This is a genomic window from Brevibacterium sp. LE-L, from assembly GCF_050214925.1.
Lineage (GTDB): Bacteria > Actinomycetota > Actinomycetes > Actinomycetales > Brevibacteriaceae > Brevibacterium.
Genome location: NZ_CP189759.1, coordinates 287,546 through 516,569, shown reverse-complemented (window position 1 = coordinate 516,569; position 229,024 = coordinate 287,546). Strand labels below are relative to the sequence as shown.

Annotated in this window: 206 protein-coding genes, 2 pseudogenes and 1 other annotated feature (2 of these 209 cut by a window edge); of the genes and pseudogenes, 94 read left to right on the top strand and 114 right to left on the bottom strand. The window is 66.1% G+C overall.

Annotated features, from left to right (window positions below; all coding sequences use genetic code 11):
* Both fbaA and ACQE2J_RS02285 read right to left on the bottom strand, forming a co-directional pair.
* A protein-coding gene (fbaA, locus tag ACQE2J_RS02290; protein WP_426936977.1) for a class II fructose-bisphosphate aldolase crosses the window boundary here: on the bottom strand, positions 1-842 show its 5' portion. It extends 184 nt beyond the left edge of the window; only the first 842 of its 1,026 coding nucleotides appear in the window; its start codon is at positions 840-842; its stop codon lies off the left edge, out of view.
* A gap of 240 nt (positions 843-1,082) precedes the next feature.
* On the bottom strand, positions 1,083-2,963 hold the full coding sequence (locus ACQE2J_RS02285) for a BCCT family transporter (protein WP_413463554.1): 1,881 nt from the start codon (positions 2,961-2,963) through the stop codon (positions 1,083-1,085).
* 234 nt (positions 2,964-3,197) lie between these two features.
* Here ACQE2J_RS02285 and ACQE2J_RS02280 point away from each other — a divergent pair, with 234 nt between their 5' ends.
* The 3 genes from ACQE2J_RS02280 to ACQE2J_RS02270 all read left to right on the top strand — a co-directional run bounded on the left by ACQE2J_RS02280 (position 3,198) and on the right by ACQE2J_RS02270 (position 7,408).
* Positions 3,198-4,517, top strand: a complete 1,320-nt coding sequence (locus ACQE2J_RS02280) for an MFS transporter (protein ID WP_135541821.1) — start codon at positions 3,198-3,200, stop codon at positions 4,515-4,517.
* A 513-nt stretch (positions 4,518-5,030) separates the two neighbouring features.
* Positions 5,031-6,224, top strand: a complete 1,194-nt coding sequence (locus ACQE2J_RS02275) for an acyl-CoA dehydrogenase family protein (RefSeq protein ID WP_135541819.1) — start codon at positions 5,031-5,033, stop codon at positions 6,222-6,224.
* A gap of 38 nt (positions 6,225-6,262) precedes the next feature.
* Entirely contained in the window at positions 6,263-7,408 is a 1,146-nt protein-coding gene (locus ACQE2J_RS02270) for an acyl-CoA dehydrogenase family protein (protein WP_135541817.1), read from the top strand.
* A 135-nt stretch (positions 7,409-7,543) separates the two neighbouring features.
* Here ACQE2J_RS02270 and ACQE2J_RS02265 read toward each other — a convergent pair whose 3' ends face one another.
* From ACQE2J_RS02265 to pyrE, 4 genes are all read right to left on the bottom strand, one after another.
* The gene (locus ACQE2J_RS02265; RefSeq protein WP_135541816.1) at positions 7,544-8,173 is read right to left on the bottom strand and encodes a TrmH family RNA methyltransferase; all 630 of its coding nucleotides are present in this window, start codon (positions 8,171-8,173) and stop codon (positions 7,544-7,546) included.
* Positions 8,170-9,735, bottom strand: a complete 1,566-nt coding sequence (locus ACQE2J_RS02260; protein ID WP_426936976.1) for an ABC transporter permease — start codon at positions 9,733-9,735, stop codon at positions 8,170-8,172. The genes ACQE2J_RS02265 and ACQE2J_RS02260 overlap by 4 nt, the downstream gene beginning before the upstream one ends.
* Positions 9,735-10,616: an ABC transporter ATP-binding protein gene (locus ACQE2J_RS02255; RefSeq protein WP_426936975.1), complete on the bottom strand. Its 882-nt coding sequence runs from the start codon at positions 10,614-10,616 to the stop codon at positions 9,735-9,737. The genes ACQE2J_RS02260 and ACQE2J_RS02255 overlap by 1 nt, the downstream gene beginning before the upstream one ends.
* A 185-nt stretch (positions 10,617-10,801) precedes the next feature.
* Positions 10,802-11,368 (bottom strand): orotate phosphoribosyltransferase, encoded by a 567-nt coding sequence (gene pyrE, locus ACQE2J_RS02250; protein WP_426936974.1) that lies wholly within the window; start codon positions 11,366-11,368, stop codon positions 10,802-10,804.
* A 247-nt stretch (positions 11,369-11,615) separates the two neighbouring features.
* On the opposite strand from pyrE, the pseudogene ACQE2J_RS02245 reads away from it, so the two are divergent.
* Positions 11,616-11,807 (top strand): annotated as a pseudogene (locus tag ACQE2J_RS02245) (GlsB/YeaQ/YmgE family stress response membrane protein); the annotation flags it as partial.
* Between the two features lie 189 nt (positions 11,808-11,996).
* On the opposite strand, the gene ACQE2J_RS02240 reads toward ACQE2J_RS02245, so the two are convergent.
* From ACQE2J_RS02240 to ACQE2J_RS02230, 3 genes are read right to left on the bottom strand one after another with little or no spacing between them, the layout of a single operon-like run.
* Complete coding sequence (locus ACQE2J_RS02240; RefSeq protein WP_425118991.1) at positions 11,997-12,410, bottom strand: hypothetical protein; 414 nt, start codon at positions 12,408-12,410, stop codon at positions 11,997-11,999.
* The gene (locus ACQE2J_RS02235) at positions 12,403-12,933 is read right to left on the bottom strand and encodes a hypothetical protein (protein ID WP_426936973.1); all 531 of its coding nucleotides are present in this window, start codon (positions 12,931-12,933) and stop codon (positions 12,403-12,405) included. The genes ACQE2J_RS02240 and ACQE2J_RS02235 overlap by 8 nt, the downstream gene beginning before the upstream one ends.
* On the bottom strand, positions 12,930-13,493 hold the full coding sequence (locus ACQE2J_RS02230) for an RNA polymerase sigma factor (RefSeq protein ID WP_426936972.1): 564 nt from the start codon (positions 13,491-13,493) through the stop codon (positions 12,930-12,932). The genes ACQE2J_RS02235 and ACQE2J_RS02230 overlap by 4 nt, the downstream gene beginning before the upstream one ends.
* 250 nt (positions 13,494-13,743) lie before the next feature.
* Here ACQE2J_RS02230 and ACQE2J_RS02225 point away from each other — a divergent pair, with 250 nt between their 5' ends.
* The 5 genes from ACQE2J_RS02225 to amaP are packed head-to-tail and all read left to right on the top strand — an operon-like array spanning position 13,744 to position 16,019.
* Positions 13,744-14,208: an Asp23/Gls24 family envelope stress response protein gene (locus ACQE2J_RS02225; RefSeq protein ID WP_425118992.1), complete on the top strand. Its 465-nt coding sequence runs from the start codon at positions 13,744-13,746 to the stop codon at positions 14,206-14,208.
* A gap of 36 nt (positions 14,209-14,244) precedes the next feature.
* Complete coding sequence (locus ACQE2J_RS02220; RefSeq protein WP_135541803.1) at positions 14,245-14,427, top strand: DUF2273 domain-containing protein; 183 nt, start codon at positions 14,245-14,247, stop codon at positions 14,425-14,427.
* Positions 14,428-14,431: 4 nt separating this feature from the next.
* Positions 14,432-14,830 carry an Asp23/Gls24 family envelope stress response protein gene (locus tag ACQE2J_RS02215; protein ID WP_135541802.1) on the top strand — a complete coding sequence of 133 codons (399 nt, stop codon included), beginning with the start codon at positions 14,432-14,434 and terminating at the stop codon, positions 14,828-14,830.
* Entirely contained in the window at positions 14,827-15,429 is a 603-nt protein-coding gene (locus ACQE2J_RS02210; protein ID WP_135541800.1) for a DUF6286 domain-containing protein, read from the top strand. The genes ACQE2J_RS02215 and ACQE2J_RS02210 overlap by 4 nt, the downstream gene beginning before the upstream one ends.
* The gene (gene amaP, locus ACQE2J_RS02205) at positions 15,426-16,019 is read left to right on the top strand and encodes an alkaline shock response membrane anchor protein AmaP (RefSeq protein ID WP_135541798.1); all 594 of its coding nucleotides are present in this window, start codon (positions 15,426-15,428) and stop codon (positions 16,017-16,019) included. Before ACQE2J_RS02210 ends, amaP begins: the two co-directional genes overlap by 4 nt.
* Before the next feature lie 545 nt (positions 16,020-16,564).
* Here amaP and ACQE2J_RS02200 read toward each other — a convergent pair.
* Positions 16,565-17,416, bottom strand: coding sequence for an SDR family NAD(P)-dependent oxidoreductase (locus ACQE2J_RS02200; protein ID WP_240690033.1), 852 nt, complete (start codon positions 17,414-17,416; stop codon positions 16,565-16,567).
* Positions 17,413-18,237 carry a thioesterase family protein gene (locus tag ACQE2J_RS02195; protein WP_135541796.1) on the bottom strand — a complete coding sequence of 275 codons (825 nt, stop codon included), beginning with the start codon at positions 18,235-18,237 and terminating at the stop codon, positions 17,413-17,415. The genes ACQE2J_RS02200 and ACQE2J_RS02195 overlap by 4 nt, the downstream gene beginning before the upstream one ends.
* A 141-nt stretch (positions 18,238-18,378) precedes the next feature.
* On the opposite strand from ACQE2J_RS02195, the gene ACQE2J_RS02190 reads away from it, so the two are divergent.
* From ACQE2J_RS02190 to ACQE2J_RS02160, 7 genes are all read left to right on the top strand, one after another.
* Complete coding sequence (locus ACQE2J_RS02190; protein ID WP_135541794.1) at positions 18,379-19,173, top strand: exodeoxyribonuclease III; 795 nt, start codon at positions 18,379-18,381, stop codon at positions 19,171-19,173.
* 117 nt (positions 19,174-19,290) lie between these two features.
* Positions 19,291-20,208, top strand: a complete 918-nt coding sequence (locus tag ACQE2J_RS02185) for a GTP pyrophosphokinase (protein WP_240690031.1) — start codon at positions 19,291-19,293, stop codon at positions 20,206-20,208.
* 64 nt (positions 20,209-20,272) lie between these two features.
* Positions 20,273-21,151: a DUF5926 family protein gene (locus ACQE2J_RS02180; protein ID WP_135541792.1), complete on the top strand. Its 879-nt coding sequence runs from the start codon at positions 20,273-20,275 to the stop codon at positions 21,149-21,151.
* Positions 21,152-21,237: 86 nt separating this feature from the next.
* Positions 21,238-22,011 carry a glycosyltransferase family 2 protein gene (locus ACQE2J_RS02175; RefSeq protein ID WP_426936971.1) on the top strand — a complete coding sequence of 258 codons (774 nt, stop codon included), beginning with the start codon at positions 21,238-21,240 and terminating at the stop codon, positions 22,009-22,011.
* On the top strand, positions 22,008-22,946 hold the full coding sequence (gene pheA, locus ACQE2J_RS02170) for a prephenate dehydratase (protein WP_135541788.1): 939 nt from the start codon (positions 22,008-22,010) through the stop codon (positions 22,944-22,946). Before ACQE2J_RS02175 ends, pheA begins: the two co-directional genes overlap by 4 nt.
* Before the next feature lie 123 nt (positions 22,947-23,069).
* Entirely contained in the window at positions 23,070-24,842 is a 1,773-nt protein-coding gene (locus ACQE2J_RS02165) for an FAD-binding dehydrogenase (protein WP_426936970.1), read from the top strand.
* Entirely contained in the window at positions 24,839-25,678 is an 840-nt protein-coding gene (locus ACQE2J_RS02160; RefSeq protein WP_135541785.1) for an SDR family oxidoreductase, read from the top strand. Before ACQE2J_RS02165 ends, ACQE2J_RS02160 begins: the two co-directional genes overlap by 4 nt.
* Positions 25,679-25,685: 7 nt before the next feature.
* On the opposite strand, the gene ACQE2J_RS02155 is transcribed toward ACQE2J_RS02160, so the two are convergent.
* Complete coding sequence (locus tag ACQE2J_RS02155) at positions 25,686-26,618, bottom strand: NAD-dependent epimerase/dehydratase family protein (protein ID WP_135541783.1); 933 nt, start codon at positions 26,616-26,618, stop codon at positions 25,686-25,688.
* Positions 26,619-26,693: 75 nt separating this feature from the next.
* Positions 26,694-27,473 carry an enoyl-CoA hydratase gene (locus tag ACQE2J_RS02150; RefSeq protein ID WP_135541781.1) on the bottom strand — a complete coding sequence of 260 codons (780 nt, stop codon included), beginning with the start codon at positions 27,471-27,473 and terminating at the stop codon, positions 26,694-26,696.
* A 115-nt stretch (positions 27,474-27,588) separates the two neighbouring features.
* Between ACQE2J_RS02150 and ACQE2J_RS02145 the strand changes: the two genes are divergently transcribed.
* Positions 27,589-29,166 (top strand): Na+/H+ antiporter, encoded by a 1,578-nt coding sequence (locus ACQE2J_RS02145; protein ID WP_425119004.1) that lies wholly within the window; start codon positions 27,589-27,591, stop codon positions 29,164-29,166.
* Between the two features lie 153 nt (positions 29,167-29,319).
* The gene (gene clpB / locus ACQE2J_RS02140) at positions 29,320-31,926 is read left to right on the top strand and encodes an ATP-dependent chaperone ClpB (protein WP_425119005.1); all 2,607 of its coding nucleotides are present in this window, start codon (positions 29,320-29,322) and stop codon (positions 31,924-31,926) included.
* Positions 31,927-32,312: 386 nt separating this feature from the next.
* Here clpB and ACQE2J_RS02135 read toward each other — a convergent pair whose 3' ends face one another.
* The 3 genes from ACQE2J_RS02135 to ACQE2J_RS02125 form a co-directional block, all read right to left on the bottom strand.
* Positions 32,313-33,608 (bottom strand): HTTM domain-containing protein, encoded by a 1,296-nt coding sequence (locus tag ACQE2J_RS02135; RefSeq protein WP_425119006.1) that lies wholly within the window; start codon positions 33,606-33,608, stop codon positions 32,313-32,315.
* Positions 33,598-34,386, bottom strand: a complete 789-nt coding sequence (locus ACQE2J_RS02130) for a DUF5819 family protein (RefSeq protein WP_425119007.1) — start codon at positions 34,384-34,386, stop codon at positions 33,598-33,600. The genes ACQE2J_RS02135 and ACQE2J_RS02130 overlap by 11 nt, the downstream gene beginning before the upstream one ends.
* Before the next feature lie 156 nt (positions 34,387-34,542).
* Positions 34,543-35,718, bottom strand: coding sequence for a CaiB/BaiF CoA transferase family protein (locus ACQE2J_RS02125; protein WP_426936969.1), 1,176 nt, complete (start codon positions 35,716-35,718; stop codon positions 34,543-34,545).
* 340 nt (positions 35,719-36,058) lie between these two features.
* On the opposite strand from ACQE2J_RS02125, the gene ACQE2J_RS02120 reads away from it, so the two are divergent.
* Positions 36,059-37,093 (top strand): agmatine deiminase family protein, encoded by a 1,035-nt coding sequence (locus ACQE2J_RS02120; RefSeq protein WP_135541772.1) that lies wholly within the window; start codon positions 36,059-36,061, stop codon positions 37,091-37,093.
* 171 nt (positions 37,094-37,264) lie between these two features.
* Complete coding sequence (locus ACQE2J_RS02115) at positions 37,265-37,675, top strand: hypothetical protein (RefSeq protein ID WP_135541770.1); 411 nt, start codon at positions 37,265-37,267, stop codon at positions 37,673-37,675.
* 25 nt (positions 37,676-37,700) lie between these two features.
* Here ACQE2J_RS02115 and cls read toward each other — a convergent pair whose 3' ends face one another.
* The gene (gene cls / locus ACQE2J_RS02110) at positions 37,701-39,197 is read right to left on the bottom strand and encodes a cardiolipin synthase (RefSeq protein ID WP_135541768.1); all 1,497 of its coding nucleotides are present in this window, start codon (positions 39,195-39,197) and stop codon (positions 37,701-37,703) included.
* Between the two features lie 286 nt (positions 39,198-39,483).
* Between cls and ACQE2J_RS02105 the strand changes: the two genes are divergently transcribed.
* Entirely contained in the window at positions 39,484-40,185 is a 702-nt protein-coding gene (locus ACQE2J_RS02105; protein ID WP_135541766.1) for an NUDIX hydrolase, read from the top strand.
* A 2-nt stretch (positions 40,186-40,187) separates the two neighbouring features.
* Here the strand turns inward: ACQE2J_RS02105 and ACQE2J_RS02100 are convergent, their stop codons facing one another.
* Positions 40,188-41,057 carry an enoyl-CoA hydratase-related protein gene (locus ACQE2J_RS02100; RefSeq protein ID WP_135541764.1) on the bottom strand — a complete coding sequence of 290 codons (870 nt, stop codon included), beginning with the start codon at positions 41,055-41,057 and terminating at the stop codon, positions 40,188-40,190.
* A 107-nt stretch (positions 41,058-41,164) separates the two neighbouring features.
* Entirely contained in the window at positions 41,165-42,448 is a 1,284-nt protein-coding gene (locus tag ACQE2J_RS02095) for an MFS transporter (RefSeq protein ID WP_135541762.1), read from the bottom strand.
* A 197-nt stretch (positions 42,449-42,645) separates the two neighbouring features.
* Here ACQE2J_RS02095 and ACQE2J_RS02090 point away from each other — a divergent pair, with 197 nt between their 5' ends.
* The 3 genes from ACQE2J_RS02090 (at position 42,646) to ACQE2J_RS02080 (ending at position 45,298) form a co-directional block, all read left to right on the top strand.
* Positions 42,646-43,047, top strand: a complete 402-nt coding sequence (locus tag ACQE2J_RS02090) for a TM2 domain-containing protein (protein ID WP_135541760.1) — start codon at positions 42,646-42,648, stop codon at positions 43,045-43,047.
* Between the two features lie 78 nt (positions 43,048-43,125).
* A complete protein-coding gene (locus ACQE2J_RS02085) occupies positions 43,126-44,709 on the top strand; it encodes an FMN-binding glutamate synthase family protein (protein ID WP_135541758.1) in 1,584 nt (527 codons plus the stop codon).
* A gap of 19 nt (positions 44,710-44,728) precedes the next feature.
* The gene (locus ACQE2J_RS02080; protein WP_135541756.1) at positions 44,729-45,298 is read left to right on the top strand and encodes a dienelactone hydrolase family protein; all 570 of its coding nucleotides are present in this window, start codon (positions 44,729-44,731) and stop codon (positions 45,296-45,298) included.
* A 100-nt stretch (positions 45,299-45,398) separates the two neighbouring features.
* On the opposite strand, the gene ACQE2J_RS02075 is transcribed toward ACQE2J_RS02080, so the two are convergent.
* The gene (locus ACQE2J_RS02075) at positions 45,399-46,202 is read right to left on the bottom strand and encodes a 3-oxoacyl-ACP reductase (RefSeq protein ID WP_205683382.1); all 804 of its coding nucleotides are present in this window, start codon (positions 46,200-46,202) and stop codon (positions 45,399-45,401) included.
* A gap of 214 nt (positions 46,203-46,416) precedes the next feature.
* Here ACQE2J_RS02075 and ACQE2J_RS02070 point away from each other — a divergent pair, with 214 nt between their 5' ends.
* The 4 genes from ACQE2J_RS02070 to ACQE2J_RS02055 all read left to right on the top strand — a co-directional run bounded on the left by ACQE2J_RS02070 (position 46,417) and on the right by ACQE2J_RS02055 (position 52,389).
* A complete protein-coding gene (locus ACQE2J_RS02070; protein ID WP_135541754.1) occupies positions 46,417-47,427 on the top strand; it encodes a hypothetical protein in 1,011 nt (336 codons plus the stop codon).
* 125 nt (positions 47,428-47,552) lie between these two features.
* On the top strand, positions 47,553-48,581 hold the full coding sequence (locus ACQE2J_RS02065; protein WP_135541752.1) for a 3-oxoacyl-ACP synthase III: 1,029 nt from the start codon (positions 47,553-47,555) through the stop codon (positions 48,579-48,581).
* 8 nt (positions 48,582-48,589) lie between these two features.
* Complete coding sequence (locus ACQE2J_RS02060; RefSeq protein WP_135541750.1) at positions 48,590-51,343, top strand: alpha/beta fold hydrolase; 2,754 nt, start codon at positions 48,590-48,592, stop codon at positions 51,341-51,343.
* 77 nt (positions 51,344-51,420) lie between these two features.
* Positions 51,421-52,389: an NAD-dependent epimerase/dehydratase family protein gene (locus ACQE2J_RS02055; protein ID WP_135541749.1), complete on the top strand. Its 969-nt coding sequence runs from the start codon at positions 51,421-51,423 to the stop codon at positions 52,387-52,389.
* Here the strand turns inward: ACQE2J_RS02055 and ACQE2J_RS02050 are convergent, their stop codons facing one another.
* The 3 genes from ACQE2J_RS02050 to ACQE2J_RS02040 form a co-directional block, all read right to left on the bottom strand.
* The gene (locus tag ACQE2J_RS02050; RefSeq protein ID WP_167854476.1) at positions 52,390-52,605 is read right to left on the bottom strand and encodes a ferredoxin; all 216 of its coding nucleotides are present in this window, start codon (positions 52,603-52,605) and stop codon (positions 52,390-52,392) included. It abuts the gene before it with no gap.
* Between the two features lie 56 nt (positions 52,606-52,661).
* Positions 52,662-53,705, bottom strand: coding sequence for a fatty acid desaturase family protein (locus ACQE2J_RS02045; RefSeq protein WP_135541746.1), 1,044 nt, complete (start codon positions 53,703-53,705; stop codon positions 52,662-52,664).
* A 159-nt stretch (positions 53,706-53,864) separates the two neighbouring features.
* Entirely contained in the window at positions 53,865-54,989 is a 1,125-nt protein-coding gene (locus ACQE2J_RS02040; RefSeq protein ID WP_135541744.1) for a hypothetical protein, read from the bottom strand.
* Between the two features lie 158 nt (positions 54,990-55,147).
* On the opposite strand from ACQE2J_RS02040, the gene ACQE2J_RS02035 reads away from it, so the two are divergent.
* The gene (locus tag ACQE2J_RS02035; RefSeq protein ID WP_135541742.1) at positions 55,148-57,079 is read left to right on the top strand and encodes an acetate--CoA ligase; all 1,932 of its coding nucleotides are present in this window, start codon (positions 55,148-55,150) and stop codon (positions 57,077-57,079) included.
* Positions 57,080-57,123: 44 nt separating this feature from the next.
* Here ACQE2J_RS02035 and ACQE2J_RS02030 read toward each other — a convergent pair whose 3' ends face one another.
* From ACQE2J_RS02030 to fepB, 5 genes are read right to left on the bottom strand one after another with little or no spacing between them, the layout of a single operon-like run.
* The gene (locus ACQE2J_RS02030) at positions 57,124-58,005 is read right to left on the bottom strand and encodes a siderophore-interacting protein (RefSeq protein WP_426936968.1); all 882 of its coding nucleotides are present in this window, start codon (positions 58,003-58,005) and stop codon (positions 57,124-57,126) included.
* 1 nt (position 58,006) lies between these two features.
* The gene (locus ACQE2J_RS02025) at positions 58,007-58,921 is read right to left on the bottom strand and encodes an ABC transporter ATP-binding protein (RefSeq protein WP_226823893.1); all 915 of its coding nucleotides are present in this window, start codon (positions 58,919-58,921) and stop codon (positions 58,007-58,009) included.
* 23 nt (positions 58,922-58,944) lie between these two features.
* Positions 58,945-60,078, bottom strand: a complete 1,134-nt coding sequence (locus ACQE2J_RS02020) for a FecCD family ABC transporter permease (protein ID WP_127365055.1) — start codon at positions 60,076-60,078, stop codon at positions 58,945-58,947.
* Positions 60,075-61,145: a FecCD family ABC transporter permease gene (locus ACQE2J_RS02015; RefSeq protein WP_426936967.1), complete on the bottom strand. Its 1,071-nt coding sequence runs from the start codon at positions 61,143-61,145 to the stop codon at positions 60,075-60,077. The genes ACQE2J_RS02020 and ACQE2J_RS02015 overlap by 4 nt, the downstream gene beginning before the upstream one ends.
* On the bottom strand, positions 61,142-62,140 hold the full coding sequence (fepB, locus tag ACQE2J_RS02010) for a Fe2+-enterobactin ABC transporter substrate-binding protein (RefSeq protein ID WP_425119022.1): 999 nt from the start codon (positions 62,138-62,140) through the stop codon (positions 61,142-61,144). Before fepB ends, ACQE2J_RS02015 begins: the two co-directional genes overlap by 4 nt.
* On the opposite strand from fepB, the gene ACQE2J_RS02005 reads away from it, so the two are divergent.
* On the top strand, positions 62,139-63,917 hold the full coding sequence (locus tag ACQE2J_RS02005; protein WP_426936966.1) for a helix-turn-helix domain-containing protein: 1,779 nt from the start codon (positions 62,139-62,141) through the stop codon (positions 63,915-63,917). The two genes, fepB and ACQE2J_RS02005, sit on opposite strands and share 2 nt — an antisense overlap.
* A gap of 60 nt (positions 63,918-63,977) precedes the next feature.
* Here the strand turns inward: ACQE2J_RS02005 and ACQE2J_RS02000 are convergent, their stop codons facing one another.
* Positions 63,978-64,919 carry a hypothetical protein gene (locus ACQE2J_RS02000; protein ID WP_426936965.1) on the bottom strand — a complete coding sequence of 314 codons (942 nt, stop codon included), beginning with the start codon at positions 64,917-64,919 and terminating at the stop codon, positions 63,978-63,980.
* A gap of 86 nt (positions 64,920-65,005) precedes the next feature.
* On the opposite strand from ACQE2J_RS02000, the gene ACQE2J_RS01995 reads away from it, so the two are divergent.
* Positions 65,006-65,566 carry a MarR family winged helix-turn-helix transcriptional regulator gene (locus ACQE2J_RS01995; protein WP_226823892.1) on the top strand — a complete coding sequence of 187 codons (561 nt, stop codon included), beginning with the start codon at positions 65,006-65,008 and terminating at the stop codon, positions 65,564-65,566.
* Positions 65,567-65,608: 42 nt separating this feature from the next.
* On the opposite strand, the gene ACQE2J_RS01990 is transcribed toward ACQE2J_RS01995, so the two are convergent.
* The 4 genes from ACQE2J_RS01990 to ACQE2J_RS01975 form a co-directional block, all read right to left on the bottom strand.
* Positions 65,609-66,094, bottom strand: coding sequence for an SRPBCC family protein (locus tag ACQE2J_RS01990; RefSeq protein ID WP_425119025.1), 486 nt, complete (start codon positions 66,092-66,094; stop codon positions 65,609-65,611).
* A 90-nt stretch (positions 66,095-66,184) separates the two neighbouring features.
* Entirely contained in the window at positions 66,185-67,654 is a 1,470-nt protein-coding gene (locus ACQE2J_RS01985; protein WP_425119026.1) for an LssY C-terminal domain-containing protein, read from the bottom strand.
* Positions 67,655-67,678: 24 nt separating this feature from the next.
* Positions 67,679-68,806 (bottom strand): MerR family transcriptional regulator, encoded by a 1,128-nt coding sequence (locus ACQE2J_RS01980; protein ID WP_096161857.1) that lies wholly within the window; start codon positions 68,804-68,806, stop codon positions 67,679-67,681.
* Between the two features lie 185 nt (positions 68,807-68,991).
* A complete protein-coding gene (locus tag ACQE2J_RS01975) occupies positions 68,992-69,684 on the bottom strand; it encodes a HEAT repeat domain-containing protein (protein WP_096161858.1) in 693 nt (230 codons plus the stop codon).
* A 259-nt stretch (positions 69,685-69,943) separates the two neighbouring features.
* Here ACQE2J_RS01975 and ACQE2J_RS01970 point away from each other — a divergent pair, with 259 nt between their 5' ends.
* Together ACQE2J_RS01970 and ACQE2J_RS01965 are read left to right on the top strand one after the other, a co-directional pair.
* Complete coding sequence (locus ACQE2J_RS01970; protein ID WP_240520268.1) at positions 69,944-70,531, top strand: peptidoglycan-binding protein; 588 nt, start codon at positions 69,944-69,946, stop codon at positions 70,529-70,531.
* 89 nt (positions 70,532-70,620) lie between these two features.
* Complete coding sequence (locus tag ACQE2J_RS01965) at positions 70,621-70,980, top strand: ArsR/SmtB family transcription factor (protein ID WP_096161860.1); 360 nt, start codon at positions 70,621-70,623, stop codon at positions 70,978-70,980.
* A 7-nt stretch (positions 70,981-70,987) separates the two neighbouring features.
* On the opposite strand, the gene ACQE2J_RS01960 is transcribed toward ACQE2J_RS01965, so the two are convergent.
* Positions 70,988-71,923 (bottom strand): DMT family transporter, encoded by a 936-nt coding sequence (locus tag ACQE2J_RS01960; RefSeq protein WP_096161861.1) that lies wholly within the window; start codon positions 71,921-71,923, stop codon positions 70,988-70,990.
* Complete coding sequence (locus ACQE2J_RS01955; protein ID WP_096161896.1) at positions 71,920-73,158, bottom strand: pyridoxal phosphate-dependent aminotransferase; 1,239 nt, start codon at positions 73,156-73,158, stop codon at positions 71,920-71,922. The genes ACQE2J_RS01960 and ACQE2J_RS01955 overlap by 4 nt, the downstream gene beginning before the upstream one ends.
* A gap of 153 nt (positions 73,159-73,311) precedes the next feature.
* Here ACQE2J_RS01955 and ACQE2J_RS01950 point away from each other — a divergent pair, with 153 nt between their 5' ends.
* A complete protein-coding gene (locus tag ACQE2J_RS01950) occupies positions 73,312-73,620 on the top strand; it encodes a cupin (RefSeq protein ID WP_096161862.1) in 309 nt (102 codons plus the stop codon).
* Positions 73,621-73,759: 139 nt separating this feature from the next.
* Here the strand turns inward: ACQE2J_RS01950 and ACQE2J_RS01945 are convergent, their stop codons facing one another.
* A complete protein-coding gene (locus tag ACQE2J_RS01945) occupies positions 73,760-75,238 on the bottom strand; it encodes a glutamate--cysteine ligase (RefSeq protein ID WP_135541565.1) in 1,479 nt (492 codons plus the stop codon).
* Positions 75,239-75,395: 157 nt separating this feature from the next.
* On the opposite strand from ACQE2J_RS01945, the gene ACQE2J_RS01940 reads away from it, so the two are divergent.
* The gene (locus ACQE2J_RS01940) at positions 75,396-76,568 is read left to right on the top strand and encodes a M20 family metallopeptidase (protein ID WP_135541567.1); all 1,173 of its coding nucleotides are present in this window, start codon (positions 75,396-75,398) and stop codon (positions 76,566-76,568) included.
* A gap of 135 nt (positions 76,569-76,703) precedes the next feature.
* Here the strand turns inward: ACQE2J_RS01940 and ACQE2J_RS01935 are convergent, their stop codons facing one another.
* Positions 76,704-77,672 (bottom strand): FkbM family methyltransferase, encoded by a 969-nt coding sequence (locus ACQE2J_RS01935; protein WP_135541569.1) that lies wholly within the window; start codon positions 77,670-77,672, stop codon positions 76,704-76,706.
* A gap of 128 nt (positions 77,673-77,800) precedes the next feature.
* Between ACQE2J_RS01935 and menC the strand changes: the two genes are divergently transcribed.
* Positions 77,801-78,925, top strand: a complete 1,125-nt coding sequence (gene menC / locus ACQE2J_RS01930) for an o-succinylbenzoate synthase (RefSeq protein ID WP_426936964.1) — start codon at positions 77,801-77,803, stop codon at positions 78,923-78,925.
* A gap of 17 nt (positions 78,926-78,942) precedes the next feature.
* Here the strand turns inward: menC and ACQE2J_RS01925 are convergent, their stop codons facing one another.
* The 4 genes from ACQE2J_RS01925 to ACQE2J_RS01910 all read right to left on the bottom strand — a co-directional run bounded on the left by ACQE2J_RS01925 (position 78,943) and on the right by ACQE2J_RS01910 (position 84,542).
* A complete protein-coding gene (locus tag ACQE2J_RS01925; protein ID WP_426936963.1) occupies positions 78,943-79,851 on the bottom strand; it encodes a cation diffusion facilitator family transporter in 909 nt (302 codons plus the stop codon).
* 184 nt (positions 79,852-80,035) lie between these two features.
* On the bottom strand, positions 80,036-81,772 hold the full coding sequence (locus ACQE2J_RS01920) for a flotillin family protein (RefSeq protein ID WP_135541583.1): 1,737 nt from the start codon (positions 81,770-81,772) through the stop codon (positions 80,036-80,038).
* Between the two features lie 103 nt (positions 81,773-81,875).
* Positions 81,876-82,337 carry a DUF3817 domain-containing protein gene (locus ACQE2J_RS01915; RefSeq protein WP_135541585.1) on the bottom strand — a complete coding sequence of 154 codons (462 nt, stop codon included), beginning with the start codon at positions 82,335-82,337 and terminating at the stop codon, positions 81,876-81,878.
* Between the two features lie 213 nt (positions 82,338-82,550).
* Positions 82,551-84,542 carry a M28 family peptidase gene (locus ACQE2J_RS01910; RefSeq protein ID WP_135541587.1) on the bottom strand — a complete coding sequence of 664 codons (1,992 nt, stop codon included), beginning with the start codon at positions 84,540-84,542 and terminating at the stop codon, positions 82,551-82,553.
* A 355-nt stretch (positions 84,543-84,897) separates the two neighbouring features.
* On the opposite strand from ACQE2J_RS01910, the gene ACQE2J_RS01905 reads away from it, so the two are divergent.
* Together ACQE2J_RS01905 and ACQE2J_RS01900 are read left to right on the top strand one after the other, a co-directional pair.
* Positions 84,898-86,004 carry a VIT1/CCC1 transporter family protein gene (locus tag ACQE2J_RS01905; RefSeq protein ID WP_135541589.1) on the top strand — a complete coding sequence of 369 codons (1,107 nt, stop codon included), beginning with the start codon at positions 84,898-84,900 and terminating at the stop codon, positions 86,002-86,004.
* Positions 86,001-86,888 carry an aminotransferase class IV gene (locus ACQE2J_RS01900; protein WP_135541591.1) on the top strand — a complete coding sequence of 296 codons (888 nt, stop codon included), beginning with the start codon at positions 86,001-86,003 and terminating at the stop codon, positions 86,886-86,888. The genes ACQE2J_RS01905 and ACQE2J_RS01900 overlap by 4 nt, the downstream gene beginning before the upstream one ends.
* Before the next feature lie 120 nt (positions 86,889-87,008).
* Here the strand turns inward: ACQE2J_RS01900 and ACQE2J_RS01895 are convergent, their stop codons facing one another.
* Positions 87,009-87,212, bottom strand: coding sequence for a hypothetical protein (locus ACQE2J_RS01895; protein WP_135541593.1), 204 nt, complete (start codon positions 87,210-87,212; stop codon positions 87,009-87,011).
* 350 nt (positions 87,213-87,562) lie between these two features.
* On the opposite strand from ACQE2J_RS01895, the gene ACQE2J_RS01890 reads away from it, so the two are divergent.
* Complete coding sequence (locus tag ACQE2J_RS01890; protein WP_135541595.1) at positions 87,563-87,862, top strand: DUF4235 domain-containing protein; 300 nt, start codon at positions 87,563-87,565, stop codon at positions 87,860-87,862.
* Between the two features lie 4 nt (positions 87,863-87,866).
* Here the strand turns inward: ACQE2J_RS01890 and ACQE2J_RS01885 are convergent, their stop codons facing one another.
* Positions 87,867-88,754: a type I 3-dehydroquinate dehydratase gene (locus ACQE2J_RS01885; RefSeq protein WP_135541597.1), complete on the bottom strand. Its 888-nt coding sequence runs from the start codon at positions 88,752-88,754 to the stop codon at positions 87,867-87,869.
* 57 nt (positions 88,755-88,811) lie between these two features.
* Here ACQE2J_RS01885 and ACQE2J_RS01880 point away from each other — a divergent pair, with 57 nt between their 5' ends.
* The 5 genes from ACQE2J_RS01880 (at position 88,812) to ACQE2J_RS01860 (ending at position 93,879) form a co-directional block, all read left to right on the top strand.
* Positions 88,812-89,612: an alpha/beta fold hydrolase gene (locus ACQE2J_RS01880; RefSeq protein ID WP_167854472.1), complete on the top strand. Its 801-nt coding sequence runs from the start codon at positions 88,812-88,814 to the stop codon at positions 89,610-89,612.
* A gap of 353 nt (positions 89,613-89,965) precedes the next feature.
* The gene (locus tag ACQE2J_RS01875; protein WP_135541601.1) at positions 89,966-91,375 is read left to right on the top strand and encodes a quaternary amine ABC transporter ATP-binding protein; all 1,410 of its coding nucleotides are present in this window, start codon (positions 89,966-89,968) and stop codon (positions 91,373-91,375) included.
* A gap of 8 nt (positions 91,376-91,383) precedes the next feature.
* On the top strand, positions 91,384-92,241 hold the full coding sequence (locus ACQE2J_RS01870; RefSeq protein WP_205683379.1) for an ABC transporter permease: 858 nt from the start codon (positions 91,384-91,386) through the stop codon (positions 92,239-92,241).
* A gap of 38 nt (positions 92,242-92,279) precedes the next feature.
* A complete protein-coding gene (locus tag ACQE2J_RS01865) occupies positions 92,280-93,281 on the top strand; it encodes a glycine betaine ABC transporter substrate-binding protein (RefSeq protein WP_135541605.1) in 1,002 nt (333 codons plus the stop codon).
* Between the two features lie 94 nt (positions 93,282-93,375).
* On the top strand, positions 93,376-93,879 hold the full coding sequence (locus ACQE2J_RS01860; RefSeq protein ID WP_135541607.1) for a methylated-DNA--[protein]-cysteine S-methyltransferase: 504 nt from the start codon (positions 93,376-93,378) through the stop codon (positions 93,877-93,879).
* A gap of 26 nt (positions 93,880-93,905) precedes the next feature.
* Here the strand turns inward: ACQE2J_RS01860 and ACQE2J_RS01855 are convergent, their stop codons facing one another.
* From ACQE2J_RS01855 to ACQE2J_RS01840, 4 genes are all read right to left on the bottom strand, one after another.
* The gene (locus ACQE2J_RS01855) at positions 93,906-95,228 is read right to left on the bottom strand and encodes a Dyp-type peroxidase (RefSeq protein ID WP_135541719.1); all 1,323 of its coding nucleotides are present in this window, start codon (positions 95,226-95,228) and stop codon (positions 93,906-93,908) included.
* Positions 95,206-95,883 carry a copper chaperone PCu(A)C gene (locus tag ACQE2J_RS01850; RefSeq protein ID WP_135541609.1) on the bottom strand — a complete coding sequence of 226 codons (678 nt, stop codon included), beginning with the start codon at positions 95,881-95,883 and terminating at the stop codon, positions 95,206-95,208. The genes ACQE2J_RS01855 and ACQE2J_RS01850 overlap by 23 nt, the downstream gene beginning before the upstream one ends.
* A 307-nt stretch (positions 95,884-96,190) precedes the next feature.
* Positions 96,191-96,853, bottom strand: a complete 663-nt coding sequence (locus tag ACQE2J_RS01845) for a hypothetical protein (protein ID WP_135541611.1) — start codon at positions 96,851-96,853, stop codon at positions 96,191-96,193.
* Positions 96,854-97,074: 221 nt separating this feature from the next.
* The gene (locus tag ACQE2J_RS01840) at positions 97,075-97,671 is read right to left on the bottom strand and encodes a hypothetical protein (protein WP_426936962.1); all 597 of its coding nucleotides are present in this window, start codon (positions 97,669-97,671) and stop codon (positions 97,075-97,077) included.
* Between the two features lie 314 nt (positions 97,672-97,985).
* Between ACQE2J_RS01840 and ACQE2J_RS01835 the strand changes: the two genes are divergently transcribed.
* Positions 97,986-99,692 carry a DUF222 domain-containing protein gene (locus ACQE2J_RS01835; protein ID WP_426936961.1) on the top strand — a complete coding sequence of 569 codons (1,707 nt, stop codon included), beginning with the start codon at positions 97,986-97,988 and terminating at the stop codon, positions 99,690-99,692.
* A gap of 160 nt (positions 99,693-99,852) precedes the next feature.
* Here ACQE2J_RS01835 and ACQE2J_RS01830 read toward each other — a convergent pair whose 3' ends face one another.
* The 14 genes from ACQE2J_RS01830 to dcd form a co-directional block, all read right to left on the bottom strand.
* Complete coding sequence (locus ACQE2J_RS01830) at positions 99,853-101,061, bottom strand: N-acetylglucosamine-6-phosphate deacetylase (RefSeq protein ID WP_426936960.1); 1,209 nt, start codon at positions 101,059-101,061, stop codon at positions 99,853-99,855.
* Between the two features lie 28 nt (positions 101,062-101,089).
* Complete coding sequence (locus tag ACQE2J_RS01825) at positions 101,090-103,105, bottom strand: S9 family peptidase (protein WP_426936959.1); 2,016 nt, start codon at positions 103,103-103,105, stop codon at positions 101,090-101,092.
* A gap of 68 nt (positions 103,106-103,173) precedes the next feature.
* Complete coding sequence (locus tag ACQE2J_RS01820) at positions 103,174-103,869, bottom strand: hypothetical protein (protein WP_425119044.1); 696 nt, start codon at positions 103,867-103,869, stop codon at positions 103,174-103,176.
* Positions 103,866-105,377 carry an ATP-binding protein gene (locus ACQE2J_RS01815; RefSeq protein WP_426936958.1) on the bottom strand — a complete coding sequence of 504 codons (1,512 nt, stop codon included), beginning with the start codon at positions 105,375-105,377 and terminating at the stop codon, positions 103,866-103,868. Before ACQE2J_RS01815 ends, ACQE2J_RS01820 begins: the two co-directional genes overlap by 4 nt.
* Positions 105,374-106,126 carry a response regulator transcription factor gene (locus ACQE2J_RS01810; RefSeq protein WP_135541623.1) on the bottom strand — a complete coding sequence of 251 codons (753 nt, stop codon included), beginning with the start codon at positions 106,124-106,126 and terminating at the stop codon, positions 105,374-105,376. The genes ACQE2J_RS01815 and ACQE2J_RS01810 overlap by 4 nt, the downstream gene beginning before the upstream one ends.
* Positions 106,116-106,511, bottom strand: coding sequence for a monovalent cation/H(+) antiporter subunit G (gene mnhG, locus ACQE2J_RS01805; RefSeq protein ID WP_135541625.1), 396 nt, complete (start codon positions 106,509-106,511; stop codon positions 106,116-106,118). Before mnhG ends, ACQE2J_RS01810 begins: the two co-directional genes overlap by 11 nt.
* Positions 106,501-107,124, bottom strand: a complete 624-nt coding sequence (locus ACQE2J_RS01800; RefSeq protein ID WP_135541627.1) for a monovalent cation/H+ antiporter complex subunit F — start codon at positions 107,122-107,124, stop codon at positions 106,501-106,503. Before ACQE2J_RS01800 ends, mnhG begins: the two co-directional genes overlap by 11 nt.
* A complete protein-coding gene (locus ACQE2J_RS01795; protein ID WP_135541629.1) occupies positions 107,121-107,711 on the bottom strand; it encodes a Na+/H+ antiporter subunit E in 591 nt (196 codons plus the stop codon). The genes ACQE2J_RS01800 and ACQE2J_RS01795 overlap by 4 nt, the downstream gene beginning before the upstream one ends.
* Positions 107,711-109,291, bottom strand: a complete 1,581-nt coding sequence (locus tag ACQE2J_RS01790; protein ID WP_426936957.1) for a Na+/H+ antiporter subunit D — start codon at positions 109,289-109,291, stop codon at positions 107,711-107,713. Before ACQE2J_RS01790 ends, ACQE2J_RS01795 begins: the two co-directional genes overlap by 1 nt.
* Positions 109,288-109,968, bottom strand: coding sequence for a Na(+)/H(+) antiporter subunit C (locus tag ACQE2J_RS01785; protein ID WP_240690013.1), 681 nt, complete (start codon positions 109,966-109,968; stop codon positions 109,288-109,290). Before ACQE2J_RS01785 ends, ACQE2J_RS01790 begins: the two co-directional genes overlap by 4 nt.
* A complete protein-coding gene (locus tag ACQE2J_RS01780; RefSeq protein ID WP_426936956.1) occupies positions 109,965-113,009 on the bottom strand; it encodes a Na+/H+ antiporter subunit A in 3,045 nt (1,014 codons plus the stop codon). The genes ACQE2J_RS01785 and ACQE2J_RS01780 overlap by 4 nt, the downstream gene beginning before the upstream one ends.
* Positions 113,010-113,066: 57 nt before the next feature.
* On the bottom strand, positions 113,067-113,303 hold the full coding sequence (locus ACQE2J_RS01775; protein WP_426936955.1) for a hypothetical protein: 237 nt from the start codon (positions 113,301-113,303) through the stop codon (positions 113,067-113,069).
* The gene (locus ACQE2J_RS01770) at positions 113,300-114,517 is read right to left on the bottom strand and encodes a hypothetical protein (RefSeq protein ID WP_426936954.1); all 1,218 of its coding nucleotides are present in this window, start codon (positions 114,515-114,517) and stop codon (positions 113,300-113,302) included. The genes ACQE2J_RS01775 and ACQE2J_RS01770 overlap by 4 nt, the downstream gene beginning before the upstream one ends.
* Positions 114,514-115,092, bottom strand: a complete 579-nt coding sequence (gene dcd, locus ACQE2J_RS01765; protein ID WP_135541635.1) for a dCTP deaminase — start codon at positions 115,090-115,092, stop codon at positions 114,514-114,516. The genes ACQE2J_RS01770 and dcd overlap by 4 nt, the downstream gene beginning before the upstream one ends.
* A gap of 335 nt (positions 115,093-115,427) precedes the next feature.
* On the opposite strand from dcd, the gene ACQE2J_RS01760 reads away from it, so the two are divergent.
* The 3 genes from ACQE2J_RS01760 to ACQE2J_RS01750 all read left to right on the top strand — a co-directional run bounded on the left by ACQE2J_RS01760 (position 115,428) and on the right by ACQE2J_RS01750 (position 119,035).
* On the top strand, positions 115,428-116,849 hold the full coding sequence (locus ACQE2J_RS01760; protein WP_425119052.1) for an LPXTG cell wall anchor domain-containing protein: 1,422 nt from the start codon (positions 115,428-115,430) through the stop codon (positions 116,847-116,849).
* A 6-nt stretch (positions 116,850-116,855) separates the two neighbouring features.
* On the top strand, positions 116,856-118,010 hold the full coding sequence (locus ACQE2J_RS01755; RefSeq protein ID WP_426936953.1) for an ABC transporter: 1,155 nt from the start codon (positions 116,856-116,858) through the stop codon (positions 118,008-118,010).
* Between the two features lie 65 nt (positions 118,011-118,075).
* Positions 118,076-119,035 carry a hypothetical protein gene (locus tag ACQE2J_RS01750; RefSeq protein WP_135541641.1) on the top strand — a complete coding sequence of 320 codons (960 nt, stop codon included), beginning with the start codon at positions 118,076-118,078 and terminating at the stop codon, positions 119,033-119,035.
* Positions 119,036-119,178: 143 nt separating this feature from the next.
* Here the strand turns inward: ACQE2J_RS01750 and ACQE2J_RS01745 are convergent, their stop codons facing one another.
* The 4 genes from ACQE2J_RS01745 to ACQE2J_RS01730 form a co-directional block, all read right to left on the bottom strand.
* On the bottom strand, positions 119,179-121,149 hold the full coding sequence (locus tag ACQE2J_RS01745) for an NHL domain-containing thioredoxin family protein (RefSeq protein WP_425119054.1): 1,971 nt from the start codon (positions 121,147-121,149) through the stop codon (positions 119,179-119,181).
* 129 nt (positions 121,150-121,278) lie between these two features.
* Positions 121,279-122,112, bottom strand: coding sequence for a heme ABC transporter ATP-binding protein (locus tag ACQE2J_RS01740; protein ID WP_425119055.1), 834 nt, complete (start codon positions 122,110-122,112; stop codon positions 121,279-121,281).
* Positions 122,106-123,320, bottom strand: a complete 1,215-nt coding sequence (locus ACQE2J_RS01735; RefSeq protein ID WP_426936952.1) for a FecCD family ABC transporter permease — start codon at positions 123,318-123,320, stop codon at positions 122,106-122,108. The genes ACQE2J_RS01740 and ACQE2J_RS01735 overlap by 7 nt, the downstream gene beginning before the upstream one ends.
* Positions 123,317-124,345: a heme/hemin ABC transporter substrate-binding protein gene (locus ACQE2J_RS01730; RefSeq protein WP_426936951.1), complete on the bottom strand. Its 1,029-nt coding sequence runs from the start codon at positions 124,343-124,345 to the stop codon at positions 123,317-123,319. Before ACQE2J_RS01730 ends, ACQE2J_RS01735 begins: the two co-directional genes overlap by 4 nt.
* Positions 124,346-124,653: 308 nt before the next feature.
* On the opposite strand from ACQE2J_RS01730, the gene ACQE2J_RS01725 reads away from it, so the two are divergent.
* Positions 124,654-126,114 carry an alpha/beta hydrolase-fold protein gene (locus ACQE2J_RS01725; protein ID WP_426936950.1) on the top strand — a complete coding sequence of 487 codons (1,461 nt, stop codon included), beginning with the start codon at positions 124,654-124,656 and terminating at the stop codon, positions 126,112-126,114.
* On the opposite strand, the gene ACQE2J_RS01720 is transcribed toward ACQE2J_RS01725, so the two are convergent.
* Together ACQE2J_RS01720 and mmsB are read right to left on the bottom strand one after the other, a co-directional pair.
* The gene (locus ACQE2J_RS01720) at positions 126,105-126,845 is read right to left on the bottom strand and encodes a YggS family pyridoxal phosphate-dependent enzyme (RefSeq protein WP_426936949.1); all 741 of its coding nucleotides are present in this window, start codon (positions 126,843-126,845) and stop codon (positions 126,105-126,107) included. The genes ACQE2J_RS01725 and ACQE2J_RS01720 overlap by 10 nt on opposite strands.
* Before the next feature lie 121 nt (positions 126,846-126,966).
* On the bottom strand, positions 126,967-127,875 hold the full coding sequence (mmsB, locus tag ACQE2J_RS01715; RefSeq protein WP_426937537.1) for a 3-hydroxyisobutyrate dehydrogenase: 909 nt from the start codon (positions 127,873-127,875) through the stop codon (positions 126,967-126,969).
* A gap of 137 nt (positions 127,876-128,012) precedes the next feature.
* Here mmsB and ACQE2J_RS01710 point away from each other — a divergent pair, with 137 nt between their 5' ends.
* The gene (locus tag ACQE2J_RS01710) at positions 128,013-128,888 is read left to right on the top strand and encodes a LysR family transcriptional regulator (protein WP_135541654.1); all 876 of its coding nucleotides are present in this window, start codon (positions 128,013-128,015) and stop codon (positions 128,886-128,888) included.
* Between the two features lie 79 nt (positions 128,889-128,967).
* On the opposite strand, the gene ACQE2J_RS01705 is transcribed toward ACQE2J_RS01710, so the two are convergent.
* The 8 genes from ACQE2J_RS01705 to rpmB form a co-directional block, all read right to left on the bottom strand.
* Positions 128,968-129,714 (bottom strand): 3-hydroxybutyrate dehydrogenase, encoded by a 747-nt coding sequence (locus ACQE2J_RS01705; RefSeq protein WP_135541656.1) that lies wholly within the window; start codon positions 129,712-129,714, stop codon positions 128,968-128,970.
* 61 nt (positions 129,715-129,775) lie between these two features.
* Positions 129,776-131,122 (bottom strand): MFS transporter, encoded by a 1,347-nt coding sequence (locus tag ACQE2J_RS01700; protein ID WP_135541658.1) that lies wholly within the window; start codon positions 131,120-131,122, stop codon positions 129,776-129,778.
* Positions 131,123-131,492: 370 nt separating this feature from the next.
* Positions 131,493-133,547 carry a cytochrome c oxidase assembly protein gene (locus tag ACQE2J_RS01695; RefSeq protein WP_135541660.1) on the bottom strand — a complete coding sequence of 685 codons (2,055 nt, stop codon included), beginning with the start codon at positions 133,545-133,547 and terminating at the stop codon, positions 131,493-131,495.
* Between the two features lie 117 nt (positions 133,548-133,664).
* Positions 133,665-134,887, bottom strand: a protein-coding gene (locus ACQE2J_RS01690) for an IS3 family transposase (protein WP_135542814.1) whose coding sequence is annotated in 2 segments (ribosomal slippage) — positions 133,665-134,608 and positions 134,608-134,887 — 1,224 coding nt in all. Because the reading frame shifts where the segments join, the coding sequence is not laid out codon by codon here.
* Positions 134,486-134,618 (bottom strand) — a sequence feature (AL1L pseudoknot). (Overlaps the previous gene by 133 nt.)
* Positions 134,888-135,111: 224 nt before the next feature.
* Entirely contained in the window at positions 135,112-135,399 is a 288-nt protein-coding gene (locus tag ACQE2J_RS01685; RefSeq protein WP_135541662.1) for an HU family DNA-binding protein, read from the bottom strand.
* Between the two features lie 69 nt (positions 135,400-135,468).
* Complete coding sequence (rpsN, locus tag ACQE2J_RS01680) at positions 135,469-135,774, bottom strand: 30S ribosomal protein S14 (RefSeq protein ID WP_135541664.1); 306 nt, start codon at positions 135,772-135,774, stop codon at positions 135,469-135,471.
* A gap of 6 nt (positions 135,775-135,780) precedes the next feature.
* Positions 135,781-135,948: a 50S ribosomal protein L33 gene (rpmG, locus tag ACQE2J_RS01675; protein ID WP_135541666.1), complete on the bottom strand. Its 168-nt coding sequence runs from the start codon at positions 135,946-135,948 to the stop codon at positions 135,781-135,783.
* A complete protein-coding gene (rpmB, locus tag ACQE2J_RS01670) occupies positions 135,948-136,184 on the bottom strand; it encodes a 50S ribosomal protein L28 (protein WP_135541668.1) in 237 nt (78 codons plus the stop codon). Before rpmB ends, rpmG begins: the two co-directional genes overlap by 1 nt.
* Before the next feature lie 684 nt (positions 136,185-136,868).
* Between rpmB and ACQE2J_RS01665 the strand changes: the two genes are divergently transcribed.
* On the top strand, positions 136,869-137,828 hold the full coding sequence (locus tag ACQE2J_RS01665) for a protein kinase (protein ID WP_135541670.1): 960 nt from the start codon (positions 136,869-136,871) through the stop codon (positions 137,826-137,828).
* Between the two features lie 172 nt (positions 137,829-138,000).
* Here ACQE2J_RS01665 and ACQE2J_RS01660 read toward each other — a convergent pair whose 3' ends face one another.
* The 6 genes from ACQE2J_RS01660 to ACQE2J_RS01635 form a co-directional block, all read right to left on the bottom strand.
* Positions 138,001-139,422, bottom strand: a complete 1,422-nt coding sequence (locus tag ACQE2J_RS01660; RefSeq protein ID WP_426936948.1) for a dihydrolipoamide acetyltransferase family protein — start codon at positions 139,420-139,422, stop codon at positions 138,001-138,003.
* 18 nt (positions 139,423-139,440) lie between these two features.
* Positions 139,441-140,418 carry an alpha-ketoacid dehydrogenase subunit beta gene (locus tag ACQE2J_RS01655; RefSeq protein ID WP_426936947.1) on the bottom strand — a complete coding sequence of 326 codons (978 nt, stop codon included), beginning with the start codon at positions 140,416-140,418 and terminating at the stop codon, positions 139,441-139,443.
* A complete protein-coding gene (gene pdhA, locus ACQE2J_RS01650) occupies positions 140,418-141,512 on the bottom strand; it encodes a pyruvate dehydrogenase (acetyl-transferring) E1 component subunit alpha (protein WP_346763093.1) in 1,095 nt (364 codons plus the stop codon). Before pdhA ends, ACQE2J_RS01655 begins: the two co-directional genes overlap by 1 nt.
* Positions 141,513-142,028: 516 nt before the next feature.
* Positions 142,029-143,546, bottom strand: a complete 1,518-nt coding sequence (locus ACQE2J_RS01645; protein ID WP_426936946.1) for a hypothetical protein — start codon at positions 143,544-143,546, stop codon at positions 142,029-142,031.
* Positions 143,546-144,313 (bottom strand): hypothetical protein, encoded by a 768-nt coding sequence (locus ACQE2J_RS01640; RefSeq protein ID WP_135541679.1) that lies wholly within the window; start codon positions 144,311-144,313, stop codon positions 143,546-143,548. The genes ACQE2J_RS01645 and ACQE2J_RS01640 overlap by 1 nt, the downstream gene beginning before the upstream one ends.
* Positions 144,310-144,555: a hypothetical protein gene (locus ACQE2J_RS01635; RefSeq protein WP_135541681.1), complete on the bottom strand. Its 246-nt coding sequence runs from the start codon at positions 144,553-144,555 to the stop codon at positions 144,310-144,312. Before ACQE2J_RS01635 ends, ACQE2J_RS01640 begins: the two co-directional genes overlap by 4 nt.
* 272 nt (positions 144,556-144,827) lie before the next feature.
* On the opposite strand from ACQE2J_RS01635, the gene purB reads away from it, so the two are divergent.
* On the top strand, positions 144,828-146,261 hold the full coding sequence (purB, locus tag ACQE2J_RS01630; protein WP_425119064.1) for an adenylosuccinate lyase: 1,434 nt from the start codon (positions 144,828-144,830) through the stop codon (positions 146,259-146,261).
* Positions 146,262-146,330: 69 nt separating this feature from the next.
* Here the strand turns inward: purB and ACQE2J_RS01625 are convergent, their stop codons facing one another.
* Entirely contained in the window at positions 146,331-147,146 is an 816-nt protein-coding gene (locus tag ACQE2J_RS01625) for a transcriptional regulator (RefSeq protein ID WP_426936945.1), read from the bottom strand.
* 324 nt (positions 147,147-147,470) lie between these two features.
* Positions 147,471-148,841, bottom strand: a complete 1,371-nt coding sequence (locus ACQE2J_RS01620) for an MFS transporter (protein WP_426936944.1) — start codon at positions 148,839-148,841, stop codon at positions 147,471-147,473.
* Positions 148,842-148,962: 121 nt separating this feature from the next.
* Here ACQE2J_RS01620 and ACQE2J_RS01615 point away from each other — a divergent pair, with 121 nt between their 5' ends.
* A complete protein-coding gene (locus tag ACQE2J_RS01615; protein WP_426936943.1) occupies positions 148,963-149,850 on the top strand; it encodes an alpha/beta hydrolase family protein in 888 nt (295 codons plus the stop codon).
* 108 nt (positions 149,851-149,958) lie between these two features.
* Here ACQE2J_RS01615 and ACQE2J_RS01610 read toward each other — a convergent pair whose 3' ends face one another.
* Both ACQE2J_RS01610 and ACQE2J_RS01605 read right to left on the bottom strand, forming a co-directional pair.
* Positions 149,959-151,359, bottom strand: coding sequence for a D-arabinono-1,4-lactone oxidase (locus ACQE2J_RS01610; RefSeq protein WP_426936942.1), 1,401 nt, complete (start codon positions 151,357-151,359; stop codon positions 149,959-149,961).
* Entirely contained in the window at positions 151,356-152,555 is a 1,200-nt protein-coding gene (locus ACQE2J_RS01605) for an amino acid deaminase/aldolase (RefSeq protein ID WP_426936941.1), read from the bottom strand. The genes ACQE2J_RS01610 and ACQE2J_RS01605 overlap by 4 nt, the downstream gene beginning before the upstream one ends.
* Before the next feature lie 50 nt (positions 152,556-152,605).
* On the opposite strand from ACQE2J_RS01605, the gene ACQE2J_RS01600 reads away from it, so the two are divergent.
* Positions 152,606-154,195, top strand: coding sequence for a succinic semialdehyde dehydrogenase (locus ACQE2J_RS01600; protein WP_426936940.1), 1,590 nt, complete (start codon positions 152,606-152,608; stop codon positions 154,193-154,195).
* 249 nt (positions 154,196-154,444) lie between these two features.
* Here ACQE2J_RS01600 and ACQE2J_RS01595 read toward each other — a convergent pair whose 3' ends face one another.
* The 4 genes from ACQE2J_RS01595 to ACQE2J_RS01580 form a co-directional block, all read right to left on the bottom strand.
* A complete protein-coding gene (locus ACQE2J_RS01595) occupies positions 154,445-156,454 on the bottom strand; it encodes a penicillin-binding transpeptidase domain-containing protein (protein WP_426936939.1) in 2,010 nt (669 codons plus the stop codon).
* A 93-nt stretch (positions 156,455-156,547) separates the two neighbouring features.
* The gene (locus tag ACQE2J_RS01590; protein WP_426936938.1) at positions 156,548-157,282 is read right to left on the bottom strand and encodes a response regulator; all 735 of its coding nucleotides are present in this window, start codon (positions 157,280-157,282) and stop codon (positions 156,548-156,550) included.
* A gap of 91 nt (positions 157,283-157,373) precedes the next feature.
* Positions 157,374-159,278, bottom strand: coding sequence for a sensor histidine kinase (locus ACQE2J_RS01585; protein ID WP_135541700.1), 1,905 nt, complete (start codon positions 159,276-159,278; stop codon positions 157,374-157,376).
* 88 nt (positions 159,279-159,366) lie between these two features.
* Positions 159,367-161,181: an MOSC domain-containing protein gene (locus ACQE2J_RS01580; RefSeq protein ID WP_426936937.1), complete on the bottom strand. Its 1,815-nt coding sequence runs from the start codon at positions 161,179-161,181 to the stop codon at positions 159,367-159,369.
* Positions 161,182-161,296: 115 nt separating this feature from the next.
* On the opposite strand from ACQE2J_RS01580, the gene ACQE2J_RS01575 reads away from it, so the two are divergent.
* From ACQE2J_RS01575 to ACQE2J_RS01565, 3 genes are all read left to right on the top strand, one after another.
* On the top strand, positions 161,297-161,590 hold the full coding sequence (locus ACQE2J_RS01575) for a metal-sensitive transcriptional regulator (RefSeq protein ID WP_135541704.1): 294 nt from the start codon (positions 161,297-161,299) through the stop codon (positions 161,588-161,590).
* Positions 161,591-161,677: 87 nt separating this feature from the next.
* Positions 161,678-161,890, top strand: a complete 213-nt coding sequence (locus ACQE2J_RS01570; RefSeq protein WP_135541705.1) for a heavy-metal-associated domain-containing protein — start codon at positions 161,678-161,680, stop codon at positions 161,888-161,890.
* The gene (locus ACQE2J_RS01565; protein WP_426936936.1) at positions 161,890-164,283 is read left to right on the top strand and encodes a heavy metal translocating P-type ATPase; all 2,394 of its coding nucleotides are present in this window, start codon (positions 161,890-161,892) and stop codon (positions 164,281-164,283) included. Before ACQE2J_RS01570 ends, ACQE2J_RS01565 begins: the two co-directional genes overlap by 1 nt.
* A gap of 395 nt (positions 164,284-164,678) precedes the next feature.
* Here the strand turns inward: ACQE2J_RS01565 and ACQE2J_RS01560 are convergent, their stop codons facing one another.
* Positions 164,679-164,960, bottom strand: a complete 282-nt coding sequence (locus ACQE2J_RS01560) for a hypothetical protein (protein ID WP_135541709.1) — start codon at positions 164,958-164,960, stop codon at positions 164,679-164,681.
* Positions 164,961-165,255: 295 nt separating this feature from the next.
* Here ACQE2J_RS01560 and ACQE2J_RS01555 point away from each other — a divergent pair, with 295 nt between their 5' ends.
* The 4 genes from ACQE2J_RS01555 (at position 165,256) to ACQE2J_RS01540 (ending at position 169,625) form a co-directional block, all read left to right on the top strand.
* Entirely contained in the window at positions 165,256-166,041 is a 786-nt protein-coding gene (locus ACQE2J_RS01555) for a hypothetical protein (RefSeq protein WP_240690019.1), read from the top strand.
* Entirely contained in the window at positions 166,041-167,006 is a 966-nt protein-coding gene (locus tag ACQE2J_RS01550; RefSeq protein ID WP_135541711.1) for a response regulator transcription factor, read from the top strand. Before ACQE2J_RS01555 ends, ACQE2J_RS01550 begins: the two co-directional genes overlap by 1 nt.
* Before the next feature lie 4 nt (positions 167,007-167,010).
* Positions 167,011-168,297: a sensor histidine kinase gene (locus ACQE2J_RS01545; RefSeq protein ID WP_135541713.1), complete on the top strand. Its 1,287-nt coding sequence runs from the start codon at positions 167,011-167,013 to the stop codon at positions 168,295-168,297.
* Between the two features lie 218 nt (positions 168,298-168,515).
* A complete protein-coding gene (locus ACQE2J_RS01540; protein WP_135541715.1) occupies positions 168,516-169,625 on the top strand; it encodes a M15 family metallopeptidase in 1,110 nt (369 codons plus the stop codon).
* A gap of 90 nt (positions 169,626-169,715) precedes the next feature.
* On the opposite strand, the gene ACQE2J_RS01535 is transcribed toward ACQE2J_RS01540, so the two are convergent.
* On the bottom strand, positions 169,716-170,327 hold the full coding sequence (locus tag ACQE2J_RS01535) for a DUF1990 family protein (RefSeq protein WP_135541717.1): 612 nt from the start codon (positions 170,325-170,327) through the stop codon (positions 169,716-169,718).
* 436 nt (positions 170,328-170,763) lie between these two features.
* Here ACQE2J_RS01535 and ACQE2J_RS01530 point away from each other — a divergent pair, with 436 nt between their 5' ends.
* Positions 170,764-171,216: a MaoC family dehydratase gene (locus ACQE2J_RS01530; RefSeq protein ID WP_135537836.1), complete on the top strand. Its 453-nt coding sequence runs from the start codon at positions 170,764-170,766 to the stop codon at positions 171,214-171,216.
* 152 nt (positions 171,217-171,368) lie between these two features.
* Here ACQE2J_RS01530 and ACQE2J_RS01525 read toward each other — a convergent pair whose 3' ends face one another.
* From ACQE2J_RS01525 to ACQE2J_RS01515, 3 genes are all read right to left on the bottom strand, one after another.
* Entirely contained in the window at positions 171,369-172,427 is a 1,059-nt protein-coding gene (locus ACQE2J_RS01525; protein ID WP_426936935.1) for an endonuclease domain-containing protein, read from the bottom strand.
* A 379-nt stretch (positions 172,428-172,806) separates the two neighbouring features.
* Positions 172,807-175,452 carry a trehalose-phosphatase gene (otsB, locus tag ACQE2J_RS01520; protein WP_426936934.1) on the bottom strand — a complete coding sequence of 882 codons (2,646 nt, stop codon included), beginning with the start codon at positions 175,450-175,452 and terminating at the stop codon, positions 172,807-172,809.
* Positions 175,453-175,479: 27 nt separating this feature from the next.
* Entirely contained in the window at positions 175,480-176,199 is a 720-nt protein-coding gene (locus tag ACQE2J_RS01515; protein ID WP_135537831.1) for a hypothetical protein, read from the bottom strand.
* Between the two features lie 114 nt (positions 176,200-176,313).
* Here ACQE2J_RS01515 and ACQE2J_RS01510 point away from each other — a divergent pair, with 114 nt between their 5' ends.
* From ACQE2J_RS01510 to ACQE2J_RS01500, 3 genes are all read left to right on the top strand, one after another.
* Positions 176,314-176,922 carry an ArsR/SmtB family transcription factor gene (locus ACQE2J_RS01510; protein ID WP_135537829.1) on the top strand — a complete coding sequence of 203 codons (609 nt, stop codon included), beginning with the start codon at positions 176,314-176,316 and terminating at the stop codon, positions 176,920-176,922.
* A gap of 68 nt (positions 176,923-176,990) precedes the next feature.
* Complete coding sequence (locus ACQE2J_RS01505) at positions 176,991-178,151, top strand: serine hydrolase domain-containing protein (RefSeq protein WP_425120076.1); 1,161 nt, start codon at positions 176,991-176,993, stop codon at positions 178,149-178,151.
* Complete coding sequence (locus tag ACQE2J_RS01500) at positions 178,148-178,522, top strand: hypothetical protein (RefSeq protein ID WP_425120077.1); 375 nt, start codon at positions 178,148-178,150, stop codon at positions 178,520-178,522. The genes ACQE2J_RS01505 and ACQE2J_RS01500 overlap by 4 nt, the downstream gene beginning before the upstream one ends.
* A gap of 82 nt (positions 178,523-178,604) precedes the next feature.
* Here the strand turns inward: ACQE2J_RS01500 and ACQE2J_RS01495 are convergent, their stop codons facing one another.
* Positions 178,605-179,066, bottom strand: coding sequence for a Rieske 2Fe-2S domain-containing protein (locus ACQE2J_RS01495; protein WP_425120078.1), 462 nt, complete (start codon positions 179,064-179,066; stop codon positions 178,605-178,607).
* A gap of 138 nt (positions 179,067-179,204) precedes the next feature.
* On the opposite strand from ACQE2J_RS01495, the gene ACQE2J_RS01490 reads away from it, so the two are divergent.
* Entirely contained in the window at positions 179,205-180,428 is a 1,224-nt protein-coding gene (locus ACQE2J_RS01490) for an MFS transporter (protein ID WP_135537822.1), read from the top strand.
* 225 nt (positions 180,429-180,653) lie between these two features.
* Positions 180,654-182,489, top strand: coding sequence for a DNA helicase RecQ (gene recQ / locus ACQE2J_RS01485; RefSeq protein WP_135537820.1), 1,836 nt, complete (start codon positions 180,654-180,656; stop codon positions 182,487-182,489).
* A gap of 88 nt (positions 182,490-182,577) precedes the next feature.
* Here recQ and ACQE2J_RS01480 read toward each other — a convergent pair whose 3' ends face one another.
* Both ACQE2J_RS01480 and ACQE2J_RS01475 read right to left on the bottom strand, forming a co-directional pair.
* Positions 182,578-183,138 (bottom strand): OsmC family protein, encoded by a 561-nt coding sequence (locus ACQE2J_RS01480; protein ID WP_135537818.1) that lies wholly within the window; start codon positions 183,136-183,138, stop codon positions 182,578-182,580.
* Positions 183,139-183,319: 181 nt separating this feature from the next.
* Positions 183,320-183,805 carry an Lrp/AsnC family transcriptional regulator gene (locus ACQE2J_RS01475; RefSeq protein ID WP_240689587.1) on the bottom strand — a complete coding sequence of 162 codons (486 nt, stop codon included), beginning with the start codon at positions 183,803-183,805 and terminating at the stop codon, positions 183,320-183,322.
* A 150-nt stretch (positions 183,806-183,955) separates the two neighbouring features.
* Here ACQE2J_RS01475 and ACQE2J_RS01470 point away from each other — a divergent pair, with 150 nt between their 5' ends.
* Both ACQE2J_RS01470 and kynU read left to right on the top strand, forming a co-directional pair.
* On the top strand, positions 183,956-185,350 hold the full coding sequence (locus ACQE2J_RS01470) for an APC family permease (protein WP_167854345.1): 1,395 nt from the start codon (positions 183,956-183,958) through the stop codon (positions 185,348-185,350).
* Positions 185,347-186,699, top strand: coding sequence for a kynureninase (gene kynU, locus ACQE2J_RS01465; RefSeq protein WP_135537813.1), 1,353 nt, complete (start codon positions 185,347-185,349; stop codon positions 186,697-186,699). Before ACQE2J_RS01470 ends, kynU begins: the two co-directional genes overlap by 4 nt.
* Here kynU and ACQE2J_RS01460 read toward each other — a convergent pair.
* Both ACQE2J_RS01460 and ACQE2J_RS01455 read right to left on the bottom strand, forming a co-directional pair.
* A complete protein-coding gene (locus tag ACQE2J_RS01460) occupies positions 186,692-187,468 on the bottom strand; it encodes an MOSC domain-containing protein (RefSeq protein ID WP_135537812.1) in 777 nt (258 codons plus the stop codon). The two genes, kynU and ACQE2J_RS01460, sit on opposite strands and share 8 nt — an antisense overlap.
* Positions 187,465-188,733 carry an MFS transporter gene (locus ACQE2J_RS01455; RefSeq protein WP_135537811.1) on the bottom strand — a complete coding sequence of 423 codons (1,269 nt, stop codon included), beginning with the start codon at positions 188,731-188,733 and terminating at the stop codon, positions 187,465-187,467. Before ACQE2J_RS01455 ends, ACQE2J_RS01460 begins: the two co-directional genes overlap by 4 nt.
* Positions 188,734-188,828: 95 nt before the next feature.
* Between ACQE2J_RS01455 and ACQE2J_RS01450 the strand changes: the two genes are divergently transcribed.
* Complete coding sequence (locus ACQE2J_RS01450) at positions 188,829-189,404, top strand: isochorismatase family protein (RefSeq protein ID WP_425120079.1); 576 nt, start codon at positions 188,829-188,831, stop codon at positions 189,402-189,404.
* Between the two features lie 26 nt (positions 189,405-189,430).
* Complete coding sequence (locus tag ACQE2J_RS01445; RefSeq protein ID WP_135537809.1) at positions 189,431-189,853, top strand: OsmC family protein; 423 nt, start codon at positions 189,431-189,433, stop codon at positions 189,851-189,853.
* A gap of 64 nt (positions 189,854-189,917) precedes the next feature.
* On the opposite strand, the pseudogene ACQE2J_RS01440 reads toward ACQE2J_RS01445, so the two are convergent.
* From ACQE2J_RS01440 to ACQE2J_RS01430, 3 genes and pseudogenes are all read right to left on the bottom strand, one after another.
* Positions 189,918-190,777, bottom strand: a pseudogene (locus ACQE2J_RS01440) (PPK2 family polyphosphate kinase).
* 31 nt (positions 190,778-190,808) lie between these two features.
* Positions 190,809-191,501, bottom strand: coding sequence for a trimeric intracellular cation channel family protein (locus ACQE2J_RS01435; protein WP_240689586.1), 693 nt, complete (start codon positions 191,499-191,501; stop codon positions 190,809-190,811).
* A gap of 21 nt (positions 191,502-191,522) precedes the next feature.
* The gene (locus ACQE2J_RS01430; RefSeq protein ID WP_135537808.1) at positions 191,523-192,026 is read right to left on the bottom strand and encodes an OsmC family protein; all 504 of its coding nucleotides are present in this window, start codon (positions 192,024-192,026) and stop codon (positions 191,523-191,525) included.
* 109 nt (positions 192,027-192,135) lie between these two features.
* Here ACQE2J_RS01430 and ACQE2J_RS01425 point away from each other — a divergent pair, with 109 nt between their 5' ends.
* The 6 genes from ACQE2J_RS01425 to ACQE2J_RS01400 all read left to right on the top strand — a co-directional run bounded on the left by ACQE2J_RS01425 (position 192,136) and on the right by ACQE2J_RS01400 (position 198,254).
* Positions 192,136-193,707, top strand: coding sequence for a molybdopterin-dependent oxidoreductase (locus ACQE2J_RS01425; RefSeq protein ID WP_426936933.1), 1,572 nt, complete (start codon positions 192,136-192,138; stop codon positions 193,705-193,707).
* A gap of 188 nt (positions 193,708-193,895) precedes the next feature.
* Positions 193,896-194,591, top strand: coding sequence for a fasciclin domain-containing protein (locus ACQE2J_RS01420; RefSeq protein WP_425120081.1), 696 nt, complete (start codon positions 193,896-193,898; stop codon positions 194,589-194,591).
* Positions 194,592-194,817: 226 nt separating this feature from the next.
* Positions 194,818-195,393, top strand: coding sequence for a sigma-70 family RNA polymerase sigma factor (locus ACQE2J_RS01415; protein WP_135537806.1), 576 nt, complete (start codon positions 194,818-194,820; stop codon positions 195,391-195,393).
* Positions 195,390-196,331, top strand: a complete 942-nt coding sequence (locus ACQE2J_RS01410) for an anti-sigma factor (RefSeq protein ID WP_135537805.1) — start codon at positions 195,390-195,392, stop codon at positions 196,329-196,331. Before ACQE2J_RS01415 ends, ACQE2J_RS01410 begins: the two co-directional genes overlap by 4 nt.
* A gap of 76 nt (positions 196,332-196,407) precedes the next feature.
* Positions 196,408-197,661 carry an alpha/beta hydrolase gene (locus ACQE2J_RS01405; protein WP_135537804.1) on the top strand — a complete coding sequence of 418 codons (1,254 nt, stop codon included), beginning with the start codon at positions 196,408-196,410 and terminating at the stop codon, positions 197,659-197,661.
* Positions 197,658-198,254, top strand: coding sequence for a class I SAM-dependent methyltransferase (locus tag ACQE2J_RS01400; protein ID WP_135537803.1), 597 nt, complete (start codon positions 197,658-197,660; stop codon positions 198,252-198,254). Before ACQE2J_RS01405 ends, ACQE2J_RS01400 begins: the two co-directional genes overlap by 4 nt.
* A 71-nt stretch (positions 198,255-198,325) precedes the next feature.
* On the opposite strand, the gene ACQE2J_RS01395 is transcribed toward ACQE2J_RS01400, so the two are convergent.
* Both ACQE2J_RS01395 and ACQE2J_RS01390 read right to left on the bottom strand, forming a co-directional pair.
* Positions 198,326-198,895 (bottom strand): TetR/AcrR family transcriptional regulator, encoded by a 570-nt coding sequence (locus tag ACQE2J_RS01395; protein ID WP_135537802.1) that lies wholly within the window; start codon positions 198,893-198,895, stop codon positions 198,326-198,328.
* An 87-nt stretch (positions 198,896-198,982) separates the two neighbouring features.
* Positions 198,983-199,654 (bottom strand): TetR/AcrR family transcriptional regulator C-terminal domain-containing protein, encoded by a 672-nt coding sequence (locus tag ACQE2J_RS01390; protein ID WP_167854343.1) that lies wholly within the window; start codon positions 199,652-199,654, stop codon positions 198,983-198,985.
* A 466-nt stretch (positions 199,655-200,120) separates the two neighbouring features.
* On the opposite strand from ACQE2J_RS01390, the gene ACQE2J_RS01385 reads away from it, so the two are divergent.
* From ACQE2J_RS01385 to ACQE2J_RS01365, 5 genes are all read left to right on the top strand, one after another.
* Positions 200,121-201,251, top strand: coding sequence for a serine hydrolase domain-containing protein (locus ACQE2J_RS01385; RefSeq protein WP_135537800.1), 1,131 nt, complete (start codon positions 200,121-200,123; stop codon positions 201,249-201,251).
* Between the two features lie 96 nt (positions 201,252-201,347).
* Complete coding sequence (locus tag ACQE2J_RS01380; protein ID WP_135537799.1) at positions 201,348-202,712, top strand: sensor histidine kinase; 1,365 nt, start codon at positions 201,348-201,350, stop codon at positions 202,710-202,712.
* On the top strand, positions 202,709-203,377 hold the full coding sequence (locus ACQE2J_RS01375; RefSeq protein WP_135537798.1) for a response regulator: 669 nt from the start codon (positions 202,709-202,711) through the stop codon (positions 203,375-203,377). Before ACQE2J_RS01380 ends, ACQE2J_RS01375 begins: the two co-directional genes overlap by 4 nt.
* A gap of 143 nt (positions 203,378-203,520) precedes the next feature.
* A complete protein-coding gene (locus ACQE2J_RS01370) occupies positions 203,521-204,408 on the top strand; it encodes an ABC transporter ATP-binding protein (RefSeq protein WP_426936932.1) in 888 nt (295 codons plus the stop codon).
* Positions 204,405-205,538 carry an ABC transporter permease gene (locus tag ACQE2J_RS01365; RefSeq protein ID WP_426936931.1) on the top strand — a complete coding sequence of 378 codons (1,134 nt, stop codon included), beginning with the start codon at positions 204,405-204,407 and terminating at the stop codon, positions 205,536-205,538. The genes ACQE2J_RS01370 and ACQE2J_RS01365 overlap by 4 nt, the downstream gene beginning before the upstream one ends.
* 3 nt (positions 205,539-205,541) lie before the next feature.
* Here the strand turns inward: ACQE2J_RS01365 and ACQE2J_RS01360 are convergent, their stop codons facing one another.
* The 4 genes from ACQE2J_RS01360 to ACQE2J_RS01345 all read right to left on the bottom strand — a co-directional run bounded on the left by ACQE2J_RS01360 (position 205,542) and on the right by ACQE2J_RS01345 (position 209,240).
* A complete protein-coding gene (locus tag ACQE2J_RS01360) occupies positions 205,542-206,147 on the bottom strand; it encodes a response regulator transcription factor (protein ID WP_426936930.1) in 606 nt (201 codons plus the stop codon).
* Positions 206,125-207,351 (bottom strand): sensor histidine kinase, encoded by a 1,227-nt coding sequence (locus ACQE2J_RS01355; RefSeq protein WP_426936929.1) that lies wholly within the window; start codon positions 207,349-207,351, stop codon positions 206,125-206,127. The genes ACQE2J_RS01360 and ACQE2J_RS01355 overlap by 23 nt, the downstream gene beginning before the upstream one ends.
* A gap of 61 nt (positions 207,352-207,412) precedes the next feature.
* Positions 207,413-208,258, bottom strand: a complete 846-nt coding sequence (locus tag ACQE2J_RS01350) for an ABC transporter permease (protein WP_425120093.1) — start codon at positions 208,256-208,258, stop codon at positions 207,413-207,415.
* 1 nt (position 208,259) lies between these two features.
* Positions 208,260-209,240, bottom strand: coding sequence for an ABC transporter ATP-binding protein (locus ACQE2J_RS01345; RefSeq protein ID WP_425120094.1), 981 nt, complete (start codon positions 209,238-209,240; stop codon positions 208,260-208,262).
* Positions 209,241-209,562: 322 nt separating this feature from the next.
* Here ACQE2J_RS01345 and phoA point away from each other — a divergent pair, with 322 nt between their 5' ends.
* The 3 genes from phoA (at position 209,563) to ACQE2J_RS01330 (ending at position 213,705) form a co-directional block, all read left to right on the top strand.
* Positions 209,563-211,362, top strand: coding sequence for an alkaline phosphatase (gene phoA / locus ACQE2J_RS01340; protein WP_135537787.1), 1,800 nt, complete (start codon positions 209,563-209,565; stop codon positions 211,360-211,362).
* A gap of 82 nt (positions 211,363-211,444) precedes the next feature.
* Entirely contained in the window at positions 211,445-212,020 is a 576-nt protein-coding gene (locus ACQE2J_RS01335; RefSeq protein WP_135537786.1) for a GNAT family N-acetyltransferase, read from the top strand.
* Positions 212,021-212,226: 206 nt separating this feature from the next.
* Complete coding sequence (locus tag ACQE2J_RS01330; protein ID WP_135537785.1) at positions 212,227-213,705, top strand: amino acid permease; 1,479 nt, start codon at positions 212,227-212,229, stop codon at positions 213,703-213,705.
* Here ACQE2J_RS01330 and ACQE2J_RS01325 read toward each other — a convergent pair.
* Complete coding sequence (locus ACQE2J_RS01325; RefSeq protein WP_135537784.1) at positions 213,680-214,414, bottom strand: ABC transporter permease; 735 nt, start codon at positions 214,412-214,414, stop codon at positions 213,680-213,682. The two genes, ACQE2J_RS01330 and ACQE2J_RS01325, sit on opposite strands and share 26 nt — an antisense overlap.
* On the bottom strand, positions 214,411-215,235 hold the full coding sequence (locus tag ACQE2J_RS01320) for an ABC transporter ATP-binding protein (protein WP_426936928.1): 825 nt from the start codon (positions 215,233-215,235) through the stop codon (positions 214,411-214,413). Before ACQE2J_RS01320 ends, ACQE2J_RS01325 begins: the two co-directional genes overlap by 4 nt.
* 269 nt (positions 215,236-215,504) lie before the next feature.
* On the opposite strand from ACQE2J_RS01320, the gene ACQE2J_RS01315 reads away from it, so the two are divergent.
* The 6 genes from ACQE2J_RS01315 to ACQE2J_RS01290 all read left to right on the top strand — a co-directional run bounded on the left by ACQE2J_RS01315 (position 215,505) and on the right by ACQE2J_RS01290 (position 223,092).
* Entirely contained in the window at positions 215,505-216,803 is a 1,299-nt protein-coding gene (locus ACQE2J_RS01315) for a pyridoxal phosphate-dependent aminotransferase (RefSeq protein WP_425120099.1), read from the top strand.
* A 93-nt stretch (positions 216,804-216,896) separates the two neighbouring features.
* Positions 216,897-218,816, top strand: coding sequence for a helix-turn-helix domain-containing protein (locus ACQE2J_RS01310; RefSeq protein WP_426936927.1), 1,920 nt, complete (start codon positions 216,897-216,899; stop codon positions 218,814-218,816).
* A 216-nt stretch (positions 218,817-219,032) separates the two neighbouring features.
* Entirely contained in the window at positions 219,033-220,307 is a 1,275-nt protein-coding gene (locus tag ACQE2J_RS01305; protein ID WP_135537781.1) for a hydroxymethylglutaryl-CoA reductase, degradative, read from the top strand.
* 2 nt (positions 220,308-220,309) lie between these two features.
* Positions 220,310-221,239 carry a hydroxymethylglutaryl-CoA lyase gene (locus tag ACQE2J_RS01300; protein ID WP_425120102.1) on the top strand — a complete coding sequence of 310 codons (930 nt, stop codon included), beginning with the start codon at positions 220,310-220,312 and terminating at the stop codon, positions 221,237-221,239.
* A gap of 48 nt (positions 221,240-221,287) precedes the next feature.
* Positions 221,288-221,710 carry a hypothetical protein gene (locus ACQE2J_RS01295; RefSeq protein ID WP_135537779.1) on the top strand — a complete coding sequence of 141 codons (423 nt, stop codon included), beginning with the start codon at positions 221,288-221,290 and terminating at the stop codon, positions 221,708-221,710.
* The gene (locus ACQE2J_RS01290; protein ID WP_135537778.1) at positions 221,707-223,092 is read left to right on the top strand and encodes a tripartite tricarboxylate transporter permease; all 1,386 of its coding nucleotides are present in this window, start codon (positions 221,707-221,709) and stop codon (positions 223,090-223,092) included. The genes ACQE2J_RS01295 and ACQE2J_RS01290 overlap by 4 nt, the downstream gene beginning before the upstream one ends.
* A gap of 45 nt (positions 223,093-223,137) precedes the next feature.
* Here the strand turns inward: ACQE2J_RS01290 and ACQE2J_RS01285 are convergent, their stop codons facing one another.
* A complete protein-coding gene (locus ACQE2J_RS01285) occupies positions 223,138-224,136 on the bottom strand; it encodes a LysR family transcriptional regulator (RefSeq protein ID WP_425120103.1) in 999 nt (332 codons plus the stop codon).
* Positions 224,137-224,278: 142 nt separating this feature from the next.
* On the opposite strand from ACQE2J_RS01285, the gene ACQE2J_RS01280 reads away from it, so the two are divergent.
* Both ACQE2J_RS01280 and ACQE2J_RS01275 read left to right on the top strand, forming a co-directional pair.
* Positions 224,279-225,814: an aminotransferase class I/II-fold pyridoxal phosphate-dependent enzyme gene (locus tag ACQE2J_RS01280; protein WP_425120104.1), complete on the top strand. Its 1,536-nt coding sequence runs from the start codon at positions 224,279-224,281 to the stop codon at positions 225,812-225,814.
* 312 nt (positions 225,815-226,126) lie between these two features.
* Positions 226,127-226,402 carry a hypothetical protein gene (locus ACQE2J_RS01275; RefSeq protein WP_135537776.1) on the top strand — a complete coding sequence of 92 codons (276 nt, stop codon included), beginning with the start codon at positions 226,127-226,129 and terminating at the stop codon, positions 226,400-226,402.
* Here the strand turns inward: ACQE2J_RS01275 and ACQE2J_RS01270 are convergent.
* The 3 genes from ACQE2J_RS01270 to ACQE2J_RS01260 all read right to left on the bottom strand — a co-directional run bounded on the left by ACQE2J_RS01270 (position 226,336) and on the right by ACQE2J_RS01260 (position 228,731).
* Positions 226,336-227,667 (bottom strand): ISL3 family transposase, encoded by a 1,332-nt coding sequence (locus tag ACQE2J_RS01270; RefSeq protein WP_135537775.1) that lies wholly within the window; start codon positions 227,665-227,667, stop codon positions 226,336-226,338. The two genes, ACQE2J_RS01275 and ACQE2J_RS01270, sit on opposite strands and share 67 nt — an antisense overlap.
* Before the next feature lie 210 nt (positions 227,668-227,877).
* Positions 227,878-228,288, bottom strand: a complete 411-nt coding sequence (locus ACQE2J_RS01265) for a GlcG/HbpS family heme-binding protein (protein WP_135537774.1) — start codon at positions 228,286-228,288, stop codon at positions 227,878-227,880.
* Positions 228,289-228,419: 131 nt separating this feature from the next.
* Positions 228,420-228,731: a putative quinol monooxygenase gene (locus ACQE2J_RS01260; protein WP_135537773.1), complete on the bottom strand. Its 312-nt coding sequence runs from the start codon at positions 228,729-228,731 to the stop codon at positions 228,420-228,422.
* Between the two features lie 107 nt (positions 228,732-228,838).
* On the opposite strand from ACQE2J_RS01260, the gene ACQE2J_RS01255 reads away from it, so the two are divergent.
* A protein-coding gene (locus tag ACQE2J_RS01255) for a GlxA family transcriptional regulator (RefSeq protein WP_135537772.1) crosses the window boundary here: on the top strand, positions 228,839-229,024 show its 5' portion. The gene runs 756 nt beyond the window's last position; the window shows 186 of its 942 coding nt (coding positions 1-186); its start codon is at positions 228,839-228,841; the stop codon falls past the right edge of the window.

The following is a 229,024-nucleotide window of genomic DNA, read 5'->3' as shown; positions in this document are numbered from 1 at the left end:
GTGAAGGCGTACTGGGTGTCGGTGTCGATGTTCATCTTCACGACTCCGTGGCGGACCGCCTCGGCGATCTCCTCTTCACTCGATCCCGAGCCGCCGTGGAAGACGAGGTCGAACGGGGACTTCTTGCCGACTTCTGCCCCAACCTTCTCCTGGATCTCACCGAGCAGCTCGGGACGCAGCTTCACATTGCCCGGCTTGTAGACGCCGTGGACGTTTCCGAAGGTCAGAGCCGTGAGGTAGCGGCCCTTCTCGCCGGAGCCCAGAGCCTTGACGGTGGCCAGGCCGTCGGCAACCGTGGTGTAGAGCTTGTCGTTGATCTCGTTCTCAACGCCATCCTCTTCGCCGCCGACGACGCCGACCTCGATCTCGAGGATCGAGTGGGCGGCCGCCGAGAGCTCGAGCAGCTCCTCGGCGAGGACGAGGTTCTCAGCGAGGGGAACAGCCGAACCGTCCCACATGTGCGACTGGAAGTAGGGTTCGCCGCCGTTCTTCACACGTTCGGTCGACAGAGCCAGCAGCGGCTTGACCCACTCTTCGACCTCCTTCTTCGGGGCATGGTCGGTGTGCAGGGCGATGTTGACGTCGTAGCTCTTGGCCACCTCGGCGGCGAAGACGGAGAACGCGATGGCTCCGCGCACTCGGTCCTTGATCGTCGGGCCGGAGATGTACTCGGCGCCACCGGTCGAGATCTGGACGATGCCGTCGGATCCGGCCTCTGCGAAGCCGCGGATGGCGGCGTTGATCGTCTGCGAAGAGGTGCAGTTGATCGCGGGGTAGGCGAAGCCCTCAGACTTCGCCCGGTTGATCATCTCGGAATACACTTCGGGGCTTGCAATGGGCATATGGGCTCCTTGGTCGGTGGATTCGGTGCGCTTTCGGTTGCTCCCAGACTACTCGGTCTCCGGCAGGCGACAGAAGCGGTCCCCGCCGTGTACAGGGAATTCTCGCTTCTCCGCGAACATGCGGCCTGCACGAGCACAGACAGCAGAGGCGACCAGGATCAATCACCTGGTCGCCTCTGCTGCTTCGACGGGTCCTTCCGCAGACAGATGCCTACGGAAGGCTGGCTCCTACCGCGAGCCCTATCGGGAGCCCTTGGGCTTCCTCTCCTCCTTGGGTGCCCTATTCAGCACACCCTTGGTCCGTGACAGCCGATAGTCGATGCGTGCATCGACCTTGTCGCCGAGGTATTCGTCGAAGTCATCGGCAATGTGTTCACCGACCTCGTGGAAACGCTGACCGGTCTCGATCTCCCGAGCCCTGGTTGCCTCGATCTGGAACGCTCGCACCATCGAGATCGCTATGAAAATCAGGATGATGCTGAACGGCAGCGCCGTCGCCAGAGAGGCGGCCTGCAGAGCACCGAGACCGCCTGCCAGGAGCAGTCCGATCGCCAGAGCTCCCTCGAGCGCCGCCCACAGAACACGCGACCACACCGGAGGATTCGGATGTCCGCCCGACGCCAGCATGTCGACGACCAGCGAGCCGGAGTCCGAGGAGGTGATGAAGAAGATCGCCACGAGGATGATGGCAATCACAGAGAGAATGCTGCCCATCGGCAGGGAGCCGAGCACGTCGAAGAGCACCTTCTCCGCCACGACTCCGTCTTCCGGATCAACCAGTCCGCCCTCACCGAAGAGCTGTCGGTAGATTCCCGTGCCGCCGAGTGCGGCGAACCAGATGAATCCGACCACTGTCGGCACCAAGAGGACGCCGGCGATGAACTCCCGGACCGTGCGACCCCGCGAGATGCGGGCGATGAACACTCCGACGAACGGGGCCCAGGAGATCCACCAGCCCCAGTAGAAGATTGTCCAGCTTGATGCCCATGTTGCGCCCTCTTCGCCGGTGTAGGCACCAACGTCGAAGGTCATGTTGAAGAAGTTCGCGAGGTAGACGCCAAGTGACTCGACGAGGTTCTGGAACAGGAACAGGGTGGGGCCGAGCAGCAGCACGGCGATGAGCAGAAGGCCCGCCATCGACAGGTTGATGTTCGACAGCCATTTGATTCCTGCACCCACGCCCGAGATCACGGACAGGGTGGCCAGGAATGTGATGACGACGATGAGGATGACGAGGAACATATTGTCGACCTTGTCGACCAGCCCGATCGCTTGGAGCCCGGACGAGATCTGCTGCACGCCGAGCCCCAGGGAGGTTGCAATGCCGAAGACAGTGCCGAAGATGGCGAGGATGTCGACGACATCGCCCATCCATCCCTTGACGCGGTGACCGAGCAGCGGTTCCAGCGCCCAGCGGATCGAAACAGGACGTCCACGGCGGTGGATCGCGTAGGCCAGCGCCAAGCCGATCACGGCGTAGATTGCCCAGGGATGCAGTCCCCAGTGCATGAAGGTCTGCGCCATACCCAGTTTGGAGATGTCTGCTTCGCTGCCGTCCCAGCCAGGCTTGGGGCCGGAGGTGGCATAAGTCAGTGGTTCACCCACACCGTAGAAGACCAGGCCGATGCCCATACCAGCGGCGAAGAGCATGGCGAACCAGGAGAAGACTCCGAATTCGGGCTTCTCCCCGTCACGGCCGAGCGTGATCTTCCCGAACTTCGAGAATCCGATCACGATGGAGAAGATGACGAATCCACCGACGACGAGCATGTAGTACCAACCGAGGTCGGCCACGATCCAATCGTTGATGCCTGTCAGGACCTTGCTGGTGCCATCGGGCAGAAAGATCGCGAGCAGCGCCACACCCAGAATGGCGATCAGGGAAGGCCAGAAGACGGCCGGAGCCACCATCCCTTTGCCGATGCGCACACCTTGAGCACGCAGTTTGGCGGTGATCTCTGCGTCGCTGTCGTCATCGGTGATTGAAACATCGCGCGGCAGATGCAGCCTGATCGGTTCGGGGTCTTCGATGAGCATATGTGGGCGGCGGGCATCATCTACCGGCGCCGAGGCGGTCGTTTCCTCCGCCCTGCCGTTCCCGTTCTCGTCGGAGGTAGTCATAGGGCCTTTCGATTCAAGTGGACGTACAAGTGGACATAATCGTCTACCCACTCTGCCGCACCACATCGGCACTATCAAGTAATTCGCTGAGAACTTATCGGAGAACTCACTGCATAGGCAATCGAGGAGCCCACGTAGTCGTGCGCGGCTGACCCGTTCAGCGTCGGCTGGCGCGGCTGGCGCAGGCGAAGTCAGCTGCGGGGGGCACCGACGATAATTCAGTACAGTGGCGTCATGGAGACGAATCCGAGGCCGGCTGCTGGGTCACGTTCGAAAATACTCGGCTGGGCCCTCTGGGATTGGGGCTCGGCGTCCTTCAATGCCGTCATCATCACCTTCGTCTTCGCCCCCTATCTGACGAAGAGCGTGGCGGCCACCGAGGAGGCGGGCTCGTCGGCACTCGGCTGGTCGACAGCCGCAGCCGGGCTCATCATCGCTCTCGTGGCACCGGCCGTGGGCACCAGGGCCGACGCCGGGGGACGGCACAAGCTATGGCTGGGCGTCCACACCGGGATCGTCATCCTCACGATGTTCGGCCTCTTCTTCGTCCGCGACTCCCCCGAGTATCTGTGGCTGGGTCTGCTCCTCATCGCCATGGGCAGTGTGTTCTTCGAGTTCGCCGAGGTGTCCTACAACGGCATCATGGTCCGCATCACCCAACCTGACAACGTCGGGAAGGTCTCCGGTTTCGGCTGGGGCATGGGCTACGCCGGCGGCCTCGTCCTCCTCGTCATCCTCCTCGTACTCGTCATCCAGCCCGAGGTCGGGCTCTTCGGTGCTGGTGATGAGGGCGGAATGAGATTCCGCGTCGTCGCCGCCCTCTCCGCGGTCTGGTTCGCGATCTTCGCTCTGCCGGTGCTGCTCACCGCGCCGAGTGCCAAGGCCTCCAGCCCCGCACAGGGGCATCCGGTCAAGGCGTTCATCGCCGACTATGCCGCGCTCGTCCGCCGCCTCGTGCGGATGTGGAAGGAGGAGCACCAGACGCTGCGCTTCTTCATCGCCTCGGCAGTGTTCCGTGATGGTCTGGCCGCGATCTTCGCCTTCGCAGGAGTCCTCGCGGCAGGCAGCTACGGCTTCTCCGCCTCGGAGATCATCATCTTGGGTGTAGCCGCCAATGTCGCCGCCGGCGCAGGAGCGATGATCGCCGGAGTCTTCGATGACAAGCTCGGACCCAAGCCCGTCATCATCGCCGGGCTCATCATCATCCTCATCGGCGGACTGCCGATCCTCTTCAGCGATACCGCAGCCGTGTTCTGGGTCTGTGCTCTCGTGCTCAGCTTCTGCGTCGGCCCGGTGCAAGCCTCGAGCCGATCATTCCTGGCCAGGATCACTCCGCCCGAACGAGCCGGAGAGAACTTCGGCCTCTACGCCACGACTGGTCGGGCCGTGAGCTTCCTGGGCCCGGCCATGTTCGCGGTCTCGATCTCGATCTTCGGCTTCCAGCGGGCCGGAACCCTGGGCATTCTCATCGTGCTGTTCATCGGCCTGCTCCTCATCATCCCAGTAAGGCCCGATGCCCCACGGAAGGCGATGCAAGCGCAGGCCGAGAGCTGAGGCGACGAGGAGCTGAGGTACGGGACTCCCCCTCCCAAAAGGGGCCAACGGTTGGTAAGTTCTCCTCGATCCAAGAACGAACTTCGATGAGAACTTACCAACCGTTGACGCATCGAGTGCGGTGCCAGCCGCGGCCAATGGGTTTGGCGTCAGGCGCGGGCCAGCAGCTCGTCGATCTGGTTGATCGCGCCGGTCCTTCCGATACTAGAACTGCTTCATTACTGGTCCTAGATCCAGCACATTACTGTTAAGAAAACGTAACATTCGCAGTGACCGAATATCACGAAATGGTAATACTTCAGACATATTGCGCCTTAACAGTGCAGATACCAGGCAAAACGCACCACCGGGAGGGCCTTTGTCAGGCTGCCGAGCGCCTTCTGGTCAGCATCGCGGCATCGCAGGCTCCGATTCCGCAGATCCTCGGCGACTGGAGCCTTCACCCACTTGTGAGCCTGAACACCGAAACGTACTATTGGGATTAAGTTACCGAACGATCAATCAGGAGTTTTCATGGACACCTTGCTGAATGCAGAGGAGCGCGAGTTCGCGCAGAAGATGCGTCAGTTCTATCGCACGGAGATTCCCGAGGAGCTGCGCTTCAAGGTCGCCACCGGCCAGGAGCTGACCAAGGACGACATGGTCACCTCGCAGCAGATCCTGAACAAGCACGGCTACGCGGTGCCGAACTGGCCCGTCGAATGGGGCGGTCAGGACTGGACTCCGGTGCAGCGCCACATCTGGCTCGAAGAGATGCAGCTGGCCTGCGTTCCGCAGCCGCTGCCGTTCAACGTCTCCATGGTCGGTCCCGTCATCGCGACCTTCGGCAGCCAAGAGCTCAAGGAGCGCTTCCTTCCCGCCACCGCGAACATCGACATCTGGTGGTCGCAGGGATTCTCCGAGCCCAACGCCGGTTCCGATCTCGCTTCGCTCAAGACCTCGGCCGTGCGCGACGGCGACAAGTACATCGTCAACGGCCAGAAGACCTGGACGACTCTGGGCCAGTACGGCGACTGGATGTTCAACCTCGTCCGCACCGACCCGGATGTCAAGAAGCAGGCCGGCATCTCCTTCCTGCTCATCGATATGAAGACCCCCGGAGTCACGGTCCGTCCGATCCAGCTCATCGACGGCGGTCACGAGGTCAACGAGGTCTTCTTCGACAATGTCGAGGTCCCGGTCGAGAACCTCGTCGGCGAAGAGAACAAGGGCTGGACCTACGCGAAGTTCCTGCTCGGCAACGAGCGCACCGGGATCGCCCGCATCGGCGCCTCCAAGGTCAACCTCGCACGCGCCAAGGCCTATGCCGCGGTGACGAAGACCGCTCGGGGCACTCTGCTCGAGGATCCCCTGTTCTCCGCCCGCCTGACGAAGATCGAAACCGAACTCACCGCGCTCGAGATGACCCAGCTGCGGATCCTCTCCACTCAGGCCGCCGGTTCCGATAAGCCGGACCCGCGTTCGTCTGTCCTCAAGCTCAAGGGCTCGCAGCTGCAGGAGGACATCTCCGAACTCCTCGTCGATGTGCTCGGCCCGCAGGGTCTCGACTTCGTCTCCGACCGTGTGCAGGGACAGGGCCTGTCCGATCTGCCCAGCGCAGCGGTCGACGCCCTGCCCACCTACTTCAACACCCGCAAGGTCACCATCTACGGCGGTTCGTCCGAGGTGCAGCGCGGAATCATCTCGAAGGCACTGCTCGGTCTCTGAGGTACCGACGCTCATACGATTTCTCAAAGAGGACAACAATGGATCTTGAACTCAACGACATTCAGCAAGAACTCGCCAGCACTCTGCACAAGTACCTGCGCAGCGAGTACGACACCGCCACGCGCGAAGAGATCCTTCGCAGCGAAGAGGGCATCTCCCGCGAGAAGTGGCAGGCTTTCGCCGAGATGGGTCTGCTCGGACTCGCCATCCCGGAGTCCTACGGCGGCGCGGACATGACCTTCAACGAGGTGGCCGTGGTCGCCGAGGCGTTCGGTCGCTCTCTCGTGCTCGAACCGTACCTGGCCACCGCGGTCCTCGGCGCGAACGCGGTCCTCCTCGGAGGCAGCGAAGACCAGAAGCAGGCAATCCTGCCCGGCGTGGCCGAAGGCCAGACCTTCCTCGCTCTCGCCGCCCTCGAACCGGGACAGCGCTACGCCGTCGACACCCCGCAGACTCAGGTCTCCGGAGCCGACGGCAGCGTCACCCTCACCGGTGAGAAGATCAGCGTCCTCGGTGGAGACGTCGCCGATCACTTCATCGTCACCGCCACGCAGAACGGTGAACTCGGCCTCTACCTCGTCGCCGCCGACGCCGAGGGTCTCAGCCGGGTCGCCCACCGCCAGGCCGATGGACTCGGAACCGCGAACCTCAAGCTCGACAACGTCGCGGCACAGCGTCTCGACGCTGCCGACGCCAACGCGGTCCTGTCCGAGGTCATCGACCTGGGCAATGCCGCGATCATGGCCGAAGCCGTCGGTGCGCTCGAGGCCTCCATGACGATGACCGCCGAGTACCTGAAGACCCGTGAGCAGTTCGGCGCGCCCATCGGTGCGAACCAGGCGCTGCAGCACCGGGCTGCGGACCTCTACGCCGAGCTCGAGTACGCACGCAGTATGGCTCTGTATTCGCGCCTGGCCGTGACCTCCGAAGTTCCCGGTGCCGAGAAGGACCGCCACCGCGATGTCATCGCCGCGAAGATCGTCGTCGACCAGGCTGCGCGCAACATCAGCCAGGAGTCGATCCAGATGCACGGCGGCATCGGCATGACCATGGAATACCCCATCGGTCACTACGCCAAGCGCCTGACGGTCATGACCCGCACCTTCGACGATGCGGACTCGCTGACGGCTGAACTCGCCGAACTCGGCGGGCTGATCGAACCCCACGCCGCCGACCTCCGCTGATCCGCACCGCGGCGAAGTCCGACGCGGTCGGAACAGTGAAGCGCCGAGGTGACACGGAATCTTCCGTGTCACCTCGGCGCTTCTGCATTCTCCCCCGAAGCCCCCGGCGATTCGTCGGCCAGGAGGCTCGTCGGATCAGCCCACGGGCTGGTCGAAGACGTGGCGGCGCACCCACGAGTGCATGGTGATCGCGGCGGCGGCCGCGGCATTCATCGACCTCGTCGACCCGTATTGGGCGATGGAGAGCACGTCTCGGCTCGCCTGGTGCGCTTCCTCGCTCAGCCCCGGTCCTTCCTGACCGAACAGGAGCAGGCACCGTCGGGGCAGGTCGTAGGTCTCGAGCGGAACAGAATCCGGGAAGTTGTCGATGCCCAGCAGGGGCACGTCGTTCTCGGCGCACCAGCTCAGCAGGTCGTCGACGCTCGGATGGTGGATGACGTGTTGGTACTTGTCGGTGACCATCGCGCCCCGCCGGTTCCACCGGCGTCTGCCGACGATGTGCACCGCTGCGGCGTTGAAGGCGTTCGCGGTGCGCACCACCGAACCGATGTTGAGGTCGTGCTGCCAGTTCTCGACTCCGACATGGAAGTCGTGCCGAGCGGCGTCGAGGTCGGCCACGATCGCATCGTGCTTCCAGTACCGGTATTTGTCGACGACATTGCGCCGGTCGCCTTCGCGCAGAAGCTCGGGGTCGAAGCGCTCTTCCACAGGCCAGGGGCCGGTCCAAGGACCGACCCCCACCTGCGGTTCAGCGTTCTCGGTCACTTCTCGTCGCGGGGCTCATCCGCCGACTTCGCGTCCTCGCCTGCGGCTGATCCGCTCTCAGCGGATTCCTTCGCCGAGGCGGCTGCGGGCTGCGCGTCGTCCGCATCGTCCGACTTGGCATCGTCCGACGCCTCCGCGTCGTCCTTCTTCGCGGACACCGATCCGGCGCCGACCTTCTGCGCGCGCTTGCTCATCTTCACGGTCCGGCCTCCGCGTCCGCCTCCGCTGAGGACCGAACGCACATAGGCACCCGAGGCCAGCGCGTGGACGATGACCGCGAGCAGCAGGGCGATGCCGGCGGCGATGAGGCCCTCCCACCACTCAGCCTGGCCGGCGAAGAAACGACCGGCGATGCCCAGCGGCGAGGTGAAGGGAGTCCAGGACAGGACCTTCGCGGTCATGCCCGCCGGACCGAGGATGACCGGAGCGAAGAACCCGGCGACGGTGATGACGCCGACGATCGAGACGAAGGTCGTGCGCGCCTTCGATCCGACGACGGTCGAGGCCCAGACCAGGAGGGCGAAGACCGACCACGCGGTGAGCAGCAGGGTGAGTGCGAACCAGCCCAGACCCGGCAGCATGGCGAAGGCCAGCGAGGTCTTGCCCGACAGCGAGAGGCCGAGTTCGACGATGACCGCTGCCACAACGATGTGGACGATGACCAGGGACAGCATGCCCGTGATCCGTCCGGAAGCGGAGGCGCGCGGCGGAACCGTGGCCGCGATGATCTCCGTGATCCGATTGCGCTTCTCCAGCCGCAGGTTCTGATACAGCGAGGTGCCCAACGTCGCGATGACGAGGAGCGCGAACGCAACCATGCCCCACAGCAGTGGTGTGGCCACCGTGCCCTCGACCGCCGGGGTCTTCAGCAGAGTCGCCTCGGTCTTCGGTGCGAGCTTCTCCAGCAGCGCTTCGGGCTGCTCGTCAAGAGCGATGATCGTCGGCTGGGCCTGACCGGTGGGGTCCTGGATGAACGCCGCATCGACCTTGCCTTCGCGCACGAGCTTCTCCGCCGCGGACGCATCCTTGGCGTCGGTGATCTTCACCCCCAGCTGCTGTTCGTACATCTGGGCCTGTTCGCCCACCCCGACCATCGCCATGGTCGGCGTGCCCGAATCCTTCTGCGCGTCAGCGACGATGCCGGTGATGATCGCGGCGAGAACGCCGAGGATGATCACGCCCGCCGTGACGAGGAAGTAGGGGCTGCGCATCGCCGTGGTCGACTCCCGGTTCGACACGAGCCATGCGGCTTGACGGTTGCCGACATCGACGAATTCGGAGACGAGTCCGGTCTCCGGCAGTTCGTCGGGGTCGGGGCCGTCCTCGACGAGTTCGACGGGAACGTCGTCGGGTTCGGCGGGGCCGTTCGCGACAGTGTCGTCGTCGGGCTCAGCGGGAACCTCATCGGGCTCGGCGGAGCCGTTCTCGACGGTGTCGTCCTCGGTCACTTCGATGTTGTCATCGAGGGAGACACCGAGGTCGTCGATGCCATCGCCGGCTGTGCCCTTCGACACGAGCGGTTCCGGGGACTCGTCGTTCGCACCTTTGTCCTTGCGCACCATTACAGAGCCTCCTTGTACTGCTCGGCCAGTGTCGGGCGGACACTTTCGAAGTTCTTCACACTCTTGAGCTCTGCCACTGCCGCGGCGGCGGTCTTCGCGTCATCTGCGCGGAAGCTCACGACCGAGCCCTCACCACGGGAGACGCTGACATCGCTGATTCCGGTCCGGGACTTCAAAGCGGACTCGGCCGCCTCGGTGTCGGTGGTCTCGACGCGGTAGCGCGGATCGCCGAGCAGCTTCTCCACGCTGCCGGACGCGGTGACCTTGCCCTGGCCGAGGACGATGACGTCATCGGCGAAGGTCTGTGCGGCCTCCCAATCGTCGGTGGCGAGGATGACGGGCACGCCCGAGGACGCGTGTGCCCGCAGCAGCGACATGACCAGGCGCAGCGAGGCCGCATCGAGGCCGGCGAAGGCATCGTCGAGCACGACGACGTCCGGGTCGGCCGCGAAAGTGGCGGCGATGTCAACGCGGGCGATCTCGGCGCCGGAGAGATTCTTCAGCGGAGCGTAGCCGCGGTCGGCGAGGTCGAGATGCGACAGCAGAGTCAGCGCATTGCGTTCGGCCGCGCCCAGAGTGATTCCGTGCAGGCGGGCGAGGTAGACGATCTGATCGATGACGCGCATGTTCGGGTAGCCGCCGCGCTCCGCGGGCAGGTAGCCGAAGTTCTGGCGGTCACCGAAGTCGAGTTCGAAGTCCTCCAGTTCGACGGTGCCCTCGTCGGCGGCGATGAGACCCATGATGACGCGCACCAACTCGGTCCGGCCAGCCGACCGGGTTCCCACGATCGCGGTGATCCGGCCCGCCTCGGCGGTCAAACTCACCTCGTCCAGATATGTCCGCTTTCCCTTGCGCAGGGAAACCTCTTTCAGTGTGAGCACGCGTCATCCTTACTGTTACATCAGGCGATACTAAGGGAGTGTCTCATCTATCGTGTTGAAAGGAGAGACATGTTTCAAACCACGTCCTCGATTTCGACCGAATTGCCAGTCGAGTCCCAGGTCGTGATCGGTGAGCCGAAACTGCGCCGAGGAGGAGTGCGAACCCCACCTCGCCGAGGCGGCCCTCAGTCGAGTCCGAGATCCGCGGTCGTCAGCGCGGTGAGGTACGGGATGCCGGTGGCTTCGACCCGCTCCTTGGCGCCGGTGTCACGGTCCATGACCACGGCCACGGCGACCACCTCGGCGCCGGCTTCCCGGAGCGCCTCGACCGCGGTGAGCACGGATCCACCCGTCGTCGAGGTGTCCTCGACGGCGATGACGCGCTTGCCCTTGACGTCGGGGCCTTCGACCCGGCGGGACATGCCGTGTTTCTTCGCCTCCTTGCGGACGACGAAGGAATCGACCGGGGTGCCGCGGACCACGGAGCGGTGCATGACCGCGGTGCCGACGGGGTCGGCGCCCATGGTCAGTCCGCCGACGGCGTCGATCTTCTCGAGCAGTCCTGCGGATTCGAGCAGATCGAGGACGACATCTCCGATGAGCGGGGCAGAGCGGTGGTCGAGCGTGACCCTCCGCAGATCGAGGTAGTAGTCGGCCTCTCTGCCGGAGGAGAGAGTCACTCTGCCGCGGACCACGGCAAGTTCGTCGATGAGGTCGAGCAGTTGTCGGCGAGTGTCAGCGCTGTCGGTCATGGTGTCCAGTCTAATGTGCAGGCCATCGGCGACCATTCAGCGCCGTCCCAGCGACCACGGTCCGGCGGCCGGGCTGCCGAAAGATCGCTGCCCGGTTCTGCGTGAGGATTCGGCCCAGGCTGCGTCTGTACCGATGTCATAAAGAATCAACGCAGGTTGGCACTCTTGACGGGCCCCGGTTGTACAGTTGAGACTCAACCGTGCAACCCAGCCGGTCAAGTGCCTCAGAAGGGACGTGAGCAACATGGGTTTCATTGCATATCTCATCCTCGGCGTCATCGGCGCCATGCTCGGCGGTTGGCTCGGCGGCGCGATCTTCGGCGCGGAGATGGACAAGTTCTTCTCGCTTTCGACTTGGCTGTGTGCGATCGGTGGTTCGCTGATCGTGCTCATCGTCTGGGGACTCATCACCGGACGGTCGAAGGCCAAGTCCGCCTGAGTCCGCTCCGGACAGCCGCAGCGCCGGCTCCCGGACATCCGCAGCCACGGTGCCTGGGAGCCCGGCGTACGCGGAAACGGCCCAGAAGAAGTTGAGCAGTCCAGTGTCGAGCTGGGCTGCTCAACTTCTTCTGGGCCGTGATGCTGTCTGCGCTGTCTGCCGTCCAGCCGGCGGGCGGGCTGGCGGGGCTCAGCGACCGCGGCTGACGACGCGAACGTCGATGTCGATGTCCCCGACGGGTCCGTCGATGAGGGCCCGGAGGTCGACTGCGATGACGGCGAAGAGTTCGTCGACGATCTCGGACACGGACCGACTGTCGTCGAGGTGAGCGTCGACGCGGACACTCCAACCGTCGTCCGAGCGGGCGACATCGACGCGAGGCGGCCCTCCTGCGGGTCTGCGCATCACGCGTGCGGCAGCGGTGGCGACCATGTCGCGCAGTCCGGGCGCCAGACCGGTGACTCCGCCGATTCCCGTGACCGACTCGGTCAGCTGTGTCGAGATCACGCGCTCTCCGTTCTCCTGTGCGCCCGCACCGGTCGACGGGCCCGCACTCGCCTGCGCCTCGGCCGTCTTGCCTGCGCTCGTCCTCGGCTCAGTCATCTGCGGCCTCCTCGCTGCCGGCAGCGCGGCTGCCAGCTGCATCTGTGTCGGCATCTTCGCTGACGAAGACGTCTTCGGCGGTGATGTCGATCCGGTTCGCCGGGATCCCCAGCTCCGTGTCGAGATCACGGGCGATGGCGCGCCGGACCTCCTCCGCGGCGGGGACGAATTCGACCCCGGCCCGCATGGCCACGGTCAGGCCCACATCGGCCGTGCTTCCCTCCGGTTCGCCGCTCGGAGTCACGGTGACACTGCGGGCGCGGATGCCGTCCACGGCGTCGACGGCCGCGCGGACGATCTCGCGGACCGTGGCCGTCGTGATCCGGAAGGGGTTGCCGCGTTCGCTCAGCAGCCTCGTCGAGGGTGCGAGCACCGCATCGTCGCGGACGAGTCGGAGGATCCGCTCGCGCAGCCCTGCCGAGTCCTCGGGGTCGGGCTCGAAGGCTCCCATATATTCGTCGATGACGGCGCGCAGGCGGGCATCGGTGTCTCCCGTTGCCGCATCGGCGGTCTCGTCGCTCATACCCAACCTTCCATCCCCTCGGCGATGGCGACTCGGGCGCGGTGGATGCGACCGCGTACGCTGCCTTCGCTGATTCCCAGGGTCGCAGCGACCTCGGAATAGCTTAGACCCTCCATCTGATGGAGCACCCACGTTACACGCTGTTCCGAGGACAGCGTCTGGAGGATTTCGGTGAAATGCTCGAGTGCGGTGCGTGCTTCGACTGATCTCTCGACCGAGGCCGCACCGTCCGAATGGTGCCCCAAGTCCTCGGGGTCCGAAGCGTCGGCGGGCCGGGCCGAACGGCGTCGCAGCACATCGGTGCAGCGGTTCGACGCCATCCGGTAGATCCATGTGCCGAAGGCCGCGGGCTCGGCGAGGGCATCGAGGGACTTCCACGCCTGCACGAGCGTGTCCTGAACGACGTCCTCGGCATCCTGCCGGTCACCGAGCGTGCGCAGGGCGAAACGCAGCAGCTTCCGCTCGAATTCGTCGACGAGCGCTTCGAAGGAGGCGATGTCGCCTTCTCGGGCACGCACCACCAAGGTGACGATGTCGAAGCGACTGTCTCCCCTGGTCATACCCTCATCGTAAGGCACTCGCGGTGAGATGCCGATCGGTCGGCGAGCGAGGAACCCGCCGGGCCGGAACAGGGCGAAACAACCGGACTCGGCGAGCGCCATCAGCCGGATTCGCCGCGCGTCTCACCGTGCCGCTCGCCGGGCCTCTGAGAATTCTTTGCGAAATCTGCGTGAGGATCTCCCACCACCTGCGTCTGTACCTATGTCAGCACCTCTCGAAGACACCACCCGACCGAAGGGACCCGAAGAAATGTCAGAGAACAAGCAGAACGCCTCGACCAGCCAGATCCCGGCCGAGGATTCCGTGCGCAGCCCTCTCGTGACCGACATGGGCACGACCTCCATAGCCGAGAACGTCGTCGCCAAACTCACCGGCATCGCCGCACGTGAGGTTCCCGGCGTCCACGGCATGGGCACCGCCGCACGCCGCGCCTTCGACACCCTCACCGACCGCATCCCCGGCTCGCAGACGAACGTCTCCGGCGGCGTGTCCGTGGAGAAGGGTGAGAAGCAGACCGCCATCGACCTCACCATCGTCGTCGAGTACGGCACCTCCATCGTCGAGGTCGCCGAGGCGATCCGCCGCAACGTCATCCGCGCCGTCGAGACCGGCACCGGACTCCAGGTCGTCGAGGTCAACATCGACGTCGCCGACGTCCACCTGCCGGAGGACGACGAGGAGCCGCCGGCCAAGGACTCTCCCGAACTCAGCTGACCCCATCCGCAGCACCACCTTCGCAGAAGGAACGCCATGTCGAAAACACTCATCGGACTCCTCGTCGGACTGACCTTGGGAATCGTCGCCTACTTCGGCGGTTTCCTCGCCTTCCTCGTCGTCGCGATCTGCGGCGGTCTCGGCCTCGCCGTCGGCCTCGTCCTCGACGGACGCCTCGACCTGTCCGCGCTGAGTTCGCGTTCGACCACCCGGAGGTAGGGCCGTGTCGTCGACTCCTGACACGACCACGGCTCCGGCCCCTCGCCGAGGCGGTCTGACGATCGCGGACAAGGTCGTCGAGCGCACCGCCGGGCAGATCCTCAAAGACCTGCCCGGCGTCGGCGGCACGAGCGCGGGCCTCTTCGGCATCGGCGCGAACTCGAGCCTGGAGACCCGCCCTGCCGTGGACGTCACCCTGTCCGGACGCAGCTGCACTCTCGCCGTCGACGTGGGGCTGAGCTATCCCACCCCCATCGCCGAGGCGACTGAGCGGGTGCGCACCACGCTGAGCACCGAAGTCGAACGTCTCACCGGCGTCACCGTCCGCCAGGTCGACATCGCCGTGCGGTGGCTGCGACCGGCCGCTGTCGGCACGGATCGAGGAAAGAGGACCCTGCAATGAGCTCTCGTCTCCTGCGCAAGCGGCCATCACGCATCGGCCCCGCCGTGGTCGTCGCGCTGCTGGTGCTGCTCGTGGCCGTGGGGCTCGGCTGGTTCGCGGTCGCCGCCATCGTGACCTCCGGCACCGTGGATGCGCCGCTGTTCGGGACGGCAGCCGGGTACGGAGCAACCTCCGCGGATCCGTCTTCTGGTCTCGGCGGGCTCTCCGCATTGCACTGGAGCTCGGGAGTCGTCATCGGCACCGGCCTCATCGTTGCGCTGCTCGGGCTCATCGCACTCCTCCTCGGTGTCTCGCCGGGGGCGCGTCGGATCACCGGGGTGAAGGCAAACACGCCCGACCACATCGGTGATCTCGAGGTCGCCGTGCCCACCTCGTCGCTGTCGCAGATCGCGGCCGCCGCTGCCGACGAGGTCGACGGCGTCAGCGGAGTCAAGGCCTCCTCGAACGCCACCTCGACGATCGTCACGTTCTCCACCCCGATCCGCGATCACGAACCGATCCGCGCCGAGGTCGAGGCCGCCGTGCGGCAGCGCTTCGATGCGATCTCGTTCGACCGCGCACCCACAGTGAAGGTCCAGGCACGAAGGAGTCAGTCATGAGACGCACGGCCGCCGCCGCGAACCGCACGGGGCTCATCATCGTCGGCCTCATCGCCCTGCTCCTCGGACTGGCCGTGCTCGCCATCGGATTCGGTTTCGCCGCCGCTTTCCTGCCTTCGCTGCAGGCTGACGCGAGTCTCGACCCGGCGACAGCAGTGCTCGCCCTGCCGTATTCGGCGGTGATTGCCCTCGTCGTCGCGGTCGTCCTCGCCGTCATCGCCTTGCGTTGGCTGGCCGTGCAGGTTCCCAGGAAGGACTTCGCGAAGCCCTTCCGGATGCAGGCCGACGCCCGGACGGGACTGACGACGATGAACGCGGAGGTCATCGCCGAGGCGGTCGCTGACGATCTCGAGTCCACCGACGGGGTCGTCGACGCACAGGTGATCCTGCGCGGGACCGCCCGCAGTCCGGAGCTGCTCGTCCACATCGACGCCGATGAACGCGCGGACATCGATGCGCTCATCGCCGAGGTGGCCGACCGTGTCGCGGGCAATGCCTCCCTGGCACTGGGCGCCCCGCTGCGGGCCGTGGCGGTCGAAGTCGGCATCGCCCGCACGCGTTCCCGCCGCCAACGCACCGTCAGTGTGTAGCCGCTGCCCCGAAATGCAGGTCGCAATCGGATACTTTCCGGGCTCAGAAATGTCCGTTTGCGACCTACATTTCGGTGAAAAATCCGATAGTGACCGCAAGTTCGGCGGTCGGCAGCATGAACTCCGCGAAGCGTTGTGGACGACAAAGACCCTCTGCGAGGAGTTGTGAGTGGCAAAGCCCCTCCGCGAAGCGTGATGAATGACAAAGACCCCGGGGCGCTCAATCGCGACATCCCGGGGTCCTCGCAGCACTCCCCTCGAGTACCCGGACGCATCCCCATACGTCCGTTATGTTCACCCGATCCCCACCGGGCGAACACCATAATTTGACCACACTTTCGCACCGCTTGTAAAGAATCTCACCACTTGTCTCATCTCGCCCGCGAATCTATAGCACAGAAGATGGCAGAATAGAACCCCTGGTCACAGGCTCAGTTCGAGGTAGTTCACTTTTCAACCGCACTTCGCTGGGCGGACGAAAATTGCTGATGGGCCACACCTCGAGACGGCTCTCCCGCGAAGCAGGACGTGGCGTCGTCGATCGTTCAGCGACCGTCACGACGGGCGAAGGCGAAACCGTTCGATCCCCACCTCATGAGCGGACGCGGCACCAGCGGAGCAACGAGACCGGCCAGCCGATAACCGCGCCCGGGGACCGAGACGACCTTGCCCGCACGAGCATCACGCAGCGACTCCCGCACGACCTGGTCGACGCTCAGCCAGAGCAGACCGGGACCGGGACGGGCGACACCGAGGCGTTCGTGGAATTCTGTCCGGATGAACCCGGGCAGAACGGCGGTGACCGTCACCGGACTGTTCCGCAGCTCCCCAGCGAGCGCCTCGGTGAACACGAGCGTTGAGGCTTTCGACGCGGCGTACTGGCCCATCGTCGTCACCGCCGCCAGGGAGGAGACGGTGACGATGCCGCCGCGGCCGCGGGCCCGCATCCTCCGTGCCGCGAGCAGCGACAGTTCTCTCACGGCACCGGTGAGCACCTGATCCTGATCATTGAGTGCGGCGATGTCGGACTCCAACAGCGATCCGCGCAGTCCGTAGCCGGCGTTGTTGATGAGGACATCGATCTGCTGCGTGTCGATGACCTCGGCGACTGCGTCGATTCCGTCCCTCCTCGCCAGGTCGGCGGCGACCACCTCGGCGTTGATCGCGTGAGCGGCACCCAGCTGATCGGACAGTTCCCGCAGTCGCCGTTCGTCACGGGCGACGAGCACGAGATCATAGCCATCGCCGGCCAGGGCCCGCGCATAGCCGCGCCCCAGACCGGAACTCGCCCCGGTGATGAGAGCACGCGGTCGAGGCATCCGGCCCCGCCGCGAAGCGGCATCGTCACCGGCTTGCGACGATGCGGTTCGCGGTGCCTGCGGGGCCCTGTCGGTCATACCGCTCCGCGGCCTCTGCGCACTGTCAGGGACTGCACGGCGGTGCCGATGGGGCCGTCGGTGTCGCTGAGCACGCTCGTGGTCTGGCCGAGTCCGGTCGGGCCGAACGTCACCTGCGTATCGAAGCCGACCCACCCGGCTTCGGGCTCCCGGGTGAGGTGGATGGAGAGGTCGACATTGGGGAAGAAGGTCGTCTTCGGGTCCTCACGCACGGCCAGGCCGTTGGCGGTGTCGACGTACTTGACGAAGGCCGCGGTCGGAGGGTCGGTCTCGCCGTCGACGAGCGGGTAGGGGCTGCGCACCCACGACTGGGCATAGCCGGGGTGGGCGTCGGCTCCCTGTCTGCCTTCGAGGGACGCGATGTAGCCGCCGCCCCAGCGGTTGGTGAACGGGGCCTGGGGCATCTCGGACACGGCGGGCAGCGGCTGCCATTCGTCACCGGCGACCGCCTCGGTGTCGGAAGCCAGCAGTCGCCAGGCGCGAGCGATGATGCTCGTGCGCTCACCATGGCGCATCCGGGCTTCGACGAGTTCGATGGTCCGGCCGGGGCGGATGACCTCGACGTCGATGGTGAACTCACCAGAGTGGATGACGCCGAGGACGTCGAAGGTCACCCGCGAGACCATCTTGTCGCTGGGCAGGCGGCGTTCGATCTCGGCGAGGACGATCCCCGAGGCGGGCGCGAGGTGCTGCTCGCCGGGCTGCCATGCGCCCTGACTGTGCAGGGTCGAGACGAAGCGGTCCTCGGACAGACGCACATAGTAGGAGTCGGGGTACGCGGCGCCGTCGTGGCCGAGATGATCGTTGGGAGCGTCAGGCATGGCACCAGCTTATCGACTCGCGGCCGTGCGGTCGGCGCAGGGGCCCGGCAATCGCCGCCCCCTCCGGCGGGCGACCTGCGATCACGTTGCCGGGGGCCGGGTGCGCTTTCTCCTCCGGGGCCGACCGCTTAGGGTGGGAGGGTGAGAATCGCTACGTGGAATGTGAACTCGATCCGCGCCCGCCACGATCGCATCGGGGCCTGGCTGGATCGTTCGGATGTCGATGTCCTGGCCATCCAGGAGCTCAAGTGCAAGGATGCCCAGTTCCCCGAGGAACTGTTCACCGAGCGCGGCTATGAAGTGAGCTTCCATGGCCTCAACCAGTGGAACGGCGTGGCCATCGCCTCCCGCGTCGGACTCACCGACACGGAGATCGGCTTTGCGGACATTCCGGCCTTCGGTGCGGACGAACCCGTCGTCGAGGCTCGCGCCCTGGCCGCCACCTGCAACGGGGTGCGCGTCTACTCCCTCTATGTGCCCAACGGCCGCGAACTCGATCACCCGCACTACGACTACAAACTCGAGTGGTACCGGGCGCTGACGAGCGACATCGCCGCCCAGCTGGCAGACGAACCGGAGAAGAGACTCGTCCTCTGCGGTGACTTCAACGTCGCCCCGCTCGACGAGGACGTGTGGGACATGGCCGAATTCGACGGCGCCACGCACGTGTCGGATGCCGAGCGCAGAGCCTTCGACGACCTCCTCGGAGCCGGCCTGAGCGAGGTCACCCGCCAGTTCACTCCCGGACCCGGCGTCTACACGTTCTGGGATTACCAGAAGCTGCGTTTCCCGAAGAAGCAGGGCATGCGCATCGACTTCCAGCTCGCCTCACAGTCGCTGGCCGCGACCGCCTCAGCCGGCGAGATCGACCGCGAAGAGCGCAAGGGCAAGGGCGCGTCCGACCACGCACCGGTCATCGTCGACTACGACCTCTGAACCGCCTCCCGGTCGTCCGTCTCACCCCTTGGCCCCGCCTGAGCAACATTAGCGGCACAGCCATAGACATCTCCCCGGTCTTCTGGTGAAGTTGAACCAGGAGCTAGGAAGGTGACGATGATGTCAGCAACTGTCCGCGAACTGGTCGACGAAGCCTACGACCGGCGTGAGTCCACCTGGAGGGCCGCCCTGGAGACGGTCAACGACTGGGTCGAGTCCGTCCGCGCCTCCTCCTCTCTGCTCTCCGGCGACCGAGTGCGCGTCGTCGACGGTCGGATCAAGGACCGGATGCGCACGGGTGAGAAGCTGCGACGCAAACTCGCCGACGCCAATGACGAGATCCACGAATCCGTCGAAGTCGAAAACCAGGTCATCGACGTCGTCGGCGCTCGCGTCGTCTGCCGCACCGAACGCGAACAGCTCGCCCTGTGGGACCTGCTCACCGAGGCGAACGACGACGCGAACCTCTCCATCGCCGAGGTGCGCGACTACTCCGCGACTCCGAAACCCTCCGGATACCGCGGTCGCCACCTCATCGTCGAAGTCCCGTTCGACTCCGAGCCCTCCGTCCTCGTCGAACTGCAGCTGCGCACGATCCTGCAGGACGCGTGGTGCGTCCTCGCCGAGGAGCACCTGTTCAAACCCGGGCAGGCCCTGAAGTCCGACGCCCAGCAGGAGAGACTGTCCGTCATCCTCGCCGGTCTCATGGCCCAGGCGGATTCCGTGGCCGGTTTTATCGCCGATGACGTCGGAGCGTACCTGGGCATGGGCAATTCCGCCCCACCACGCACCTTCGCCGAAACGGACGAACCGACCGAGCCGGCCATCGAGGTCACGATCCGCGAACTCAACCACTCCTACGTCCTCGCCGCAGATGAAGTCGGCCGGCACGGCATCATCCAGCTCGAGACGCTCGGGCTGACTCCCGACAACCCCGAACGCTCAGCCTTCCCGCACCCCGGTGACAAGCTGCAGGTGCGTATGGACGAGTCCAACAACACTCGATACTTCATTCCCGTCGCCCGCGACCGCTGAGCGGAGCGGCGCGGCGCCGGACCCTCCCGGCGCACTCACGGCGCACCGACTAGACTTGCGTCCCATGGGAAAGAAGTCGAAGCGCTCCAAGGAAGAACTCATCGCCAAACGCCTCGCGAGGGCGCAGGCCACGGCTTTCGTCGCACGTCCGTTTGCGGACCTGCCGTTCGAAGCCGACATCATCTGCCTGCGTGAACTCGTGCCCGCGGCGACCGCGACCGCGAAGCTCACCGAGGAATACGGCGGCCATGAGGTGACGATCGCCTCGCTCCTGCCCGCCGCCTGGCAGGCCTGGCGTCGTGATGACGGTGAGATCATGGCCGGCATGCAGGTGCCGGTGTCCTCGACCGACGCCTCCCGCGATGTTGCCCGCGGCATCCTCGCCGCCGTCGAGGCGGAGCCCGGCACCTCGATCGAAGCGACGACCGAACCCGGTGCGGGTCCGCGCCTGCAGGACATCCTCGACACCTCTCACCCGTTCGACGTCCGCGTGCTCGAATCCTTCGACTACTGGGCGCTGCCCGAGGCCGAGACCGACCCCGAGGTCGGTGCCGCCCTGCAGCAGGCCAACGACTCGGTCGCCCCGACCGAGAAGCTCGCCTCGGTCGACTCCGCCTACTGGACCGAGATGTCCGGACGCACCTATGTCCGCTGGGCCCGTTCCGAGGGCGAGGATCGCGTCGTCGATGCGATGGCCCGCCTGCAGGCCGAGAACGGCAACGACCTCGGCGGCATCGGCTCCTTCCTCGGCTACTTCCGCGCCCACGGGATCATCATCCCCGTCTGGGAGCTCGAGTTCGGCACCCGTCCCGACGATGTCGAAGAGCCCATCGCCGCCTTCGGCAAGGCCATGGACGAGGCGCTGAACACGACCGAGCCGATGAGCACGGAGGCCCGTCGCGTCCGCTCCGGAATCGTGTCCCGCCAGCTGACCATCCACTGACATCCGCCACCCGGCCGGGCAGGCCGGGCACGGATCCGACCGTGCCCGGCCCCGCCTCGGCGCCGGTGTCGGACAGGAGCACCCGCATGAGCGCACACCCGCACCCCGCCCCCGAGGCGGTCGCCGCCATCGTCCCGGCGATGAACGAATCCGAGCGCATCGCCGCCACGGTGACCGCGGCCAAGCAGATTCCCGGGGTCGACATCGTCCTCGTCGTCGACGACGGATCGAGCGATGACACGGGGACCGTGGCCCGTCGGGCCGGCGCCGAGGTGATCACCCACCCGAAGAACAAGGGCAAGGCCGCGGCCATGATGACCGGGGCGTTCGCGCTGCGCAACCGGGAGATCTCCGACGCCGACCCGGGTCTCGAGCCGAAGCATCGGGCGCTGCTGTTCATCGACGGCGACCTCGAGGACTCCGCCGTCAACACCGCTCCCCTGGCCGCACCCGTGCTCGCGGGCGAAGCGGACATGACGATCGCGATCCTGCCGGAGCAGAAACGCAAGGGCGGGGGCTTCGGATTCGTCGTCGGGCTCGCGAAGAAGGGCATCGCCGAACTCAGCGGCTTCGAGGCCACTCAGCCCCTGTCAGGCATGCGCTGCCTGTCCCGGGAGGCCTTTGACACGGCCCTGCCGTTCGCCGCCGGATGGGGTGTCGAAACGGCCATGACCATCGACGTCGTCAACGCCGGCCTGCGCGTGGAAGAGGTCGAATGCGACCTCCACCACCGCGTCACCGGTCGCGACCTCAAGGCGCACCTGCACCGCGCCGCCCAATACCGCGATGTCGCCCGCGCCATCCTCGTCCGCCGCATCCGCGCCAAGCGGAGCCACCAGCAGAAGGAGACCGGCAAGTGAGTCTGGCCCGTTTCGCCTACCTCGGCCCCGAGGCCACGTTCACCGAGGCGGCTCTGCTGAGCTTCCTCGACTCCCGGAATCTGCGCGCGACGGCCTCGGCACAGCCGATGCGCAATGCCGCCGCCGCTCTCGATTCCGTCATCGAAGGCGACTGCGATGCCGCAGTCGTTCCGATCGAGAACTCCGTCGAAGGCGGGGTGCCGGCCACGATCGATGCCCTGACCGAGCACGGTCGGCTCCAGATCATCGCCGAGGTGGTCGTGCCCGTCCGCTTCGTCCTGGCCGTGAAGCCGGGGACCGCCGCCGAGGAGGTCACGTCCTTCGGCTCCCACCCGCACGGTGAGGCACAGGTGCGCGCGTACATGTCCGAACACTTCCCCGATGCCGTCTACCTGCCGACCTCGTCGACGGCCGCTGCCGCCCGCGACCTGGCCAACGACGCCGGTGACCATGTGGCCGCCGTGTGTCCCGCCCTGGCCGCGCAGCGCTACGGGCTCGACGTCCTCGCCGAGGACATCGGCGACCGCAAGGACGCCGTCACCCGTTTCGTCGTCGTCACCCGTCCCGGTGCCATTCCCGCACCGACCGGGGCGGACAAGACCACCATCGTCGCGGCTCTGCGATCGGACCGGGCCGGTTCGCTGCTCGAACTGCTCGAACAGTTCTCCAGCCGCGGTGTGAACATGTCGCGCATCGAATCCCGACCGACCGGCGACGGGCTGGGTCTCTACCAGTTCTCGATCGACCTGCTCGGGCACATCCACGAGGCGCGGGTGGCCGAGGCGCTGCAGGGCGTTCATCGGTCCGCGCTCAAACTCGCCTTCCTCGGCAGCTACCCGAGTTCCGACGGAGTCCTCGTGCCGATCGACCCGACGACCTCCGAGGAGTCCTTCGCCGCGGCAGCCGACTGGTTGGAGCGCACCCTGGGCGGCTGAGTCTGCGATACTGAAGCCTACTGGAAAGTAGGTGTGCGCAGATTGCCAGAATCCGGCCTGTTTTTGGCAATCTGAACCCACTGAACGTCGGTTCGGCCGACGGAGACGACAGAGGAGTCGACGATGAGCACAAACGGCCACCCATCCCCCGATGCGATCATCGTCGGCGCCGGACTCGCCGGTCTCGTCGCCGCCCATGAACTCACCCGAGCCGGCAAACGCGTCGTCATCCTCGACCAGGAGAATCGCGCCAACCTCGGCGGGCAGGCGTTCTGGTCGCTCGGCGGGCTCTTCCTCATCGACTCTCCCGAACAGCGTCGACTGCGCGTGCACGACTCGCTCGAACTCGCCCGCGCCGACTGGGCCACCTCGGCGGGGTTCGACCGCGAGGAGGACCACTGGCCCAGACAGTGGGCCGAGGCCTACCTCGAATTCGCGGCAGGAGAGAAGCGACAGTACCTGCGTGACCTCGGCCTGCGCCTGACTCCGATCGTCGGCTGGGCCGAACGCGGCGGCTCCGGAGCCGCCGAACACGGCAACTCCGTCCCCCGTTTCCACCTCACCTGGGGCACCGGCCCCGAGGTGGTCCGCGTCTTCCGCGAACCCGTCGAAGCCGCCGAGACGGCCGGGCTCGTCGAGTTCGGGTTCCGACACCGCGTCGATACACTCCTCACCGAATCCGGCACCGTCGTCGGTGTCCGCGGTCGCACGCTCGCGCCCAGCCACACGGCTCGCGGGGTGGAGTCGAACCGCGAGGAGGTCGCGGACTTCGAACTCCGCGCTCCCGCCGTCATCGTCACCACCGGCGGGATCGGCCACAATTTCGACCTCATGAAGAAGTACTGGCCGGTCGACCGCCTCGGCGAGTTCCCCGACACGATGCTCGCCGGTGTGCCCGCGCACGTGGACGGACGGATGCTCCAGATCGCCGAGGATGCCGGGGCGAGCCTGATCAATCGGGACCGGATCTGGGCGTACACGGAGGGCATCGAGAACTGGAATCCGATCTGGCCCGGGCATGGGATCCGGATCATTCCCGGACCCTCGTCGATGTGGTTCGATGCCGAAGGCAACCGGTTCCCAGCCCCGAACTATCCCGGTTTCGACACGAACCGGACGATGCGCACAATCCTCGACACGGGGTACGACTATTCGTGGTTCGTCCTCAACGAGTCGATCATCCGCAAGGAATTCGCGCTCTCGGGTTCGGAGCAGAACCCGGACATCACGGAGAAGGACATCCGGATCACGCTCGACCGTGTGCGCTCCTCCGATGCTCCCGCGCCGATCGAGGCGTTCAAGAAGTACGGTTCCGACTTCGTCGTCGCCGATTCGACCGAGGAACTCGTCGCCGGGATGAATGCACGCTCCCGCGGGCCGGTCATCGATCACGACCACCTCGTCGAGCAGATCCGGCAACGGGACCGCCAGACCGCGCACCCGTTCTCGAAGGATGCGCAGGTGCAGGCGATCCACAACGCCCGCGCCTATCTGGGGGACAAGATCGTGCGCGCGGTCAAGCCGCACGAAATCCTCGATCCCGAGCACGGGCCGCTCATCGCGGTGCGGCTGAGTCTGCTCTCGCGCAAGACCCTCGGCGGGGTGGAGACGAACCTCGACGCTCAGGTCATCGGCGCAGCGATCGGCGATGCTGCTGGCGGCGGCACACCGATTCCGGGGCTGTTCGCAGCCGGTGAGGTCACCGGATTCGGGGGCGGCGGAATGCACGGCTACAACGCACTCGAAGGCACGTTCCTCGGCGGGTGCATCTTCTCGGGGCTGCGGGCCGGACGTGCGGTCGCGAACCAGACCGGTGCCGGCGCATCCGGACGAGGGCATGACGCATCAGGACGTGGGGACGGCGATTCCGCGCTGCCAGGGGGAGAGCGAGCATGACGGGCAGTGCGCGACCGGACCTCACCGTCCTCGTCACCGGCGGCACCTCGGGTATCGGCAGAGCCGTCGTCGAAGCACTCGCGGCCAAGGGCTGCACCGTCCTCACGACGAGCCGCAGCCCGGATCGGCTCAAACCGACCGACACCATCCCCGGGGTCCGATACCTGCCGCTCGACCTCGCCGACCCCGAGGGGCCGGACCGGCTGGCAGAGGATCTCGATGCGATCGGCATGCGCGAGAGCATCGATGTGCTCGTGAACAATGCCGGCGAGAGTCAGTCCGGTCCGTTCGAAGAGCTGCCCGCCGATGCCGTCGAACGCCTGTTCCGCACGAATGTGTTCGGGCCCGTAAGGCTGAGTCAGCTCGTTCTGCCCGGAATGCGCAAACGACGAACGGGCCGCATCATCATGGTCGGGTCGATGCTCGCGAGTTTTCCGCTGGCTCACCGCAGCTCCTATTCGGCGTCGAAGGCCGCTCTGCGCGGATTCGCCACGGCAGCCCGGCAGGAACTCTCACCGTTCGGGGTGTGGGTGAGCACCGTCGAGCCCGGGTCGATCGCCACGGGCATCGGGCTGCGCCGGACGAAGTACCTCGAAGAGGGCTCGCCCTATACGGCGGATGTCACGACGATGCTCGAGCGGCTCGATGCCAATGAACGAGGCGGCATCTCGGCCGAGACAGTCGCGGCCACGATCGTCGACGCGATCATCTCGCCCAGGCCGCGGGAGTTCTACGCCGTCGGCAGCCGGGCCCCGCTGCCGTTCCTGCTCAAACGTGTGCTGCCGCGTTCGCTGATATCGAAGATCGTCGCCGCCCAGCACGGGCTGAAACGCTGAGACGGGCCTACTGGAACCGGGAGGGGATGAGGTGCTGGGTGGTCGAGATCCCGAGCACCCTCTGCTGCCGTGAGAGGTTATAGGTCCGATCGGACTGCAGGTATTCGACGAGGAAGAGCTTCGCACGATCTCCGCGCTTGAACATCCCCTTGATCCGGAGTCCGAGCTTCGCCATGACCAGCGCCTTGTCCTTCGCCACCCCTTCGATGACGACCTGGTCGTAGCCCATCCGCGCAAAGTGAGTGGCCACGGCGTCCTTGAGCCGGTACGGGGTCGGGTCCCCGATATTGAACGGACCCGCCGCCGAGGGCACATCGAGGCAGGCGAGCGCGGCCCGCACGACATTGTCGACATGGGTCAGGGTGAGTTTCTGCCGACCGCCTCCGGGCAGACGCAGCACCCCCTTCTTCGCCATGTGGGCGAGGAACGGCATGAGCATCGTCTCGCCCGGGCCATAGACGGCCGCAGGTCGGAGGATCGCGGCATCGGGTCGGATCCGAGCGACGAGCTGTTCGGCCAGGGCATGGGTGCGCGAGTAGGCGTCGGAGAACTCGCCGGGATCTTTCGGCCCGGCTTCCTCCCACAGTTCGGTGTGGAGTTCGCTCGGCGGGTACACCGTCGTCGACGACAGGTGGACGATGCGGGCCTTCGGGAAGGCGTCGAGGACGTTGCGCGTACCCGTCACCCGCACCTCATAGAGTGCGTCATCATCAGCGCTCACCGAGGCGATCCCGGCGCAGTGGAAGACCGAAGTGACCTTCCCCGCCAGGGACGTCACCGCCGAAGGGGCCGGCTCGGTGATGTCCCACTGCTGGAAGTTCACTCCGGGGATGTCCGGGTCTCTCCGGCCCAGAGCGTAGACGGTCTCGTCCCTCTCCGCGAGAGCACGCGCGATGGCACCGCCGATGAAGCCGCTGGCTCCGGTCACTATCACCGCCACGTTGATTCCCTTCTCATCCGTGCCTCACTGCGGCACATCCTGACACTGTCGAAGTTCTCGCGACATCGCGGGCGCTCATCCGCGGTGCTGCCACCGCGGCTCGCGCTTGCTCAGGAAGGCGTCGATCCCTTCCTGAGCATCGGTGCCGACAGCATTGTGTGCCATCACCTGTGACATCCGCGCATACGCCTCGGCCACAGGCAGTTCACGCTGCTCGTAGAACGCGGCCTTGCCTATGGCAACTGTAGCCGACGAGGCGGACGCCACTTTCCGAGCGAGATCCGCCGTGGCGGTCTCGAGGTCGTCATCGGCGACGACGTCGGAGACGAGACCGAAGGCCAGCGCATCCTCGGCGGAGACGAAATCACCGGTCAGCAGCATCCGCATCGCCTGCTTCGCCGGCACCGCGCGGGAGAGGGCGACCATCGGCGTCGAACAGAACAGGCCGATCTTCACTCCCGGAGTCGCAAACCGTGCCGACTCCGCGGCGACCGCCAGGTCGCAGGCGGCCACGAGCTGGCATCCGGCCGCCGTCGCCACCCCCTGAACCTGTGCGATGACCGGCTGCGGAATGGTCTGGATGAGCTGCATGAGACGAGAACAGGCGTCGAAGATCTCCTGCTGCGCTTCAAGATCCGCCCCACGGATCTCCTTGAGATCATGACCGGAGCTGAAGACGTGACCGGCGGAGCCGACGATGACTGCGCGCACATCGGTGCGGCGGCCCACCTCGGCGAGGGTGTCGATGAGGGCTTCCATCACCTCGAGGGACAGGGCGTTGCGTGTGGCCGACCGGTTGATCGTCACGGACGCGACTCCGTCGTCGAGCGGCGCGAATACAATTGACTCGGACATAGCCATATTCTGCCAAAGGTCAGGCTCGCAGCGCGGAATCTGGTCGACCGTTTTCGCTCATCCCCGTCCGCGCGGCCTTCCCGGTGCGGGTCCAGCGGAGTCGAGAGGGACCATCATGACCACTTTGCTGATGATCATCGGATTCGGAGCAGCTACCTCGGTGGTGGTCGGATTGGGGCAGAGACTCAGACTTCCGTGGCCGGCGCTCATGGTCCTCATCGGCATCGCCGGTGCCTTCATCCCCACCTTCGCCGAGGTGGGCATCGACCCCGAACTCGTGCTCCCCCTGTTCCTGCCGCCCCTGCTCTTCGCCGCGGCGCAGAAGACGTCGTGGGCACTGTTCGCGATCCGGTGGCGCACGATCCTCGGCATGTCCGTGGCCCTGGTCGGGGTGACCGTGGCCGCCGTCGCAGGCTCCGCCGTCCTCCTCATCCCCGGCATCACGATCGCCGCGGCCATCGCCCTCGGCGCGATGCTCGCCCCACCGGACCCCGTCGCCGTCGACGCGGTCGCCGGCACCGTGTCGATTCCGCGCCGCATCATGTCGACCCTGCAGAGCGAGGGACTGTTCAACGACGCGGCGTCGCTGGTCATCTTCCAGACCGCGATGGCCGCGGTGCTGGCCGGCACCGAGGTCGACTACGCAGATCTGGCTGTGTCATTCATCGTCTCCGCCACCGTCGCGGTCGCCGTCGGTCTGGTCCTGTCGTTCGCGGCGTGGTGGGTGATGGAGAAGATCGACCACACGGTCGCCCGTTCCTCACTGATGCTCGTCCTGCCCTTCGGCGTCTACCTCGTCGCCGAGCACCTCCACGCCAGCGGCGTGATCGCCGTCGTCGTCGCCGCACTCGAGGTCCGTCGCCGCGACACGGAAGGCAACTCCGCGGCACGCGTCACCCAGAACTCGACCTGGCAGGTCCTCGAGATGCTCATCACCGGCATCGCCTTCGGCCTCATCGGACTCGATCTGCGTCTCATCATCGAATCCGAGCATGCCGATCTCGGGCGGGCGCTGCTCATCGGCGGGCTCATCGCCGTCATCGTCATCGCCGTCCGCTTCATCTGGCTGCTCCTGGGCACTCTCATCGAGCGCAAGCGCCGGGAGATCGACCCCGATGCCGCTCCGCTGAACGTCCGCGATGCCACCCTGATGACCTGGGGCGGGATGCGCGGTCTGGCCACGGTGGCTCTGGCCCTGTCGATTCCCGCGACCACGCAATCCGGGATGCCGTTTCCGGGCCGGTCCTACATCGTCGTCGCTGCGGCCATCGTCCTGCTCGTCACCCTCGTTCTGGCGGGACTGACCTTCCCCGCTGCGGTGGCGGGCCTGGGCATCGACGACGAGGCGGAGAAGGAGCATCAGGCCACGAAGGCGATCGCGATGCGCGCCTACAAGGCGGCGATGCGCGAGATCAGGAACGACGACAGCCTGCCCGACGAGGTGGTCGAACCGCTGCGGGCCAGGTTCAAGCTCCTCCACGACCAGCTCAGCGGAACCACCGATGACCAGGCGAACTCCGAGCAGGTGACCGCGTTCAAGGAACACCGTGAGCAGATGCTGCAGGTGCAGAAGAGGGCGATGCAGACCGCCCGCGCCGAGGTGCTCGCCGCCCGACGTGAACGCGGCACGGATCCGGAGATCGCTGACAAGGTCCTGCGCCGCTTCGACCTCCAGTCCGTGCTCGCGAACTGAGCCGGACGCGTTGGTGTCGGCGATACGGGACGGCGGGCCGCCTCGGCGAGATTCTCGGCTGAAATCCAAGGTTGAGTGGAATAGACTCAACTTTGTTGGTGTTGTCCCATTCGAGAGCTGTGATCAGCACACGATTTCACGAAGGAGTTGCGCATGGACGCACAGATGACAACCAAATCCCGGGAGGCGCTGCAGACTGCGGTCAACGACGTCGTCGCCCGGCACAACAACCAGGTCGAACCGGCGCACCTCGTCGCCGCCCTCCTGTCCCAGCCCGATTCTCTCGCGGCCACCCTGCTGACCAAGGTCGGCGCCGACCCGCGGCGAGTGCTCACCGCCATCGAAGCCGTGATCGGCGGCTTCCCCACGGTCAGCGGTTCTTCAGTCAGCCAGCCGAGCCTGTCTCGGACCGGGCTCGAGATGATGAATCTCGCGCAGGAGGAGATGACCGCACTCGGCGATCAGTTCGTCTCCACCGAGCACCTGCTGCTCGCCGCCGCTGCCGGCCAGGACGGCACCGGCGATGCCCTGCGCTCCAATGGTGCCGGCCGGGACGCGCTGCTCGCAGCTCTGCCCGAACTGCGCGCCGGCAAAAAGGTCACCTCGGAGAACCCCGAGGAGACCATGCAGTCGCTGGAGAAGTTCGGCATCGATCTCACCGCCGTCGCCCGCGAGGGCAAACTCGATCCGGTGATCGGCCGCGACAAGGAAGTGCGTCGCGTCGTTCAGGTGCTCTCCCGCAGGACGAAGAACAACCCCGTCCTCATCGGTGAGCCCGGCGTCGGCAAAACGTCCGTCGTCGAGGGCCTGGCCCAGCGGATCGTGGCCGGAGACGTGCCCGAGTCGCTGCGCGACAAGACGCTCATCAGCCTCGACCTCTCCGCGATGGTCGCCGGCGCGAAGTACCGCGGCGAGTTCGAGGAGCGGTTCAAGGCCGTGCTCGAGGAGATCAAGAACGCCGACGGGCGGATCATCACCTTCATCGACGAACTCCACACGATCGTCGGTGCCGGGGCCGGCGGGGATTCCTCGATGGATGCGGGCAATATGCTCAAACCGATGCTCGCCCGCGGTGAGCTGCGGATGATCGGCGCCACGACGCTCGATGAGTACCGCGAGAACATCGAGAAGGACCCCGCCCTCGAGCGGAGGTTCCAGCAGGTCTTCGTCGGCGAGCCCAGTGTCGAGGACACGATTGCGATCCTCCGCGGACTCAAGGAGCGCTACGAAGCCCACCACAAGGTCTCGATCAACGACGGCGCCCTGGTCGCCGCGGCAACGATGTCGAACCGGTACATCACCGGTCGGCGACTGCCGGACAAGGCCATCGACCTCGTCGACGAGGCGGCATCCCGGCTGCGGATGGAGATCGACTCGGCTCCCGTCGAGATCGATGAGCTCCGGCGCGCCGTCGACCGCCTGAAGATGGAGGACATGGCCCTGTCGAAGGAGACCGACTCCGCGTCCGTCGAACGGCTCAACGCCCTGCGCGCCGATCTCGCCGACAAGGAGGAGGAGCTGCGCGGACTCGAAGCGACCTGGGAATCCCAGCGTGCCGGCCTCAACCGGGTCGGTGAGCTGAAGACGAAGCTCGACGAACTGCGCTCCGCTGCCGACAAGGCTCAGCGCGACACGGACCTCGAGACCGCGTCTCGTCTGCTCTACGGAGAGATCCCCGCTGTGCAGAAGGAGATCGCCGAGGCCGAAGCAGCCGAAGCGGAAGCCGAAGCCGGGCAGAACTCGGACCCGATGGTCTCCGACAAGGTCTCAGGCAATGACATCGCCGAGGTGGTCTCCTCCTGGACGGGCATCCCCGCCGGACGCCTGCTCCAGGGCGAGATCGAGAAGCTGCTTGGGGCGGAGAACGTCCTCGGTCAGCGACTCATCGGGCAGAAGGATGCCGTGGCTGCGGTCTCCGATGCCATCCGCCGTTCGAGGGCCGGTGTCGCCGACCCGGATCGTCCGACCGGTTCGTTCCTGTTCCTCGGACCCACCGGTGTGGGCAAGACGGAACTGGCGAAGTCGCTGGCGGACTTCCTCTTCGACGATGAGAAGGCTCTGATCAGGATCGATATGAGCGAATACGGTGAGAAGCACACCGTGTCTCGCCTCGTCGGCGCCCCTCCGGGCTACGTCGGCTACGACGAGGGCGGCCAACTCACCGAGGCGGTCCGCCGTCGCCCGTACTCCGTGGTCCTGCTCGACGAGGTCGAGAAGGCGCACCCCTCCGTCTTCGACATCCTGCTGCAGGTCCTCGACGACGGTCGGCTCACCGATGGTCAGGGACGCACGGTCGATTTCCGGAACACGATTCTCATCCTGACCTCGAACCTCGGTTCGCAGTTCCTCGTCGACAACTCGCTGTCGAATGAGGAGCAGCGCAGCAAGGTCCTCGACGTCGTGCATGCGACGTTCAAGCCCGAGTTCCTCAACCGGCTTGACGACATCGTGCTCTTCGATGCCCTCGGCCAGGCCGAGCTCGCCTCGATCGTCGATCTGCAGATCGAACACATGTCCAAGCGGCTCGGCGACCGTCGGATCTCCCTCGAGGTCACTCAGGGCGCGGAGGACTGGTTGGCCCTCGAAGGCTACGACCCGGCATTCGGCGCCCGTCCGCTGCGCAGGTTGGTCCAGCGCGAGATCGGCGACAAGCTGGCCCGCGCTCTGCTGGCCGGTGACATCCAAGACGGAGACACCGTCGTGGTCGACCTGCCCGAGGATCCCGAGGCCAAGGGCCTGGAGCTGCGCCCCAAGCGGTAACAGCCGCAGCATGCGTGCGTGCGGGAGAGAACCACCCTGCAGCCGCAGCGGTGGCAGGGTCGCCCCCCTGCAGCCGCACCGGTCGGCAGGGCCGCCCCTGCAGCCGCAGCGTGCGTGGGCGCCCGCCCCTGCAGCCGAACCGGCCGGGCACGGCCGCCCCCTGCTCCACAACGGCGTTCCCTGCCACACAACGGTCGGGAGAACCACCCTGCAACACAAAAGGTGCGGTGCATCAGATTCGGAACTGATGCACCGCACCTTTTGTGACGCGCACTCGCACCAAAAGTGATGCGCCCATGCACCTTTTGTGAAACCCGCCGCACTGAACGTGAAACGCCCCTGCGTCTGCTCCGCCGGCTGCGCAGCGAAAGAGGGCCGCGAACGTGCTACTTCTTACCGGCTGAGGACCCCGGCTTCGAGGACGAAGCAGCATTCGCTTCGGCGGCTTTCGTCCCAGCCGCCTTCGCTCCGCCAGCCCCAGTGGCCTTCGTCCCAGCCCCGGCCTTCGCACCGCCAGCCCCAGCAGCCTTCGCTCCGTTGGCCCGTGGCGCCGAGGAGGCCCACCAGTGCCGCAGATAGGCGCTGACCTTGGCGAAGCTGCGGTCGCGGATGAAGATCGCGTCGACGGCGATCATCGTCAACGAGAACCACGGCAGGCCCATGAGCAGCGCGATGCCGAGGTGGAAGGAGAGGATGCCGAGCAGCGCGACGATGCGGGTGTATCGGTTGAACAGCATGAACGGGAAAGCGCACTGGAAGAGGATCGACCCCCACGAGATCGCCACGACCATCGGCCCCCACGCCGTCATCAGATCCGACAGCACCGGCCAAGTGCCGAACTGCTGCGTGTGCAGCGGGTTGTACACGGCGAATCCGTGCTGCCAAGCGGTGCCGCCAGCCTTGTACAGGCCGCCGGACATGTAGATCGCACACACCTGGAATGCGAGGACGACGATGGCGAGGTTGTTGGCCATGATGAGCGCCCACCGCCACGGCCCGCCGTCGGACTCCGGGAACTCCGGATTCCGGGCCCGGCGCCTGGCATCGAGCGACCACCGGCGGGTGGTGTCGGCGAAGAGGAGCGCGATCATGAACATGCGGTAGGCGTTGTCGCCCTGGTCGCCGGCACCGTCGTTGAGCTCGATGAAGCTCACCCACAGCACGAGGTAGAAGGGCAGGACGATCCGTGTGCGCCACCCGAGGATGATGACGATGGCCAGCAGCGCCAGCCCGATCGTCAGCGCGGTGAACAGCGGCGGCGTCGTCACCGCCCGGTGGTAGAGGGAGAAGAGCCAGATGCTCGGGAAGTCGCTCTTCGGTTCGGCGATCTCACCGTTCCATGCAGCCCCCACGCCGAAGGCGTAGTGCCGCGCATTGAAGTTCGTGAGGATGAGTCCGAGCCCGGTCAACCCGATGAGGATCCGCGTCACCGCGAGCCCGTAGGTCGCGTGATAGCGACCGGTGAGCATCTCCTCGAGCCAGTTCCAGCCGTGCGCGAGCTTCGCGCGCACCAGGGTCGTCAACGGGACGAGTCCGGCGCTGCCGATGCTCTCCTGCGACTCTTCGTCTCCCCTCGCCGAGGCGGCCGGACCGGAGTGCCCGACCTCGGTCGCAGTGTCCGTTCCGCTCCTCGTCGATGTCATGTCGTCTTCCTCGTGCGGGGTCGTGTCGTCACTGTTCACTGACGCACCTCACTTTGTCGGAGGAGCAGAAGTACTTCGTGAACTCCTGCTGGGACTGATGCTCCTCGACGACGAGTGCACGCCAGCCCACGGGAACCGGCTGGATCTTCGGACGTTCGGCACTCTTGGAGTTGCGGTCGGCGAAGGGCACGACGTTCTGTCGGGCCGCCTGGTATTGGACGCGCTGGACATCGTCGCCCCAGATCGCCTTCGCCACCTGGGTCGCATAGGCCGTGGCCGTGTGCTCACTCTCGAGGTAGTCCGGGATCGCATTCTTCGGGTCGTCGTATTCCTTGAGCTTCGTCGTCAGCCGATCGACCGAATCATCGCCCTTGAAGTAGTCGAGCTTGACGATCGCCTTCTGGTCATCGGGCAGATCCTCCCAGGATCCCTTGATATCCGAGGCCACACCGATGCCGAGTCCGGCCGAACGCGGCGGGAACAGCTTGTACGTGGAGTGGTCGAGCTCGACGTCTGTGGCCCTGACCCACTGGGTGATCTCCTCGCCGCTGTCCGTCTTGATCACCGCACGCACGTCGAAGTAGTAGTCACCATTGATCGGCTCGGGCGCGAACACGCTCCATGACTGCCCCCACATCGGAATCATGTACTTCGTGAGCAGATCGCCGGGAATCACCTCCCGCATCGTCGAAGCAGGGGCGATCCACAGAAAGCTGGCGAAGAGGTGGAATCCCGTGATCACCATCGCGATCACCATCAGGGTCCGTTTCACCGCCGATCGTCGCCGAGGCGCTGCCTCGGTCGGCTTGTTGTCCATCTCGGTTCCGAATCTCTCAGCGAACACTTCCGGCGGCACCGGGATTCGGGGCGGCGCCCAGACATCCGCGGTGACAGCACACAGTGACTAGGGTACTTCAGCGGCAAGGGACTTTTCCCCGGTCCGTGCCCGATCACGGCCGCCGGTGATGCCTGCCTACTGCAGCGAACGCAGCCAGTCCTTGACCGCCTCGGTCGACTCGCCGAGCGTCGGCGGTGCCAATTCGTAGCTGGCCGGGGTCTCGGACAACCGGATCGGGTTGGCCACGGTGGGGATGACACGATCCCCTTCGCCCGCCTCGGCGACGGGTTGAAGTCCCAGCGTCGATGCCAGGTCCACGCCCTGAGCGATCGAGTTGATCGGCGCGCAGGGCAGCCCCGCCTCGGTGAGGATGTCGAACCATTCCTGGTTCGTCTTCTCACTGAGTGCGGCGATGAGTTCGGGGTCGAGTTCCTCGCGGTGGACGTTGCGATCGGCGAAGTTCGCGAACCTTTCGTCGCTGGCCCATTCGGGGTGGCCGAGCACCTCGGCGAGGCGGGCGAACTGGTTGTCGTTGCCGCAGGCGATGATGATCTGCCCCTCGGCCGTGGGCATCGGCTGATACGGGTAGAGACTCGGATGCTGGTTGCCCATCGCCTGCGGCACGACGCCGCCGGCGACATACGCCGAGGTCTGGTTCGCCAGGCCCGACAGCGCCGAGGACAGCAGGTTCGTCTCGACCAGCTGGCCGATGCCGGTGTCCTTGCGGTGGGCGAGCGCGGCGAGGATGCCCACCGTCGTATGGAGTCCGGTGATGACGTCGACGACAGCGACACCGGCCTTGACCGGGCCCGACTCCTCCGAGCCGGTCACCGACATGAACCCGGACAGCCCTTGGATGAGCAGGTCGTAGCCCGGCAGCGGATTGTCACGACCGAAACCGGTCACCGAGGCGTAGACGATGCCCGGGTTCACCGCGCTCACCGTCTCGTAGTCGAGTCCGTACTTCGCCAGTCCCCCGGCCTTGAAGTTCTCGACGAGGACGTCGGAGGCGGCGGCCAGCTGCTGTGCGAATTCGAGATCCTCGGGATCCTTGAAATCGAGGACGACCGAGTGCTTGTTCCGGTTCGCCGTGAGGAAGTACGTCGCATCGTCCCCTCGCCGAGGCGGCGCCCAGTGACGCGTATCATCGCCGGTCCTGCCCTCGACCTTGATGACCGTGGCCCCGAGATCGGCGAGCATCATCGTCGCGTAGGGTCCGGCCAGGACGCGGGAGAAGTCCGCCACGACCGTCCCGGCCAGAGGTCCGCTCCCCTGCCGCCCGAAAGGTTCTTGGACTCCTGCTGTTTCCACCTGCTGCCTCCCTTGGCACGACCGACTTTCCTGTCCTCAGGCAGACTATACGGACCGAGTCGCCCGGCCCACCCGACGGGGTCGCCGGTTGTCGGGAGAGGCCGAGGCGCGGCAGGACCGGAGGCAGGAGAGCGGCGGAGGCCAGGTCGGGAGAGCTGCGGATACCGTTCCGGGCGGGCAACGGTATCCGTCGGCCGCCTCGGCGACGATCTGGCTAGAATCAGCGGTACGATCGCCGATCACGACCAAGCGGCAGATTCCACGGCTGCGGCGCGGAGCCCCGAAGGACCGGGTCGCCCGCCCGACCGTGCTCGACCGGACATCAGCGAAGGGACGAACGATGACGTTGCACATGCCCGCGGAGACCTCCGCCCAGGACCGGGTCTGGATGGCGTTCCCATCCTCCGGCTACGCTCTCGGCGACACGGAGGCCGACGCCGAAGCCGCCCGCGCCACCTGGGCCGCCGTTGCCCGGGCCACCAGCGAGTTCACCCCGGTGACGGTGGTCGTGACCAGTGCACAGACCGAGCGTGCCAGGCGCCACCTCGGCGAGGGGATCACGCACCCGATCACGATCGTCAACGCCGCACTCGACGATGCGTGGATGCGTGATATCGGGCCGAGCTTCGTCGTCGACGACGAGGGCCGGCTGCGCGCGGTGGACTGGGTATTCAACGGGTGGGGCGCGCAGGAGTGGGCGAGCTGGGATCACGACGAGCACATCGGCGAGTTCGTCGCGGATCTGGCCGGCACCCCGGTGGTGTCCTCATCGCTGCGCAACGAAGGCGGTGGGTTCCACGTCGACGGGAAGGGCACGGTGCTGGCTACCCGCAGTGTGCAGCTCGACCCGGGTCGGAACCCGGGACTGACCGAAGCCGATGTCGAGGCCGAATTCGCGGCCACGATCGGGGCGAAGAAGGTCATCTGGCTCGATCGCGGGCTGCACCGCGACAACCAGACCTTCGGCACCCGCGGGCACGTCGACATCGTCGCCACGATGCCCAGTCCCGGCGTCGTCCTCGTCCACGATCAGCGCGATCCGAAGCACCCGGACTACGAATTCAGTCGTGCGCTCATCGCACAGTTCTCCGCCGAGACCACCGCCGATGGTGTGCCCTTCGAAGTGGTGCCGATCCCCGCACCCGAGGTGCTGCGCGACGAGGAGGGGTGGGTCGACTACTCCTATGTCAATCATCTCGTCACCAACGGCGGGGTCATCGCCTGCACCTTCGATGATCCGATGGACGCCGAGGCGGCCGCTGTGCTCGAGCGGGTGTACCCGGGTCGCAAGGTCGTCGGGGTCGATGCCCGCGAACTCTACGCCCGCGGCGGCGGCATCCACTGCATCACTCAGCAGCAGCCCACCGTCGGCTGATCTTCGACGCTCGGGGCATCGGCTGCGCAATCCATACCCCACCGGGCACTGCACGGTATAAGCTGGTGGGACAGGACACAGCGCCCATGCGCTGATCACCGAGAGGCTCGGATCTGTGCCGCACAGCAGTGCGGCAGACAGTGTCGGCAAACTGCGAAGAGGAGCATGACCATGAAGAAGAGATTGATTCTCCTGGCCGGTCTCGGAGTCGGATTCATTCTCGGATCGCGCACCGGACGCCAGAGCTATGAACGGCTGAAGGCCCAGGCCCAGGATCTGTGGACCGATCCGCGAGTCCAGGACACCGTCGACAGGGCCAACCAGTCGCTGCGTGAGAAGTCACCGGCCGTCGCCGACGCCGTCCAGACCGCGGCCGACAAGGTCAATGCCGTGGCGTCGACGAGCACGCTCGTCTCCGAATTCGACGGTGACGAGGACGGCTCGTCCGCGCAGGACACCGCCGCGAAGAGCACCACCGCTTCGCCGAAGCACACGCCGTCGCCGAAGGCCAAGGACACAGTGGCCGATCCCGAGCGTCACCTCGACGACGAGGGCCCCGCCGGAGTCGCCGACGACGACTGAGCAGCGGCACGGTAGCCGGCTTCGTTCACAGCAGGGAGCTCGTCAGTCGGGCCACGTTCTCGACGTACTTCTCCAGCAGTGACCGGCTCGCCCATTCCTCGGAGTCGAGTTCGACGGAGTTCGGGGCGTAGCGTTCGGCCTCGAGCTCGTACATGCGCTGTGTGAACTCACGATTGACGATGAACATCGTGACCTCGAGGTTCATCGCAAAGGACCGTTCGTCCATGTTCGAGGAACCGATGATCGAGACTTCGTCGTCGATGATGAGGAACTTCGAGTGCAGCACCGTCGGCGCGTGGTACATGAAGATCCGCACCCCGGCCCGAACGAGTTCGTCATAGTAGGACTGCTGCGCTTTGTGGGTCAGCCAGTGGTCGCTCGTCTCACCGACGTAGAGGCGCACCTCGACACCCGAGCGCGCCTCGGTGGTCAGTGCGTGCAGCAGCGACTCGTCGGGCACGAAATACGGTGAGCACACGACGACGCTGCGATTCGCGTTGTAGATGAGGTGGTTGAACAGTCGCAGATTGTTCTCATCCTCGAATCCCGGTCCCGAGGGCACGACCTGAGCCTGGATGCCGCCGGAGTCGGGGGCATCGAGGTCGAAGCTGTCGGGTTCGTCGACGATCTCGTCGGTCTCCGAATACCAGTCGGTGATGAACACGGCATCGAGCTCTTCGACGACCGGGCCGCGGCACTCGAGCGAGAGATCCTTCCAGCGGAAGCCCTTCCGCCGGTTGCGCGCCTTGTTGTAGGAGCGGTCGATGATGTTCTGCGAACCGGTGAACGCAAGATCCCCGTCGACGACGAGGATCTTGCGGTGATTGCGCAGATCGGGCCGCTGGTACTCGCCCCGCCACGGTCGAATCGGCAGGGCTCGACGCCAGCTGACGCCCGAGGAGTCAAGCCTCTTGACGAGCTCCGAATACCCCGGATACCCCAACGAGCCGACATGGTCGATGAGGATGCGCACCCGCACCCCCCGCGCATGCGCGGCCAGCAGGGAATCGAGCAGCCGCCTCGTCGTGTCGTCGATGGCGACGATGTAGAACTCGAAGTGCACGAATCGCGTCGCTTCGTCGACGGCGTCGGCCATCGCCTCCATGCAGGCGTGATTGTCGACGTGGAGCTCGAAGTCGTTGCCGTGGGTCATCGGCAGGGCACCGAGGTCGAAGTTGAGCTGCGCTGCGGTGCTCAGCGGTTCGGGCATGTGGTCCTTCTGCCCGAGGATCGGCCGATTCCGGATCTGGTCACGGATGAGGGCATTCATCTGCGACTGCTTGTCCCGCCGCCGCTTCGGCAGCTTCGCCGAGCCGAGCAGCAGGAACGCCGCGACGCCGACATACGGGATGAGGAAGATCGCGAGCAGCCAGCCCAGTGCCACCGAGGGCCGGCGGTTGTGCGGAATCCATCCGAGCGCAATGATGCGGATGAGGAGATCGATCAGCAGAAGGGTGATGATCACCCAATTCGGCCAGGCCGAATTGATGTTGAAGAGCGGATAGATCCCGAAACTGCTCATATATCGCCTGTTCAGCCCCGCCCTTGTTCGTCACCGGTGGGGTCTTTCACCTCAGGTTGAGGAATTCGCATTGTGCACTATCGTATCGTGCCGAGTCTGCGGCCACACCGGCACATCCCCTCTGACCACGGACATCATCCGTCCGCGCCCCTCGGTTGCACTGTGCCGCCCGGCCCCGGTCCTACCCGAGCAGGGCTCCGGCGTCCGCGACCCCGGTTCCGCCTCGGCGAGGGTGCGCGGGCATACTGGAAGACAATGACAAGTGGCGAAAGCGAAGGTGCTGACCGTGATTCGAGACATCAGTCCTGAGGGCTCCGACCGTTCGGATGTGGCCGACAGCGCCAGCCGCGGCCCCGACGTCATCAACGCGGAGTCGGTGCCCGTCAGGCCCGCCGTGAGCGTACTCATGCTCCGCGACGGCGCCGAGGGTCTCGAAGTCTTCATTCAGCACCGGGTCTCGACGATGGACTTCGCCGCCGGTGTCGTCGTCTTCCCCGGCGGCCGCGTCGACCCGATCGATGCGCAGACCGCCTCGACGATCACGGTCGCCGACCCGATCGTGCACACGTCCGCCTGGTCACGCTCGACCATCGCCGAGGAGGCTGAGGGGTGGCGGGTCCTGCTCGCCGCCGCGGTGCGTGAGGTCGAAGAGGAGACCGGTGCTGTGCTCGATCCGGCCGGGCTCGTCCCCTGGGCCAACTGGGTGACCCCGCTGGGCCGCCCCAAACGGTTCGATACCTATTTCTATACGATCGCCGCCCCGGAGCTCGACGCTGCCCAGCACCAGACGACGGAGGCGCACACGAGCGAATGGCGTTCGGTCAGCGGCATCCTCGCCGACGAGGCTGCGGGCCGGCTCAAGCTCATGCGTCCGACGTTCGTTCTGCTGCGGCAGCTCTCGTCCTTCGCCTCCGTCGTCGAGGCGCTCGGAGCCGAGCGGACCATCGATCCCGTCCGCCCGGAGTTCCCTTCGATCCGCGGGTCCTGAGGTCAGCGTTTCGCGCGCGCCTTCATCGCCGCCAGCCGGGTCGCCACAACCTGTTTCTGCTCCTCGGTGCCCAGCAGCTGTGCCAGCGCCTCCTGTTCGGTGTCGAGGCCGACGCTGAGTTCGGAATCATAGGACAGGTCGACGAGGCGCTTCGCCCACACGAGCGCTGAGCGTGACTGTCCGGCGATCTGTGCGGCCAATTCTCGGGCGCGGGCGATCGGGTCGTCGACGAGTTCTTCGACGAGGCCGATGCGCAGGGCCTCCTCGGCACCGATCGTGTCCGCGGTGGCGATGAGCTTCTTCGCCTGACCGGGGCCGACGAGTCGTGGCAGCAGCTGGGTGCCGCACATATCGGGGATGATGCCCCAATTGAGTTCCATGAGCGAGAGCTTCGCATCGGGCCCGGCCACCCGGATGTCCGCACCGAGGGCGATTTGCAGGCCGCCGCCGAGAGCAGGTCCGCGGACCGCGGCGATGACGGGCACCTCGACGAGCGACCAGATGTGCACGGCCTTCTGCGCCAGCGCCCGGGCGGAGCCGAGGCGTTCGCCGATGTGGACGGCGGAGGACCCGGAGCCCGTGCCCTCGGCCCGGCTGTCGGATTCCTCCTCGGCGGTCGAACGGGTCGCGGTCCCCTCCTCGGCGATCCGGGTGAGTTCGGTGAAGTCGAGGCCAGCGCTGAACGCGCGTCCCCGACCGGACAGGACCACGGCCTTGACCTCGGCGGAGTCTCGCAGCGCCAGTCCCACCTCGACGAGGTCTTCGAAGACCTCACGGGTGAGCGAATTGAGCTTCTCGGCGCGGTCGATCTCGACGTGGGCGACGCCGTCGGCGATCGAGCAGACAACGGTCGAATGCGTGGTCTCGAGCATGGGAGGACCTTTCGAAGGCAGGGCCGGCACTCATCGGTCCGGCATCGGCATGGCACCGGCCGGTCGCCGTGGGCCCGGCGGGGATTCCGGCGGCCCTGAACGACCGATCAGCGGCGTTTCTTGAACCCTATCGGAGCTCCGGTCAGCGTCAAGACCAGGACCGCGATGAGGGAGGCCGCGCACATCGCGACGACGCCGGGCCAGGCGAAGTCGACGAAGAGGACCGCCGACAGCCATGCTCCGAGACTCGTACCGAGGTAGTAGACGGTGAGGTAGATGGCCGCCGAACGGGTCGAGTCCACTCCGGGCCGGGCCGCACTGGCCGCTGCCGAGGCGCCGGTGTGCCCGAGGAAGAAGCCGGCGGTGAGCAGCGACATGCCGATGATGATGCTCGCGAGCGAGTCGACGAGGGTGGCCCCGGCCCCGGCGAGCGCGATGAGCATCCCGGCCAGAGTGATGTGCTGGCGTGGGAACTTCGTGGCCAGGCGGCCGTAGTACGTGGTGACGACGGTGCCGACGAGGTAGATGAGGAAGAACAGGGCGACCGCGCCCTCGCTCAGCCGCCACGGGTCCTGCTGCAGCCGGGTGCCGAGCATCGTGAACGACCCGCCGAAGACGATCATGCACAGGAAACCGGTGAGGTAGATCCGCCACAGTCCCCCGCTGAGCGGGATCACTCGCCGAGGCGGCCGCGGGGCACCGTCGCCCTCAGTCGTGGGTACGGGGTCGTCAGCGGTGGGTGCAGGGTCGGGGTCGGCCGCCTCGTCGACGGTCGACTCGGTGTCGAGGACGGCCCTGCTCCGGGCGGTTGCGAAGAGGTCGTGGCGCAGCAGCCAGACGACGATGAGGCCGAAGATCAGGGAGATCGCGGCGGTGAAGGCGAGCCCGCCGTGCCAGCCGAGCAGTTCGGAGGCCAGACCGGTGAGCAGTCGCGAACACAGTCCGCCGATCGTGTTGCCGGCGATGTAGACCCCGATCGCACCGGGCAGGGCCGCAGACGGCAGCCGCAGGGAGAGGTAGGCCATCGCCGTTGCCGGCACCGAGGCGATCGCCAGCCCCTGGAGGAAGCGGACGGCGATGAGCAGCTCGGGAGTCGGTGTGAACGGCAGGACGAGGGCGAGGATCGCTGCGACGATCACGCCTGCGCCGATCTGACGGGCATGGCCGATGCGCGGAGCGAGCATCGAGAACGGGATGAGGAAGACGGCCATCGCCACGTTCGTCGCCGAGACCGTCAGACTCGCCGTCGGTCCGTCGATGCCGTAGGCCTCGCGGATGGCCGGCAGCAGCCCCTGGGTCTCGTAGAGGACGAGGAAGACGGAGACTCCGGCCAGGAAGACCGCGACGACGGTTCGCCGAGTGCTCGTCGGACTCGGCTCACCTGTGCTCATGAGACCAACGCTATGCCTGCGGGGACCGCGACCCCAAACGCTTCCGGTCAGCGGCCCAGTCCGCAAAGGGGGATAACCCCATCGCCGAGGCGCCGCTCGGTTCCCTAGGCTGGAGCCATACCTTCGACGACGTCGGGTCCCCGGCGTCGACAGCATCGGACCCGGCACCGGCGAGCACAGGATGGGAGTCCACAGCGATGTCCGCGACCACCGAGATTCCCGCGATCTCTCCCGCCACTCCCCTCCCTCCGCTGGCTCCGGTCGGCATCGACGAGGCTGCCGACGATTCCGGCAACCGGTCGTTCGTCCTCACCTGGCTGCTGTCTCTGCTCTTCGGCTTCCTCGGACTGGACCGGTTCTACACCGGTCGGTACTCAACGGGCGTGCTCAAGGCGCTCAGCCTCGGCGGGTTGGGGATCTGGTGGATCATCGATCTCGTCATCGTCTTGGCCGGCGGCCTCCGGTACGGTCGGGCACCGCTGCGCGGTTTCGACCACAGCAAGGAGATCGCGTGGATCGCCACCGGGCTGACGATCATCGTCGCCTATTCGCTGCAGCTCGATGCGCTCGTCGGATCGCTGTTTGCCGGACTGCTCTGAATCTTCTCAGGTCAGCCTTTCCTGAAAACTCAGTCTCCTGGGTCTAGGCTCGAAGCCAGGACAGTTCAAGGAGGCACAATGAAACGGCAATTCCCCATTGTCCGGTTGGTCAGCGGCGAGTCGGCAGGCAAGCAGGTCGCCGGGCTGGCGGCGACCGCCTCGGCGATCGGACTCGGCGCCCTCGCCGCATGGGATCTGACTCAGAAGAAGCATTCGATCCTGCGCAACTACCCCATCGCCGGACATGCCCGATTCCTGCTGGAATCGATCCGGCCGGAGATCCAGCAGTACTTCATCGAACGCAACTGGGACGGTCGGCCGTTCAACCGCGACACCCGCACCACCATCTACGAACGCTCCAAGGGCACGCACTCCGAGCACGCCTTCGGCACCGAACGCGACGTCAACCGGACCGGCTATGAGGCGCTCATGCACTCGGCCATGCCGATCCCCAACCCGCCGCGTCCGCCCCGCGTGCACATCGGCGGCGAGGACTGCACCCAGCCCTATGACATCTCACTGCTCAACGTCTCGGCGATGAGCTTCGGCTCGCTGAGCAACAACGCCGTACGGGCCCTGAACAAGGGAGCGGCCCTCGGCGGGTTCGCTCACGACACCGGCGAGGGGTCGATCTCGCCGTACCACCGCGAACACGGCGGCGACCTCATCTGGGAGCTCGGCACCGCCTACTTCGGCACCCGCACCCCCGACGGGAAGTTCGACCCGGAGATCTTCGCCGAGAAGTCGAAGGACCCGCAGGTGAAGATGGTCTCGCTCAAACTCTCGCAGGGAGCGAAACCGGGCATCGGCGGTGTGCTTCCCGGACGGAAGGTCACCGAGGAGATCGCGGCGATCCGCGGCATCCCCGTCGGCAAGACCTGCATCAGCCCGCCCGGACACAGTGAGTTCTCGACCCCGATCGAGCTGCTTGAATTCATCCAGAGGATGCGCACACTCTCGGGCGGGAAGCCCGCCGGATTCAAACTCTGCATCGGATCGCGCACGGAATTCCTCTCGATCGTCAAGGCCATGGTCGAGACCGAGATCCTGCCGGACTTCATCATCGTCGACGGTTCCGAAGGCGGCACCGGTGCGGCACCGTTGGAATTCGAGGACAATGTGGGACTGCCGCTGACGCAGGGGCTGATGATCGTGCACAACGCGCTCGTCGGTGCCGGTCTGCGCACGAAGATCAAGATCGGCGCCTCGGGGAAGATCGCCACCGGCACCGACATCGTCAAACGTCTCATCCAGGGTGCGGACTTCACGAACTCCGCACGCGCGATGATGATGGCCATCGGCTGCATCCAGGCGCAGGTCTGCCACACCGGCAGATGCCCGGTCGGCGTGGCCACACAGGATCCGCGGCGAGCGCGCGCCATCGACGTACCCACCAAGGCCGAACGCGTACGCAACTACCACGATGGGGTCGTCGCCGAGGCGGTGCGCCTCATGGCATCGATGGGTGCCTCCGGCCCGGACGAGTTGGAGCCGACCATGCTGCGCCGCAACGTCTCCGCCTCCGACTCCTGGTCCTATGCCCGCCTCTACGACTGGCTCAAACCCGGCGAGCTCCTCGAGGATCCTCCCACGGAATGGGCCGACGACTGGGCGACCGCACGCGCCGACACCTTCACCATCCCCCACGGTCACAGCCGCTGACCGGCCGAGAGGAGACTCTATGACCACGCTCGTCCTGTTCCACTCGGCACTCGGTCGCACATCCGGCATGGATGCATTCGCCGAACGGTTCATCCTGGCCGGCCACGCCGTCCACACGCCCGACGTCTACGCAGGCAAGACCTTCACCGACGCCGAGGAGGGCGTCGCGTTCTCCCAGGAAGTCGGATTCTCCACGCTCGTGGACCGAGCGAAGGACGCCTGCGTCGACCTCGGCGATGAGATCGTCTTCGGCGGGTTCTCGCTGGGAGCCGCACTCGCTCAGCAGATGGGCAAGAACGATCCGCGTGCACGCGGGGCCATGCTCTTCCACGGCGGCGGCTTCCCGAAGCCGACCCGCTGGCAGGAGCAGGTGCCGGTCCAAGCCCATTTCTCCGTCGACGACTCGTGGCGCAGCCCCGGCACGATCGAGACCCTCCTCGAGTCGGCGACTCGAGCCGGAGCTCAAGCCGAATACTTCCTCTACCCCGGTGATTCGCATCTGTTCAGCGACCCGACGACCGCGGACCACCGGGAGACCAACGCCGAGCTGCTCTACGAGCGGGCCCTGACCTTCCTCGAACAGGTCTGAGACCCACCACCCGAGTCGTCTCAGCAACAGCGGCCCAGACACGAGGGCCCCGGGTCATCCGGCCCGGGGCCCCATCGTTCGATGTGAGACGTCGTCAGGTTCAGACCATGACGAGGCCGTTGTCGACGATGAGATTCTGCCCCGTCACCGCGCGGGAGGCCGGCGAGGCGAAGAACACCACCGCCGAGGCGAAGTCCTCCGGAGTGGTCACCCGCCGCAGAGCGCTGGCGGCGGCGATCTGATCGAAGACCTCCTCCGGCGTCGCCGAAGAGGCGTCGGTGGTGCGAAGCAGCCCTCCGGAGACCATGTTCACCCGCACCCCGGCCGGACCGAGGTCCTTGGCAAACGTCCTCGTCAGCGACAGCAGAGCCGCTTTGCCCGCCGTGTAGTCGTGATAGGGAACGACCGGGTCCTGGAACAGGTTCGTCCCGATGTTGATGACTCGCCCGGACCCGATATGCCGAAAACCGGACATCGCGGCCTGGACCGTGTTGACCGCACCCTCCACAGAACCGCGGAACTGGTCGGCGAAATCCGAGTAGTCGATCTCATCGGCAGGCTGGCGCTCATCTCCGTTGAAGGAGAAGTCCGCGAGCGCATTGTTGACCACCGTGGACACCGGCGCACCGAACTCCGCGGCCGCGGTGCGGAACATCGCGTCGACGGCACGCGAATCGGTGACATCAGCCGCGATGGCCTCGGCACGTCCGCCGCGGGCACGGACCGCCTCGGCGAGTTCCTCAGCGGTCTCTGCCGAGTACCGGTAGTTGATGACGAGGGCGGCCCCCTCGATCGCGAAGGCCTTCGCGATCGCCGAACCCAGGCCGCGCCCGGCTCCGGTGACGAGGACGACCTGCTCGTCCAGGGGCAGGGCCTCGGAGGTGAAAGCCTGGGCGTTGGTCATCGCGTGTCTCCTTCGAACGTCGGTGGGCAGGGCCGGCAGACCTGAGGGTCCGAGTCCTGCTCCCAGCCTACCCAGGAACCGCCGATTGCCCAGTCGAGGTCTCCTCTGCCCGACTCCGGCCCCTATTCGTCCACCGGCAGAACGTGCTCGAAGCGTCAAGAGTCCATACACTGACAGGACGACCACCGTTGTCCATTCCCAGGAAGTCACCCTTATGAACGAGCTCGGCGCCGGAATCTCCATCGGAGTCCTCGCAGCTCTCGTCGTCTTCGTCATCTACATGATCGGTGCGAAGCTCGGACGATGGCAGCCACGGCCCCAGTCAGGTCGACCGGGCACCCCAGGTGGCTACGGCCAGGGCGGCGACAACCTGCCCACCCGCCCGTGGAGCGGCGATGACGCGACCCGTGTGCTGCCCAACAGCGCCCACGGCTACGGCGACGGCTACGGCAATGGCTATGACGACGCCCGGGATGCCGACCTGCCGCGGGCCGCGAAGTCCGAGCTTGCGAGCAACATCCAGTACTCGGGGCAGATGGTCGAAGCGAACCGGCGGGCCGCCACGGCCGCGAACGGTGACACCCTCGCCGTGTTCACCTACATCTTCGGGGCCGCGCTCATCGCCGTCGTCGCGTTCGTATTCTTCAACAACCTCCTGTTGCCGGCGACCATCGGCGCGCTCACCGGAGCCATCATCTGTGTGGCACTGTCAGCGACCTACACGCTGAAGAACCTCGACTTCTGGCCGGACAATGCGACGATCTCGATCATCAACCTCATCGTGGCACTCGCCGCCTCGATCTTCATGTACATCGGCTCCGTGCGGACCGAACGCGACAATGTCAGTCTCGGCACGATCACCGACTCCTTCGAAGCGCTGCCGTTCAGCGAAGGCTTCTCCGCCTTCGCCGTCGCCATCGGCGACCGGGTCGTCACCTTCTTCAAGGACTTCGGGTTCTTAGGCTTCGTGTTCCTGCTGTTCATGGGCATCGGCTGCATCATCGTCTTCACCCTCGCGGCGAAGTCGCTCGTCGACGTCATGGACTGGCGGATCTTCGCCCAGTTCGGGCATTTCGTCACCGACCGGCCGATGTCCTATTCACGCGCCGTGCGCTTCCAGACATCGAAGGTCTCACACACTGTGACCTCGATTGTTCTTGCGATCATCGCCGTCCTCGCCGCCACTGGAATGCTCTACGACGGTTTCACCTGGTTCACGCGCTGATGAACATCTCAGAAACTGAGCGGTAAGATAGTCCAGGAATTCCCCCCGTCGTGTCGCGCCACGCGCGCGTCTCTGCGGTCCAGATCGACACCGACGAACGACCCGAAAAGGGATGAGTACCTCAATTGGCGAACGGCAACGCAACATTTCGGCACTCGAACGTGGCCCTGCTCGGCCTGACCGAGACGCTGGCCCCGAACGAAGTGACCTCTGAGGAATTCGACGAGCGCCTCGCCGATACCCTGTCCTCTCTCAACCTTCCGCAGGGCCTCCTCCAGCGGGTCGCCGGCGTCTACGCACGACGGAACTGGGACGAACCCCACCAGTTCGCCGACGGCGCGATCGCCGCCGGGAAGAAGGCCCTCGTCGACGCGGATGTCCCGGCCGAAGCCATCGGCCTCATGGTCAACACCTCGGTCACCCGCGAACATCTGGAGCCGTCTGTGGCCGTCGGCGTCCACGCCGGCATCGGCCTCGGCCCACAAGCGATGAACTTCGACATCGCCAACGCCTGCCTCGGCTTCGTCAACGGCATGACCCTGGCCGCGAACATGATCGACGCGGGCCAGATCGAATACGCCCTCGTCGTCGCCGGCGAAGACGCCTCCCGCGTGCAGGAGGCGACGCTGCGCCGCCTCAACCGCCCGGAGATCACCCGCGAGGAATACCTCAACGAATTCGCGTCCCTGACCCTGGGCTCCGGTGCCGCGGCCGCCGTCCTCGGACCGGCCGACAAACATCCGGAGGGCCATCGCGTCCTCGGCGGGATCACTCGTGCCGCCACCGAGCATCACGCATTGTGCGTCGGCGACCACAACGGCATGTTCACCGACACCAAAGGGCTGCTCTCCGGCGGGATGGAACTCGTCGTGGCTGCCTGGGAGGAAGCCTACGAGGCCGGCTGGGACTGGCGGGAGATGGATCGCTACGTCATGCACCAGGTCTCCGATGTGCACACGAACTCGATCACGAAGGCCGCGAACCTCGACCCCGACCGGATCCCCGTGTCCTACCCGGAACTGGGAAACGTCGGCCCCGCCTCCCTGCCCATCACACTGGCCCGTGAGGCCGCGAACCTCCACCCCGGCGACCGCATCCTGTGCATGGGTGTCGGCTCCGGCCTCAACACCGCCATGACCGAAATCGAGTGGTAGAAGAGTCCATGAAATATCCTGCACGGCCGGCCACGACTCCCCCGCAGCTGCCCGAGTGGGACCCCGCCTGGTCCCGAATCGTCGAGGCACCGACCTCCGACGGGACGCATGCGTTCCACGTGCTCGACACCCTGCCCGCCCTGCGCGCGGCCGGTGTGGAGCCAGCGGGCACCATCCTCGCCCTCCACGGCAACCCGACCTGGTCCTACCTGTGGCGACGGTTGGCACGCGCCACCGTCGACGCCGCCCGCTCCGGTGGCCGGGCCTGGCGACTCATCGCCCCCGACCAGCTCGAGATGGGCTTCTCCGAACGGCTCGACCATTCCGAGATGCCGACCCCGAAATCCGCTCAGCTGCGCCGGATCTCCGATCGCATCACCGATTTCGATGCCGTCGTCACGACCCTGCTCGCCGAGGTGGCCGACAGTGCCGCACCGAACGGCGGTTCCAGCGACCACCCGATCGTGACGATCGGCCACGACTGGGGCGGCGTGCTCTCGCTGGGCTGGGCCGCGCGCAACACGGATCTCGTATCGGCGGCGATCAGCCTCAACACGGCCGTTCACCAGCCCGAAGACTCCCCTGTCCCCGCGCCGCTGCGCGCCACCCTGGCCGGGCCCATGCTGCCCACGGCCACGGTGCTCACCGACTGGTTCCTGCGGGTGACGCTGAGTCTCGGCGATCTCGATGCCGAGACCAGAGCCGCCTTCGCGGCCCCGTACGCGAACGCGGAGGACCGGTGGGCGATCGGCAACTTCGTCGCCGACATCCCCGTCGATGGGAACCACCCTTCGGACCCCGAACTCCAGCGCATCGGGAAGGACATCGCCGCCTTCGACAAACCCGCGCTGCTCGTGTGGGGCCCGAAGGACCCCGTGTTCCTCGAGCGCTACCTGCGAGACCTGCGACAACGTCTGCCGCAGGCCGATGTGCACCGTTTCGAGACCGCCTCCCACCTCGTGAGCGAAGATCACGATGTCGCCGGTCTCGTCCTCGACTGGCTCGGCGCCCAGTTCGACACCGCTTCCGCGGCGAAGAATTCCGTCTCCGCCTCCGGGCCGGGCTCCACTGCCGAAGCGGACTCCGCGCCCGGAACAGACCCCGCGCCGATCCGGGCGGTCACGGCGATCCTCGATTCTCGCCGCGATGACGAGGCGATCGCCTCGGTGGACTTCGCGCAGAACCCCGCACAGCAGATCACCTGGCGGCATCTGTGGCATGTGACGACGTCGATCGCGGGTGGACTGCTCGACCTCGGGGTGAAGCCGGGCGACCGGGTGTCAATGCTCGTCGCGCCCGGCAACAACCTCACCGCCGCGCTCTACGCCTGCCTGAAGATCGGTGCCGTCGCCGTCGTCGCCGACGCCGGCCTCGGCCCGAAGGGAATGACCCGGGCGGTCACCTCGGCGGATCCGCAGTGGATCATCGGCGAACTGCCCGGCCTCGCCCTGGCCCGCGCCTTCGGATGGCCCGGCAGACGAATCTCGGTCACCCCGCTCGGCCCCGTCCGCTCCCGCCTGTTCAAGACCGAGACGAGCCTGACTGCGCTGTCGAAGACCCCGCACCGCGCGGAGCTGCCGACCCCGGCACCACACGACGATGCTGCGATCCTCTTCACCTCCGGTTCGACCGGCCCGGCCAAGGGAGTTCGCTATACGCATGCGGACATCTCGGCACTGGCAGCCGTGCTGACCCGGGCCTTCGATGTCCGAGAGGGCACGGGACTGGTCGCCGGCTTCCCGCCCTTCGCTCTGCTGGGACCGGCCATCGGGGCCACCTCGGTGACTCCGGACATGTCCGTGACGAAGCCGAAGACGCTCACGGCCAGCGCGATCGCCGATGCGATCATCGCCGGGCGCGCGACCATGGTCTTCGCCTCTCCCGCTGCGTACACGAACGTCGCCGCGACCGCCTCGGCGCTCGACGATGAGCAGAAGGCCGCCTGCGCTCGGGTCGAACTCGTGCTCTCGGCCGGGGCCCCCGTGCCGCTCGAGCTCATGGACGCCATCGCCGAGGTGTTCCCCAACGCCTCCATCCATTCGCCCTACGGCATGACCGAGGGGCTTCTGCTCACCGACATCGACCGGTCCGGGGTGGCCGAAGCCGATGCGACCGGCGGGCTCGGAGTGTGCGTGGGCTCGCCCATCGACGGCGTCGAACTCGCTCTGGCGCCCATCGACGCGACCGGCGACTCCGCCGAAGAGCTTCTCGAAGGTGATGCTGCCCGTAATCGGCTGGGCGAATTCGTCGTCAGCGCCGCCCATATCAAGTCCGGCTATGACAATCTCTGGCGCACTACCGCCGATTCGGCCCGTGATGACCTGCACGGTCTGACCTGGCATCGGACGAACGACATCGGCCACATCGACGAAGCCGGCCGCGTCTGGCTCGAAGGCCGCCTGCAGCACGTTGTGACGACTCCGCGCGGGCCCGTGGGGCCCGGCGGTCTCGAGGCACTCATCGACACCGACGCCGAGGTCAGCCGCAGCGCCGTCGTCGGAATCGGCCCAGACGGCACGCAGGCGCTCGTCGCCGTGCTCGATGCCGAAGGCACCGCGTTGGCACCGGGATTGGCGCCCTTGGAGCTGACCGCGCGTCTGCGCGAGCAGGTGCTCGACGTCAGCGGTCAGGACCTGACCGCGGTGCTTGTCGCGCCCGAGTTCCCCACCGACATCCGCCACAATTCGAAGATCGACCGTTCCCGCCTCGCGGCGTGGGCGGACAGCGTCCTGGCCGGTGGGCCGGTGCGCGGCAGGGTCTAGGAGCTGTCGAAACTGGACCGGTTCGCGAGCAGAGGTCATGTCCGAACCGGACTCGTCCCCGATCATGAGGAGCTGAAGTGAGAATCACCGTCACCGGAGCCTCCGGGCTGCTCGGTTCGTCCGTCGCCCGCGCGCTCGTGTCCGCGGGTCATACGGTGACGACTCTGCAGCGTCGCCCGTCCGGAGTCGCCGGGGCTGCGGATGTGCTGGGTTCGGTGACCGATGCCCAGAAGGTCGAGGAGGCGGTCACCGGCGCCGAGGCGGTCGTGCATTTGGCCGCGAAGGTTTCGATGATGGGCGACCCCAAGGACTTCGAGGCCGTGAACATCGGCGGCACCCGCACGCTCGTCGACGCGGCTCGAGCGGCCGGTGTGCCGCGTCTGGTCCACATCTCCTCGCCGTCGGTGGCGCATACGGGTGATTCGATCATCGGCGATGGGGCCGGACCGGCGTCTCCGGAATTCGCCAGCGGAGAGTACGCGCGGACGAAGGGGGCCGGTGAACGCATCGCTCTGGGTGCGGACTCCGCTGATTTCCGGGTGCTCGTCCTGCGCCCGCACCTCATGTGGGGTCCGGGTGACACACAGCTGACCGAGCGGGTCATCGACCGGGCCCGTGCCGGCCGGATGCCGGTGCTCGGATCGGGGGCGGCGCTCGTCGACACCCTGTTCGTCGACAATGCGGTCGAGGCGATCGTCGCCGCCGTGTCCGCGGTCGACACCACGCATGGTGAGTCTCTGGTGGTGACGAACGGTCAGCCGCGTCCGATCGGCGAGCTGATGTCACGCATTGCCATCGCCGGCGGCGCCGCGGAGCCGAAGCTGCGCATCCCGGTCGCCCCGGCCCTGGCGGCCGGTTCGCTGGTCGAGAAGGTGTGGGAGCTCGGCGAACACGATGACGAACCGCCCTTGACCCGGTTCCTCGCCGAGCAGCTGTCGACCGCGCACTGGTTCGACCAGCGGCGGACGCAGGAAGTCCTCGGTTGGACTCCCCGAGTCAGCGTCGAAGAGGGGCTGGAGAAGTTGGCACAGCACTACCGACCCTGATCAGCGCGGAGGGATCTGATGCTCGTCGAGCTGGATCGCCTTCGACGGGCACAGGTACTCTGCTGCCCGGACGGCCTCCCGCTGCGATTCGGGAGGTGACGTGTCGTTGAGCTTCGCGAATCCCTCATTCTCGTCTGGGTTCGAAAAGACTTCGGGCGCGACGAATCCGCAGTTGCCGGACGCCACGCACATGCTCGAATGCAGTGTGATCTTCATCGGTTCGCTCCTGAGTGGTGGATGCGGCACATCGGTGTGAGTATCAGGCATGGACGTCACCCTCGGTATCGTCGCACGAGCGGACAGGTGTAGGGATCCTGTCCTCTCACGCCGACCTGGCTGAGATAGGCGACGACCGTGGCCGCTGCCTCGGTCAGCGTCCTCTCCGTGTACGGGATGTCGTAGCGGGCGCAGTGCTCTCGGACGATCGTCTGCATCTTCGGGAGGCTGGTGCGCGGTGCGGCCGGGAACAGGTGATGTTCGATCTGGAACTGCAGACCGCCGAGGAAGAATCGTGCCACCGGCCCGTCCTTGATGTTCCTGGACATGACCACCTGCCTGCGCAGGAAGTCGATGTGGATTCCCTTCTCGACGGTGGGCATCCCGATGTGGTTGAGGGCGAAGGCCCCACCGAGGAGGATCCCGAAGAAGCCGACCTGCACCCCGAAGAACGCGCACGCCATACCGAAGGGCAGCACAACGAAGAGAAGCGCGAGGTAGGCTCCGTGCCGGATCGCGATCAGTACGATCTCGGTGATGCGGTGAGGAACGTTCGGGGACGAGTACAGAGTCTTCAGCGATGCGTAGTGAAGGTTTGCCCCCTCCAAGAACAGCAGGGGGACGAAGAACGCACCCTGGTGACTGGCGAGAAAGGCTCCGATCCCTCGGCGACGGCCCGCGGCGTTGGGGGTCATCGCAATGAGATTGGAGTCGATGTCGGGGTCGACGCCCTCCTGATTCGGATAGGCGTGATGCGTGTTGTGTTTGGCCATCCACCAGCTGAAGCTCAGCCCCATGAACAATCCCGCGATGATGCGCGATGTCCACTCGTTCCATCCCCTCGAGGCGAAGATCTCGCGATGGGCGGCTTCATGTGAGAGGAAGCCGAGCTGAGCCATGACCATCCCGATCAGCCCGGCAGTGATGAGTTGGAACCAGGTGGCTCCGAAGACGATGACGGCTGCGAGCAGACCGGCCAGAACCACCAGCCAGGCGACGATCCGGCTGAGATAGAAGCTTCGGTGCCGATTCATCAGACCGGCGTCATGGACAGTCTCGCTGAGTTGCCGATACGACTCGACGTACTTGGCGACCGTCATTGCTATCACCCCGCCCGAAAACGGTCACCGGGTTCAAACGTTGGGGTTCGTCCCCCGGTGCTCTGCAGAACGCCTAGTCCCGATCATAGGCCCACTGGTTTTGCACAGCAATGGAGCCGTTCGAGGCTGTGCGGAGAAAGTGCCAGGGGCTCCGACGCCTCAGAGTCGGTACTGGTTGTTCTCGTCGGCCGAGACGTCATTGCGCTGAGGCGACTGTGAGTCGTCGGCCCCGTCGGCGGAATCGTCTGCTGCGTCTCCTGTCTCTGCGGTCTCTTCCGGTTCCTTGCCTTCGAGTGCGTCGACGGACATTCCGGGTTCACCGGTGGGAGGCGATTCGAGAGAGGACCCGCCGGCGGATTCGTCGAAGTCTTCGGGATCGAGAGTCGCCGGATCGTCGATGTTCGTTTCGAGAGTCCTGTCCGCCGCCGACTCTGCGTCGTCGCCTTCTGCCGTGTCGGCTGGTTTGTCGCCAGCCTCTTCAGCAACGGTGTCGGCTGGTCTGTCGGCAGATGTTCCCGCATCGCCCGAAGCCGTCGCCACGGGAGGCAGCAGCGGTGCAGGCGGAATGTCGCCCGCTTTCGTCGTCGTTGACTCAGCCGAATCGGCCTGTGTGCCGGTGTGTGTCTGTGCGCCGGCTTGTGCCTGTGCATCGGCGTGTTCTGCCCCGCCGGTCTGCGGGGCGACAGTCGGCCGTGCAGGATACGACGGGGGCATGGGCGGCGCCGGTCGAGAAGAGTCCGTCTCGTCGTCTTCTCCCGAGCTTTCGATCGACGATTTCTCAACGGGGTCCGTCGATTCGTCAGCGGCATCACCGGCCGCCGCATCTTCGACCGACTCCGCGTCTTCAGCAGCATCGTCATCGCCGATTCCAGGAGCATCGGTCGCCTCGGTGTCCGTCGCCTCCGTGTCCGCGGATTCGCTGTCAGCCGCGCCGACCGCCTCGGTGCTGGCGGCATCGACGTTCTCACCGGTCGTCGCGGACGACCCCGGCAGGGCACCTTCGACGCCCTCGAGGCTCACCCCCGCTTCGGCGGCCAGACGCGCACGTCGCTCGGCCCGCGCCTGGGCACGTTCCTCTTCGCTTCTCTGCGGCTTCGCAGCTTCGTCCTTCGGCTTGGTCGGCCGGACGGCTTCCCAGACGAGGAGGAAGATGAGCATGGTGACGCCGACGATGACGCCCATGATGACCGAACCCCACGGTCGCGCCATCGAGAAGAAGTCGAAGATGGCGTTGAGTCCGAACATGACTGCCAGGCCGAGGATCAATGCAACCAGGAATCTCATATCCCCATTGTGCCCTGTCCCGGCCCATATGCAGACGAATGGGTCGACTTTCCCGCCGACCGATCGCCCGCGTCGCCCCTGCTCGATCAATGCTCCCCGGCCCGAAAAATGTGACCCCCGCCTCAATGCAGAGCTGTTCCATAGGTCACAATGGGGTCATGGAAACGCACCCGCAGAACCCCGCCCCCAGCTACGACGATGTCGTGGGCCGCATCGCCTCCGACCCCGAAGACTACTGGCTCGAACAGGCCACGAGCCTCATCGACTGGGTCACCGAACCGACGCGCGCCGTCGACGATTCGCATGCTCCGATCTACCGCTGGTTCCCCGACGGCGAACTCAATGTCTGCTTCAACGCCATCGACCGCCACGTCGAAGCCGGCCGCGGCGACCAGGCTGCCATCATCTACGACTCGCCGGTCACCGACACCATCCGCAGCATCACCTACGCCGAGCTGCTCGACGAAGTCTCCCGCTTCGCCCGAGCCCTGTCCGATAAGGGCGTGACCAAGGGCGACCGTGTCATCATCTATATGCCGATGATCCCCGAGGCGGCCGTGGCCATGCTCGCGTGCGCCCGCATCGGCGCGATCCACTCGGTCGTCTTCGGCGGGTTCGCCCCGAACGAACTGGCCGTGCGCATCGACGACACCGCCCCGAAGGCCGTCATCTCCACCTCCTGCGGAGTCGAGAAGAACCGTGTGCTCGAATACAAGCCGATGCTCGACGAAGCCATCGACATCGCGAAGTCCACGCCGGAGTTCACGGTCATCGTCCAGCGCGAAGAGCACCGCTGCGAACTCGGCGAGACCGATTTCGACTATGCGACCCTGCTCGACCGGACACCGGAGGGCATCGCCCCGGTCACCGTCAGGGCCACCGACGAGCTCTACGTCCTCTACACCTCCGGCACCACCGGCAAACCCAAGGGCATCGTCCGCGACTCCGGCGGCTACGCCGTGGCCGGTGCGTTCTCGATGCCCGCGCTCTTCGACCTCCACCCCGGTGACACAATGTTCACCGCTTCGGACGTCGGCTGGGTCGTCGGACACACCTACATCGTCTACGCACCGCTGCTGGCGGGCGTCACCTCGGTGCTCTATGAGGGCAAGCCCGTGGGCACCCCGGACGCCGGCGCCTTCTTCCGCGCCATCGAGCAGCACGAGGTCAACGTTCACTTCACCGCCCCGACGGCCATGCGCGTGGTGCGCAAGGAGGACCCGAACGGGGATCTGATGAAGAAGTACGATCTGTCCAGTCTGCGTGCGGAATTCCTCGCCGGTGAGCGGCTCGACCCCGACACCTACGAATGGACGACGAAGACCCTCGCCGAGGCGACCGGACGCGACATCCCCGTCGTCGACAACTGGTGGCAGACGGAGACCGGCTGGCCGATTGCGGCGAATCCGCTGGGACTCACCCGGTTCCCGCTCAAACCCGGCTCCCCGACGAAGCCTGTACCCGGTTACCAGGTCGCCATCCTCGACCCGAGCGGCCAGCCCGTGGCCGCAGGGGAAGAGGGGCTCATCGTCATCAAGCTGCCGCTGCCTCCGGGCACCATGGCCACGGTGTGGGGAGACGACGACCGGTTCATCTCCTCCTACCTCGCCGCCTTCGACGGCTACTACCTCACCGGCGATTCCGGTTACCTCGACGAGGACGGATACGTCTACGTCATGGGGCGCACCGATGACGTCATCAATGTCGCTGGACACCGACTGTCGACGGGCATCATCGAAGCAGTCGTCGCCTCTCACCCGGCCGTGGCCGAGGCCGCCGTCATCGGCGTCAATGATGAGGTCAAGGGGCAGATTCCGCGCGCTCTCGTCGTGCTCGGCGACTCCGCCGAGGAGGCCGATCCGGCCACGGTCATCGACGAACTCGTGGCGTTGGTCCGCAAGGAGATCGGTCCTGTGGCCGCGTTCAAGCGTGTCGACATCGTCCCGGGCCTGCCGAAGACCCGGTCGGGCAAGATCCTGCGCAAGACCATGCGCGAGATCGCCGACGGCGCCGAGAATCCGGCGGTGCCGTCGACGATCGAGGACCGCGCAGTGCTCGACGACCTCGAAGGCGTGCTCGCTCGCGGGTGAGCCACCCGGGCGGGTGGTTCGCCTGGGGCGGGTGAGCAACTCGGTCAGATACTGATCTCCGAATCGTCGAGATCATCAAGGTTGCCACCGGCGGAGAGGAGTTCCTTGTAGGCGTGAAGCCGTTGTGAGTCGATCTCCGTGTTCGTCACTCCACGCTTCCAATAGCCGAAGACGGCGACGTCGTCCTTCTCCAGTCCGACTTCCTTCCGGAAGTGCTTTCTGATCTCGCGCATTGCATCGCGTTCCCCGGCGGCCCAGACCACGTGCTCCTCAGGTGATTCGAGCATCCGTGCATGCGCGGAGAGCCCGGTCGCTGATCCCGGCACTACGGTGAGGACTTCGAGGCCCGGTGGGCATTTGAGTTCGGCCACAGCCACCTCGTCATCCGATTCGATGACCGCTGTGCCCTGCACCCCTGTCGGCCAATGCTTGACCATCGCAAAGAGTGCCGGGATCGCGGTCGAATCGAGAAAGAGCGCCGCTCTCCGCCCCTTGGCCTCAGGCACGATGAAGTGTTGCCTCGGCCCGCGGAAGGCGATCACCGTGCCGATACGCGCATTCCGTGCCCAACGCATCATGGGACTCGACTCGCCGTGCAGCACGACATCGACGACGATTTCAGCGGAAGCGGCCGAGAATTCACGGATCGTGTAGATCCGCGAAGCATCGTCAAAGTCCTCTCCGAGCTCCATTCTGATAGTCACGTTCGGGCTCGCCCACGCAGGGTCATCCGCTCCGGACTCCAGACGAGCTGTGAATCGCAGCAGGCGCTCGGACGGATACTCCAACCGAGTGACCGTCGCTCTCGAGTCGTGAAGATTGCGATCGTGGTCCGCTCCGCGCAGCGCGGCCTCTTCGCTTCTGTTGTTCGCCGAGGCTCGCCGGGCATCGTCGGTCAGTGTTCGTGTGCTCGTTTCATGTGCCATTTCAGTTCCTTTCGCTGATGGTCAGGGAGCGTTGTTGATGGACAGGGTGCGTCAACGGGTGGTCAGAAGTGCCTTCGTCCTGTTGCGAATCGCTGCGTCGTCGCGGAATGATGAGGGGCCGGCCAGTTTCGGGATCGGTGTGAACCAGTGCCTGAAGGTCGAATACCTCAGCGAGGAGATCGGGAGTGAGCACGTCTGTGGGCGCGCCGGCGGCCCGGAGACGACCGTCTCGCATGGCCAGAATGTGTGTGGCGTAGCGGGCCGCGAGGTTGAGATCATGCAGCACCGCGATGAGGGTCCGCCCTTGCTCATTGAGATGTGCACACAGGTCGAGCACTTCGAGCTGATGCGCGATGTCGAGGTACGTGGTCGGTTCGTCGAGGAGCATGATGGGCGTCTCCTGGGCCAGCGCCATGGCGATCCACGCGCGTTGGCGCTGACCACCCGAGAGTTCTCCGAGAGGAGCGGCCCGCAGCGAGGTCATTCCCACTGAATCCAGCGCCGATTCGACAGCCACTTCATCGTCGTTCGACCACTGCCGCAGCAGAGACTGGTAGGGGAACCGCCCGCGCGCCACGAGATCGAACACGCTGACGCCGTCGGGCGCACCCGTCGACTGGGGCAACAGAGCAATCTGACGAGCCAGGCGCCGAGGCGGCATCTTCGCAATGCTGGCTCCGCCCAGGGTGACCACACCGTTTTTCCAGGGGACGAGACGACCGATCCCCTTGAGCAGGGTCGACTTCCCACAGCCGTTGGGGCCGATGATCACGGTGAATCCTCTGTGCGGAATGTTCGCCGAGAGATCGATGACGACGTCGCGCACCCCGTAGCCCAGGCGCAGACTGTCGACCCTCAGCTGCGCCGTCTGCTCTATGCGATCTGCACCCATGTTGTGGGGATTCTGGTGTGGCATCGGAGTTCCTTTCACTGGGAAGTTCACAGTCGTCTCGCCAGCAGCCAGAGGAGATAGAGTCCTCCGAGGACACTGGTGACGAGGCCGACAGGCGTCTGCAGACCGATCTCGAGTTCCTGGGACAGCAGGTCGGCACCGGACAGCAGGAAAGCACCGCACAAACTGGGAAGGAAGATTCCCACCTGAGTGCTGCGGGCCAGGCCGCGAGCGATCTGAGGGGCGGCCAAAGCGATGAAGGCGATCGGTCCGGCCGCGGCTACAGCAGTGCCGACTAAGATGACAGCGACGATGAGAGTGGTCAGACGCAGCCGTTCCACGCGGACTCCCAGCGACGCAGCGGCTTCCTCACCGAGTTCGAGCACCGACAGGCGACGAGCCAAGGGAATGAGGGCGGGCAGCAGGGCAAGAGCGGTTCCGAATGTCAGCACGACGTGTGACCAGCCGCGTCCGGTGAGGGATCCCGCTGTCCATTGCTGCAGAGCCTGGGCGTCGGAGAAGTCGGCGCGAACGATCACTGCGTCGGTGACAGCCGTGAGAAGGGCCGCTGTCCCGATGCCCATGAGCACCAGACGCAGCCCACCTGTTCGGGAGGATCTTCTGGCCAGCAGGTAGACGCCGAGTGCCGCTGCCATCCCGCCCAGCACGGCGAACAGTCCTGTGGTCCAGACAGTCGAAGTGAAGAATGCGATGTGGATGGCCGCCGCGGCCGCCGCTCCGGCGGTGAATCCGATGACATCGGGCGAACCGAGCGGATTTCGGGTCAGAGATTGGAACAGCGACCCTGCAGCGGCGAGAGATCCGCCGACTGCGCAAGCGGTGAGGAATCGAGGAAGCCGTCGCTGCTGAACGCTGCGCACCAACTGTTCGGATCCGTCACCCCATATCGCCTTCACCGCCCCGACGGCTCCTTCCTGCGGTCGGCCCAGATAGAGCCCGAGCACAGCCAGGCCAATGACGGCAGCAAGTAGGAGAAAGCCGACGACGATGCTGCGGCGGTCGATGCGCAGCGATATCGCCCCGAGTCTGAGAACGACAGCCCTCCTGACGGAACCGCTGGGCTGCAGTCCAGCGGGCGCGATGGGTGTTTGGCTGCGGCGCGCGTTCTCTGATTCTGGGTAGGTCTGACGTGAGGCCGCTGAAGTGAGAGAGCCCCTCATCCCAGTCCTCCTCTGCGCACGACCATGATGAAGACGGGCGCGCCGATGATGGCCAGTGAAATGCCGGTCTGGACTTCGCTCGGAGCCAGGACCACCCGGCCGGCCACATCGGCTGCGAGCACGAGGGCGATACCGACGACGATGGCACACGGCACCATGCGCGCATGCGTTGGGCCGACGATGATGCGGACGATATGAGCGCTCATCAGACCGACAAAGCCGATCGGTCCTGCGGCTGCCGTCGCCGCTCCTGCGAGCACGATCACTGCGAGAGCGGCGAGCGCACGGGTGAGTCCGACTCGTGCACCGAGCCCTTTGGCTGTTTCATCTCCGAGCGCGAGGACGTCAAGTGACCGGACCAGTCCCAGCCCGAGCAGGAGGCCGACAACGATGAAGGGAGCGACAGACAGTGTGACGTCAAGCTGCCGCCCTTGCAGCGTACCGACCACCCAATAGCGGAACTTCAGAAATGTCGACTCGTTGTTGATCAGCAGAATGCTCGTCACTGCACCGACCGCCATCGCGAAGGCAGCTCCGGCGAGAGCCATCCGAACCGGAGTCGCCGCACGTCCACGAGTAGTGCCGAGGGCGTAGACGATGATAGCAGCGAATCCAGCGCCGAAGAGCGCCCACCACACCGTGGCTTGGGTGCCCGCCACTCCGAAATAGGCGATTCCGACGACCACCGAGACCGAGGCTCCCGCATTGATTCCCAGCAGTCCCGCATCGGCCAGGGGGTTGCGCGTGACGGTTTGCATGAGCACTCCGGCGACGGCGAGAGCTGCTCCGACCGCGATGCCGAGAGCCAAGCGCGGAATCCTCGAATTCCAGATGATGACATGATCAGGATCGGTGAGATCTGGTCGGCTCAGTGCACTCAGCACGCGACTGATTTCAATGTAGTGGGAACCGACTGCGACCCCGAGTATCGCGGCGACAACGATGACACACGCACAGATGAGCAGGAGCACACTCGCCCGTATTCCCTTGACCGGCTCAACCGTTGTGTCCGTGGATTCCGTGCGACTGCTGTTCAGCGTGGTCGCAGGGGTCGCCGCAGACGTCATTTCGTGGCACCAAAGCTTTCCACGAGATGTTCGACTGTTCGCTTCGCGCTGTAGTAGTCGAGCCGGAATGATTCATCGCCTGCTGAGAACACCTGCTTGCTCTTCACCGCGGGGATGTTCGCCAGCAGCGGGTCCGATGTGAAGGACTCGATTTCATCATCAGCGGAACTGGCAGGAGTGACGAAGATCGACTTTGTCTCGGAGAATGCCTTCGGCAGATTTTCGGGACTCACCATAGCGACTCCGTCTTTGAGCGTGGCGGTGTCCTCCGGGACATCCGCGTAGTCGATGCCGAGGCTGGTGAATAGCCGACCTTGGGCCGTGTCTTTGGAAAAGGCCCAGACACCCTCGGATCCGAGGTAGACAAGCGCAGTCACCGGCTGCTGAGGAATCTCGATCTTCTCGGCTTGATCGTCTACCCAGTTCTTGTAGTCATCGATCACTGACTTCGCGGCATCCTCGTGACCGACGACGCTGCCGAGTTCCGTTGTGACCTCCTGCCAGTCCTTCGTGCCATAGTCGATGAGAACTGTGGGGGCGATATCGGAGAGCTGATCGTAGGCTTCGGCGACAGAATCTGCCGCGTTTGCCGAGCCGATGATGAGATCCGGCTGCAACTCGTCGACGGCATCGAGGTCGAGTTCGAGATTGTCGTAGGCCACCTCCACACCGCGTTCGTGTGCTACGTCAGCCCACTGCGAGAAGAAGCCCACGTCATCGACGAGTGTGCTCGGCAGAGCGGTCGCTGTCGCTGTAACTGGTGCGTCGATCGCGAGCAGAGAACCGGTCAACGACGGGGAGGTCGAGACGATAGTCAGCGGTTCGGCATCGATCTCAGTTGACCCCGACGCGTGTTCGACGGTGCGGGGCCATTCGCCCGTTCCGCCCGCAGAAGTTTCATCAGAGTCAGGCTGGGGAGAAGCGCAGCCTGCGGCTGCGATCATCAAGGGGATCACGGTCAACGCGAGCGCAGCATGAATCCGGCCAACGAGCATGGGAGGACTGTCCTTCGGTCAGAGATTTCGGGCACCGACTGGTCTCGATGCCGGTCGGCAACTCGGCCGACTGCCGAATAGCTTAGGGTTACCTCATCATCAGTTTCGTGCCGAAAGCGACATCTTCTTGCCAGCAGAGTCCCGACAGATCTCTTCGCCCGCCATCCTCGATCCCGATGGGCTGCCCGCCGCCGCCATGGAGATCGCACACCTGCCTACACCGCTGCTCTTCTGGGTCGTACACGGGCAGGCGGATGTGCGCATCGACGGAAGCGATTGGTCGCTTGGCGCCGACGAAGCGGTGCTCATCCCAATCGGAGCCACCGTTTCCGCCAATACTCAACGCGGGTCGACTGCTGTTCCGACGTGGCTCCCCGGCACCGAGGTGCCCACGATCAAGCATTTCAGCCTCCCCCGCGAATGGGAGCCGATCGTCTTGTCTCGCTTCGCGGCGGGCCTTGGCTACCTGCGCCCAGTCGAAGATTTCGGCGAACTCCCGCTCCCGCTGAGAGTTGCCGAGTCTGCAGAGTCGAGCCGGAGGATTCCTCCGATGCCGGTCGATGAGGACCTCAACCGGCTGGCTCGATTCCTCCTCGCCTATCCGAGCGCCCCTCACACTCTCGGCGAACTGGCGAGTTCATTGAGCCTGAGCCCGCGCACTCTCCAACGCAGATTCCAAGGTGCGACAGGAATGACGTTCTCCGCCTGGCTCACCTTGGCGCGCGTCTGCGCATCGCTGGATCTGCTGGCCACGGATCTGAGCGTCGAACACATTGCCCACCGTGTCGGGTTCGCTGATCCCAGCGCGTTCTCCCGCACATTCCGACGAATCATGGATCAGAGCCCGAGAGAAGCGCGGCACCGTCTCCGACAGAGCGACCGAGATCGCGCCGACGATGCCCGAACACCCACATTCCCTACGCTCCCTGTTTCCCGGGAAGGAGGAGAGCAGAGCAGGACGGCACCGGTTCCGCGCCTGTTGCCGACGCAGACCTGGCCCAGAGTCAACGGCTCGCATGTCGCGATCTGGGTGTATCGAGGCACCGTTGACGTCACAGTCGATGCCCGACATAAGGTCCTGCACCGTGGCGAGGCACTCATCCTTCCAGCGAGCACCCATCACGAGGTCAGAGCGAGAGAGGATTCACTCGTTCTCCCACTGGGCTATCGCCCCACCGGTCGTTTACCTGCGACGACCAAACATCTGCAGGTCCATCGCTTCCGTCCCGAGACCAAGGCAGCCCTCCTCCACGGGATCGTCAGCACCTATACGGCCCTTCGCCCAAGGGTCCCTGTCGCCAACTCTCTCTTCGATCATGTCGCACTTCATACGATCGACACTGGCGACGGGGCTTCTGCTCACCTACCTGATACGAGCAGTTCGATCACCGCACTGCTCAGCTGCTTGGCGAGAAACCCGCATGCCCCGTTCCCCGCTGCATACTGGGCAGACAGGCTCGGCATGTCAGGACGCGAGTTCCACCGTTCAGTCCGCATCGCAACCGGAGTCCCCTATCCGACGTGGCGCAGAGTATCTCGAATGACCTTTGCCCGCGAGGCTCTGCTGCGCGGGGTGCCGGCGACGTCGGTGGCTCAACAGACCGGCTATTCGCAGCTCTCCAGCTTCAGCCGGGCCTTCAGCGCAACGTTCGGCGCCCCGCCGCGACATTTGGCCTCGTTGTCCAGGGCAGACCGAAACTCTCTGCCAGAAGGGCCCCCGGCTCTCCGCGCTCGGAGAGCGGAGCAATTCGGCCCTTCTGGTCACAGCAGACGTTGAGAGCACCGAGGAGACTGCCGAAGCTGGGTCAACGAGAGCTTCGTCGAGTGCGCGGCTCGGTCAGGAATTGCGTCCTTGTTCGAAGCCCGCGGCGAATCCCCGCTCGAAGGCCTCCTGGACCTCCTGCTCGCGGCTGCGGCGCTCATCGGCCCAACCGAAGGGGTCGAATCCTCGTCGGCCCGGACCGAATCCGGGACCGAAGTTGGGGCCGAACCCGCGTCGTCCGCGGCCTCCTGAACGGCGGCCGTCACGATCGCCGCGCCCTCCGTGGGGTCCGTGAGCCTCGTGACGGTCAGAACCGCCTCGGTGACCGTCATCATCATGGGGGCGTCTGCGGTCATGCGGTCCTTCGTGGCCATCCGAGTCGTCTCCGCATCCCTCGGGGCCGAAGTTCTCAACGATCTTCGACAGCGAGGCCTTGAGGTTCTCGAACTCTTCGGAGGTGAGCACCTCTTCGATGCGATCGCCGACTCCGTCGCGCATATCGCGGAAGCGCTGGCGCAGCTCTTCGGGATCGATGTTCTTCGACGGCCCCCATCCGCCCCGGCCGCGCGGCGGGCCATAGGTCACCGGCTCTTCCGGATAGGCGGCGCCGTCGGCGACCACCTCATCGGCATCCCAGCGGCGGCGGCCTCGCCGCAAGCGCCCGAGGTCGCGAGGGTCGAAACCGGAATCGGCAGCGGCTGAGCGGAACTCGCGGCGCAGCACGTGGCTGAACTCGCGAAGCAGCTGCGGCAGATCGGCATCGGAGTCATCGTCCTTACCTGCGCGGGCATCGTCATCGCTCGCGGGGTCTCCGGTTACGGCCGTGTCATTGTCCGTCGCATCGCCCTGATTCGCCCCCTCGGCACCATCGGCATCGAGGCCCGAGGCATCGTCCGTGTCGGTGTTCTCGCCAGTGTTCAGTGAGCCCTCCTGGTGGTCCGCACCTGTTGCGTCGGCGCCTGCGGGCGGGGTGGTGACGTCGTCATTGTCATCGTTGAAGTCGTTGTGGGCAGTCATGTCATCTCCTTTAGTTGTCATCTGACATGTACATGCAGAATGACATGCAATAGAGGAACATGTCAAGTAACATGTAAAATCGAATCATGAGCACGAACGATGACATTCAGGCGATCGCCGAAGCGCTCACTCGCCTGCAGTGGCGGCGCGGCTCCGGCGGTCCGCGGGGTTTCGGACCTTTCGGAGGTTTCGGTGAGCACGGCGAGCGCGGGGGCTTCGGTGAACGCGGAGGTTTCGGGGGCGGTCGGCACTCGGAGGACTTCCCTTTCGGTGGCAAACGTCATCCCGGCGGACCGTTCGCCGCTCACGGTCGCGGGCGTGCGCTCATCCGTCTGCTCATCTCCCTCGTCCAGGCAGGCACGGCGCTGGGGGTCAGCGCTCTCGGTGATGCGATCGGCGTCGACCAGCCGCGCGCATCCCGACTTGTGTCCCAAGGTGTCGAGCTCGGATTTCTGCGTCGCGAGGCCGACCCTGATGATGCGAGACGCACCCTCATCGCGCTGACGGACAAGGGTCGTGCAATCACCAACAGGTTCCGCGGTGCTCAGCGTGAGAACGTCGATCAGGCGCTGAGCGCATTCACCGAGGACGAGAGGGCGCAGCTGGCATCACTGCTCACGCGTTTGGCCGACGCTTGGCCGAAGTGACCCGGCCGCTCGGGTCTTCGATGGTGAGACTCGGGCTGCGGCTCAGCGTTCGGCGAGCTGTTTGAGCCTCTTGAGTGAGGCGAGCAGATTCGCCACCGTCGTCGACTGCGCCCGAGACAGGCGCTGCGGATCGCGCAGCTTCGTCCAGTCGTAGATATGGCGAACGAGGACTGAGCCTCCTCCGATCGGTTCGATCTGCCACACCCACTTCTGTCCGAAAGGCTCTCCCCCGACCTCGGACGGCTTCCAGGCGATGAGCCGCCCCTCTTCGAAGTCGACGATGTGGTTCTCCCGGTCGACGCCTTTGGTCAGGGTCGTGATGAAGGAACCGCCTGTCCCACGCACTCGCTGTCCCTCGACGGCCGACCCGAGGTTGTCGTTGCCGTCCCATTCCGGCTGCCGACGCGGATCGGCGATGAGTTCGAACACCGCTTCGGCCTGCGCTGAGATTTCGATCTCGGCGGTGATTAACTTGAGAGCCGGGTCGATCGAATCGAAGACGGAAGCATCGGGGATCTGGTCGGTCATGGAGTCCTGCCTTCGTGAGTGTTCCGACCTCGGCGTCGAGGTGAGATGCGGAGTAGTTCGGACACGGTCAGAATACACGGGTCCGCAGCGTCAGTCCTCGAGGGCTCGGTCCTGCCGTTCTGCGCGGAGTGCGGCCGTGCTGAAGCGGGTGAACATCCGGGAGGAGTCGCTCGACAGCGACAGCAGCACGGCGACCTGCATGGCGATCGTCATCAGCGCATACGTGTTCGTCGCCAGGTCACGGTCGCCGGTGAAGTAGTTCGTCATCGACACGATCACGGAGATCGTCGAGAGAGTGAGGATCCACAGTCTGGCCCGGTTGCTGCCGCGGAACACCGACGCCGAGGCGATGACCTGCAGACACCCGATGAGGAGGCTGACTCCGATGAGCACACCCGCGACGATGCGCGTGGCCGTGTCGTCGCTGAGTGCGGCGATGTCCGAGCTGTAGCCGACGACTTCAGTCCGCAGTCCGTTCCAGTCGAGGAGCGTGGTGATCACATCCCAAGCCTGGAAGATCAGGAGGATGAGCACGAGCGCCGCCCCCACGACTGTCTGCAGCGGTCGCTGCCGCCACAGAGTCTTCGTCACTTCGGAGACCGATCGTGATTCGGAGTAGATCTGGGTGGCGTCGAGTGCCAGCTCCAAGCGTTCGGGGTAGTCGTCGTCATCAGCGACGACTTCGGCGAGGTCGACGATCGGCAGGTGCCCGTCGGTGATGATCGCGTCCCCACCACCGTTGCGGGAGTGGTAGCCGGTCGAGAAGTCCTTGATCCGGTCCACGGTGATCGAGTCGTCTGCGGCTGTGACGGAACTGACGATGTGGTCGCGTTCGACGTCGGTCTTCTCTTCGATCTTGTGTGTGAACTGCAGGGTGAACAGTGAGATCCCGACGGCTTTGTCGTAGGTGCCCGCGGCCAGCCAGTCGGCCTGGTGTCCGCCGGGCATGAGCCAGCCGCTCGGACACTTCCAGAAGCGCACGTGGTGGCGCTGGCCCGGATCACCGTCGACCTCCTGCTGGTACGCGAAGTCCTGTCGCCTTCCGAACAGGAGCAGCGGTGACACCGGTGCCTGCGGGTAGCTGCGCTTCGTCACCGTCGAGCGGATGATCTCCCAGGTCGACGCCGGCGTGATGCTGTCGGCGAGGGTCCACCCGGCCGCCCTCATCGCGTGGTGGATCTGCGCTTCCTCACCACGCCAGGCAAGGTTGACCGGGTCGCCGAGCAAGCCGTCGGAAGTGCGGGTGCGGCCGATGAAGTAGTTCGGCACGTAGATCTGGGAGAGGATGCGGTGCAGCCTGGGCAGCGCAAGGTAGGACACAACGCCCCAGAAGACGAGCAGGGTCAGCACCTGCCACCACCCGAGGCTGAATCCCTTGAGCAGGATCAGCAGCGCCAGCCAGGTCGAAGCCGCCCCGCCGAAGAGGAAGAACAGATAGTCGAGGATCCCGGTCGGTGTGAAGTGGTGACGACGGTAGACGAATGAATGCTTGAGCCGCCTCTTCTGCCCGCTCGGCGCATCTGCAGCGCCCGATCCGTCCCTCATTCCTGCCGAAGTCATGGGTGCCAGTTTAGACAATCGGTTTCACCCGCCGGAATGCGGAGAACCCGAATTCCCCTCGCCGAGGCGGCCCGTCCGTCGCCTCAGCTCCGCGGCGGCCGTCGCGGCCACCTGTCGATCATCGTCCTCGGCCAGCTGTGCGAGCAGCTCTGTCACCTGCTTCCGATGCGGCTTCGCCATGTCATGGTCCGGCTGGACCTGGCCGACCGGTTCATCGGCGATCTCGATGAGGACCTGCAGGGCACGGAAACGCTCGTTCGGCCGATGTGACCGGGCAGCCCGGTGCAGCTCGGCCATGATATCGGCGGAAGCCGTCGAGCCGGCGACGACGAATCCGGCGAGCGCCTCGGCGGCGTCGATGTCTCGAGGACCATTCATCGCGATCGTCAGCAGTTCGGGGATCGCCGCCGTGTCATCGAGTCCGGCCAGCGCGAAGGCGCAGAGTCCTCTCACCTCGTCGTCCTCATCATCGAGACGCGACCGCAGGGCGTCACGGATCTCCTCGACCGCCTCCTCGCCGAGTTCCTCACGCCCGGTCGTGCGGCGGATCTCATCGAGTGCTCGAATCGCCCGGATCCTCACAGCGGCGGACGGATCGTCGACTCCGGTCAAGAGCGGCGAAACGGCGGCGGAACCTGCCTGAGCGAGGGCCCATCGCATGGCTCCGGCCGCATTGGGTGCGGGTTCGTCGAGGACGGCCGAGGAGAGCGCTTCGATCGGCACGCTGCCGTCGATCCCTCCGCCCAGGGCGGCCTTGTGGCGTTGGATGACATCGGCGGATTCGAGAGAGCGCATGAGATCGATGGTCCACAGCAGCGCCTCGGGATCGGTTCGGCCGAGCCGGTCGGTGCGCTCGAGGTGCGCGAGCAGGCGCTCTTCGGCATCGATGCGTTCGCGCGTCTTGGCGATGAGGTCGCCGAGCAGCCGCGTCGTGTCGAAGCTCGGATCGTCGAGCACCTCTCGGACCTCGGCAAGACTCATGCCGAGTCGGCGCAGGCCCTCGATGTGGAAGATCCGTCCGATGTCGGCATCCGAATACTCGCGGTATCCGGCGGATGTCCGCTCACTGGGCTCGAGCAGACCGATGGATTCGTAGTGCCGCAGCATCCGCGCGCTGACGCCGGAGCGCCTGGCCACCTCGCCGATGCGCATATCCACCTCGCTTCGTTTGTCACTATAGGTTCATCCGCGTAGCTTCGGCGCGCGTTCAGGACCCGTTTCGGAGGTGCTCGCTTGGAGGAACCCCTCGGAGGAAGGAGTCCGAGCCTCCGGTCCGGTGTCGTCGAGCTTGCCCCACTCGACGACACCGGATCGGCCGGCACTTCCCTGAGACCGGCCTAGACCGAAGCCTCGGACCCCAGTGCGACCACTCGCTTGGCTGCGTCCAAGGCGTGGGCGAAGCCGGCATCCGGGTCATCGAACATGTCCCGGGTCGCCATGGCGTGAGCCCGCACTGTGTCGTCCTCTGCTTGAAGCCTCTCATCGACCACTGACACGAGATCCTCACCGAGGGCCACGATCGCCCGGCTGAGGCTCTTCTGCATCTCGACATCCCCTCGCCCCAGCTGCGTCACCAGGGCCGATGTGAGATCCTGTCGGTCTTCACCGGGCACCAGAGCGACGGCGGATCGCCACGCACTGCGGGCCACCTCGGTGTCGGGGTGGGCGATGAGACGGCGACCGATTCGGGACGGATCCATGGCCGGCCACGCGCGGGCGTCACCGATCTTCGACAGCGTGTGCAGGGACTGGCTGATCGCCTGCGGCCTGTCGGAGTCGAGTTCGGCGATGAGGCGCGGGACGGTGTCGTCTGCCGGCAGCCTGGTCAGCGCCCAGGTGAGCATGTCGCGGACGAAGAAGTCCGGTTCGATGCGGCACCGGTCGATGAGGACCTCGAGGTATTCGGGATCGGCGCGGGTGCCCGCTTCCATGGCGGCCTGCAGACGCTGCTGCGAGTGCGGACCGCCCAGTGCCTCGACGAGCCGGTCGTCGGTCTGATGTGTTCGGCGATTGTCGTGTGGAACGGTCATGGTCTCCACCTCCTGTCCCTTCAGTGAAGACCTTCACATCGTGTCAAGGTCAAGCGTTCGAGACTCATTTCGGGTATTCTCGTCCGCGTCCGGACGCAACGGCGACCGCTCCGGACTCCTCCTCGTGACTTCGGTCCTCACCCGACCGCGCCTTCAGGCATCGCCGCCCACCGAATGGCCCGTCACCGTGACCTCACTGTGACAAACAGCTCGGCCTGGACTCATGCAGCCTTAAGTTTGTTGCACTATTGTTATATACATGCCTCGTCTGACATCATCTCGCAAGGGCCGCCGGTCCGTGCTTACTGGTGCCCTGATTGGGCTCGGAGCGGCAGTGATGGCCCTCGTCGTCGCCGCCGTCATCATCGTCAACTCCCCCGTTTCGTTCGGGTCCACGAAGATCAGGCAGATGCAGATGGCGTCCGTCGGCCAACTCAATGAACAGCAGATCGACAATGCCCGCCTCATCATCGGCGTCGGCCGCGGTGCCGACTTCGACGACCAGGCGATCCGCATCGCCCTGATGACCGCGCTGCAGGAGTCCTCGCTGCGTAACCTCGACGCCGGGGATCGCGATTCCGTCGGCCTGTTCCAGCAGCGACCGTCCCAGGGCTGGGGCGAACCCGAACAGCTCACCGATCCCGTCTACGCCGCGAAGGCGTTCTACGGCGTCAATCCGGAGGTCGAGAACCCCGGACTCGACCAGATCGACGGCTGGCACATGATGTCGCCGACCGAGGCGGCCCAGTCCGTGCAGCGTTCCGCCCTCCCCGACGCCTACGAACAGTGGGAGTCTCTGGCCGATGATCTCCTCGGTTCGCAGAACGACGTCGAAGCCCTCGACTGACACCGCCCCTCACACCGAGTACGACCCTGTCGGCCCTGTCGCGGTCCGCATATCGGGTGGCCGGGCCGCTTGTCCGGTAATCTGCACTCATGGCGTCCATTCCCGATTCCGTTCCCGTCAACGACGAGGTCGAGCAGCTGCTGCTCAATCCCGAGGACAACCTCGAAGCCATCACCGAAACCGCCGACCTGTTCAAGGCCCTCGCCACACCCTCACGGCTGAAGATGCTGCTCGTCCTCACCCACGGTGAGGCGACGGTGACGCACATCGTCGAATCGACCGGCCTGTCCCAGCCGCTGGTCTCCCAGCACCTGAAATTCCTCCGCGGCCTCCACCTCGTCGGCGTCAACCGCATCGGACGCGAAGCCTACTATTCGCTCAAGGACGACCACGTCGCCCACATCATCATCGACGCCATCGCCCACACGATCGAGGCGCACGAGCACTGAACTCCGCTCAGCGCCGGCGTCTCTTCGTCAGCGCTTCCGGTCCTCCACCGACGACCCAGACGATGGCGGCGACGAGCACCGCGCCCACCCATTGCCCCGGCTGCAGCCGTTCCCCGGCGATGAGCGAGCCGAGCACAACAGCCGACAGCGGCTGCAGCAGCATGAGCGCCGCGGTCGTCGGCACAGGCACCAACGGGCTCGAGATGCTCAGCAGCACCCACGACAGAGCCTGGCCGCAGACGGCGAGCGCGAGCATCCACGCCCAGCCGTCCCACCCGAGATCGAAGTCGAGGCCGCCCAGGGCGAGTCCGGCGACGGCCGTCATCACTCCCGCGGCGATGGTGCCGATCTCAACGGGAGCGACGACGAACTTCGGCGCGACCTTCCGGCTGTGGTGGATGCCGAAGATGTAGACGCCGTAGAGCACACCGGACAGCACTCCGAAGATCGCGCCCCTGGTCGGATTCGCCGCGGCTCCGTCGACACCGAAGACGCCTCCGGTGAGCAGCATGCCGATGATCATGAGCGGCACACAGCCGATGAACAGCCATCCGGGCCGGCTTCCTCCGAAGATCCACACGAGCGCGGGGAAGACGATGACCTGCACGCTGATGAGCACGGTGGACACGCCGAGTCCGGCGTCGAGCACGCTTTGGGCCCAGAGGACGTAGTCCAGTCCCAGTGCGGCACCGGAGACTCCGGCGATGAGCAGCGCCTTAGGCGGCACCTTCCCGTGCCTGCGGACCTCGAGGACGGCCAGCGGCGCGAGGACGACGACGGCGATCCAGCAGCGGAGGAAGGCCGCGGTGGGGGCGGTCGCCTCGGCGAGGATGACGAACAGACCCGCTGAGCCCAGCAGCACGGCGGCGATGATGATGCCCAGGGTCGGCAGCGCCCGTGGGGCGGGGGTCTGAGCTCCCCGGTTCACCTCGGCGGAGCTCATCCCATGAAGTCGAGGATGCGGTCGATGGCCTCGGCGGTCCTCTCGGCACCGACGGCCAAGGACAGACGCACCGAGCGGGGGCCGTTGACTGTGTCGAAATCGTCTCCCGGGGCCAGCGCGACGCCGGTGGCTTCGAGCACCTGACCACACCACTGACCGGCGGTGTCGAGACCGGCCCGGTCGAGGATCTCGTCGATGCGGGCGTACATGTAGAACGCTCCGTCGGGCGGGGCCATCTCACCGAAGCCGAGGTCGGACCGTGCGCTCAGGACGTGCTCGCGGGCACCGGCGAAAGAGGCCACGGCGGCCTCGCATTCGGCATACGATTCTTCGGTGAATCCTGCGACCGCGGCGTACTGGGCTGGCACCGGGGCACACAGCGAAAGGTTTCCGGTCACGTTCTGCGCGGGTGAGATCAGGGCTTCGGGCAGGATCGCCCAGCCCAGACGCCACCCGGTCATGCCCCAGTACTTGGAGAACGAGGAGATGACGATCGCATTGTCGTCATGGGCCAGGGCGGTCTCGCCGCGGGTGCCGATGTAGGTGATGCCGTGGTAGATCTCGTCGGAGATCACCTGCACCCCGTGCTCGCGGCACCAGTCCATGAGCTTCCCGAGCGCTTCGGCACCGATCATCGTCCCTGTCGGATTCGCCGGTGAGGCGAGCATGAGGCCCTTGAGCGGAGCCTCGGCGTGGGCGGCGGCGAGCAGCTCGACGCTGGGTTGGAATCCCTCGTCCGCACCGCAGTCGAGTTCGACGACCTCGCAGCCGAGCGCGGTGAGGATGTTCTTGTATGCCCCGTAGCCGGGCCGGGCCAGAGCCACTCGATCGCCGACGTCGAAGCAGGTGAGGAATGTCGTCTGGAAAGCGCCCGAGGACCCGGTTGTCACAGCGATGCGTTCTGGTGCGATGTCCAATCCGTACCAGTCTCGGTAGTGACCGGCGATGGCCTCCCGGAGTTCGGGGATGCCGAAGATCGGCGAGTAGCCGAGGCCGGTGCCGTCGCGGGCGACTTCGGCGGCACGCGCGAGCACGGGGCTCGGCGCGCCCTGAGTCGGTTCGCCCAGGCACATGGCGATCGTGTCACGCCCGGCACGCTGCATCTGTCCGACCGTGGCGACGATGCCCATCGCAGCGAAGGGGCGGACGAGCCCCGATCGGGCGGAGGCGGCAGGAACGGACGCGGCGGGAGCGGGGGTGGTGGGGGCCGCCTCGGCGGGGGTGCGGGCAGTCATCATCTCACTTCTTCTCACGCGGGTATCGCATACCCCTCATGCTAGCCCGGGTGGATCGGTTCGGGGCGAGTCGCCGAAGTGCGGGCTGCCGGGCGATACAGTGGCGTAATCACGTCCGTTCAGGCATCCGCTCACGCATCGAAGGAGATCGCAATGACCGCAGACAGCTCCGCAGCAGACACCGGTTCGGCAGGAGAGGTCCAGCTCGACAACGGCGTGTTCCGGGTGACGAAGTGGACGATCAGGCCCGACGGCGTCATTCCGATGCACAGACATGAGTACGAGTACGTCGTGGTGCCGATGGTCACCGACACGATGCTTGTGCGCAACTCCGACGGCACCGAGATCCGCGCCGAGCTCGAGGCCGGCATCTCCTACACCCGCCCCGCCGGCTCCGAACACGAGGTCTCGAATCCCGGAGGCAGCGCCGACGTCGTCTTCGTCGAGATCGAACGCCTCTGAGGCTGCGGTCGCGCGATTTCGAGTTCAGGCTCAGAAAATAGGTCGCAATCGGATACTTCGAAGCGCCAGAAGTATCCGATTGCGACCTACATTTGGCGCAGAGTGTCCGATTGCGACCATTTCTCGGCAGAAAGCGCCCTCAGTCGGGGATGTCCCAGGTGTGGACCGGGGCTCCCGTCGCCTGGTTGGCCAAGTAGGCGTCCATCATCGCCTTCAGTCCCTCGCTGCGCTCGGTCGACCCCGGGGCGCTGCCCGGCGCCAGTCGGTCGAGCATGCGCAGCTGCCAGGTCGCACCGTTGATGCGACTCTCGGCGCGGCCCTCGATGATCGACATGTATTCGTCGATGACGTCATTGTCGATGTTCAGTCGTGACAGACCGCGCCTGGCCTGGGGTGCGAGCACATCGGTGACGAGGTCGGCGACGCCGATGCGCCCGATCTTCGGCCAGGTCACACGTGCCTCGATGCCGTCCTTGGCGCAGGCGAAGAAGTTCTCCTCCGCCTCGGCGAACGACATCCGCGACCACACTGGGCGGTTCTCTCCGACGAGGAATTCGGCGAGTCCGTAGTAGAAAGCGGCGTCGGCCACCATGTCGACCGGGGTCGGACCGGCCGGCAGCAGACGGTTCTCGACTCGGATGTGGGCGCCGTTGTCACCGGAGTTGTAGATCGGCCGGTTCCACCGCCACACCGTACCGTTGTGCAGGTTGAGTTCGAAGAGCTTCGGGGCATCCGCGGCCCGGAACTCGACGAAGTCCTTGATCTCGGGCAGCAGCGGCGGGAAGTAGCGGACGTTCTCCTCGAAGAGGTCGAACACGCTGGTGATCCACCGTTCGCCGAACCACACGCGTGGGCGCACCCCCTGGTTGACCAGCTCGGGAGTGCGGGTGTCGATGGACTGGGAGAATACGGGGATCCGGGATTCGTGCCACAGCTTGCGACCGACGAACAGCGGGGAGTTCGCGCCCATGGCCACCTGCGCCGCGGCGATCGCCTGCGAGGCGTTCCACGCATCGGCGAACCGGTTCGGGGCCACCTGCAGGTGCAGCTGCATCGAAGTGCATGAGGATTCGGGGGCGATATCGGCGAACTCCGCCCTGTACCGTTCGTCCCGGCCGAGTTCGATGCGCACATACTCGCCGCGCGCATCGATGACCGAGTTGCTCAGCGCTTCGTAGCGGTTCTCTTCGGTCATCCACCTCTCGTCGCTGAGGAACTGCGTGGTCAGCGTCGGCAGGGTCCCGATCGACACGATGCTCAGTCCCTCCGCCTCAGCGGCCTTCTGCGCCTTCTCCAGACGGTGGGCGACACCGGCCTCGAGGGTCTTCAGCCCCCGCCCGGCCACCTGCAGCACCGGGTGGTTGAGCTCGAGGTTGAAAGCGCCGATCTCTGACTGATAGTCGTCGTCGAGGCGATCGAGCACGTCCTTGTTGCGCAGGCTCGGCTGGTTCTCACCGTCGACGAGGTTGAGCTCGAGTTCGAGCCCGATCGTGCCCGCCGATTTGAAATCCGCATGACGAAGGTAGGTATCGAAGAGCTCGAGATTCTCTGCAAGCTTCTCCCGATACAGTGTGCGTTCTTCCGGCGTATACCGCTTCGAGCTGACTGCCTCACCCATGGAACTAGCAAACCACAGTCGGCGGGGTTTGTGGGCGGTGATGTGCCTCGGCGTTCAGTCACGATGCGGTCAGGGAGCGGTCACGGCGCAGGTCGACCCCGGTCACACCATCCGGACACCGCCGAAAGCGACAACGGGCTCTCCGTAGAATCGAGCTATGACTTCGACCCCTGCATCCGGATTCCAGCCCACTGAACTCGTCGCTCAGGCGGACCACCGTCTGCCCGACATCCTCGCCGACATCGAACGTGTGATCTCGATTGAGACTCCTTCGAGCGACAAGGAGGCCGTGGCCACCGGGGCACGGGATTTCGCCGCACTGCTGCGCGACCGCCTCGGCGCCGAGGCGGAGCTGCTCGAGGTCGAGGGCACCGCCCACCTGCGGCTGCGTTTCGGCACCGGTCCGGCACGCGTCGTCCTGCTCAACCACCAGGACACAGTGTGGCCGCACGGCACGCTCGAGCGCATCCCCTTCTCCACCGCCGACGGGATTCTGCGGGGGCCCGGCAGCTTCGACATGCTCACCGGGGCGGTCATGAGCGTGCACGCGACCGCGATCCTGCGTGACCTCCTCGGCGAGGGCGCGCTGGAGGGCCTGTCGATCCTCATCACCGGCGATGAGGAGATCGGTTCGCTGACGTCGTCGGAGCTCATCCGCGCCGAGGCGGCCGAAGCACGGGCCGTGTTCGTCATGGAGGCGAGCGCGAATGGTGCGCTCAAACTCGAACGCAAGGGCACGAGCAACTACGTACTGAAGTTCTCGGGCAGGGCCTCGCATGCCGGACTCGAACCGGAGAAGGGGATCAACGCGGGGATGGCCCTGGCCCTGACCCTGCCGCTCGTGGCCGATCTCGCCGACGCTTCAGCCGGGACGACGGTGGTCCCGACCGTGATCAGTGCTGGAACGACGTCGAATACGGTGCCCGCCGAGGCGCGGGTGGACATCGATGTGCGCGCCCGAACCGCGGCAGAACTCGAACGCGTCGATGCGCAGATCCGCGAGTTGGCTGCGAACCCGCAGGTGGACGGCTCGTCGACCGAGGTGCTCGGCGGGATCAACCGGCCGCCGTTCGAACCCGAGCAGTCGGCGGCGCTGTTCGACCGCGCCACCTCTCTGGCGGCCGAGCTCGGGCTTCGCACACCGGAGGGCGTGTCCGTGGGTGGGGCCTCGGATGGGAACTTCACCGCCGGTGACGGCATTCCCACGCTCGATGGTCTCGGTGCCGTCGGCGATGGGGCGCATGCCGAGCATGAGCACGCCGTCATCGACGAGATCGCACCCCGCACCGCACTCCTCGCGGCTCTCATCGCCGATCAGCTCAAGGGCTGAGTCGACGCCGCGCGCACGACTGCGCGAGAGGCCGGCCGACTCTTGTCATGAGTGCCGGTAGGCCCGTGTCGCGGCACCGGCCGGACCTTGTCGCGGGTGCCCGCCGGCCGCGTCCGGGCGATGGGACCGGTGCGTTCAGTCGACGGGGTAACCGGCCGAGCGCATCTGCTCGGGCGACTTCGATGTGAACAGCCAGTCACGCAGCTGCGGGTCCGGCCGGATCGTCTTCCGGGCAAACAGCCGGTCCTCCCCGACGAGGTAGTAGTGGTAGCCGTGCCCGCCGAGGTGGCGCATGAGCTCCCGTGGTTTCGCTCGGTCGTCGAGGACTTCGCAGAGGATGTCCGGGCGCAAGGCGGCGAGGAATTCCTGCCCGTAGGCGAAGACATCGTTCTCACCGCCTTCGACGTCGACCTTCATGGTCACCGTCAAGTCTTCGCCCACGCCCGCCCTGTGCGTCTCCTCGAGCAGATCGGGCAGGAGTGCGTCGAGGGAGGTGAAGCGCACCTCGGCGTCGGAGTCGAAGCTCATGTCGGCGGAGTAGAACGACGGCAGGGCCGATCCCCCGTCACCGAGGGGCACCTTCATCCAGGTGTCGGGACTGCCGACCCCTGTGGGGTGGACGGTGACACGGTCGCTCAGTCCGTTGCGGGCGATGTTCTTCTCCATCCCCGCCACCACTGCGGGGATGATCTCGAAGGCATGGGCGCGGGCCCGCGGATTCGCGGCGAGGACGGCCATCGTGAACACCCCGGTGTAGGCGCCGATGTCGAGGAACGCCTCGGCGTCGGCGCTGAGAGCGACCATGAGGTCAAGAGCAAAGGCGTCTTCGGGTTCGGTGCGTCGGCCGCGCCCCCAGTAGAACTCCTTGGCGATCTCGCAGCGAAAGGGCTCGACGAGGATGAAGTCGGTTCCACCGGCACGTCCGCGCACCTCGGTGAGTTCGATCGGAGCGGGCAGACGGCCGATCTTCACACCTCTGAGCCGCGGCGCGACCGTGCGCAGCAGGGGGTGGAGCATCGGCTGGGCGAGCGCCTTCTTCACGGGCAGTTTGAGCCCGAACCACGATTGTCTGCGCGCGGTGAGCGTCCTCAGGTGGTCTTTCATGACGATGGCCCCCTTGCCGACAGGACGACTTTCGCTCACACTATCAACCGCCGCACCACCGCTCCAGAGCCTGGCATAAGGTGGAGGCGAAGACCCACCCGCAGAGTTGCGCATTAGGAGCCCGGCACATGAAACTCAAGTCAGTCACCCTTCACCAGGTCTCGATTCCGCTCGTGACACCGTTCGAGACCTCGTTCATGCGGGAGACTGAGAAGGACTGCTACCTCGTCGAAGCGGTGTTCGACACGGCCAAGGGTGAGATCACCGGCTGGGGCGAGTCCGTGGCGATGATCTCCCCGCTCTACTCCTCCGAATACGTCGCCGCCGGCATCGACGTCACTCGTCGCTGGTTGGCCCCGCTGCTCTTCGACGTCGAGGACCTCACCGCGGAGACGGTGTCATGGCATCTGCGTCATGTCATCGGTCATCCGATGGCGAAGTCGGCTCTCGAGATGGCTGTCATCGAAGCCCAGCTCAAACTCAACGACCAGTCGTTCAAGGACTACCTCGGCGGGGTCGTCGACTCGGTGCCCTCGGGTGTGTCGGTCGGCATTCAGGATTCCGTCGAGGAGACCGTCGACGTCATCGGCGGCTACCTCGAAGAGGGCTACGCCCGGATCAAGCTGAAGATCAAACCCGGCAAGGACATTGCCCCGGTGGCCGCTGTGCGCAGGGCCTTCGGCGATGACTTCGGATTCCAGGTCGATGCGAACGCCGCCTACACCCTCGTCGATGCCGCCCACCTGCGCCGCCTCGACGAATTCGGGCTCCTGCTCATCGAACAGCCCCTCGGCGAGGCCGACATCCGGCAGCATGCTGAACTGGCGAAGCTCATGGACACCCCGATGTGCCTCGACGAGTCCATCGTCTCCGCCGAGGCGGCCGCCGACGCGATCATGCTCGGAGCCACCTCGGTGATCAACATCAAACCCGGACGGGTCGGCGGGTTCATCGAAGCGAAGAAGATCCATGATCTCGCCGCCGCTCACGGTGTCGCCGTGTGGCACGGCGGAATGGTCGAAACCGGTCTGGGGCGCGCGGCGAACGCGGCCCTGGCCTCACTGCCGGGCTTCACTCTGCCCGGCGACATCTCCGGTTCGAACCGCTTCTTCCGCGAGGACATCACCGAGGAGATCGTCATGTACGACGGCAAGGTCGACGTTCCCACCGGCGTCGGCTTCGGTGTCTCGATCGACCCGGCCAAGCTCGAACGCTTCCGCACCGATTCAGTGGAGATCCTGCCCGGGCAGTGATTTCCGCCCGCCGAGGATCACTCGTGGGTGTGGATCTCCTCGGCGGCATCCTTCGCGCGGTCGAACTGGAAGGTCGAGTGTTCGATCGCGATCTTGTGGTGCTCGGCCAGGCACTCCTGGAGAGCCTTGAGGATGCGCGGAGCATGTCCGTCGTAGAAGCATTCGTCGGCAAGCACCACATGAGCGGTGAGCACCGGCAGATTCGAATCGATGCGGGTGACGTGGAGATCGTGGACCTCCTGCACGTGCTCGACCGATTCGAGATGCTCCCGAACCTTGTCCAGGTCGAGTTCCTTCGGAGCGACCTCGAGGAGGATCGACCCGGTCTCTCGGAGGATCGAAAAGGCGCGGGGAACGATGAGGGCCGCGATGACCAGCGCCGCCACCGCGTCGGCGCGCTCCCAGCCGAAGAGCCAGATCGACAGCGCCGCGAGAATGACGGCCACGGACCCGAGCGCATCGGCGATGACTTCCAGGAATGCCGCTTTGAGGTTGAGCGAATTCTCCTTCGAGGAGCTGAGGATGGCGATCGAAACGAGATTGCCGACCAGACCGATGGCCCCGAAGAGCAGCAGGCCCGGCCCGGGCACCTCAGGCGGGGCGAAGAACCGGCGGACGCCCTCGATGAGGCTGTAGACGCCGAGGCCCAACAGCAGAGTCGCCTGCGCACCCGCGGCAAGCACTTCGGCACGCTTGAATCCCCAGGTCTTCTGCCCACCGGCCGGTTTGTTGACCAGCGTCGCCGCGAAGAGTGCGATGCCGATGCCGATGAGGTCGACGGCATTGTGGCCGGTGTCGACGAGCAGCGCGAGACTGCCGGTGATGACGGAGCCGATGAGCTGGAAGACGAAGATCGCAGCGACGATGCCGAAAACGATTCCCAGCTGACGCCGCGATCCCGAACCATGCGAATGATCATGAGCCATATGAACCTCCCGACTCAACACATTAACATATGCACATGCGTTTATATACAGTGCCTGCGGTGACGTTGCTCACCCGCACAGAAGGGGCCGGGAACGGCAGCGGGCACCGACCAGATCGTCTGATCGGTGCCCGTGCCGCGTACACCGGGGCCCGCTGAATCAACAACAGGGTCCGCTGAGCCAGTCAGTCCTCGGAACGCGTATCGCCCTCGTCCGAGTCCGGATCCGAGTCCGAGCCCGAATCCGTGTCTGAATCCGAATCCTCTCCGGAGCCGCCGGCCGCTCCACGCTCGTCGAGGCGGCGCTTCGCCTCGTCGATATAGGACTGCACATCGAAGCCGGTCGCCTTCTTCACCTCATCGCCGATCCGGTCGAGGTCGACGCCGCTGTCATCGAGGAACGACTTCGGGTCGAAGCTCGTGCGGTTCGCCCGCGGCCCAGCAGACGCCGGACCGTCCGCGACGACCCCATCGACAACCTCATCTGTTCCCTCGCCCGAGGACGCAGACGAATCGGCCGGTCCTCCGCCCTCGGGCGACGAGGAATCGTCCGATCCTGCCGAACCCGCCCCGCCGGAGCCCTTCGCCTTGGCCACGAGATCGGTGAGGTCGACACCGGTCGTGCCCCGCACCACTTCGAGCACCTGCGCGAGGTTGTTCGACACGGAGTTCGCCAGCTTCGACTCTCCGTCGGTGGACACGATCGAAAGATCCTTGATGTTCGCGTACGGCGCCACGAGCTCGCCGGCCACGGTCGGCAGCACTTCGAGCACCTTCGACAGCACGGCCGCATCGTTGAACTGCTTGTACGCCTCGGCCTGCGCCTGCAGCGCCTCGGCTTCGGCTTCACCGCGCGCCCGGATCGCATCGGCTTCGGCTTCGCCCTCGAGCCGGATCGCCTCGGCGTCCTTCGACCGACGGTGCAGCTCGGCCGCGGCTTCAGCCCGACCCTGCGCCTCGATCTCGTAGGCCCTGGCATCGGCGGTCGCCTGCTGCCGATAGCGCTCGGCATCGGCTGGACGACGCACTTCGGCGTCGAGCTGTTCGGCGCGCAGCTCTGCGGCCTCCTTGGCCACCACGCGATCGCGTTCGAGCAGCTTCTGCTTCTCCGCCGCAGCGGCCAAGGGGCCGGCGTTGTCGGCAGTGGCCTGACGCTGATCGGCTTCTTCCTTCAGAGCGGCACGACGCAGCGCGAGCTGCTGCTGCTGTTCGGCGATCGCCTGGTCGGTCAGCGCCTGCTGCTTCTGCGTCTCTTCGTTCTGCTGCGCTTCCTCAACAGCGGAGGCGCGGCCGGCGTTCGCCTCGGCGATGGCGGCGTTCTTCGCCACCTCGGCGGCCTGCGGACGGCCCCAGTCGCGCAGGTAGCTGCCTTCATCCTCGACCGCCGAGATCTGGAAGGTGTCGATGATGAGGCCCTGGTTGTTCATCGAGTGCGCAGATTCCTCCTGCACCTGAGCGGCGAAGGAGGCCCGGTCCTGGATGATCTGCTCGACCGTGAGCGTGCCGACCACGGCGCGCAGCGTGCCGGAGAGGATCTCTTTCGAATAGTGGTCGATCTGATCCTGCTGGTCGAGGAAGCGCTGCGCGGCCCTGCGCACATCGTCCTCGGTGCCGCCGACCTTGACTTGCGCCACGCCGCGCAGCCGCAGCGCGATGCCGTTGATGGAGATGCCGTCGATCTCGACGGAGATCTGCCGCGAGGACAGCGAGAGGATGAACGCCTTCTGCACGATCGGATAGACGACAGAGCGACCGCCGATGACGATGCGACCGGTGCCCGAAGCGCCCGATGCGTTCCGCCCGGTGATGATGAGCGCCTCGGACGGGGAGGCGATCTTGTAGGAGCGGAGGATCACGAACAGTGCGATCAGAATGACGAGGACGAGGACGCCGATTCCTCCGGCGCCGAGTAGCAGGTCCATCAGTGGGCCTTTCATCGCAGTGGGGTGTGCCGTCGGCCGATCACCGGCCGACCCCACTCATCCTAAGCGAGCCCACCGACACAGAACAGGGCGGACCTGCCGATCATCTGCCCCATTCCCAGGGCGGGCCCGCCACGAGCAGACCCGAGAAGACGACGATGACGAAGACCACGCCGATGCCGATGGCCCACCACGGGTACCGAATGCACCACGAGGTGAGCTTCTCGAACCAGCCGACCGGCGCGCGACCGCGGCGGCCGAGCCCCCACTCGCCCTCGAGGGATCCGGTCTTCTCGACGGATCGCTCGAACGGGATGGTGGCGTAGGGGATGATCGCCGAGCCGAGCCCCGTGGCGATGCGCCGCTTGCTCCACTGCTGCGAGGTTCCGACGCCGATGACGGCGATGACGAAGCAGATGAAGATGAAGCCGTGGATGCCCCCGCCGATCCGCACCCCCACCTCGGTGGTGTGCGTGACGTACTTGAGGATCATGCCGATGATGAGCAGAGACCAGGTGACGGTCTCGGCCACTGCGAAGAATGTGAAGAAACGTTTTGGAGTCACAGAAGTCCATTGTCCCTGGTCGGGTTGGACGTGAGCTGAAGACCGCCGACCGAGCGGATTCGTCTCAGCGGAGCGAACGACCCCGCGGCGGCGAAACGAGCATCCGTACGGCGGCGACCCCACGCCAGCGAGTCGAATGCCCGCAGCTCCGCCGGGTGAATGACCACACGGGTCGGCGACCTCATCGGTCACCGACCCGTGGGTGTGTGATTCTCAGTCGCGGCGACGACGCGAGCCCAGAGTCATCAGGACACCGAGCACGATGAGCGCTCCGGCCGAGATGATCAGCGGCATGGCCTCGTTGCCGGTGCGGGGCAGGTCTCCCCCGCCACCGCCACCGGAGCCGTCTTCGGCGGCGACGACTTCGAAGGATCCGGTCAGCGGCTCGCCCCCGTCGCAGTCGACGGTGACGGCATAGGTGCCGATGTAGCTGTCGACCATCGAGTCATCGAGTCCGCGCACTCCGAAGCGTGCCGTGCTGTCCGCGTCGACCGTCGCGGTCTGCTCGAACTTCTCGATCTTCCCGTTCTGCGGGTCGACGTTCATCGTCGCCGTGGTGTCGGCGGTGCAGCCGGTGGCCGTGACCTGGACTCCCTTGTCACCGACGAAGGCCTCGGCCTCGATCGTCGTCGGATCGATGCTCAGCGCCCGCTCGGCAGGCGTGTCGGTCGGGGTCTGGGTCGGAGGATCGGTCGGATCCGTCGGCGGATCCGTCGGCGGGGTCGTCGGGGCGTCGACGAGCTCGTAGGCCAGCGTGTGCACGGCGAATCCGATCGCCGGAGCGAAGATGTCGATCGACTCCTTGCTCACGTTCTCGATCGTGTCGGTGGGCTGGTGGTAGTTCGTGTCGTGCTTCGCCCCGACCGTGCCGCCGAACATCTCGGCTTCTTCGGCGGTCTTCGTGCCGTCTGCGCCGGAGAACAGGCCGCTGGCAGGAATGCCGTTGTCGATGAACGCCTGGTAGTCCGAGCGTCCGGAGAAATCGGTGCCGACGTTCGGCTGGTCGATGTCCGCGAAGTAGTCGGTGAAGATCTTCTCGAGTTCGGCCGAGCCTTCGGGGACGTTGACGTCGTCGGGAATCGGCACATCGGAGCCGTCGGAGTCGAGGGTGCCGACGATGAAGTTGTCCGAGCCGATCATGTCGAAGTTCATGTACGACTGGATCTTGCCCAGTTCCGCATCGTCGAGGCTCTCGACGTAGTGGGTCGAGCCGACGAGGCCTTCCTCCTCAGCTCCCCACCACCCGAAGCGGATGGCGTTGTCGACGTCGGACGGCTGCTGAGCGAGCGCCTCGGCGCTGGCCAGGAGGGCTGCGGAGCCGGAACCGTTGTCGTTGACTCCGGGGCCCTCTTCGACGCTGTCGAGATGAGCACCGAGCATCTGGACGTTGTCGTGATCGCCCGCCTTGGTCTCGGCGATGACGTTCCAGGTCGTCGAGGTGGTGAACTCGGTCTCCAGGGTGAAGTCCGCGGTCGGGGCCTCGTCTTCGGCGGCCTCTTGGACCTGGGTGAGGACATCGTTGCCGATGTTGAAGCTCGCCCCCACAGTGGGAGCATTGCCCTCCGTGCGCTCGCCGAGGGTGGCGTTGAGCGCATCGTCGGGGTTCTCTTCGTCGTTGTTGTAGAGCAGGACTGCGGCGGCTCCGGCATCGGTGGCGGCCTGGGTCTTCTCCCCGAAGGCGCATTCCCCGCGGACGACGAGCACGAGCGCACCTTCGGCACTGTCGTCGTAGTCGCCGGCCTCACAGCCGAGCTGTCCGCCTGCCAGGTCGCTGTAGTCGTCATCGACCGGCAGCACGATGGGCAGGTCGGTCAGCGGTTCGGTCGTGCCCTCGGTGTACTCGGCGGGTACGACCTCGAGCTCCTCCCCGTCGACGCTGACCGCGACAGTGGGGAACTTCTGCTGATCATGCTGGAAGGCCTGACGAGTGACGTCGAAGGCGCCTGTGGCCTCGAGGGTGTCCTCGACGTATTCCACGGCCTCTTCGTAGCCGGGGGTGCCCAACGCACGGAATCCTTCGTCCGTATGCGAGGTCGAGATGTCGGAGAGCTTCTGCAGATGATCCATCACGGCGTCACCGTTGACGCCCATGTCGGTGTGTTCGGTCGGGCCGGCGGGGCCTGCGGCCAGCGCCGGACTCACCCCGCCCAGAATCAGGCCGGCCGAGGCGGTGATCGCCAGCCAGCTCTTCGTGCGCAACTTCATGGAGTTCCTTTCGCTCCTTCGTCTGTGCCCGAGGAATCGCTGGGGAAGGCGCGCCGGAATCGACCGCTCCGACATGGCTGTCCATATCGGTGGCGGCCTCCACGACTGCGCTTGCGGGGAAGCTCGATTCTGACGTTCCGTCATGACTCGCCGTTGGTAACGAATCACATTCTTCTATAACGAAACGGTGACACAACTCACATTGGGCTTTAATCTAGTCGACATTCGCCGGGTTTAATGTCACGAATTGATAACAACCGGTCACTCGTTGATTTCATGCGCACTGGAGCGCGACCACGCAGCCCGCCGGCACCCGCCTGTACCGAACCCCGCGCGCCGGATTAGACTCGGGCCAGTGACGACCAACGACTCCGTCGGTGGGGCCCAGCAGCCCGCCTCACCTGACAGACGGACCATTCGCCGCTGGCAGCGCTACCTCGCCAACGAACGGCTCGAGGAACGCGTGTACCGCGACCTCGCCGAACGCCGCACGGGCGAAGACCGCGAGATCCTCCTCAGCCTCGCCACCGCCGAATCCCGCCACCAGGAGCACTGGATCACGCTGTTGGGCGAACATGCGGAGAAGCGTCGCTCCGCCGACCTCGTCACCCGCTGCCTCGCCTTCCTCGGCCGGATGTTCGGTTCGGTCTTCGTCCTCGCCTTGGCACAGCAGTCCGAGACGAGCTCTCCCTATGAGGACGACGAGGCGGCTTCGGCGGAGATGGCGGCCGACGAACGCATCCACGCCGAGGTGGTCCGGGCCCTGGCCGCCCGCTCCCGAGCCCGCCTGTCCGGCAACTTCCGTGCCGCCGTCTTCGGCGCCAACGACGGGCTGGTCTCGAACCTCGCGCTCGTCCTCGGCGTCGGCGCGGCCGGCGTGTCGAACACGGTCATCCTGCTCACCGGCGCCTCCGGTCTGCTCGCCGGAGCCCTGTCGATGGGTGCCGGTGAGTACATCTCCGTGCGCTCTCAACGCGAACTCCTCGAAGCCTCGACCCCGGATCCCGAGTCGCGGCACGCTCTGGCCGACCTCAACATCGACGCCAATGAGCTCGCCCTCGTCTTCCGTGCTCGCGGCATGGACGCCCGGGAGGCCGAAGCGCGCGCGAACCGCACGATCGCGGCAGCGAAGAACAAGCGGGCGCCGAAGCTGCCGACCGTCGACTCCGGGGTCGATCGCGACGAACTCGGCACCGGCCTCGGCGCCGCCGTCTCAAGTTTCTGCTTCTTCTCCTCCGGTGCCCTCATCCCGATCCTGCCCTATATCTTCGGCATGTCCGGGCTGCCCGCCGTATTCCTGTCCGCCGGCCTCGTCGGCATCGCCCTGCTGTTCACCGGCGGCATCGTCGGTCTGCTTTCGGGCAAGTCCCCCGGACCGCGCGCGCTGCGTCAGCTCGGAATCGGCTTCGGGGCCGCCGCCATCACCTACATCCTCGGCCTGTTCTTCGGAGGTACCGCATGAGCGATCCGCTCGTCCTCGTCGATCCCACCACCGCGAGTTTCGAATTCGCCGACCTGGCCGCCGCGCAGCTGCCGGTCACCGATCACTCCGCCCATCGCGGGGACGGAATCTTCGAAACCGTCCTCGTCAGCATGGGCGTCGACGGTGCCACCGTCGTCAATCGCGAACGGCACTTCACACGGTTCCGCAGCTCCGCCTCGGCGCTGGAGCTGCCGGATCCCGACGAGGGGCTGTGGGATCGGGTCATCGACGCGATCATCGCCGAGGTGGCCGACGCCGAGCCGGGAATCAGCGAGTTCGGGATCCGCTACGCGATGTCCCGCGGCCAGCAGGGCGCTGACGGACAGTTCCGGCCCCGCGGGTGGGCGTTCCCGGTGCCCGTGGACGACCACATCCGCTCCGCACGGGCGCAGGGCGTCACGGCAGTGAGCCTCGACCGCGGCTTCGACGCGTATATCGGCAGCAAGGCCCCGTGGCTGCTCATCGGGGCGAAGACCCTGTCCTATGCCGTCAACCAGGCAGCCGGCCGCTATGCCGCGGCGCATGGCGCCGAAGAGGCGCTCTTCGTCTCCCATGACGGCATCGTCCTCGAGGGCCCGACCGCGAATCTCATCATCCGCCGAGGCGACCGCCTCCTCACCCCGGACCCCGAAGCGGGTCTGCTCGCCGGTACGACGCAGAGGCTGATCTTCGATCGCGCCGAAGAGGTGGGGCTGCGCGCCGAGTACGCCGATCTGCGCCTCGAAGACGTCAAGACCGCCGATGCGGCGTGGTTCGTCTCGTCGATGCGCACGGCCGTGGCACTGCGCGAACTCGATGGGAATGCGATTCCCGTCGACGAGGAGCTCACCGCGAGGTTCCAAGCGATCGTCCGCGCGGGCTGAAGCCGGCAGTTCGGCGAGGCTCTTCGGCTGAGACTCTCGGCCGACGGTTCGTATGATCCGCGGGTCTCGCCGGTCGGCATTGCGGGTGGGAGGCAAGCAGGGATGCGCTGCCCCGGACCCTCAGGCCCGGGGCAGGGTGTCGGCGGGTGCCGACGAGGGGAGGGTGAAGGCGAGCACGAGCCCGAGGATGCAGACGGTGCAGCTGGCCAACCACAACGGCCAGAAAACACCGGACAGGCCGGGCAGCAGCACCAGCAGGAATCCGAGGCCACCACAGACGAACAGTGCGGTGACGATCCTCGTCTTCCACTTCCTCAGCATCATGCGCCTTTCTCGTCACGATTCGGCACGGACCTTCCCGCGTCCCACCGAATCGTCATCTCAAGCTATCCCGGCCGAGGTCATTCGCACATCCCCCAAAAGTATGAGATGGAGAGACTTTCTGCGATCAGCGCCGTTGTCGCGAGGCGGCGGAGACCCCGAGGCCCTCGAGAAGGAGGGGTTCTGCTTCCGAGAACATCGGTCTCGCGCACCCGAGTCGGTGATGTTGCGCGATCGGGGGACGTGCCGCCTGGCTTCGCCGGCACCGTCCTGCGTTAGTGTTGTCTCGGACGGACTTCGTTCACACGGCGCAGCGTCGCCGTGGGTTTGAGCTTCAAGGAAAGGACACGAGCATGGGAAAGCTCGCTTGGCAGATCATCGGCGTGGGAGCACCCATCGCAGCCGCATTCGTCGCTCGCAAGACCCTGACCGTCGCCTGGGAGAAGTCGACGAAGCGTCCGGCGCCGTCGAACCCCGTCGATGACGAGATCTCGATGTCCGAAGCTCTCGCCTGGACGATCGTCTCCGGTGTCGGTGTGGCCGTGGCACAGCTCGTGGTGCAGCGCATCGCCGCGAACACCGTGCGCAACAACTTCGGCGAGGAGGCCCTGCCGAAGAAGTTCCGCAAGCAGATCGAAGAGAGCTTCGACTGACCCTTCAGCGGTAGATCCGGTCATAGACCTCGGCGAGATCCACCGCATCGATCTGACCGGGCGCTGAAGCCGTGCCCAGCTGCGCGAACGAGGCGCAGCTGCCGAAGTCTGACCCCATGATTCGGCTGGTCCGCCCCAATGGGCCCATCGAGATCCCGAGCACGGGGTGACTCGAGGACGCAGCCGCCTCGGCGGTCGCGTCCAACAGACGCAGCACATCGGCAGGAGTCTGCGGCATCATCGCCACCTTCGCCACATCGGCTCCGGCCTCGGCCATGGTGCGAAATGTCGCGCGCAGCTCTTCAAGCGGGTCGGTGGCCGTGAAGTTGTGGTGGGACGCGACGATGGGCACGCCGTTCTCCTTCGCCGCGGCGATGAGCGCACGCGACTCCGCCCGGTCGATCTCCACATCGATCGCCACGGGCACAGTTGCGTTTCCGGCCCCATCTGCTGCTGCGGAACCGCCGGGGCCCGCCTCCGCTCCGGTCACACCGGTGATGAGACGCCGCAGCACCTCGGCGTAGGCGCCCTCGGTGATCTCGACCAGGCCTCCTTCGAACGCGGTGCGCACGGTGAGAAGTATCGGCAGCCCCGCCGCGGCCGCGTGCGGCAGCAGCCGCAGCACCTCCTCGGTGCGGGTGGCCGCCTCGGCGAAGAGGTCCTCGGGGTGTGCACCGTCACCGATCGCCGCCTCGGCAACAGCCGTCTGCGCGAGCAGGGGATCGATGCGCCATTCGATGGCATCGACGGCGCCCGTCGCCGCGGCCGCAGCGCACTGCGCGGTCAGCTCTTCGGCGTCGACGGCCTGGGTCGGCACGATCACGGCCGGCCGGACGGGATTGCGCACGGCGGGCGATCCTGCGGCAGGATTGAGGAACGGCAGTGGTTTCATGATTCAAGCGTAGGCGTTCACCTCACGCCCGCGGGCAGGAGGACACGAGTGGAGACGATGCGGGAGCACACGATCCGCACACGCGATGGATTTCCGCTCGCGATCCAGGTCAGCGGGCCCGAAGACGGCCCCGCGCTGCTCCTGCTGCAAGGCCAGTCGAACTCGCACGAATGGTGGGCTGAGCTGCGCGAGGACTTCTCCCCGCAGTTCCGCACCATCACCTTCGACTACCGGGGCACCGGCGGCAGCCGGGGTGAACTCGGCGAACTCTCCACCACAAGCTTCGCCGCCGATGCCGCCGAGGTGCTCGACCGCCTCGGTGTCGAGCGCGCCGCCGCCTACGGCACGTCGATGGGCGGGCGGATCGCACAGATGCTGGCCCTGGACTTCCCCGAACGGGTCAGCGCGCTTGTGCTCGGGTGCACGACTCCGGGCGGCCCACATTCGGTCAAGCGCCCCCGCAAGGTCGGACAGTCACTCGCCCGTCTGCGCGGCCAGGAGCACACCCGCTACCTCTTCGATCTCTTCTACACTCCGGCATGGACGGTGCCGTCGGAGTACAGCAAGCTGCTCGGCGATGACACGATGACGCCTGCCGAATCGGCGGCCCACCTGCGCATCAGCGCCGGTCACAATGCCTGGGACCGCTTGCCCGAAATCAGTGCGCCCACGCTCATCGTCCACGGCGACGACGACCGAATGAACCCGGTCGACAACGCGCACATCCTCCACGAGCGGATCGCCGGTTCGCAGATGCTCATCCTCCCCGAAGGCAGGCACGGATTCTTCGAGGAATTCGCCGAGGTGGTCACGCCTGCTGTCGTCCGCTTCCTCAGCGAATCGCTGCCTCGTTCCTGACTTCGCCGCCGGCGAGGCGAAAGAGCAAGCTCCGTTTCACCATCAAGAAATCACATTCGCCAGCAAATCCATTTAGGTCACAACTACCTGCCTCAACTGCCGATTATAACAATCAAGTAACGTCGCACCCTGCGTTTCCCCAGGTCAGAGCACTAGTCAAGGCCGCCACACCGAGTATTGACAATAAAAGATCTACCGAAATTCCTGAACAAAACTACAATGGTGGATCAGATATCCGTGTGCGGTGAGGCGTGTTCGCAATTGAACCAATCGGATCTGCGAGCACCGAACCGTGCAAACGGGGGTGAAGCCTCTCGTTCTTGCGGAGAGCCAAGAATGCAAGGAGGAAGCACATGAGCGTTGTCGTCAAGGCATCACATGTCTACAAAGTCTTTGGCAAGCGGCCGAATGAAGTGATCAAACGGCTCGAAGAAGGGGCCGACCGGAAGGACCTCACGAAGCTCGGCACGGCTGCCGTCATCGATGCGAGCTTCGAAGTCGAGGAAGGCGAGATCTTCGTCGTCATGGGCCTGTCGGGCTCGGGAAAGTCGACGCTGATCCGTACTCTCAACGGACTCTGGGATACGAGCGGGGGGTCCGTCGAAGTGCTCGGCACGGACATTTCGACGGCGGACTCGTCGACCCTGCGGAAGGTCCGCGGCAAACACGTGTCGATGGTGTTCCAGCACTTCGCTCTGCTGCCGCACCGCACGGTGCGTGAGAACGCAGCCTATTCCCTGGAGATCCAGGGAATGCCGAAGAATCAGCGCCTGGAGAAGGCGGAGGAGTGGCTCAAGGCCGTCGGGCTCGACGGCTGGGGCGACAAATATCCGCAACAGCTCTCCGGCGGAATGCAGCAGCGTGTCGGCCTGGCACGCGCACTCGCTGCGGAGACCGACATCCTGCTCATGGATGAGGCGTTCTCCGCACTCGACCCGCTGATCCGCCGCGAGATGCAGGAACAGCTCGTGGAGCTTCAGTCCAAGCTCAACAAGACCATCATCTTCATCACGCACGACCTCAACGAGGCGATGTTCCTCGGCGATCGCATCGCGGTGATGCGTGACGGACGCATCGTCCAGATCGGCACCTCCGAGGAGATCCTGACTCAGCCCGCCGATGACTACATCGCCGAGTTCGTTCAGGACGTCGACCGCACTCGTGTGCTCACAGCCGCCTCGATCATGCGCGAGACCAAGGCCACGATCAGCATCGAAGCGGGCCCTCGTCTGGCGATGCGCACGCTCGAGGACAGCAACTCCTCGGGCCTGCTCGTCCTCGACGACAATCGCACCGTGCTCGGCATGGTCAGCGACCGCAACGTGGTCAGAGCCGCCCGCGAAGGGCAGCAGACGATCGCCGACATCGTGGAGAAGACAGACCTGTTCACGGTTCGTCCCGAGACTCCGATCTCGGAGCTCTTCGCGCCCAGCTCCGCGGCCAAGGTTCCGTTGACCGTCATCGATGAGAATCAGCGACTGCTCGGCATCGTGCCGCGCGTGGCGCTGCTGAACTCGATGGCCGATCCGGGTCCCGCAACCGGGGAGATCCCGCCTGTGCAGGAAGCCTCGGAACCGGTCGTCGTCTCGCCGAGTGCCGCTGAGTCGGACAGCGAAGACGGCGCCGCTTTCACCGACGAACAGGCGACTCCGACGGAAGTGGCGGACGCTTCGGCTGACGTCGAATCCGCCGCCGGCAGTGCGGATGAGGGAACCGGTGCCGCCACACGAGGCGCCACCGACGCTGAAAGGGGTAAGCACTGATGGACTTCATGAATCCGCGCCTTCCGGTCGGTGACTGGGTCAACGACTTCCTCACCTGGTTCATCGGAGCGTTCCAGTGGCTGCTGGACATCATCAATTTCATTCTCAGCGGCCTCTACGAGGTTCTCTATCTCGTCTTCTCCTCGCCGATCTATCTGGTCATGATCATCATCCTGGCCGCGATCGCGTTCTTCGCCGCGGGGTGGAAGGTCGCTCTATTCACCCTCATCGGGTTCTACTTCGTGCGTGCCCTCGACCAATGGGACAACACGATGTCGACCTTGGCTCTTGTCATCGTGGCAGTGCTCGTCGCGCTCATCATTGCGATCCCACTCGGCATCCTCGCTGCCAAGGTGAGTTGGGTCTCGACTGTCGTCAAACCCGTTCTCGACTTCATGCAGTCGATGCCGGCTCTGGCCTACCTGGTCCCGGCCATCCTCATGTTCAGCATCGGCCAGACGCCGGGTGCAGTGGCGACGATCATCTTCGCTCTGCCTCCAGGAGTGCGACTGACGGAACTCGCGATCCGTCAGGTCAACACCGAAGTCGTCGAGGCCGGTCAGGCCTTCGGGGCCAGCTCGGGTCACATTCTTTCGAAGATCCAGATCCCGCTGGCGATGCCGACCATCATGGCGGGTGTCAACCAGGTCATCATGCTGGCCCTGTCGATGGTCGTCCTCGCCGGTATGGTCGGCGCAGGCGGCCTCGGTGGTGCTGTCGTCGGCGGCATTCAGAACGTCGATGTGCCACTGGCCGTCGAAGCCGGTCTGGCCGTCGTGGTCATCGCAATCTTCCTCGATCGCGTCACAGCTGCTCTGGGCAGGAAGACCCCGATCGAGCGAGCTCGCAAGGCCGCGGCCGCCTAATCTTCAACTAACCGAAACGACTACCAAAGGAGAGTCATATGAAAACGTCAGTTCTGACCAAGTTGGGCGGCATCCTCGCCGCCAGCGCGCTTGTCCTCTCGGCATGCGGCGCGTCCAACTCCGGTGGCGAGCCCGCCGGCGGCGGTGACGATGAGACCAATGCCGGCGGACAGGACTGGTCCTCGTGCAAGCCCGGTGAGGGTTCGAAGGACGTCGCCGACACCGAGGACGACGAGAAGAAGGTCTCTCTCGGCATCTTCAGCGGCTGGGACGAGTCGTACGCCACCATCTACCTCTTGAAGAACATTCTCGAGGAAGACGGCTATGAAGTCGACACCAAGGAGCTCGATGCCGGTCCGATGTTCACCGGTGTGGCCAAGGGCGACATCGACTTCTTCACCGACGGCTGGCTGCCGCTGACTCACGAGAGCTACCTCGAACAGTACGGCGACGATCTCGTCGACCACGGCTGCTGGTACGACAATGCGAAGCTGACCATCGCCGTCAACGAGGATTCCCCGGCCAAGTCCATCGGCGATCTCAAGGACATGGGTGACGAGTACAACAACATCCTGTACGGGATCGACGCCGGTGCCGGTCTGACGAAGACCACGAAGGAGAAGGCGATCCCGGAGTACGGGCTCGACAACCTCGACTTCAAGATCTCTTCGACCCCGGCGATGCTCGCGCAGCTGAAGAAGTCGACCGATGCCGATGAGAACATTGCAGTGACTCTGTGGCGTCCGCACTGGGCCTATGACGCCTTCCCGGTCCGCGACCTCGAAGACCCCAAGGGTGCCATGGGCGATGCCGAGCGCATCTTCAGCTTCTCAGGCAAGGAAGCTGCAGATGAGCATCCTTACGTCTCGCAGCTGCTGCAGAACCTCGTTCTCGACGATGACCACCTGGCCAGCCTCGAGAACCTCATGTTCTCCGATGAGCACTACGGAGGCGACGATCATGAGAAGGCTGTCGCTGAATGGCTGAAGGACAACCCGGACTTCGTCGATCAGTTGAAGAAGGGCGAACTCGCCAAGTGATTGCCTGATGACGTTGGCCCGGTCGAGTCTTCGACCGGGCCTTTGTCATAGGCTGGCTGTGGTCTGAGAGACTCGGCCGACCGGAGGACACCAGATGACGAACAGTTCGGCGATCATCGACACCTTCGTCGGTCCCCTCGCTGTGACCGGCGACGGCCGGTCTGTCGTCGGTCTCGAGTGGCTCACCCGCACCGAGGCGACCGTGCCCACCCCCGAACCCGACGATCGACTCCTCGCCGAGGCGGTCGCCCAGCTGCGTGCGTACTTTCACGGCCGTCGGACCGATTTCGATCTGCCCGTCGACTTCGGTGAGGTCTCCGACGTCGCTCGCACGGTGCTCACAACACTGGCCCAGGACGTGCCGGCGGGGGCCACCGTGACCTACGGGCAGCTCGCCGAGGCCAGTGGGACCGGAATCCCCGCGCGTGCCGTCGGCGGCATCATGGGACTGAATCCGATCCCGATCATCGTGCCCTGCCACCGAGTCGTCGCGGGAAGCGGACTCGGCGGCTATTCGGGCGGACTGCCCGGGCACGAACTCGACACGAAACGTCGCCTGCTCGAATTCGAGGATGCGCTGCCGCAGCCGCTGTTCTGACGCGGACCGCACTCACCGGCTGAGCTTCACCCCTCGAACAGCGACTGCCCGACGTATCCTCCCTCCTCGGCTCCGGGCGGGATCGCCCACACCGTCGACCCGATCGGCGTCGTCCATTCGTTGAGCAGATCCACCTCGGCGAGTCGGCGCTGGATCGGCAGGAACTGACGCTCGATGTCGGCTTGGAAGGACGCGAACAGCAGCCCCGAATCCTCTCCGGCACCGGTTTCGTAGTTGAACGTGCGCCGGTGGATCTGCACTTCGGGTCCCAGCCCGTCACGGGCCCGAGCCACATGCGAGGCCTTCGAGATCTTCGTCAGCCCACGCTTGTCGACGGCGGCGAAGTCCGGAACGTCGAACTCGTCGGTTCCCGACAGCGGGGCCCCGGTGTCCAAGGTCCGTCCCGTCGAGAACTCCCGAGCCGGACGGTCGGCCTTGTCCCACGTGTCGAGGTTCATAGCGATGTCGCGCAGCACCAGCGTCGTGCCTCCACGCAGCCATCCGGGCAGGTGCGCGCCGAGGTCGGCCGGAGGCTCTCCCCGTGCCGAGAACACCGGTTCGGTCGTATCGGTTCCGGCACCCCAGATGATCCGCGCGAAGTCCTCGGACCCCGGGCCGGGGTTCGCCGTGCCGTCGAGCTGACCGAAGAGGTTGCGCTGCGTCGTCCCCTCCCCCGCGCTGCCGTAGGCGCGACGGAACCCGTCCCTCTGCCACGTCACCTCTGCAAACGATCGCGAATCCTTGAACAGCATGCGCCGGGCATGGGCCAAGGTCAGCGGGTCGTCGCCGCAGATCTGCAGGAGCAGGTCACCCTTGCAGCGATTCGGGTCGAGGCGATCGATGCCGAACTTCTCCAAGGGCTTCAGCCAGTCCGGGACGTGCTCCTTGCCCGCCAGCGCGACGAGCCCGGGACCGAACCCGAAGGTCACCGTCAGACGGGCCGGATCGGCAGCCAGTTCGGCTTCGGAATCGGCCAGCGGGGCCGTGCCCTGGGTGAGTGCGGCCGCATCCGCGGTGAGCAGACGCAGCCAGCGGACCGCCTCGGCGGCGGTGATCTCCGGTCGCATCGTGAACGCAAGGAAATGCGCATACGCCTGCGGCGGGGTTTCGATGCCGGATTGGTGAGTGCCGTAGAACGGTTCGACCTGTGCCCCGTTCGCTCCGTCCAGGTCTCGCCGAGGCGATCCTCCGCTGTCGTCGGCCGCCGACGACCCAAGACCGGTCCGGCCGAGCCCGAATCCCGCGGTTGCGCCGAGGAGACCGGCACTGCCGGCGGCGGCCGCCGAGGTGATGAGACCTCGGCGGCTGAACCCGGAGGGAGACTGCTCAGTGGTCACCGTGGTCTCCATGATCGGAGTCCTCGTGGTCTCCGTGGTCGCCGTGGTCGCCGTGGTCTCCGTGGTCGCCGTGGTCTCCATGATCGCCGTGGTCGTCGCCGGATTCGGCGCCCTCGGCTTCCCCGGGGGCGTAGTTCTCCTCGGCCCCGGAGTACTCCTTCGCCACTGCTGTGACCTCAATGCTCTGATGATCGGCGGTGACAAGGTCGAGAGTGATCTCCTCGCCGGGTCGGATCGCCTTCTTCAAGCCCATGATCATGATGTGATCGCCGCCGGGTTCGAGGCTGAGGCTCTCCCCGGCCGGAATGTCGAAGCCGCCTTCCTTCTCCTGCATCGACATTCCGCCGGAGCCGTCCTCAGAGGTTTCGTGGAGTTCGACCATCTTTGCGTCCGGGTACTTCGCCTCGATGAGGTTGATGTCGTGATCGGTGTTGTTGCGGACTTCGCCGAAGACCGCGGTCATTCCGTCCTCAGCGGCCTTGACCCAGGCGTCGTCGAGGCTGAGCGCATCGGCGTCGACCTGCGAGGAGGCGGGGCTGTTCGACGCCGAGTCGCTCGCTTCAGGCTGCGAGGAATCGGCGGCCTGGCTGCCGGACTGGCCGCAGCCGGAGAGGCCGATGACGACGGCGATGGGCAGGGCCATAGCCAGGGTGATGTTCTTTCGCATGATGTCTGCACTTTCGTGTTTCGGTGCAGTCGAATACCGCCGCGTACGGGCCGCTGCGTGCACGGTCCGATCGGGGCACCGCTGACGCGCTCGAGCTCGCGGCTGCACGTCCGATTGAGTGTGCGGCCGCTCGTGCAATCGAGTGCGCTGCTGGTCGTGCAGGTGCGGCGAACCGCGGCAGAATCGGGGCGCATCGGTGCCGGGTTGCGGCAGTTCCGGTTCGCAGCGGTGTTGGTTCGCGGGTGTCTTCGACTGCCACCATTCGGTGGGTTGGTGTGACGGCGGTTTTCGCCGTCGCAGTGAGGTGTCAGACGAGGGCAGGAGGGCCGCGGCGATAGTTCGGTCCGACCACGGCCGAAGCGATCGGCTGCGGCAGCCGGAACGCAACGAGCACGGACCGGTAGGGATGGTCGGCCAGAATGCCGGCCGCCTCGGCGAGGGCCCGCAGTGCACCGGCGACCGGACCCAGAGCCAGCTGCAGAATGGTGAGGACGATGTCCTCACCGTGTTTGAGGATCACGGCGGTGATGAGAACCGCGGCGATGTGGGCAAGGATCATCCCGGGCGAAGTGCCGCCGTGCGCATGAGAAGCGGCCGCGGCGGCCGATCCGAGGTCGAGGGTGCCCGGGGCAGGGACGATGTGTCCCGCATGAGCACTCATCGCGGCTCCGGCGGATCCCTCCCCCGCCGAGGCGGGAGGTGCGCCCGCATGGGCTCCGGAGTGTGCGTTCACCGACCAGCTCATCGTCAGGTGCATGAGCACCTGTCCGAGGCCGAGGAGAGCGGTGAGAGTGAGATACCCGAGGCGTCGGCCGGCGAGGATCATCGCCGCCCAGAGCACCAGGACGAACACGACGCCGGTGCCCAGGAGCGAGGCGCTGCCGCCGGCACCGAGGTGCATGAGCAGGGCCAGCAGGGTCGTGATGAGGGCAGCGAAGAGCGCGCGAACGGACTTCGTCCATCCGGTCATGGCTCCTCCTCTGATGCAGCCCCGAGTTCGCCTCGCTGCACCGACATGCGTGTGCCATCGGTGTCTGGACGAAGGTGGAATTCCCAACCCATTCACACATTCTACTCAAAGTAGAAACGCGCGGGCGGAGGGAGCCCCGAATCGGCGCCACGGCTCTTCTTCGCAGCGCTGTGACCTCGGATGGCGCTTCATCGGCCCCGTGAACATGGGCGCGACGAAAGCTACATCCGCAGCCAGGTGTCGGCGGTCTTCTTGATCATGGCTCCGGCCGACTCGGCGGCATCGGTCCAGGTGACGAGTTCGCCGTGAGGATCGGTGGTGGAATCGGAGAGGACGATGACATCGAAGTTGCACACGAGCGCGGCCATCGCCGAGGCGTACACCGCACCGGGAGCATCGGCATCGGCGGGAGCATCCGCATCGGCATCGGTATCGGCGTTGGCGGGAGCATCCGCATCGGCATCGGTATCGGCGTTGGCGAGAGCATCCGCGGTGGCGTTGGCGCTGGGAGCTTCCGCGGTGTCGTCGGCGCCGGCGATGATGATCCGGTCGATGGCCATATCGTGCAGACCGGCCGCGAGATCGTCGACGCATTCGAAGACATCGGGACCGTTCGAGCGGAGCACGAGATCCTCCTCGCTGGGGACGAAGATGCTCAGCTCCTCGTCCGGAGTGTCGGCGAGGTCCTCCTTCGTGGAGGCGAAGATGAGTACACCGCCCACGGCTCGCGTGCGGGTGACGATGTCGCCGAGGGTCTCCATGGCGTCATCACTGGGATAGCTGGCGTCGTCGGTGTCGATGAGGAGCAGGGCATCCATACCCCCAATCGTGCCACGTCCGGGTGACGCATTCGAAGCCGGGACCGGACGGCCGAGTTCGCGACTGCGGGAGCCGGGACGTGGCGGCAGGGCTTGCGGCGGCGGGTCGGCGGCTCATGGGGCGCTGGCCGTGCCGATCACCACTGACAGCAGACCCAAATACCTGAAACCAACCGAGCCTGTTGTTATCGCCGAACATCTGCGAACATCAGAAGATTGTTCGAAATATTTTTCGATTCTCTATGGCGTTCTCTGAGCGATGAGAGTAAACTGGACTTCAACAACAACGATGTTGGTGAACGGAAATCATCCCCATGACCCTCACTCCCGAACGCAACTCCGATCATTCCGATCGGAATGCCGACAACGCCCCTCAGACCAGCGGTCACCCCCTGCTGGCCGACGAAGAGTGGGCAGATCTCAGTCGCTTCGCTCCGGAAGTCACCTCCGCCATCACCCAGCTGATGAGCCTCAAGGATGAGCTGCGCACCTTCGATCGCCCCATGGGACCGGATCAGGCCATCATGCTCGCCGACGGAGTCGAGGCGATCACACGCATCAATGAAGCGCTGTCGACGCTTGCGCTTTCCGTCTGCGAACGTGTCGGCACCCCCAGTGACTTCGGCGCCAAATCGACGAAATCGCTCATCGAGAATCGGTTCAACCTCACCGGCGCAGAGGCCAATCGCCGGACCGAGATGGCCAAGAACCTCGGCGGACGCGTCGACATGGCCGGACAGGCACTGCCGCCGCTCTACCCTCTCGTCGCGGATGCGCTCCATGCCGGCACCATCTCCGCCGCCCAGGCATCCGTCATCGAAGACTGCATGCGGAAGCTGCCTAACTGGGTCAGCCAAGAGATCCGCACCGATGTCGAGTCGCGCCTGGTCCGCAACGCGCCCAAGGTCCGCCTCAAGGACCTGCGGGAGATCTTCGGCAAGCTCATGGGATACATCGACCCGGACGGCGAGGAACCGAAAGACTCGACTGACCGCGCTGCGTACTGCATGTCGATGCGCGCCAAGGCCAATGGCGACTGGGAGGTGCGGGGACTGCTCGATCCCGTCACCGGCGGCACCCTCAACGGACTGCTGACCTCTCGGATTCAGTCCGCCGGTGAAGGCGACAAGGCTGCCATCGATGCTCCTGACACTGACGGGGCTGACTCGGAGGCCGGTATCGCAGGTGCTTCGTGTGCTGCCGATGGGCATCTGGCATCCGACACCGAAGACTTCGAACCCGAGGGAACAGCTGCTCCGCTTCCCGATGAAGAGCTGCTCGAGATCGTCGACGCGGTGCTCTCCGGCGAACGGTATGACGCCAAGCGCGTACCGGAGCCCAACCTCGCTGCAGTTCGCTCGGCCGGAAATCCGTCCGATACCCCAGGCGTCGGTGTCCGCGAGAACGGCGAGATCGTCGACGTCAGTGCGGAGCAGCCCTCAGCACGGGAATGGATCTATGAACGATTCGCCGGTTTGGTCTCTACGATCGACAAGCAGCGTACGACCGCGGGAGCGCCGTATGCCCTCGTCGTCACCGCCAAGGCGGAGGATCTGGCCAGCGGCAAGGGGCACGGCACCACAGGCGCTGACAACCCCGTGCCAATCAAAGAACTCATGGCTGACGGCCTCAACGGCTCGGTGTTCTTCCATCTCATGAGCGACAAGGCCAAGACCATGCAGGTGGCAACCGAGCAGCGCTTCGCCAATCGGAAACAGCTGTCAGTGATCACCGCTCGCGATCGAGGGTGTACCTTCCCAGGCTGTGACGCCCCTCCCGGTTGGTGCGACGCCAACCATGTGGTGCCCTGGGCACGCGGCGGCAAGACCAAGGTCAACAATCTCGCACTGCTCTGCAGCTATCACCACCACCTGCTCGATCGCTCCGATTGGGACACCTTGATGCTCCTCGACGGACGGCCGGCGTACATTCCGCCCGCCGCAAAAGACCCCTCTCGCACGCCGATCCTCCACGCCCGCTTCATCGCAGACGACATCGTCGACTCTCTGTTCGACGAATAGCTCCCCCAGCTTGCAGGAGACGACTGTGCCCATTTTCCGGGCAGAGCCGAGTACGGCCGTGTTCCCGGCATGGTCTCGCCCAGCCGCCGTCCGAGATCGGTTTGGTCCAGCAGCTGTGCGAGGACGATCGCATCCAGCAGCCATCAGGGCTCAGCCGAGTTCAACCGACCATCCGCGAGCCTCGGATGCTCATGTCGTCATCGAGCAGCAGAAGGTCTGCCGGCATCCCGATCGCCAGCAGGTTGATTGCATCGGCACCGCCCACTGCTCGCAGAGGAACGAGGCTCGCGGCCTGCACAGCGTCGAACGGACTGAGACCCACCTCGGCGACGGCCCGCTGCACGGCCTTGTCCATCGTCAACGTGGACCCTGCGATGGCACCGGGAGAGCCGTCCGAAGTGACCAGGCGAGCTACCGAATCCTTGACCTCGACGGGGAGCGAACCGAGGTGATAATTTCCATCGCGCAGACCGGTTGCCGCCATGGCATCGGTGATGAGCGCGAGGCGCCCGGGCACGAGCTCGTGGAGCATGCGTGCGACCGGAGCCACGACGTGGACGCCGTCATTGATGAGTTCGACGGTGACATGCTCGGCCTCGGCCGCGGCAAGAACCGGCCCCGGAGCACGGTGGTGGATGCCCGGCATCGCATTGAACGCGTGGGTGAGGATGCTCGCCCCGGCGTCGAACGCCGCAGCGGCCAGTTCGAAGTCGGCGGCCGTGTGCCCGATGGCCACACGCACCCCGGCCGCGGTGAACCGGTTGATCGCGTCGAGGGCACCGGGCAGCTCGGGGGCGATGGTGACCTGCGCAAGCGTTCCAGCGGCCGCCTCAAGGAGCGCCTCGACCGCCTCAGGAGTCGGCGACGTGAGCACCTCGGGTGCATGCGCACCCTTGAAATCCGGGGACAGGAAAGGACCTTCGGCATGCAGGCCCGTGACCATGGCCCGATCGCGGACGATCCCCGCCCCGGCGCGCAGAGAGCGGCACAGCCCGTCGATCGTGTCCGAGACGAATGACAGGGCGAGCCTGCCGGTGCCGTGATCACGATGCACGTCGAGGATCGCGTCGATCGCGTCGGCTCCGTCCTCAGCGCCTGCTCCGTCCTCGGCGCTCGCTCCGCCCGCACCGTGGCAGTGGATATCGACGAACGCGGGAGCCACGAATCCGCCGGCCGCGTCGATGACGTCACCGCTGGCCGAGGCGGCCCTGTTCTTCCAGCCGTCCCCGCGGCCCCGTGCGGTGACCGATCCCTGCGCGATCGCGATCCACGTGTCCGCGGTCTCCTCGGCGAACGTCGCCCGATCGCCGTCGAGGATGCACGCATTGTGGATGACCGCCTCGGCGGGGATCTGCTCGGTCTGTGTCATCGAGGTCCTTCCATCGCTCTGCTCTCGCTCACCCCAGGGTGCGGACCCGGTTCGCGTCGATGCCGAGCACATGCGTGTCGAGGAATGCCAGCACCGTGCGGTACCAGACCTCGGCATTGCCGCGGCCGAGGATCCAGTGCCCCTCATCCGGGTAGTACAGGAATCGGTGCTGTGTGTCGCCGTCGGCGTTGAGCGGAGTCTTCGACTGCGTGAGCAGGTCGAGCCACAGCTCCTGTCCCTGCCCGATCGGCACCCGGTAGTCCTTGTCGCCGTGGATGACGAGCATGGGCACTTCGATCTGATCGGCGAAGAGATGCGGGGAGTATTCCGCCGACTGTTCGCGCATCGCCTCATCCCACGAGGAGTTGTCCGTCGTCCGCCCCATCGACGTGGTGTTCCACAGGGAGGCATGGGTGACGATGCACTTGAACGTGCTTCCCGTGTGTCCGGCGACCCAGTTGGCCATGTAGCCGCCGTAGGAACCTCCGGCCAACGCGACATGTTCGGCGTCGATGTCCGCCCGCGCCCCGGCCGTCTCGGTGAGCGTCATGATGTCGGTGAACGGGGTCCCACCCAGCTGCTGCTGACCGCGATCGATCATCGCCTGACCGTACCCGGTCGAGATCGCCGGATCCGGCAGCAGCACCGCATAGCCGGCAGCGGCGAAGGGCGCAGGGTTCCACCGGTATGTCCATGCGTTCCACGACCCCCACGGGCCGCCGTGGGCGAACACGACGAGCGGGTGCGGCCCCTCGCCCTCCGGCAGAACCAGCCACGCGCGGATCGGGGTGCCGTCCTCGGCCGTGGCTTCCACCTCGGTGAGGGTGCCCTCCTCGCCGAGCGCCGTCGCCGGGTTCGCGAGTTCGCTGATGACCCCGGTAGCGAGATCGATCGAGATCGGCATGGGCGCGACATCGATCGCCGAGGCGGTCGCGACCACCGTGTCCCCGCGCAGTGCGAGGCCGGAGAACGAATACTTCTGCTCGACACCGCCGACGAGGCGCCGAGGCTGCGCATCGGCCGGATCGCCGATGAAGACGCTGCCGCGACCGTGATCGTCGGCGGCCGCCGCGATCGTCGAGTCGTCGACCCAGATCGGTGAGAACCAGTAATCGGCGTCCGGCCACACGGGAGCGAGTTCGGCCGTCTCGAGGTCGAGGACCATGAGGTCGACGGCGAGGTTGGCCTGCGGAGTCCAGAACTGCTCGCGGCTGACCAGGGCCTTCGTCCCGTCCGGGCTGATGGCTTCGATGCCGAAGCAGTGATCGGCGGCCGGCTTCGTCAGCCGATGCAGCGCGGGCTCACCCTCCAGGTCGACGCGCCAGATCTCACTGGCTTCGAGCTGGCCGGGGATCGGCCTCTCGAGCTGGACGAGGACGAACCGGGCTTCGTCGTCGACGGCCCAGTCGATGAGGCGGCCGGACGGCAGCGACAGATAGCGGAAGTCCAGGCCGGCCGGGGCGCTGAGCTCATCGGCGACCTCGGGGAAGTCGGCGGCAGCCTCGTCGAGTTTTGCTACCGCCAGGGTCTGCCGGCCCGGTCCCAGATCCTGATTCCACCGGCGGATCGGGAACCCCGTGTGGAGGATGCCGCTGATCTTGGCATCGCTGCGCTCGGCACTGAATTCCTGATGGTCGTTCTCATCGGCGGCCCAGGTGTGGACGGGGAACTCGACGATGAGGGTCTCCCCCTTGATCTCGATCCGGGTGAACCCGCCCTCATGGTCGGCGAGTTTGCGGGCTTCTCCGTTGTCGGGAAGCGCCCACAGGCTCGGGCTCTCGGCGTCCTTGCCGTCCTCGCCCTTGCGTTTGGCGGCGAAGACGATCGTCCCGTTATCGCTCAGAGCGGCCGGGCCGATGGACTGGTCTCCGCGAGTGATGCGGCGGGGCACTTCGCCGCTGATATCGGCGAGGTGGCTGAGGGAGGAGCTGCCCTCGGAGTTGAGGAACGAGTACTGGGCGATGACGCGGCCGCTCTGATTCGTCAGGAGGCCTTGCAGGCGGCGGGCGTCGAGGAGTCGGGTCACTGCGTCGTGGGTCGTCATGGCCTCATCCTAGTTCGCAACTCGGACAAGGGGGCGCTGAAGGGAGAATCGCTTGAGCGCGACCGCCTCTAGCGGAAGGTCGGAGCCGGGACCTTCTGCCCGCCGATCGTCACCGTCGGCAGCATCTTCTTGAAGTCCTCGTCCGCCTTCGCGTGTTCCTTCACAGCGCGCATCTCGATGGAGAGATTCACCAGTCTGCCGTTGATCGTGTATCCCGTCTGCACCCCGTACATGAGTGTGGGCTGGCTGTTGATCGCGAGGATCTCAGACGACCCCAGCTCGCCTTGGAAGCTCCAATACTCGCCGGCGTTGAGGGAACCGGTCGTCTCCGACAGAACCTGGGAGCCCTTGCCGTCGAAGGTGTATTTGCGCTTCGAATCGATGATCGCCTGCGCGCTGCCGCCGAAGTCCTCGGAGCAGTTGATGAGGATGACGTCGGAATCCCGACTGTCGGAACCGCGATGGAACACCCGGAACTTGTCGGTGTCTCCGGCGCCGCCCGTCCAGTCGTCGCCGAGAGCGAAGGAGATGGTCACAGGACAGGAATCGCCGAGCGAGATCGTCTTCTTCGACATCCCCTCGGGGATGCCCGCATCGGTGGGCTTGTCCGTGGGTTCGGGGCCCGGTGTCTTCTGCACGCCCACGCGCACGGGGCCGGCATCCTTGTCCTCGGTGCGGATCTGCAGGACCGAGCAGCCGCTGAGGAGAACGGTCAGCGCGAGCGTCCCGGCTGCCGCGAGGCGCAGCGGTGACACCGAGCTCACGGCTGCTCACCGTTGTCTCGGCGGTACGGCGGCTGCGGTCCGCTGTTCGGCTGCTGGGGCCAGTGGGGTCCACTGTTCGGTTGCTGGGGGCCACTGTTTGCCTGCTGCCCGCTGCTCGACTGTCCGAAATTCTGGGGCCCGCTGTCCGGCTGCTGATACCCGTGCGGTCCGGAGTTCGACTGCCCGAAATTCTGGGGCCCGCCGTTCGGCTGCTGGTACCCGTGCGGCCCGGAATTCGGCTGGCCGAAATTCTGGGGTCCGCTGTCCGGCTGGCCCCCGTGCTGCTGGCCCGGCTGGCTGCCGACGGGCGGTCCGCCCTCAGGAAGATTCTGTGCGCCCGGCCCTGACCGCGGCGGCTTGAACTGGGAATGCTGCCCGGAATCGGGTGGGAATCCACCGGAGACGGACTCTCCGGTCGTGCGGTTGACCAAAGCTCCGTCGACCCGTTCGAGGCGACGCTTCGAAGTCCGCCGCGGGGTGCCGAGGATCCGGCCCTGCAGTTCGGCCTCGTTCGGCTGTCTCGGGGGAAGGAACCCGGGAGACCGCCGCGAATCCGCCTGCTGCATCGGCTGCACCGGGTGCGAACCGGCGGCGACCCGATCCATATGCTCCGACATCTGCGGAACCGTGACGGGCGCGGCATCGGCGAGCACCGGCAGGACGATGCGCACCGAGGTGCCCACACCCTCCTGGCTGAACAGCTGCACGGAACCGCCGTGCCGGGTGACGATGGCCCGGACAAGCGAGAGTCCCATCCCCGAACCGGCGACCGCCCGCACCCGGGAACCGCGGGAGAGTTCGTCCCAGACGGCTTCCTGTTCGGCCAGCGGAATGCCGCTGCCGGTGTCGGCGACCTCGACGACGACCCACCGGTGTCCATCGATGATCTGCTCGTTCGCGCGCAGCTCGACGACCTCGGCCTGCGAAGAGTATTTGAGCGCATTGCCCAACAGGTTGAGGATCGCGGTGAGCAGCAGATCCTCCTCCCCGGCGACATCGGGCAGCCGCCACGGAGCACGGGCGACCGTGGCCACGATCATCCGATCCTCGGCGCCGGGCGCGGTCGAGGCGTCCTCGACCGCCTGATGGATGAGCGCGTCGAGGTCGACGCGGGCATATTCGATGATGCGCGTTTCGACATCGGCGAGTTTGCGCAGGTCAGCGAGCAGTCGGGCGACCCTACGGGAGGACACGTCGACCTGTTTGGCGGCGGGCTCGACCTCGGTGAGGGTGCCTCCGTCGCGGACGACTTCGCGGATGCTCGCCGCGGATGTGCGCAGCGCGGTCAAAGGGTTCTTCAGCTCATGGTCGAGGCGGATGAGCATGCGGTTGCGCTTGGTCATCGAGTCCTCTGCCGCGGCCGTCTCGATGGATTCCCGCAGCTGCGCCTCGCGCCTCTTGAGATACCGCCATCCGAACCAGGCGCCGACAGCCAGCCCCGCGAGCACGAGGACGAGCAGGAGCAGGAACAGCCAGACCTGGATCTCGACGACGAGGAAGTTCGTCATAGACGCCTCTGCCCGTCCTCACCGCGGACCTCACCGACGAAGCGGTATCCGCGCCCCTGGACGGTCGCGATCCACCGCGGTTCGGCAGCGTCTTCGCCGAGGACGCGTCGCAGTTCGGCAACGCGCGAATCGACGGCACGGGTGCCCACGGCCTCTTCGAATCCCCACAGCACCTCGAGCAGGCGGGAGCGTTCGATGAGTTCGTCCTTGTGCACCATGAGGTATTCGAGCAGGGTGAAGCCCTTCGGGGTGATGACGAGTTCGCGCTGTCCCAGCCAGGCACGCCGACCCACCCGGTCCACGCGCAGGCCGAAGCTCGAGACGAGTACCGGTGCGGTGGCCAAGGGCGGCCCGTCATTGCGGGTCCGGCGCAGCACCGCCCGGATGCGGGCGACGAGTTCGTGTGGATCGAAGGGTTTGTTGAGGTAGTCGTCGGCGCCCTCTTCCAGCGCCATCGCCCGTTCCACACCCTCACCGACCTGCGTCAGCAGCAGCACCGGGACCCAGTTCTCCTCCTGCCGCAGGCGTCGGAGCACCTGCCGGCCATCGGCTCCGGGCATGAGCACGTCGAGCACGCAGACATCGGGTTTGTGGCGGTGGATCTCGTCGAGTGCCAGCAGGCCGTCACTGGCCGGCAGGACCCGGAATCCGGAACGCTCGAGGAAGGGCACCACCGCACCGAGCACATCCGGCTCGTCGTCGGCAACCAAGACGAGTGGTTGGGGCTCGGTGTGATTGTCAGCCGTCATGGTGCTCAGTTCCGGTTCCTCTCTGGCGTTCCCAGGCAACTTCTCGGGCCTCGGCACGGTCGACCGCCTCGGCGAGTTCATCTCGATACAGCATAGAACGACGCAGGTGTTTGGTGCGATAGCCGGCGCGGCCGACCATATGGGTGGCGACGGGGATCGTCACGAGCTGGAAGGAGATGACGATCGCCAGCGTCGTCACCGTCGCCCAGGTCGGGAACTGGATGGCGACCGCCACGGCCACGAGCATCAGCCCCAGGACCTGGGGCTTCGCACTCGCGTGCATGCGTGAGAGGAGATCCCCGAACCGCACGAGACCGAGCGCCGCAGCCAGGGACAGCACAGCGCCGAGGAGGATGAGCACGGCCGAGATGATGTCAAGAACCATGGGTGCTCCCTTCGCCGCGGCCGGGGGCAGAATCATTGCGGCCAGGGGCGGAATCGTCTCGGCCAGGGGCAGAATCACCGCGGCCGGTGAACATATGCTCGGCGTCGTCGGGTCCGGGATCGGGTCCGGTGCCCTCACCTTCCCCGCCGGCATCAGCGTGTGCGTCGAAAGTCGGGTCCGAGATCTCGGTGACCTCATCGGAGACCGGGACCGAACCGGGCCCTGGCGCTGCTCTCCGGGCAGCAGCCTCGGCGGAATCGTCGTCCTGGGCATCTTGGGACATGTGCCAATCCGATGCCGAGAAGTCCGACAGCGCTCCCGACTCGGAGCCGGGCGTCATCGAATCGGATTTCGATACGTATCGCGACACGCTCACGGAGCCGACGAAGCCGAGCATCGCGAGCACGATGAGAACGGGCAGCAGATCCGTGCGGTCGGCCAGGGCCATGTACCCGCCGAGTCCGCACATGATCGAGGCGAGCACGACATCGGTGCCGATCATCCGGTCGAGGATCGAGGGGCCGCGGACGATCCGGTAGAGCGCGATGAACACCGAGGCGGCCAACAGCACCGACCCGGCGATGACGAGGAGGTCGAAGACGATCTGACTCATGCGCGTCCTCCCTCGACTTCGCCCAGCGGATCCGGGCGGGCACGCAGCGCCCCGAGGTCGCGGGCCGAACCGAGGGTGCGGATGAGCAGCTCCTCGATGTGGTAGACCTGCGCCTTCGCCTGATGCAGCTTCTCCTCGGAATCGCAGTCGAGGAAGTGCAGGTAGAGGATGCCCATCGCGCGATCACTGTCGATGATGATCGATCCCGGGATGAGGCTGGCGGTGTCGGCGATGAGGGTGAGCACGAGATCGGAGCTCGTGCGCAGATCGCAGGCGATGACCGAACCGGCGCCGACGGCGCGGCGACGGAACGCATACCAGGCGACCTCGATCGAGGCGTGGAGGACCGAGTAGAGGAACCACAGGGCGAACACCGCGCCGTGCCAGACGTTGAACCGACCGGAGAGCACGACGGGCGGGAGGTAGAAGATACGGGTGACGAGGAAGGCGAGGACGATCCCGGAGACCACGGTGAGTACGGTGATCGAATCCCACAGCATCAGCCACAGCAGGACCAGCGAGACGAGCAGCACGAACTGCTGGACGATTCCGCGGCCCCGGCTCATCCGTGCCCGGTTCGGACTCATCAGTCGTCACCTCCGAGCACGTTCGTGACATAGTCGATCGGCGTCTGCAGATTCTCGGCGGCGCGGTTCGCCATGTCCCACAGGGGTTCGGCCGCGACCGTGAGGATGAGGGAGGCGATGACGACCACCGAGGTGGCCACCACCATAGCAGGGGGCACGCCGATCTGAGACTGCCACTTCTTCCCCGCCAGCAGCGTCTTCTTCCGGTCGGCGAATTCCTCGACGAGGTCCTCGTTGGGCTCTTCCACATCGGCCGGATCACGCCAGAACGCGAGGTTGAAGGTACGGCCGATGACGTAGAGCGTGAGCAGGCTCGTCACGGTGCCCGCGACGATGAGGACGGTGGGCAGCCACGCCTGATCGTCGAAACCGGCGAGGAACAGGGCGACCTTGCCGATGAATCCGGAGAACGGAGGAATGCCCGAGAGATTGAGCGCGGGAATGAAGAAGATGATCGTCAGCACCGGCGAGAGCACCATGAGACCACCCAGGGACCGCGTCGAGGTGGACCCGCCGCGCATTTCCACGAGCCCGATCGCCAGGAACAGCGCGGTCTGGACGATGATGTGGTGGACCGTGTAGTAGATCGCCGCGGACAGGCCGACACTGGTACCCAGGGCCACGCCGAAGAGCATGTAGCCGATGTGGGAGACCAAGGTGAAGGACACGATCCTCTTGATCTCCGACTGCGCGATGGCGCCGAGGATGCCCACGAGCATCGTCAGCCCCGCCGCGATGAGCAGCGGCACCCGCAGCGAGGATTCGGCGAAGAGCAGGGTCTCCGTGCGGATGATCGCATAGATGCCGACCTTCGTCAGCAGACCCGCGAACACCGCGGTCACCGGGGCCGGAGCGGTCGGGTAGGAGTCGGGCAGCCAGAAGGACAGCGGGAAGATCGCGGCCTTGATGCCGAAGCCGAGCAGCAGCATCACGTGGAGGATCATCTGCACATCGGCAGGCAGCTCGGAGAGCCTCTGCGACAGCTGCGCCATGTTCACGGTTCCGCACGCTGCGTAGATGATGCCGATCGCGGCGAGGAAGATCACCGAGGAGACGAGCGAGATGATCACATAGGTGACTCCGGCCCGGATGCGCTCGGCCGTGGCTCCGAGGGTGAGCAGCACATAGGAGGCGACGAGGAACATCTCGAAGCCGACGTAGAGGTTGAACAGGTCCCCGGCGAGGAACGAGTTCGCAATGCCCGCGCACAGCACCAGGTAGCTGGGGTTGAACACGGAGATCGGAGTCTCGTTCGAATCGTCGTTGGCGTCCTGGCTCAGCGCGTACACGAGCACGCACAGAGTGACCAGCGAGGACACGATGAGCATGAGAGCGGAGAGCCGGTCGGCCACGAGCACGATGCCCGCCGGCGGCTGCCAACCGCCGATCGCCACGACCTGCGGACCGTGCATGTCGACGCCGAAGAGGATGATCGTGGCGATGACCATGACGGCCACGAGGATCGCGACCGACACGAGGTTCTGCATCCGTGTGTGCTTGGACAGGATGAGGGCGATGCCGGCGCCGAGCAGCGGCAGCAGCACCGGCAGCGGGACGAGGACGGGCAGCAGATCGATCATGGCCGGTCCCCCTTCCCGTGCTCGTCATCCGGCTCCGTGTTCCCGGACTCGTCATCCGGCGCTGTCTCTTCTCGGGCCGCTTCTGCGGCCTCCGCTTCAGCGGCGCTGTGCGCTTGCGTCTGGGACTCCACGACCGCCTCGGCGATGTCATCGGCTTCAGTCGGGGTCTCGGCGTCCTCGATCTCCTCGGCGATCTCCTCCCGCTCTTCGGGAGTGCCGTCGTCGTCGAGGTCGACAGCGCCGACGATCGGGGACTCGGCCTCGTCACCGAACTCGGTGTCGTCGTAGTCCGTGCTCGCCTCCGCTTCGGAGTCGATGACCTTCGTGATCGCGACCTGGAGGTCGGTGTCGTCGTCCTGCAGCGAATCGGCACGCATGAGCCTCCAGGAGCGGTAGATCATCGCCAGCAGGAATGCGGTCACGGCGAAGGTGATGACGATGGCGGTGAGGATGAGCGCCTGCGGCAGCGGATCGGACATGCCCTCGGTCGACAGGTCCTTTCCGTCGGTCAGGGGCGGCGAACCGCGTCCGGCCGTGAGGATGATGAGCAGGTTGACCCCGTTGCCGAGCAGGATGAAACCGAGCAGGACGCGGGTCAGGGAGCGTTCGAGCATGAGGTAGATGCCGGAGGCGAAGAGGACGCCCATGGCCAGGACCATGATGAAGGGCATGCTCATAGGCGGCCTCCTTCCGCACCGTTGTCGACGTCGAGCTCATTGACCCGGTGGATGATCTCGGACACGGCGCGATGTTCGGCGGTCGACCCCATGTTCTCGGAGAAGTTGACGTTGTCGTGGATGCGGTGGGTGAGCATCGCTTCGTCACGTTCCTGGTGCAGGTCGACCTCGGCTCCGAGCGAGCGGAGGATGTCGAGCATGAGGCCGATGACGATGAGGTAGACGCCGATGTCGAAGAACGTCGACGTGCCGAAGGACAGATGACCCAGCAACGGCAGATCGCCTTCGAGGTAGATGGAGTCGAAGACGGTATCGCCCCACACCCAACCGCCGACGACGGTGAGGATCGCGGTGACGAGACCGGTGCCGAGCATTCCCGAGGGAGTGAAGGGGGCCGCCTCGGCGAGTTCGTACTTGCCTCCGGCGAGGTAGCGCACGACGAGAGCGAGACCGGCGACGAGGCCGCCGGCGAAACCGCCGCCGGGTTCGTTATGGCCGGCGAAGAGGAGGTAGACGGAGAAGACGAAGACGGCGTGGAAGATCAGACGCGCGGTGACCTCGAGAATGATCGAGCGGTTGCGCGGAGCCAGGGTGCGGCCGGCGATGAGCCAGGACACGCGTTTCTGGGACAGGTCCTCCCGCCCGGGATGGTGGAGGTCGACGACGTCCTCGGACACGGGTTGGAAGCGGATCCGGCCGGCCGCCTCGGTGCCGTCCTTCTTCCTCTCGAACCGGTGCAGGTGGCCTTCGCGGCCGCGGACGAAGATGAGTCCGGCGACACCGGTTCCCGCCGCCACGAGCACGGAGATCTCACCCATCGTGTCCCAGGCGCGGATGTCGACGAGGGTGACGTTGACGATGTTCTGGCCGTGGCCGAGTTCGTAGGCGAGCTGACCGAAGTCCGTCGAGACCGGGTCGGCCACGCGCACCCCGGCGGCGATGAGGACCACGAGCATCACCGTGATGCCCACGGCACCGCCGATGATCGCCCGCCAGGCGGGAGTGAGACGCCCCGTGGATTCGCCGATCCGGGCCGGCAGACGGCGGAGGACGAGGACGAAGACGACGATCGTGATGGTCTCCACCAGCACCTGGGTCAGGGCCAGGTCGGGGGCGCCGACGAACGCGAAGTACGCGACCATCGCATAGCCGGAGATGCCGGTGACGACGACGGCCGTGAAGCGCTTCTTCGCCCGGGTGGCACCGATCGCGACGACGATGAGGACGGTGGCGACGATGAAGTCGAGAGGGGTGTCGGAGAGGCGGAAGTCGATGTTCCAGGTGTCGTTGGCGATGATGGCCAGGCCCACTCCGGCGACGAGGACGAGGTAGACCACACCCTGGTAGAACGGCAGCGAACCGCGTTGCGTGCGGGCGGTGACCCACAGCGCCAGTGCTTCCATCCAGCTGATGAGCCGCCGGTAGAGCTCGTGGAAATCGATGCCCGAGGGCAGAGTCGACTGCACTCTCGCGAACGGGTGGCGGAGGAAGAACAGGGCCGCGCCGACGGCGACCGTCACGGCGGTGAAGGCGAGCGCCGGTTCGAAGCCGTGCCACAGCGCCAGGTGGTAGTGCCCGTCCTCGGCGGCCACGATCGGCAGCTCGGCGGTCCAGGCGGAGAAGTATCCGTCGAGGAGCCCGGCGCCCGGGCCCAGCGCCAAGGTGAGCGCGGTGAGGATGATCGGGGAGAAGACGAGGCCGAGCTTCTCATCGCGGCGGGCGATGTCGTCGACGCCGGGCTTCGAGGAGAACGCGCCCCAGACGAAGCGGGCGGAATAGGCGACGGTGAGGATCGAGCCGATCATGATGCCGATGAAGCCGATGACCGAGGCCTTGTCCGGTGAGGACAGGAGGGTCGAGTAGGCGGCTTCCTTGGCGGCGAAGCCGAGCAGCGGGGGCAGTCCCGCCATCGAGGCGGCGGCGATCGTCGCGCACACGGCGACGACGGGGAATGCCTTCCAGCCGCCGGAGAGCTTCGTGAGGTCACGGGTGCCGGCACGGTGGTCGATGATGCCGACGCACAGGAACAGGCAGGACTTGAACAGGGCGTGGGCGATGAGCAGCCCGAGTGCCGCCTTCGTGATGTCCGGAGTGCCGAAGGAGGCCATCGTCGTGAGGAAGCCCAGCTGGGAGACCGTGCCGAAGGCCAGCAGCAGTTTGAGGTCGGTCTGCTTCAGCGCCTGCCAGCCGCCGATGAACATCGTCAGCAGGCCCAGGGTGAGCAGCACTTCGGACCAGCCGGGGATGTTGTTGTAGCCGGGGGCCAGGCGCAGCACGAGGTAGATGCCGGCCTTGACCATGGCCGCAGCGTGCAGGTACGCACTGACCGGGGTGGGGGCGGCCATGGCGCCGGGCAGCCAGAAGTGGAAGGGCATGAGCGCGGACTTCGAGATCGCGCCGATGAGGATGAGGATGATCGCGGAGATGATGACTCCGCCGGTGTCCATGCCCAGCTGTGCCCGGTCGATCAGGGTCGAGATCCGGCCGGTGCCGGTGGCGGTGATGAGCAGGACCATGCCCACGAGCATGGCCAGACCGCCGGCGGTGGTGACGATGAGCGCCTGCAGGGCCGCCTGACGCGAGCGGCGCCGGGACTGGCTGTGTCCGATGAGCAGGTAGGAGAAGACCGTGGTGCCTTCCCAGAACAGGTAGAGCATGAGGAGGTCGTCGGCGATGACGAGTCCGTACATCATGCCTGCGAAGGCCATGAAGATGCCGGCGAACCGGGCCAGTCCGGGTTCGTCGGGCGGGAAGTAGCGGGCGCAGTAGACGAAGACGAGCGCCCCGACTCCGGTGACGAGCAGCGTCATGATCCATGAGAGCACGTCGAGGCGGAACACACCTTCGAGCCCGAGCTCCGGGAGCCAGTTCATGCTTTCGACGAGCGGATGGGCGCCGGGGCCGAAGAGGTCGTGAACTTTCGAGAGGCTCAGCACCAGTCCGGCGAAGGGGACGAGCGCGAGGTAGAAGAAGGCGTTGCGGCCGAGGAGACGAACCAGGGGGTAGGCGATGACAGACGCGCCGAAGAAGGCACCTGTCATGGCTATCACCGGCAGCCACCTCCGTCATATGCCTGTTTGTGAGAAAGGTTCGTGAGTTTATTTTTGCACGGACAGACGAAGTTTCCCCAATTGCGTGCACTCGGCCGAACCCGTTTCTCGCCCGCCCTCGCAGTCATCGGCGGGGGCCTGGGCGCAGTCCTCGGGGCAGTCCTCGGCGAGGTCCTTCGCGAGGTCCTCGGGGTAGTCACCGGCGGGGTCCTCGGTCGCATTCCCAGGACGGTCGCAGACGGCGCCGACGGCCCCATCGGGTGCCGTGGCCCCGTCGACGCTCACTCGCGCAGCTGGCGGCTGGTCACGAGGAAACCGTTCTCGTCGACTCCCACCCCATCGCAGCCGACGAGGAGCTCCGCTCCGATCGCGTCGGTCAGTCGGGCCACCTCGGCGCGCATCCTGCGGAATCGACGCCGCGGATTCGGTTGGTAGCGCCGGGACTCGGTGTCCATCCAGTGCACGTGGTATTCGATCTGCGGGGCATCCGTGTGGGCGGCGATGATCGGCGGCACCCACTCGGCCTCCATCACCCGGATCTCGAGGCCGCCGGCGGCCTCATCGATGTCTCCGAGCGGGACGAGCAGGGCGTAGCCGTCGAGGATGACGGGGGCCGAAGGATCGAAGAGCGGGTCGTCGATGTTCGCCTGCGCGAGCACATCCTCGTCGGGGGTGGGCAGCGACTGCTGGAAGGCGTGCGGGGCGTGGCGGCGCACGAACTCCAGGGTCACCTGCGGTTCCAGCCAGTAGGGCGAGTACAGGTAGAGGTCGACCTTCGCCTCGGGGTCGGGGATGATCACTCGCGTCGGCAGTCCGGGCTCGTCGGCCAGGCGGACTCCCGTGTGCAGGCGGGAGGCGATGGCGAGCAGGAGGCTGAGCACCCGCTCCTCCTCCCGGTCGGGCATGCCCTCGGGGAAAGCCGCGTGGAGGCCGTCGGCATCGGCGAACCAGTCCGGTGGCGGAGAGGGCTGACGATCGCGGGGACAGTCGACGACGATCGCGTGGTGGGCCCAGTCGGGGACTTCGAGGGCGGCGGCATCCGCGGGTTCGAGGACCGTGCCGGAGCTGAGCCGTGAATGCCGACTCAGCCTCATCTGTCCGTGTTCGTCGAGCTGCGGGTGCAGGTCCGGCAGCTTGTTGTGGACGAGTGCGAGGACGTCGGAGATCTCGACGGCATCGTCGAGGAGGAGAAGGTGGAAACCCCGCAGATCCGCCGAGGTGGGGGTGTCGACCGGCGCGGATGCTCGGTGATCACCGTACCCGGGGCGACCGGTCGAGGGCATCCCGGTCCGGCGCCGAGCCGGGGCGGAGGCTCCGGGTCCGGGCGCCTCATCCGAGACGGAGGGTGCGGGCGCCGGCGACCCATCTGATCCGGAGCGCGCAGGGCCGGTGTCCCCGGACGCGGCGAGACCGCCCTGGTAGCGCGCGGCGTCGGCACGCTCGCGTTCGGCGCGTTCGGCGGCTTCGCGTTGGCGCCGCAGTTCGCGGCGGGTGATCACATGTCCCTCCGGTAGAAGTTCAGGTGCGAACGGGATGCGGTCGGGCCGCGCTGGCCCTGGTACCGGTTGCCGGTGGCAGCGGAGCCGTAGGGGTTGACGGCAGAGGAGCTGAGGCGGAAGAAGCACAGCTGCCCGATCTTCATGCCCGGCCACAGCGTGATCGGCAGGGTTGCGACATTGGACAGCTCCAGGGTGACGTGACCGCTGAATCCGGGGTCGATGAATCCGGCCGTCGAGTGCGTGAGCAGGCCGAGCCGGCCCAGCGAGGACTTCCCTTCGAGCCGTGCCGCGACATCGTCGGGCAGAGTCACGAGTTCGTGCGTGGAGGCGAGGACGAACTCGCCGGGGTGCAGCACGAAGGGCTCTCCCGGTGCGGCCTCGAGGAAGCGGGTGAGTTCGGGCTGTTCGAGGCTCGGGTCGATGACCGGATATTTGTGGTTGTCGAAGAGCCGGAAGTACCGGTCGAGGCAGACATCGACACTGGCCGGCTGGATCAGCGAAGGGTCGTAGGGGTCGAGGGCGATGCGGCCGGAGTCGAGCTCGGCGCGGATGTCGCGGTCGGAAAGCAGAGTCACGTATCCGATGGTAGTCGTTCCGGCCTCTTCACGCTCGAGATCCGACGGCTCGGCAGCTCAGAATTTCCCTCCGACTCTGCGCGACACGCCGCACCTAGGTCACAAAACGATAACGATTACTCCAATTTATGCTGGTTTTTCCCCGTGTGTCTCCCCATAGGCGCTGATGAATGCTTTAGAGTTATGAGCTGTACGGACCCGCGCACGATGGTGCCTTCCCCTTCTTAAGCCAAGGAATGCCGGGAGTCCCATCGCCTTTCGTGGGTAGACAACAATCGAAAGGCATTACTGTGAAGACCTCGCGTCTTGTGCTTGCCCCCGCAGTAGCCGTTGCTTTGACAGGTCTTGCTGGCGCCCCGGCGTTCGCAGCGACAGAGTCCACCGCTTCGGTACCTCAGCAACCGCTGTGCGCCCAGGGCGACCAGCAGTCATCGAGCGACTCCGAAGCCGACTCCTCGGTACCCGAAGAGTCGGATCCTCAGGCGACCCTTGCGCACGCGCAGGTCACCCGGGCCGATATCGCGAACAGCAAGAAGGGAATCGGCTTCTCCGGAACCGGATTCACCGCAGATGAGAAGGCCACCGTGACCGTCATCGGCACCGATGGCACCGACTACACCCCACCCAAGAAGCTCACGGTCGACGAGAAGGGTCAGGTGTCCGGCACCTACTTCTTCACCGCGACCGAAGACGCGCAGGTGCCTGTCGGCGAATACTCGCTCTACCTCACCGACCTCAAATCGGAGAAGAAGTCGTCGAAGGTGACCTTCGAGGTCGTCGCTTCGGATTCCGATGTCGACGATTCCGACCCGACCGGTGACAACTGCGAATCGGCCACCGGTCCGATCGAAGATCCCAGTGAGACCGACGAACCGTCGGAGACGAAGACCGACGAACCCTCCACCGAGGCACCGGAACCGTCGGAGACGAAGACCGAACAGCCGTCTACCAAGGCTCCGGAACCGTCGGAGACGAAGACCGAGGAACCCACCACCAAGGCTCCAGAGCCGTCGGAGACGAAGACCGACGAGCCCACGACCAAAGCTCCGGAACCGACCGAAACCGACAAGACGGATGAGGCTCGGGCCAAGGCCCCGACCGAGACGGACGAGGCTGAGAGCGACGAGGCTGAGACCGACGAACCCACGTCCGAGGCTCCGAAGCCGACCGAAACCGACGGAGACGAGTCCTCCGCGGCCCCGAAGGACGAGAAGTCCGAGGACAAGGAATCCGAATCCACCGGACCGGCCAGCCCCGGAACCGAGGAGAAGGAAGCACCGGCCGCTGCCAAGCAGTCGCTCTCCATCGACCCGACCGAGATCAGCTCCGAGGACTTCCTCGACAAGGGCATCAAGCTCGGCGTCAGCGGAGCGCAGCCCGGCGAGAAGGTCACCATCACGGTCGAGCACGCCCAGGGCAAGGTCGACCGCTACACGATGACCAAGCAGGCCGACTCCGAGGGCAAGGCCACGTTCGGTGTCCAGGCCAAGGTCAAGGCTGTGCTCGGCACCTACAACGTCCGTGCCCAGGCCGAGAGCTTCGATGAGCCTCAGGGCGGAAGCTTCACGGTGCTGACCAACGGCACGGCTGTCGACGAAGGCGGAAGCGACTCGGGCGCTGCCGGCAGCGATCTGCCGCGCACCGGTGCCGAGATGACCGGACTGGCGCTGGGAGTCGGCCTGCTCGCCGTCGGTGCCGCAGCCGTCATCATCACCCGTCGGCGGATGAACGCCTCCGATGATCCAGCGGAGTTCTAAACACAGTTGAACGATGAATTGTCCCTCGCGGGGCTGCAGCTCGACGGACGCGAGATCGATCTAGGACGTCTGCGAGCAGGGACAATGCTCGGACTCATGGGCAGCCCGGACAGCACCACTGCGGTGGTGCTGTCCGCGGCGAGCCTGCCCCACGTCGCACCACCGCCACGCTTCCCGACCGGATCCCGGTCGGGTCGTTCGCGTGTGCGCAGCTGGATGAAGAAGTACCTGCGTGAAGCCGATGCCGGATCTGGGGAGGCGGCATCGGCAGCGTCTCAATCCGCTGCACTGACAGCATTCGGTCTGCGTCCGGAGGTCCTGCGCCGCCGGATCGCGGATCTCGAAGCGATCGACCGTGCCCGCCTCGTCCTGGCCGCGGCCTGGGCGAGCGGCGCGACGTGGCTGACGTTCATCGATCCCTTCGCTTCGGTCCCGAGCCACCTGCGCACGGGACTGCGCAACCGCTTCGCCGAACTCGTCGCCCACGAGGGGCGCGGGGTCGTGTTCAGCTCCAATTCGCTCACCGACCACACCATCGCCGAGGCGGGGGTGGCCGATATCGAAAAGGACCAGCTCGTCGCATTCGGTTCCCTGGAGCAGATCGTCAGCGAGCCCAGGGGCTCACTGCCTGCCGAGCTCAGCGGAGTCAACGTCTATTCGGGCCTGGCCCGCAAAGGATGGCTGTCCATCGGCCATTCGGCCGTACGCGCCCGGACCGAACTCGACGGGAAGGTCTTCGTCACCCTCGGGTGGCGTGCCGCCCTCCTGTCACTGGACGAACATGACCCGGCGTTCACCTCGGCGACGGTGTTCGAAGCCATCGTCACCGGATTGCGTGATCGCGGTACCTGCCTGCAGGCGAAGCTCTCGCCGGTCGACACCGAGATGGGGCTCGCCCTCGACGTCGACCTGGCCGACCTCGCCGGTGTGCCGGACCGAAGGCCTGCGGGCACCGATGATGCGGAGGACGCCCCGGACGGGGACGAGGAGCCATCGGCTGCGGGAGACGCGACCGCAGACGGCCGGTCCTCGGCCGGTTTCGGCATCATCCACCCCGGCCTCGGCGCCACGATCACCGAACTGCGTGAAAACGTCAGGGTCGGCACCCACGTCTTCGTCGAGGTCGACACCTCCGCACTGCATGCCTACCCGGTGGAATGAGGCTCGGCAGATAGACTGAGACCTGCTCAGTCCCCCGCTCAGTCCCCAATCGAATCAGGAACGACATGCGAACCTCGCGCAGACTTCTGATCTCGGCGCTGACGGTCGTCGTCCTCACGGTCGCCGCCGTTCCTCTCCTCAACTTCACCCTCTACACACCCGCCCGCGCCGCCGAAGCCTATATCGGTGCGCTCGAACAGGGTGACGCGAATCGTGCTTTCTCCTATCTCTCCGCGCCGACTCCGAACTCGACGTTGGCGCTCAGCGATGAGGTGCTTTCGGCGGCCCCCGATCTGCCGCGGGAAGCCGAAGCGAAGACTCTGTCCGTCGACGGCGATCACGCGAAGGTCCGCCTCAGCTTCAACCTCTCCTCGCAGGAGCAGACGATCGATCTGACGATGGTCCGGCTGCCCGCGAGCGCGGGGCTCTTCGACCGGTGGGCCATCGAACAGAAGGAGTGGCCGACGCTGTCACTCAACGTCTCCGGTTCGTCGACGGCGACGATCAACGGCTATGGGGTCAGCACCGGAAAGGTGCCCGTGCTGTTTCCGGCCAGCTACCTCGTCGGCTTCGATGCGACGTATCTGAAGTCGAAGTCCGAACGCGCCGAGGTGACCGCTCCCGGCGACTCTCCCACCGTCACGCTGTCGCCCGAACCGACGGCCAAGCTCGAAGAGACCGTCGAACAGCAGGTCACCGACCATCTCAAGGACTGCATGAAGTCGAAGACCCTCATGCCCTCGGGCTGCGTCTTCGGCTACGACACGGACAACACGATCATCGGCGACATCACCTGGTCACTCGAACGCAGCCCGCAGATCGGCCTGACCTCGTCGGGCAACGACCTCGAACTCACCCCGTCGACGGTCGAGGTGCGGGTCAAGGGCCGCTATCGAGACATCGTCACCGCGGCCGAACACGACCTCGACGAGAAGCTCTCCTTCGTCCTCGGCGGCTCCGTGGTCGTGAAGTCGTCCCGGGTCAGCTACGAGCCGCGCCGCCTCGGTGACGTCTCCGTGGTCTGATGCGTGCGGCGTCGTCTCATGCGGATGGCATCGTCTGATGCGTGCGGCGTCGTCTCATGCGGATGGCATCGTCTGATGCGTACCGCGCTGCGCGCATGATGCTGAGCGATCGGCGCTGAACGAACGGCGCTGAGCCGAGCGCCTCAGGCGCCGCGCAGATCGAGGTTGAGCTCGTTCGGCGCCGAGTCCGCGAGATCGACCGGAATGCCCCAGTCCTGCTGATAGAGGTGGCAGGCCGCGTGCAGGGGGATCTCTCCCCCGGGCTCGCCGTCACAGGCGGCGGCTCGAGCGGTCACATGGAGCACTCCCCCGTCGAGATCCGGGTTGATGACGATCTCGCGGTTGAGCCCCTCGGCTCCCCCATCGCCGGAGACGATGAGCTCGGGCGGGGTCGCCGAGACCTGCAGGAACGTGGGATCTCCCCACCGGTCGTCGAGCTTCTGCCCCGAGGGCACCGTGAAGCTCACGCTCAGCGACACCGGTCCGGAGACGATCTCGGTCGACGGTCGCTTCGTCGTCAGCGCCCCCTCGTCGACCGTCTGGGCGTCCTTGGGCAGTCTCACCCTCGTCAGCGCGTGGGAGGCGGACTCGACGACGAGGAGCTCGGCCTCACTCGAGGACTCGGAGCCGCCGGCGGAGTCATCACCTCGGCCGGAGGAGTCGCCGTCGCCGACTGCTGAGTCGACGACGAGGATGTCCGAGGGTTCACGCAGACCGCGGGCCAGGGTCGTCACTTCCTCGGTGTGCGGGTCGTAGCGGCGGATGGCCCCGTTGTAGGTGTCGGCGATCGCGATCGACCCATCGGGCAGGGCGCGCACTCCCAGCGGATGCTGCAGGCGCGCCTCGGCGGCGGGACCGTCGCGGAATCCGAAGTCGAAGAGGCCGACTCCCACGAGCGTGGTGACTTCACCGGTGACGGGGTCGAGGCGACGAATCGCCGAAGTCTCGGAATCGGCGATGAGCACCTGGCCGTCGGCATCGAGGTCGAGGCCCGAGGACTGGGCGAACCACGCGGATTCGGCGTCTCCGTCGCTCAGCCCCTCATTCATCGTGCCCGAGAGGATGCGGATCGCTCCGTCCTTCGGATCGAACGACCAGATCGTGTGGTTGCCGGCCATCGCCACGACCACCTCGGCGGTGGAGGGGACAAAGAGGACATCCCACGGCGACGAGAGCTTCACGTCGAGCCCGGGGCCGTCGTATCGTCCCAGTTCACCGTGTTTGCCGCGGACATTGTCGATGGCGCCGACCATGTGCTGCTGCCCGGTGCCGGCGATGGTCGTCACGGTTTCGGATTCGAGATCGATCCCGCGCAGGGTGTGGTTGACGGTGTCGGCGACGACGATCCCGTACCCGACCTCGGCGGCGAGGTCGTCGGGCAGCACGGTGATGCCGCCGGGCTCGCTGAACGACGCCGAAGCGAAGTCGCCGTCCGCGGCCCCGCGCTCTCCCGTGCCGATGCGGCGGATGATCGTGGTGCCGTCGGCATCGTATTCGACGAGGCCGTGGTGGCCGGAGTCAGCGACGAGGAGATGCCCGGAGGGCAGACGAGTGACCTTGCCGGGGTAGAACAGGTCTGTTTCGGGTGCCGGCGGCGGAACGTAGGGGCCGTCACCGGAATGCAGCGTTCCCTTGGCCGAATGCTCGTCGATGAGGCCTTCGATGATCTCGGTGAGCCCAGCGGCGTGGCCCTCTCCGGACATCGTCGCCACGAGGTAGCCCTCAGGGTCGATGACGGCCAGGGTCGGCCAGGCGCGAGCGGTGTAGGCCTGCCAGGTGACGAGGTCCGGGTCATCGAGGACGAGGTGTTCGACCTGGTAGCGTTCCACGGCCTGGTCGACGGCCTCGACGGTGCGTTCGAACTCGAACTTCGGCGAGTGGACGCCGATGATGACGAGTTCCTTCGCGTACTTCTCCTCGAGGGGACGCAACTCGTCGAGGACGTGGAGGCAGTTGATGCAGCAGAAGGTCCAGAAGTCGAGGAGGACGACCTTGCCGCGCAGGTCGGCCAGGGTCAGCTCCTTGCCGCCGGAGTTCATCCATCGGCGCCCGACGAGTTCGGGGGCCCGGACCTTCACGGCGTGCGAGGCGGCGGTCTGCGGAGTGGAGTTCATGCCTCCATCTTCACAGATCCGGCGCCGAGGTGGCAGTCCGGGTGTCACGATGTGACCGGTCAGACGGGCCGGTCAGACGGACAGGTTCCGAGGGACCGGTTCAGACGGACCGGTCAGACACGGACCGGTTCAGACGGGGACGAGGATGGGAGTGTCGATCCCTTCGGCTTCGAGGCGGCGCACGCGCTGGCCGTAGACCGCTTCGACGAGTTCCTCGCTCAGCGCCTGTCCCGGGGGACCATCGGCGACGAGGCGACCGTCGCCGAAGACGAGCACCCGATCGGCGTAGCGCAGAGCGAGGTTGAGATCGTGGAGGACGACGATGACTGCCGCCCCTTCGTCGCGCAGGCGTCTGACCGAGCGCAGGAGTGACTCCTGATGCCTGAGGTCGAGCGCGGCGGTGGGCTCGTCGAGGAAGATGATCGGCGTCGTCTGCACCCTCGTGCGCGCATAGGACACGCGGGCGGCCTCCCCACCGGAGAGCGTGGTGATGTCACGATCCTCGAAGCCGCACAGGTCCGAATCGGCGATCGACTCGGCAACGAGGCGGTCATCGCGGTCGACGTCGACGTCCCAGGGCAGGCGCCCCATGTGGACGGCCTCCTCGACGCTGAAGGCGAAGTTCGCACTGTTGTGCTGAAGCATCACCGAGCGCCTGCGGGCCAGCGGCCCGGACTTCCATGACCTCACCTCCGTGCCGGCGATCTCGACGGTGCCCCGGGTCGGAGCGATGTCGCCGGCCAGAAGGGAGAGCATCGTCGATTTTCCCGCTCCGTTCGGGCCGACGAGCGCGACGACCTCACCGTGGCGGAGACTGAACGAGATCCCGGAGACGAGTTCCCGTCCATCCACGCAGAAGGTGACATCCTGGGCCCGGACGACCGCCTCGGCGGACGTGGTCGCCTGCGGTTGAAGGCCGGAGCCGTGGGCATCGGGGGTGCGGCTGTGTTGAGTCTTCACCATGAGCTCTTCTTCATCCGGACGACGAGGAACAGGAAGAACGGGGCGCCGACGGCCGCGGTGAACAGGCCGATCGGGACCTCCGAGGGCGGGGCGACGACGCGGGAGGCGCAGTCGGCGGCGACGATGAGAATCGCCCCGGCGATCGCGGAGATCGGCAGCAGGCCGCGGTGGCCGGGGCCGACGATGATGCGCACGATGTGCGGAACGACGAGGCCGACGAATCCGATCGCGCCGGCGAAGGCGACTGCGGCACCCGTGAGCAGTGCGGTGGCGATGATGATGATCAGACGGCTGCGTCGGACATTGAGGCCGAGGTGTTGGGCTTCGCGTTCGCCGAGCGTGAGGACATCGAGGGCGCGCGAGTTGAGCAGGACGATGGCAAGACCGATGAGGAAGATCGGCAGGGTCGCCCAGAAGTGCGGCCAGATCACCTTCGCCAGCGACCCCATCTGCCAGAAGGTCAGCGTCTGGAGCTGCTGGTCATCGGCGATGAAGGTGAAGAACCCGGTCAGCGCCTGACAGCCCGACCCCACGGCGATGCCGACGAGCAGCATCCGCGAGGTGCCCGTGTTGCGTCCGGGACGCGCCAGCACATAGATGAGTCCGGTGACGGCGAGGCCGGCGAGGAAGGCCCCGATGGGCAGCAGCCAGGTGATGCTGCTGCCCGCGAGCACGATGACGCCCACAGCACCCGCCGAGGCTCCGCCGCTGACCCCGATGATCCCGGGGTCGGCGAGGGGGTTGTTGAACAGGCTCTGCAGCGCCGCGCCCGAGATCGCGAGGGCCGCGCCGACGAGCACTCCCATGAGCACGCGGGGCACGCGCAGCTGCCAGATGACTGAGACGTCGCGCTGGCTGAGGTCAGCGCCGTCGACGACACCCAGTTGGGCCCCGACGATGCGCGCGACCTCGGCGAGGGGGATCCGCAGCGGACCGACCGAAGCAGAGACGGCCATGAGCACCACAAGCACCGCCAGGCCGATGATCACGCAGGTGAGCAGCGGGAGACGGCGGACGGTGTGGCGCGCCTCGGTGCCCGAGCCGGCCCTGCGGCCTCGCCCAGCGGAGCCGGTCGGGGCCGCAGGTTCGACCGAACGCCTGAACGCCGCCGAGGCGCCGGTGGCGTCCGCGTTCTCGGTGGCATCCGGTCCGGCCGGGGCGCCTGCGGTGCCCGGGGCGGCGGTGCGAGTCGGAGCCTTCGGGGTCACGGGAGCTTCGCGACGGCCTCGGCGAGGGCCTGAGCCCCGACTCCGATCTCAGGGCTCGAGTACTTCAGCTGAGCATCGGGCATGACGAAGACCGCGGAGTTCTGGCCTGCAGGAGTCTGATCGAGCGTCGGGAACGCCTTCCACAGGCCGTCCTCGCCGCCCCACTTCTCGTAGTCGGATTCGGCCATGACGATGACATCCGGCGCCGAGGCGACGATGCCCTCATTGCTGAACTCACGGGAGTACCCGCGCAGCTTCGACTCCGCGCCCACACTCGTGTAGCCGAGGGTCTCGATCATCTCATTGCCCGGAGTCCCGGTGCCGGCGACCGCGTTCTGCCCGCCGGCTCCCGTGGCGGTGACCTCGATGATCGACAGATCCTGCTTGCCCGAGTCCTTCGCGGTCTTCGCGGCTTCGGCGAGCTGGTCGTCGACGGTCTTCGCGAGCTCTTCACCCGCCTCATCGGCACCGACGTAGGAGGCCACGGCCTTGAGTTTGTCCGATTGGGACTGCTGATCGTCCATGACCACCGCATCGGTGCCGGCGTCCCGGAACTGACCGGCGACGTCACCGTGGCGTTTCGTGTTGTCGCCGATGAACAGGGTGCCGTCCATCGCCAGCAGGCCTTCGACGCCGGTGCTCTTACTGAACTCGAAGTGCTGCGGGGCATCGATCCCCTCGGGCGCCGCCGAGTTCTCGGGCGCGGCCTCGATGTTGTCGGCCAGGCCCAGCGCGCCGAGCGTCGATGCGACGCCGTCACCGGCGACGATGATCTTGTCGATGTCCTCGACCTCCACCTCGGTGCCGGTGCCGTCGGTGACCGTGGCGGGCAGTTTCGGTTCCGCCTCGATGCCGGAGAAGTCGCTCGTACCGCCGACCTGGGACCACCCTTCGGGAAGCGGAACCGAAAGTTCGGAACCCGCCGCTTCTGCCGCGGTATCGTCTGCGGCCTCGGATCCGGTGCCGCCGCAGCCGGCGAGTGCCAATGCGCACACGGCGCCGATGATCGAAAGTCCTGTTCTCATTGCTCTCCTCAAAAGGGACGTCGGCCACGGTGTGGACCGGCGGTGTCATGCCCGACGACCGTCCGCCGCGGGCAACGTCATCGTCTGTCGCAGTCAGCGCGCCGTCGGGCAACGATCCGGGTCGGAGATCTCAGCAGCGACCAGGACACCTACATTGGCAAGGCTAACCTAATCGACTAGACTAGCAACGTTGCCAGTCGGCTTGTCCACTCGCCGTCACAGTTGCTCACAATGTGGGCGGCGAGGCGGGGCCGGACAATCGGACGGATGACCGCCGTCAGAGAGCCGCCGCAGAGAAGGAGAGTGTCGTGCGATTCAGCGAGATTCTCACCGAGTTCTCCACCATCAATGCTGGCCAGAGCGCCGATCTCGGAAGCCGAGAGACATTGTTCTGGGAGGAGGTCACGCGCTCCGGCACACCTCTCGTCGACGCCTGCGAAGATGACCCCGGTCAGTGCGATGTCACGTTCCTCTACCGCGCAGTCGATCCCACTATCCGCAGTGTGAGACTTTCGGCCAACCGGGTGACCGATAAGCACCGGCAGGATGCCGGCGTGATGACTCCGGTCCCGGGGACCGGGATCTGGGGCGTGACGCTGCGACTGCCGGCCGACCTCCGGTGCTCCTACGGTTTCAGCCCCTCGGCCTCCGAGACTCCCGAGCCTCTGGGCTCTCCGCATCGGCCCGGGCCGCCCGTCCTCGTCGACCCGCTCAACCTCGATCCGCCGCTGACGCGCCCGGACCAGCCGGGACCGGGCGAGGGCTCGTCGGTGTTCTCCGGACCGCTCGCCCCCGACCACGGGACGTGGCTCTTCGACGCGGAACCGGCGCTCATCGATACGGATCGTGATGCGGTGGCGGGCAGCCGCCTCGGCGAGGACTGCGACAGCCGACTCTTCGTGGCGGGCGACCGTGAGATCGGCGATGTCAGCTGCCCCGTGCGAGTGTCTCTGCCGAGCGCCGCTGCCCCGGCCGGTGTCCTCGTGCTCTTCGACGGGCTTCAGTGGTTCGACCATCTCGGGGTGGATCGGGCCGTGGCCGCGGCCGGACTGCCGGACCTCATCATCATCGGCATCGGCACCCGCACGATGGAACAGCGATCGCACACCCTGGCCGGCAATGACGCGTTTCTGCGCAGCGTGGCCGATGAGCTGGTGCCCGCGATCGAAGCCGAAGCGGCCGCACACGGATGCCCTGTGCCCGAGGAGGCCCGCCGAATCATCTGCGGTCAGAGCCTCGGCGGGCTGTCGGCGCTGCTCATGGCCCAGGTCAGCCCCGGCACCTTCGACGCCGTGCTCGCCCATTCTCCGTCGCTGTGGTGGCGTCCCGGCGGGTCGGCGACGCCAGCGGATCTCGCCGAGATGACCGGGGACGACTGGACGGCAGCGCGTTTCCTCGCCTCGGGTTCAGGTGCGAATGTGCATGCGGCGAGGGCGGCTGAAAGGGCGGGACCGGCGGCCGGCGCCGGAGTGGGTGCGCGTACAGACGGGTCCGGAGCAGGCGCGCGAACCCCCGGCGCCGGGGTGGGCGCTGAGCAGGTCCACCTCGCCGTCGGAGATCGTGAAGGTCCCATGGTCGATCGCGCCCGGCGGATGGCCGAGGTTCTTCACGACCTCGGATGCCGCACCTCGCTGTCGGTCTACTCCGGCGGACACGATTTCGCCTGTTGGCGTGTGGAACTCATCGCCGGTCTGCGCCGCGTGTTCGAACCATCCCCCTCGCGCCCCGCCGATGGTGAGACGCGGGTCGGCTCAAACGCTCAGGAGTAGTCGCGAGCACCGAAGATGCTCGAGCCGACGCGCACGATCGTCGCCCCCTCGGAGATCGCGAGCTCGAAGTCACCGCTCATGCCCATCGACAGTTCGGTCGCCTCGGCGGGCATGACACCGGACTCCCGCAGGCGTTCGCTGAGTTCGCGCAGGTCGGAGTAGCTGGGACGAATCACGTCGGGGCTGCTGCCGGGCAGGCCGATGGTCATCAGGCCGCGCAGCCGCATCCGGTCGAGCGTCCTCGTCTCGGTGATCAGCGCCTCGGCGTCCTCGGGAGCGACACCGAACTTCGAATCCTCCCGGGAGGTGTTGACCTGAACGAAGTAGTCGAGGGTTTCGTCGAGCACGCCAAGACGGTTGTTGATCTTCTCGGCCAAGGGGAGGTTGTCGACGGACTGGATGCAGCTGGCATGCCGCAGCGTGTGGTTGACCTTGTTCCGCTGCAGAGGACCGATGAGGTGGGTCTCGGGGTTGAGGTCAGCGAGCGCTTCCGCCTTGCCGGTGATCTCCTGAACCTTGTTCTCCCCGATGAGAGTGAACCCGTGTTCGAGGGCGACTCGGATCTTCTCGGCTGGCTGGGTCTTCGTCGCCAGGAGCACCCGCACCTCATCACCGCTGCGGCCCGCCGATACGGCGGCGGCGCGGGCACGCTCGGCCACCTCGTCGAGGTTGCCGGTGATTCCGGCGATGACGTCCGGGGACAGCGAGGAGGATGAATCAGTCGTACTCATGCCTCCAGTCTTCCACGAGCCGCACGAAGTTTCAGGTCACCGAGGCGGTGCGGACCCCAGGGTCTCGGCGCTGGTGCCTCGATGCGGACGGCGCTGCCGCCTCGGCGCTGGTTCTTCGGCCTTACTTCGGCAGTCCCTCGGCGTTGGGGTCGATGTTCTTGATCAGGGCCGTGGTGTCGAGACCGCCGAGATCCTCATCCATGAGCTTCTGCAGCTGTGCGTGGACGAGTGCCGCAGCGGGGAGGTCGACGCCCTGAGTCTCGGCGCCGGCAAGAGCCAGGCCGACGTCCTTGTGCATGAGCGCGGTGGCGAAGCCGGGCTTGAAGTCGTTGTTCGCCGCCGACGTCGTCGTCACACCGGGCACCGGGTACCAGGTGCGCAGCGGCCAGGAGTCGCCCGAGGACACCTTCGCGATGTCGTAGAAGACCTTCGGGTCGAGGCCGAAGCGCTCGGCTAGGACGGCGCCCTCGACGACACCCTGCAGGCTGATCGAGAGCATCATGTTGTTGACGATCTTCGCGGCCTGACCGGCGGCGTCGCCACCGGCGTGGAAGATGTTGCCGGCCATCGCCTCGATGAAGGGGCGGGCCTCTTCGACATCGGCGTCGGCGCCGCCGAGCATGAAGGTCAGGGTGCCCGCCTCGGCGCCGGTGACACCACCGGAGACCGGGCCGTCGACGAGACGGAAACCGGCCTTGGCCGCCTCCGCGTGGAGGACGCGTGCGGAGTCGAAGTCGATCGTCGAGGAATCGACGAGGAGGGTCTTCGTATCCGCGTTGGCCAGGACACCGTCGGGCTCGAGGTACGCGGTGCGGGCATGCTCACCCTTGGGCAGCATCGTGAACACGATATCGGCACCGGCGACCGCCTCGGCGATCGAATTCACGGGGTTGACACCGTGCTCCGCGGCTGCGGCCACGGCTTCGGGGACGAGATCGTAACCATTGACGGTGTGACCGGCCTTGACCAGGTTCGCAGTCATCGGGCGGCCCATATTTCCCAGGCCCACCCATCCAATCGTCGACATAATATGCCTCCTCGCATCATGTTCTTCTGGTATGCAGTGTTCCCTCTCACAGTACGCCAGTCGGTCGGCGCACGCCCGGTCCGAACGCTCACCTCTTCCGCACCGGATATGTGCGTACACGCAGATAGAATGGACGGACTATGGCCACCTATGCACCCAGCGGTTCCGGTCAGCAGATCGCCCCCGAGGATCTGCTGACTCTGCTCGCTGTCGCTCGATTGGGGAAATTCACCGCCGCGGCACACAGCCTCGGTCTCAACCACACGACCGTCTCTCGCCGGATCGCGGCGCTGGAGAAGGCCTACGGCGAACGAGTGCTCGTGGCCTCTCCCGACGGCTGGGAGCTCAGCGCGGCCGGACGTCAGCTGCTGCCGATCGCCGAGGACATCGAGGCCGCCCTGGGGCGGATCGACGCGCACACGAGTTCGGCGCTGTCCGGAACGATCCGGTTGGCCTGCCCGCAGGCCTTCGCCCTCGAGTACGCGGTGCCTGCGCTCACCGCGCTCCAGCAGAGCCACCCGGGACTGCAGATCGAACTCATCACGGCCACCCAACGGGTGCGCCAGTATCGGTCCGGAGTCGACATCGAGATCGTCGTCGGCCGCCCGGACGCACCGCGGTCGATCGCCAAGCACATCCGCGACTATCGGCTCCAGCTCTACGCTTCGCAGGACTACCTCGCCGAGCATGGCCGTCCCCGCAGCCTCGACGAACTGGCCCGGCACCGGATGATCTACTACATCGAGAACTCCCTGCAGGTCGACGACCTCGACGAGGCCGCCGATGCGCTGCCGCGCGGCAACGGATTCTTCCGCTCCACCTCGGTGCACGCACACGTGCTCGCCACTTCCAACGGAGTCGGGATCGGGATTCTGCCGGACTTCCTGGCCCGCCATAACTCTCGGCTGCGGCAGGTGCTGCCCGATCAGTTCTCGAAACGGGTCTCCTATTGGGCCTCGGTCCGCCACGAATCCCTCCGCAATTCTGGAGTCCGCAGCGTCCTAGAAGTCCTCTGACCCCAATTGCTACGTGACGGCGGCCCAGCAACCTCGCGCGAGGTTGCTGGGCCGCCGTCACGTAGCAATTGGGGAGGGGTCAGGCGGCGGTCCAGCCTCCGTCGATGCTGTGGGCGCTGCCGTTGATGACGGCGGCGGCATCGCCGGCGAGGAAGAGTGCGATGGCCGCGACCTCCTCGGGCTCGGCGAGCCGGGGCACCGCCGAGTGGCCGAGGAAGACCTGTTCGAGGACTTCCTTCTCACTGATCCCATTCGTCTTCGCCTGGTCGGCGATCTGCCCCTTGACCAGCGGTGTGAGCACATAGCCGGGGTTGATCGCATTGCAGGTCACACCGTGCGGCCCACCCTCGAGGGCGGTGGTCTTCGTCAGCCCCATGAGTCCGTGCTTGGCGGCGACGTAGGCGGACTTGTTCGCCGAGGCCCGCAGGCCGTGGACCGAGGACAGGTTGATGATCCGCCCCCAGCCGCGCCGGTACATCCCCGGCAGCACGGCCTTCGTCAGCACGAAGGGAGCTTCGAGCATGAGGGTGCTGATCAGCCGCCACTCCTCGAGCGGGAACTCCGTGATCGGGTGGATCCGCTGGATGCCCGCATTGTTGACGAGGATGTCGGTGTCGACATCGATCGTCTCCAGCGCCGAGGTGTCGGCCAGGTCGACGGCCCACGCTCGACCGCCGATGCCGGAGGCCACGGTTTCCGCGGCCTCCGCATCGAGATCGGCGACGGTGACCTCGGCTCCGGCCTCGGCGAGGGCCTCGCTGATCGCCTTGCCCAGTCCCGACGCGCCCCCGGTGACGAGTGCGCGTCTGCCTGTGAGTTCAACCATCTGCCTGTCCTTCCTTCGTCGTCGATGTGCCGTGGGGCCGCTGACCCCGGCGGGTCCTGTCTCAGGCGACTCCGCGACGCACCTTGTCCGCGGTGTCGAGCGAGCGCAGGTCGATGCCCTTCGTCTCACGGGTGTAGAGGAGCGCGATGAACGACACGATCGCTGCGGCGAGAAGGTAGAGCGCGATCGGAACCGACGAGCCGAATCCCTTGAGCAGAGCCGTCGCGATGAAGGGTGCGAACGATCCCGCGACGATCGCGGTCACCTGGTAGCCGGTCGAGACGCCGGAGTTGCGCATCCGGGTCGGGAACATCTCCGCCATGATCGCCGGCTGGCCGGCATACATGAGGGCGTGGAAGACCAGGCCCAGGAGCAGGGCGACGAAGATCATCACCGCGTTGCCGGTGTCGTACATCGGGAAGGCGAAGAATCCCCAGGTCGCGGTGAGCACGATGCCCACACCGTAGGGCATCTTCCGCCCGAACCGGTCGGTGGCCGCACCGACGAGCGGAACGAGGACCGCATGGATCGCGTGTGCGCCGAGCAGCAGACCGAGGATCTCGCCCGATTCGATATGCGCTTGGGTCGACAGGTAGGTGATCGAGAAGGTGACGACGAGATAGTAGTGGATGTTCTCCACGAAGCGCAGCCCCATGGCGGCGAAGACCTCACGCGGGTAGCGCTTGAACACGGCCTTGACGCCGTAGTCCACGCCTTCCTCGATCTCTTCGGCCTGGACCTCGTCGAAGATCGGGGCATCGGAGACGCGGGTGCGGATGTAGTAGCCGATGATGACGATGACGGCCGAGAGCCAGAAGGCCACTCGCCATCCCCACGACTCGAACTGAGCCTCGCTGAGGCCGGCATTGAGCGCAAGGAGCACGCCCGTGGCCAACAGGTTGCCCAGCGGGACACCGGACTGCGGGAAGGACGCCCAGAACCCGCGTTCCTTGTTCGGTGAGTGCTCGGCGACGAGCAGGACGGCACCGCCCCACTCACCGCCGACGGCGAAGCCCTGGACGACGCGCAGCAGCACGAGCAGGATCGGGGCCAGGGCGCCGATCGCCGCATAGGTCGGCAGGCAGCCCATGAGGAACGTGGCCACGCCGACGAGGACGATCGAGAGCTGCAGCAGCTTCTTGCGTCCGTATTTGTCCCCGAAGTGGCCGAAGACGATGCCGCCGACGGGACGGGCGATGAAGCCGACCGCATAGGTGGCGAAGCCGGCCAGGATCGGAGTCAGAGGATCATCCGAAGGCGGGAACAGAACGTGGAACACAAGTGTGGCTGCGGTGGCATAGAGGAAGAATTCGTACCATTCGACAACCGTTCCGGCCATCGAGGCGACGACGACCTTGCGCAGCTGTGCGCGGATCGACTTCCTCTCGGTGTTGTTCTGAGAACTCATGACTCTCCTTATTTCCACGATCCGCGTCACCGTTGAATGCGCGAATCGACTTCCACTGGCACCTGTGCCCGACCGGTCCGGTCTTCGCCGACCGCTTCTCTGCGGTTGTCGATGGCGTCGGAGCCCAGGCACATCGGCGCTCGGATATTTCTCATCCAAGCAACAGTGTGCGTCACGTTACAGACTTTTGGACAATCTCCTGGAAGGAATCCGAGAATTTCCGATGCCCATTCGTGCACACCCGATGTGCACCGTCAGCGTCGACGGCAAGTACGTCGATGAACAGCGGCGAGGGCAAGCACTCCGATGAACAGCGGCGAATCGTGCGCTGGGCCGCGCCGCTCACTGCTTCGCCTCGGGGCGACTGAGCTCAACGTCGCCGTTGGCCGATCTGGGCGTCACGTTCGGCCATCGAGGCGAGCATCGCGTTGTACGCGCGCAGCTCGGCGTCATCGGTGCGGTCCTCGTTGCGGTCGATGCGTTTGGCTTCCCTGTCTGAGGACTTCGCCCACTGCAGGGCGACCGTGATCGCGACGAACAGGGTCGGGAACTCGCCGATTCCCCATGCGATGGCCCCGCCGAGCTGTTGGTCATCGATCGCGGTGTAGCCCCATCCGGCGCCGATGTTGCCGAACCAGTCACCGGCGATGAGGACACTCGAACTCATGATCGAGATCCCGAAGAAGGCGTGGAAGGCCATCGTCACCAGCAGCATCACCAGCCGCAGAGGGTACGGCGGACGCTTCACGCCCGGGTCGATGCCGATGAGCGCCTGCCCGAACAGGTACCCGGCACCGAGGAAGTGCGCGATCATCAGTTCGTGCCCGATGTGCGTATCGAGCGCGTAGTACATGATTCCCGAGTAGTAGAAGACCACGAGGGAGCCGGCGAAGTTCACGCTCGCCACGATCGGGTGCGCGAGGAAACGCAGATACGGCGTGTTGACCAGCCACAGCACCCATTCGCGCACACCGACGGAGCCGTCCCGTCGGGCCTTCGTTCCGCGCATGAGCATTGTGATCGGCGCACCGAGGACCATCGGCAGCGGCACCACCATGACGAGCAGCATGTGCTCGATCATGTGCGCAGAGAACTGCACCTCCCCGTAGACGCGGGGCCCTGCGGAGGTGACGTAGACAAGGAAGACCATGCCGATCAGCCAGCTGATCAGGCGCAGCACCGGCCACTTGTCGCCGCGACGGCGGAGGTTGATGAAAGCGATGACGTAGGCGACCGAGGTGCCCACCGCGATCGCGATCCACAGCGGATCGATCGCCCACTGAGTGAAGTAGTGCTCCAGGTTCGGCTTCGGCGGGAGCGGATCGCCGGTGAGGATCTCGGCCGGGGTGGGGTCACCGACCGGTTCCTGCGGCACCGGCGGCTGCGACCGCGCCAGGGCCACGGCCAGTCCCATGGTGGCACCGAAGATGATGAATTCGACGGCGATGAGACGCCAGAATTCCACCGTCGCCGAGGCGGCTGTGCCCAATCGTGCGATGACGAACTGACGGTGCCAGAATCCGATGAGACCCAGCAGAACCGTCGCGAACGCCTTCGCCAGGATGACTTCCCCGTACGGGGTCATGAGGTCGTCGAAGCTGTGCACGCGCAGCAGCGCGTTGACGACGCCGGAGAAGACGACGAGGCCGAAGGCGATGAGCGCGATCGTCGAATACCGTTGGATGACTGCGCGAAGACCATCGGATTTCGCCAGTCCGGCACCGAGGAGGGCGATGACGAAGAGTCCACCGAGCCAGATGGCCGCACCGAGGATGTGCAGACCGAGGCTGTTGACGGCCTGCGTGTGCCCGGACGCCTCAGCCGAGTGGCCCATGAGCGCCAAGGGGATCATCACACCGACGCTGAGCACCCCGGCGGCGGCGATGCCGATATGGGAGCGGGTGCCGAAGCACAGCGTGGAGGCGATGGCGATGAGGACGACGATGAGCACCCACAGCTGCCCGTAGGCGATCTGCGTGACGAAGACGCCGAGCTGGTTCGAGAAGTCGAGGTAGGCCTGCGCACCGACGGTGTCGACGAAGGAGAACACGAGCACGGCGACGGCCGAAAGCGTCCACACGACCGAGGAGAACTCGGCGATGCGCAGAGTCTTCGTCCACAGCGGGTCGAGGGGGGCCTCCTCGGCGGCCTGTTTGTGTCGACGGCGACCGCCTGCTGTGCGCGGGAGGATGAGCACGGCGAACATGAGGGCCCCGACGGTCAGGGACATCGCGATGTTGAAGACGAACTTCGCCGCAGGCAGGCCGAAGCGGACGACGGAGCCGGGGTCGTTGAGCAGCGTGGGGTTCGCGGCTCCGGTGAAGAACAGCGCGGCCACACCGATGATGAGACCGAGGAAGACCACGATGGGGACCGCGGCACGTTGGACGAACCGAGTGATCGGTTCGAAGATTGGAGAACTCACTGCGCGCGGACCGCCCCTTCTGACATGCCTTCAGTTTATCTCTCGATCTTGAGACTCAGCGAACCGGGAGAGTGTCAAGTCCCGGGTTTTCTAGAGGCTGAGCGTTCGTTCAGTTTCTTAGGCTGCTAATTCCTGTAGGCTCGTGTAGTGGGTTGCTTCGATTTCGGCGGGAGTCTGATACCCAAGCATTGAATGTAGCCGTTCGGTGTTGAACCAATGCACCCACTCAGCCGTCGCGGCTTCGACATCGTCACGACCGGACCAGGGGCCGTCGGTGAAGATGAGCTCGTACTTGTATAACGAGTTCAGCGCTTCGGCCATGGCATTGTCGTAGCTATCGCCGACCGATCCCACCGACGCTACTGCCTCAGCCTCAGCCAATGCCTCGGTGTAGCGCAGAGCCCGATACTGCACTCCTCTGTCCGAGTGGTGGGTCAGCCCTGCAACGTCGTGACCTGCACGTTTACGGCCCCATATGCCCATGTTTAAAGCATCGAGGGCGAGATCTGTATACATTCGCGTCGAGGTCTGCCAGCCGATGATCATCCGGGAGAAGACGTCGAGGACGAACGCGACGTAGACGAAGCCGGCCTCGGTGGGAACGTACGTCAGATCCGCGACCCAGAGACGATTCGGCCCCGTGGCGGTGAAGTCACGTTTGACGAGGTCAGCCGGTCGTTTCGTCTCGGGACCGGGTTTCGTCGTCCGTGGGAACGTCCCCCGAACAACACCGCGAATTCCCAGCTGCTGGCACAGTCTCTCGACTGTGCAGCGAGCCACAGGGCCATAGGTCCTTGTCAGCTCGGCGTGGATCTTGCGGACGCCGTAGACCTTGTTGCGGCGGTGAGTATGGATAGCCATGATCCTTTCTTTGAGCGCCGCGTCGCGCTGGGCTCGAGCACTGACCGGACGGTTCTTGAAGGCGTAGTACGTCGATGGGGCGATGCTGATGCCTAGGTCTTGTCGCACGACCTGGCAGATCGGTTCGATTCCCCACCGGTGCTTGTTCTCGTCGATGAAGGCGACGATCACTTCTGTAGGCGGTCGAACTCCGCCTTGCCGAAAAACGCGGTCGCTGATCGGAGGATGTCGTTGGACTTCCGCAGCTCCCGGTTCTCTTTCTCCAGCCGCCGGATCCGTGCCTGGACGTCCTCGGTCTCGACGGGCAGGTTGGCGGCTTCGGCCTTCTTGACCCAGTTGCGCAGGGCTTCCTTGTTCACATTGGTCTGTTCGGCGATGCGGGCGATGGCACCGTTTCGAGTCTCGGGGTCTCGGCGGGCCTCGAGAGCCAGCCGGGTAGCTCGTTCACGTACTTCTGGTAGATATTTCGAGGTAGGCATGATGTGTTGAGGGTAGTCCTTTCTTGGGTAACCGCATACCCTCCATCAAACCAAGGACGAATCAGAGTCCTCCGTGGCCGAGATCTTGGGGGAGCCGCCTCGGCGAGGGTGGACGCCGTCGGCACGGGGGCGGATACGCCCACGAAACAGCTGCACCGCCCCTGCGCGGTGACAGCAAATGGCCCGGACCAAACGGTCCGGGCCATTCGACGCAGGTGCGTGGATCACTTCGGGCTGCCGGCGGCACCCTTCAGCTTCGAACCAGCGGACAGCTTGACGGAGTAGCCGGCCTTGATCTGGATCTCTTCACCGGTCTGCGGGTTACGACCCTTGCGAGCGGCACGTTCGGTGCGCTCAACGGAGAGCCAGCCGGGGATGGTGAGCTTTTCGCCCTTGGCAACGACGTCGGAGAAGACATCGAAAACACCATCGAGCACATCCGAGACCTGCTTCTGGGTCAGGCCGGACTTCTCGGCAACTTCTGCAACGAGCTCACTGCGGTTCTTAGCCATAAAAGTGTCCTCCTTAGGACAAGTCGGTCGGTCACCGGTCCGTTTTTCCGATGACGAACTTCCTCGAGATTACCAGCTCGACTTCGTGACGCCGGGCAACTCGCCGTTGTGTGCCATGTTGCGGAAGCGAACTCGGGAGAGTCCGAACTTCCGGAGGTAGCCACGCGGACGGCCATCGACCTGGTCACGGTTGCGAACGCGGACCGGCGAAGCGTCGCGAGGAAGCTTCTGCAGGCCGAGGCGTGCCTCTTCGCGCTGCTCGTCGGTGGAATCGGGGTGGGTCAGCTGACGCTTGAGAGCGGCGCGGCGCTCTGCATAGCGCTCGACGATGACGCGACGCTGCTTGTCGCGGGCGATCTTTGACTTCTTAGCCATGTGCGCTCAGCGCTCCTCTCGGAAATCGACGTGCTTACGGACAACGGGATCGTACTTCTTGAGCACGATGCGGTCCGGGCTGTTGCGGCGGTTCTTACGGGTCACGTAGGTGTACCCGGTGCCGGCGGTCGACTTGAGCTTGATAATGGGACGAATATCCTGGGCCTTCGCCATCAGAGCTTCACTCCCTTAGCAATCAGTTCGTTGACCACGGCGTCGATTCCACGCGCGTCGATGACCTTGATGCCCTTGGCGGACACGGTCAGGGTGACGCTGCGGCGCAGAGACGGAACGTAGTACCGCTTCTTCTGAATATTCGGGTTGAAGCGACGCTTCGTGCGGCGCTTCGAGTGGGACACATTGTGTCCGAAACCGGGGACTGACCCGGTCACTTGGCAGGTTGCTGCCATGTCTCTCCTCCAGTTCACAAGTTACCGACTCTCGAAACAAGCTCAGGCGGGATACCGCTTGCGCGTTCTCCCCGCTCGCTTGCGCCGATGTCGGAAGACATCAACAAATTCTCGCGAATGCCGCCTGGTCGAGCGTGCCCGACCACAGTGGCAGTCGAATCGGCCTCAACCGATTCTGCTCCGACCCGCCTCGAGTGGTGGCCCGATGCGCGACGTCCGCTGTGAAAATTGTGTACGCCAAAACAGGTTTGCCCGTTCGGGCGAGATGTCTCACCAGCGCTGAAGCCGTAGCCTGTGAGAGATGGCCGAAGCTGGAGTGCAGCGGTGGGTGAGCACCATGTTGGTCGTAGCAGATCGGTCATCGACCTCTCCGGTACGACACAACAAGAATCTATCCTACTGAGATCGGACGGCAGAGAGCAAATTCATCCCCGGTGTTCACCTGGGGGTCTTCGTCACTCCGGTCAGGGCTGAATCAGGGCTCACCGTCGGGAGCGCGTGAGGCCCGCCTCCGGGCGCATCGGTGCCTGCGGGGACTTTCCCAGCGGGGGCCAAGCCTTCTCGGGAAAAGCACAGTAGGCTTTCGTCGGCAACGCGTCCTGCCGGCGATCGTGTTGAACGCCTGCTTGACTCGTGCCAAGGTAAGAAGATGATTGCCACCACACCTGGCACTCCGGAGGGCTGATGAGCGACGTTCCACAGAGGCCGCGCATTCGTCCGGCGACCAGCGATGACTGGCAGAAGGATCACAGCGATCCTGCTGGTCAGAACCCGTCGTACGGGAATGAAGCGGGGCGTTTGCCTGCCGATTTCGACAACTCAACCTACTACGAGTATCTCGAACGGCACACCGGGGAACAGTCGATCTCGAAAGCGCACTCCGGCAATGTCTTCGCGCCTGCCGGCCGGTCCCCCTTCGACCGAGACGCGCAGGCCTCGCAGCCTCAGCAATCCGCATATGCAGGCGGTATGCGCGGTGAGGGCTCCGGGCGTGATGCCGGTCTCGCCGCCGGGAACGCTCCGCAGACACCCCCTCCCCCACAGTTTCCGCCGACTGTTCCTCCGCAGGGAGGTTCGAGGCCCCGCAATGGCCTCAAGGCCGCGGGAGTCATCATCGCCCTGGTCCTCGTGCTCGCGCTCGTCGCGTTCTTCGGTATCCGGTGGCTCGCTCCGTCTTCGGGCACCGTGCCCGTCGACGTCGGCAGCGGGGAGCCGTCGACGCCTTCGCCCAGTCCCACCGAGGATCTCGTGCAGCCCTCGCAGACCCCGGAGGAGAAGCTCGACTCCTACACGGAGAAGGGCACGGCGAAGGCCGCTGACCTCGAGGGACAGTGGGTGACTCAGGTCAGCGCAAAGAATGTCGGACTCGAAGCCGACGGGAAGACCTGGACCGCTCCGGACATCCTCAATGAGTACGAAGCCAACAAGGTCAAATATCCCGGAGCGATCCTCATCCACAGCGGCGACTGGGCCTCATACAAAGACGGCAGCTATTGGGTGACGATCATCGGCACCGGCTACAGCGACCCGGAACCGGCCCTCGATCAGTGCCGGTCCTGGGGCCTCGACCGCGACCACTGCCTGGCCAAACGGCTCGTCAAGGACGGCAGTCCGAAGGACAACAGCGCCTACCTGGACGAGTGACGAGACGGTGTCTCCGCCCCTGGGAACCTCACACGATTTGAGCAGCTGAACGGCCGCGCCGGTGCACTCGATGATCTGTGGTCACAGAACCGGGTGAAAACAGCCGATGCGGCGATTCTCACTCGGCTCGGTGACCACAGACGGTTCCGAACGGCGACCGAATGTCTGCCCCTCAGGCGAGCAGGAGGGTCGGGTCCTCCAAGCCGCGGCCGACATCGGCGAGGAACTTCGAGATGATCTCCCCATCGACGACACGATGGTCGGCGCTGACCGAGAGCGTGGTGATCTCACGCGGCACGATCTCGTCGCCGACGACCCACGGCTTCTTCCGAACCTGCCCGAAGGCGAGGATCGCTGCTTCACCCGGGTTGATGATCGGCGTCCCCGCATCGACGCCGAAGACGCCGACGTTCGTGATCGTGATCGTTCCCCCAGCCTGATCGGCCGGCGGCGTCTTGCCCGATCGCGCCAGAGCGGTGAGGGCCTGAATGCCCTGAGCGAGCTCTCCCAGCCCCATGGCCTGCGCGTTCTTGATGTTCGGCACGATGAGTCCGCGCGGGGTGGCCGCAGCGATCCCGAGGTTGACGTACTTCTTCACGACGATGTCATCGCCGTCGAGGCACGAGTTGATCCGCGGGTTGCGACCCACGGCCCATGCCACGGCCTTGGCCACGATGAGCAGCGGCGAGACCTTGACGTCCTCGCCGAGGAACTTCGAGGACTTCAGCCTGCGGACCATCGCCATCGTCTCGGTGACGTCGACGTCGAGGAACTCGGTGACATGCGGCATTGTGAATGCCGAATCGACCATGGCCTTGGCCATCATCTTCGTCACACCCTTGAACGGGATCCGCTCCTCGAGTTCGCCGGAGGCACTCGCCGAGGCGGCCGCGGGTGTCGTCGCATCCGCCGAAGAGGCAGCGGTCGGGTTGGCCGCGGCATGCACATCCTCGCGGGTCACGTCCCCGTGGGGTCCGGTGGGCACAACCTGTGAGAGGTCGACGCCGAGGTCCTTCGCGAGCTTCCGCACGGGCGGCTTCGCCAGGGGTTTGCCCAGAGACGCGGGTGCCGGCTCCGCCGGTGCTGCCGCCGCCGGAGCTGGCGGAGCGGGTGGGGTCGGCGGGGCTGCCGGAGCGGGTGCCTCGGCAGAGGCCGATGCCGGTGCGGGGACAGGTCCGCCCTTGCGGGGACGGCGCTTCGATGATGCCGCCTTGGCACCGTAGCCGACGAGGGTGGCGCCGGCGTCGGCGTCCTCAGCCGAGGCGGGAGACGCCTCGGCGGAAGCCTCGGTCGCTCCGACACCGGATGCGGACTCATCGGCTCCTCCGGAGGCGGAGCCCGCCTCGGCGTCGGAACCGGCGTCACCGAAGCGGATGATGGGGGTGCCGACCTCGATGGTCTGCCCCTCTTCGACGAGCAGGGCGCCGACGGTGCCGGCCTGCGGGCTGGGCAGCTCGACGAGTGATTTCGCCGTCTCGATCTCAACGAGGATCTGGTTGACAGTGACGGTGTCGCCGGGGGCGACCTTCCATGCGACGATATCGGCCTCGGTCAGGCCCTCACCGACGTCGGGAAGAGGAAATTCGAATGACATTCTTGACTCTCCTCGAGATCAGTAGGACAGGGCTCGGTCGACACCGTCGAAGATGCGATCGAGATCGGGCAGGTAATGCTCTTCCATCCGCGAGCCGGGATACGGGGTGTGGTATCCGCCGACGCGGATGACCGGGGCTTCGAGGTTGAAGAAGCAGCGTTCGGTGATGCGCGCGGCGATCTCCGAGCCCAGGCCCAGGAAGGTCGGCGCCTCATGGGTCACGACGAGGCGACCGGTCTTCTTCACGGACCTCTCGACCGTGGTGAAGTCGATCGGGCTGAGCCCTCGCAGGTCGATGAGTTCGACGCTCTTGCCTTCGTCGGCGGCCGCAGCGACGACGTCCTGCGCGGTCGGCATGAGAGGTCCGTAGGCGACGAGGGTGACATCGGTGCCTTCGGAGACGACGCGGGCGTCGTTCATGCCCAGACCACCGCGGTCGGTGGTGTCGACGTCCCCGCGCTGCCAGTAGCGGCGCTTGGGTTCGAAGAACATCACCGGATCGTCGCTCTTGATCGCATCCTGGATCATCCAGTACGCGTCGTGGGCGTTCGACGGGGTGATCAGGCGCAGTCCGGCGTGGTGGGCGAAGACGGTCTCCGGGCTCTCCGAATGGTGTTCGGGTGAGCCGATGCCGCCGCCGTAGGGCACGCGGATGACCAATGGCATGCGCTCTTTGCCGAGAGTGCGGTTGTACAGCTTCGCAACCTGGGTGACGATCTGGTCATAGGCCGGGAAGATGAACGCATCGAACTGGATCTCGATGACCGGGCGGTAGCCGCGGATGGCCATGCCGATCGAGGTGCCGACGATGCCGGATTCGGCCAACGGGGCATCGATGACGCGCTGCGGACCGAAGTCCTTCTGCAGGCCCTCGGTGACGCGGAAGACGCCTCCGAGCTTGCCGATGTCCTCACCGATGAGGACGACCTTCGGGTCGTCCTCCATGGCCTTGCGCATTCCGGCGGTGATCGCCTTCGAGAGGGGAAGCTTCTCCATCAGGCCTCACCCGCATCGGCGAACGAGGCCTGATACGCCAAGAATTCTTCGCGTTCCTCGTCGACGAGGGAGTGGGGTTCTGAGGTGACATGGGCGAACATCTCGATGCCGTCGGGGTTCTCCATCGTCATGCAGTTGTGGCGGATGCGGGCGGCCAGGGTGTCGGCTTCGGCGTCCACCTCGGTGAAGAACTCTTCGCTGGTCTCGGTGTGCTTGTCGAGGTAGGCCTTGAGGCGGGTGATCGGGTCACGGTCCTCCCAGATCTCCTCTTCGGCCTTGTCACGGTACTTCGTCGGATCATCGGCCGTGGTATGCGCGCCGCGGCGGTAGGTGAAGGCTTCGATGAGCATCGGGCCGTGACCGGCACGCACGGAATCGAGGCTGGCACGGGCGACGGAGTACATCGCGATGATGTCGTTGCCGTCGACGCGGATACCGGGGACTCCGAAGCCCTCGCCGCGCTTGCACAGAGGTGCGGCGGTCTGGACATGGGTGGGTTCGGAGATGGCCCACTGGTTGTTCTGGCAGAAGAAGAGCACGGGGGCGTGGAAGGCCCCGGCGAAGGTCAGCGCTTCGGAGACATCACCCTGCGAGGTGGCGCCGTCGCCGAAGCAGGCGATGGACACGGTGTCGCGGTCGATGTCGCCCGTGCCGACGTCGCCGTCCATGCTCACACCCATGGCGTAGCCGGTGGCATGCAGGGCCTGCGAACCGATGACGATGGTGTAGGTGTGGAACCGGTGTTCCTGCGGGTCCCAACCGCCGTGGTTCTGACCACGGAAGATGCTCAGCAGGGTTTCGGGTTCGACGCCTCGGGTGTAGGCGAGGCCGTGCTCGCGGTAGGTGGGGAAGACGAAGTCTTGGGGGCGGGCGGCTCGGCCCATGCCGATCTGGGCCGCTTCCTGTCCGAGCAGCGGTGCCCACAGGCCCAACTGTCCCTGACGCTGGAGTGCGGCGCCTTCGGCATCGATGCGGCGCACAAGGACCATGTCCCGGTAGAAGCCGCGCAGATCCTCATCGGTGAGTTCTGCCGCGAAGGCATCGTATTCACCGGATTCGACGCGGTTGCCGTCTTCGGTGAGCATCTGGATCATTCTGGGTTCCGAAGACTGACTGTGGGCAGCGCCGGTTCCCACTGAAATGTTGGAGGTCATTTCAGTTCTCCTTTGTTCGAGGTCCATCTTCACCGGAGGTGACCAGTGGTGGACCGAGTCCGTCGGGCAGGCCCTCGGGTGTGAGAACTCGCCCTCGAGTGATCTGATTCACAGGTGATCCAACGATACCGAATCCACTCACTGCTTGCCACTCTCACCATGTGGTTCGAGTATCAAAAGTGCAGGTCAGGAACAGACTATGGGCAAACTTGAACACATGTGGCTCAGTTTCAAAGCCTGCGACGGACAATTGTCGATCTCCGCAGAGAAGCTTCATCGTCCGACAAACGCACGTCCGAGCACCGAGGCGCCCGCGCCGGCGAGCGCTGCCGCCCGTCTCAAGCGCGCCTGCGAGCGCTGCTGCCCAAGCGCGCCCCCGAGCACTGCTGATCGTCTTCAGCAGCGCCGGCAGCGGGGCTTCCGAACCGGGACGGCCCGTGAACGAGGTAGGCGAGCTCAGGTGCGCCGGCGCTTGCCCTGATAGTCGCGGGTCTGTTTGAGATCGCCGGTGAAGAACCCTGAATTCTTCGCGGTGAAGCGGTTGAGACTCGGATGTCCTGCCCGCAGCAGCAGCGCGATCGAGGCCGCGTAGGCCGTGGACGAGTGCGCGGCACCGGCCGAGGCGAACATCTCATCGAGTTCGGCATCGGTCTTGTTCGCCAGGCCGGGGGCCTTGCGCAGTTCGTCGGGGTCGTAGTCGACGGTGATCGTCGACCAGTTGTCAGCTGCCGGATTCTCGCCTCCGTCGAGGTCGGGCACAAGGTCCTGTTCGTGTTCGATGGAGAGTACGTCGATGCTGGAGTCGATGGGGAAGTCGGAGACCGGGGCACCGACCGTCATGAGCGCGGTGACGTTGACGTCGCCGAGGAACGCCGGGTCCGCAGCCAGCGAACCGGCGGTGATCCCTCCCTGCGAATAGCCGACGAGCATGACCTCCGCTCTCCGGCCGATTCCGGCATCGGCGATGGCCTGCCGCACCATTTCGCGCATCACGGTGTCGTTGCCGGCCATGCCCTGGACGTTCGTCGTCAGATCGGTCGTGTTGTCTCCGGACTTCGGCGACCAGTCGGTGGTGGCGGGAACGTAGACGATGTAGCGGACGGCGCCGTCGGGGCCGACGATCTCTTCGATGCGCACCTGCCCGGAGTCCGCACCGAGGTGGCAGTTCGCCTCGCGGATATAGAGGTCTTCGACGTCTCGGGGCGGTTCTGTGTGCGGCGGGGTCAGTCCCTTCGCCTTCCACACCTCGACGTCGGAAGGCAGCAGCAGGCCGATCCGGTTGGCCCCAGCGAGCACCCAGATCGTCATCGACTGCGAATCATGCGGCCAGAAGGCGTGACCGCCTTTCGAATCCAACGCTCCGGGCGGCAGGCCCATGAAGCCGACGACGATGCCCGGCAGCACATGTTCGATGACGGCTCCGGACACATCGGAGTTCTCGAACACGAGCTTGATCAGGGCTTCCTTCGCCTGTGCTTTGGTCTTGCCGAGGTCGATGCCCCAGTGTCTGACGATGAGGTCATCGAGTCCGGTGGCGTCGAGGATCTTCGCCACCGCGATGACCTGGCCGCCGATGACGAGGGCGACCGGGATGAGGACGGGCAGGCTCATCGCCAGCGCCCGTCCGGCGGCCCAGCCGAGGGCGTCGAGGAGTCCTCCGAAGACTTCGCTGATGCCCTTCTCCGCCTGCCGGTAGGCGAATGCGGCGGCCCGCACGCCGAGCAGTGTGGCTTCGAGTTCGATGAGCACGGCGGCTAACTGCCGGTGGAACGCGGCCCGGCGGGCGTCGAGGTTGAGCGCCGTGATCGGGGCGGGCACCTGGGTGAGCAGGGTCGCGAGGTCGAAGTCGGCGATGCTCGCTTCCACAGCCAGATCGCCGACCTCGCCCATCACGGTCTGCAGTGCGTCTCCGCTGCCCTCGGCGCGCTCGTCGACGGTGATGCGTCCACCGCCGCGGGTGGTCGAGTCGACCATCACCGGAGCCCCATCGTCAGCGTGCGGGTGAGTACGGCGCTCAGCAGCTTTCGCACCGCCGTGTCCCCGGCTTCGACATCGGCGTCGACGGTGACGCGGTCGCCGCGGCGGTCGAGGACCGGGCGGAACCAGGTCCCGCCTCGGCGGTGGAGGAACTCCAACCCGGCGGCTCCTCCCCGACCGGCCCAGCTGAGGGTGAGCACGCAGTCGTGTTCGACGAGTTCGGCGAGGGCTTCGACGACCCGTCCGACCTGGCCCGGACCGATCCGGCGCAGAAGCTGATGGCCGGCGAAGTCCTCAAGGCCTTCGCCCGCCAGTGCCACCACCGCATGGCTGCCACCCGCCCCGAGGCAGAGCGCAAGGTGGACGGTTTCGACGCCCGAGGACAGCACGACGGTGATGCGGGTGCTCGTCTGGTCAAGTTCGGAGGCGAACCCGTGCACCCACGCCGTGAGAACATCGAGCTCCCGCTCCGTCCCGACAGCGCCGTCGCTGCTCCCTCCCGCCGAGGCGGTGCCCGCCTTCGCGTCTCCCGTTGAGAGGGGGTCGCGCGTGCCCTCGCCCGCCGAGGCGGTGCCCGGGCCCGTCTCGGCCGCCGGGTCGAGGTCCGTCACTGCCGCGGGGGCGAGGGGCGGGCCCTCGCCCTTTCGGTGCGGCAGCAGCTCGGGCGGCCACAGTCGCCGCAGCCGATCGGGCAGACGCAGGATCCGCTCGAGGTCGACAAGGATCCACTGTTCAACGGCGCCCGTGGCGGAATCAGCGTTCACAGTTGGATCCGCCCTCCCGCCGAGACGACCTGCAGGTGGAGGTCGTAGGCCTCGGCGAGTTCGTCCGCGCACTCCGCGAGCCGGTCGATCGACGTCGCGCTCGACGTCACCCGGTCCTCGAAGAGGTGCCCGGCCGGCGAGTCCCAACTGTCGATCTGCCGACAGCACTGAGCCACCGAACGCAGCAGATCACCTCGCCGCAGCCATTGGTCGCGATTGCGCGCCAACTCGTCCGTGATCATCCGTGTCTCCTCCCACTCGTCGCATCGGCTCCACGCTCGATCTGCCTGACTGTCTGCCTGACTGTAGGGAGCTCCGAACGGGCCAGGGAACCCCCGCTCGTCGGCTTGGGGACGAGCCTCGAGCACCCACAGGCCTCCGGCGTCGAAGTCACCTCCGGATCCACAGGCGCCCGTGTCCGAGTCACCTCCGCCCGGCGATCTCGCCGCGGGCAGGCGTCCGTTCCAGACGGTCGGGTTCCGCCCCGCGCGGGCGCTCATGAGAAAATAGGGGTATGCCGACTGTTTCCCTTGCCGAAATCTCGCCCGCCATCGCCCTCGGACCGCTTGATGGTCGCTACCGCAAAGACACCGCTGACCTCGTCGATCACCTCTCCGAGGCGGCACTCAACCGCAACCGCATCACCGTTGAGGTCGAGTGGTTCATCCACCTCGCACAGAGCTCCGTGATCGAGGGGGTGCGACGCCTCACCGATGAGGAGGTCGACGGTCTGCGGGACTTCGCCGCCGACTTCGATGCCGAGACCATCGCGACGCTCGCCGCCCACGAGGCCGTGACCGTCCACGACGTCAAGGCCGTCGAATACACAATCAAAGAGGCCCTAGTGAAGATCGGGGCCGAGGATCTCAGCGAACTCGTCCACTTCTGCTGCACCTCCGAAGACATCAACAACCTGTCCTGGGCGCTCGGGATCAAAGGTGCCACCGAACAGGTGTGGCTGCCCCGCGCGAAGGCACTCATCGACGCCCTCGCCGAATCCGCCTCGGCGCTGGCCGATGTTCCGATGCTCGCGCACACCCACGGTCAGCCGGCGACGCCGACGACGATGGGCAAAGAGCTCGCCGTCTTCATCCACCGGCTGCGCCGCCAGTATGAGCGCATCGCTGCCACCGAGTTCCTCGGCAAGATCAACGGCGCCACCGGCACCTATTCGGCGCACCTGGCCGCCGTACCCGGAGCGGACTGGCCGCAGATCGCGCAGACCTTCGTCGAAGACCGTCTCGACCTGAGCTTCAACGCCCTGACCACGCAGATCGAGTCCCACGACTGGGATGCCGAGCTCTTCGCCGACATCGCCCGGTTCAACCGGATCGCGCACAACCTCGCCACCGATATGTGGACCTACATCTCGATGAACTACTTCAAACAGATCCCCGTGGCGGGGGCGACCGGGTCGTCGACGATGCCGCACAAGGTCAACCCGATCCGCTTCGAGAACGCCGAGGCGAACCTCGAGCTCTCCTGTGCCCTGCTCGATTCGCTCGCCTCCACCCTGGTCACCTCCCGGATGCAGCGCGACCTCACCGACTCGACCTCGCAGCGCAACATCGGCGTCGCCTTCGGCCACTCGGTGCTGGCGCTGAACAACCTCGTCAAGGGCCTCGGCGCCCTCGCCATCAACGAGGAGGCGCTGGCCGCCGATCTCGATGCGAACTGGGAGGTGCTCGGCGAGGCGATCCAGTCGGTGATGCGTGCCGCGGGTCTCCAGGGCGTGCCCGGCATGGAGAATCCGTATGAAACGCTCAAGGAACTCACCCGCGGCAAGCGCATCGACCAGGCCGATCTGCAGGAGTTCGTCGACGGCCTCGGGCTGCCCGAGGACCGCGCCGAGCTGCTCAAGGCGCTGACCCCCGCGACCTACACCGGTGTGGCCGCCCAGCTCGCTGAGTCCGCAGTCTCCGACTGGAAGGCCTACAGCGAAGCCTGATTCACGCCGCTGTCACGAGACATCATCGAGGCCGGTTTCCGAATTCGGAAACCGGCCTCGATGCGTCGTTCAGGCTGCGGGGATATCGAAGGTCTTCGTGTACTCGGGGATCTTCTCGTCGGTGCCCATGACCTTGCCGGCTCCGCGTTCGTAGCGGATCGTGTACGTGTCCTTCTTTTTATCGGGGACATAGGCGATCCACCCCGTGTGAGTTCCACCGTCACGGCGGGTGACGTTTTCAAAGGGTTCGTACCCGGCGGCCTCCATCTCGGCCTTGACTCCGGTGGTCTGGTCATAGCGATAGTCGGCACCGCCGTCATTGGAGATCTTGAAGGCTCCGGATTGGATGAGGCCGCTGTACTTCTTTCCCGGAGTGATCTTGACCTCGAGGAGCACAACCTCACCGCCGAGCTCGATCGTGGTGGCCTTCTTGCTGGATTCGAAGTTGCGCACGGCAGAGAGCACCTCGATGTCGTCATCCATCTGCGGGTCCGTGAAGCTCTTCCCGACCGAGACTTCAGCCTGGTTCCCCGACGAGGCCGCCGCACCCGAATCCGACGAGCCGCCATCTGTACCCGAGGTTCCGCTGCCCGAGGTGCCGTCGTCGGTGCCCGTGGTGCCGCTGTCCGACGAACCGCCGTTCGAGGATGCTCCGCTGTCCGACGAAGCCGAGGATTCCTGATCGGCTGTGTTGTCATCGGTTCCCGACTCCTGGTCGGTATTGCCCGACCCCGGCGGCTGCTGGCCATCGGCCCCGGCCTGTTCACCGGACTGTCCGTCCTGATCGAATGGTGTGACCTGGTCGATGAGCGAACATCCGGAGAAGGCGAGTGTGCAGGTGAGAAGGGCTGCGGCGGTGAGTGTGGCGCGGTTCAGGCGTTTCATGGTGATCCCCTGTTCGGATTCTCGCACCCGGGATCTGTGTGCCCGAATGCCTGTCATGAAACCAACCTATGGGTGCCGCGGCCTCCAGATATGTCCTGCGTGTGGCAGATCGGACACGACTGTCATCAATCGGGCGCACGCGCCCATCCTGGCCCTTCAGACGGAACGAAACATCTGCCCTCCCCTCGGGCGGAACGAATCATCTGCCCTCCCCTCGGGCGGAACGAATCATCTGCCCTCCCCTCAGACGGAACGAAACATCTGCCCTGCCCCTTAAGGCGGGGAGCGTCCGTCGGCCGGGGATGAGATACCCGCCTCGACTCGTCAGGCGGGGACGAGATGCCTGTCCGCGTCCACCTCGGCGAGGGTCTTCTTTCCCATGCTCCGGGCGAGGATGAGCGTCGGGACACCGGCCACGACGATGACGACGGTCGCATAGATCGCCGGGGCCAGGGTGACGCCCGTCGACGACATGAGCGCCGTGGCGACGAGCGGGGAGAGTCCGCCGAAGAGGACGGTGGCCACGTTGTAGCCGATCGCCATGCCGGAGAAGCGGCTCGTGCCGGTGAACTGTTCGGGCACCATCGCCGCAGCTACTGCGCTCCACCCGGCCGCCGGGATGGCGAGGAAGGCGGAACCGGCGACCGCGATGCCCGCGGACTGATTGCTCAGCAGCACATAGGCGGGAATCGTCGTGAAGACGAAGACGACCATGAGCGCTGCCAGGGCCGGCTTCCGCCCGAACCTGTCCGAGGCGAGCCCGAAGAACGGGGTGACGATGATGGCGACGACGGCGGCCACGGTGCCCAGGGCCAGGGAGCCGGAGTTCGGGACCTTCGCCACCTCTTCGATATAGGTCGGCACATAGGTGATGTTGAGGAAGTAGCTGACCGAACCGATCGAGGAGATGAGGAAGGCGACGAGGATCGCCCGCGGCTGCTCGAGGATGGCGGTGATGAGCGGGGAGCGTTTGAGCGCGACGTCCTTCGATTCCTTCTCCGCCTGCTGCAGCCGCTTGAAGGTCTCGGTCTCCTCCATCATCGATCGCAGCGGCACCATGAGGATGGCGAGCACCGCGCCGAGGACGAACAGCAGCCGCCAGCCCCAGGAATCCATCGCCTCGGGGCTGAGCGTATTCGCCAGCAGGGCACCGGAGCCCACCGCCAGCAGGGCGCCGACTTCACTGTTGGCCGCAGCCCAGCTCGCCGCCAGTCCCCGTTTGCCCGGTGCCGCCGATTCCATGAGGAAGACCATGATGCCGGTGTATTCGGCGCCGACGGAGAACCCGGACAGGCACCGCAGGGTGACCATGAGGACACCCGCCCAGATGCCGATCGTCTCGTAGTTCGGGATGACGGCGATCCCGAGCATCGAGATCGCCATGAGGACCGCAGAGATGATGAGCGTCGACCGGCGTCCGATCCGATCGCCGAGGTGGCCGAAGACCATCGCACCCAAGGGCCGGAAGAGGAAGCCGGCGGCCCCCACCCCGAGGGTGAGCAGCAGCGAATCCGTCTGATCGCCGAAGAATTCCTTGGTCAGGGTCGTGGCGACATAGAAGAAGATGGAGAAGTCGTACCATTCGACGACGGTGCCGAACGCCGCAACGAACATCGACCGGCGGCGGCCTCTCTCCCGGTCTCGGCTGGCTGCCTCAGAAGGTGTGGCGGGACTGTTCCGATCGGACTCGGTCATGCGCCGAGCGTACCAGTCCACCCGGACGCCGTCCCGGACATCAGCTTTCGACTCGACCGCACCTGAAATCTGTATTACCGATCGGTAGCGAATCGGTGTTCTGCTGATTACGCTGACTCCTATGGACACTCCCCTCCACGAACAGCTGCGCATCCCAGTGCCGAGCCGATACGGCCCGAGCGAGATCGACGGCCACGTCCTCCACCCCGCTGGGACACCGCTGGCGGTGCTGACGATCCATCCCGCCACCGCGACCCCCGAACGCTTCTACTTCTCCTTCGCCGAGGCGGCCGCCGCCCGGGGATTCATCGTGCTCACCTATGGTCTGCGCGGAGTCGGCGACCGAGCCGAGGCTCGGGCGCACCGGCGGGTGCGCATGCGCGACTGGATGGCCGAGGACATGCCCGCCGCGGCACAGTGGGCGGCGACCGCTTTCCCCGATCTGCCCCATGTCGCGATGGGCCACAGCATCGGCGGGCATGCCCTCGTCCAGGGCTACGGCGGTGAGACGCTGGCCGGCATCGTCACCGTCGCCTCACACCGGGCATCGACACGGGACATCGTGTCGCGCAGCGAGCGGCTGCGCGTGGGACTCGGTCTCGGCGGTCTCGGCACCCTGGCCACCCGGGTGCTCGGGTACATGCCCGGCAGGGCGCTCGGCCTCGGCGAGGACATTCCCCAGGCCGCGCTGTTCGAGTGGACGCGGTGGCTGCGTCTGCCCGAGTACTTCTTCGACGACCCGACGCTGGGGGCCGGGGCGCGCGTGGCCCGGTTGGCCACGCCTGTGTTCGCGGTCGGTGCCTCCGATGACCCGTGGGCCGATCCCGTGCAGATCGATGAACTCGTCGATCGTCTGCGACTGGCACCGGTGACTCGCCGCACCTTCACCCCGACCGAGCTCGGCGTCGAGCGCATCGGCCATCACGGCCTCCTCCGCCGGTCACTCGGTCAGGCGGCCTGGCCGGAGATCCTCGACTGGCTCGAAACGGCGGCCAGCGGTCCGCACTGACGGCTCGAACACGGCACGCTCCGCTTCCTGCGACTCGGCCGACCGCTCGATGGACCACCCCATCCCGCCCGACGTCACCGCGCTTCAGACGTCACCGCACCCGAATCTTCACCGGGCGTCGAGCCCGAACAGCGAGTCGGTGAAGCGGTTGCCGAACATCGTCTGCGGGTCGAGGCGAGCGCGCAGCTCGCAGAAGTCATCGAACCGCGGGTAGAGTCCGCGCAGATCAGCGGTTGTGCGCGTGTGGATCTTGCCCCAGTGCGGTCGTCCCCCGTGGCGGCACAGGATCTGTTCGACGACCCGGAAGTATTCGGCGAAGTCCTCTTTGATGAACCGGTGGACGGCGATGTACATCGACTCGCGTCCCGTCGCCGTCGACAGCGGCACATCATCGGCGGCCGCGCACCGGACCTCGAGGGGGAACGAGATCTGCCACCCCTTGGACTCGATCGTCTCTCGGATCTCCCGGATCGCCTCGGTGCCGGCGGCGAAGGGCAGCGCATACTCCATCTCATTGAATCTCACTCGGCGCGGAGTGACGAACACGTCATAGCCCGGTGCCCGGTACATCCGATCCGCGACCACGGACTGGGCGATGCGGTTGATCGAGGGCACCATACCCGGCACCTTTGCCCCGAGCTCGACAGCCAGGCGCAGGGCCCCGTTCTCGACGATCTCCTTGTCGAGGAGGGTCGCCCAACGGTTGCGCACCCCCGCCTCGGCGAGATTCCCGGTCCCGGCCATCCCCGGGGCGACACGGGTGTTCGTCTTCGTCAGCACCGTTTCGGTATGCGGGAACCAGTAGAACTCGAAGTGGTCGGCACCGCGCATCCGCTCCTCGAGCCCGTCGAGGAGTTCGTCGAATCCCGCGACCTTCTCCTCGGCGATGAGGTCGAAGGCGGGCACGCAGCGGAGTTCGATCTCGGTGATGACTCCGAGCACGCCGAGGCTGACCCGGGCGAGGTCGAAGGTCTCCGGTTCGGCGTCGGCGGAGAGCTCCCGGACCCGCCCGTCGGGCCCCATGAGGCTCAGCCCCGTGACGGTGCCGGCGAATCCGGTGAATCCGAGTCCGGTGCCGTGGGTGCTCGTCGAGATCGCCCCGGCCAGGGACTGCGGGTTGACGTCGCCCTGGTTCTCCAGCGCCAGGCCGAAGGGTTCGAGCAGGGCGGGGATGTCCCGCAGCCGGGTTCCCGCCCCGAAGCGCACCCGCCTGCGGGATTCGTCGACGGCGACGATCCCGGACAGCGCATCGAGGTTGACCATGACATCGTTGCCCGCGGCGACGGGAGTGAAGGAATGTCCGGCCCCGACGACGCGCAGCCGCTCCCCCTCTGCGGCCGCGGAGGCGACGATTCCGGAGAGTTCGTCCGCCGAGGCGGGACTCGAGTAGGTGTGCGGATGAGCGTGGACATGCCCGGACCAGTTCCGGAACGGCTGCCGGCCCCGACCCGAGCCCCGCGTCGGGGCCCGTCCCGTCTGTCGACCGCGGACGATCTTCGCTGCGCTCACAGCACCAGCCCCTCTCCCCTGTACGTCGCCCATCTGTCGGTGATCCGGCCGTGGGAGACGACGGTGAATTCGTTGAAATGTTCGGCCAGTTCTCCCGCCTTCGCATGACGGAACCAGACGAGGTCGCCGATGCCCACATCCTCGGCACCGGGTCCGGTCAGCGGTGTCTGCACCTCGCCGGGACCTTCGAGACTCGAGTATTCGAGCCCGGGCGGCCAGGCGATGGTCGGCAGACGGTCGGGCCCGGGCACGCCGGAGGCGATGAAGCCGCCCTTGAACACCGTCACCCAGCCGGGCGCGGGCCTGCGCACGACGGGGGTGACGAAGAAGGCGGCGGGACGGTGCCGGAAGTGCGTGTAGCCGTCGAAGAGTCCCGGGGAGAAGAGTCCGGAGCCGGCGGCAAGATCGGTCAGCGTGCCCTCGACGGCACTCGATTCGAAGGAACCGGTGCCGCCTCCGTTGACGAATTCGAGGTCGGCGATTTCCCGCACGGCGGCGATGACGGCCGCCCGGCGCTCGGCGAGTTCGGCGATCGAAGCCTTCTGCATGGCGCGGACGACGACCTGTCTGGCCGAGCGTCCGGCGTCGGCGGTGCCGGCGATCTGCCCTTCGTAGAACATCAGCCCGACGAGCTCGAACCCCGGTCGAGCGGCGACCTGCCGGGCCAGGGTCACGGTGGTGTCGACATCGCGGACCGGTGATCGCCTGGCCCCGATATGGATCCGGTCGCCCAACCAGGCCTCGGCCGGACGGAAGGAGGAGTCGACGTCGATGCACACCCGCACCGAGGCGACGGCCGCCTCGGCGACGGATCGCCTCACCTCGTCGATGATGTCGAGGTGGGTCACGGAGTCGATCATCACGGTGATCTGGTCCAGCGCTCCCGCCTCGGCGAACATCCGGGCCAGCGCCGGACGGTCGAGACTCGGATAGCCGATGACGATGTCGCGGACGCCGCGGGAGTGGAGGATGAGCGCCTCGGGCACGGAGTAGGAGAGCACCCCGGCGCAGGCGGGATGGGCCAGAGCCCGATCGATGGCCGCCGGCACCCGCAGCGATTTCGTGGCGACCCGGATCGGCAGCCCGCGAGCACGCTCGGCCAAGGCGTCGAGGTTCGCGTCGAAGGCGTCGAGGTCGATCACTGCAGTGGGGGCTCCGGTTCCGTTCAGCGCACGCCGAAGATCACTCGATACCATGACCGGTATTGTATCCCGCAGATGACCCACGTCACATGAGAAGGCAGCCGATGAGATCAGAAACCGCCGTCACAATCTCCAACCAAGCCGCATCTGACCACGTCACAGCGGCTCTGCGTGAGTTCCTCGACACCGATCCGTACGCCGAAGCCTCGGGGTCGGGTGAGCGCGAGCGCGGCGTCGAGCCGTTCACGGGTGAGGTCGTCGACCGGTTCGCCCGGAACACCGCCGCCGATGTCGAAGCCGCCTACACCACCGCCCGCATCGCCGCCTCCGCCTGGGCCGCCCAATCCGTCGAACACCGGTCGAAGGTGCTCACGCGCCTGCATGCCTCGCTGCGTCGGCACGAGGATCTGCTGCTCGACATCGTCCAGTTCGAGACCGGCAAGGCTCGCATCCACGCTTATGACGAGGTTCTCGACACCTTCAATGTGCTGCGCCACTACGGGGTGATGGCTGCCCGCTACCTGCGCCCCGAACGTCGGCGCGGGGCGATTCCCGGCCTCACCCGCACCGAGGTCACGCGCACACCGCTGGGCGTGATCGGGTTCATCACGCCGTGGAACTACCCGCTGACCTTGGGGGCGACCGACCTGTTCGCGGCCCTGACCGCCGGCAACGCCGTCGTCCACAAACCCGACTCGACGACCACCCTGACCGCGATCTTCATGCGTCGCCTGGCGATCGCAGCCGGACTGCCTCCCGAGGTGTGGCAGCTCGTGCCCGGCACCGTCGACGCGGTCGGACCCGCGCTGCTCAGCGGCGCCGACGGCCTGTCATTCACCGGTTCGACGGCCGCGGGACGGTCGATTGCCTCCGAAGCGGGACGCCGTCTGCTGCCGACCGCGCTCGAGCTCGGCGGCAAGAACCCCCTGGTCGTGCTCTCGGATGCCGACCTGCCGAAGGCCGTCGAGGGGGCCGTGCGCGGGTCGTTCTCCTCGGCCGGGCAGCTGTGCATCTCGATCGAACGCATCTACGTCCACAAGGACCTCTACCCCGCCTTCTGCGCCCACTTCGCCGAGGCGGCCCGTGCCGTGACCTTGAGCGCCGACTTCGAGTACGGCCCGGGAATGGGGTCCCTGGCCGGGCCGAAGCAGTTCGAGCGGGTCAGCGCCCACGTCGAGCAGGCGCGCAGCGTCGGTGCCGCGGTCATCGCCGGCGGCCACGCGGTGCCCGAACGCGGACCGTACTTCTACGCCCCGACCGTGCTCACCGATGTTCCCCCCGAGGCGGATCTGCATCGTGAGGAGACTTTCGGTCCCGTCGTCGCCGTCTACCCGGTCTCCTCCGACGCCGAGGCGGTCACGGCGGCCAATGACAGCGAATACGGACTCTCGGCCGCCTTGTACTCCCGCTCCCACGGACGCGAGTACGCCCGGCAGCTCCAAGCGGGAATGATCAACGTCAACGAGGTCTACCCGGCCAGCTGGGGGTCCGTCGACGCCCCGGCCGGCGGGGTCAGAGCCTCGGGGCTGGGCCACCGGCATGGAGCCGAAGGCATCCACCAGTTCATGCACACGCACACGATCGCCGAACAGCGGCTGCACCCGATCGCCCCGGCCGGCCCCGTGGATCAGAGGACGTTCGCGAAGGCGATGACCGGTGCGCTCACGGCGATGCGGGCCCTGCGCATGAAGTAGCGGCAGCCGGGGGAGCAGCACCACCGGCGGCGAAGCGACCCGCGCCTCGCCGCTGCGACTTCGGAGCACTCTTCGCCGCCGCGCTCGGCCAGATGTGGTCGCGATCGGACACTTCCCCAAATCCAGGTCGCAATCGGACATTTCTGTCGTCAGAAAATGTCCGATTGCGACCTATGTTTTTGCCCGGTTGTCCGATTGCGACCTATGTTTCGGCCCAAGCTGGCCCGGTAGAGCTCGGTCGGTGCAAACTCAGTTGATGCGGTCGAAGAATTCGTGCGCGACGGGCACGGCCGCCTCGGCGCCGAATCCGCCGTCCTCGACGAGGACCGCCACGGCCAGGTCCCCTTGGAATCCGGCGAACCACGAGTGTGTGCGCGGCGGGGTCTCGTCACCGTATTCGGCGGTGCCGGTCTTGCCGTGAACGGGATCGCCGGGAACGTCCTTGAGCGCGGTGGCGGTGCCGTCGGTGACAGCTTCGCGCATCATGTCCGAGAGCTCCTTCGCCGCGTCCCCATCGAGTGTGGGAGCGTCCTCGGCGGCACCATCTGTGCCCTCGTCGTCCGCGTTCGCATCATCGCGGGCATCGCCGCCGATGAGCTGCGGGGCCACAGTCTCGCCGGCCGTCACCGAGGCGGCCATCGTCGCCACTGCCAGCGGGCTCGCCTGAACCTTGCCCTGGCCGATCATCTGCGCGGCGTGCGTGACCTCGTCGCCGTCGGCCGGCACCGAGGCCATCTTCGCGCCGATGCCCAGGGCTCCCGCACCGGCTGTGTTCTTCCTGAAGTCGTCTGCGTCCTTGCCGGAGCCGCTTTCCTCCGTCCCGACCCCGGGCGTCATGCCGAGCTGGGCGGCCGCGTCCGCCACGTCATCGCCACTGACCTTCTCTCCCGAGGACACGAAGGCGGTGTTGCAGGAGTGGGCGAAATCCTCGGCGAAGGTGACCTTCCCGAGGACCTCATCCTCGGCGTTCTTGAACTTCTTTCCGCCGACCGTCACGGTCTGCGGGCAGTCGATCCTGTCCTCCGGTTTCACTCCGGATTCGAGGAGCGCGAGTCCCGAGGCGATCTTGAACACCGAGCCGGGAGCGTATTGTCCGCTCAGCGCCCGGTCCCAGGCCGCACCCTTCGGATCGTGGTTGGCCACGGCCAGCACGTGGCCGTCGCTGGGCCGGATGACGACGACGGCGGTCGGCTTCTTCCCCGTGGCGGCTGCCTTGTCTGCGGCGTTCTGGGTCTTCACGTCGAGGGTGGTTTCGACGTCCTCGCCGTCCTTCTGCTCGAAGGCGTGCAGGCTCGTCAGCTTCGTCGTGCCGCCTTTGTCATCGGTCGCATCGCCTTTGGCGAAGACTTCGACGCTGCCGGGGCCGCTGAGTCGGGTGTTGAAGGTCTTCTGCAGACCGGTGCGTCCGACGATGTCTCCGGCGATGACCTCACCGTCGGAGCTCTTGATGTCTTCGGCGCTGGCGGGCCCGGCCGAGCCGAGGGTGGCCTGTGCGAATCCGCGGCTTCGCGTGAGCGTCTGACTGTCTTCGGAGAAGAGGACCCCCGGCAGGTCGTGGATGGCGTCCTTGACCCGTGCGTAGTCGTCTTCGCGCAGGGTCACGACGGGGACGAGTCGGTTGCCCTCCGCCTCGTCGACCGCGTCTTCGAGGTCCCCGACGTCGAGGTCGAGGGAGTCGACGTCCTTGTTGAGCGCGTCGACGAGTCTGCCGAGGGTGTCGGGCTCCAAGCGGTTCGGGTGGAGGCCGATATCGACGACCTTCCCTTCCTCCATGAGCACTGCGTCGTCGGCGCCGAGGATCTTTCCTCGTCTGCCCGGGTTCGCGCGCAGTGCGAAGCTGCCGCCACGAGCGAGTTTCGGGTGGATGGACTTCTCGGTGAGGCCCGCCCACCAGAAGAGGCCCTTCTTCTCCAGCGGCAGTTCGGAACTGTACTTCCAGGCCTCACCGTCGAGGTTCGCCCAAGTCCAGTCGAGTCTCGCCACGGTCCGGCCCTCGGATTCGGTGATGTCCTCGACGGTGACCGAGCGCAGATCGACCCGCTTGCCCAAGGATTTCGTGACCCGGTCGAACAGGCCCTGAGCGAGGTCCTTCTCATGCCAGATGTCCGAGGTCAGCTGCCCCTCGGCGAGATCGTGGGCGGCGGCCTGCGCCGCGGTGGACTTGAGCATGGGGAGTCGGAAGATCGCGAAGGCACCAGCACCGAGAAGCAGGATGAGGACAAGGACGGTGGCCAACCAGACCTGCGACTTCTTCGACATGGAACCATCCTCCACCGAGGTGTTCGCGATGTCCATCGCCGGACCCCGAAGCGTCGCGGTCGGCTGATCCCCTCGCCCGCCGCGACGGTGCGGTCAGGTGGCGTCGAAAACGACGGTGTATTCGAGGACGGGGCGGCCGGTCGCCCCGTAGCGGGGACGACGTTCGAGCATGCCCGCGTCGGCCATGGATTCGAGGTAGCGGCGAGCGGTGACACGCGAGACTCCGAGGCCTTCGGCCACCTCGGCGGCGGACTGTCCGGGATTCTCATTCAGCAGGACGCGGACTTCGTCCTGCACCGCATCGGGCACGCCCTTCGCGGTCGCGGCCACGGTGTGGGTGCGCAGTGCCGAGATCGCCTTGTCGACCTCGGTCTGCGTGACTTCGCCGTCATTCGAATCACCGCCGAGGCGGTTGCGGAATGAGGAGTACGCCTCGAGTTTGGATTTGAAGACGGGGAACGTGAAGGGCTTGATGATGTACTGGGCGACCCCGTAGGACAGGGCCTCCTGCACGATCTGCATGTCCCTGGCGGCGGTGACGGCGATGATGTCCACGTCGACACGTTGGCCGCGGATGGCTCGGCAGACCTGGAGCCCGTGGCCGTCGGGCAGGTTCATATCGAGGAGTACGAGGTGGATGCCGGCGGGGTCGAGACCGCAGATCTGTCCGGTCAGAGCGGCCATCGCCTGGGTGGCGTTCTTCGCCACCCCCGCAACGTGATAGCCGTCGAGGCGGTCGACGTACTTCGCGTGGGCACGGGCGGCGACCACCTCGTCCTCGACGACGAGCACACCGATGCTCGACCCTGGGGCAGTTGTATCCGACATGCTGTCAGTCTAGCTTCAGCCGTTTGACAGCGACCCCGATCGTGTTGCAGTCCGGGCACATCGCTGTTCCATGACGGCCACAGGCTCGGGCTCACTCCCGGTCAGGATGAGTGCCTGCGTCCGCTGCGGCCCCCGCCGCGGCCACGGCGCCGAGGCGGTCCGGCAGCCACACCGTGAGCACGGCGCCCTTGAATCGGTCGCAGTCCTCACCCCGGCCCTGCACGTCCACGGCTCCCCCGAGGCGGCGGATCGCCTGCACGACCAGCGAGAGCCCGACTCCGCGGGTGCCCGTCTGCTGACGTCCCTGCCCCTGGTCGGTCTCGACGCCGTCGTGCTTCGTCGACCATCCGCGTTCGAAGATCGCATCGAGGTGCTCCTCGTCGATGCCGGGACCATCGTCGCTGACCTCGATCGTGAACCCTCCGGATCCACCCGAGCCGGACAGTTCGACGTGGACTCGCTTGTCCTCGGGCAGCACGTCCTGCCTGCCCAGCGCGTCGAAGGCATTGTCGATGAGGTTGCCGAGGATCGTCGCGAGATCCCGGTCGTCCCCGCTGAGGCGGCCCGTGAGACCCGCGGTGTCCACCGTCATCTCGATCCCCACCTCGGCGGCTTGGGCGATCTTCGACAGCAGCAGGGCGGACAGGACGGGGTGGTCGAAGGTCATCGACCCGTCTCCGTTGACGCGGTTGAGGTCGTCGAGGTCTTTGGCGGCGAAGTCGATGGCCTCGTCGACGTGCCCGGTCTCGAGCAGGGACACGACCATGTGCAGCCGGTTCGCGTATTCGTGGGTCTGGGCCCGCAGGGAATCGGAGAATGAGCGCACGGAGACGAGTTCGCCGGAGAGTTCGGCCAGCTCCGTGTGGTCGCGCATGGTCACGACCCAGGTGTCGCTGGCCGCCTCGGTGGGCTGCTGATTGACCACGAGCACCCGGTCATCGGTGTAGTGGATCTCGTCGCGGGCCCAGCGGCCGGAAGCGAGCAGGTCATGCAGGGCCTCGGGCAGGTCGACGCCGTTCAAGGGCATCTCCTCCGTCGAGGCGCGGGCCGGGTCGGCATCGTCTGCGGCCGCCGGCAGGCCGAGCAGCTCGCGGGCTTCGGCGTTGATGAGCACGATCCCCCGCAGCCGGTCGACGAGGAGCAGGCCCTCGGAGACCGCTTTGAGTACGGAGGAGTAGAAGTCGAGCATGCTGCGCAGTTCGTCGGCTCCGTAGTCGCCGGTGACCCGGCGCAGCCCGCGGGAGGTCACCCATGACGAGCCGATGCCCAGGAGCAGAGTGAGCACCGCGATGCCGATGAGCCATTTGCCCTGCGCGAGGAAGCCTTCGCGGACCGAGTCGGCGGAGCTGCCGACGATCACAGCCCCGACCACGGTGTCCGGTCCCACGCCGTCGGCGCCGAGGTGTTCGGCATAGACCGGGGTGACGACGTACATGGTGCCGTCGCCGGGCCCGCCGTCGTCGATGAAGCGCACAGTCGTCCGCCCCTTCTCGAGAGACTCCTCGTCGACGGATTGGGCCAGCTGATCGATCGAGTCCTCGGGGATCGTGCCGGAATTCGCCGAGGCGGCCTTCTTCTCCAGCGCCTGCTGTCGGTCAGGAGAGCCCAGGGTCGGCGGGGTGAGGAGGAAGTCGATGGGCACGACGGCGGCGATGTCGAACCCGTATTGGCTGATGACGTTGCCGAGCATCGTCTCGACATCGGCGCGGGACTCCGCGTCGAGGAAGTCGTCGCTGCCGGCCTCACCGGTGCCGACGAGCCCGAGCGACAGCGACATGTTGTCGGCGGCCGAGCGCAGCAGGTCCTGTTCGCGCTTCGTGTTCAGCTGGGAGAGCTGGAGGTAGAGCAGACTCGTCGTGAGCACCATGATGCCCACGAGCATGATCGAGTTCGCGAACATGATCCGTCCGGCCGCGGAAAGGCGGACCCACCGACTCAGACGGCCCACCGGTCCGGTGGTGGCCGTCGTCAGGACGGAGCGCTTCTTTCTGGGCATGGAAACCATTGTGCCACCCGTCTCACCGCCGTCCGGTGGGGCGAAGAAGGCGGAACCGCCTCGCCGAGGCGGCCGTCCGAGTTCGGGCTCAGAGGCGGAGGCTGATCGGTCCGGCCGGGATCGCGGAGCACACGAGCACTTCGTCGGTGTCGACCTGGGCGACCGGTTCGATGGGGTAGAGCACGGAACCGGCGGTCAGGGACACCGCGCAGGTTCCGCAGGATCCACCGCGGCAGGAGCTCGCGGATTGGAACCCGCGGGCTTCCAGGGATTCGAGCAGGGTGCCCTCCTGCGGTTGCCACATGAAGCTCGTGCCGGAATTCTCCAGCGTCACCTCGGCGGGCGGGCAGGCGGCGATGGTCTCGCTCATGCCCGTGTTCGGGGAGGCGAAGGTCTCCTGGTGGACGGCGGGGACTCCCGCTTCGTCGCTTGCCGCGAGCACGGCGGCGGTGAAGTCGCGGGGCCCGCAGACCATGACGTTGTCGCATCCGGCCACCCAGTCGACGAGTTCGCGGTGGCTCGGTCGTCCGGCGGTCGCGGTGTCGCGATGGTGGGCTTCGACGGGGATCCGACCGCCGGTGGCGCGGTCCTGCAGTCGGTTCCACAGGCACGCGGTGCGGTGGTCGCGGTCGATGTGGAAGAGTTTGATCCGGTCGGTCTCGGGCAGTTCGCCGTGCCCCTCACCGCGCAGCAGTCCGAGGCTCGGGGTGATCCCGATTCCGGCGGTGACCAGGGCCGTCGTCCCTCCGAAGACGCGGGAGGCGGTCATGGTTCCGTGCGGACCGGAGGTGAGGATGCGCTCCCCGTCTTCGAGGGCGGCGACCGCGCGGGATCCCCGCCCCTGGGTGCGCACGGCGATGCGCACGATGTCGTCGACGACGTCGGTGATCGTGTACGTGCGCCAGAACGGCGCACCGAGTTCGAGGTGGACGCGCAGGTTCATGCCCGGTTCGTCGAATTCGCGGATCCAGCCGAGATCATCGCGCAGGGAGACCTCGACGATGTCATTGCAGATCTGCTGCTTGCCGACCACCGTCATGAATCGCGGGGTGCGGGCGGTCTTGACGAGTTCGCGCGGGGCCCGGCCCTCGACGACGATCTCATCGCCGACCGCGACATCGCCGGTGTTGAGGATCTCGCCGTAGACGCCGCAGTGCAGGTGACCGCACGCGGAGTTGAGCAGCCGCGGGACGTTGACGTCGACGGCCTTCGTCACGGGGTTGACCGTCGTCGCCGGGCACCGTTCGATCGACGAGCGGATCGCCAGTCGCACCCCGCCGAGGCGGACGATCGAGCCGATGAGCGCGAACTCCTCGAACGGGGCGAGGCCCTCGACGAGGACGTTGCCGCGGAAGCGCAGCGGATCGAGGTCGAGGCCCTCGATTCCCTCCTCGGTCGCGGAGATCGCCTCCACCGAGGCCGGATTGATGATCGAGATCCCCGACTTCTGCGAGTCGAACATCCCCTGTTCCGCGACCGCCAGAGACCGCGGAAATGTACCCTGAGGGGGTATGCGCTTCGAGAGGAATTCCGCCGAGGCGGCTCGGCTGTCCGCGTCGTCCGTGGCGAACGTCGTCGCCTCCCCGGCCGGCGACGTCAGCGTCACGGTCGCGGATTCTTCCGCGCGACCGCCGCCCTCGGAGTCATCGGCGTTCGCGGAATCGCCGGCAGCCTCCTCGGCGAGGGTGGCACTCACGCCCCACTTCTGCAGTTCGGGGTCGTTCTTGAGCACCGTGAAGGCGGAATAGGAGTGCCAGGCGTCATCGGGAACGTCGAGGCTGCCGTTGGTGAACGCGGTGACGCGGTCGCCGCGGATTCCGTGTCCCTTGACCACACGGGCTTCGGTGAGCTCTTCGGCGGGGAATCCCTTGACGGGGAAACGGAACAGTCTGGCAACTCGCATGTCTTCGATTGTAGGACTCCGCCCACCCGGCCGGCACGGGGCGGGGTGGGACGGCGGGGCCGCTTCGGCGAGGGGTGCCGTTGATTTATACCCTATAGGGGTATACGGTGTGAGCATGACTGAGCACCATGGATACACCCCGCAGAAGGACGCTCTCGCGCGGAGGATGAAGCGGATCGAAGGACAGGTCCGCGGCATCGGGAAGATGATCGATGACGACAAGTACTGCATCGACATCCTCACCCAGGTCTCCGCCGCGACAGCCGCGCTGCACGCGGTCTCCATCAACCTCCTCGAAGAGCACATCGCTCACTGCGTGGTCGACGCCGCCTCATCCGGCGACGACGAAGCCGCGCGGAAGAAGGTCGAGGAGGCATCAGCCGCAATCGCCCGACTCATCAAGAGCTGAGCCTCTGGGCCGCGTCCGCTCCTCGGGAGCCGGACGACGCCGAAAGCTGCAGGCTTCGGGCACCATTCACCGCTGATAGGAGAAAAGATGACGACCACGAACATCACCGTCTCGGGCATGACCTGCGGACACTGCGAAGCCGCTGTCAAGGAAGAGCTCGGGGCCCTTGCGGGCGTGAGCGACGTCTCCATCGAACTCAACGCCGGGGGCGATTCCCCGGTCACGATCACCTCGGCGGATGCCCTCGACGATGCGGCGATCCGTGCCGCCGTCGATGAGGCCGGCTACGAGGTGAAGTGATGTCACGCGAGGTCGATCTCGACATCACGGGGATGACCTGCGCATCCTGTTCGGCCCGCATCGAGAAGAAGCTCACCCGCCTCGACGGGGTCACCGCGGAGGTCAACCTGCCGCTGGAGACCGCGCACGTGATCATCGAATCCGAGCTGCGCGACGACGACATCACCGCCGCCGTCGAAAAGGCCGGATACGGTGCCACGGTGCGCTCCCCGTCGGGCGGGTCCGGTCCCGAGATCGTCGATTACGACCCGCGGCACCTGCGGCCGCGATTCTTCGGCTCGCTCGTCCTGGCCGCACCGATCGTGGCGATCTCGATGGTCATGAGCTGGCACTTCGCCGGTTGGCAGTGGGTGGCCGGTCTGCTGGCCCTGCCGGTGGTCACGTGGGGTGCGTGGCCGTTCCACTCGGCGGCGTTCAAGGCCGCCCGCGGAGGGTCGACGACGATGGACACCCTCGTCAGCGTCGGCATCACCGTGGCCAGCCTGTACTCCTATTTCACGCTCGGGCGGGCGGTGGCCGACGGCCACGGCTGGAATGTGCCCGGCGAATACCATGTGTGGTTCGAAGCCGCCGCGGCGATCACGGTGTTCCTGCTCATCGGCAAGCTCACCGAGGATCGGGCGAAGTCCCGGGCCACCGCCGCGCTGAAGGCCCTGCTCGACCTCGGCGCAAAGTCGGCGACGGTGCTGCGCGAGAGGACGGGCGGCACCCGCACCGAGGAACAGGTGCCGATCGACGAACTCGCCGTCGGCGATGTGTTCCTCGCCCGTCCCGGCGAGAAGATCGCCACCGACGGTGAGGTCCTCGCCGGACATTCAGCCATCGACGAGGCGATGCTCAGCGGCGAATCCGTACCGGTCGAGGTCGCGCCCGGCGACAGCGTCACCGGAGCCACGATCAACACCTCGGGGGTACTCGAGGTGCGGGCCACGCGAGTCGGTTCGGACACGACCCTGGCAGCCATGGCCGACCTCGTCAGCCGCGCGCAGACCGGCAAACCGGCCGTGCAGCGTCTGGCGGATCGGATCTCAGCGGTGTTCGTGCCGATCGTCTTCGGCATCGCCGTGCTCACCCTACTCACCTGGGGACTGACCACCGGCGATTGGGCCGCGGGCCTGCACGCCGGGCTCACCGTCCTCATCATCGCCTGTCCCTGCGCCCTGGGCCTGGCCACCCCGACCGCGTTGGCCGTGTCCTCCGGGCGCGGGTCGCAGTTGGGCATCCTCGTCTCCGGCCCCGAAGCGCTCGAGTCCACGCGCGGGATCGATACGGTCGTCCTCGACAAGACCGGAACCCTGACCACCGGCGTGATGAGTCTGGTCGGAACCGACCTGTCGCCGGCGGACTTCGAGGTCCTCGCGCGACTGGAATCGCGCAGCGAGCATCCGATTGCGCGTGCCATCGTCGCTGCCTCACCTGAGGTCGTCGGGGCCTCACCCGAGGCCGTTGATGTCTCATCCGAGGCCGTCGGGGCCTCATCCGAAGCTGCCGGCACGGAGGCGTCCGGCGGGACGGAAACATACAGCGCGACGGATGCGGCCGCCTCGGCGAGCGCGGCAGTCGCGTCCGATGATCCGGTCACGTCCGATGCGGCAGCCACGCCCGGTGCGGCAGCCGCATCCGGTAGCACGGTCACATCCGGTGGTGCAGTCACATCCGGTGGTGCGGTCACGGACTTCGAGAACATTCCCGGCGGCGGCCTGCGGGCCACGATCGACGGCTCCGATGTCCTCGCCGGTCGCCCGGGGCTGCTCCGCGAGCACGGCATCAGCCTCGACTACTCGGCCGAGTCCGTCCCGCGCGGAGCCACGATCGTCGCGCTCGCCATCGACGGTGACTTCCGGGGCCTGAGCTTCGTCTCCGACGTGGCCAAGCCCTCGGCCGCCGAGGCCATCGCCGAGCTGCACTCGCTCGGTCTCGACGCCGTGCTGCTCACCGGTGACAACGAGCAGGCCGCCCAGGTGGTCGCCGAGTCCCTCGGGATCGACCAGGTGCGCGCCGACGTCCGCCCCGAAGGCAAGGTCGCTGTGGTCGCCGAACTCCAGGAACGGGGCCGAGCCGTGGCGATGGTCGGCGACGGGATCAACGATGCCGCGGCTCTGGCCGGGGCCGACCTCGGCATCGCGATGGGCTCGGGCACGGATGCCGCCATGGCGGCTTCGGACATCACGATGGTCAAATCCGATCCGCGCCAGATCCCGCAGGCGATCCGGCTCTCGCGCAGAACCTTGGGACTCATCAAGGGCAACCTGTTCTGGGCCTTCGCCTACAATACGGCGGCGATCCCGATCGCGGCCCTCGGTCTGCTCGATCCGATGATTGCCGGTGCCGCGATGGCGTTCTCGTCAGTGTTCGTCGTCCTCAACAGTCTCCGCCTCCTCCGCTTTAAGTGACCCCGAGGGGCTGTGCGGCAGGTGGCCGGGCGGCGAGGCGGGCAGCGGGTGGCTGGGCAGGCGGCATCAGTCACCATTAGCGTCACAACCTCCTACCGCACCGGGTGGCGAGTGGCCGGACGCAGGCCTCAGGCGGCATCAGTCACCGTCAGCGTCACAACCTCCTGCAGCACCGGGTGGTTGAGGCGCTGACGGTTCGAGTCGGGAGCAACCGTAGGACAAGCCGCTAACGGTGAGGGATGCTCCCGCCGCAGTCGCCCGACACACGCAGGCTGGTCAGTCGTCCGGCACACGCCGTCGGCTCAGTCGCCCGACACATGCAGACAGGTCGGTCGGTGTCGAAGCCGTGAAGCTTCCAACACCGACCGACCTGTCTGACGTCGAGTTGAGGAGTCCTACTTGAGGACCGGGTAGGACTGATTCTGGTTCTGCGTGTCCTTGCGCATCACCCAGTTGAGGTAGCTCGCGAAGCCGGCGACCACCACGAATGCGGCACCGGCGTAGATGAATGCGTAGCCGAAGGCACGAGGGTCCTGCCAGGATCGGGTGACGATGATCGCGAGGATCAGAGTCGCAATCCCGCAGACGACGCCGACCTTGATCGCGTCCTTATACGACACGGTGCTCGTCGGCTTGCCGCCTGTGGACTTCTTCTTCGGGGTGTTCGTTGGCGCCATGCCCTCTATTCTACCCGCCCGACCTGAGAGTCGACCCCACCCGGAACCGAGGTCATCCCCACGCGACTTCTCGCCCTCACTCCGCTCCCGCCCCGGAGCGGCACCCTCTCGCCCTCACTCCGCTCCCGCCCCGGGGCGGTGGACCGCGACCGCCCTTCCCACCCTCACCGAGGTTGCTTCAAGACACCTTGAACCGTGCGAGAGCAGTCCCACCGCTGGTCATCCCGGCCGGGTCCGACTCGCCTGTCCAGACGATCAGGTGGACTACGAGTTCAGAACAGGCAAAAATAGGCATGTGTCCGTCCCCTCCAGACACGCCTCCGGGGAGGCGTTGCGCCCATTTCACTCCGGCCAGGCCCGGCCTGGTCTCGAGTTCTGCGCGCACACCGGCACATCGAGCGTCACCGGCACCCCTGACATCCCCCACGCCCCGGACATCCCCCACACGAACTCCTCCGGCGCCCCGAACATCGCCGTCACCCCGCGCCCCCGCACCGCCCTTCGCGCCTTCGCCGCCATCATGCTCGTCGCAGTCATGGCGGTCACCCTCACCGCATGCGGGCCCGACCGCGGCCTCAAGGTCTCACCCGAGGGCAATCCCTCCCCGTCCCTCTTCGCCCCCGACAGCGCCGATGCCGGACCGCCGAACAAACCGTTCTCCCTCAAGACGATCCGCAAGACCATCGTCGACGCCTCGGGAGTCGCGGTCACCGGCAGCGCCGCCGAGACGGCGAAGGTCGTCGCCGACTGCGAGGAGTGCTTGAAGTTCTCCACTCCGTTCCACCGCGACGATCAGAAGTTCCAGGTGGTGACGGTGGCGAACCCTCAGCAGCGCGACGAGCTCATCGCGGGCGCGGTCATCAGCAAACACAACGGCAAACCCCGGCTCGAACTCATCGCCACCGGAAATCAGCTCAAACTCAGTCCCGGCAAGAATGGGACACTGGTGGTGCAGGAGGCGATGTTCGCAGACGGGGACGACGCCTGCTGCCCGTCAGGCTGGTCGGTGCAGGTGTTCCGCCTGCACGACGGTAGGTTTGAACCAGGTCAACGCTTCACGCGGCTTAATGGAGAAACGTAATGCATATAGTTCTGGTCGAGGATGACGAGGTCATCCGGGAAACGACCCAGATCGGGCTCGAACGCTTCGATTACACGGTCTCGGCGTTTGCCGACGGCCGCGAGGGGTACGAATTCGTCTCCGCTCACGGTGCCGACGTCCTCCTCCTCGACCTCATGCTGCCGACGATGAACGGCGCCTCCATCTGCCGCGCCGTGCGTGAGCGCTCGACGATCCCGATCATCATCATCTCCGCCCGCTCCGATGCCATCGACATCGTCCAGGCCCTCGAAGCCGGAGCCGATGACTACCTCACCAAACCCTTCGACATGCAGGTCCTCAACGCTCGGATCCGCGCCGTCGTGCGCCGTTTCATCACCACCGGCACAGACCGGTTCGGCTACTCCCCCTCCCCCGAGGCGGACGAACCCGAGGAGACCGTGATCGGTCCCGGCGGCATGGTCACCGGCGACGGCATCCCCGAGGTCCTCGGCGCCAGCCCCGGAATGGACACCCGGGATCGGCTGCGGGCGCAGCTCGAATCCGATGACACCTACCTCGGCGCCGGCGGGAAATTCACCACCGCCCCCGAGGCGGCTGAGGACGCAGAGGCCATCGGCGGTGACGCCGGGGTTCCTCCGCGGCCCAGCGACGCTCCGTCCGTGCAGCCCGGATCGACCGGTGACGACGGGCTGGGCCCGTTCCGGACCCGGCTGGGCTCCCTCGTCCTCGACACCGGCCGCCTGACCGTGGAGATCGACGGCGAGGAGGTCCACCTCACTCCCACCGAGCTGCGCGTCCTCCTGCTGCTGACCGAACAGCCCGAACACGTCTACTCCCGCGAGAAGATCGCGTTCACAGTGTGGGGCTACGAATGGGCCGGCGATTCCCGCGTCGTCGACGTCCACATCCAGCGGCTGAGGAAGAAGATCGGGGCGAGCATGATCGAAACCGTTCGCGGATTCGGCTACCGCTTCGCAGGCTGATCGCATGTCGCTGCGCTGGAAAATCTCTCTGCTCATCGTCGCCTCGGTGATCATCGCCGTCCTGTCCTGTTCGATCGTGCTCCGCCAGTCTGCGGCCCGCGCCGAGGACGACCGGATGCGCTCGACCGTGACCGAGCAGCTGACGAATGCGACGGCCATCTTCTCCGAGACCGGGGTGCTCACCCTCAACGCCCGCATCGATGACCCGCAGCTGCCCAAAGACGCCCGCAGCTCGGCGCTCAAGGGCCAGAGCGTGACGATCCGGTCCGAGGTCGACGGCGAGGAGATCGTGTGGGCGGCCGCCCCCATCGAGGTCGGCTCCTACACCGAAGTGATCTCCGTGCGTGCCTCGACGAAAGACAGCCAGGTGCTCATCGGTCGCATCGACCAGGCGCTGTTGGTGGGCATGATCGGTTCGGCCCTCGTCGTCGGCGGCGTCGGCTCGATCGTCGCCGGCCGCATCTCGCGCAGGCTCACCCTCGGCGCGCAGGCCGCCCGCAAGATCGCCGGCGGTGACACCTCGACCCGCATCGCCGATGTCATCGACGAATCCGATCAGGAGGTGTGGGCCTTCGCCACGGCCGTCGACACCGCGGTGGCCCGGCTGACCGAACGCATCGACTCCGAACAGCGCTTCACCGCCGACCTCGCGCACGAGATGCGCACCCCGCTGACCGGGCTCGTCAATGCCGCGAACCTGCTCGAGGAGGACTCCCGCCCGGCCGAACTGGTCAAGGACCGAGTGCAGCGGATGCAGGTCCTCGTCGAGGATCTCCTCGAGGTCTCCCGACTCGACGCAGGGCGGGCGAACCCCGAGTTCACCCGCGTCGACGTCGATCAGGCGATCCGCTCCCTGCTCGGCACGATGGACGCTTCCGGAGCCCTGGCCGGGCACACGATCGACACCCACCTGGCGGCGCTGAACTCGACGCTGGTCACCGATGTGCGCCGCTTCGAACGCATCATCTCGAACCTGCTCGTCAACGCCATCAAGCACGGCGGCGACCCGATCCGCCTCGAGACCTCCACCCGCAGCATCGTCATCACCGACTCCGGCCCCGGCTATCCGCCCGACATCGTCAACACCGGCCCGACCCGCTTCGTCTCTGCCGGAGGCGGCGGCATGGGCCTCGGCCTCGTCATCGCTCAGGGCCAGGCCCGCCTGCTCGGCATCACGCTGATCTTCAGCAACGATTCCGTCACCGGCGGCGCCCGCACCGAAGCGATCTTCCCCGACGAAGAGGCCCAGGATCGCGCGCTGAGACAGTACATCGACAGCACAGGAGAATAACCTCGCCGAGGCGGCCCTCCCCCGCTTCTGAGCTGCTCACCAGGGATGACGCCCTGTTCCTGCCGGATTTTCGCGCAGTCGCCTCGATCACCATGAGTGCGACTCATCACGAATATATGACAGTTTCTATACATGACCGTTACACTTTTGTGATGTTGTGTTGAAGCGGTCGGATCGGCCGACAGCCTTCGACGAGTCAGCGACACATACGGAGAGTTATGTCAGAGTCACCCTCGAGCGCAGAGGCACCATTGCGTCGACGCGATCTGCACCGGCGGAAGTCCCGGTTCTCACGCGGACGCGCCAGCGCTCGCAGCGTCTCGGCGCCGGCCGACCTGACCGAAACCTCGACGGCAGCGGCGTCGACGCACACGGCCGCCACGACCCCGACGACCGCCGAGCACCGTGCGTCTTCCGCACCCCTGCCCTCACGCCGTGCGGCAATGGCCGCAGAGGCTCAGGCTGCCGGCGTCTCTCCGCGCCGGGCCGCCAGGGCCCGCGAATCCGCTGCAGCACACACGAGCCTCGGCTCGTCCACGACTCCTGCCGCTCGTCGAGTCAGCGCAGGAGCCGCAGAACATCGCGGTTCGGACGGTGTCCTGCTCAAGTCCGTGCGCAGACGGAAGGTGCGGACGGTTTCGACCCTGGCAGCCGTCTCCGTCGCCGGAGCCGCCACTGCGGTGACGATGCTGGTCACCAATCTCAACGGTGGTGCCGAGGTCAAGACCGACCCCACGGCCGCCGGAGAGCCTGCGGCGGTCAGCCCGGAGAAAGTCGATGCCGAGATCCCCGAGTCGAAGGGGAAGTCGTCGGTCGAGATCGGCGCCCCGAGCGCGAAGCAGAAGAACGTCGAAGCCGCTTCCCGCGCCGTCGAGAAGAGCGCTCTGCCCGGCTGCGATGCGAAGCAGAACTTCAACCGATCCGCCGGCAACGGCGAACTGCCCGAGGAATGGCTGTGCGACCTCGGCAAGGAAGACCACCGCCTGCGTGCCGATGCCGCGGTCTCCTTCGCGAAGATGAACGCCGCCTACAAGAAGGACACCGGCAAGGAATTCCAGATCACCGACTCCTACCGCGACATGGCCGGGCAGCTTTCGGTGGCCGGCCGGAAGCCGGGGCTGGCTGCGAAGCCGGGGACATCGCTGCACGGTTGGGGAATCGCCCTCGACCTCGGCGGCGGAGTCGAATCGAAGTCCGGCGCCTGGAGCTGGCTCGTCGAGCACGGTGACGAATACGGTTGGGAGAATCCTGACTGGGCGAAGTCGAGTATGTACGAGCCCTGGCATTGGGAGTACACCCCGGCCCGCCAGTCGATCAAGGACAACTGACCCGCGGCACGAACCCCTGGAAGCGGGCCACCCGGCCCGGCCGGGACGCCCGCCCCTGCGCCCGCGCTTCAGCCGTGACGCGCACCCGGCTCAGCCTCGCAGCAGTGCTCTGCCGTAGCGGCGCCTATAGATCACCTGCGCGAACCTGACGAACGGTTCGCCGAGGCGCCAGATGCCCGCTCCGGCCCGTGAGACCGAGCGCAGCACGAGGAACACCCTGTCATCGGGGGTGCGCACGAGGATGAAGGACTCCTCCCCGGTGACCGGATGACCCGGCTTCGTGCCGTAGGTGAAACCGCACCGATCGGTCGCCTCGAACACATCGAGGACACGGGAGGGCTCGGGCAGCCGGAAAGGGCCCAAGCGGACTCGGATCGTCGGTTCCTGTCCTGCCTCGACCCGCGGCGGCGCACTTCTGCTGTTGCCTGCCCGATCTACACAGCCACCACCGATTCCCCCACTGTCTCCGCACTCACCGACGCCTGCTCTGCCGGCCTCGCGCTCACCGATGTCGATGTCGAAGCCGCTGCGGATCTTGACCTCCCAATGCAGCAGCTCCTCGGCGCAGCGTTCGAAGGTGTCCTTCCCGTGCCCGACGAAGTACGCGGTCTCGAAATGGCGGTAGCCGTCGGGTCGCTCCAGCCACCTCGGTGAGAGGGGATGCGTGAGCGTTTCGGGACGATCGTGTGCGCTTTCGGCCATGCCACCAATCTAACGTGCCCGTACCCGTGCTGGGGTCCGTGCTGGGGTCCGCGCCCGTGCCGGGACCCTTACCCGTGCCCGTGTCCGTGCTCGTGCCCGTGCTGGGGTCCGTCCCCGTGCCCGTGCTCGCACCCGCGCCGGGGCCCTTACCCGTGCCCGCGCCCGTGCCGGTTCCCGGCCTCGCGACGCTCACCTCGCGACTCTCAGCGCGCGACGCTCACCTCGCAACGCTCGGTCCGCGACTCACAGTCCGGACGACCGGGTGGCGGCGAGCGGCCGGAGACGTATGATGCCAGGAACGACGCTTTCCAATCGATTGTCCGCTCAGTCGCTCGGTCGGGTCGCGGTCAGCCGCCGGCCCCGCCTCGGCGAGGCGGATTCGCGAGGATCGGCGTCGTTGGGATCGAACGTCGCCAGGATCAAAGGAGAACCTTCAATGCGCACCATCAACGGCATCGACGAGATCGAATCGCTCATCGGTCAAGAACTCGGAGCCTCCGAGTGGACGACGATGGACCAGGACGCCATCAACACCTTTGCCGATGTCACCGATGACCACCAGTGGATCCACATCGACGAAGCCCGCGCGGCCGAGGGCCCCTATGGTGCGACCATCGTCCACGGGTTCTTCACCCTCTCGCTCATCCCGAAGTTCTCCGCCGAGATCTTCACGATCGAGGGCGTGTCCATCCGCGTCAACTACGGACTCAACAAGGTCCGCTTCCTCCAGCCCGTGGTCGTCGGCTCGCGCCTGCGCGGCAGGGTCGAGGTCAAGGAGGTCATCCGCGGCCAGAAGGGCACGCAGGTCATCCTCAACCACACGATCGAGATCGAGGACCAGGAACGTCCCGCCTGCGTCGCCGAGGTGGTCACCCTCCTCGTCGAGTGAGGCTCGGTCCGGTAGGGCGGCGCAACACTGCCAGCGGGGTCATACCATCTGCCAGCGAAATGGGTGTGGTCAGATTGCCAATATCGAGCTTGAATTGGGCAATCTGACCACACCTATCTTTCGCCGACCGGCGCAGCGGCCAGGTGGCGTCCTCAGATAAGTCCGCCTGCGCGCAGGTGGTGGGCGATCAGACGGCAGATCTCCGACATGTCCGAGCCTTTCGATACTCGGATGACCGTCCAACCCTCCGCCTGAAGTGCTGAGATGCGGCGATTGTCCTCAGCAAACTGGGTAGGCGAGCTCCGGTGGTGGTCTCCCTCGTACTCAATGGCGAGCCTGATCGACGGATAGCCCATGTCTGGATGGAGTTCTGTCCCGATGAGCGCACACATGACTGCCGGATGGACCAGGGGTTCAGGAAGACCTGCGTCGATGAGATGCAATCGCAGCCTCGTCTCCGGTGGAGAGTCCACATCGTCCCGGACCAAGTCGAGCGCGCTTTCAGCGGTGAGACGTCCGTACACTCGGCGGCGGGAAGCAAGCTCAGCGCGGATCTCGTCGATGGTTGTCACCGGTCCACCGTGCCACCGGCCGACGGCGGCATCACCAAGCTCCACGAGTTGCCTGACCGTCAGCACCCGCGCAAGTTCGATGAATAACTGCGGTACCGTGACGAGCGGCAGGCCGAAGAAGTTCTCCGACCGCAGCCATTCGTAGCGATGGAAGACAACATTCTTCCGATACCTGGACAGGCACTTGTCTTCGCGGGCCACATGCATCCGTGTATCGGCATTCCACGGCACCGGCAAGCCATATAACCGTGCCGCAGTGACATTGCAGGCGACCACATTCGGGTCGATGCAGGCCAGACCCGACAGCTTCACTCGCTCTTCGATCCACTCGGTATCCGCCCAAGTCGGAGCGACGACCCGAGTCGTGGGAGCGGCTTCGACCCATACGCCGTAGTCGAGCTGCTGGTACTTCCGCCCGTCGTCCAGCGCGCGACGCGTGATTCCCCGCGAAGCGGCCTGCGCCCTCGTGAACGGAATAGCGGCGGTCAACAACTGACGTGGCTTCTCCGACCAGGACCGGACGCGCAGCTTCCGCGGCTTCGTACTGTCGCGCGGCGGCGGAGGAGCCGTCGATCCCCCAGCTGCGTTAGCCGGAACGTCGGCCCGATTGTCGTGCAGCGGGTTGGCCTGCGGGCTCATCCGCGAGCTGGTCCTAGAACCGGCCCGTGAGTTGGTCGCCTGACCGCTTTGCGGGCCGGACCGCTGGGTAGCGTTGAGTGGCCGCGAATCTGACGCCTGATTATCCATGGCATGAGACTGCCTCACCCTTGACGAAGAATGCCAGAGGCGAATATCCGCCTGTGGACAGAGTTGCGATATCCACAGGCGGAGTACGTACGACTCGCCGCTCGCTCCTCGCGGCTATGGACGGAGGAAGACGCCGGAGATGGGTGGGGTCAGATTGCACATTTCTGCGTCGAAAATGGCAATCTGGCCACACTCATCTCACGGGCGAGGCAACAGCGGTCGGTGCTGCGCGGCGCAACCGGCGGGCAGGCACCCCGGACCGCCCCGCAGGTCAGCTCGGGCGGTGGGCGTCGAGGAGCTGGGCGACGCGGATGTAGCCGAGGTGCGAGTAGGCCTGCGGATGATTGCCCAGGTGCGCCTCGGCGACGGGGTCGTACTCCTCGGACAGCAGCCCCGTCGGCCCGAGCAGGTTGTCGACCTGCCGGAACAGGTCCCACGCGTCGTCGATGCGACCGACTTCGATGAAGGCCTCGATGAGCCAGGTCGTGCAGATGTGGAATCCGCCCTCGAGGCCGGGCAGCCCGTCGTCGTAGCGGTAGCGGAACACGGTCGGCCCGACCCGCAGCTCACGTTCGACGGCGTCGACGGTCGAGACGAACCGCGGATCATCGGCATCGACGAGCCCGGAGAGCCCGACGAACAGCGCCGCCGAGTCCAGGTCCGTCTCCCCGTAGGCGACGGTGAACGCCCCGACCTCCTCGTTGTACCCGTGGGTGAGCACGTCGTGGGCGATCTCCTCGCGCAGCTGCCGCCACGCCCCGGGCGGTTCGCGATCGAACCGTTCGGCGATCCGCAGCGCCCGGTCGACCGTCACCCAGCACATCACCCGCGTGTAGACGTTGTGCTTCGGTGCGCGCCGGGCCTCCCAGATCCCGTGATCGGCCTCGAACCACCGCTTGCCCACGGCTTCGACCATCTGACAGGTGAGGGTCCAATAGTTCTCGGGAAGCTCGCCGAGGTGGCCGCTGAGTTCGTCGAGCAGCTCCGTGACCGGGCCGAACACGTCCAATTGGACCTGGTGTTCAGCGGCATTGCCGACCCGCACCGGCCGAGAGCCGGCGTATCCGGGCAGGTGGGCGAGCACCGCTTCGGTGGTCAGCGCCGAACCGTCGACGGCGTAGAGCGGGTGAAGCTGTTCGGGTGAGACGGTGCGGGAGAGGATCCCGGACAGCCACGACAGGAAGCCTTCGGCCTCGCCCGTCGAACCGAGCGCGAGCAGGGCCCGGACCGTCATCGACCCATCCCGCAGCCACGTGTACCGGTAGTCCCAGTTGCGCACGCCGCCGATGCCTTCGGGCAGGGATGTCGTGGGGGCGGCGAGGACTCCTCCGGTGGGTTCGTGGCACAGGGCGCGCAGGGTGATCGCCGAGCGGATGACCTCTTCGCGGTGATGGCTGGGCAGGTGCAGCGAGTCGACCCAGTTCGTCCAGAAGTTCAGGGCACGTTCGCGCACATGGTGCTCCCCGCCGGTGGCGATATAGCCGGCGTCGCCGGTGCCCGTACCGCAGGCGAGGACGAGCACGACCCTGCCGCCGGGCTGCTGCGAGGGCACGACTGTCGCCTCGGCGGTGTGGGAGTCGCCGTTCTCGACGAGCTCGAAGTCGAGTCCCGGGGCATGGAGTTCGATGGGTTCCGAGGTCCCGAGCACCGCCACCCCGTCCTCGGTCGTCACCATGCGGGTCGGCACCGTCGCATAGTCGAGGCGAGGGGCGAAGCGGATCCGGGCCGGAGCATCGCCGGTGAGCACACGCACGACGATCGTGTCGTCGCTGTGCCCGTCGACGGGAGCGAGGTAGTCGATGCAGCTGAGGCCGGCCCACCGGGTCTCGAGCAGCGTGGAGTGCCCGAGGTAACGCCGAGTCAGCGGGCTCGCCCCGCCGACGGGGGCGACGGCGAAGAATCCGGCCGCCTCGGTGCCGAGGATCTCGGAGAACATCGAGGCAGAATGCGGCAGCGGGTGCGGCATCCAGCAGATGCTGCCCGCGGGATCGACGAGCGCGGTCGACTGCCCGTTGCCGATCAGGCTGTGCCGCTGAATCGGGGTGGCCCGCCGGCCGAAGAGCCAGGACTTGCGCAGTTCGAACAGGGCCCCGAGGACGGTGGAGACCTCGTCCGAGGAGGCCAGGCGGAAGTCCGCGTGCGTCGTCGTGGGCTCGGTGCCGACCTTCAGCCCGAGGTCGTGTTCACCGAGGGGCTCGAGAGCGAATTCGTCGGCGGTGTCATCGCCGATGAACACCACGTTCTCTGCTCCGGTCTGCACCCGCAGCCGGGTCAGGGCTTCGGCCTTCGACGACGGCACCACGGACAGGTCGATGACCTGCTTGCCCCGGGTCGGGTGGATCGGATGGGCGGTCGCGAGCTGTTCGACGGCGGCTTCGACCCGGCGGCGTTCGGTCTCGTCGAGTCCGCGCAGGTGGACGGCCGCGCCCGTGGTCTTGTGCTCGATGACCTCGCCGGGCAGGGTGCGGGTGAGCTCGGCGCGGAAGTCGGCCAGGGTCGCCCGCTGCGCCTCGGTGAGGCTGGCGATGGTGAAGGTGTCGGTCTCTCCGCCGTGGGATCCGAAGAGGTGGACCTCCCGCGGCAGGCGCGACATCGCCGCGAGGTCACGCAGGCTGCGACCGGAGATGACCCCTGCCGAGGTGGACGGCAGGAGGGCGAGCGCGCGCAGTGAGTCGACCGAGCTCTCCAAGGGAAAGGCTTCGCTGGGGACGTCGACGATGGGAGCGATCGTGCCGTCGTAATCGGTGGCCACGAGCAGAGACGGGGACCGGGAGAGTTCGAAGAGGCGGCGGAAGAGGGCGGGGTCGAGTTCGCGGCTGGCTTCGGCGAGGTCGCCGAGGAGTTCGGAGGACCTCACCGAGGCGGCGATGGTGGCCAATCGGGATTCGGTCGCGCTCTCGTGCTCGACAGTGCTCATCTCACCTCGGGTGTCTCGGGTGCCCGGTCAGGGCTCGTTCTTCGGGGCAGTTCCGTCATCTGATTCGTCGGAGTCGTCGGAGGTGGCCGCCTCGGCGGGGGTGCCGATCTGCTCGGCCGGTTCGCCGCGCTTGGCCAGCTGGCGACCTTTGCTCAGGCGGGAGTACCCGCCGATGATGAAGATCACGCCGGCGATGAGGGTCGCGGCGCCGGTGAAGCCGAGGATCGACAGGGCCTCCATACCGTCGCCGAAGACGAGGATGATGCCCAGCAGGGCGTGGGTTCCCGCAGCGATGAGGAAGTCCGAGGCCATCGGCTGGGACTTCAGCTGCCTGTAGGCCCAGAATTCGAGCGCGCCGTGCAGCAGGGCCCAGATGCTCAGCGCCGCGCGCAGCTCGGCGGGGTGGTCGGCGAGGAAGAGGAATACGATCGCCGGGATCGCAATGACGGCCTGGCCGTAGATCGCGGTGCGCACGTTCAGCGGTGCGCGCACGGCTTCGAATACCAGGGCGAGGGCGAAGAGGATGAGGTAGCCGATGGCGAGGTGGTCGACGACGTCGGTCGGCATGCTCAGCTGCAGCGGGTTGCTGTCATCACGGGGCCAGAAGACGGTGGCGATGCCGAAAACCACACCGAGGAGGCCACGGACGACCATGGGCGTGCCGAGCCGTTTCGCGGCGGCGATGGCCTGCGGGGAGGCCTCGGAACGCGGGGACGTGGATTCGGTGCGCGGCTCTTCGGTACTCATCACGACACCAGTCTAGGTCGCCTGCCTGAGTCTGTCCGTTCAGCCCTGACTCAGGCGCGGACGCACCCTTCGAGACGTATTTACGTAATTACGTATTTATTGTATTATTGAGCCATGGAATCGACGCCTTCATCGGAGGAACGCCTCTCTGCACTCGAACGCCGAGTCGCCGAGCTCGAAGCCGGAGCCTCACCCGTGACGGGGGCAAGGGCATCGGGTGCTCCCGCGGAGACGGGCAGCGCAGAATCGTCCCCGGCTGCGGGCGGGACGGGATCCGCGCCCCCGGGCGAGGCAGCCGCGGGGCTGCCCGGCGACACGGACACGTTCTGGGCACTGCACGGACTCGTCGACCGCCTCGGCGAGGACGGCGGAGTGACCTACACCGGGTACACCACTCCCCCGGGCGCCGACGGCCCCGTGGCATGGCAGATGGGGCTGACGACTGCGGGACTGGGCGACATCGATTTCGCCGAGGCGGCCGGATCCCTGGCAGCGCTCGGCCATCCCGTCCGACTCCAGCTGTTGCAGGCGATCTACGAAGGCACGTCGACCGTGGCCGAGCTCGGTCGGGACGAGCGCTTCGGCACGTCCGGGCAGATCTACCACCATGTGCATGCCCTCGCCGGTGCCGGATGGCTCGAGAATGCCCGCCGCGGGCACTGGCGAGTCCCCGCCTCGCGGGTCATCCCGCTGCTCACGCTCGTGCTCATCGGCACGCACTGAACGACACGGGCGGCGAGCGTTCCGTCCCTGATCACCGCACTTCCCACCCCCGACCACGAGGAGGAACGATGACCGAAACCGATCCCGACCGCAGGCCTCCGGCGGACGGTGAGGCGACTTCCGGGCGCGCGCCTCGGCGCCGGATCATCGCCCTGGCCGCCGCGACACTCACGGCCGTCGCTCTCGCCGTCCTCACCCCGTGGCCGCGCGGCTTCCAAGGAACTCCCACCGGTGACGCCGAGCTCATGAGCGAGCTCGCACAGACCCTCGGCAGCAAACACTGGCAGCACATCGCCGCGGCCCGCATCGACGGCGACGAGGTCACCTTCGCGGGCACCGGGGCCGATGAACACACCGAATTCGAGATCGGCTCGATCACGAAGACGTTCACCGCCGCCCTCTTCGCCGATGCCATCGACCGGGGCGAGATCGACGCGGACACCCGCCTCGGCGAGGTCTGGCCGGATCTGCACGGGAAGGTCGCCGAAGTGAGCCTCGAGTCCATCGCCCAGCAGCGGTCGGGTCTGCCCTCGCAGAAGCCGTGGTCAGGGTGGGGCGAGGGCCTCTCCGGCATCCTCGCGAACTACGTCCGCGCGGACCCCTATCGCGGCGACGCCGCCGCCATCGTGGCCGGTCTGCACGAGGCGGAGGTCGGGAAGAAGGAGCCCGAGTACTCGAACTTCGGGTTCGCCGTCCTCGGTCAGGCCATCGCCGAGGTCACTGGGGAGGACTACGGCGAGCTCGTGCGGACGCGGATCACCGAACCGCTGGGGATGGAGGAGACCTTCGTGCCGGACTCCCCCGAGGGATTGAGCCACGGCCGCACCTCCTCGGGCCTGTCCGCCGCCCCGTGGGTGATGGGCGGCTCCGCGCCCGCCGGTGCGATCCGCTCGACCGCCCACGACATGTCGATCTGGCTGCGGGCGGTACGCGATGGAAGCGCTCCCGGCGCGAATGCTGCCGAGCCCCGCGCCGATTTCGATGAAGGCGACCGCATCGGCTGGGCCTGGTTCACGACGAAGACCCGCGCGCCGAACCTCACCTGGCACAACGGAGGTACAGGAGGCTACACGTCGTTCCTCGGCTTCGATGCACAGTCCGGGCGGGGTGTCATCGTGCTCAACGACTCCGCGAACTGGGTCGATGCGGCTGCAGCGCTGATCTCAGACACATCCGACGCCGGGCCGGCGCGACCGGTCGACGTCAGACAGGAGGGAGCACGGTCATGAATCCCGAATTCGTCTCAGCGGTCATCGGTGCGATCATCGCAGCCTGGGGCGCCTTCGCAGCACTGCGGGCGCCCAGGTCGGCGACGCGGATGGGCCTGCTCTCGGGGATCGGCACGGGCGTGATGTTCGTGCTTCTCATCCGCCTCGTCGGGCCCTTCGGAGGCTGGGCCGACTGGTTCGTCTGGGTCTGGCTGGCCGCCATGGCCACCATCGTCGTCGCCGTCTTCCGGGCAGTTCTCGTCTGGCCCGGCCTGCCCTGGCGGGCCGAAGACGCAAAGACCCGTCGCAGCGAGGTGAGCGGACTCGGCTTCTCCGTCGTGGCCGCCCTCGTCATCGCCGGAGCCCTGGTTCTGCCCGGACTTCTCCCCTGAGCGTCCCAGCGAACGCAGCATCACAGGATGCAGGCCACCCGCGCCCCCGACGGGCGCGGACGCCTCACCCGGAGGCGATGGATCACTTGCCCGTGATCGTCAGGGTCCCACCGTCCTCGGTGACCTCGTACTTCGGCAGCGGTTCCTCGGCCGGACCGGAGAGCACCTCACCGGTGGTGACCGAGAAGTTCGTCGAGTGGCACGGACAGATGATGGCTTCCTCGGTGACCCTCTTGACCTGGCAGCCCTGGTGCGTGCACACGGACGAGAACGCGAAGAACTCGCCCTTCTTCGGCTGAGTCACAACATAGGTATCGTCGATGACGGTGCCCGATCCGACGGGAACATCGGAGCTCGGAAGGCTCGCATCCTGCGTCGGCGCGGCCTCCTCCTCTTCGGGTGAGCACCCCGAGGTGGCCGCCACCGAGGTGCCGACGACCGCAGCGGTTCCGGCCACACCCACGGTCTTCATCACCCGACGCCGACTCGGGGCCTCGGCGGCGGTCGACTCTGCCGGGATGGGGGTGATCGGGCTCGGGGTCATCGGAATCTGCTCCTTCTCGCGGATGCGCACAATCCACCATGCCGGCGCCCCGGCATGGTGCGGAGACTCCAGCGTACAATCGCTGACGGTTCGACACGTACAGGGGGCAGACGGCGCCCGAGGCGAAAGGCGGTGGCGATGTCCGAAGGATCGCAGGCGAAGACCCCGGACCCATCGCAGTCGCATGCGGCCACGGGATGGGGGTTGGCCGCCTCGGCGTATGTCTTCACCGTCGTCATGATGGGCACGACCCTGCCGACTCCGCTCTACCCCCTCTACGAGGAGCGGTTCGGCTTCGGCACCGCTTTCACGACTCAGCTCTTCGCGATCTACGCACTCGGCGTCATCGCCGCACTCATCGTCTTCGGCCGCCTCTCCGACGGTCTCGGGCGGCGCCCGGTGCTCAGCCTCGGGGTGGTCTTCTCGGTCGCCTCGGCGGTCCTCTTCCTCATCGGCGCGAACGTCGGACTGCTGCTCACCGGACGTGTCCTCTCCGGGCTGGCCGCGGGGATCTTCACGTCCACGGCCACCGTCACCGTGCTCGAGAACGCCCCGGCCGGACGCGAACGGCTGGCCGGGTCGCTCGCGACGGCCGCGAACATGGGCGGACTGGGATTGGGGATCCTCTCCTCCGGACTCCTCGCCCACTTCGCCGCCGGGCCCCTCTTCACACCGTTCCTCGTCAACGCGATCATGCTCATCATCGCCGGGGCCGCGCTGCTCCTTGTTCGGGACCGGACGCGGAGGCAGCAGCGCGGCACCCCGGGTGCGGTGCGGCTGCAGCTGCCGGGCATCCCCGCCTCGGCGAAGCGCATGTTCCTCGCCGCCTCACCGGGAGCGATCACCGGATTCGCGGTGTGCGGGCTGTATTCGGCGGTCGCGCCGAGCTTCATCGGGCAGACCCTGCACCTCACGTCGACGGCGGTCACCGGCACCGTCGTGTTCCTCCTCTTCGGCGCCTCGGCGAGCGCGCAGCTGGTCTTTCGGGGACTGAGCGACCGTCGGCTCATCGTCGGCGGGACGGTGACGATGATCGTGAGCATGGGTGCGCTTGTGCTCGCGCTCCTGATCGGCTCGCTGCCGGTGCTCATCGTCTCCTCCGTGCTGGCCGGAGCCGGGCAGGGGCTGGTGTTCATGACCGGGATGCGCGCGATCACCGCAGCCACCGCCCCGGAGCACCGCACCGAGGCGACCACCTCCTACTTCATCCTCGCCTACGTCTTCATGTCCGTGCCGGCGATCGGTGCCGGATTCCTCGCCGCCGAGGTGGGACTGGCGAATGCGACGACGATCTTCGCGGTCGCGGTGGCCGCGGTCTGCGTGTTCGGGCTCGTCGCGGCCCGGAGGTTCTCTGCCCGGTGAGGGACGGTCCGGGCCGGGCACTTTCGGACAGTTCGCTGAAACATAGGTCACCTTCGGACATTTTGGCGGCAGCAAAGTATCCGATTGCGACCTCAATTTCGGCGCGAATGTCCGATTGCGACCAAAACTCGGCGCCAGATGTCCTCCGTCGCCTCTCCTGCACGGTCTCAAACGACTGAACGCCCCGGAGGTTCTGAGTCAGTGCCGTGAACTAGGGTGGGATCCATGACCTCCGCAGCCACGACCTCCGCCCTCGATGTCCTTCACGATGTCTTCGGCTATGAGGAGTTCCGGGGTGAGCAGGCGGCCATCGTCGACCAGGTCGTCGGTGGTGGGGATGCGGTCGTGCTCATGCCCACCGGCGGCGGAAAATCTCTGTGCTATCAGATTCCGTCCCTGGTCAGGCCGGGCACGGGCGTGGTCATCTCCCCGCTCATCGCGCTCATGGCCGATCAGGTCGCGGCTCTGGAGAACCTCGGTGTGCGCGCGGCCTACCTCAATTCCTCTCTCGATTTCGACACCGCGCAGCAGGTCGAGCAGCAGCTGCTCGCCGGTGAGATCGACCTGCTCTACCTCGCGCCCGAACGCCTCGTGCTCTCGCGGACGATGCGGCTGCTCGAACAGGCGCAGATCTCACTGTTCGCCATCGACGAAGCCCACTGTGTGTCCCAGTGGGGCCATGACTTCCGCAGCGACTATCTCGGGCTCGGGGTGCTGGCCGAACGGTTCCCCGACGTCCCGCGCATCGCGCTGACGGCCACGGCGACCCCGGCGACTCATGCCGAGCTCACCGAACGCCTCCACCTCCAGGAGGCCGAGCACTTCGTCGCCAGCTTCGACCGGCCCAACATCACCTATCGGATCGAACCGAAGGCTTCGGCCCGGTCCCAGCTGCTCAACTTCATCACCACCGAACACCCCGGGGACGCCGGCATCGTCTACTGCCTGTCCCGGCGCGGCGTCGATCAGCTCGCCGAGGCGCTCGTGGCCCGTGGCATCACCGCCCTGCCCTATCACGCGGGACTTCCCGCCGAGGTGCGGGCGGAGAACCAGGCTCGGTTCCTCCGTGAGGACGGGATCGTCATGGTCGCCACGATCGCCTTCGGCATGGGCATCGACAAACCCGACGTCCGCTTCGTCGCCCATCTCGATCTGCCCAGATCGGTCGAAGGCTATTACCAGGAGACCGGCCGTGCCGGCCGTGACGGGCTGCCCGCGGATGCCTGGATGGTCTACGGCCTCGGCGATGTCGTCTCCCAGCGCCGCCTCATCGAATCCGGTGAGGGCGACCAGGTGTTCAAACGCCGTGCGATGAGCCATCTCGACTCGATGCTGGCCCTGTGCGAGACCGTCGACTGTCGGCGCGTGCAGCTGCTGCGCTACTTCGATGAGGAGTCCGAGCCCTGCGGCAACTGCGACACCTGCATGACACCCCCGGTGACCTGGGATGCGACCGTGGCCGTGCAGAAGCTGCTCTCGGCGGTCATCCGTCTCGACCGCGAACGCGGACAGCGTTTCGGATCCGGGCAGGTCATCGATGTGCTGCGCGGCAACGACAACGACCGCTCCCGGGCGTCCGACCACGAGAGCCTGAGCGTCTGGGGCGTCGGCGACGACCTGTCCGAAAGCCAGTGGAAGACCGTCATCCGTCAGGTGCTCGCCCGAGGACTGCTGGAGTCCCACGGCGATTACGGGGTCCTCGTCGTCGGTGAGGCGGCCGGTCCCGTGCTGCGCGGTGAAGAGGAGATCTCGCTGCGCGTCGACCCGGTGAAGAGGTCCGGTGCGAAGAAGGCGGGATCCCGCCGCCGGTCCGGTCCCGAAGTCGAACTCGACCCGGCCGATGCCTCCCTGTTCGAAGCCCTGCGCGCCTGGCGCGGTGAACAGGCGAAGGAGCAGGGCGTGCCCGCCTATGTCGTGTTCCCCGATGCCACGCTCTACGGCATCGTCGAGGTCAGGCCGAGCTCGGTCAGCGAGCTCGGACAGGTCAGCGGTGTCGGTCTGAAGAAGCTCGACCGCTACGGAGAGTCCGTCCTCGAGGTCCTCGCCGCGCATTCGGGCTGATCAGACAGGGCCGGCGAATACTCGTGAGCCGATCCTCCGACCGACGGACACGCATCAGCCGGCCCTCCGACCGTGACGGCTCTCGTCCTCAGTCGACTTTCGTCACGGTGACGTCGATCGGCGTCGGGTTGGTGAAGATGTCGAAGACCGGGCAGTGGGCGTCGACGGTCTCCTGCAGCCTGCGGTAGTCCTCGGCGTCGTCGGGTCCCGAGACGTTCACGGACACCCGCACGGTGGAGAACCCGGGACGGACGGTCTCATCGGCTCCGAAGAGTCCCTGCACATCGAGGTCGCCCTCGGCGGTGACATCGAGTTCGTCGATGGTCAGCCCGAGATTGTGGGCGTAGAGGCGATAGACGACGATCTGGCAGGAGATGAGCGCTCCGAGCGCGTATTCGACGGGGTTCGGTGCCGCGTCATCGCCGGCCAGCGGGGTCGGTTCGTCGACGGCGAAGGTGTGCTGCCCGGCGGTGATCACCGAGGACACGGACCCGCGGGCCGTGCCGGAGGCCGAGAACTTCAGGCGGCCGTTCGTCGCCGAGGCGGCCAGACGCTCATTCCAGGCGCTGCCCGCCGCGGCGAGGCGTTCGGCGCGCTCCTGAGCAGTGATGTCGGCGATGGTGTCGAGTTTAGTGGCGGATGCAGTCATGACGGGGCCTCCCGGTGTCGGTGCTGTTGCTTGGGTGATTGCCGACCCCAGCCTAGGAATCTCCGCCGGCGGGCCGCCCTGACTCCGTCGGCTTCCGACTCCCGCCGACATCTTCGGGTCATCCGGCGTCATCTGCCGACACGAGTCATCGTCTACGCCGTCATCAGTATGTGCGAGACCGTCATTTCCGATGATGGCCGAACACAAGACTCGTCTGCGTGTGCGCGATCGTCGGATCGGACAGGTTCTGCTCGATGAATCGGTGCAGGCCCGTCGGATGGTCACAGGCGACGTGGACGAGGAGATCCCGCTCCCCCGACACCTGATACACCTCGAGCGTCTCGGCTGCCTCGAGCAGCCGGTCGATGACACTGCGCAGCTGCGAACGGCCGACCGGGGTGACACGCACGGAGATCATCCCGAACACGCTCAGTCCGAGCTTCTCGTAGTCGATGTCGGCGTGGAAGCCGCGCAGCACCCCGCTCTGCCGCAGGGCGCTGACGCGGCCCGAGCAGGTCGATGGCGCCAACCCCACCCGCGCGGCAAGGGTCTTGTTCGAGGTCCGGGCGTCGGCACTGAGCTCACGGAGGATCGCCAGGTCCACCTCGGCGAGCCGAACATCCGCCGAATCGGAGCGATGATCGGCGATCAGCGTCGAATCATTCACGAATATTCCTCTCAGTGACTCAATTCTGTTCGGATTCTGCCCATCATATCCGAATGCCATGCCAGGATGAGGAGCATACGCGAACGCTCGCCGCGCCCCTCATCGCAGAGGCGGAACGGATCGGCGAAGACGACGACTCGGGAGACTCTCGTGGCAGCCAAGCTCAACCAGGACCAGCTCAAACGCACGATCGGACTGCCCGGTGCGCTGAGCGTGACGATCAATCAGGTGATCGGCGGCGGCATCGTCTCGCTCACGGGCGTGGCCATCGGCATCACCGGCGGCGGAACGCCCTGGGCCTACCTCATCGCGGTGGTCACGATCATCCTCGTCTCGATCCCCTATGCCGCGATGGCCTCGGCCCTTCCCGCGGTCGGCGGGACCTACACCTGGCCTGCGCGGGTCGTCGATCCGCGGCTCGGCTTCGTCAATATGTGGATGGCGCTCATGCAGCAGTGCGCGCTCAGCCTCTACGGCCTCTCTGCCGGGATCTATCTGCACTCGCTCTCGGACTTCTTCGACCCGATCATCGTCGCGGTCGTCATCGTCAGCATCTTCTACGTCGCGAACCTCATGGGCGCCGCCTTCTCCTCGCGGGTGGGGGTCTGGCTCATGGTCCTCATGCTCATCGGCTTCTCCGTGTTCATCGTCAACGGCTTCGGCCACATCGAATGGAACGCCTACCCCGAACCGCTGCCGCACGGCTTCACCCAGCTCCTGTCCGCGGCGGCGCTGCTCACCTTCGCCACCATGGGAAGCTTCGGCGTCGCCGAGCTCGGTCGCGAGATGAAGAACCCCTCTCGCGACATCCCTCTGGCGATGATCGGCGGCACCCTCGTCGTCGGACTCCTCTACGTGCTCATCGCGATCCCCGCCGTGGGTGTCCTTCCCATCGCCGAGGTCGCCGATCAGCCCCTCTCGGTCGTGGCCGAAGAGATCATGTCTCACGGCTGGTGGGTGTTCTTCATCCTCGGCGGAGCGATGGTCGCGATCGTCTCTACGCTCAACGCCCAGCTCCTGTGGGGGTCGAAGGGTCTGCTCGCCGCCACGGACGACGGCTGGCTGCCGGCGGCGTTCGGACGGGTCAATGCCCGGTTCGGCACTCCGCATTGGATCCTCACCGCGCTCTTCGTCCTCGGCATCGTCCCAGCGATCGCCGGTCTCGACATCTCGGTCATCGGCACGGCCGCCTCGGCGCTGGTGCAGGTCATGCTCATCGTCATCCTGCTCGTCTCGCTGCGGATGCGCTATGTCATGCCCGAGACCCACGCCCGGGCCCCCTTCACGATCCCCCTCTGGCTGCATTGGGCACTGACGGTGATCGGCACAGCGGTCAACCTCTACCAGATCACGCTGCTCGCAGCCGACTTCACACCGGTGGTGTGGATCGCCCTGGCAGCGTGGCTGGCGATCGGAGTCCTCATCGCGGTTCTCCGGTACCCGACGGTGGGCCGGATCCTCGCCGCCCGCGCGACAGCCTCCGACACAGCCGCCGACGAACCTGCCACACTGAACGACAACAGCACCGAAAGGACGACACCATGACCACTCTCGACGACGGACGCGACGCCGAACCGATCACTGACTCCGCTGACTCTCGAGCTTCCGAGCAGCCCGCCCGTGCCGGCGGAGGTGCGCTCGATCGGGCGGCCTGCGCCCAGCGGGGTGCCTACGATCCTCTCCGCGGCTTCCGCGAGGAGTTCGTCCTCCCGCCGGAGACGATCTACCTCGACGGCAATTCCCTCGGAGCCCGGACCAAGGGGGCCGCAGAGCGTGCCCAGAACGTCATCTCCGAGGAGTGGGGGGCCGGTCTGATCCGCTCGTGGAACGACGCCGGCTGGTTCGACCTGCCCGCCGTGCTCGGCGACAAGGTCGCGGGCCTCGTCGGGGGCGGTGCCGGGGCCACCGTCGTCACCGACACGACTTCGATCAACCTGTTCAAGGTCGCCTCGGCCGCCTGCAAGATCCAGGCCGCCGATGCTCCGGGACGCCGCGTCATCCTCACTCAGCGGGAGAACTTCCCCTCCGACATCTACATGCTCGAGGGCCTGGCCGAGCAGCTCGGCGACGGCTGGGAGGTCCGCCTCGTCGATGACGCCGAAGTGGCCGCCGGATTCCCTACCGCCCTGACCGACGAGGTGGCCTTCGTCGTCCTCACCCACGTCAACTACCGCACCGGTCGCCTCTTCGACATGGAGTCGACGACCTCGGCGGTCCATGCGGCAGGGGCACTGGCGATCTGGGACCTCTGCCATTCGGCCGGTGCGCTCGAGATCGACCTGGCCGGCTCGGGCGCGGACATGGCGGTCGGCTGCACGTACAAGTTCCTCAACGGCGGTCCGGGCTCACCCGCGTTCGTCTGGGTCTCCGAGGCTCTGCGGACACGGTTCACCCAACCGCTGTCGGGATGGTGGGGCCACAAGCAGCCCTTCGAGATGGAGCCCAACTACACGCCGGCCGACGGCATCCGGCGCTATCTCACCGGCACGCAGGGCATCATCTCGATGTCCGTGGCCGAGGTCGGTCTCGACGTCCACTCCCGGGCCGACATGGCGGCCGTGCGGCAGAAGTCGCTGGCTCTGTCCGATCTGTTCATCGAGCTCGTCGATTCGCGTCTGTCGCATCATCCCGTCGAGGTCGTGACCCCGCGCGAGCAAGCGCAGCGCGGTTCGCAGGTCTCGATCACCCACCCCGAGGGGTTCGCGGTGATGAGTGCGCTCATCGAGCGCGGCGTCATCGGCGACTACCGCGAGCCCGAGGTGCTGCGGTTCGGCTTGACTCCGCTCTATGTCGGGTTCACCGATGTCTGGGACACCGTCGAGGCGCTGCGTGACATCCTCGACAACCGAGAATGGGACGTCCCGCAGCACAAGGTCCGCGGCGCCGTCACCTGAGCTCGGACCGGCTGTCGATCTCCGCATAGACCCCGAAGAGGGGTTCGCCGACCTCGTTGGTGGGTCGATAGCCGGCCAGCGCTCTCAGCAGGCGCGCATTCCGCTCGCCGGTGACCGGGTCGAGGTCCATCACCGCGCACCGCGGGATCGGTGCCCCGATGCGCACCCGGATCTCGCCGAGGCCGGAGTCGACAAGGCCGACCTCCCGGCCCTGCCAGGCCTCCTCGGCGAATGGGACATCCGTGTCGACGACGAAGGTCGCACGGAAGCGGGCCGCCTCGTCGACGAGTCCTGGTCGGGCCGCCCGATCGGTGAGGTCGCCGAGCGAGGCCGTGGTGACGATGGAGACCGGCGCACCGAAGACGACGTCTCCACGAGGGGCACGGGCCAGACGCACATGTCGGCCGAGCCAGGTCGACAGCAGTGCGGCGTGCGGGCCGTCCGTGAGGCTGAGATCGGTTTTCCGCTTCCAGTAGTCGCAGGTGAGAACCTCACCATCGGTGGCGGGCACGGCGCAGGCGGACCGGCCGTCGGGCAGCGACATCGCCAGCTCCTCCCCGCGCAGTTCGGCCGTGACCCCGATGAGGCTAGGGTGCTGGACGGTCTTGAGGACCTGACGACGCTCGACGTCGACGAGGCAGTATCGGCGATCGCCGACGGGCCCCTCGGCGTCGAACTGCGCCTCCGGCCGGCGGATGTGCCGTGTGCCCTTGACCGGAGCGAACCCGACCGACACGACTTCGAGGCTCACCCCGGGCCGCGGGGTCATGTGTGCCTCCGTCCGGTCACGGCATAGGCGCCGATGGCCACTGCCCCGATGGCGAGGACTGTGCCGCCGATGATGACCGCCCCGGGGATCGTGGCGATCGTGCCGAGCACCCCGACCGTGACTCCGGAGAAGGTCTGCATCCCGGGGCCGAACATCGCATAGGATCCGATGACGCGCCCACGGATCTCCGCGGGCGCCTCGAGTTGGATGATCGCCATCTCGGTCGACTCGGCGGTGATCTTCGAGACTCCGGCGATCACGAGCATGACGATCGCCACCCACAGGTGTGAGGTCAGGGCGAAGAACACGGCGCTGAGCCCCATCGCGGCAGCGGCCAGCGCGGCAGCCGTGGGGACGGCTTTGATCCATCCGGTCGCCTCGAGCCCGAACCCACCGAGCACCCCTCCGGCACCCATGGCGAAGAGCAGCACCCCGTAGGTGAAGTCACTGTCTCCGCCGGACGGGGTGAGGATCCCGCCGAAGACGGGCATCGCGGTCTGCAGCACCGCACCGATCGTCATCGAGGCGAGCGCGGCCAGCAGCAGCATGCCGAGGATCGCACGATTGTGGCGGACGTCGATGAGCACCCGCAGCGACTGCATGAGCGTCGTCCGCGCCGTGCGCACACTGCCGCTGCGCAGATGTCCGGTGAAGGGCGTGCGGATGAGGAAGAGTGTCAGCGGCAGGTAGAAGACGATGTTGATGAAGATGCCCCAGGTCGCCCCGACCCCGAGCAGCAGGGCGGAGCCGACGACGGGCCCGAAGAGGATGCCGAGGCTGCGGAACGTCGCGTTGAGCCTCACGGCGCTCGGCAGCTCCTTCCGGTCGACGAAATCATGAAGCATCATCTGCTCGGCCGGGCCCCACAGGCATCCGGCGAGTCCGTGGATGACGAGCAGCACGCAGGCCTGCCACAGCTGCAGCGAGTCGGTGAGGAAGAGGATGCCCCAGCACAGGGAGACGACCATGAACATGATCTGCCCGATCTGGATGAGGCGGCGACAATCGAAGCGCTCGGCCAAGGAGCCGGCGTAGACGGACAGGAGCAGGAACGGCAGCCAGTGACTGATGAGCTGGAAACCGACAAGGGCCGGGGACTCGAACTTCTCCCACAGCACCCAATAGGTGATGACGTGCTCGATGTTGTCGCCCATCATCGCCGTGCCCGAGCCCACCAGGTACGGCGCGGTCTTCCAGCTGCGCAGCACACTGAAACGGCGTGGGGCGGCCGAGGCGTCGCCGGAGCCGGGAGAGATATCGTTCACCCGCTCATTCTCACACCACCGCCGAAATACCGACATACGCTCTTGTCTGCCGGGACTCGGCAGAGAATAATGAATGGCGATCAAGGAGGATCATCATGCCCACAGGCACCGACGCACTGCCCGCATCCGCTCGCAGCAACTCCGCCCTCATCGTCATCGACGTCCAGAACGCGGTGATGGAAGCCTCGTGGAACTCAGACGGGGTCATTTCGACGATCGCCTCTCTCGTCGATCTTCCCCGGAACACCGGCACCGAGGTGGTGTGGGTCCGGCACAGCTCAGATGAGCTGCCGTCGGGTTCGCCGCAGTGGCAGATCGTCGATGCGCTCGCCCCCGCCGAAGGCGAGGCGATCATCGAGAAGACCCATGGCAACACCTTCGAGGAAACGGACTTCGCGGAGGTGCTTGCCGGCAAGGATGTCGGCCACCTCGTCGTCACCGGCGCCCAATCGGATGCCTGCGTGCGCTCGACGATCCACGGCGGCTTCGCCTGCGGCTACGACGTCACCCTCGTCACCGACGCCCACACCACCGAGGACCTCACCGAGTGGGGAGCTCCCCCGCCGGAGCAGGTCGTCTCTCACACGAACCTGTACTGGCAGTTCGAATCGGGTCCTGGCCGCACGGCACAGGTACAGGAATCGGGGGAGGTCGACTTCACCCGCCCCTGAGACCCGGAGTCTGACATCATGGGTCCATGAGTGAAGACACCCGCAGCATCGAACTGACCCGCATCGCCGAGAACCACTACCGCGCCACCGCTCCGAGCGGGGCGAGCATCGAATTCGGTCGCGGCGAGGGCCTCATGTCCCCGGTCGAGCTGCTCCTGGCCGCCGTTGCCGGCTGCTCGTCGATCGACGTCGACACCGTGACCAGCCGCCACACCGAACCGACCCGCTTCGAGGTCAACGCACAGGCCGAGAAGGTCGACGAGGACGGCGCCTCCCGCCTGGACAACGTTCACCTCGACTTCGACCTCGCGTTCCCCGACGATGAGGACGGGCGGAAGGCCGATGCCCGCATCGAACGCCTCGTCGGCCTCTCCCACGACAAGTACTGCACGGTCTCGCGCACCGTCGAACACCCCACAAAGGTCGACTTCAGCATCCGCCGCGACTGACGTCGCGATGCGCTCGGGCCCCTACCTCGCCGAGGCGGCCCGACGTTCCGTGCAGACGTGGACCTCAGCTCTCGGCGAGCCGCTTCTTCTCGACCTCGACGTCGAAATCGGCGGCAGGCCACTGTGGATCGATGTCGTGGAGGGCGTCGAGCAGCAGTCGCTGCACGGCCAGTCGCGCGTACCATTTCCGGTCAGCAGGGACGACGAACCAGGGTGCCGCCTCGGTGGAGGTGCGATCGAACACGGTCTGATACGCGTCCATGTAATCCGGCCACAGGAGTCGTTCGTCGACGTCGCCGGGGTTGTACTTCCAGTACTTGTCGGGCCGGTCGAGGCGTTCGGTCAGCCGCTCCTTCTGCTCGTCCGGGAGAGGTGAAGCATCACCTTGACGATGTGCACTCCTGCCTCGGCGAGTTCGGCTTCGAAGTCGTTGATGGCTGAGTAGCGGCGGTCGATCTCGGGGGCGTCAGCGAGTTCACGGACGCGGCCGATGAGCACGTCCTCGTAGTGGGAGCGGTCAAAGACACCGATCATGCCGGGCCCGGGTACCCGTGGGCGGATGCGCCAGAGGAAATCATGGGCGAGTTCTTCATCCGTCGGTTTCTTGAAGCTCGCGGTTTCGACGCCCTGTGGGTCGACGGCGCCGACGACGTGGCGCACGATTCCGCCCTTGCCGGCGGTGTCCATGGCTTGCAGGACGAGGAGGACGGCTGGCCCGGTGTCGTCGTCGTGGTGGGCGGCGAAGAGCCTCTCCTGCAGGTCGTTCAGCTCGGTCGACAGCGCCCCGAGATCCTTTTTCCCGCTCTTCTTGTCCCCGGCGTAGCCGGGAGTGGAGTCGGGATCGACCTCGCCGAGGCGGAATCCCTCCCCAACGCGCAGCAGAGGGGCAGGGTCGGTCGTCCAGTTGCTCTTCGGCTCGCTCATGCGATCATCCTTGCAGACAGGAGGGCCCGCCTCAGTCCGGCTTCCGGAACACCGACGGCAGCTTCTTCTTCACCCGATGGCGGGTCTCGCGGTACGACCATTGCCGCATCGGCTGCGGGACCCGCCATTGCAGCTTCCACGCGAGCATGCGGAAGGCGAAAGCGGCGGCCGCGATGATGAGCGAGGAGATGGCGCCCAACAGTCCGGTCACCTCGGCGAGGATCGTCAGCCCCGATCCGAGCAGGGCGGGGATGAGGTAGAGGTCGGTGCCGCGGAAGATCGCAGGGTCCTCGCTGGCCACGGCATCGCGCATGAGCCCGCCGCCACAGGCCGTCAGCGCGCCCATGAGCAGCGCGGCCGGGTAGTTCGTTCCGGCGGCGAGCGCGATCGTCGTTCCGGTGACGCTGAAGAGCCCGAGTCCCATCGCGTCGAAGGCGACGATCCAGATCCGTGCCCGGGAGATGTGCGAGCCGATCATGTAGATGAGCAGGGTCGCGATCACCGGCGGGGCGAGATAGATGGGTTGGGCGATGGCGTTGGGCACCCGGTCGAGGAGCACGTCGCGGATCATGCCGCCGCCGATGCCGGTGAGCGTGCCGAGCACGAGTCCGCCGGTGATGTCGAAATTGCGGCGGGCCGCCAGCAGAACACCGGAGACGGCGAAGGCGAAGGTGCCGGTGAGGTCGAGGGCGAGGAAGAGGACTTCCTGCAGATTCAGTTCCACATCGGCTCCCGGCCTGCTCGGTCAGCTGAGCTGGAAGTTGTCCGGGTTCTTGTACTGTTCGATCTCGACGACCGGAGTTCCCTTGCCCATGAGGAGTTTGGAGATCGGGCAGCGTGCGTGAGCGCGGGCCGCGTATTTCTCGGCGTCCTCGTCCGAGACCCCGTCGATGGAGATGTAGGCACGCGGGGCGAAGTAGAAGCCGTTGCCCGAAGGCTCTTTGTGCAGTTCGACCTCGACGCGCACCCGGGAGAGGACGTCGAGTTCGTTGACGGCGAGCACGACTTTGAGGGTCTCACCGAGGCACGTCGACCACGCCATCGCAAGGAACTGTTCGGGGTTGTTGCCCTGTTCGACGTGCGAAGTCGGAGCCGTGGTCAGGGTCTGGCCGTCTTCGACGCGCACCTCTCCGGAGGTGCCGCCGAGGTTCTCGACCTTAGCGGTGTAGATGGGCGCGGTCGGGCTCTTCGGCTCATCCGCATCGGCGCTCGGAGCCTGCGGCTGGGCGTATCCGGGGTTCTCAGTCATTGCTCCATGCTACGACAGACACGTGCCATGGTCACTGGGGTTTCGGTGAATGGAATGTGACGCGGCCGGATGATCCCATCCGAAGGCCCGCGGTCTCCGAATCATTCCCATGAACCCATATCCTCGCGCTCGCCGCCGTCTCCGAGGCGCTCTGGTCGGAATCGCGGCCACCCTCGTGATGTTCGGCCTCGCCGACCTCATCGCGCGCGCATTCAGTCCCAGTGCCGCACCGCTGCTCACCCTCGGCCAGGCGATCATCCCCCTCGCCCCGCCGGCGGCGATCAAACCCGTCATCGCATTGTTCGGAGACAACGACAAGGTTGTCCTCGTTCTCTCCACGGGACTCGGGGCGTTGGTCCTCGGCGGACTCATCGGAATCCTCGCCCTGTCCCACCGACGTCTGGCCACACTGTTTCTGCTCATCGCCGGGCTCGTGCCCGCCGTGGTCATCGTGCTGCGTCCCGAGGCGAATGCTTCGGACATCGTTCCCACGCTCATCGGTCTTACGCTCGGCATCGCGGTCTTCGTGGTGCTCCTGCGTCTCGGCGGCTCAGGAGAACCCGGCTCCGATCGGCGAGGCGCAGAGCACGGGTCACGAACGCCGGAGCCCTTGAGTCGCCGTCGCTTCTTCACCCTGGCAGGAGCCTTCGGTGCGATCGGTGCCGTCACCATCGCCGCCGGCCAGACCGTTGCCTCTCTTGCACAGGATGCGGGAGCTGCGGTAGCTCAACTGGTCCTGCCCCGCCCGGCGAAGAAGGCGGAACCGATCCCCGCCAAGGCGAGCACCGATGTGACAGGCACGGCCCCTTTTCTCACCGACCCGCAGGACTTCTACCGCATCGACACGGTCCTCGCTCCTCCGGTCGTCGATCCCGAACAGTGGTCGCTGCGCATCCACGGCATGGTCGCCGAGGAGGTGACCCTGACGATGGACGAGCTGCTCGATCTGCCTCTCGAAGAACACCACATCACGCTCACCTGTGTGTCCAATCCGGTCGGCGGCGATCTTGTCGGCAACGCGACCTGGCTCGGCTACCCGGTACGTGAGCTCCTCAAACGTGCCCGGCCGAGCGCAGACGCCGATATGGTCCTCTCCCACTCCTTCGACGGTTTCACCGCCTCGACGCCGATCACGGCTCTCACCGATGACCGCGATTCCCTTCTGGCCGTCGGCATGAATGGTCAGGCGCTGCCGCCCGAACACGGATTTCCCGCACGCCTCGTCGTGCCGGGGCTCTACGGTTTCGTGTCCGCAACCAAATGGGTCACCGAGCTCGAGGTCACCCGTTTCGATGAGAAGACCTCCTATTGGACCGACCGTGGGTGGGATGCGAAGGCGCCCATCCTCGTCGCCTCCCGCATCGAAGTGCCCAAACCGCTGGGGAAGGTCTCTGCCGGCAGTCTTCAGGTCGGCGGCACCGCGTGGGCGCAGCGTTCGGGCATCGACCGCGTCGAGGTCAGACTCGACGACGGCGAGTGGACGGAGGCCGATCTGGCCGAGGAGGTCACGATCGACACCTGGCGTCAGTGGCGGACCGATTTCGCCGAGGTGGAGCCGGGCTCGCACACGCTGACCGTGCGAGCCACGGACAAGGACGGCACAGTCCAGACTGCGAAGCGCCGAGATGCGATCCCGAACTCGGCCACCGGCCACCACCACATCCAGTTCCGCGTCGAGTGAGCGCCGATTGCGCCGAGGCTCCCGCCCTCGGGCTGGGTGTTCCCGCCTCGGCGAAGAATCTTTCAGATTTCTTTGCCATCCACCCATCCGCATTCGCCTCCGCTGCGAATACCCAGTACACAGCGAGCAATGGAGTCAACTCCACGGCTGTGCGCTGATACACATCACTGTTGATTAGGAGAAGAACGATGAAAACACTGCTTCGCACACGTACCGCCACCATCCTCTCGGCCGGCGCGATCGGCCTCCTCGCACTGAGCGGCTGCTCGGGCATGGGTTCGGATTCGGGAGGCGAGGAATCCGGCTCGGATTCCGACAGCTCGGAATCCCAGTCGGCTGACTCGGGCGAATCCGAGATGCCCGAAGAATCCGGCGACTCCTCGATGGACGACAGCGACCTCGTCGGTTCAGGCTGTGCAGCCTATGCCGACGAGAACCCCGACGGCGGTGGATCCGTGGAGGGAATGGCACAGGATCCCGTGGCCACAGCGGCCTCGAACAACCCGATGCTCACAACCCTGACCAAAGCGGTCTCGGGCGAGCTCAACCCCGATGTCGACCTCGTCGACACCCTCAACGGCGATGAATTCACCGTCATCGCCCCGGTCGACGATGCCTTCGCCGACGTGCCGAAGGACGACCTCGACGCCTTGGCCAAGGACTCGGACATGCTGACGAAGGTACTCACCTACCATGTCATCCCCGGTCAGCTCTCACCCGATGAGATCGCCGGCGAACACGAGACCGTCGAAGGCTCGAAGGTGAAGATCTCCGGTGACGGCGAAGACATGAAGTTCGACGATGCGGGACTGGTCTGCGGCGGCGTGAAGACCGCCAACGCCACCGTCTACATGGTCGACGGCGTGATGATGCCGGAGAAGTGACCGGAGTTCGCCACGAGAGTGCACCACGATGAAGTGGCCGGGAACCGATCAGCAGCGAGACGATCGGCGCCCGGCCGCTTCTGCATTCCCTGCGACTCGTTCGATCTCACGTGAGCGATGCGTCGCTGCTCCCGCCCTGCTCGGCTCACCGTTCACACATGACATGCACGACTCTCTCATCACGGACCGGGGTGATCAGATTCTGCGCAGATGGCATGATTGGGCAATGAGCTCTGATGACCAGACAGCGGTTTCCGCTGATCCCGGCGGTGCGCTGCTGATCCGCATCGCCGAGGGCGACCGGTCCGCTTTCGACGAGCTGTTCACCACCCAATCCCGCATCCTCATGGCCGTGATCCTGCGGATCGTCAAGAGCAGATCGCTCGCCGAGGAGGTCCTGCAGGAATGCTTCACCGAGGTCTGGACCCGATGTTCGGGTTTCGACCCGAACCGCGGCACCGGAAGAGCCTGGCTGATCACCCTGTGCCGCAGACGAGCCATCGACTGCGTACGCAGCGTCCAAGCCCAACAGAACCGGGATCTCGCGGACGGTCTGCGGACGACCGCCGAAGCTGGTGAACAGGTGGAGCAGACGGTCATTGCCCGCGCAGAGTCCGATCGGACGGTCTCGGCTCTGCAGGTCCTGCCGGAGGAGCAGGCCGAACCGATCGTCATGGCCTTCTACCAGGGCATGACCCACACCCAGATCTCGGAGAACCTCAAGGTGCCGCTGGGTACCATCAAGTCACGGATCAGGGACGGAATGAAGAAGCTGCGAGAAGAGTTGGAGGCAAGCCGATGAACGCCGATCGTGACTATCTGGCTGCCGGTCTGGCCCTCGGAGGGCTCAGTGACTCCGAACTCGCCGAAGCGCAGCGCCTCGCGGACTCCGACGCAGATTTCCGCTCCGAAGTCGACGCCTACGCCGAGACGATGGCGCTGATGGCGGAGGACGTGGAACCGCAGGAGGTCAGCGACAAGACACGAGAGGCCATCCTCAACATTCCGTCGACACATGCGCAGGAACCTCCCGGTGACCACTGGCTCGCCCAGACCGCACCACCGGTCGACCCGGGGTCTCAGGATCCAGCCGGTCCCGTCGGCTCGGAATCTGCGGCGGCAGCTCCATCCACCTCACCGTCGGAGCATCGTCAGTCGCAGGACCACGAGGACGATAGTGAGGGCGGCGAGCGAATCGACCCTGGTGAACGCGGTGATCGTCGCGGCAACAGCAGAGTCAGCGACATTCGTGATCAGCGTGCCCGCCGCAGTCGGCAGCGGCCCTGGCTGCCCTATGCTGCGGCCGCGGCCGCCGTCATCGTCGTGGGCGGATTCGGAGTGACGATCTGGCAGCAGACTCAGCATCAGAACCAGCTCGAGGAGCAGCTGGCCGCAACCCAGCAGCAGCTCGACGAGTCCGCGCGACTCATGGAGGCAGATGATCTTCGCACGAGCACGGCCGATCTGCCCGAGGGCGGTTCGGTCACCGTGCTGTCCTCGGAGAGCGAGCAGCTCATCCGATTCAGCCCGCGCGATGTCGGAGACCCACCGGCAGGAAAATCGATGCAGATGTGGGTGATCGGTGACGACGGACCCGAGAGCGCCGGTCTCATGACCGATGAACCGGTGACCATCGCCGGCAGGGAATTCTCGGACGGCAGCCTGTTCGGCATCACCGTGGAGCCCGCGGGCGGGTCCGAGCAGCCGACCACGGACCCGATCGTCGCACTCGATCTGTAGGAAGGGATTCAACCACTACGATGGTCGTGGTACCGTGATGTGACCGGCATGTCCATCAACGGTGAAGGAGACCCACATGCCGATCGGCTACCTCTTCACAATCGGACTCCTCGGCGTGTGCACGGCTGCGGCCCTCATCCCGCCGCCTGGCTATGGCCGCGCAGGTCGCATCAGCTACTTCCTGGCGGTCGTCATCAGCGAAGTGCCCCACTTCGGGGCACTCTGGCTGATCCTCTCCACCGCGCTTGCTCTCAGCGAGGGAGACCTGGACGGCCCCGTGGGAACGGTGCTCCTTGCGCTGTCGGCAATCATCCTCCTCGGCCTCCTCGTGGTGCTGCGGCGCTGCCTTCTGGCTCGATCGGTGGTCACGGCGCTGATCCGCGCACACACCGAACCTCGGCGCGGGAGCACGAGCTCGGCGCCCCCACCGAGGTGGACCTGGCTGCGTCCGCTGCTGTTCCCCGTCCCGCTGCGCCCCCGTTCGGTCATGCGGATCGGCGGTCTGTCCTACGGCGAGCATCGACGACAGCGCCTTGATGTCTATCGGTTCCGGAACCAGACCCTCAGCGGCCCGGTGCTCGTGTACTTCCACGGCGGGGGATACTCCTCCGGCGGAAACCGCCGTGAGGCCCGCGCACTGCTTCACCATCTGGCGGCCCGCGGGTGGGTCTGCATCAGCGCGACGTACCGGCTGCGCCCGAAAGCGGACTTCACCGATCACCTCGACGATGCACGAGCCGTGCTGCGCTGGACACGCGACAACGGGGTGCTCCACGGCGGAGACGCCTCGACGATCGTCATGGCCGGCAGCTCGGCCGGAGCACATCTGACTTCGCTCATTGCACTCGGCCAGGGCGCGGACGTGGGCCCGCCGCTCAGCGAGGAGGCCGAACTGACCCACGACGAGCTGACGACCCCGCGGATCGCCGCCGCGCTGTGCCTCTACGGCTACTACGGTCGGTACTACGGCCGCAGCGAGGACGAGCACCCCGTGTCGACCCCGCTGGCGATGGATGCCTCGGCGGCACCGCCGATGTTCTTCGTCCACGGCGACAATGACTCCTGGGCCCCGATCGATGATGCGAGGGAACTGTCGAAGCAGGTGGCAACCGCGTCGAGCCAGCCCACGTGGTATGCGGAGTTTCCGGGCGGACAGCACGGCCTCGACTCCCTCTTCTCCTGGCGCTTCGCCGCCGTCGTCCATGGATTCGACCGCTTCCTTGCCCACATCGGCATCGCTCCGCAGCCGCACCCGAACCCTCCGCAGCCGCAGGCACTTCCGACACAGCAGCCGAGCACCCATCGCATCGGCGAAGGAGCAGAGTCATGACCGAATTCGCCTGGGACCCGGAGTCCTACCGCGCGCTCATGGCCGAGGAGATCCCCGACTATCCCCGTCTGCAGGCCGAACTGAGCGCAGCCGTCGCAGCCGACGCCCCTCGCACCATCCTCGATCTGGGCATCGGGAGCGGCCTCACCGCCGCCGAGGTGGCCCGGGCACTGCCGGAGGCGCACCTCTTCGGCATCGACGACAGCGCCGAGATGCTCGCTGCGGCCGAAGAAGCTCTCGATCCGACCAGGACTGCTCTGCAGCAGAGCCGACTGGAGGACCCGCTGCCGAGCGGGCCTTTCGACCTCGTGATGTCGACCCTGGCCGTCCATCACCTCGACGGATCAGGCAAGGCGGATCTGTTCGCACGGGTCGCGGCCGTCCTCGATGAGGGCGGGCGCTTCGTCCTCGCCGATCTCGTCGTTCCTGTCGACCCGGCCGATGTCATCACGCCCATCGATGGGATCGAGGACACCCCGAGTTCGCTGAAGGACCAACTGGCTTGGCTCGAGGCCACAGGCCTGCACCCGCGGGTGCACTGGCAGCACCGCGATCTCGCCGTCATCGTCGCGCAGAAGGTCCATCTCGGCTGACCCCGCATACGCAGCTGCGTCGGCTCGAGGCCGGGATCGTCAGCACACTGCTGCGATCGACACCACCGCGGTCATCGCCTGGCGCCGATGCCGATGAGCCAGGCGCCCAGCACCGAGGCGGGATCGACCCGAGCTCCGCGCACGCCGTTGCCTGCCAACCGGTCGAACAGCAGGCCGTTCATCACACCGATGAAGTCGTTCGCTCGCTTCTCGGGCTCGGGGACCCCGAGACCGGCGAGCATGCGCTCGGCCTCGGCAACCAGCTTGAGCCGGATGGGAGATTCGGTGGTGAGCAGGGTGTGCAGTTCGGGGTCCTGCCAGTAGTCGAGAGACAGTGACATCCGTGCCCGGATATCGGTCCCGCGGGCGATGGTCGCCTCCAGCGTGGGGACCAGCTGTTCGAGCGCCTCGGCGACGGTGTTCGGCAGAGGGCGGTCACGGTCGCCCCCGCGCAGATCGGCCATGGCCGCGATCTGGTCGATGACCATGATGACCAGAGCGCGTCGGTTGCGCGCGTAGTTCGACGTCGTTCCCGGCGGCAGGTCGAGGCGCTGATCGATTCGACGGTGGGTGAGAGCATGACTGCCACCTTCGGCCACCAGCTCCATCCCGGTGCGGGCAATGGCCTCACGTCGATCCACTCATCCTCCTCGGCCGCCGGAATCGGACCATCGACTCACGACCGCCTCGCTCCTGGCGGCGCGGTCAGGACCATTCTAGGCGGGCGGTCATCTCTTCCGGCGAAGGTCCGCGAATCCGGCGATGAGAGCGTCGAGCGCGAACTCGAATCGCGCATGGGCAGCGCGATCGGCGTTCGCCTCGACCGCCTCGGCGAGGAGCGGGAAGTCTTCGGCGGACACTCCAGCCAGGTGGCGCCTCCACCTCTCCTCCCCATGCGGCCCCGGCGCCGTGTCGTCTCCGGCCTCGAGCACGGCGTGAATGAGGACCAGCTCGTTGAGGGAGTAGACGATATCGAGGGCCGAAGCCGGCGGGAACTCGTCGGCCTGGAGGAATGTCAGCAGGGACTCCATGAGCGCGAGGTTTCCGGTGGTCACCGCCGGGCGCGACATGACCAGCTCGACGAGCCTCGGATGTGCGCTGAGGGTCTCGAGCTGAGCGCGGGCATAGGTGCGCAGCCCGTCCTCCCAGCCATGACCGGCGAGGTCAACGATCGGCACCGAGGTGGCAAGGTCTTCGACGATCGCGTCGAGGAGTGCGCCTTTGTTCGGAAAATGGTGGTAGAGCGCCATTGCCTCGACGTCGAGTTCGGCACCGAGCCGGCGCATCGACAGTGCGGGCAGCCCCTCCTCATCGGCGAGGCGGATCGCGGTCGCCACGATCGCCTCGGCGGTGAGTCCCGCGTGCTGTCCGCGAGCGCGAGCAGTCCTGCGACTCACCATGGCCGGTCTTCCTGCATGAGCTCCGGTTTTCCTCCATTGACCTGTTCTACGTCGTAAAACTAGCATAGACACAGAGTTTTACGTCGTATAACTCTTAGTCACGCAGCTCGCTTGGCGGGCCGGCGACACCACTTGCGGAATGGTCCCGCAACAGCATCACAGGAGAAAGGACTCCATGACCATGCACTATTCGCATTCGACGTTCCTCGCGCTCTGGGGCGGCCTCGCCCTCACCATCGTGGCCACGGTCAGCGCACACCTCGGGCGCGAGCTTCGCCCTCCTCGTCCGTGACACCTCGGGTGAGACCGGACTGCCGCCGTTCATCAGCGGGATCGGCCTCCTGCCCTCCGTGGCCGGCCTCATTGCCGTGGTCCTGATGTTCAGGGCACGGACGACCTCGGCGGGGGCAGACGCGAACTCGACGGGGCGAACACACCGCCGCCAAACCACCTGAAAGGCAGCATTATGACAACCAGTCTTCATACGAGCATGTCCCTCGACCCGCTGCGCCTGCAGAATGCCCTCGATGAGGTTCATCATGCAGGCATGCCCGGAATCGCCGCCGAGGTGGCCGATGACGGAGAGATCTGGCGCGGCAGCGCCGGTTTCGCCGAGGTGACCACCGAAGTTCCCATGTCCCCCGATCTGCATCATCGGGTCGGGAGCATCGCGAAGACGTTCACGACTCTCGCGCTGCTGCGATCGGCAGAGACCGGGCTCGTCGATCTCGACCAGAGCATCGGCCACTACCTTCCCGAGCTCGTCCCCGGTCAGCGTGGCCACGCCGTCACCGTGCGAATGCTCGCGAACCACACGAGCGGACTGGCCGAATATCTGCCGTCCATCTACGACTCCCTGCGTGCGTTCCCGGATCTCGCGCGAACCAGCCCCCGCAGCCTCGAGGAGAACAGGTTCACCCGGTTCACCCGCCGGGAACTCATCGCAGCCGGGGTTGAGGCACCCATGCTCGGAACACCGGGGCAGCCCCCTGGGATGTACTCGAATACGAACTACCTGCTGCTGGCCGAGCTCATCGAACTGGTCACCGGGAGTGCAGCCGAGGACCACATCACCACCGAGGTCATCGTGCCTGCCGGTCTGAATGACACCTATTTCCCCACGGACACGGCTCTGGCCAGACCGCATTCGCGACTCTACGAGTCGTGGTTCTCGATGGCCGATCCGCCCCGTGACTTCAGTGAGTTCGACATGTCGTGGGTCGGGCCGGCGGCCTCCCTGGTATCGACCGCTGCCGATCTCAATCGGTTCTTCGGCCTCCTCATCGGCGGCGAGCTGCTCCAGGCGGAGTCGCTTGCGCAGATGCAGCGCACGGCCCCCGTCCGCTCCTTCGAGGGAACGATGATCGACTACGGATTGGGACTGCATCGCCGCAATGAGGCGGGAGGAACGTTCTGGGGCCACGACGGTTCGGTGTGGGGAGGCGGCGCCATCACCATGACACGTGCCGACGGCCGACGTCAGATGACGATCCTGGTGAATCGGCAGCGGTGGAATGAGCTGGATGATTCGGGCCGTCCCGTGCCGCATGCCATCGACGGAGCTCTCGAGCACCTGTACAGCTTGGCATTGGGCTGATGCCGGGCCCGTCTCCGCCCTGTGCCGGAGGCGGGCCCGGACGGTTCCCCACTCGGACGGATACCGCGGCATCAGCGGACTGACTAAGCTGGAGGAATGGCAGAGAACGCGACGTCTTTGAGACCCACGCGGGGTGATGTCTATCTGGTCGTCGCCCTAGCGGTCGCTTCGATGATCTTCGCGGTGCTGTACACGGCTGGTGGATATTGGCCATTCGAGGCGCCGCTCTGGGTGCTGTGTTTGGCCTCGACGGCGGTCGCCCTGCCACTGATCTGGCGGCGACGCTACCCCAGCCAGGTCGCCTGGATCCAAGTGATCATATTCGTCGGAGCACAGGTGTCCAGTGCCATGGAGCCCGGCGTCACCCAGATCATCCTGTTCATGGGTCTCTACTCGGTGGGAGCTTGGCAGAGCAACCGCCGAGCCGCCTTCATCTCCCGCGCACTCTACTGCCTCGGCATCCTCGTCTACCTAGTCCTCGCGCTGGGCCTCCAGTTCAACGATCTGTCCGATATGACCGCAATGCAGGTCGCGGCAAGCTTCGGCGTCAATCTGCTGACGAACGTCGCCTACTTCGGCGGTGCCTGGGTATTCGGCGATCGGGCGTGGAAGCAGCGGCAGCTGCTGGCCGAACTTCGGGCTGCCAATGACGAGGTCCGCTCACAGGAGAAGCGTCTGACCCAGCAGGCTCTCGAACTCGACCGGGTGCGTATCGCCCGCGAACTCCACGACGGTGTTGCCCACCACATCGCCGGAGTCGGCATCCACGCAGCGGCGGCCCGACGCAGTCTGACGAAGAATCCGGACAAGGCGGCCGAATCGCTGGCGACGATCGAATCCTCGACAAGGGAGACCGTCGAGGAACTCCGCGCGCTCGTCTACACCCTGCGCGATTCGGACGAATCGAGCACCGAAGGAGCGCCTGCGCAGGGCAACCCCGGCCTCGGCGATGTGCCCGAACTCATCGAATCCGCACAGCGGTCCGGGCAGACCGTCGAGTTCACGACGATCGGCAGCCCCCGACCACTGACCCCGATCACCGAACTGTCGATCTATCGCGTGATCCAGGAATCCCTGACCAACTGCTCCCGCTACGCGGGTGCCGGCGCCGAGGTGGATGTGCGGCTGCGATACGGCACCACCGGTCTCGAGGTCGAAGTCAGCGACTCCCGCCCGACCGGCGAAGGGTCTGCCCGCTCCGGCGCTGCGGCCGACCGGTCGGCCGGGGAAGGCCTGGGCCTGGGCATCATCGGTATGCGAGAGCGTATGAACGCACTCAGCGGCAGCCTGGAAGCGGGGCCGAAGTCCCGCGGCGGCTGGCTCGTCCGCGCCCGCCTCCCCTATCCTCACAGCGACGCCGAACCCGCGGCCGACGACCCGGCCGCCGCGACCGACCCAGTGGCGACCGCATCGGCTTCCGACTCCCCCGGGCCCGACAACTCAGTGAAGGCAACCAGATGATTCGAGTTCTCCTCGTCGACGACCAGTCGATGGTCCGCACCGGTTTCCGCACGATCCTCGAGAGCGAGGACGGCATCGCCGTCGTCGGAGAGGCCGAGAACGGTCAGATCGCCATCGATCGTGCCCTCGAGCTCTCCCCCGACGTCATCTGCATGGACGTGCAGATGCCGGTGATGAACGGCCTCGAATCGACCGCCCAGATCGTCCGCCGAGGCGCGGCCGGAGCGGTCCTCATGCTCACGACCTTCGACCGCGATGACTTCCTGTTCCAGGCGCTGGCCGCCGGGGCCAGCGGCTTCCTCCTCAAGACCGCCAAGGCCGAACAGCTCATCGATGCCGTCACGGCTCTGGCACACGGGGACGGGCTCCTCTCCCCCGAGGTGACCCGGCGCGTCATCGAACGCTCGGTGTCCACCCCCGAACCGACGACCCCCGCGGCACCGGAGCTCGACCAGCTCACCGAACGAGAACTCGAAGTGCTCAGACTGGTCGCGACGGGATCGAGCAATTCCGAAATCGCCGGTGACCTCTTCGTCGGCGAAGCCACCGTGAAGACCCACGTGTCGAATCTGCTGTCCAAGCTCGGCATCCGCGACCGCATCCACGCAGTGATCTGGGCTTATGAGAACGGGGTCGTGGCGATCGGTCAGCACGACAAGGGCTGAGATGAGACCACCGAAGCGACAACGGCAGTAATGTGATCGGTGTCGAATCGCTGAGAAGTGCGTCGAATCTCCCCCGCAGGCAGGGGCTCGAACTCACCCTCACGGCGGATCTCAGGCGGCTGGTCTCCGTATAGCGTTGTGGCATGATCACCCTGGAGAACATCAACCGCAGTTTCGGCAGCAAGCAGGTGCTGCACGATCTCAGCTTCGACATCGGCGACGGTCGGATGACCGGCTTCGTCGGCTCGAACGGCTCCGGCAAGACGACGACCATGCGAATCCTCCTCGGAGTCCTCGCCGCCGATTCCGGTCACATCACCGTCGACGGCGCCCCGATCACCCCGAGCCATCGCAGTGCGATCGGGTACATGCCCGAAGAGCGCGGCCTCTACCCGAAGATGCCGATCATCGATCAGCTCATCTATCTCGCCCGCTTCCACGGCCTGACCCGCCAAGCGGCGAAGAAGCGCGGTCTCGAGCTCCTCGACCAGCTCGACCTCAAGGGTGAACCCACCGACACCCTCGAATCAGTGAGCCTGGGCAACCAGCAGAAGGTCCAGATCGCGGCCGCCCTCATCCACAATCCGCAGGCGCTCGTCCTCGACGAACCGTTCTCCGGCCTCGATCCCGCCGCCGTCGAACGCACCCTCGACGTGCTCACTTCTTTCGCCGCCTCCGGCGCCCCGGTGCTGTTCTCCAGCCACCAACTCGACCTCGTCGAACGACTCGTCGACGACATCGTCATCATCAACGACGGCCACCTTGTCGCCGCCGGCACCACCAAAGAGCTGCGCCGCCAGCGCAGCCTGCCCGAATGGACCCTGCAGACCGACTCCGACCTCGGCTGGGTGCGCGGAATGCCCGATGTCTCCGTCGTCGAACTCGACGGCAGCTGGGCCCGCTTCACCGCCCCGAGTTCCGACACCGCCGAGGCGGTTCTGCGCCACGCGCTCACCGTGTCCTCGGTGACGTCGTTCGGGCCGCACGAAGTCGCCCTCAACCGTCTGTTCCAGGAGGTCACACAGGCATGAGCACGACAGACACGAACACCGCCGCCAGCGCCCGCTCGCACCGAGCAGGTTTCACCACCGCCATCGGACTCGTCATCGAACGCGAGATCATGGTCCGCCTCAAGTCCAAGGCCTTCATGGTCTCGACGATCTTGAGCATCGTCATCCTCGGTGTCCTCGTCGGGGTCTCCGGGGCGCTGCCCTCTCTCTTCTCCTCCACGGACGAGGTGGCGGTCACCTCGGCGGGGGCGAAGGCCGTGGACGGAATCGAGGGCATCGAAACGGTCTCAGTCGATGACGCGGATGAGGCGAAGGCCCTGGTCACCTCCGAGAAGGTCGACGCGGCCGTCGTCGAGTCGAAGGACTCGCCGACCGGGGTCGCGGTCCTGTCTCTGCGCTCGGCACCCGAGTCGCTCATCGGCGCACTCAGCCTCACCCCCGAGGTCGAGCTCCTCGACCCCGATGCCCCGGATCCCACGCTCACGTACCTCATCGGGCTCGGCCTCGGACTCGTGTTCTTCATGGCCGCGATGACGTTCGGAAACACGATCGCCTCGTCCGTGGTCGAGGAGAAGCAGTCACGGATCGTCGAGATTCTGCTCGCGTCCACCTCGGCGCGGGTGCTCATGTTCGGCAAGGTCATCGCGTGCACGATCCTCGCCTTCGCCCAGATCGGCCTCACCGCCGTCGCGGTTCTCACCGGGGCCGCGATCAGCGGAAACGACCTCGTGCTCGGATCGGTGGCCGAACCGATCGCCTGGTTCGTCCCCCTCTTCATCATCGGCTTCGTCATGGTCGCCGCCCTCTATGCGGCCGCCGCCTCACTGGTCTCGCGCACCGAGGATCTGCCGTCGACGAGTATGCCGATCATGATGCTCATCTTCCTGCCCTACATGGGCGTCATCATCTTCTCGTCGAACGAAACGGTGATGGCGGTGCTGTCCTACATTCCGTTCTCGGCGGCAGTGGCCGTGCCGATGCGCGTTTTCCTCGGCACGATCGCCTGGTGGGAGCCGCTGGTCTCCCTGCTCATCCTCGTCATCACCACGCTGTTGGCGCTGCTGCTGGCGACCCGGATCTTCGAACGCTCGATCCTGCAGTCGGGCCCGAAGCTGTCCTGGGGGCAGGCGCTGCGCCGTCAACGGGGCTGAGGCCTACAGCCAACCGTTCTCCTCGGCGATCCGCGCGGCATCGGCACGGTTGCGGGCATTCGTCTTCCCGATCGCCGAGGACAGACGATTGCGCACGGTGCCAGTCGAGAGGTGGAGCGTCGCGGCCACTTCGTCGACGCTGGCCCCGTCCGCGGCCGTGCGCAGCACATCGGTCTCCCTGGCAGTCAGCGGGGAGGACCCATGCATCGTCGATTCGACGACGAGTTCGGGGTCGATGACCGACATTCCGGACATGACGCGGCGGATGCCGTCGGCGAGGTGGTCGACCGGAGCGTCCTTGACCATGAACCCGCTGACCCCGGCGTCCAAGGCCCGTTTGACCCATCCGGGACGTCCGTAGGTCGTGACGATGATGACCTTGACCTGGGGAAACTCCTTGTGCAGCGTGGCGGCGACACTCAGTCCGTCGGGTTCGGGCATATCGACGTCGAGCAGCGCCACGTCCGGACGGGTCTTCGAAATCGCCGGCAGGACTTCGTCGCCACGGGCGCACTGCGCGACGACTTCGAAGTCGGATTCCATACCGAGCAGGGCGGCGAGCGCTTCGCGGACCATGGTCTGGTCGTCAGCGATGAGCAGCGTCGTCACGGGCCTCACCTCCGTCAACGTCGAGGTCGAATCCGGCATCGGACTTCCGAGTGCGCACTCGCGCCCCCACACCCGCAGCTCTCTCCCGCAGGCCCCGCAGCCCGGTCCCGGCCCCCACTTCGCCGAGGTCGAGCGTCGTGGCCGGGTGCGTGGGATCGCCGCGGCCGGCGGTGTCGTTGCTGATGATGAGACGGTGCCTTTCGAGGGTGATCGTCGCCCGCTGCGCCCGGGCATGCCGGAGGATGTTCGTGCTTCCTTCGCGCAGACTCCACGCGAACAGTTCCCGCAGGCGGGGATCGACGACATCGACCGAGGTCGGAGCCTCCACCGTGATGTCGGCGGCCCGCAGCGCCCGGGTTGCTTCGACGAGTTCCTCGGCCAAAGAGATCGTGCGCGTTCCCTGCACCGTGGTGCGAACGTCGGCGAGCGCACCACGGGCGAGCTCCTCGATCTCGGCGATGTGCCGGGCCGCATCGGGGGACCCTGCGGCTTCGAGTTTCGCCGCCAGCTGCGCTTTGAGCGCGATGACGGTCAGGGAGTGGCCGAGCACATCGTGGACGACCTGGGACACGCGCAGTCGTTCGGTCTCGCGTTCCAGACGGCGGTTCTCCTCCTCCGCCTGCCGAGCCGCTCTGGACCGGTCACCGGCCATGAGTGCCATCACCATGGCGAACCCGGAGATCGAGATCCCGAAGGTGGCCGACCAATCGTGGCTCCACCCGGGGACGAGACGTTGGGCCACCTCGGCGACGATGAGCGTCGAGGCCGCGATGACGAGTCCGGGGACCACCCGCCGCACGGACACCACAGCGATCACAGAGATATAGGCCAGATACGACAGTGCCGCCTCGCCGACGAGGGGAACGGCCACGACGGTGATGGCGATCATGATGATGAGCGCCGCATTGACGACGATCAGGGCCAGTCGTGTGCGGTGAGCACGGGGGTCGCGCATCGTCCGGACGAAGGTGCCCAGACCGATGCCGCCGGCGATCATGCCGAGGTAGAACACGACTGCGAAGGCGACCGTGAGGCTCACGCCCCAGAACCGCTGTGCCCCGTCGAGCCGCAGCGAGGCGGCCAGCGGATAGGAGAGGAAGACGAGCCAGAAGAACGGGAAGAACCAGCTCATGAAGTTCAGCGGGCGCAGCCCGGCGGGCGAGGACCCTGCCCTCGCCCCGCCGGTGGTGTCGTTCGCGGTCACTGTGCTCCTGACGTGATCGTTGGGTTCGCGCGTCCCCTGCCGCCCGTGACGTGGTCGGCCGTCACACCCGCGAGGTGTCCCGGCGCAGGGCCAGGGCCGATCCTGCGACGAAGATCGCAAGCCAGACGAGGACACTGACGATCGCCCAATGATCGTAACCCCCGCCCAGCGGTGCGCGGGCGATTTCGCCGACTCCGTAGGCCGGAGTGAAGCGGGCGATGGTCTGCAGGGTGTCCGGCCAGATCTCCAGCGGGACGAAGAGTCCGCCGATGAGGGAGAGGATGCCGAGGACCATGCTGGCCACCTGGATCGCGTTCTCGGCGGGCAGCAGATAACCGAGCATGACGCCGAAGGCCGCGAAGACACAGGACGTGAGGATGACGAGAAGTCCGGAGGAGACGAGCGTTGTCAGGGGCGCATGGACGCCGGTGATCGCGGTGAGGACGAAGACGACGATGACGGACACCGCGCCGAGGACCATGGACACGATCACCTTGATGAGGATGTACGCCGCCGGGCGCAGCGGCGTCAGCGCCAGCTGGCGACTCCACCCAAGTGCCCGTTCGATCGCGACTTGGGCACCGCCGGTGGTCGTGGCGATCATCGCTCCGTACGTCGCCAGGGACACGGAGATGTAGAGCGCGGCATTCGTGCTGCCGAGCATCTCGTCCTTGTTCGTCAGGCCGAAGATGAGATAGAAGACCGCAGGCATGATCATCGTGAAGATGAGCGTGCGCCGGTTGCGCAGCTTCCGCAGCAGCTCGAGCCGGAGCAGGGTGGCCGAGAATCCGCCGAAGCGAGGGATCCTGCGGTCGTCGAGGGAGGAGAGGAACCTCGCCGAGGCGGCCCCCGGTGCCGTACGCACCTTCGAGGATCCGGCCGGTTGAGTCGATGGCTGGGTGGACATGTCATGCCCCTTTCGCGGTGAGACTGATGAAGGCGTCTTCGAGGGAGTGAGAAGTGATCTCGAGGTCGGTGCAGGCGTTGTCGAACAGCATCTTCGCGGCCGCATCGGAGTCGGTGGTGCGCATTCTCAGGCGTCTGGCCCGCACGTCGATGGATTCGACTCCGGCCAGGCCGCCGAGGAGGTCGACCAGTTCGGCCACGCCCGCCTCGGCGGTGGGCTCGCCGTCGGTCAGCGGCAGGGTCGCGCTCACAGTCTTCGCTGCGGCCATGCCGCGGATCTCATGGGCCGAACCGTCGGCGACGACCTTCCCGTCTGCGATGAGGATGACGCGGTCGGCGAACTCGTCGGCCTCCTCGAGGTAGTGGGTGGCGAAGAGGATCGTCTTGCCGGTCAGCGCATCAGCTCGCATCTGGTGCCAGAAGTCGCGGCGGCCGGTGACATCCATCCCGGTCGTCGGTTCGTCGAGGACGATGAGGGCAGGGTCGGGCAGGAGCGCCATGGCGAAGCGCAGACGCTGCTTCTGCCCACCCGAGCACTTCTTCACGACCGAGTTCGCGATTTCGGCGATTCCTGCACGTTTGAGAACGAGGTCGGTGTCGAGGGAAGAGGCGAAGATCGCGGATGTGTATTCGACGGTTTCGCGGACGGTGAGGTCATCGAGCAGGCCGCCGGTCTGCATGACCGAGCTGACGTAGCCGAGAGACACGGCTCGCCGAGGCGGCATGCCGAAGATCTCGACGTCTCCTGCATCGGGTCGGCTGAGGCCGAGCAGCATGTCGATCGTCGTCGTCTTGCCTGCTCCGTTGGGTCCGAGGAAGGCGACGACTTCGCCGGGGCGGATCGTCAGGTCGAGATCGTTGACGGCTGTGATGCCGCCGAAGCTCTTCGTCAGATGGTTGAGGGCGACTGCGGAGGCGGTGACGGCTCCGCGGTGGACCGGAACGGCCGAAGCGGGCGTGTGGGACGTTGTCTGTGAAGTCATGTTCACACACTAGAAATCAGCGCTCGCGTGCGCTGATGCCATTTGTCACCGAGTGCGGGGTGCCATTTGTCACTGGATCTCACGACGAAAGAATGGAAATTCCACCGTGCTGGCAACCGGGAATGACACGAAGCGACGACACAGAACTGCGAGTTAACTCAGGCTTCACATTCCCTCCACTCACTTTGTGAGAAAGCTGAGTAAGTTGGAAGCCGTCTGCTCGCACACAGACGCTCACGCGCTCGTCCGAGCCCTGCCGTCGGTACGGCTCGGACCGCATCTTCGGTGAACGTCTGTGTGCTTCTCTACGAAAGGACGGCACATGGCCAGGAGAACCCTGCGAATCGCTGCGGCGACCGGCGCTCTCAGCTTCGCGCTCTTCGGAGTCGCAAGCCCCGCCCAGGCTTCGGGAATCGACGAACCCGGCGGAGCCCGCCAGCTCGACGGTGACAACACCGACGCCATCCGCGACGCGGTCGAGGACTCCGGCGCGAAGAACGTCATCCTCCTCATCGGCGACGGCATGGGCGATTCCGAGATCACCGCCGCCCGCAACTATGCGAAAGGCGCCCACGGACGCTTCGACGGTCTCGACGCACTGCCGATGACCGGGCAGTACACCACCTATGCGGTGGACAAGGACACCGGCAAGCCGGACTACGTCACCGACTCCGCTGCGAGCGCCACCGGCTGGTCCTCGGGTACGAAGACCTACAACGGGGCGCTCGGTATCGACCGCAAGGGCAACCCGCACAAGACCCTCATCGAAATGGCCCGTGCGAAGGGAATGAAGACCGGCGACGTCTCGACCGCGGAGATCCAGGACGCGACACCGGCCGCGCAGCTGACCCACATCAGCCTCCGCGGCTGCTACGGGCCGGAAGAGACAAGCGAGGACTGCTCGGATGAGGCGCTGGAGAACGGTGGGCTCGGTTCAATCAGCGAGCAGATCATCAACGCTCGTGCCGATGTCACCCTCGGCGGCGGCTCGGCCTCCTTCGAACAGAAGGCCACCGCCGGTGACTGGAAGGACCAGACGCTGCTCGAGCAGGCCGAAGATCGCGGCTATCAGCTCGTCGATGATTCCGACTCACTCGATTCCCTCACCGAGGCGAACCAGGATTCGCCGGTGCTCGGACTCTTCACAGAGGGCAATTTCCCCGTTCGCTGGGAGGGTCCGAAGGCCACCCACGGAGGCGGCACCGAACCGGCCGTGAAATGCAAGAACAACCCCGAGCGCACCTCGAGTGTGCCGAAGCTCGATCAGCTGACGAACAAGGCCGTCGACCTGCTCGACAACGACGATGGATTCTTCCTCCAGGTCGAGGGAGCAAGCATCGACAAGGAGGATCACGCCGCGAACCCGTGCGGTCAGATCGGTGAGACCGTCGACCTCGACGAAGCGGTCAAGGCCGCCCTCGACTTCGCGAAAGAGGACGGCGAGACTCTGGTCATCACGACCGCCGACCACGCCCACACGAGCCAGATCGTCTCCGCCGGTTCGGACACTCCGGGTCTGACCCGGACACTGACCACCGCCGACGGAACCGATATGACGATGAACTACGCAACCGCAGACGAAGAGGAGTCGCAGGGCCACACAGGCACGCAGCTGCGCATCGCCGCCTACGGACCGGGTGCCGCCAACGTCGTCGGACTGACCGATCAGACGGACATGCACTTTACGATCGCCGACGGCCTGGGACTCGACCCCGAGGCCGAAGTGCCCGGCGACCCGGGCGACGATGCGAACGGCGATGACGACTCGGCGGGCACGGATGATGCGAACGGTTCTGCCACTGCCTCAGGTTCGTCCGATACCGGCGGCGATGACAGTTCGGCAGGCTCTCAGGACTCGAACGCATCCGAGGACTCCAACGACTCGAATGATGCCGATGCCGCCGGTGGCGGATCCGGCGCAAATGGCAGCGGCGAAGGCGGCGAAGGCAATGCCGGCTCCGGCAGCGGAGGCGAAGGCCCGGGGTTGGCCGGCGGTGGCGGCGGAACCCTGCCGCGCACCGGCGTCGAGATCGGAGCCGCGGTCTTCTTCGGCGTGGCCGCGATCATCGGCGGATCGGCTCTGATCCGCATGGCCAAGCGCCGTGGGATCCTCCCCGCCTGAACCGCGCACGATGCCGGACGCTCCCAGCGAAGCGTCCGGCATCGTCCGTCCCACTCACAGGTTCGCCTGGCACAGTGAGCCCATGGACCCGCTGGATCTGCCCCTGACCACCGACCGACTGGTTCTGCGCGCGTATCGCGAGTCCGATGCCAAGACGCACCTTCCCATCTACTCCCGCGAGGATGTCTCCCGGTTCCTCCTCCAGGAGCCTTGGACCGCCGAGGTGGCCGAGACCGAGGTCGCCAAACGCCTCCCCCGCACGGGACTCGAAACAGAATCGCGTGCCCTGGCCCTGGTCATCGAGACCGCCGACGGCCTCGATTCGCTCGAGGGGTCACGAGTCATCGGCGATATCGCGATCTGGCTCGCCGACGACAGCGAGGAGAAGGCCGAGGTCGGGTGGATCCTCGATCCGGCCGCCGCCGGTCACGGCTTCGCCACCGAAGCGGCCATCGCGGTCCTCAACCTCGCCTTCGACCATTACGGACTCCACCGGGTGTTCGCGCAGATGGATGCCCGAAACACCGCCTCGGCGAAACTGGCTCAGAGGATCGGCATGCGACAGGAAGCGCACCTGCGCAGGGACTGGTGGTCGAAAGGCGAATGGACCGACACCCTCGTCTTCGGAATGCTCTCAAGCGATCGGCAGACGGCCTGAGTGCACCGAGAGCGTCACCTCCGGTCCGAGGACTTCGCCGGCACCGGCTGTCCGACTCGAGTTTCTGAGATCTCTGACTCTTTGCTCCAGGGCGCGTACTCTGCGGCCCTCTCGGTGTGAGAATCTGAGGTGGCCGTGAAGCCTGGCCCGTCGATCGAACGGGCAGGTGGCCACGGGCAGTCGAGAGAAGAGGACAGCAGACACCGATGGCTCCAGCCGACAAGGATCGCAGCGAGGCAGTGCCCACGGATGAACACACCGACGGCGGCAGAGAGAACGTCGGTCTGCGCAGAGGCCTGACTGCCCGCCACATCAGATTCATGGCCCTCGGCTCAGCCATCGGCACGGGGCTCTTCATGGGCTCCTCGGAGTCGATCCAGTCCGCCGGCCCGGCAGTGCTCCTCGCCTACATCATCGGCGGTGCCGCCGTCTTCATGGTGATGCGCGCCCTCGGCGAATTGGTCGTCCGGCACCCCGTCTCGGGCTCCTTCGGCCAGTATGCCTCTCACTATCTTCACCCCTTCGCCGGCTTCCTCGTCGGGTGGACCTTCGCCTTCGAGATGATCCTCGTCGCCGTCTTCGACGCCACAGCGATCGGCGTGTACATGGGGTTCTGGTACCCCGACGTGCCGCGGTGGATCTGGGTGCTGGCCGTCGTCTTCTTCATCGCCGCGATCAACATGATCGGCGTCAAGATCTTCGGTGAGCTGGAATTCTGGTTCGCGCTGATCAAGATCATCGCGATCATCGTCCTCATCGCCGCCGGCGTGGCCATCATCGTCTTCGGCTTCGGCATCGCCGACCACGACCAGATGGGACCGCAGGCACTGGTCGACCATGGCGGTTTCCTCCCGCACGGGTTCTGGGGGCTGCTCTCATCATTCACCATCGTGATGTTCGCTTTCGGAGGCGTCGAGATCATCGGAGTCACCGCCGGTGAGGCGCAGAACCCGAAGCGGGTGATCCCCGCCGCCATCAACTCGGTGCCGGTGCGCATTCTCCTCTTCTACGTGCTCACCCTCGGCGTGATCATGTGCATCCTGCCGTGGAACCAGATCACGTCCGAGACCAGCCCCTTCGTCGCGATCTTCGACTCCGTCGGTTTCACAGCAGCGGCGGCCATCCTCCAGGTCGTTCTCATCACTGCCGCCCTGTCGGCCATCAATGCCGATGTCTTCGGTGCCGGTCGGATGCTCCACGGTCTGGCCGAACAAGGTCAGGCACCGCGATCCTTCGCCCGCACCTCTCGCAACGGCGTGCCCGTGATGACGGTGATCACGATGATCGTCGCACTGCTGATCGGCGTGGCCCTCAACTACCTCTATCCCGACCAGGCACTGTTCCTGCTCGGAGCACTGGCCACCTTCGCGACGCTGCTGGTGTGGCTGATCATCCTCGCCGCTCACCTGCGGATGAAGCGCGTGATCGCCCAGGAGAACCGCCTGCCCAGCGAATTTCCCATCCCCCTGTGGCCGTTCGGCTCGTGGATCACCGTGGCGTTCATCGTCTTCGTCGTCGTCATGGTCGGCATCGTCCCCGACTCACGTCCGGCCCTCTGGGTCGGACTGCTGTGGGTGGCTGCACTGTGGCTGTGCTACCTCGCCTTCATCCGCGGCGAGGGTCGCCGACACTACGAACTCAGCGACCGCACCGAACCGATCACGGCGTCCGACGGCGCAGAGTGAGCGACCCGACGATGATCGCACCGACGATCCAGCAGGCGATGAAGAGCACCCGCAGCCAGATGTAGGCATCATCCTCATCGCCGGTCGAAACCGCATTCAGCGCATCGATCGCGTGCGACAGCGGCAGCCAATCACCGATGGTCTCGAGCACCTCGGGCAGCTGGTCGCGCGGGAGGAAGATCCCGCCGAGCAGGATCTGCGGGAAGACGAAGACGGGCATGAACTGCACGACCTGGAACTCCGTGCGGGCGAACGCGCTGGCCAACAGTCCCAAGGCCGTCCCCAGCAGAGCATCGGCGATCGCGACGACGAAGAGCAGCCCGACCGAACCTTCGATCTCGAGCCCGCAGATCATGGTCGCATATCCGACGGCCACTGCCGTCTGCACAATGGCGAGCAGACCGAACGCCAGAGTGTAGCCGAGGATGAAGTCACCGCGGCCCAAAGGCATCGACAGAAGCCGTTCAAGGGTTCCGCTGCGGCGTTCGCGCAGGGTCGCGATGCTCGTCACGAGGAACATGACGATGAACGGGAAGAGCGCAAGCATCGCCGGCCCGATCGTTGAGAACACCTCGGTCTCGTCGAAGATCCAGGCCACGAGACCGATGAGCAGGCTGGGCACGATGAGCAGCAGAGCGATCGTGCGCGGGTCGTTGCGGATCTGGACGAGGACGCGTCCCGTCGTCGCCAGGGTGCGCAGCGGGTTCATCGCCGCCCTCCCGCCTTCGCGCCATGTCCCCGGTCAGTGCGAAATCGGCCCTCTCGCGAGAGCAGACGAGTGCCGGAACGGCCCCCGCGCCCGGAGGCACCAGGTGCCGATATGTCCTTGTCGATGATGCGGAGGAAGGCGTCCTCCGCCGAGGCCGCCCCCGTGCCGGCGAGCAGATCGTGCGGAGTCGTATCGGCGATGATCGCGCCCTCCCGCATGAGCAGCAGTCGATCGCAGCGCGTCGCCTCGTCCATGACATGACTCGAGACCAGCAGCGTCGTCCCTTCCTCGGCGAGCCTACGGAAGAGCTCCCACAGATCGGCGCGCAGCAGCGGATCGAGTCCCACGGTCGGTTCGTCGAGAACGAGCAGATCCGGAGAACCGAGCATCGCCGCGGCCAGAGACACCCGGTTGGCCTGCCCGCCCGACAGCGTACGGGCGATCTGATCGGCCTGGCCGGTGAGGTCGGTGCGTTCGAGCACGCGATCGACCTCGGATTTCGGCGCTCCCTGCACACGTGCGAAGTAGCGCAGATTCGCCCGCACACTCAGATCGTCGTAGATGCTGGCCGCCTGAGTCATGTAGCCGACCCGGTGGCGCAGGGCAGCGGACCCGGCCGGACGACCCAGCACATCCACCTTCCCGCCGGAGACGATCTGGACACCGACGATGGCGCGCATGAGCGTCGTCTTCCCGCTGCCGCTGGGTCCGAGGAGCCCGACGATCGCTCCGCGGGGCACGTCGAGGTCAAGGGCGTCGATGACGGTCTTGCGACCGCGGCGGACCGTGAGACTGCGCACCTCGACCGAATTGTTCATCATCTGTTGAATGAGACACCCGGAGCCGTCTGAGGTCAACAGTTCGAACAGTCACTGGTGCCGCACCCGGGGTGCGTTTGGCACAGGGGACACCGGGCCCGAATCCACGATGTGCCCCGGAGTATCGTGAGACCGAGCCCCGAAAGGTCTGCACAACGATCCGCCGGCACCGGCAAAGGTCTGGGAAACGGGCCTCTGTGTGGTCAGAACCGCCTCGGCGAGGGACCTAGCGTGGGTGTAGCAGCAATCGGATGAAAGGTTCCACGATTCACATGTTCAGGCAGTCGTCGAAGTTGGCCAATGTCCTCTATGACATTCGGGGACCCGTTCTCGAAGAGGCCCAGGCGATGGAAGCCGCCGGTCACACGATCCTCAAGCTCAACATCGGCAACCCCGCTCCGTTCGGCTTCGAAGCCCCCGAGGCGATCGTCCAGGACATCTCAGCGAACCTTCCGGTCACGCAGGGCTATTCGGATTCGCGGGGAATCCTCTCCGCCCGCCGCGCTGTCGTCCAGTACTACGAGACCCGCGGCATCCACAATCTCAGCACCGATGAGGTATTCCTCGGCAACGGCGTCAGCGAGCTCATCACTCTGAGCCTGCAGGCTCTGTGCAATCCCGAGGACGAGATCCTCGTGCCCGGACCCGACTACCCGCTGTGGACCGCCTCGGTGGCACTGTCCGGCGGCACACCGGTCCACTACCGGTGCGCCGAGGAGGACGCCTGGCAGCCGGATCTGGCCGACCTCGAATCCCGCATCACCGAACGCACCCGCGGCATCGTCGTCATCAACCCGAACAATCCGACCGGTGCGGTGTACTCGAAGGAGACGCTGAAGAAGATCGCGGACATCGCCCGCCGTCACGGGCTCATGATCTTCGCCGATGAGATCTACGAGAAGATCACCTACGACGGCGTCGAGCTGGTCAACATGGCCACACTGACCGGTGACGATGTGCTGTGCCTGACCTTCTCGGGACTGTCGAAGGCCTACCGAGTCGCAGGGTACCGCTCCGGCTGGCTCGCGATCACCGGACCGCTGGAGGAGGCACACAGCTACCTCGAGGGGATCAAGCTGCTGGCGAATATGCGCATGTGCTCGAACGTGCCGGCCCAGCATGCCATCCAGGCGGCACTGGGCGGGAAGCAGTCGATCGACGATCTCGTCCTGCCGACCGGTCGCCTCGGGGCGCAGATGCAGGTCGCCCACGAAGGGCTCAACTCGATCGACGGGGTCTCGGCTCACCGGGCCGACGGTGCTCTGTATATGTTCGCGAAGCTCGATGTCGAGAAGTTCGGCATCACCGACGATGAGCAGTTCGCCCTCGATCTGCTGCGCGAGCAGAAGATCCTCGTCTCCCACGGCACGGCCTTCAACTGGCCGAAGCCCGACCACTTCCGTCTGGTCACCCTGCCTTCGGTCGAGGTGCTCAGCGAGGCGATCGAACGGCTCGACACGTTCCTGTCCGGTTACCGTCAGGTCGCGAATTCGACGTGTGAGCTGCCGATCGTGCGGGAACGGACGGAAGCCGGTCACTCGATGCGCACGACCTCGGCCGCGGCGGGTTGAGGCCGCGATCAAGCTCAGTCAGCTCTGTCATGGTCACCACCGCCGATCTCGACGCGCTGCGAGTGAACTGAGAGGCACTGAGACAATGAGCCCATGGTGGAGAACACAGGTGGGCGAGTGACCGTTTCCGCAGATTCCGTCTCCGAGGTCATCGGTCGGCTGTCCCGCGGCAATCCCATCGACCGGCGTGCCCTCGAACAGCAGTGCGGTGAGTCGCCTGAGCTCATCGAGGCCCTCGTCGACCTGTCGGCCACGATGACCCGGTGGAAGCAGAAGGACCGCGAACGAGCGGCCCTGCTCGAAAGCGCCTCAGAGCTCATCCGGGTTCGCGACACGACACGGCTGCTCCAGAAGCTCGTCGACCGAGCCCGATCGCTCATCGGATGCGATATCGCCTATCTCTCCCAGTACTATCCGGATACCGATGAGCTGCGCGTCAAGGCCAGTCGAGGAGCCATCTCTTCCCAGCTCACGACCCTGCACGTCCCTCCTGGAATCGGCCTGGCCGGTCGGGTCGTGCGCGACCGGGCCGCCCAGTGGACCTCGAACTACGATGTCACCCAGCTGCCGCACGAGCGACAGGTCGACTCCGCGGTCAGAGCCGAAGGCATGGAGTCGCTCCTCGGGGTGCCGATGGTCGTCGACGGGGAGGTCCTCGGTGCCCTCTTCGCCGCCAACCGCTATGCGCACGAATTCACCACAGATGAGATCACTCTGCTCTCTGCCCTGGCCGACCACGCCTCGGTGGTGCTCAAGACGGCGCGACTCATGGGAGAGCTCGCCGAGGCGGCCCGAAGCTCCGCAGAGGCCGAGGAATCGGCCGCCGCTCAGGCCGCAACGCTGGGACGCCTCGTCGAGGTCGAGGAGCATCTGACTCGACTGGTCCTCCAGGGTCGGGGAGGCTCCGCGGTCACCGAAGCCGTGGCCACGATGCTCGGCGCCGAGGTGCTCGTCATCGACAGCGCACGTCTGAAGTCCCCCGACTTCCCCGATCACGAGCACGTCTTCTCCGACGAGGCGAGCTTCTTCGCCGATCTCGAGGCGGACAGGACCGACATCCTCACTGCGCTGGAGACCAGCAGGGAGACCGGGCGCAGCGCCGAGGTGCCGAGAGCCGAGAACCTGCTCGTCGCCTCGGTGGCCTCACATCGACGTCAGCACAGCGGGCTCTTCGTCCGCTTCCACACCGCCCCCGCCGCCGGCGATGCGAACATCGTCGCTCAGGCCGCGCAGTCGCTGGCCCTCATCCACATGAACGCGCAGGCACGGGCCGACGCCGAGAACCGGGTCAGAGGGGAGCTCGCCGTCGATCTCATCGCCGGGACCCGGTCCCTCGACGAGCTCGAGGCCCGTGCTCGGCTCAACGACTTCAGTCTCGCCGGACCGTGGCGGATGATGACGATCCAGGCGGGTCCCGGAGTCGACGAGCACCTCGGTGCACGCTTGGCCCGGATCGAACCGCGCATCCTGCTCACCCAGCGCTCCCCCGGCCTCACCGTCCTCGTTCCCAGCTCTGTCGCGGATTCTCGCCTGTCCCTAAAGCGGCTCAGCGCAGAGCCGGAGGTCCTGGGCGGGTGCCTCGTCGTTGCCTCCGACTCCGACTGCGACCGCTCGCAGCTGGCCGTGGTCGAAGACGAGCTGTGGTCGTGTGTGCGGATCCTCAACTCTCTGGGCATCGACGAGGGGATCCATCCGGCCGCGGACTTCGCTCCCTATACCGCGATGTTCGGCACGGCCCCGGAACAGGTGGGCAGATTCATCGACCGTCTGCTCGGGCCCCTCCGCGATTGGGATCGCAAGCACTCCGCCGAGCTCACCGACACGGTCCGCGTGTACTTCGAGAGCAACGGGAGCATCAGCAGGACCGCTGCCGCACTGTCGGTGCACATCAACACCGTCAAGCAGCGCCTCGAGCGCGTCGATCAGGTCCTCGGCGAGGGGTGGAGAGCCCCGGAGTTCGCTTTCCGTCTGCAAGTGGCGCTGCGTCTGGACCGACTCACACATCCGAGGTGAGCGCGCTCCGCGCGGCGGGAGGGACTCCACGCGGCGTGAGCGGACTCCACACGATGCGAGCACAGCAGCACCCTGTCCGAAACAGACATGGACAGTCCTGGATTCGGGCCGAAACGGCCATGGTCACTGTCGCGCTGCGATGCTTGACTGTTCTCTGCGGAGGAACTCCGACCGACAGCCGTTGTCGGCCAATGACGACCTGACTGGAGAAATACGATGGCAGAGAACAGCCGAATTGCCGATTTCCGAAACATGTCGGTCGGCGAACGCAGGACGGCCGTCGCAGAGACAACCGGGCTCGACACTGAACTGTTCCAGCAGCTCGATGCGAATTCCTTCGGCCCCGAGGATGCGGCCGATCTCAGTGAGAACATCTTCGGAGTGTTCTCGCTTCCTCTCGGCGTGGCCACCAACTTCACGATCAACGGCACCGACGCGCTCGTCCCCATGGCGACCGAAGAGGCATCGGTGATCGCCGCTGCCAGCAATGCTGCACGAATGGCACGCCCCCAGGGCGGCTTCTTCACGAGTTCGAGTGAGCCCATCATGCAGGCGCAGATCCAGCTCATCAATGTGGCGGATCCGCACGCCGCGCGCACCCGAATCCTTGAACGGGAATCGGAGATCATCGACCTGGCCAATGCTCAGGACCCCAAGCTCGTCGAAGTCGGTGGCGGGGTCAAGGGCCTCACGGTTCGTCTCGTCGAAGCACGGACTTCGACCTACGTGCTCGTCCATCTTCTCGTCGATGTGCGAGATGCGATGGGGGCGAATGCTGTGAACACCATGGCCGAAGCGGTTTCCGGCTCCGTCGCAGCCATCGCCGAAGGCGAGGCACTTCTGCGCATCCTCACCAACAAAGCCGACCGTCGACTGTCACGCGCCCGCGCGGTCTTCGACAAGGAGCTGCTCGGCGGTGAAGGCGTCATCGACAACATCCTCCACGCCTACGAACTCGCCGCAGCCGATTCCTATCGTGCCGCCACGCATAACAAGGGCATCATGAACGGCATCTCCGCCGTCGTGCTTGCAACCGGGAACGATACTCGTGCAGCCGAGGCCGGCGCCCATTCCCACGCGGTCGTCGACGGCCGTTACACATCCCTGTCGACCTTCGAGAAGAACGCTGACGGCGACCTGGTCGGGACTCTCGAGATGCCGATGCCCGTTGGGCTCGTCGGAGGAGCCACCAAGGTGCACCCCGCTGCACGCGCGGCTCTGCAGATCGCCGAAGTGTCGACGGCCCAAGAACTCGCCGAGATGATCGTCGCCACCGGTTTGGCTCAGAACCTTGCCGCACTGCGAGTGCTCGCCACCGAAGGAGTTCAGCGCGGACATATGTCGCTGCACGCCAAGAATCTCGCTGCCTCTGCCGGAGCGAACGCCGAAGAAGCCGCGATCATCGTGGATCGGCTCATCGAGGAGAAGGCATTCCGCTTCGACCGGGTCCAGTCCATCCTCGAAGAACTCCGATCGGGTGGTTCGCAGTGACGATGGAGCTTCCACAGCAGATCACCCAATCGGACCTGCCGACCGAAGTCAGCATCTGCGAAGTCAGCCCCCGAGATGGGTTGCAGTCGCAATCACGCATACTCCCTGCAGCGGTCCGTCTCGAGCTGATACAGCGTCTTGCCTGTGCGGGCCTGAAGGTCATCGAAGCCGGAAGCTTCGTTTCTCCTCGAGCCGTTCCCCAGATGGCTGATACTCGATCGGTTCTCGACGGCTTGGATGTGGATTCCGACCTCGCTTTCCCGGTTCTCGTCCCGAACCGGCGGGGTCTCGATGATGCCGTCGCGGCCGGAGCCAAAGATGTCGCAGTCTTCATCAGCGTCACGGATTCGTTCTCGAGAGCCAATCTGGGCGATTCGCTTCAGGTGACCACCGGTCGCAGTCTCGAAACAGCCAGAGCCGCGACTTCCGCAGGTCTTCGCGTGCGGGGGTACCTCTCGATGGTGTTCGGTGATCCCTGGGAAGGGTCGGTCGACCCGGCAGATGTCGCCGCCGCCGCTCGACGGCTGGTCGACGCGGGCTGCTCAACGATCTGCCTGGGCGACACCATCGGGACCGCTACTCCCGGTCATGTGACCGCCGTCCTTGATAGCCTGATCGACGCCGGGATTCCGATCGAACGGGTTGCCGTGCATACCCACAACACCTATGGCCAGGCGCTCGCGAATGTCTACGCCGCGCTCCAGGCCGGAGTACGACAGTTCGATGCATCGGCAGGAGGAATCGGAGGATGTCCATTCGCACGCAGTGCGTCCGGCAATCTCGCCACCGAAGACCTCCTCTGGATGCTCAACGGGCTCGGCATCTCGACCGGAGTCGATATCGAAGCCGTGGCGGCCATCAGTCAGTGGCTGAGCGACGAACTCGGCACCCCGCTCCCATCTGCCACGCCCTCGGCTGTCCTCAGCCGGTAGTCCCACCGTTCACGTTCCCGACAACCGTCGGCCGACAGAAGGCAGGCAATGATGCCGCAATTGCTCGAGGTGTGGAATGACACCGTCGATCCCAAACACCTCACCGGTGGAATAGCCATCGGAGTCGGGATCGCTGTCCCGGCCTACCTGATCGCTGATCAGATCTTTGCTTCCAGAGGTGATGGAACTCTGGGGCACTCGTATGCGCTGCTCGTCGGCATCGTCGGCTGCATCGTCGGTGCAGTGATCGCCGGGTTCCTATTCAAACCGAAGCGCGTGATCACGACTGCCGGCGCCGACACTCGGAATCGCCAGGAGATCATCAACGAGATCGTCGACGAATACGGGGATCTCGGCGACCCACGAGAACTCGGCCCTTCGGTCCAGGAAGAAGTCCGTGCCCTCGGCCTCTTCGACGCTCTTGTCGAAAACCACGAGACGCGAGCTCAGGAGAAGGGCGGGCACAAGTGAGCGCAGAACTCATCGAGCCCATTCTGTGGGCAATCGGGATGGCGGTCCTCGCCGGAGTGCTCTTCACCGGCATCGGGTTGATTTCCGGCACAGATGAAACCGCGATCGTTGCCCCACTGGCGCTGCTGGTGATACTCATCGGCGTTCCTCCGGCCGGCGTCATCGCGTTCTTCCTCGCGGCGATCATCGCCAAACACATCTCCCACGCCGTGCCCACGACGCTGCTCGGCATACCGGGGGATACCACCGCCGTGCCGATGCTGCGCGAAGCTCAACTTCTGCGGTCCCTGGGTGTTCCTCATATCGCATTGCGAAAAGCGATCTCCGGTGGTGTCATCTCGGTTGCGATAGCAGTTCCGCTGTCGATCGTCTTTGCGCTCGTGCTCACCCCCTTCGCCGACGCGATCGGTGCCGCCGCCCCATGGATCTTCATCGCCGCTGCAGTCCTAGTCGCCTACACCTCGAAGGGAAAGCTGGCCGCGGTCGTCGCCCTCATTCCCTTCGTTCTGATCATCGTCGGCCTGCAGGCGTTCATCATGGAGCAGAAGGAAGCGACTTTCACGACTTCGTTCTTCCTCGGCATCGCCACCGGCCCGCTCATCTTCGACCTCCTCTCAGCGCTTTCGCCTGTTGGCCGCCGGGCAATGCGACAGGAGGGAAAGCGGGAGTTCAACCTCGCTCCCGACGTGCGCTCGAGAGACGGCAAGCGTCTGCCCAACCCCTTCAAGACGCTGAGTGGGAAGCAGCTCGCTTACACCAGCGGCTCAGCGGCGATCACCAGTGCCACCTTTGTGTTCTCACCTGTGGCGATGGCCGTGCTCATGGGCGAGATCGTCGGCAGCCGAATCAAGAACGGCTACGAACGTCTGACGACTGTCGTCACTGTCAGGAATGGAACTACGGAGTCGACCTACATCGCGGAGACCCTCATTCCGCTCATCGCAATCGGTCTGCCGCTTTCGCCGATGGCCGCCGGTCCGGCTGCGCCGCTGTTCAACGCTCCGCCGGTGTACACGCTCGACGCCGAGACGGGAGAGACGAACAATCTCCACGACCTGCTCACGACCGGGCAGTTCGCACTCTTCGCCGTGATCGCGGCGATCATCGCCATCGTCATCGCCTACCCCTTCGTCATGACAAACGCCCACCGGGCAGCGACCTGGGTGATGCGATCCGTCTCCCACGAGGCGATCATCGCCGGCTTCGCCTCGCTCATCTGCGTCATCTGCCTTTATGAGGGCGGACTGCTGGCCCTGGGAGTGACGCTCACGGTCGGACTCGTCGGGGGCCTGTTCAACCGATTCATCGGCATGCACGCAGGAGTCCAATTCATGGGCTACTACGTCGCCGCCCTCACCGTGCCCGCCCTGCTGGCGCTGTGAAGACCGTGCCTTCCTCTCCTTCCCTCACCGAGGCGGGTCCACCGGTCACCGATATTGGGCGGTGACCCGACGAATGACGGCGACCACCTCGGCGATGGCGGAATCGTGAGCGGCGACGATCGGATCACGGCGGGATGTCGTCCGCGGTTGGGCGGCCCGGGACACGAGAAGCACGTCGCGACGGCAGGCGCTCAGGGGCATCGGGATGATCTCGATGTCCGGGTCGGTCGAGAGTGAGGATTCGGGGATCATCGCCACCGCCAGTCCGGCTGAGATCATCCGATTGATGGCCGCATAGTCGTCCATGCGCATCCCCACCCGGGGTTCGAACCCGGCAGCGACGCAGAAGGAGCGGACCACCTCGTCGATGGCGTCACCCGGGTCGATGCTGAAGGCCCAGGTCTGGGACACCAAGGCCGTGAGATCGGGCAGACCGTTGTCATCGACGGCGATGGCACCGATGGATTTCGGCACGCACAGGCTCAGCTGCTCTGAATAGAGGGGACGGGCGGAGAGTGATACGGGGATCCACGTTTTGTCGATGTCGGTGGAGACAAGCAGCGCGAGGTCGAGGTCACCGGCCTCGAGCCGCGAGACGAGTTCCGCGTGTTCGTCCATCGTCACGTCCAGGGCCGCGGTCGGAGCCTCGGGGTGAGTGCCCTGGGCCTCTCCGTCGGCTCCGGCCACCGCCTCGTCGCGGGTCTGCCAACGAGGCCGTTTCTGCAGGTCATGGTAGAGCGGCGGGATCAGCCTGGCGCCGACTGTGGGCACCGCCCCGATCTTGACCGGCACTGCTTGGGACTCCCTCCACAGGGCCACTTCGGTGCCGAGGCGATCGCACAGTCCGAGGATCTCCGTCGCCCGCGCCACGACGAGGCTGCCCACTGCGGTCGGATGCGAACCGCGGGGACTGCGCACGATGAGCGTCGATCCCAACGTCCGCTCGAGATTGCGCAGGTGATGGTTGACCGTCGGTTGGCTCCAGGCCAGGGCAGCGGCCGCAGCCGCCACTGAGCCGGAATCGGCGATGGCACGGAGAGCCACGAGTCCTCTTGTATCCAGTGGATCCATCATTCTCCCGCAAACAGCTCAATAGTGTGTATAGAGCAGTTTAGGAAAGTTGCTATTCTCCCGGCAAGGGTCGGCTTCCTACTCTGGGACTATGACCGTCCAACATGATTCCCCCATGTCCCCAGCTCCGGAAGCGCCGTCGACCCCCATCGGCCCAGCGAACCCGGAACAGGCCCGCGCGCCCTACGCCGAGGCCCTGGCACAGGCAGCGAATCGCGATTCGCTGTTCCTGTCCACCCCCGGACACGGTGGCACCCGAACGGGAATCTCTGCCGGTCAAGCCGAATTCTTCGGCGAGCACACCCTCTCCCTGGACATCCCCCCACTCTTCGACGGCATCGACCTCGGTGCCGACACCCCGAAGGACGAAGCTCTCGCCCTGGCTGCCGAGGCCTGGGGCGCCAAGCGCACCTGGTTCCTCACCAACGGCTCCTCGCAGGGCAACCGGATGGCCGCACTGGCCATCGGCACCCTCGGCCGCGGAGTCATCACCCAGCGCAGTGCGCATTCGAGCTTCATCGACGGCATCGTGCTGGCCGGCCTCAATCCCGGTTTCGTCTACCCCAATGTCGACGAGGTCAACGGCATCGCCCATGGCGTGACCCCCGATTCGCTGCGCCGGGCGATCCGCAACCACCCCGATGAGGTCAGCGCCGTCTACCTCGTGACCCCGAGCTACTTCGGTGCCGTGGCCGATGTCGAATCCCTCGCCGAGGTGGCCCATGAAGCCGGTGCCGCACTCATCGTCGATGCCGCGTGGGGCGCCCACTTCGGGTTCCACCCGGACCTGCCGGCGTCCCCGGTGACCCTTGGTGCCGACATCGTCATCATGAGCACTCACAAGCTCGCCGGTTCACTCACCCAATCCGCGCTCCTTCACCTCGGCGACACCGAATTCGCCGATCGGCTCGAACCGGCGCTGGCTCGAGCGTTCATGATGACCGCTTCGACGAGCGAGAACGCGCATCTGATGGCCTCGATCGACTTGGCGCGCCGTGAGCTCATGACCTCGACCGAGGCGATCACGGAGTCGCTGGAGAACATCCGCCACATCCGCGCGCAGATCGAGGCGACCGACCGCTATCACCTGCTGTCCGGCGAGTTCCTCGGCCACCCCGACGTGGTCGACATCGACCCGTTCCGCCTGCCCATCGACATCACCGCCACCGGCCTCGACGGACACACCGTCCGCAAACGCCTGGCCGAAGAGTTCGACATCTTCCCCGAGATGTCGACAGCGACCACTCTCGTCGCTCTCATCGGCATCGGCAAGTCCCCGAACATCGACCGCCTCATCGATGCCCTGGAGACACTGCGCATCGAAACCGCGGACGCCGGCACGGCTGTCGGCGACGGACGAGTCTCCGTGCGCACGGCACTGCCTCCGCTGCCGACAGCCGGCCGGTTGGCGATGACGCCGCGTGAAGCATTCTTCGCTGACTCCGAACTCGTCTCAGCCGCCGAAGCCGTCGGACGAGTGAGTGTGAGTTCGCTGGCTGCCTATCCTCCCGGCATTCCGAATGTCCTGCCCGGCGAGGAGATCACCGTCGAGACCATCGGCTTCCTCCAGGCCGTGGCAGCGAGCCCCTCCGGTCACGTCCGCGGTGCCGTCGACCCCGGTCTCGAGACCTATCGCGTCATCAGGAACTGATCTGCGCGCAGTCACCGTCCGCACCGTGCTCGTCGGCCTCAGCCGACAACGCCACTGGACAATTGACCCTGCGAATTAAGTTATATCTTTTTTGCGTATTTTCTGGACCACTGGACAGATTTCAACGAACACTTCTGCCATCGGACACATCTGCCGTGAACTGTGTCACAATTTTTATTGACATGCCTTTCGTGCCGCGTAAGGATGTTCTGCATTGTCGAAATCCGACAGCAACTGCCGCGCAGAGTTCGCACCATTCCGGCGACTCGGCCCTGCAACTTGCCTAGCAGCAGCTGAAACGAGGAACCTCTGATGCCAGAAGGCCACGACAGATTCGCGCAGAAGGACAAGAAGCCGTCGCGCAAGGAACGGCGTGCAATCAAGAAGCAGAGACGGTTCGAAGCCGATGACTGCATCGTCGTCGAAACCAAATCGATCCGCACCGCCATCGGCGGGACCACGGTCGGCAACTTCATGGAATGGTTCGACTTCGGCGTCTACGGCTACCTCGCTTTGACGGCTCATCCGATTCCAGGGTGTAGTCGCGGTCTGAAGCCGCCGGTCTCGAGCAGGGACCTGGCGATGTAGTTGGTGAGGTTGCGGAACCCGAGGGCTGAGCCGCGGAGGTGTTCGAGCCGGCCGTTGATCGCCTCCGTAGGCCCGTTGCTGGTGCCGGGGCGGTCGAAGTAGGCCAGCACGTCGGCGGCCCGCTTCTTCAACGTCCGGCCCAGCGTGATGACCTCGATCAGCGCGGCCGGGACGCCGTCGCTGACCGACTCGATCAGCTTGGTCATGAGCTCGCGGCCCTGGCGTCGGTCCTCGTGGCGGTAGGCCGCGATCATCCGCTGATAGATCCCCCAGGTCGCCTCGACCTGCACGTGCTCATCACCGGCGAACAGTGCCCGTAGTCGGCTGGCCTGCTTGTCAGTGAGCAGCCCAGCACCGGTGTGCAGCGTTCGCCGTGCGGAGTAGAGCGGGTCACCCTTGTGGCCGCGGTGACCGTGGATGGCCTGCTGGACCCGGCGTCGACACCGGTCCAACGCGTCGCCGGCCAACCGGACCACGTGGAAGGGATCCATGACCGCGACAGCGTCGGGGAGCTCCTCGGTGGTGGCGGTCTTGAAGCCGCTGAACCCGTCCATCGCGACGACTTCCACGCCGTCACGCCAGGTGTCGCTCCGGGTGGCGAGCCAGGTCTTGAACACCTGCTTCGAGCGACCCTCGACCATGTCTAGGAGCCGTGCCGGGCCGGTGCCATCACGGATCGGGGTGAGGTCGATGATCACGGTGACGTACTTGTCGCCACGCCTGGTGTGGCGCCACACGTGTTCATCGACGCCAACGACTCGGACACCCTCGAACCGTGCCGGGTCGTCGATCAGGACCCGCTTGCCCTCGGCCACGACGGCGTCGTTAGCGGTGTCCCAGGCAACCCCGAGACCCTCGGCGACCCGGGCGACGGTGAGGTGAGCGATCACGATCCCCTCAAGTGCCCACCGCAGCCCGCGACGCGAGAGCTTCGCCCGAGGTTCGGCCGCCCGGGAGGTGTCTTGGCGCCACACGTGCCCGCAGCCAGCGCATCGGTAGCGGCGGATGGTGAGCAGCAGCGTGGTAGGTCGCCAGCCGAGTGGTTCGTGGGCCAGCTGCCTGGTGACCGTGTCCCGCGGGGTTCCTTCGCAGCCGCATCGGCGGCACCACTGGTCGGCTTCGGCGACCCGGCACGCGACGACCGCACGGTCGGACTCGAGGCGTTGGCCGGTGACGACGAGGCCGAGCTCGTCGAGTCGGCAGAAGGTGGTCAGATCTGGGTGGGCGAACGCGCGTGAGCGGTCGCCGGCGGTAGCGTCGGGCACGTCGAGGTCTTTCAGGATGAGCGTGTAGGAGCCTTCATCCTCGGGAGACCTCGACGTCTATCCCGGGACCGCCACGCCAACGCCTGCTACACCCACAACCGGGATGAGCCCCTATGGCGCTTCACAACCGTGGTACACGAGAGCACGCATGGTGCGGCTCCTTCGGTGGGTGGGCTGCCGGCCGGGGGCCGGGTTCGGTGCGGGTCGGTCTCAGAAGGCGCTGGCGGCGGCTTCGGCGACGGCCTGGTCTTGGTCACCGGTTCCTCCGCTGACGCCGACGGCGCCGACGACCTGGCCGTCGCGCTCGAGCGGGATGCCACCGGCGAAGATCATCACCCGACCGTCGTTGGAGGCGTGGATGCCGTAGAACTGCTCACCGGGTTGGGCGAGGTCGCCGAGGTCTTTGGTGGCTGTGTCGAACGCGCGGGCCGTGAAGGCTTTGTTGATCGAGATGTCGATGCTGCCCAGCCACGCTCCGTCCATCCGTACGTGAGCGACGAGATTGCCGCCGGCATCGACGACGGCGATGTTACTGGGCTGACCCTGCGTGCTGGATTCAGCTTCTGCTGCCGCGATGACACGTTTGGCGTCGTCCAACGACAATGTAGGAATTGATAGCATCAATTGCTCCTTCGAATGTGGCGTGCGCTTTGTGGCTCGAGCCGCTCCAGAGCCGCCCGTTGGTTTGCCTGTTGAGTTTGTGACCGACAGCGCTCGTGTTGTGGTTCGCGTTGCGAACGTGCGTGAGCGGACTACGGGAGCTTGGACGCGAGGACGTCGGCCGGCAGGATCTCGGGTGCTGCGCTGAGGAGGTGCTGGTTGGCCGTCAGGGCTGCGACGATGGCGCCGTTGGCGTGGGCGTCGCGAGCGGCCTCGTCGTGGAATGCATCGAAGATCCAGAAGGTGTCGGCGTGGGTCCTGACCGCGAACCAGACAATCGTTCCTACTTCTTCGTTGGCGAGTGCGACAGCGCCGGCGAGCAGATCGGCGAGCGCGTCGTGCTGTCCATCGGCCGCGACGATCTTGGCGACGAAGGCATACGGAAGTGATGCGGGTGTTGACATGAGGGACTCTCCTTGAAGTCGTGATTCTTCGTGTGACGAGTTCAGCGTATGACGAGCGAGGGCCGGTGGGTAGTGGCGTATACGGCAGTATTGCTATTGTTTACGTCATGCGTATCGGACTGATCGCGATCGACGGCTGCTTCGGTTCGGCTATCGCGTCGATCATCGACATCGTGCGGGTAGCCGACGGAGCCCGCGGTGATGTCGACCCGCGGATCGACCCGATCGAACTCGCCATCCTCGGACCGAAACGGCGAGTGACCACGACGGCATCGATGACCCTGTCGGTGGAC

Coding starts and splice junctions, on each gene's coding strand:
- ACQE2J_RS01580 (WP_426936937.1), bottom strand. CDS start 161,181: ATGCGAGTTGCCAGACTGTTCCGTTTCCCCGTCAAGGGATTCCCCGCC.
- ACQE2J_RS02115 (WP_135541770.1), top strand. CDS start 37,265: ATGAAGAAGAGATTGATTCTCCTGGCCGGTCTCGGAGTCGGATTCATT.
- ACQE2J_RS01885 (WP_135541597.1), bottom strand. CDS start 88,754: ATGAAACCACTGCCGTTCCTCAATCCTGCCGCAGGATCGCCCGCCGTG.
- ACQE2J_RS01345 (WP_425120094.1), bottom strand. CDS start 209,240: ATGACTTCACAGACAACGTCCCACACGCCCGCTTCGGCCGTTCCGGTC.
- ACQE2J_RS01405 (WP_135537804.1), top strand. CDS start 196,408: ATGCCGATCGGCTACCTCTTCACAATCGGACTCCTCGGCGTGTGCACG.
- ACQE2J_RS01275 (WP_135537776.1), top strand. CDS start 226,127: ATGCCAGAAGGCCACGACAGATTCGCGCAGAAGGACAAGAAGCCGTCG.
- ACQE2J_RS01985 (WP_425119026.1), bottom strand. CDS start 67,654: ATGACTTCGGCAGGAATGAGGGACGGATCGGGCGCTGCAGATGCGCCG.
- ACQE2J_RS01965 (WP_096161860.1), top strand. CDS start 70,621: ATGGCGTCCATTCCCGATTCCGTTCCCGTCAACGACGAGGTCGAGCAG.
- ACQE2J_RS01840 (WP_426936962.1), bottom strand. CDS start 97,671: ATGGATGCCCTGCTCCTCATCGACACCGACGACGCCAGCTATCCCAGT.
- purB (WP_425119064.1), top strand. CDS start 144,828: ATGCCGACTGTTTCCCTTGCCGAAATCTCGCCCGCCATCGCCCTCGGA.
- rpsN (WP_135541664.1), bottom strand. CDS start 135,774: ATGGCTAAGAAGTCAAAGATCGCCCGCGACAAGCAGCGTCGCGTCATC.
- ACQE2J_RS02195 (WP_135541796.1), bottom strand. CDS start 18,237: ATGCCTGACGCTCCCAACGATCATCTCGGCCACGACGGCGCCGCGTAC.
- pdhA (WP_346763093.1), bottom strand. CDS start 141,512: ATGATCCAGATGCTCACCGAAGACGGCAACCGCGTCGAATCCGGTGAA.
- ACQE2J_RS02230 (WP_426936972.1), bottom strand. CDS start 13,493: ATGACCAGGGGAGACAGTCGCTTCGACATCGTCACCTTGGTGGTGCGT.
- ACQE2J_RS02120 (WP_135541772.1), top strand. CDS start 36,059: ATGACGTTGCACATGCCCGCGGAGACCTCCGCCCAGGACCGGGTCTGG.
- ACQE2J_RS02070 (WP_135541754.1), top strand. CDS start 46,417: ATGAACGAGCTCGGCGCCGGAATCTCCATCGGAGTCCTCGCAGCTCTC.
- ACQE2J_RS01970 (WP_240520268.1), top strand. CDS start 69,944: ATGCCTCGTCTGACATCATCTCGCAAGGGCCGCCGGTCCGTGCTTACT.
- ACQE2J_RS01590 (WP_426936938.1), bottom strand. CDS start 157,282: ATGTCGGATACAACTGCCCCAGGGTCGAGCATCGGTGTGCTCGTCGTC.
- ACQE2J_RS01620 (WP_426936944.1), bottom strand. CDS start 148,841: ATGACCGAGTCCGATCGGAACAGTCCCGCCACACCTTCTGAGGCAGCC.
- ACQE2J_RS01950 (WP_096161862.1), top strand. CDS start 73,312: ATGACCGCAGACAGCTCCGCAGCAGACACCGGTTCGGCAGGAGAGGTC.
- ACQE2J_RS02090 (WP_135541760.1), top strand. CDS start 42,646: ATGTCCGCGACCACCGAGATTCCCGCGATCTCTCCCGCCACTCCCCTC.
- ACQE2J_RS01430 (WP_135537808.1), bottom strand. CDS start 192,026: ATGACTGAGAACCCCGGATACGCCCAGCCGCAGGCTCCGAGCGCCGAT.
- ACQE2J_RS01280 (WP_425120104.1), top strand. CDS start 224,279: ATGTCCCCAGCTCCGGAAGCGCCGTCGACCCCCATCGGCCCAGCGAAC.
- ACQE2J_RS01700 (WP_135541658.1), bottom strand. CDS start 131,122: ATGAGTTCTCAGAACAACACCGAGAGGAAGTCGATCCGCGCACAGCTG.
- ACQE2J_RS01550 (WP_135541711.1), top strand. CDS start 166,041: ATGCATATAGTTCTGGTCGAGGATGACGAGGTCATCCGGGAAACGACC.
- ACQE2J_RS01365 (WP_426936931.1), top strand. CDS start 204,405: ATGAGCACGACAGACACGAACACCGCCGCCAGCGCCCGCTCGCACCGA.
- ACQE2J_RS01605 (WP_426936941.1), bottom strand. CDS start 152,555: ATGGTATCGAGTGATCTTCGGCGTGCGCTGAACGGAACCGGAGCCCCC.
- ACQE2J_RS01585 (WP_135541700.1), bottom strand. CDS start 159,278: ATGCCCAGAAAGAAGCGCTCCGTCCTGACGACGGCCACCACCGGACCG.
- ACQE2J_RS01995 (WP_226823892.1), top strand. CDS start 65,006: ATGAGCACGAACGATGACATTCAGGCGATCGCCGAAGCGCTCACTCGC.
- ACQE2J_RS02160 (WP_135541785.1), top strand. CDS start 24,839: ATGACGGGCAGTGCGCGACCGGACCTCACCGTCCTCGTCACCGGCGGC.
- otsB (WP_426936934.1), bottom strand. CDS start 175,452: ATGAGCACTGTCGAGCACGAGAGCGCGACCGAATCCCGATTGGCCACC.
- ACQE2J_RS01335 (WP_135537786.1), top strand. CDS start 211,445: ATGGACCCGCTGGATCTGCCCCTGACCACCGACCGACTGGTTCTGCGC.
- ACQE2J_RS02045 (WP_135541746.1), bottom strand. CDS start 53,705: ATGACGGTCGCCAAGTACGTCGAGTCGTATCGGCAACTCAGCGAGACT.
- ACQE2J_RS01945 (WP_135541565.1), bottom strand. CDS start 75,238: ATGGGTGAGGCAGTCAGCTCGAAGCGGTATACGCCGGAAGAACGCACA.
- ACQE2J_RS01370 (WP_426936932.1), top strand. CDS start 203,521: ATGATCACCCTGGAGAACATCAACCGCAGTTTCGGCAGCAAGCAGGTG.
- ACQE2J_RS01890 (WP_135541595.1), top strand. CDS start 87,563: ATGGGAAAGCTCGCTTGGCAGATCATCGGCGTGGGAGCACCCATCGCA.
- ACQE2J_RS01790 (WP_426936957.1), bottom strand. CDS start 109,291: ATGATCGATCTGCTGCCCGTCCTCGTCCCGCTGCCGGTGCTGCTGCCG.
- ACQE2J_RS02020 (WP_127365055.1), bottom strand. CDS start 60,078: ATGAGGGGCTCTCTCACTTCAGCGGCCTCACGTCAGACCTACCCAGAA.
- pyrE (WP_426936974.1), bottom strand. CDS start 11,368: ATGACCGACAGCGCTGACACTCGCCGACAACTGCTCGACCTCATCGAC.
- ACQE2J_RS02015 (WP_426936967.1), bottom strand. CDS start 61,145: ATGACGTCTGCGGCGACCCCTGCGACCACGCTGAACAGCAGTCGCACG.
- ACQE2J_RS01260 (WP_135537773.1), bottom strand. CDS start 228,731: ATGTCAACACCCGCATCACTTCCGTATGCCTTCGTCGCCAAGATCGTC.
- ACQE2J_RS01780 (WP_426936956.1), bottom strand. CDS start 113,009: ATGACAGGTGCCTTCTTCGGCGCGTCTGTCATCGCCTACCCCCTGGTT.
- amaP (WP_135541798.1), top strand. CDS start 15,426: ATGAGACGCACGGCCGCCGCCGCGAACCGCACGGGGCTCATCATCGTC.
- ACQE2J_RS01645 (WP_426936946.1), bottom strand. CDS start 143,546: ATGGTCGACTCGACCACCCGCGGCGGTGGACGCATCACCGTCGACGAG.
- ACQE2J_RS01980 (WP_096161857.1), bottom strand. CDS start 68,806: ATGCGCATCGGCGAGGTGGCCAGGCGCTCCGGCGTCAGCGCGCGGATG.
- ACQE2J_RS01495 (WP_425120078.1), bottom strand. CDS start 179,066: ATGACCCCGAGCCCGATCACCCCCATCCCGGCAGAGTCGACCGCCGCC.
- ACQE2J_RS01570 (WP_135541705.1), top strand. CDS start 161,678: ATGACGACCACGAACATCACCGTCTCGGGCATGACCTGCGGACACTGC.
- ACQE2J_RS01525 (WP_426936935.1), bottom strand. CDS start 172,427: ATGAGCCCGCAGGCCAACCCGCTGCACGACAATCGGGCCGACGTTCCG.
- ACQE2J_RS01300 (WP_425120102.1), top strand. CDS start 220,310: ATGGAGCTTCCACAGCAGATCACCCAATCGGACCTGCCGACCGAAGTC.
- ACQE2J_RS02260 (WP_426936976.1), bottom strand. CDS start 9,735: ATGGTGCGCAAGGACAAAGGTGCGAACGACGAGTCCCCGGAACCGCTC.
- ACQE2J_RS01420 (WP_425120081.1), top strand. CDS start 193,896: ATGAAAACACTGCTTCGCACACGTACCGCCACCATCCTCTCGGCCGGC.
- ACQE2J_RS02280 (WP_135541821.1), top strand. CDS start 3,198: ATGGAGACGAATCCGAGGCCGGCTGCTGGGTCACGTTCGAAAATACTC.
- ACQE2J_RS02240 (WP_425118991.1), bottom strand. CDS start 12,410: ATGACTGAGCCGAGGACGAGCGCAGGCAAGACGGCCGAGGCGCAGGCG.
- ACQE2J_RS01740 (WP_425119055.1), bottom strand. CDS start 122,112: ATGGTGAAGACTCAACACAGCCGCACCCCCGATGCCCACGGCTCCGGC.
- ACQE2J_RS01710 (WP_135541654.1), top strand. CDS start 128,013: ATGGCCACCTATGCACCCAGCGGTTCCGGTCAGCAGATCGCCCCCGAG.
- ACQE2J_RS01450 (WP_425120079.1), top strand. CDS start 188,829: ATGCCCACAGGCACCGACGCACTGCCCGCATCCGCTCGCAGCAACTCC.
- ACQE2J_RS02040 (WP_135541744.1), bottom strand. CDS start 54,989: ATGAGATTCCTGGTTGCATTGATCCTCGGCCTGGCAGTCATGTTCGGA.
- ACQE2J_RS01795 (WP_135541629.1), bottom strand. CDS start 107,711: ATGAGTCCGAACCGGGCACGGATGAGCCGGGGCCGCGGAATCGTCCAG.
- ACQE2J_RS02050 (WP_167854476.1), bottom strand. CDS start 52,605: ATGAAGATCACACTGCATTCGAGCATGTGCGTGGCGTCCGGCAACTGC.
- ACQE2J_RS01330 (WP_135537785.1), top strand. CDS start 212,227: ATGGCTCCAGCCGACAAGGATCGCAGCGAGGCAGTGCCCACGGATGAA.
- ACQE2J_RS01870 (WP_205683379.1), top strand. CDS start 91,384: ATGAATCCGCGCCTTCCGGTCGGTGACTGGGTCAACGACTTCCTCACC.
- ACQE2J_RS01750 (WP_135541641.1), top strand. CDS start 118,076: ATGCGAACCTCGCGCAGACTTCTGATCTCGGCGCTGACGGTCGTCGTC.
- ACQE2J_RS01845 (WP_135541611.1), bottom strand. CDS start 96,853: ATGACCGGATGGACGAAGTCCGTTCGCGCGCTCTTCGCTGCCCTCATC.
- ACQE2J_RS01350 (WP_425120093.1), bottom strand. CDS start 208,258: ATGTCCACCCAGCCATCGACTCAACCGGCCGGATCCTCGAAGGTGCGT.
- ACQE2J_RS01315 (WP_425120099.1), top strand. CDS start 215,505: ATGTTCAGGCAGTCGTCGAAGTTGGCCAATGTCCTCTATGACATTCGG.
- ACQE2J_RS02175 (WP_426936971.1), top strand. CDS start 21,238: ATGAGCGCACACCCGCACCCCGCCCCCGAGGCGGTCGCCGCCATCGTC.
- ACQE2J_RS01460 (WP_135537812.1), bottom strand. CDS start 187,468: ATGACCCCGCGGCCCGGGGTGAGCCTCGAAGTCGTGTCGGTCGGGTTC.
- ACQE2J_RS01860 (WP_135541607.1), top strand. CDS start 93,376: ATGACGAACAGTTCGGCGATCATCGACACCTTCGTCGGTCCCCTCGCT.
- ACQE2J_RS01375 (WP_135537798.1), top strand. CDS start 202,709: ATGATTCGAGTTCTCCTCGTCGACGACCAGTCGATGGTCCGCACCGGT.
- ACQE2J_RS02225 (WP_425118992.1), top strand. CDS start 13,744: ATGTCAGAGAACAAGCAGAACGCCTCGACCAGCCAGATCCCGGCCGAG.
- ACQE2J_RS01540 (WP_135541715.1), top strand. CDS start 168,516: ATGTCAGAGTCACCCTCGAGCGCAGAGGCACCATTGCGTCGACGCGAT.
- ACQE2J_RS01895 (WP_135541593.1), bottom strand. CDS start 87,212: ATGATGCTGAGGAAGTGGAAGACGAGGATCGTCACCGCACTGTTCGTC.
- ACQE2J_RS02030 (WP_426936968.1), bottom strand. CDS start 58,005: ATGGCACATGAAACGAGCACACGAACACTGACCGACGATGCCCGGCGA.
- ACQE2J_RS01595 (WP_426936939.1), bottom strand. CDS start 156,454: ATGTCGAAGAAGTCGCAGGTCTGGTTGGCCACCGTCCTTGTCCTCATC.
- ACQE2J_RS01515 (WP_135537831.1), bottom strand. CDS start 176,199: ATGAGTACCGAAGAGCCGCGCACCGAATCCACGTCCCCGCGTTCCGAG.
- ACQE2J_RS01565 (WP_426936936.1), top strand. CDS start 161,890: ATGTCACGCGAGGTCGATCTCGACATCACGGGGATGACCTGCGCATCC.
- ACQE2J_RS01960 (WP_096161861.1), bottom strand. CDS start 71,923: ATGAGCTCCGCCGAGGTGAACCGGGGAGCTCAGACCCCCGCCCCACGG.
- ACQE2J_RS01955 (WP_096161896.1), bottom strand. CDS start 73,158: ATGACTGCCCGCACCCCCGCCGAGGCGGCCCCCACCACCCCCGCTCCC.
- ACQE2J_RS01500 (WP_425120077.1), top strand. CDS start 178,148: ATGAATCCCGAATTCGTCTCAGCGGTCATCGGTGCGATCATCGCAGCC.
- ACQE2J_RS02025 (WP_226823893.1), bottom strand. CDS start 58,921: ATGCCACACCAGAATCCCCACAACATGGGTGCAGATCGCATAGAGCAG.
- ACQE2J_RS01480 (WP_135537818.1), bottom strand. CDS start 183,138: ATGACTGCATCCGCCACTAAACTCGACACCATCGCCGACATCACTGCT.
- ACQE2J_RS01510 (WP_135537829.1), top strand. CDS start 176,314: ATGGAATCGACGCCTTCATCGGAGGAACGCCTCTCTGCACTCGAACGC.
- ACQE2J_RS02285 (WP_413463554.1), bottom strand. CDS start 2,963: ATGACTACCTCCGACGAGAACGGGAACGGCAGGGCGGAGGAAACGACC.
- ACQE2J_RS02185 (WP_240690031.1), top strand. CDS start 19,291: ATGATGTCAGCAACTGTCCGCGAACTGGTCGACGAAGCCTACGACCGG.
- ACQE2J_RS01410 (WP_135537805.1), top strand. CDS start 195,390: ATGAACGCCGATCGTGACTATCTGGCTGCCGGTCTGGCCCTCGGAGGG.
- ACQE2J_RS02035 (WP_135541742.1), top strand. CDS start 55,148: ATGGAAACGCACCCGCAGAACCCCGCCCCCAGCTACGACGATGTCGTG.
- ACQE2J_RS01730 (WP_426936951.1), bottom strand. CDS start 124,345: ATGAGAACAGGACTTTCGATCATCGGCGCCGTGTGCGCATTGGCACTC.
- ACQE2J_RS01325 (WP_135537784.1), bottom strand. CDS start 214,414: ATGAACCCGCTGCGCACCCTGGCGACGACGGGACGCGTCCTCGTCCAG.
- ACQE2J_RS02000 (WP_426936965.1), bottom strand. CDS start 64,919: ATGACTGCCCACAACGACTTCAACGATGACAATGACGACGTCACCACC.
- ACQE2J_RS01530 (WP_135537836.1), top strand. CDS start 170,764: ATGCGCACCATCAACGGCATCGACGAGATCGAATCGCTCATCGGTCAA.
- ACQE2J_RS01865 (WP_135541605.1), top strand. CDS start 92,280: ATGAAAACGTCAGTTCTGACCAAGTTGGGCGGCATCCTCGCCGCCAGC.
- ACQE2J_RS02200 (WP_240690033.1), bottom strand. CDS start 17,416: ATGACCGACAGGGCCCCGCAGGCACCGCGAACCGCATCGTCGCAAGCC.
- ACQE2J_RS01265 (WP_135537774.1), bottom strand. CDS start 228,288: ATGCTATCAATTCCTACATTGTCGTTGGACGACGCCAAACGTGTCATC.
- ACQE2J_RS01800 (WP_135541627.1), bottom strand. CDS start 107,124: ATGAGTCAGATCGTCTTCGACCTCCTCGTCATCGCCGGGTCGGTGCTG.
- ACQE2J_RS02005 (WP_426936966.1), top strand. CDS start 62,139: ATGGGAGGACTGTCCTTCGGTCAGAGATTTCGGGCACCGACTGGTCTC.
- fepB (WP_425119022.1), bottom strand. CDS start 62,140: ATGCTCGTTGGCCGGATTCATGCTGCGCTCGCGTTGACCGTGATCCCC.
- ACQE2J_RS02270 (WP_135541817.1), top strand. CDS start 6,263: ATGGATCTTGAACTCAACGACATTCAGCAAGAACTCGCCAGCACTCTG.
- ACQE2J_RS01295 (WP_135537779.1), top strand. CDS start 221,288: ATGATGCCGCAATTGCTCGAGGTGTGGAATGACACCGTCGATCCCAAA.
- ACQE2J_RS01920 (WP_135541583.1), bottom strand. CDS start 81,772: ATGGACCTGCTACTCGGCGCCGGAGGAATCGGCGTCCTCGTCCTCGTC.
- ACQE2J_RS01320 (WP_426936928.1), bottom strand. CDS start 215,235: ATGATGAACAATTCGGTCGAGGTGCGCAGTCTCACGGTCCGCCGCGGT.
- ACQE2J_RS01665 (WP_135541670.1), top strand. CDS start 136,869: ATGAGCGACGTTCCACAGAGGCCGCGCATTCGTCCGGCGACCAGCGAT.
- ACQE2J_RS01855 (WP_135541719.1), bottom strand. CDS start 95,228: ATGGAGACCACGGTGACCACTGAGCAGTCTCCCTCCGGGTTCAGCCGC.
- ACQE2J_RS01310 (WP_426936927.1), top strand. CDS start 216,897: ATGGTGGAGAACACAGGTGGGCGAGTGACCGTTTCCGCAGATTCCGTC.
- ACQE2J_RS02130 (WP_425119007.1), bottom strand. CDS start 34,386: ATGGACAACAAGCCGACCGAGGCAGCGCCTCGGCGACGATCGGCGGTG.
- ACQE2J_RS01560 (WP_135541709.1), bottom strand. CDS start 164,960: ATGGCGCCAACGAACACCCCGAAGAAGAAGTCCACAGGCGGCAAGCCG.
- mnhG (WP_135541625.1), bottom strand. CDS start 106,511: ATGGTTCTTGACATCATCTCGGCCGTGCTCATCCTCCTCGGCGCTGTG.
- ACQE2J_RS01785 (WP_240690013.1), bottom strand. CDS start 109,968: ATGAGCATGCCCTTCATCATGGTCCTGGCCATGGGCGTCCTCTTCGCC.
- phoA (WP_135537787.1), top strand. CDS start 209,563: ATGGCCAGGAGAACCCTGCGAATCGCTGCGGCGACCGGCGCTCTCAGC.
- ACQE2J_RS01400 (WP_135537803.1), top strand. CDS start 197,658: ATGACCGAATTCGCCTGGGACCCGGAGTCCTACCGCGCGCTCATGGCC.
- ACQE2J_RS01600 (WP_426936940.1), top strand. CDS start 152,606: ATGAGATCAGAAACCGCCGTCACAATCTCCAACCAAGCCGCATCTGAC.
- ACQE2J_RS02220 (WP_135541803.1), top strand. CDS start 14,245: ATGTCGAAAACACTCATCGGACTCCTCGTCGGACTGACCTTGGGAATC.
- ACQE2J_RS02180 (WP_135541792.1), top strand. CDS start 20,273: ATGGGAAAGAAGTCGAAGCGCTCCAAGGAAGAACTCATCGCCAAACGC.
- ACQE2J_RS01705 (WP_135541656.1), bottom strand. CDS start 129,714: ATGGTTGAACTCACAGGCAGACGCGCACTCGTCACCGGGGGCGCGTCG.
- ACQE2J_RS01615 (WP_426936943.1), top strand. CDS start 148,963: ATGGACACTCCCCTCCACGAACAGCTGCGCATCCCAGTGCCGAGCCGA.
- clpB (WP_425119005.1), top strand. CDS start 29,320: ATGGACGCACAGATGACAACCAAATCCCGGGAGGCGCTGCAGACTGCG.
- ACQE2J_RS01975 (WP_096161858.1), bottom strand. CDS start 69,684: ATGACCGTTCCACACGACAATCGCCGAACACATCAGACCGACGACCGG.
- ACQE2J_RS01990 (WP_425119025.1), bottom strand. CDS start 66,094: ATGACCGACCAGATCCCCGATGCTTCCGTCTTCGATTCGATCGACCCG.
- ACQE2J_RS02275 (WP_135541819.1), top strand. CDS start 5,031: ATGGACACCTTGCTGAATGCAGAGGAGCGCGAGTTCGCGCAGAAGATG.
- ACQE2J_RS01390 (WP_167854343.1), bottom strand. CDS start 199,654: ATGGTGAGTCGCAGGACTGCTCGCGCTCGCGGACAGCACGCGGGACTC.
- ACQE2J_RS01305 (WP_135537781.1), top strand. CDS start 219,033: ATGGCAGAGAACAGCCGAATTGCCGATTTCCGAAACATGTCGGTCGGC.
- ACQE2J_RS01505 (WP_425120076.1), top strand. CDS start 176,991: ATGACCGAAACCGATCCCGACCGCAGGCCTCCGGCGGACGGTGAGGCG.
- ACQE2J_RS02210 (WP_135541800.1), top strand. CDS start 14,827: ATGAGCTCTCGTCTCCTGCGCAAGCGGCCATCACGCATCGGCCCCGCC.
- ACQE2J_RS01490 (WP_135537822.1), top strand. CDS start 179,205: ATGTCCGAAGGATCGCAGGCGAAGACCCCGGACCCATCGCAGTCGCAT.
- ACQE2J_RS01655 (WP_426936947.1), bottom strand. CDS start 140,418: ATGGAGAAGCTTCCCCTCTCGAAGGCGATCACCGCCGGAATGCGCAAG.
- ACQE2J_RS01660 (WP_426936948.1), bottom strand. CDS start 139,422: ATGTCATTCGAATTTCCTCTTCCCGACGTCGGTGAGGGCCTGACCGAG.
- ACQE2J_RS02095 (WP_135541762.1), bottom strand. CDS start 42,448: ATGAGCACAGGTGAGCCGAGTCCGACGAGCACTCGGCGAACCGTCGTC.
- ACQE2J_RS01415 (WP_135537806.1), top strand. CDS start 194,818: ATGAGCTCTGATGACCAGACAGCGGTTTCCGCTGATCCCGGCGGTGCG.
- ACQE2J_RS02080 (WP_135541756.1), top strand. CDS start 44,729: ATGACCACGCTCGTCCTGTTCCACTCGGCACTCGGTCGCACATCCGGC.
- ACQE2J_RS01720 (WP_426936949.1), bottom strand. CDS start 126,845: ATGAGTACGACTGATTCATCCTCCTCGCTGTCCCCGGACGTCATCGCC.
- ACQE2J_RS02075 (WP_205683382.1), bottom strand. CDS start 46,202: ATGACCAACGCCCAGGCTTTCACCTCCGAGGCCCTGCCCCTGGACGAG.
- ACQE2J_RS01635 (WP_135541681.1), bottom strand. CDS start 144,555: ATGATCACGGACGAGTTGGCGCGCAATCGCGACCAATGGCTGCGGCGA.
- kynU (WP_135537813.1), top strand. CDS start 185,347: ATGACCACTCTCGACGACGGACGCGACGCCGAACCGATCACTGACTCC.
- ACQE2J_RS01445 (WP_135537809.1), top strand. CDS start 189,431: ATGAGTGAAGACACCCGCAGCATCGAACTGACCCGCATCGCCGAGAAC.
- ACQE2J_RS01535 (WP_135541717.1), bottom strand. CDS start 170,327: ATGGCCGAAAGCGCACACGATCGTCCCGAAACGCTCACGCATCCCCTC.
- ACQE2J_RS01825 (WP_426936959.1), bottom strand. CDS start 103,105: ATGACGACCCACGACGCAGTGACCCGACTCCTCGACGCCCGCCGCCTG.
- ACQE2J_RS02165 (WP_426936970.1), top strand. CDS start 23,070: ATGAGCACAAACGGCCACCCATCCCCCGATGCGATCATCGTCGGCGCC.
- ACQE2J_RS01835 (WP_426936961.1), top strand. CDS start 97,986: ATGACCCTCACTCCCGAACGCAACTCCGATCATTCCGATCGGAATGCC.
- ACQE2J_RS01745 (WP_425119054.1), bottom strand. CDS start 121,149: ATGAACTCCACTCCGCAGACCGCCGCCTCGCACGCCGTGAAGGTCCGG.
- ACQE2J_RS01900 (WP_135541591.1), top strand. CDS start 86,001: ATGAGCGATCCGCTCGTCCTCGTCGATCCCACCACCGCGAGTTTCGAA.
- ACQE2J_RS02145 (WP_425119004.1), top strand. CDS start 27,589: ATGACCACTTTGCTGATGATCATCGGATTCGGAGCAGCTACCTCGGTG.
- ACQE2J_RS01910 (WP_135541587.1), bottom strand. CDS start 84,542: ATGAAGTTGCGCACGAAGAGCTGGCTGGCGATCACCGCCTCGGCCGGC.
- ACQE2J_RS01925 (WP_426936963.1), bottom strand. CDS start 79,851: ATGGCTCATGATCATTCGCATGGTTCGGGATCGCGGCGTCAGCTGGGA.
- ACQE2J_RS01545 (WP_135541713.1), top strand. CDS start 167,011: ATGTCGCTGCGCTGGAAAATCTCTCTGCTCATCGTCGCCTCGGTGATC.
- ACQE2J_RS01810 (WP_135541623.1), bottom strand. CDS start 106,126: ATGACGGCTGACAATCACACCGAGCCCCAACCACTCGTCTTGGTTGCC.
- ACQE2J_RS01380 (WP_135537799.1), top strand. CDS start 201,348: ATGGCAGAGAACGCGACGTCTTTGAGACCCACGCGGGGTGATGTCTAT.
- recQ (WP_135537820.1), top strand. CDS start 180,654: ATGACCTCCGCAGCCACGACCTCCGCCCTCGATGTCCTTCACGATGTC.
- ACQE2J_RS02235 (WP_426936973.1), bottom strand. CDS start 12,933: ATGAGCGACGAGACCGCCGATGCGGCAACGGGAGACACCGATGCCCGC.
- ACQE2J_RS01935 (WP_135541569.1), bottom strand. CDS start 77,672: ATGAAAGACCACCTGAGGACGCTCACCGCGCGCAGACAATCGTGGTTC.
- ACQE2J_RS01940 (WP_135541567.1), top strand. CDS start 75,396: ATGACTTCGACCCCTGCATCCGGATTCCAGCCCACTGAACTCGTCGCT.
- ACQE2J_RS01425 (WP_426936933.1), top strand. CDS start 192,136: ATGAACCCATATCCTCGCGCTCGCCGCCGTCTCCGAGGCGCTCTGGTC.
- rpmG (WP_135541666.1), bottom strand. CDS start 135,948: ATGGCGAAGGCCCAGGATATTCGTCCCATTATCAAGCTCAAGTCGACC.
- rpmB (WP_135541668.1), bottom strand. CDS start 136,184: ATGGCAGCAACCTGCCAAGTGACCGGGTCAGTCCCCGGTTTCGGACAC.
- ACQE2J_RS01575 (WP_135541704.1), top strand. CDS start 161,297: ATGACTGAGCACCATGGATACACCCCGCAGAAGGACGCTCTCGCGCGG.
- ACQE2J_RS01815 (WP_426936958.1), bottom strand. CDS start 105,377: ATGACGAACTTCCTCGTCGTCGAGATCCAGGTCTGGCTGTTCCTGCTC.
- menC (WP_426936964.1), top strand. CDS start 77,801: ATGAAACTCAAGTCAGTCACCCTTCACCAGGTCTCGATTCCGCTCGTG.
- ACQE2J_RS02150 (WP_135541781.1), bottom strand. CDS start 27,473: ATGTCCGAGTCAATTGTATTCGCGCCGCTCGACGACGGAGTCGCGTCC.
- ACQE2J_RS01830 (WP_426936960.1), bottom strand. CDS start 101,061: ATGACACAGACCGAGCAGATCCCCGCCGAGGCGGTCATCCACAATGCG.
- cls (WP_135541768.1), bottom strand. CDS start 39,197: ATGAGCAGTTTCGGGATCTATCCGCTCTTCAACATCAATTCGGCCTGG.
- ACQE2J_RS01385 (WP_135537800.1), top strand. CDS start 200,121: ATGACAACCAGTCTTCATACGAGCATGTCCCTCGACCCGCTGCGCCTG.
- ACQE2J_RS02100 (WP_135541764.1), bottom strand. CDS start 41,057: ATGCTCGAGACCACGCATTCGACCGTTGTCTGCTCGATCGCCGACGGC.
- ACQE2J_RS01880 (WP_167854472.1), top strand. CDS start 88,812: ATGCGGGAGCACACGATCCGCACACGCGATGGATTTCCGCTCGCGATC.
- ACQE2J_RS02060 (WP_135541750.1), top strand. CDS start 48,590: ATGAAATATCCTGCACGGCCGGCCACGACTCCCCCGCAGCTGCCCGAG.
- ACQE2J_RS01625 (WP_426936945.1), bottom strand. CDS start 147,146: ATGAAACGCCTGAACCGCGCCACACTCACCGCCGCAGCCCTTCTCACC.
- ACQE2J_RS01685 (WP_135541662.1), bottom strand. CDS start 135,399: ATGGCTAAGAACCGCAGTGAGCTCGTTGCAGAAGTTGCCGAGAAGTCC.
- ACQE2J_RS01875 (WP_135541601.1), top strand. CDS start 89,966: ATGAGCGTTGTCGTCAAGGCATCACATGTCTACAAAGTCTTTGGCAAG.
- ACQE2J_RS01850 (WP_135541609.1), bottom strand. CDS start 95,883: ATGCGAAAGAACATCACCCTGGCTATGGCCCTGCCCATCGCCGTCGTC.
- ACQE2J_RS02085 (WP_135541758.1), top strand. CDS start 43,126: ATGAAACGGCAATTCCCCATTGTCCGGTTGGTCAGCGGCGAGTCGGCA.